We start from the raw sequence: 230,686 nt of genomic DNA, 5'->3' as shown, positions 1-230,686 counted from the left end.
ACACCAAAGAGACCCAGATCAAAGTGGAAGTGTGGCTCGACCGCGAAGGCGGCAGCAAAATTAACACCGGCGTCGGCTTTTTTGATCACATGCTGGATCAGATCGCGGTACACGGCGGCTTTCGCATGAACATCGATGTGAAAGGCGATCTCTATATCGACGATCACCACACGGTGGAAGATACCGGCCTGGCGCTGGGTGAAGCGCTGCTCAGGGCGCTGGGCGACAAGCGCGGTATTGGCCGCTTCGGCTTTGTGCTGCCAATGGATGAGTGTCTGGCGCGCTGCGCGCTGGATATCTCCGGCCGGCCGCATCTCGAATACAAAGCGGAGTTCAGCTATCAGCGCGTGGGCGATCTCAGTACAGAGATGGTCGAGCACTTCTTCCGCTCGCTCTCCTACGCCATGATGAGCACGCTGCACCTGAAAACCAAAGGCCGTAACGATCACCATCGCGTGGAAAGTTTGTTCAAAGCCTTTGGCCGCACGCTGCGCCAGGCGATCCGCGTGGAAGGTAATACCCTGCCGAGCTCAAAAGGAGTGCTGTGATGAACGTGGTCATTCTCGACACCGGCTGCGCCAATCTCTCTTCGGTAAAATGGGCGATTGAGCGTCTTGGCTATACGCCCACGGTCAGCCGCGATCCGGATGTGGTACTGCGCGCCGATAAGCTGCTGCTGCCGGGCGTTGGCACCGCGCAGGCGGCGATGAACCAGCTGGCAGAGCGCGAGCTGATTGAGCTGATCAAGGCCTGTACGCAGCCGGTGCTGGGGATCTGTCTCGGTATGCAGCTGCTGGGGCGCGGCAGCGATGAGAACGGCGGCATCACTACGCTGGGCATTGTTGATGAGCCGGTGGCGCTGATGGATACGCAGGATCTGCCGCTGCCGCACATGGGCTGGAATCAGATCACTGCAAAAGCGGGACATCATCTGTTCCGCGATATTCCGGATGGCAGCTACTTCTACTTTGTTCACAGCTACGCGATGCCGGTTAACGCCGCGACTATCGCGCAGTGCGACTACGGCCTGCCTTTTACCGCCGCGCTGCAGAAAGATAACTTCTTTGGCGTGCAGTTTCACCCCGAGCGCTCCGGCAAAGCGGGCGCGCAGCTGCTGAAAAACTTTCTGGAGATGTAATGATTATCCCCGCGTTAGATTTGATTGATGGCAAGGTGGTGCGCCTGCATCAGGGCGACTACGGCCAGCAGCGCGACTACGGCAGCGATCCGCTGCCGCGCCTGCAGGAGTATGAACGCCAGGGTGCCGGTGTGCTGCACCTGGTGGATTTAACCGGTGCGAAAGATCCGGCTAAACGCCAGATCCCTCTGCTGACCACGCTGCTGCGCGGCGTCAGCGTGCCGGTGCAGGTTGGCGGCGGCATTCGTCACCGTGATGATGTGGCGGCCCTGCTTGCCGCCGGGGCCACGCGTGTGGTGGTTGGCTCTACGGCAGTCAAACAGCCGGAAGCGGTGAAAGCGTGGTTTACCGAATTTGGTGCGGACGCCATTGTGCTGGCGCTGGATGTGCGTATAGACGCGGCTAACCGTAAAGAGGTGGCGATCAGCGGCTGGCAGGAAGCGGCGGGCGTTACGCTGGAAGAGGTGATTAGCGGGTATCAGTCCGTGGGCCTGAAGCACGTGCTCTGCACTGACATTTCGCGCGACGGCACGCTGAGCGGCTCAAACGTGGCGCTGTATAAAGAAGTGTCAGACGCTTTCCCGGACATCGCCTTTCAGAGTTCCGGTGGCATTGGCTCGCTGGCAGATATCGCCGCGCTGCGCGGCAGCGGTGCGCAGGGTGTGATCGTCGGTCGCGCCCTGCTGGAAGACAAATTCACGGTAGCGGAGGCGATTTCATGCTGGCAAAACGGATAATTCCCTGTCTGGACGTGCGTGACGGACAGGTTGTAAAAGGCGTGCAGTTCCGCAATCACGAAATCATCGGCGACATTGTGCCGCTGGCGCAGCGCTACGCGCAGGAAGGGGCCGACGAGCTGGTGTTTTATGACATCACCGCCTCATCGGATGGCCGCGTGGTCGATAAAAGCTGGGTCTCACGCGTAGCAGAAGTGATCGACATTCCGTTCTGCGTCGCGGGCGGCATCAGGAGTGAGGAGGATGCCGCGCGCATTCTGCAGTTTGGTGCCGACAAAATCTCTGTGAACTCCCCGGCACTGGCGGATCCGACGCTGATCACCCGTCTCGCCGACCGTTTTGGCGTGCAGTGCATCGTGGTGGGGATTGATACCTGGTTTGATGAAGCGAGCGGTAAATATCACGTTAATCAGTACACCGGTGATGAAGCGCGTACTCAGGTGACGCAGTGGGAAACCCTTGACTGGGTCAAAGAAGTACAGAAGCTGGGCGCGGGCGAAATCGTACTGAATATGATGAATCAGGATGGTGTACGCAACGGCTATGACCTGGTTCAGCTGCAGAAAGTACGCGACGTGTGCAGGGTGCCACTGATCGCATCCGGCGGAGCCGGCACCATGCCGCACTTTCTCGACGCGTTTACGCAGGCAAACGTTGATGGCGCGCTGGCGGCGTCAGTGTTTCACAAGCAGATTATTAATATCAGGGAGCTGAAAAACTTTCTGATCGACAACGGTGTGGAGATTCGCGCGTGTTAACAGCAGACCAACTGGCCCGCCTGGACTGGGTCAAAACCGCGGGCATGATGCCTGTTATCGTGCAGCACAGCGTCTCCGGCGAAGTGCTGATGCACGGTTATATGAATGAGGCGGCGCTGGAAAAAACGCTGGCGGAAGGTAATGTCACATTTTTCTCGCGTACCAAAGAGCGGCTCTGGACCAAGGGCGAAAGCTCCGGCCACTTTCTGCAGGTGGTGAGTATGACACCGGACTGCGATAACGATACGCTGCTGGTGCTGGCAAACCCCATCGGGCCGACGTGCCATCTTGGCACCACCAGCTGTTTCTCACCCGCCGCCCCGGAGTGGGCGTTCCTTTACCAGCTGGAACAGCTGCTGGCGTCGCGTAAACACGCCGACCCTGCCAGCTCCTATACCGCCAGCCTCTACGCCAGCGGCACCAAGCGTATTGCGCAGAAGGTTGGTGAAGAAGGCGTGGAGACCGCGCTGGCAGCCACGGTAAACGATCGTCATGAACTGACCAATGAAGCCTCCGACCTGCTCTATCACCTGATGGTGCTGCTGCAGGATCAGGATCTGGATTTAAGCGCGATCGTTAATAACCTGCGCGCCCGTCATAAGTAACCAATTGTGCAACATGCTGCTCAAAATCAATGAAAATGAACCATTTTGAGCAGCATTCTTCTCAAAAAAATTAAATTCAGCTAATATTGAGCAATATACTGCTCAAAAAGGGCTGGCTATGCTGACCTTATAACTTTACCTTGACGGTGTCTGGCATGATGCTGCCATGCTCAATATTAACGTCCCCCAGCTTGGTCGTGGCAGCGAAGCATTACTGGCTTATGACTTTACCTATGCAGCAGAACACCTGGAGCGCAATGATATTGCCAGTTGTAGCCTGAATTATCCTGTCATGCTAATCGGTAGCCATTTTGCGCAGCCCTGGTTTGGGTTTCTGGATGATATTATTCCGGCCGGCGCCAGCCGTCGTTATTGGATCAGCCAACCGGGACTGCAGGGCAAATCCGCAGGTGAGCAGGATTACGCGCTACTGAAAGCGGGTACCATCGCCCCCGTGGGTAATCTGCGTATTAAAGAGTCTCTGCCACAGCTTCCTGTGAATAGTACTCTGCCAACCCGGCGTTTTTCCGCAGAATGGGCTATTGAGCGCGACAGTGATTTTCTTGAATACGCACAGCAGATGGGCGCGGCCAGCGGCGGTGCAACGGGTGCAGGCGGGGAAGCGCCAAAATTATTGTTACGCCGGAATGCACAACAGGAAGTGTGGATAGATACCTGGCAAGACGATCCTTTGAATCAGGATACCCCTTATCTCGTTAAATATCCGCGTGGTGCTCGCAGCCCGATTGATTGCGATATTCTGCGCGCCGAGTATCACTTCTATCATGAACTTCAGGCACTGGGCATAGACACCATTGATACCAGGCAAATGCTGTTGTGCGAAGGCACACGTTACCCATCGCTATGGCTACCACGATTTGATATAGCGTTCGTTGAAAACAGAAAAGTCCTGTATGGACTGGAATCCGTCTACTCACTGATGCAAAAAGCGCCGGGAAGCTATCTCAACCATTTCGACATCATTCACTGTCTGATTGAAAAGTTGAATTTGGCAGAGGCAGAACGCGAATCACTGGTTATTGAATGGGTTAAACGCGACATGCTGAACATTGCCTTTGGCAACTCCGATAATCATGGCCGTAACAGTGCTATTTTGAAAAAAACCAGCGGTATGTGGCTTGCCCCCGTTTACGACTTTGCGCCCATGAAAGCCGATCCTGAAGGTGTGGTTCGTACTACACAATGGGGCTCACCGTATGAAGAAGGCGGTCATTACAACTGGCATCTGATTGCACAACGTCTGAACTATCTGGTCTCTGAGAAAAGGTTACTGGAGGCGCTACGTATACTAGCGAAAAAGCTGACTGGTCTTAAGGCGCGCCTGGCGCAACGCGGTGTGCCTGCGTCAATTCTCGAAATGCCCGGCGTTGGCTTCAATTTTCTGGATGAGCGTATCGCAGGGTGGAAATTATGAAGAAAACCATGACGCCGTTTGAACGTGAAGCGTTATTACTGGCGTTATTACGTCAGTCGATTGAAGAAAAAGCCAGCCACGGCAAGTTACTTATGCAACTCCGCAAACAGGTGCTTGGATTTTCACAGGATCGCTATGCGACGCTGGCTGGCATCAGCCGGCGTACCCTGTCAGATATCGAACAGGATAAAGAGAGCGTGACCCTGAATGTGCTGAATCGCGCTTTCAGGCCGCTGGGGCTGGAAATGGGTTTGTTGCCACAACAATCTCATATGCGGCAAACGCTGATTGCGCTGCTGGCTCAACAAAGCGCATCCCATGACCACCCATGAAAAACTTATTGCCCTGCTCGACCAGCACGGCGCTCAATATCGCCTGCTGGAGCATGCAGCGACCGGGAAGTGTGAAGCAGTGGCGGCTTTGCGAGGTACAGAGGTGGGCCAGGGTGCGAAAGCGCTGGTGTGCCATGTCAAAGGTAACGGTATCAAACAATATGTCCTGGCGGTACTGCCGGCCGATCGGCAGGCAGACCTGAGTAAAGTGGCGGCTGCGGTGGGGGGACGTCGTGCCTCGCTGGCCTCCCCGGCAGAAGTGGATGCCCTGACAGCCTGTGTATTTGGGGCGATTCCACCGTTTAGCTTTCATGAAGATTTACGGCTGGTAGTCGATCCGCTGTTGTTTGAACGCTATGGCGAAATCGCGTTTAATGCCGGAGTGCTGGAGAGATCCGTAGTGCTGAATATTAACGATTACCAGCGGCTGCATAATGGTAACGTGATGAAAATAATCCTCTAATTGCCATCCGCCATTGCGGGGGGTACTCTCGGAATACCCGCTTTTACAACAGAAGAACCCGTTTATGGCACATTCCCGTTTTACCGCGCGTCTGCGCAATACCGTAGCGCTGGCGCTGCTGGCTGGCTGCGCTTTTGGCGCGCAGGCAAAGATTGATCAGGTGCGCTTTGCCGTTGATCCGACCTATCCGCCGTTTGAATCTAAAACGCCGCAGGGAAAACTGGTGGGATTCGATATCGATCTGGGTAACGCGCTGTGCGCGCAGATGCAGGCAAAATGCGTCTGGGTTGAAAGCCAGTTTGACGGCATGATCCCGGCGCTGAAAGCGCGCAAGTTTGACGCTATCCTTTCTGACATGGGCGTGACCGAAGAGCGTCTGAAGCAGATCGACTTTACCGAACCGATGTATGACACCCACGTGCAGCTGATGGCGCGTAAAGGTTCCGGTCTGCTGCCGACGGCGGAGTCGCTGAAGGGCAAGAGCGTGGGCGTTGAACAGGGCACGGTGCAGGAGCGCTATGCGCGTGCCAAATGGCAGCCGCACGGCGTAAATGTGGTGCCCTATGGCGACCAGGCCCAGGTGGAAAGCGACCTGATCTCCGGCCGTCTGGACGCGGTGTTTACCGACGCGGCACAGGCGGCTATCGGCTTTCTGAAACATCCGCAGGGCAGTGATTTTGCGCTGGCAGGCCCGATTGTACAGGACCCGCTTATCGGCCCCGGCACCGCCATTGGCCTGCGTAAAGGCGACACCGAACTGAAAGCGGCGCTTAACAGCGCGTTTGATGAGCTGAAGAAAAACGGCACGTTTGACACTATCCAGAAGCGTTATTTCGCGACAGATATTTCTGTTCAGCCCTGAATATCCGGCGGCGCGTTTGCCGCCGTTTTTTTAACGGAACTATAATCTGTTCAGTCACCCTAACAGGCATGCGCGCTACTGCAGCCTCAGAAACAGGACACCGGCCGCACTATGCAACAACAACATCATCCATTACTGAGCGCCTCGCTGGGCACCCAGCGAGAGATTGTCAGCTTTCATTTCGGCACCGACTCGCAAAAGCGCGTTTATATTCAGGCCGCCCTGCACGGGGATGAGCTGCCGGGCATGGCGGTTGCCTGGTACCTCAAACAGAAACTGCTGGCGCTGGAGTCCGCAGGCAAACTGAAAGCCAAAATCACGCTGGTTCCGGTAGCCAATCCGCTGGCGCTGGGTCAGCACTGGCACGGCACGCATCTGGGACGTTTTCATACTCTTTCTGGTCAGGATTTTAACCGGCGCTTTCCGGCACTGGGTGAGAAGCTGGCGGCGGACCTGGCGGGATCGCTGACGCAGAGTGAATATGAAAACAGACGCCTGATCCGCGATGCTATCGACCTTTACTATCGCGATCAGATAGCCAGAACCGAGCTGGAGTCCCAGCGCTATACCCTGATGCGCATGGCAAGTCAGGCCGATCTGATGATTGACCTGCACTGCGACTGGGATGCACTGCCGCACCTTTATACAACGCCTCACGCCTGGTCTGAGGTGGAACCGCTGGCGCGCTGGCTCGGCAGCGAGGTGCAGCTGCTGGCGCAGATTTCCGGCGGTGAACCGTTCGACGAAGCGTGCTGCGAACCCTGGCTGACGCTGGCAAAACGCTTTGGTGATGATTACCCGATGCCGCGCGGTCTGCTGCCGGTGACGCTGGAGCTGCGCGGCGTCGCCGATGTCTCTCCGGAACAGGCGGAGAAAGATGCAGATGCGATTATTAACGCGCTGACCGAAAGCGGTTATATCAGCGGCGATCCGGGCGTCTCCCCGGCCCTGCGCCATCCGCCAACGCCGCTGGCGGGCTGTGAATATATTTATGCCCCCTACTCCGGTCTGCTGCTGAACCGGCGCAAGCTGGGCGAATGGATTAAACCAGGAGAAGTGGTGGCAGAGGTTGTTGATCCGGTTACCGATCACATTACGCCGCTGGTTGCTGAATTTGGCGGCGTACTCTACGCCAGAAACCTGACCAAGTTTGTCACGTCCGGGATGCTGGCGGTGCGGCTGGCGGGGGAGAAAGCTGGACGCAGCGGAGAGCTGCTGGTGATGTAATGGCATAAAAAAACCGGCCACAGGGCCGGTTTTTTGTTTTAGTGACGACTGCGGTAGTTGCTGACAATACTGCGGCCAATCACGATAGCGGAGCCCAGTACGCCGCCCAGGATCAGGGCTAACAGTACGGTCAGGATCTTTTTCGGACTGTCACGACGAATCGGCAGGTCTGCTTCAGCAATGTAGCGGAACGACTGCAGATTGTCGGTCTGAATGGTGACGTGCGTAATCGAGAGCAGCGCGCGCTCGGCACTGTAATAGTCATCATCAAAATCGAGCGGTTTGGTCGCCTCATTGGATACCATCGCGCGTAACGCTTCACTGCCCAGCAGGTAAAGCGTGTCATCAGAGAGATACTCTGCCTGGCTCAGCTGCGATTTTGTCAGGCCGGCTACTTCCGCCACCTTCAGCGCCTGATTAATCACATCCAGTCGATGCTGTTTTTTATTAATAGCGATCTGTTTATGCGCATCCAGGATTTCTTTCAGCTCTTTGGCTTTTACGCCCAGGCTATGTTTTATATCCTGGCCATAATCACTGACCACTTCGTTATTAACAGTTGTGAGATACTTTTTCAGCTGCGCCTGCGCTTCTTTTGCGCTCTGCGCGACAAAAGAGATCGTCAGTGCGTCGTTACTGCCTTTATTCACCTGGCTGATTTTTAATGTTTCGGGCTCTTCCTGATTTGCCAGCGCGCCGGCAAGCGCATTCACTGACGCACTAAAACGGCCAAAGAGCTGGTTTTGCAAATCGGTAACTGACGGTTTTTCCTGAATGTTTTGCGCATACAGCACGCTCAGGGTGGCATTATAGCTGGCAACCTGTCCCGCTGAAGGCAGCGTAACAATGGCCTCAGACGTCCATTTTTCCTTCGCTACGCTTAAATAGACAATGCTTAGCAACATCGTCACTACCATCGTCGCAATAACTATCCATTTGCCTTTCCACAGCTGGACAATTATGTCGAGCAAATCTATTTCATCATTATTGTTTGAAGCCAGAACGCCCGGATCGTTATTCAGTCCGGGCTTATTGTTTGCATTCATAAATTCAGTACTCGCCAATCATTGTCAGCATAGAAAAACACCTCCCGGACGGGAGGTGTTAAGAACAGTTACTCTAACCACTCGGTGTGGAACACGCCTTCTTTATCGGTACGCTTGTAAGTATGCGCACCAAAGTAGTCACGCTGCGCCTGGATCAGGTTGGCAGGCAGCACCGCTGAACGGTAGCTGTCATAGTACGCGATAGCAGCGGAGAAGGTCGGGGTCGGGATGCCGTTCTGTACTGCATAAGCCACCACATCGCGCAGCGCCTGCTGATACTGGTCAGCGATATCTTTAAAGTATGGAGCTAACAGCAGGTTGGCGATATTGGCATCGGCAGCATAGGCATCAGTAATCTTCTGCAGGAACTGCGCACGAATGATGCAGCCGGCGCGGAAGATCTTCGCGATTTCACCATACTGCAGATCCCAGCTGTACTGCTCAGAAGCCGCACGCAGCTGTGAGAAGCCCTGCGCATAGGAAACAATTTTGCCCAGATAGAGCGCGCGACGCACTTTCTCAACGAATTCAGCTTTATCACCGCTTACTGCCTGCGCCTGCGGACCGCTCAGTACTTTAGAGGCGGCAACGCGCTGCGTTTTCAGCGAGGAAAGGTAGCGGGCAAAGACCGATTCAGTGATCAGCGACAGTGGCTCACCCAGATCCAGCGAGCTCTGGCTGGTCCATTTACCGGTGCCTTTGTTCGCTGCTTCATCCAGAATCACATCGACCAGGTAGTTACCCTCTTCATCTTTCTTGGTGAAGATATCTTTCGTGATGTCGATCAGGTAGCTGCTCAGTTCGCCGTTGTTCCAGTCGGTGAAGGTTTCAGCCAGCTCTTCATTGCTCAGACCCAGCGCACCTTTCAGCAGCGCATAGGCTTCAGCAATCAGCTGCATATCGCCATATTCGATACCGTTATGGACCATCTTCACATAGTGACCGGCACCGTTCGGACCGATGTACGCCACACAGGCGTCGCCATCTTCTGCGCGGGCAGCGATTTTATCAAAGATAGGGGCAACGAGTTCATAAGCTTCTTTCTGACCGCCAGGCATGATAGAAGGGCCTTTCAGCGCGCCCTCTTCACCACCGGAGACGCCGGTACCGATGAAGTTAAAGCCCTGCTCGCTGAGTTCCTGATTACGACGGATGGTGTCTTTGTAGAAGGTGTTACCGCCATCAATCAGAATATCGCCTTTATCCAGATGCGGCGTCAGCGATGCGATAGTTTTGTCCGTCGCTTCACCCGCCTGCACCATCAGCAGAATACGGCGTGGTTTTTCCAGTGACTCAACAAACTCTTCTACCGTGTAAAACGGAGCAAGCTTTTTACCCGGATTCTCAGCAATGACTTCATCGGTCTTTTCGCGTGAGCGGTTGAAGATGGACACGGTGTAACCACGGCTTTCAATGTTAAGAGCCAGATTACGGCCCATGACTGCCATACCTACAACGCCGATCTGTTGCTTGGACATACCTACTCCTGTCTAGGTGAAAAAACCAGCAGTTATATGACTGCGGCCAATGTTCTGAACATATTAACTCAGGTTTAAGCGGGGATGGTAGTGATTGGTGCTATAGTATTTATAGCTGGATAATTAAATAATACATCGCTAATTATACAAAACTAAGACTGTAAGACAAAGGACTTTTGGGTAACATTTAAAACAAAGTTAAAAAGCATAGAAATCTAGGAAGTCAGTTTGTCAATAGCAAACATATATCTCGAGATCACCACTTTCTCATCAAAATTTTCTTCCATTTTTTGTCGACTCTTAGCACCCATAGCAAGACGTTCATCGTGTGTCATACTAATAATAAGTCTCATGGCTTTAAGAAGGCTTTCCAGAGAACGTGGTTGGCATACAAAACCATTAACATAATCATCTACAGTTTCACGGCATCCCACATTATCTGTCGTAATGATAGGTTTCCCCATTGCACCAGCTTCAAGAAGTGACTTAGGCACACCTTCGCGATAAAATGAAGGTAAAACAACACAATCAACTAAAGCCATTTCTTTTTCTACAGCATCAGAAATACCTTGATAGATTATCCATCCACCTTTTACCCATTCGTCGATCACATTAGATGAAATACCTTTTGGATTATGATCGTCTATAAAACCAAGCAGAAAAAACTCTACAGAATCTCCATGCTCTTTTTTCAAAATTTTAGCAGCGTCTGCGTAATAAGTGATGCCTTTCTCATAAAGCATTCGAGCCACAAGCAGAAAACGAGTTACCCCATCATTCTTGGCTTCTTGAATTTTAAATCTAGTCAGATCAACCCCCGATCCCCGTAGGCGTTCACTTTTATCTTTACTAGTTATTCTATTTTCGAGGAAAATATTTCGATCATCGTCATTTTGGAAAAAAATCATATCAGCATGAGGCTGGCTTATTTTGTAAAGGAGTCTGGTAACCTTAGAAACAAAGGTCTCATTTACAAATACTGTCCCCAAACCTGCAATATTGTTAATCACTTTGATACGAAGTAACTTTGCAGCGATAGTACTATATATGTTATTTTTTGGCGTGAAATTTAGAACTAAACTCGGTGATAGCTTTTTATATATCAAATAGAAATTAATGCAGGTAAATAAATCTTTAATAGGATTTGTACCATCGCGTTGAATACTTATATCTTTAAAATAAGCACCAAGATTAATTATCTTATCAGAATATTCATCTTTAGGGGCAACAACTATAACTCGATATCCATTTTCTAAAAGAGTAGATATCGTGTTGCGTCTAAAATTATAAATGTACCAAGAAGTATTAGCTGAAATGACAATTTTCATTATGAAATCCTTTTTTATGGTTTCCATTTTTTTAACTTCAAATATTTATATAACTCAAGCCATTCAAGCATTCTTTTTTCAAGAGAAAATAGCTTTCTAACACGATTTCTAGCCCTAGCTCCCAACTCGTGTGCTTCTTCGGTTGAAAGTGCTAATGAATTTTCAATAGCTGAACCTAATTCATAGTGATTTTTTACAGGCACAAGATACCCGCAATCGCCTAACACTTCAGCTACACCTCCTGAATCAGTTGCCACCACGACTCGTTGGCATGACATTGCTTCGGCAACGACCAAGCCAAATCCTTCCCATTCGGACGAAAGTACGAATACATCTGCAGTGCTGAGCCATTTTTGAACATTATGCTGAATTCCTACCCATCTTATTTTATGATCAATATTCAGATTTTTGGCCAAGGCCTGCAGATCTGCAAAAAGGTCTCCGTCACCAATGATGACTACTACTATTTCATCATTATTTATACCACCAATGGCATGAAATAAATTTGGATAGTCTTTTTGTTTAGTAAGCCTACCAATTGAAAGAATAACTTTAGTTTCATTATCAATATTTAAGCTTGATCTTAAATTCTTTCTATCTACCTCACTGAATATGTATCGATCCGTATCAATTGCATTTTTGAAAGGAATAATTTTCCCATGCTTTACAGCTTTTTTTTCCAAATACGAATTGACTGCTTCTTCACTTACATTTGTAGTAATATCTGTCAGAAAGTCTGTAAGCCTATAGCATAACATCCTCATTTTCCCACCTTCATAGCTATTATGTACAGTGGATATCAAAACGGCATTATTAAATGGAGGGAAAAATCTAATTATTCTCGAGAAAATATTAGCATGGAACATATGACTATGCACGACATCAGGTTTCATTTTAAACAAAATAATTTTAGTTTTTATAAGTGCTTTAATAAAACCGAGAATATTTTTTTTTATGCCAAGGTTATGGATTTTGATATCTTTGGAAGCTGGCGAAACTACTATATCGCCAGACAGGCATATTATCTCAACTACATGGCCATAATCATGCATTATATCTGCCATATTACAAACTTGATTTTCCGCACCTCCCATACCAAGCCCTGTGATAATATAAGCAATCTTCATTAAACCCACCCAATTATTTTTTATTTATAAGATCAAGCTAATTATCGCTCGATTGTATTTCTAACAATCAGTGATTTTATACATGCTTTAATTAGACTATGCTGCAGTTTCAATTTATGTTTTATAATGAATATAAAAGTGCTAATTTTACCTTTTTTTATTGCAGTCAAAAAAAACTCAATATTATTTTTTATTTCACTATTCAAACTATTTCCAAGAAGATTACTGAATTCAGTAAACATTAAGTAAGAAGATTTATCAATTAAAAAGCTATTTTTGTTATAGTGAATATACCGTTTTAACTTGTCTTTAACCGTAGAGCTATTAAAACCAAGAACATTACTTCCATGCTGTCTATACAAGAAAAGTGGTGATTCACAAAAATAAATCTTTCCAAAACAGACTGCATAAATGCTCAAAACCTGATCATGCATGTGCCAATGAAAGTTTGTTTTTAAGGCCAAATTGTAAAGGTGCTTATTGATCACCATTGCGCACCCCTGAACACCTCCATTCATAAGATACATATCCTGAACTTTTTCAACTTTTAATTTATAATCAGTCAGCTTTCCTGTTGGCTTCAGTGTTGAATCCACAACCATACCGGGCGCATATGCAATGAGTGGTTGATCTTCATCGCAACCTTTGATAAAGGATAACAATTTTTCAATTTTATCTTTTTGCCAATAATCATCTTGATCTGCAATAAAAACATAATCGGAGTTACAATTTTTTAATAACTGTTTGAAATTTTCCCCTACTCCCCTAGCCGGAATATTATCCTCCACAATTTTTATTCGACAATCTGTTAGCGCTATTTTTTTTAATAAATCTGCAGTACCATCAGTGGAACCATCATCTCGAATATAAACGGTTATATCTTTATAGGTCTGATTGAGGATAGAATTTATTTGCTCTTCAATATAATTTTTACCATTATATGTAGCTATTATTACATCAATATTCATATTAAACCGTAAAATGATCAGATTTTTTTTCTAAGACGCGGGCTGGAATGCCACCTACCACTAAGCCTGCAGAAAAACTTTTGGTCACTACAGAATTTGCAGCCACGACTACATTCGCACCTAAAGTCACACCTGATAAGATCTTGACGTTATCGCCAAGCCAGACATTATCACCAATTATAGTGTTACCTTTTACAGTGAGCCCTCTATTTTTCGGTAAAATTTCATTAAATCTCTCACCAAATTTATGGTCATGGTCAGTGATTAGCACATCACTACCTATCAATGCACCATTACCTATTTTTACTTTTGACTGTGCAGCAATGTGAACGTTCTGACTAAAAGATACATCATCACCTATATATATGACTCCATCACCAATGGAGTCAATCCATGAATTGTTACCTAAATAAACATTATTACCTATAAATATATTTTTACTTCCTGATATAGACAATCCATTACCGACCTTTATATTTTTTGAACTAAATATAATGCTATAAACACGGTTCCGTAATAAATTATAAAAAAATGGAATAACCCTTAACCAAATCATCCCCATTCTTTCTCTTTTAATTTTTTTCATCTACAAATAACCTTCTTTTATTATTACCATCAAAGCTTTTAACTCTATTGATAACAACCGAAACGAATATCATTGCTTTTAAAAGAGTAGCACTTATGTAAACTAACGCTTTGATATAAAGACCAAAACATAATAAAAAACAGATCAATAAAACAATGTAGTAAAGCTTGTTTTTTTTGGTGAGCATAAAAAAATCGAAAAACAATGCTGTATTTATTAACATTAATAACGTGGTGCAAATAACACCAAATACACCATAGGCTACATAATTAATTACAAAGGATGAGTCTGAGGAACGAGAAAGCTCAGACTGAACTTCTTCTCCATCGCCAATAAAGGTATTATCACCAAATACAATATTTTTTATATCCGGTATAAATAAGTGGTTATTGATAAGGTCGTCAGTAGAGTTGGTATGGAAATTTCCACTTAAAGCATTAACAAAAAGTTCAAGCGCAAAATTAATCACCCTGACGATCACTTCATTTTGAGATAAAGTTATAATCATCAATATAATTACAACGAATGAGGCAGAAAAAAATAAAATTAATTTTTTCTTTTCATATAATACACACAAAAGAAATATAAAGGAAAAGAGAAAAAGCAAACCAGTCCTACCACTCAAAGCAACTAAAACAAAAATTGTCGCGATAAATATGTATAGAGGGAAATTAGAAACATCATCTTTTTTTGATCTAATAACACCAAAGCAGATGAAAATGAAAATTGAATATGCGACAGATGTGTCCCATATTGACATTGCTTTTAAACCTATAGCTCGATTACTTTGCTTTGCCCACTCAAGCCAATATCCATCAATTGCAGTCCTATCTAAAAACCATAATCTAAATTCGCTATTACCTAGCTGGAAAAGGCTAAAAACAGCCAAAAGAAACATAAAAGTTAAAACACTAAAAAAAATTTGCTTCGGTGTTAAACTATATATTAATGCATTTAGAATCAGCGGAAATAAAAAAAACGAAATAAAAGCTAAAAGAAGACGTTTTATTTGCATGCTAAAAAAAAACTCATCGCCTACGTTCATTATTAAATAATTGAATGCAGATACGATGAACATCAAAAACATAATAAGGTAATACAACCTATATTTTTTTGTATTTAAAATATAAAGTTTCGCCCACTGTCGAGATGGTGACATTAAAAAACAAACAAGCAATAGTATAGCCCATACTACAATAATATGTGCTGTACTGATATTCCCTAACGGGCTTTTATAAGCACCACCAAAAACAATTGCTAGAGCCAGCCATATCCCGGCATATCGTGCAATATTGCTCAATGAGAAGCTTTTACTCAAAGTAACCTCAATTATTTAGGGTTTTAAAATTATTTCCATTTTTAAAATAAACACCAGCATTATCTATTTGTTTATCAACAAAAACCGCGGATCTTTTCTTTAAATAATCTGAGACATGCCAAAATCTTTACTTTAAGTAACCCCATCCTTCCATATTTTTTCTTTATATTTAAATCTGCATTTTCATTGTCAAATGTATACCCCTTGTCAGTTGTTATAGTTTTAAAATACCATGGCGCAATGAAATTTGAAAGCATATCAGCCTTAAGTTTTTTAAAAACCTTGGTTGATAAATTATTCATATCAACTTGTTCCTGAAGCATTTCAATATATACAACGCAAAAGTTAAAAAATATGTTATATCCACCTTTTTTTTCTACTGAAATATTTTCCATGATTACTTTATTGCAAATAAGATAATTATTTTTAGCACAGTTGAATATTAACGAGGTGTGAGGGAACATAGAGTCTACTGATTGAACATCATGTTTAGTGTTAATAAAGTCGGTTTTCCAAATGGAAAAGGCAGAACTCCAAGTGTTTAAATAGCTTGTGCATGCTATGAAATCATTGAATGAACTTGCTGTTGTTATTACTTCTTTCGCTTTTAGCTCACCGTTTGAAAAAAATATCATAGGCTTGAATTTTTTATTTTTTTCAATAAGCTCAACAAGATATTTGAATGAACCTTTTTTAAATTTACTATAGTCATTATGCAGCTTTAGAAAATCACCATTGCCATACGATAAAGCATTAATAGAATTATAAAATCCTTTCACTTCATTCTTGTAGTAGCGAATATTTATTTTTTTGATGCTAAGCCTTTTAACGTATTCTTCGACTTCATCATTATCTGAGTTGTCAGATATAATAATCTCATAAAGATTCGGCTCAACACCATCATCAATAATGGACCCAATAGTTTCTTTTAGACAATTAATCCTATTTCTTGTTGGTATGCATATTGATAACAGTGTCATCAGATCGTCCTTTGTTAAATCTCTTACATTCAAATATGAGAATAATCGCAAATAAAATGGCTATCGCAATTTCGACACATAAGGCCACATATGCCACTCCGACATATGAATATAAGTTAGAAAAGATTAGTAAGCAGGGAAGCCCCACTAAACCAACTATTATATAACAGTAACTAAACTTCTTACTTAATCCCATAGGTAACAGTAGTTGAACACCTAGTAAATTAGCAATAGCCACAACTGGCGGAATCCATATTATTATTGCGAGGACGATTGATGAGCTCGAATGCCCAGATCCGAAAGCAAAATTAATAATATCATTAGACATTATAGTCGTAATAAAGCTTAAAATCATAATTGGGGTAACAAGAATAAAGCCAAGTTTTTTGACAAACCTCAATGCTCTTTCTCGTGACTCGATCATAATCCTATTGCTTCTCGGATATACTGCTTGTGATACAGGGCCTATTAATCCCTGTAAACCTTGTTTTAATTTGTCTGCTGCAGTATAAATACCTACACTTTCTGCTCCAGAGGTAAACCCTAATATTATTGGCACACTTGTAGTGTATAAGCTAACAAAAAATGAAGAAATGAAAATATTCCATCCGAGCCTTAATTGCTCTTTGATATCAATATAACTAGGAAAAATACGGACAAGCAAATTTTCCTGATAAGCTTTAAATAATGCAATTACTGAAGCAAATACTCCGACAATCCCTTGACTCAAAAGAGCTATCCAAATATCTTGTTTAGATTCCACCAAAGTAAAAATAAGGATTACACCCACTATTTTAGCTATAAAATTACTTATAGCAATCCACTGCATCATTTCATAACCTTGGAAAAGCCATATTGGATAAAACGTAGTGCCAATAACAATGGTGTATCCCATGACAAATAAAAAGATATGCTCATGTATAACTTCGTAAAAGATTGAACTTATAAGAAGAATTATAAAGCCTAATGATGCAATTGCTATCTTACAGAAAATTACAGAGAAAAAAACTCTGGATACTTCGCGAATGTTTTTTATCTTTATTGATATTTGTCTGCTTGCAGATAAATTAAAACCATAATCCGAAAAAATAACAAAATACTGTATAACTGCAAGAATCAAACTATAAGTGCCGAATTCACTAATTCCTAAAACTCTCACTAAATAAGGTATAGTTACTAGAGGAATCAGATAATTTAAACCTTGAATACTAAACATCGAAAAGATGTTTTTAAATAACTTTTTATCTAACATAGCTAAGTCATGCTATCCTTAACGTTAATCTGCAGTAAGAAAACTACCTAAAAAATTTTGAGCCGCGAGATCTTTTGCAGAAAGTGTTAAGTTTAGATCTTTAATTGGCCATTCGATTGCTAAGTGTTCGTCATTCCATCGGATTGACCTTTCACTATTTGGTTCATAAAAATGCGTAGTCTTATAAACAAACTCTGCATTTTCGCTTAACACCAGAAATCCATGTGCAAAACCTTCAGGAATCCATAATTGACGTTTGTTTTCAGCTGACAGATTTACACCAACCCACTTGCCAAACATCGTAGAATCCTTACGAAGGTCAACAGCCACATCAAACACTTCGCCAGCAATGCAGCGAACTAATTTACCCTGTGCATGAGGAGCCTGCTGATAATGTAATCCGCGCAAAACACCTTTGGCAGATTTGGAATGGTTATCCTGAACAAAAATAACTTTGCGCCCTATCGCTTCTTCAAACACTTTTTGACTGAAGCTTTCAAAGAAAAAGCCGCGCTCATCACCAAAAACTTTGGGTTCGAAAATCAGTACATCAGGGATATCAGTTTTAATTGCTTTCATGATATCAGTATCCTTTCACCATCTTGAGCAGATATTGCCCATACTCATTCTTCGATAAAGGAGTAGCCAGTTTCCTGACCTGTTCCGCATCAATAAAACCTTTACGATAGGCAATTTCTTCCGGACAGGAGACTTTCAGGCCCTGTCGCTGTTCAATTGTCTGGATAAAATTACTAGCTTCTATCAGGCTGTGATGCGTACCCGTATCCAGCCATGCAAAGCCCCGCCCCATCATTGCAACCGAAAGTTCACCTTGTTGCATATACAGATTATTGATGTCAGTAATTTCCAGCTCACCGCGAGGTGATGGCTTAAGGCTCTTGGCCAGTCTGACAACGTCGTTGTCGTAAAAATAGAGACCTGTAACTGCATAATTGCTTTTTGGCGTTTTCGGTTTTTCTTCAAGAGAAATAGCTTTACCATCCGCATCAAACTCAACAACGCCATAACGTTCCGGGTCGTTGACATGGTAAGCAAATACGGTGGCTCCTGAAGTTTGATCAACTGCTTTCATCAGCTCTTTTGGAAGGTCGTGGCCGTAAAATATGTTATCGCCCAGAACCAGCGCACAACTGTCATCACCAATGAACTCTTCACCAATGATAAATGCCTGTGCCAGCCCATCCGGACTCTCCTGCACTTTATATTGCAGATTTAATCCCCATTGACTGCCATCGCCTAATAGCTGCTCAAAACGTGGCGTATCCTGTGGGGTGCTGATAATCAAAATATCTCTGATATCTGCCAGCATCAATGTAGTAAGTGGATAGTAAATCATAGGCTTGTCATAGACAGGCAACAGCTGTTTACTCACGGCCATTGTTACGGGATACAGACGCGTGCCAGAGCCGCCAGCGAGGATAATACCTTTACGAGCCATATTTTTTCTCAGAGTATTAATGTGATCTGTTTAATGAATACGTATCTTACGTAAGAATCTCTTGAATAACGTAGCGAACGCCATCCTGCCAGGGGGGCATTTTTAAACCAAAACTTGTTTCAAGCCTGGATAATTCTAAGCGCGAGTTGAGTGGTCTTTTCGCCGGAGTAATATATTCCGTAGTAGTGATAGGGCTTAATTTTCTTATTTTAAATGCGGTGCTATATTTTTCTGATTCTGTGAAAATCAGTGAGGCATAATCAAACCAGGACGTTTCACCGGCTGCAGCGAGGTTATATATTCCTGTCAGATCCGGATTAGCCTGAACCATGCGTAATGCATGAGCAGTAATGTCAGCAATAAGCGCAGCACCTGTAGGCGCGCCAATCTGATCGTTGATAATACTGAGCGCTTCTTTTTCACTGCCCAGTCGCAACATCGTTTTAATAAAGTTATTGCTTCGAGACGCATATACCCAGCTGGTGCGAAAAATCAGGTATTGTATATCTGCTGCAGTTATAGCCTGCTCACCGGATAGTTTTGTTTTACCATATACATTACGTGGTTCAGGTTTGTCGCTCTCTCGCCACCGGTTCTGCCCTTCTCCTGAATAGACATAATCAGTAGAGTAGTGAATCAGAATAGCATTAAGGTTTTTAGCTTCTTCAGCCATGACTTTAACACTGGTACTGTTGATGAGTTCAGCCAGATCGGGTTCAGATTCAGCTTTATCAACTGCAGTATAAGCAGCAGCATTGACGATGATATCGGGACGCAGATTTTGTATGCTTTTACGAATCTCTTCCGGTTGCGTCAAATCACCACACCACTCTGTTGAACGAGTGCATAATGCAGTGATTTTTCCCAGTGGCGCAAGTGCACGTTGCAGCTCCCAACCTACCTGTCCGGTTTTACCAAAAAGCAGGATGTGCATTAGTTGCGATCCTTATAGTTCTCTGACAACCATTCGCGATAGTTCCCGCTTTTTACGTTTTCTACCCACGCATCATTATCGAGATACCACTTAACCGTTTTTCTAATACCACTCTCAAACGTCTCTGCCGGTTTCCAGTTGAGCTCGCGGGTGATCTTACTGGCATCAATCGCATAGCGCCTGTCATGACCAGGGCGATCAGTTACGTAGCTAATCTGATCTTTATATGAGCCTTCTTTAGGCATCAGCTCATCCAGCAGCTGACAGATGGTTAATACCACATCGATATTTTTCTTTTCGTTATAACCACCGATGTTATAGGTTTCACCCACTTTGCCCATCGTCACTACGGTATAAAGCGCGCGTGCATGATCTTCTACATAAAGCCAGTCGCGGATCTGGTCGCCTTTGCCGTATACCGGCAGCGTTTTACCCTCAAGCGCATTGAGAACAACCAGCGGAATAAGCTTTTCCGGGAAGTGATAAGGACCGTAGTTGTTTGAGCAGTTGGTTACCAGTACCGGCAGGCCATAGGTGCGCTGCCAGGCGCGAACCAGATGATCACTGGAGGCTTTAGACGCAGAGTATGGGCTACTTGGCGCATACGGGGTGGTTTCAGTAAACAGCGGCAGCGGCGCATCCTGTTGCCATTCGTCCGGATGCGGCAGGTCCCCGTAGACTTCGTCAGTCGAAATATGGTGAAAGCGGAAAGTCGCTTTGCGTTCTGCGCTCAGCTCATTCCAGTACTGACGCGCAGCTTCAAGCAGCGTGTAAGTTCCGACGACGTTGGTTTCGATAAACGCCGCTGGGCCGGTAATTGAGCGGTCAACGTGACTTTCAGCCGCGAGGTGCATGACCGCATCTGGCTGATGTTTTGCAAAGATAGCTGCCATTGCCTGTGCATCACAGATATCAGCCTGCTCAAAAGCGTAACGCGCTGAATCTGCCACGGTGACCAGCGACTCCAGATTACCGGCATAAGTCAGTTTGTCGACGTTGACGACAGAATCCTGCGTGGCACCAATGATGTGACGCACTACGGCAGAACCAATAAAACCTGCGCCGCCTGTAACTAATATTTTCACGCTTGTCGTCTCTCCTGGCCAATCCTGAAAAAAACCACGCTACCGCCCCTGGCTTACAGCTACCAGAATACTCATACGCTTTTGCTTTCAACGCAGCCGGCAAAAAGCACAGAACATATTTAACAAATGTCGATTGTTAAGGTGCAGCTTAAAAATAGTGATCCGATTTTCGTATGTTGATACACGAGTTACAAGCGTTAAAGAGTTAGTTTGTCAGATGGCTGAATAAAAACTGTGCCAGAATGCGTTAACAGATTATTTATTAAACAGCTTTTTTACCGCAGGTTAATAAAAATATGCACCGGGTCCAGCTTCAGGCTTTGAGCGTCTCTGAAACGCAAAATGGGATAACCGCTGAGTTAATCTTAACCCGCCGTTACCCCATTCATAAGTCTCTGTTAACTGTATATGCCTTATTGGCTTATAAAGTTATCTGAATCCATTCGGATTCTTTGACTGCCAGTTCCACGTATCGCGCATCATCGCATCGATGCCGCGGGTCACGCGCCAGTCCAGTTCATTGTTCGCAAGCGTTGCATCGGCCCAGAAAGCGGGCAGATCGCCGTCGCGGCGCGGTTTGAACTCGAACGGGATCGCTTTACCGGAAGCCGCTTCGAACGCTTTGATCATCTCCAGTACGGAGAAGCCAACGCCGCCGCCGAGGTTGTAAGCTTTATAACCCTCAACCTTGCTGAGGTGATCCAGCGCTTTCAGGTGCCCTTCTGCCAGATCGACGACATGGATATAGTCGCGCTGTGCGGTGCCGTCTGGCGTTTCGTAGTCGTTACCAAACACGCCGAGCTTGTCGAGACGACCAATCGCTACCTGTGCAATGTACGGCAGCAGGTTATTTGGAATACCGGTCGGGTCTTCACCAATCTCGCCAGACTCGTGCGCGCCTACCGGATTGAAGTAGCGCAGCGCGATAGCTTTGAATTTAGGTTCCGCTTTGGCGAAATCGCGCATCACAAACTCAGTCATCAGCTTGGAGGTGCCATAAGGACTGGTGGTGCCGCCAATCGGCGTGGTTTCCACATAAGGAACCGGGGCGTCAGCACCGTACACGGTGGCTGATGAACTGAAGATGAAGTTCCAGACGCCCGCGTCGCGCATCTCTTCCAGCAGGACCACGGTGCCGGCTACGTTGTTTTCGTAGTATTCCAGCGGCTTGCGCGTGGATTCACCAACGGCTTTCAGCGCAGCGAAGTGGATCACAGCAGAAATGCTGTGGCTGGCAAACAGATCGCGCAGGCAGGCGCGGTCGCGGATATCGCCTTCAACGAATACCGCTTTTTTGCCCGCCAGTTTTTCAACGCGGTTGATCGCTTCGCGTGATGCATTGCAGAGGTTATCCAGAACCACCACGTCGTCACCGCGCTCCAGCAGCGCCAGTACCGTATGGGATCCGATATACCCTGCCCCGCCCGTTACCAAAATAGCCATGTCTACTCCTTGGAAACCGCGCAGGCTGCGCGGTATGGAAATGCTTACTTATCCAGAATCTTATGAATCGCTTCGCGGAAGTCGCGGCCCTGTGCGTTGCTGCGCAGGCCATAAGAGACAAACGCCTGCATATAGCCGAGTTTGCGGCCGCAGTCGAAGCTGGTGCCGGTCAGCAGCTGCGCATCAACCGGTTTGGTTTTGCTCAGCGAGGCGATGGCGTCAGTCAGCTGAATACGGCCCCATGCGCCTGGCTCTGTTTTTTCCAGCTCAGCCCAGATGTCTGCAGAGAGCACATAGCGGCCAACCGCAGTCAGGTCAGAATTCAGCTCAGCGGCATGCTCTGGCTTTTCAACGATGCTGGTAATGGTGCTGATATCACCCGGGTTATCGATAGGCTGCTCAGTGGTCAGTACGCCATATTCAGAGAGATCTTCATTCGGCATATGTTTTGCCAGGACCTGGCTGCGGCCGGTCTCTTCAAAACGCGCGACCATGGCGGCCAGGTTATAGCGCAGGTGATCGGCAGTGGAGTCATCCAGCAGCACGTCTGGCAGCACAACCACAAACGGGTTGTCGCCAATCATCGGGCGCGCGCAAAGTACAGAGTGACCCAGACCCAGCGGATCGGCCTGACGGACGTTCATGATGGTAACGCCTGGCGGGCAGATGGACTGCACTTCGCTCAGCAGCTGACGCTTTACGCGCGCTTCCAGCAGGGCTTCCAGCTCGTAGGTGGTGTCGAAGTGGTTTTCCACCGCATTTTTGGAAGCATGGGTGACCAGCACAATCTCCTTAATGCCTGCCGCCACGCACTCGTCAACGATATACTGAATCATTGGTTTGTCGACGATAGGCAGCATCTCTTTTGGAATGGCTTTAGTCGCAGGGAGCATATGCATACCGAGGCCCGCAACCGGGATTACTGCTTTAAGCTTGGTCATATTTGTTCCATTTTATGAAGTGTAGACATGCATCGATTATGCAGTAATGGCCGCTCGGGCAAGTATAATCTTTATCTGAAAAGCCGACACTAACTCTCTGTCACAGCATCAGAAATTAGTGATCAGGGGCGGTCAGCGTCGGTAATTTTCCGGGCAAATTCAAGCGCTAAAGGCGGGTAAAAGCGTGACGTAAATAGCATTCTGCTATGGGGGTTAAGACCGGCGTTTTTCAGAATGATACGACGTGCAAAGAGCAGTCAGACAGCAAACAGGGGCGTCGTGAAGAACGCCCCTGCAGGATCGGCTTTTTGGCCAGCGCATAAGCCTGACATCGCCGCACCCATCACTGCGCCAATAACCCGTCCGCCTGCGCTTTCATACCCCTTACACCATCTGCTCCAGAATTTTCGCCAGCTCTCCGTAGGCAATATGCTGGTTAAACTCGGTTTCAACTTTATGGCGCGCGGCAGCCACTACCGGTGCAACATCAATGTCGCCGCGCGACAGGCGCAGTAACGTAGCAGCCAGCTCATCGGCATCGTTCTCAGAGACCAGCCAGCCGCTGACGTTGTTCTGGATCAGCTCCGGAATGCCGCTGTGGTAGGTGGATACCACCGGCAGCCCCACCGCCATGGCCTCCATCAGCGCTACGGGGATCCCTTCCATGTCACCATCGGCAGCCGTTTTTGAGGGCAGCAGGAAAATATCAGCGTCGTTAAGCGCCTGACGGATCTCCTCCTGCGGCTTGAAGCCCGGCATGCTGACCATCTCTTTCAGGCCGGCACGGGCGATATGCTCACGCATCATGCCTTCCTGCTCGCCGTTGCCGATGATGGTAAATTCAAACTGGCCGCCTTTATCGCGCAGAATTTCACTGGCTTTAACTGCAACGTCCAGCCCTTTTTTCTCAGTCAGGCGCGCCACAGAGACGATGCGCAGCGGCTGGTGAAACGCTTCGCGCGGCCGGAAGTTGAATTTCTCCGGTTCGATGCCCATCCGCGTTACGTGCACTTTTTCACGCGGACAGCCCATCTCAATCAGTTTGTTTTCCCAGAGGTGGCTGATCGGCAGCATCAGTTCGCTCTGCTTAAACAGATTAATGTAATCCTGCTTGTGCTCCTCGAGGATATGGCGGCGTGAGATATCTGCACCATGGAATACGGTCGCCTGCTTGCCTTTCAGTACGCCCAGTTCACGCAGTTTGTTTGCCAGCGCGCCGGCATAGCCGAAATGCACCAGAAAGACGTCGGCGGTGAAGGTCTGCTTCGCGTTAGCAACGATCGCCGGCAGCAGCAGCTTCTTTGCCTGTGCGCCGTAGCGTCCCACGTTGAGCGATTTGATCAGCGCCGGTTTGGCGATCTTCGGCAGCATCAGACCGATACGCTGCGTGAGCTTGTCGAGGTTCGATACCTTCTCTTCCGGCAGCAGATAGTGCGTTTTTGCCGCCAGGTTATAGTCGTCGAACGCGGCGTGACGGTTGATCATGTCACCCGGGAACACCGAGATGATTTCAACGTCATAGCCGGCATCAATAAAGTGGGTTACCTGGTTGAGGACAAACGTCTCAGAGGCAACCGGAAAACGCATGGTGAAAAAGGTTAACTTCATCACTTACCCCAATACATTCAGAAGTTCTTCGGTGATGCGGTTGCCTGTTTCACGCTTCTGCGCGACCGCGGTATTTACGTTCAGTTTCAGATTGCCGTGGTCAGCCAGCACTGTCTTGCGCTGAACGCGGGCCATCAGGCTCCGGGGCGTTTTACTGTTGTGCGTAAACAGCGCATTCTGCTGCTGCAGATAACCCGGGCTGGCCGGATAACAACGGATACCGTCACTACCCGGGTTTGCGCATGCTGCCTGCAGTGAGTCAGTCAGCCTGTACAAAATTACACCACCACCGCCATTCCCGCAGGTATGATTACCCGCCAATAAAATCGTCATACAAACTCCAGATATATTTTTTGTAATTCTTACAAGCCGCCGCTTCTATCCTGAGCAGCAAAGTGAACTCTGGCAAAAAAAACTGCAATGGGACAACGCCCGAAAAATGGTGCCAACTGCCTGTTATCTAACCTAAAGCTTCTTACGTAATTTCAGGGGCGCATAAATGCGCCCCCTACCTATTTCGCAGGGGCGGCATTCATGCCGCCCTGGAGTCAGCCGATCTCTCATCCAGGGGCGCATTAATGCGCCCCCTACATTTCCCGTAGGGGCGGCATTCATGCCGCCCTGAGTCAGTCGATCTCGCATCCAGGGGCGCATAAATGCGCCCCCTACAACATCCCGTAGGGGCGGCATTCATGCCGCCCTGAGTCAGTCGATCCCGCATCCAGAGGCGCATGAATGCGCGTCCTGCGTATCCCATCGGGGCGCATAAATGTGCCCCTGCAGCGTTTATTTATCCCTTAAGGGCGAAATAAGGCATCGCGACCTGCTCGCCGTTGATCACCACTGACACAAACCCTTTAGGCTGGCGCGTATCCACCTGTTCCGGTTTCAGCTCGCGTGACGCCATCAGCAGGTCACCCTGCTCATTGCCGCCGATGCCCGCTTTACCGTTATGCAGGCTGAACCGCTGCGGCGCCTGCTGGCTGCCGTTGCCCGGCGTGCCTTTTACCATGGTGGCATCAACGCGTGCGCAGCGTCCGGTCATAAAGCGATCTTTGGCGGTGCTTTTTATCAGCACCACGGTGGCCGGCGTCCAGCCTGCCAGCCTGACCCAGACTTTGGTATCGGTGTCGGAGCGCGCTACCAGCCGTACCTCCAGCACCGGAGCGCTGCCTTCGGCTGACCAGCTCGCCTCCGCTTTCTGCGTTTTGCGCTGCAGATGGATCACCGCCCGCCCGCCGGTCTGTTTGCCGCCGGTGACATCCATCATCGGCGTATCATCGGTGCCGGGGCTGAACTGTGACTGGCCAAACAGCTCAATCTCCCAGCTATCGCCCACGTCAGGTGAGTAGAAATTACCCAGTTCGAACCACGTCGCCTGGTTGGTGTTATTACTCAGGCGGAAGCGCGAGGTGATGTAGTTGTATTTAAGGCTGCCGTCGATGGCAACGCCATAAGACTCCACGCGGGTGGAGCCCATCTCCCAGATGCTCAGCCAGCGCTCACCCTGCAGCGAGTTGTCGATCCAGCTGCCTGACTGCAGGTTCGTCTGGCGCATATTGAGACGCGAGTTGCGCGCATTAAGCGGGTTTTTGCAATCTTCCAGGCTCAGCGCGTCGATGATCCACTGTCCGTTAGAGATATCGCCAGGGTGCTCGCTGTGCTCAATCCAGCCGTTATGAATAATCGACTGACTGCAGCGCGGCAGGTTCAGCACCATTCCGCCGGTACAGCGCTGGGCGTTGAAGTTAGAGAGCTCTATCGCCGTGCTGTGATCCCAGACACCCGCTTTCTGACCTGACCAGCCCGCTTTGATGACGTCACCGGTACAGGTATCGGCATACCACTGGTCAATTTTGCAGTCGAGCGTATCGAGCAGGCTGATTGAGGTGCCCCCTACGCGGTTAAAGCGCAGGCAGGCGCCGCGAAAGAACTGGCCGCCCGGGCAGGTGTTGCTGAACAACCCCTGCCGGTTGGGCCGCTTATCATTCTGGCCGTTGAAGTTAAGGTTTGAGATCTCCGTCCAGCGCGCTTTGACTTTAAACACAAAGTCAGAGCGGCCGTCAGAGACCAGCGTGGTCGCCGGAAAATAGCCGAAGTTAACCATCGCGCCGGAGATGCGGAAGAAGCGCCGCTCCTCCTCGCCGAAATCACAGCCGGTGACAAAAAATTTACCGGCCGGGAACTGCACGCAAATAGGCTGATTTTTATCGAGCGACCACTGATACATCGCTTTGATGGCCGGGGCCGCGTCTGTTTTTCCGTCGGCAATAGCACCAAACTCAAACAGCGTCAGGCGATTAAAGTCTTCCACCACGCGCCGCCAGTAAAACCCGTTGCCGCTTAAGATAACGCCGTCATCATCGCGCGCATCGCCATAGGCACCGACAAATTCGCCGCCCCCCACTTCCAGCCCTTCATGCCAGCTCTTGAGCTTGATCTTGGCACCGGCAAACAGCGGGCGGGTTTTACGCAGCTCCTCAACGGACGGGATCTCACCAATCAGCTGATAGCCGTTCGGCTGGGCCAGGCGCTGGCTGAAATTATTCTGACCGGGGCGTGAGACATCGGTAATGGAGAAGAGCGTGTTTCCCTCGCTGTCTTCCACCGCCATGGAGTGCGCCGGATTAGCGATCAGCGCAGCGTTATCATGGATAAATTGCGCAAAGTTACCTTTGTTCAGCGCAATCGGCTGGCTGATTTGCGCCACTTTGCCGCTGGCGTCGCGCAGGTAAACCGGGATCTGATTGCCTTTTTGACTGGCGTCGCTGCCCGCTTTACCGATCCACAGCCTGCCTTCAAAGTTCTGCCAGAACTGCGGCGGCATGGTATAGACATTTTCCGGCGTGAGGATCGGCACATCGCCCTGCGGGACGCTGGCCGGATCGACCGGTTTCAGCGCGGGCTGGCCGCTTTTCGCTGCATAGCTGGAAAATGCGCTTACGGAAAGCGCGGTCACAATGGAGGAGGCGGCTGCCTGCAACACTTCTCTTCTTTTCATGCGTTCAATCCCGTGGTCAAAGTCAGTGTGTCCCGGCAGGCATCAAAAAGCATGGCGCTTATACCAGCGCCAGCCAGCTCTGTTTGATCTGATTACCGTCAAACTTGAGTGCGGTCTCTTTTGTCTTATCGCTCATGGCAAAGAACAGCGCATCATCGCTGGCAAGCTGTTCCATCCGCGCCAGAAACGTGGCTTTATCATTCATCGGCACCAGGAAACCATCTTCGCCGTGATTGATGATCTCCTGCGGGCCGGTCGGGCAGTCATAGGCCACCACCGGCAGGGACCAGGATTTCGCTTCCAGCAGCACCAGCGGCAACCCTTCATAGCGTGACGTCATCAGCGCCATATCGCTGTCGCGGTAGTAGTCGTTAATGTTGCTGACCTTGCCGACAAAGTTCACGCTGTTGGTAATACCGAGTGCAGCAGCCTGCTCATGCAGCTGCTGGCGCAGCTCGCCATCGCCGGCAATCGCCAGCGTCCACTCCGGATGCTTTTTGCTGAAATCTGCCCAGATATCCAGCAGCAGATCGAACCCTTTCTGGTTATCAAGCCGCCCCACCGCCAGCGCCTGGCGACTGCGCTGACGCCGTTCAAAGCCTTTGTACACTACCGGGTTAGGGATCTGCTGGCTGCGGATATGCCAGCGGCTGAAGACCTGCTGATCTTTATCCGTCAGGACAATCACGCGGTCGTAGTAGCGCAGCAGCAGCCATTTCATGAGTTTGATCGGCTTGCTGAAAGAGTTGATGGCGATATGCTCGCAGGCGTAGGCTTTAAAGGTTTTTTTCTTTAGCGTCATCAGATTCCAGAACGCAAACATCACGCTCAGGCGGCCCATACTGATGAGGAAAACGCTGTCAAAACCGTCCTGATGGATACGTGCTACGGCGCTTTTAATCGGGTTGCTATGGCCTTCGAAACTGACGATCTCTTTTACATGCGTAAAGGGATAAAAGGTTTCGCCATGGCCCTCAAGAGAGTAAATAGTGACGGCGTGCTCTTCACCAAGGCACTCTGACATGAAGTTACAGATGTTCTCGGTGCCCGCATAGGAGTAGGCATCTTTGATCACCAAAACGACTTTTTTCATTTAACGCTTTCCACCTCAAAAATACAGAACGTAAAACCCATACTGGCTGCATGACTGCACGCAAACATGCGGATTTCAGCGATGCTTCAGGGCGAAAAGAACGCCATTCACCATATACCAGGTGTAATAGTAATAGACTTTTAATGGGTTGTTTTTATAGATAATTCTTAATAATTCCAGATGCCATTTCGCCGCCTTGTTTTTGTTCCGCGACAGCGAATCACCCAGCTCGTAATAGTTCACCAGCGTCTTGCGGATCACCCGGGCCTGTTTGTAGCGGGAAAAGAGCTCGTAGAGGAAAAGAAAGTCTTCATGCCCTTTACGCTGGAAGAAGATCCCCTGCGGCGGACGACGGAAACAGACTGATGAGAAGCAGACGCGATACTGCTTCTTCACAAAGTTATCCTGCTGCAGATACGGTTTGCCCCAGGTGATATCGTGTTCGGCGCTCTGCGTTTTATAGTGGTAATGCGTGATAACAAAGTCATCGCCGGCGGCGATGGCGGCAGCCTGCTCAGCCAGTTTCTCTGGATGCCACTCATCATCGCTGTCGAGAAACGCGATGATCTCTTCACTCGCAGCACGCAGCCCGACGTTGCGCGTTTCTGCTGCGCCCTGATTAACCTCATTGCTGAGAATAGTAATGCGCGCATCCTGGCAGTGCTCACGCACCAGGGCCAGAGAGTCGTCGGTGGAGGTGTCATTAACCAGATAGAGATGCCAGTCGCTGTAGGTCTGTTTAACAATCGACTCAACCGCGCGCAGTACGGTTTTACGTGCGTTATACATCGGCATCACAATACCGATGGTGCCAACATGATTTGTCATTTTTATTGCCCGGAGTGTCAGGAACCAAAAAAATTGCTCCCGCGCGGGGAGCAAGTGAATGCGTGTCAGGAGACCGCTTTTCTGCCGCCAAACCGTGATTTCACCTTATCCATCAGGCGATTCATAAAGTAGGCGCGGTTGTCGCGGTTGGTCAGGAAAAAGTAGCGGGCAAAGCTCAGGCTCGCCTGCAGCGATTTACCGTCCATCTTGTAGCGCAGCGGCAGTTTGAATGCCTTATAGGTATGGACGTCACGCGTCGTCAGGTGCGGCTTCATGCTATCCAGCCAGAAGTAGGAGTACTTTACCGACTCCCCTTTGTGCTTAGAGCCAAATTTGGTCACCAGGTGATAGGTCGCCAGCGGTTTGGCAATCATCACAAACTCATAGCCCAGGCGATCGGCGCGGATACAGAAATCGTAGTCCTGATGGCGGATATAGCGCGTATCAAACTGGATTTTCAGCGCATCCTCGCGCTTCAGCACGATGGTACTGGTCTGGATAAAGCCGTAGCAGCCAAACAGATATTCAGCGACGGTCTCATTTTTGCCCGGCGCCTGCATCGGCATTACTTTCAGAAAACGGCCATCCTGATGAATATTGACCTGGCTGAAAATGACATAACGTGACTTCCCCTGCGCTTCCAGACGCGTAATGGTGTCGCGTACCTCTGAAAGTTTATCCGGGTGCCACTCGTCATCCGCATCAAGGAAGCTGATAAAGTCGCCTTCAGCCAGTTCAATACCTTTGTTACGGGCGCCGGCGCCGTTGAGTTTGACCTCAGAAAGCTCCAGCTTAATTGTCAGCTCCTGATAGCGTTCATCCCGTACCACCTGCGCCAGCTCTGCCGCGTCAGCCGATTTGTCATCCACAATGATGACTTCAAAATTACGATAGCTTTGCGCTTTAACGCAGTCGAGCGTGGTGATAATCGATTTCGACGCGTTATACGCCGGAATGACGATTGAGAAGCGAATGTCCTGCATTGCCAGCACCTCTTAAACAGCTGTTCCAGATCCAACGGTAGCGCGAGCAGGCCCCGGAAAGAAATCGGTTTTATTCCGAAAAATCATACCGTTATTACTCTTTCTTCTGAGGATGCCGCGTACCATTACGGAAATACCAAAGATTGTGCTGTGTGTATATTTGGGTGCAAAACGCACCGAAAAAATGGCGTCAGCCTGAAAAGGCGTTGCCCGGCTGTGAGCCGCTGTGCTTCACCATAAAAACGGGGCGGATAAACCGCCCCGTGAAGGTGTTATTTAGCTTTTAGCTTCTTTGCCGTATTCGTAGTTGTAGTAGTCGTAACCATAACCGTAGGCGTTTGACGCTTTGCGTACCACGGCGTTGAGGATCACGCCCTTGATCTCAATGCCGTTCTGCGCGAAGCGCTTGTAGCTGACATCCAGTTCTTTCGTGGTGTTGGTTTCAAAGCGTGCAACCATCAGCGACGTCCCTGCCAGCTTACCAATGATAGAGGCATCGGTAACCGCCAGGATTGGTGGGGTATCGATCAGCACCAGGTCATAGTTTTTGCTCGCCCACTCCAGCAGCTCACTCATGCGACGATGCATCAGCAGCTCAGACGGGTTAGGTGGCACCTGACCGCGTGGCAGGAAATCAAAGCCGTAGACGCCGCGCTGAATCATCGCCGGAGAGAACTCAGTCTTGCCGGAAAGGACGTTAGAGAGGCCCTGCTTGTTATCCGCACCCAGCAGCTCATGGGTGTAGCCGCGACGCATATCACCATCGATAAACAGCACGCGCTGACCCGCTTTGGCGACCAGAGTTGCCAGGTTGGCACAGACAAAGGTTTTACCAATGCCCGGGCTGGCGCCAGTGATCATCAGGATGTTGTTCTTCGCTTCCATCATCGCAAAGTGCAGGCTGGTACGCAGGCTGCGAATCGCTTCGATAGAGAGGTCAGTCGGGTTACCCAGCGCCAGCAGCGTATTGTGCGGATCGCTTTTCTCTTTGTGACCACGACGCGCCAGTGCTTCAGTATCTTTCTTGCGCTGCCACTCAGAGAGCGGGACGCTGGCGTAGACGTTCATGCCCAGCTCTTCCAGCTGCTCAGGGTTGTCGATACCGTGATGGAACAGCGCTTTCAGCAGCACCAGACCGACCGACAGCAGCAGACCCAGAATCAGGCCAGCCAGTACAATCAGGGTTTTCTTCGGTGCAACCGGGCTACCGGCCGTTTCAGCGTTATCGATGATGCGGACATCACCTACGGTGCTTGCCTTGCTGATCCCCAGCTCCTGCTGACGGTTCAGCAGCTGCATGTAGATCTCCTGGCCCGACTGTACGTCACGCGTCAGTCGCAGGATCTCCTGCTGCGTCTGCGGCATAGAGGAGATGCGCTTGTTCAGCTGAGCCTGCTCCGCTTCCAGCGTTTTGCGTTTATCCAGCAGCGCGCGGTAGGTCGGGTGATCTTTGGTGAACAGCTGCGACACTTCTGCTTCACGGAAGGTCAGCTCGTTCAGCTGGCTCTGCACGCTGACAGAAGTATCCAGAGCGGACTTCGCTTCCAGCGACATATCAACAGACGCGTTCTCGCGGCGGAAGGTGTTCAGCTTATCTTCCGCATCATCCAGCTTGGCACGCACCTGAGGCAGCTGATTACGCAGGAACTGCAGGCTCTTTTCCGCCTGTTCAGACTTGCGCTCAACGTTCTGCAGCAGGTAGTTGTTGACGATCTGGTTCAGGACACGGCTCGCCTGCTCCGGATCTTCATCACGGTACTCAAGACCCAGTACGCCGGTGCTTTTGCCTTTATCGGCCACGGTCAGCGCGCCCAGTACGGTTTTAATCGCCTGCAGGTCGGTCAGTTTGGTGACGCTGAAGGTCGTGCCTTCATCTGCCTGAATACCGCTGACCAGCATGGTGACTTCGCCATGCTGCTCCAGCTGACCCACGCGGCCTTTGAACAGTTCGTCGCCGTCGCTGCTCACGGTATAGGTATCTGCACCGGTCACTTCCAGCTCAACGGTACGCTTGTCGATGCTGCGCGGGATCTCCAGACGGGAAATAGCGATCTGTCCCGGCTTGTTACCCATCAGGCGCGACAGGCCTTTACCAATGACCGGGAAGTAGTGCTGTTGCACTACGCTGTCCAGACCCAGATCCTGAACGGTTTTGCCGATGACCATACGGGATTCAAGGATCTGAATCTCGGTATCAGAGGCTGGCATGGCTGGCAGAACGTCGGTCAGATCGTTCAGCACCGAAGCGGTGTTTTTCTGCTCAACCTGTACCATGGCGTCTGCGCTATAGATTGGCGTCGCAAACAGTGTGTAGAGCGTTGCCACCAGCATAAAGAAGGCGGTAACGGCAACAATGATCCAGCGGTGATCAACCAGCTGTCCCACAAGATGCGCCAGATCCCATCCATTCGAATCTTCTTTTGGCGCGGTCATGACCTTGTTTTTAATATTCATGGATAATCCCAACTATCGGCTTAATACGTTGACCCATTTCTGGGTTGCGTTGTCCAGTAACCCGTACACAGCGTCGAAGGCCTCGCGGCTCTTTCGGTACGGGTCCGCAATTTCCTGTTGATTAAGCCAGTGCCCCAGCAGCATCGTTTTTCCGCGTGCGGCGGGATCGATGCGGTTGACCTGCTCAATATGGCGCTTCTCCATCACCAGAATCAGGTCGAAGTCACGGCACATTTCTGCCGTTAACTGCTGTGCCTGATGTCCGTCGAATGAGAGGCCATGCTCAGCGGCAACCTCACTGGCCATCTTATCGGCCGGATACCCTTCCAGGGCACCCAGGCCGGCCGAGGCCACGCGCGTTTGCGGCAGTGCCCGTTTCAGCAGCCGCTCGGCGGTTGGCGAACGGCAGATGTTACCTACACAAACCACTAACACTGACTTAATCATGGTAAAACCTTAGTTCGACCAGTTGCGGAAGCGCAGCGCTGACGAGCTTGCATCGTCGATACCTACGATGGTCGGCAGCAGTCCGGAGATAACGCGGTTCCAGCGGGTAATCGGCGTGGCGGTGACGTAGACGATGTCATACGGTTCCAGCTGGAACTCCGTACCCATCACCATTGACGCCGCATCCTTGGTATTCAACTGATAGATGTTGGCGATTTTCGTGCGGTTAGCGCCGCGAATCGGACGGATAACGAACACGCCGGTTGCATCAGAGGTGGTCTGATCCATGCCCTGTGCATTGCCCAGCGCTTCTGCCAGCGTCATGCCGCTGCGATCCATCTTCAGGGTAGCCTGCTGACGCACTTCACCCATTACAAAGACTTTGAGATCGTCATTACGCGGTACGTACAGAATGTCGCCCGGATAGAGCAGATGGTTCTGGCTCAGGTCGCCATTTTGCATCAGGGCCTGCAGCGAAATACGCTGTTCGCGGCCGTTATGCGTCAGCACGACGTTGCGCCAGTCAGCATCAGCGGCCAGGCCGCCTGCGGCGTTGACCGCATCCAGAACGGTAAGCGGCACGTTGGTAATCGGCTGCTGACCAGATGTGGTCACCGACCCGGTGATATAGGCTTTCTGCGAGCGGAAAGCCGCCAGGTTAACATCTACCTGCGGGCTTTCAATGTACTGCGCCAGACGACGCGCAATCTCCGCACGCACTTCCGTTACGGTGCGACCCGCGACGCGTACTTTACCGATGTACGGATAGAAAATTGTGCCGTCAGCCTGCACCCAGTTGCCGGTGTCGCTGGCGCTGCGGTACTGGCCGGCTGGGGTCGTCAGCTCCGGGTGATCCCAGACGGTGACATTCAGCACGTCGCCCACACCGATGCGATATTCGTAGCTCTGAATCTCGTTCTGCAGCTGTGGGTTAGCCTGTGCAACCAGCGGCTTAGGACGCATCTGCTCAACCAGACGAGGTGTCATCGGGAAGACGTTTACGTATTTATCGATGTCAAAGTTGCTATCCTGTTGCTCAATGACATCTTTTCCACTGGTGGTAAGGTGCGAACCTGGTTCGATGGTGCACCCGGAGAGAAAAGTTGCGGATACCAGTAAAGGTATCAATTTAGTTTTCATTATCATCTGGTTATTCGCTATCAGTTAATGATTGATAGAGGCGAAAACGCCGCTGTGTAAGCGTCTTACAAAAATTTAATTTAACGGGTTAAACACTGAAACTGTGGGTCATTATCATTGCTCCCTTGGTTTTTATGTTGTCACCGTGCCCCCGGACGACATCAATTAAAGCGGAATAGTGCCACTCAACAACCTATTCGCTTTAATCAGGCTCGATAATGGCAGTGTTCAGATAACAAGACTCCCAGCACCGGCAGTTATTCAGCGAGAGAGGTACCCTCTCCCGCCTTCGCTGTCTATCAATACGCGCCGTCGCGCTTAAGCACTACGCCGACTGTCTTAAACAGGATCGCAATATCATTCCACAGCGACCAGTTTTTGACATACCACGAGTCGAAATAGACGCGTGTTTCGTAGTCAACGTCGTTACGACCGCTGACCTGCCACAATCCCGTCATGCCTGGCTTGGCCATCAGGTAGTAATCTACATCCCCGGCATAACGGCAGAGTTCATCTTCAATCACCGGACGTGGCCCCACAAGGCTCATGTCGCCACGTACCACGTTCCACAGCTGCGGCAGCTCATCCAGACTGGTTTTACGGATGAAATGGCCAACTTTGGTAATACGCGGATCGTTCTTCAGTTTGAAATCTTTATCCCACTCCGCTCGCGCAACCGGATCGGTGCGCAGCACCTCTTCCAGCACTTCTTTGGAGTTGATCACCATTGAGCGAAACTTCAGGCATTTAAATTTACGTCCGTTCATACCGACACGTTCGTGACCGTAAATCGGCGGTCCGCCATCGCGGCCAACCATAAAACCGAGTACCAGCAGCGCCGGCGACAGCGCCACAATAATGCCGAGTGCACCGACGATGTCGAACGTGCGCTTGAGGAAACGCGAGGTGCGCTTCGCCAGGTTGTTGTTCACGCGCAGGATCATGACTTCGTGGCTGAAGATATAGGCCATGTCCGTTCCGTAGAGCGGTACACCACGCAGCGTCGGAATAACGGATACCGAACGGCAATTATGCATAGCCAGGTTTTTCAGCCAGAGGTCGCGATACTGACTCTGTTCAGACTCAACCGCAACGATAAACTGCGTTTCGCTGTTGGTTAACTGCCAGAGCTCAGCTTCGTTATGCAGTACCGGTACGCCGGAAATGCTGGCCTGCGGGCAGCTGCCATCAACATCAAAGAAGGCGATAACGTCAAAGCCCATCACCTCTTCACTCTGCAGCGCCTGCCAGGCTTCCTGTGCGTTACGGCTGCTGCCAATGATGATGGTCTGCTTTTTCCACATACCGAAATGGTTCAGTACACGCTTGGAGACGGCACGCGCAACCGGGATCAGGATCAGCGCCAGAATCCAGGTCAGTACCCAGACAAAACGCGACATCTGCCACTGCGATAATGCAGAAATAGACAAATCGATGACCGAGAAAATAAACACGGTACGAAATATCTCTTTCAGCTCAAACCAGAATGGCTTGCGGTAGGTGTAATGGCGCAGACGCACCCAGAACCAGCCCGTACAGATAATTGACAGACAGATGTGAGTAGCAATTTTTAAATTGAGATCTTTTTCAGAGATATCAGCCAGTGGCGAGTCAGATAATGAATTAATCAGGGCGAGTGCAATAAACAACGCCGCGTTAAAACAAATTAAATCCGAGCACGCCAGTAAAAATTTGGTCAGAAGACTTTTATATGTAAATTCGTTATCGCGCATATTTAACTCTTTTATTTTATTTCCCTAATCCCTAACGCTACAGGCCTGTGTAATAAATGAGCGATACTCAGTCGGAGCCTGTTGAGCAAACTGCGGCGAACTCCCCGGTATTTAGGTCAATTCTCTATTGATTTTCGACAGAAAATTGTGATAAATACCAACGGATTAGTCTGAGTTCCATTGCCGCTACACCAGACAGTTCATTTCCTGTTTACGCCAGTTCAGGCACGCTACCGCCCCTGGCTGTCGCTGCCAATACCGCCTGCTCATCCTGTTTTGCGCTTTTTTAACCATTTTCCCAGGATAACTCCTGGCCGGATCGCGCAGGTTCACAATTCACAACTTTAAAATGCATAACCCTGCGCTATTAACCAGATTGGCGCGGACATTTACTGACACGTTGCTATACTAGTTATTACTGGCTTGTTTACAAGTAGGGCCCGTGCCCCCTGTGCTATTTTAGGAAAAAGACTACCAGCCATTAGTAATGACGCCACATCTGCCGCGCAATCAGCGGTGAAAATTCAGAATTATTCGGATATACGATTGATAAAATGTAAGCGGTAATCCTGCTCAATCGGCATAACAATTAATTATGCGTAGCGTCCCTTCTCCTGCATTCTTAATCCATACAGTTTGCTTATTTTGTCTGCTGCGGCCCGAGCATTTCCCTGGCCAGCGTGCAGAACCTTATACCAGCAGGCCCGGCAGCGTTTTTCCGGTTTCCGGCCATTCGCTGTCATCAGATAAACCCCATTTTGAGACATTACGCTGACACGAGTATGCGGACGTGAATCGGCGATCCGCCGATCCGGGCGGGGTTAGTCACGCTAATCATTCAGCAGCGGGCACCGGACATTAATCGCCTGTGTTTATTGCCATTCTGGTTGAAAAGCTGCCGCGACCGGACGCGCGTGACGTGTCTGATGCTGGCGCTACCAAGCCGCGCCGGGCTGCTGGCCTCGCTCTCGTGGCCGGTGACGCTGCTACCGCCCCTGCTGACGGTCTGACCGCGCACGCGACCTGCTGCGCTTACCGGACGGTACTGTCCTGCTCTGCAAAGCAACCACTGAACTGATTGTGCGGCGGGAAGGTGGTGATAACGAGAGCGGTCAAAATAAGAACGGCGCTAAATTCTGGCCGGTGATGCAGGTGGTCGATCTGCTGTATCAGTCGCCACACGGTGATTCAGCTGGTCTGCGCACACCGATCCGTCAGGCGCACACGCATTTTGCCTTTATTGTGGATGAGTCTGGATCAGCTTAAGGGATCGTGACGCTGAGGGACGGGGTAAAGGCTAACGTGCCCTCCGGGCGCCCTCAATGGCGCCCCTGCGGTGTTCTGCAGGGGGCGCATTTCTGTCACCGGTCAGCCTCAGGGCTTTTTCGTGGACGGATGGCGATCAAGCCACTGGTTAAGGCGCGACTTCGCCTCGCTCTGCAGCTGCTGACGCACAACATCATCTATCGGCAACGAATACTGCAGCTTATCCCAGCGGCCATACATACGCAGCGGAACAGGCTGCTGATTGAGCACTTTCGCCAGACGCTCATCCCCTTTCCAGCCGCGCAGCATCATATTGATGGTGACATCCAGCTGCTGCTGCACAATATCGACCGTTCCGTGCGTCTGTAGCGCCAGCTGGTTGCCGCCACCCTGCAGATCGGTAAACGCAACGTTGCCCTGCTGCAGACTGATACGCCCTGACAGCTGCTGGATGCCCTGATTATCAGGCTGATCGTTCGTTACCTGATTACTGGCGCGCGCAACGGCCCGGCGTACCATCTGTTGCAGATTAAGCTGCGTGAGCTGCAGATTGGTGGCCTCAATATCCGCACTACCCTGCCAGTTCTGCTTCGCCTCTTTTACGCTCAGCCCTGCCCCGCTCACCTTACCCTGCAGTGATAACGTTCCCTCAAGTGCAGCAGGCAGCGCCAGCGCTTTCAGCAGAGGGGCGATGGCGATATTTTCCAGTTCAGGCTGAAACGCAGCCCGGGTAACCGGCTGACGAATATCAATTTGTCCCGGCAGCGAAAAATGTCCGTCACCCAGCCTGCCCTGCAGCCGGGTGAGCGTCATCAGCCCCTGCTGGTTGCTGGCGTCGATCTGCAGGTTACTGAGCGTCAGCCCGCGCCACTGGCTCTGGTCCGCTTTCAGGGCAAGCTGCAGATCGAGCGTATTGAGCGGTGAATCGGCGTTATTGCGGAGGAGAGGTTCCGCAATCACCGGCGGCTGCACCGGCGCAGCCTGCGCGGTCCCGCTATCGCTGCTGACGGGCGCGCTAACGGCAAGGTTATCAATATTCAGCGAGGTTGCATGCAGCGCAAGGCGCAGCTGCTGCGGCATCGCAATACGCCCTTCGGCACTGCCCTGCAGCGTACTGTCGTTCGCGGTAAGCTGCATATCGGCCAGGGAGAACCGCTGTTTATCAACGTTCCAGATCGCTTTTCCGCTCAGCGCGCCCTTGATCCCCTGCACCGGCAGATTCGCGCCGTCCAGCGCATAATCAAGCTGCGCCAGCGTGCCGCTGAGCTGATGCGGATAACGTGAGACATCCATCTCGCCCTGCAGCGCGACGCTGAGGTTGCGCTGATTACGTGACAGGCGCGTGCTCAGTTCAATGTGATTCTGTTTGCGGCTGTCCTGATCCAGACTCAGATTAAGATTGCGGAAGTTATACTCATCCCCGCCCGGCTGCTGCCAGATAAGCAGGCTGTCGGCCACGCGCAGTTTCGCGATCGCCAGGCTCCAGCTCTGTGAGGCGGCTAATGCCGGTTCGCTGTCGCCGGGACCGACGGGAGCCCCGCCGGGTTTCTGCGGCGCACTCTCCGGCGTGGCGCGAATAATCGCGTTTTTCAGCATCACCTGGCTGACACTGAGCTGATGCGTGAGCAGCGGCCAGAGATCGACATCCAGCCGCATGTTTTCGGCGGTCACCAGCGGCTGGCTGGCACCGGGTGCGGTGAGGCTCATGCGCCCGGAAAGAATGCTGAGCTGAGGCCAGACGTGCCAGCGCAAGTCGCTGCCTGTGACCAGCTGATAACCACTGCGCTGCTCTACCTGTTTTACCATGTAGGCACGAAAATCGTTGGGATTAACCAGTAGCACCAGTGCGGCCATCCCTGCCACCACTACCACTAACAGGATGGCCAGCGTGGTTATCAATCTTCTCATTGCATCCTCAATGTGATGACCCGCGCCTCGTCAGCCCTGCCCGGGCGCGGGTACAGCGATTAATCTTTATCAATACGGCTGGCGTCAGCACCCTGCTGACCGCGATATTTTGCATCTTCACGCCGGTTATAAGGACGTGCGGCCGGACCCGATAGCGGCTCAAAGCTCAGCGCCCCAATCAGCATACCGGGACGCAGCGCCAGCGGCAGCTTGCCGGAGTTATAAAACTCCAGCACGATACGCCCCTGCCAGCCAGGATCGATGCGGTGCGCCGTAACGTGAACCATTAACCCTAGTCGCGCCAGGGAAGAACGTCCATCCAGCCAGCCAACCAGATCGTCCGGAATGGTCACCGACTCCAGCGTGACCGCCAGCGCCAGCTCACCCGGATGCAGGAAAAACGCTTCACCTTCCGGTAACACAATCTCGTCACTCATTACCCGATCCAGCGCGGCGCTGACCGCGTGCTTGGGTCCGCTCAGGTCGATAAAGGCGGCTGTGTGACCGCTGAACGTACGAAATCCGTTACCCAGCCGAACATCTACCGTGGCGCCGTTAATGCGTTCCACCGGGGGACGCGGCTCAATGGCCAGCTTGCCGCTGTCGAGCCAGGCTTCAATATCGCGATCGCATAATCTCATCGCAGTAACTCCCTAATTAAGTGTAGCGAAAGGCCGTCAGCACGGTGACAGCCCTGACGCATTCGATCCATGCCGAAGCAGCGTATCAAAGATACTGATTAATTTTCGCTTTGAGAATATCGATAGCGATACGGTTTTTACCGCCGCGCGGCACAATAATGTCGGCGTACTGTTTGGAAGGCTCAATAAACTGCAGGAACATCGGACGGACCGTTTTCTGATACTGATTCATGACGGAATCCATGGAGCGACCACGTTCATTCACGTCGCGCTTCATGCGGCGCATCAGACAGATATCCAGTGGCGTGTCGACAAAAATAGAGAAGTTCATCTCCTGACGCAGACGCGCGTCAGTCAGCAGCAGAATGCCCTCAAGGATAATCACCTTTTTGGGCTTCAGATGAATGCTTTCGCTGGTACGGGTATGTTCAACATAGCTGTAAACCGGCAGATCGATATCCTGTCCTGACTTGATCGCACGCAGATGCTGCAGCAGCAGATCGTGATCCATCGCGCTCGGATGGTCATAGTTGGTTTTTACCCTCTCTTCCATGGTGAGGTGGCTTTGATCTTTATAGTAGGCATCTTCGGGGATCACACCGATATGCTCGTCACCGACCTGGTCACGGATTTCACGAAAGAGCGTGCTGGCAATAAGGCTTTTTCCGGATGCAGATGCACCTGCGATGCCAACGATCACGCACTGATGGGACTTGTCAGTCATACTTTTTTAAGACCTGATAACTGGGAGCACGCCTCTGCCGAAGCAGCAACGGGCCAAATGAGAGGGTTTGGTGGCGGCAATTATAGGTATTTCGCTGGTTTGACGCCAGAGTAAATGCGGCATCGCCTTTTTTCAGAAAATCTCCTTTTGGCAGGCAGCCGCTGAACCGATAGACTGTCAGGCTGCCCGCACCCGGTTGGTGTGGGTCGCCCGTTAGCCCTGCAAGGAAAAATATGAGCTGGAGAACACTGACCTATTTTGGCGACAGTATGCTGCTGATCCCCACCGCGGTGATCATCGCCCTGGTGCTGCCGTGGAAAAGCAACAGCCGGCGTACCGTCTGGTACTGGCTGCTGGCGTTTGGTCTCGCCGGTCTGCTGGTCAGCCTGTCTAAAATTATGTTTCTCGGCTTTGGCATTGGCAGCGCACGCTTTAATTTCACCGGCTTCAGCGGGCACAGCGCCATGTCATCCACGCTCTGGCCGGTGATGATGTGGCTGATTTCCGGGCGCTGGTCCACCTTCTGGCGCGCCGTAACCATCGCCATCGGCTACGCCATCCCGCTGATGGTCGGTTTCTCCCGCCTGGTTATTCACGCACACTCCGTCAGCGAAGTGCTGGCAGGCCTGCTGCTTGGCTTTACCCTGAGCAGCGCGTTTCTCATCAGCCAGCGCCGCACCGTACTCAAAGGCTTCAGCGCGCTTCAGGTCGGCGTCGCCTTTCTGGTACCGCTGCTGCTGATGGGGCACGGGCGCGTCGCCACCACGCAGCAGTTCCTTGAGCGCCTGTCGGTAAAGCTCGCCGGACTGGAAAAACCGTTTAAGCGTGCCGACCTTTTTCGCTGACAGCATCGTGACTTAAACCAATTCGGCGTAAAGATCCTGTCTGAATGTGCTAGCATGCTGAGCAGAAATTGACTGGCGTATTTTCCCCATACCGGGTTGCGCGCTGCTGGACTGGTACATGATTGTTAAGATAGTCACCGCGCAGGATACATCGCCAGGCCGCTGGCTGACTGCCGTCAGACTGAGCATACTGGCTTTTCTGCTTACGCTGTTTTGTCTGGAACTGATTGTGGTCAGCGGGCGTATTTCGCCGCTGTGGTATTCAACGGCGCTGATGACCGGCGTTATTTTCCGCGCGCCGCTGAAGCATATTCCGCTGCTGCTGGCTGGCTGTGTCGCGGGCACGACGCTGGCGAATCTGCTCATTATTGGCCCTGCGCTCAGCAATGTTAAATTTGCCATTCTGAACCTGATACAAGCGCTGCTGGCAGGCGGGATGCTGCGTCTGCTGCTGAATCGGCGTGCGCCACTTAATGCCCTGCCCGACTGGATCCGCTTTGCCCTGTGCGCCGGTGTGCTGGCCCCTCTGCTGGGCGGACTGATTGCGCTCTGGCTGCTGCAGGTGGATAAGCAGGCGCTGCTGCCCTTTTTAACGACCTGGGTGATTTCGGAAGTGATCGGCGTGCTGGCTTTTGGTCCGGTGGTACTGCTGTGGCCCGATAAGCCGCTGCGAGAGCTGATCGCCCCGGGCCGTCAGCTGGAGACCCTGCTGACGCTGCTGGTTACCCTGCTCGCCAGCTATCTCTCTCTGCGCTTTCTGCCGTGGCCCTTTACCTTTATCGTGGTGATCCTGTTTTGGTGCGCGGTCCGGCTGCCAAAATTTGAAGCGTTCCTGCTCTGTTTTATTAATGCCAGTTTCATCTCGCTACTGCTGGCGCTGGACTGGGTCAATCCGGTACAAACCGGCGCGTCACCCGGCCTGGTTTCAGCCTGGCTGCCCTTTCTGCTGGTGCTGCTGCCCAGCCATATCATGGCGCTGGTGATGGACGCATTCCGGCGCGAGAAAAATCATATTACCGAGAGCGAAACGCGCTTCCGCAACGCGATGGAGTACTCTGCTATCGGTATGGCGCTGGTCGGCATCAACGGTAAATGGCAGCAGGTTAACCAGTCCCTTTGCCGTACGCTGGGTTATCGCGCGTATGAACTGACGCAGCTGACCTTTCAGGAGATCACCCATCCGGACGATCTGCACAGCGATCTGCAGCTAATGGAGCGTCTGCTGGCGGGCGATCTAATGTCCTACACCTTTGAAAAACGCTATTTCCGCAAAGATGGCGAGATTGTCTGGTCGCGTCTGACCGTCTCTATGGTGCGTGACGCGCAGCAGCAGCCGCTCTATTTTATCGCGCAGATTGTCGATATTTCCGAACTGCGTCAGAGCGAACAGCGGAACCGCCAGCTAATGGAGCGCATTACGCTGGCCAACGAAGCGGGCGGCATCGGCGTGTGGGAGTGGAACCTGAAAACCGGGGAGATGCTCTGGGACAAGCGCATGTATGAGCTGTTTGCGCTGGAGCCGGAGCAGAAACCCACGTATGACCTCTGGCTGCATCTGGTCGATCCGGCCGAGCGGGAAAGCCTGGCGCTGACTGTGCAGCAGGCCATTGAGCGCCGCTCGGCGTTTCATCTTGAGTATCGTCTCAACCTGCCGCACGGCGTACAGTTTATCCGCTCAGAAGCCAATCGTATTCTGAGTCAGGATGGGCAGATCGAGCGCATGCTCGGTATCTGTCAGGATATCACCTCACTGCGTACGCTTAACGAAGCGCTGTTCCAGGAAAAAGAGCGTATGGCGATCACCCTGGATTCGATTGGCGAAGCGGTGATCAGCACCGATGATGAGATGTGCGTGACCTTTATGAACCCGGTCGCTGAGAGCCTGAGCGGCTGGCCGCAGGAACAGGCGGCGGGCATGCCGCTCAGCGAGCTGCTGAATATCACGCGCGGCGCTGATGGCCCGCGTATTGAGAATCTGCTGCTCTGCACGTTACCGGATGAAAAAGTTTCTCCGACGCTGGATGAAGGGCTGGTGCTGCATACGCTGGCAGGCGCGCAGATTGAGATCCACTACAGCATTACCCCGCTGAAAACCCTGGCGGGCAGCACCATTGGTGCCGTGATGGTCATTCAGGATGTCAGCGAGTCGCGCCAGATCATGAAGCGTCTGAGCTATAGCGCGTCACACGATATGCTGACGCAGCTGCCCAACCGATCCAGTTTTGAGGATCAGCTGAAACGGCTGGTCAATGATGCGGCCGTCACCGGCACGCCGCATGTGCTGGTGTTTATCGACCTGGATAAATTTAAAGCAGTCAACGATACCGCAGGGCATGCGGCGGGTGATGCACTGCTGCGTGAGCTGGCGGTGCTGATGCAGCAGCAGCTGCGCAGCAGTGATATGCTGGCGCGCCTCGGTGGCGATGAGTTTGGCATCCTGCTGCCGCACTGCGAGGTCGACCACATCCGCGATCTGGTACAGAGCATTGTGGATGTTGTGAATGACTATACATTTTACTGGAAAACACACCCTTACCATGTGGGTGCCAGCGCCGGCATCACACAGATTGATGCGCGCAACTGCCTCAGCAATGTGGTGATGTCGCAGGCCGATGTCGCCTGTTACAGCGCTAAACATGCCGGACGCGGTCAGTATCAGGTTTATCAGGATGCAGAGAGGTAAAGCAGCGCACTGCATATTGCCAGCATGACCAGCCTGCGCTAAAGTCGCCCCCTTTTTTTCTGGCATGGGGCATAAGATGTATATCGGTTTTGACTACGGCACAGCGAACTGCGCTATCGCAGTAAGCGATAACGGCACGCCGCGGATGCTGGCGCTGGAAAATGACCAGCCGCTGCTGCCCTCAATGATTTGCGCCCCCGTACGCGAGGCGATTAGCGAATGGCTGCATCGCCACCATCAGGTGCCCACGCCGGCGAGCGAAAGCACCGCCCTGCTGCAGCGTGCACTGCGCTATAACCGCGAAGAAGATATCGAGATAACGCCTGGCAGCGTGCAGTTCGGGCTGACCGCGCTGCAGCAATATATGGTGGAGCCGGAAGATGTCTGGTTCGTCAAATCACCGAAATCCTTTTTAGGTGCCTCTGGCCTGAAGCCGCAGCAAATCGCCTTTTTTGAAGATCTGGTGTGCGCCATGATGCTGCATATCCGCCAGCAGGGTGAGGCGCAGCTCGGGCAGCAGATTGACCAGGCGGTTATCGGTCGCCCGGTGAACTTTCAGGGGCTGGGCGGTGACGATGCTAACCAGCAGGCGCAGGGTATTCTGCTGCGCGCGGCACAGCGGGCCGGCTTTCGTGACGTCGAGTTTCAGTTTGAGCCGGTCGCAGCCGGGCTGGACTTTGAAGCCACGCTGGACAGAGAGACGCGCGTGCTGGTGGTCGATATCGGCGGCGGCACCACCGACTGCTCCATGCTGCTGATGGGGCCAGAGTGGCGCCAGAAAGCTGACCGTCACGCCAGCCTGCTGGGCCATAGCGGCTGTCGCGTCGGCGGTAACGATCTCGACATTATGCTGGCGTTTAAAACGCTGATGCCGCTGCTGGGCCTGGGTGGCAGCACCCGCAAGGGCACGGCGCTCCCCGCCCTGCCGTGGTGGAACGCCGTCGCAATCAACGACGTTCCGGCGCAAAGCGAATTCTATTCTGCGGCCTGCGGTAAGCTGCTGCAGGATCTGGTGCGGGATGCAGAAGCGGGAAACAGCGTGGCGCATCTGCTCAAAGTGTGGCAGCAGAAGCTAAGCTACCGGCTGGTACGCGCGGCTGAAGAGAGCAAAATTGCGCTCTCAGCACAGGCGGAAACGGATGCGTCGCTGGCGTTTATTGCACAGTCACTGCAGGCAGAGATCAGCGCGACGCAGCTGGAAGAGGCGATCAGTCAGCCGCTGGAGCGGATGCTGGAACAGGTACAGCTGGCGCTGGCCACCAGCGAGACCCGCCCGGATGTGATCTATCTCACTGGCGGCAGCGCACGCTCGCCGGTGCTGCGTGCCGCGCTGCAGCAGGCGCTGCCTGACACCCCGATTGCCGGCGGCGATGACTTTGGCTCGGTAACCGCCGGACTGGCGCGCTGGGCAGAAGTGATGTTCCGCTAGTCAGTCGTAAGAGGAGGTGCAGCCTGTGCGCCTCCTCTTAGCCTGTCAGAAGTTGATATTGGCTGAGATACCGCCGACAAAGGCGTCTTTCACCTCTCCGACCGCGCCCGGTGCCACGACATACTGCAGGTTAGGTCGCAGCTGCAGCCACTTCGCCAGCTGCGCATTGTAATAAATCTCATAGTTGTATTCCGAGCCCGCCTGCAGCGGCAGATAGGCCGGGCTGTCGAAGCGCGTTTCGCCGCTGGCCGCATTCTGCTGGCGCAGGGCGCGGCTGTAAGCGCTGTTAACGTGAATACGCGCGACGCCGGCACCTATCTCATCCTGCGGACGCGCATCGAACGGCCCCTTCCAGGTAAAACTGATGGACTGATAATTATCGGTTTTCGACGTCTTACGATCGTTCATGACCGCCTGCACCGTTATCCCGAGCCCGCGGCTGGCGTCCCCGCCCTGCGCGGTCAGCTGCTGCTGCAGCAGCAGGTAGCCGCCATACGCGTGATCCTGACGCTGATAGCCCCCTTCACGCCAGCTGCCGTAATTATCTCCGTTTACCGAGGAGTAGTAATAGCCAAGGCGATAGTTACCCGGCAGACCCGCTGCGCCCAGGGTCGGTTTCCAGCCCAGCTCGACCGGCACCAGATTGCCTTCTGAATGACGGGTATCCAGACGGAAACCGTCGCCGCGATCGTAGTTGGCGCGATTCTGGTTGTAAAAGCCGACCTGGAAGAAGAGATCGGGCGTGATGTTCGCTTTCAGGCGTCCGCCCCACTGTGAAACCGGCCAGTTGAACCAGCGATCGCCGCGCCAGTTGCCTGCCTGCCCGCTGCCAAATGCAAGGTTCTGAAACTTGCTGTCAAGGCTGTCAAAATCTTCACCTACGGTGACCCGTCCGGCCTTGAGATTGACCCGGTTGTCAAACAGCCCTTTGCTCAGCCAGAACTGCGTCAGACGCCACGTCTGCCCGCGACCATAAACCTCCTGCACGGAGGAGAGCATGCCGGTGCGGCGATCGGCTACCTGATCAGAAATATTGCGCCCGTCGCGATTAGTCACCGTTACCTGGAACTGCGCATCCTGCCAGTCGAGCAGTTTCTGCAGATCGAGATTCGCGCCAAATGCCCACTGATCGCTGTAGCGCATAGAGGTGTGACTGTCAGCCCCGCCACCGAGGTTGGCGGCGCTCTCCATGGTGTAATTAACGTCAAACTTCACGCCCTCATTTTCCAGCTGCGCGCGGCTACCGTTCCAGTCGCCCAGCATCCAGGGTGAATCGTAGCTGAACGCATCTGCCGCGATGGCGCCAGAGCTGAACATAGCCAGCATCAGCGTGCCCGCAACCAGGCGTGGCAGCGGACGCAAAGCAAAAATTGTTTTCATCGTTGTTATCTTCTGCAAGTTATAAGGGAAAATCGCGCAGAGGATAGTGCCGGGCAGCTGCAGGGTTTTGCAGTTTCGTGTGGATTTCGATCTGTACTGACAGTGGATTATCGCATTTGTGATGAAGATCTAAGATTTAAACATTTAAAACGTGACGGTGACTATTGATTGCTCTGCATCAATGTATGGGGTGCCGCAGCACCCCGGCCGGGATCAGACGCGGCTGGCGCGCGCCAGCTCCTCAATTTCCTGTTTGCTCAGCTCCAGCTGAGTGGCTTTGACCAGTTCATCCAGCTGCGACAGCGAGGTTGCGCTGACAATCGGTGCGGTGATGCCGGGACGCGCAATCAGCCACGCCAGCGCCACCTGCGTGGCTAAGGCATCGTGTGAAGCGGCGATATCTTCCAGCGCCTCAATAATGCGACTGCCGCGCTCATTAAGATATTTTTCCACTATCGCCTGCCCGCGCGGGCTTTTGCTGGCATCCTGCGGCTTTTTGTACTTACCGCTGAGAAAGCCGCTTGCCAGTGAGTAGTAGTTGATCACGCCAAGCCCGTTTTTCACTGCCACCTGCTCCAGGCCGTTCTCATACCCTTCGCGATCGTAAAGGTTATATTCCGGCTGCAGCGTTTCATAGCGAGCCAGCCCTTCTTTGCTGCTGACATCCAGCGCCTCCTGCAGGCGCGCTGCGGAGTAGTTTGAAGCACCGATGGCCCGCACTTTGCCCTCTTTGATCAGGGAGTCGAACGCTTTCAGGGTATCCACCAGCGGTGTCTGCTCATCATCGCGATGCGCCTGATAAAGATCGATCACATCCGTCTGCAGCCGGCGCAGCGAATCCTCTACCGCCTGACGAATGTAAGCGGGCTTCAGTCCGGTTTTTTCCGGCGACAGCTCCATGCCGACTTTGGTCGCCAGCACGATCCGATCGCGCTTGCCGCTCTGCTTCAGCCACTTGCCGATAATGGTTTCCGACTCCCCTCCCTGATTGCCCGGGACCCAGCGGGAATAGACATCCGCGGTATCGATAAAAAACAGGCCGTGTTCGACCAGCGCATCCAGCAGTGAAAACGAGGTCTTTTCATCGACCGTCCAGCCAAAAACATTGCCACCAAACGTCAGGCGCGGAACGGTAATACCACTGTCGCCCAGCTGGCGGGTTGCAGGTTGTTTCATTGCGCTCTCCCTGGTTAAACAAGATAGGTTTGTCTTTAAGCGTAGCAAATGAAAAAGTCGCAGCAGGGTCTATTCATGCCAGAATAGTGTCAGCATTGGGGATCCTTTACGCCGCGCTGAGCAGATATTCTTAATTCCTTCAATTTTCGCCTGGCGCAGGCGGCTACACTTATTTTCGTTTGCGCTGCCCGGATGTCGGGCAGGCATATCAGGAAGACGACATGGCTGGAGAGCACGCAGAGTAATGAAGAGTCGAACCAAAACGGGTCTGTTAGTTCTTATTGCGCTGGCGGTAGCGGCCGGCGGTTATTACGCCTGGCATTCGCGCGCCACGCCATCACAGACGGCACCGGCTAACGAGAAGCGTGGCGCAGCAAACCGGCCAGCTACGCCGGTACAGGCCGCAGCCGCCGTGCTGCAAAGCGTGCCTTACTACCTGAATGGCCTCGGCACCGTCACCGCTGCAAATACGGTCACGGTGCGCAGTCGCGTTGAGGGTCAGCTGATGGCGCTGCATTTTACCGAGGGTGAACAGGTTGCTGCCGGCACGCTGCTGGCTGAGATCGATCCGCGGCCGTATCAGGTTGCGCTTACGCAGGCGCAGGGCCAGCTCGCCCGCGATCAGGCCACGCTGGCAAACGCCCGTCGCGATCTCAGCCGGTACGAAAAGCTGGCGAAAACATCACTGGTATCACAACAGGATCTTGATACCCAGCGGGCGCTGGTCAGTGAAACGCTGGGTACCCTTAAAGCGGATGAAGGCAACGTCGCAAGCGCGCAGCTTAATCTGACTTACAGCCGCATTACCGCGCCGATTGCCGGACGTGTCGGGTTACGCAAGGTCGACACCGGCAACTATATTAGCGCCGGCGATACTGACGGCCTGGTGGTGATCACCCAGACGCATCCGATTGATGTGGTATTCAGCGTGGCTGAGAGCAATATCAGCCAGATCCTGAAAGCGCAGAAAAGCGGTCAGCCGCTGGTGGTGGAGGCCTGGGATCGCAGCAACACCACGCTGCTGACGCAGGGCACGCTGCTGAGCCTGGATAACCAGATCGATACCACTACCGGTACCATTAAGCTAAAGGCACGCTTCAGCAATGAAGATGACACCCTGTTTCCCAACCAGTTTGTTAACGCACGTCTGAAAGCTGATACGCTGCAGAACGCCGTGACTATTCCGACCGCCGCGCTGCAGATGAGCAATGAGGGTCACTTTGTCTGGGTGGTGAACAGCGAGAACAAGGTAAGTAAGAAACGCGTCACCGCCGGACTGCAGGATAGCCAGAAAGTGGTGATCAGTGCCGGACTGGAGGCGGGCGAGCGCGTCATCACCGACGGCATCGATCGCCTCACTGACGGCGCGACGGTAGACGTTGTGGCACCGCAGAGTACGGCGACAGAGACCACGCATGCCGCGCAGCCAGCACGGGGAGAGCGTCAATAATGCAGGTGCTGCCTCCTGACGCTGGCGGCGGGCCGTCACGTCAGTTTATTTTACGCCCGGTGGCCACCACGCTGCTGATGATTGCGATTCTGCTGGCTGGCCTGCTTGGCTACCGCTTTCTGCCGGTTTCAGCGCTGCCGGAAGTGGACTACCCCACTATTCAGGTTGTCACGCTTTACCCCGGCGCCAGTCCGGATGTGATCACCTCGTCGATTACTGCCCCGCTGGAGCGTCAGTTCGGGCAGATGTCCGGGCTGAAACAGATGGCGTCACAAAGTTCCGGCGGCGCCTCGGTGATCACGCTGCAGTTTCAGCTGTCGCTGGCGCTGGATGTGGCGGAGCAGGAAGTTCAGGCGGCGATTAACTCCGCCACTAACCTGCTGCCTGACGATCTGCCTAATCCGCCCGCGTACAGTAAGGTGAACCCCGCCGATCCGCCGATCATGACGCTGGCGGTCACCACAACCAGCCTGCCGCTGACGCAGGTGCAGGATATGGTTGAAACGCGCGTGGCGCAGAAAATTGCTCAGGTCTCCGGCGTGGGCCTGGTCACGCTGTCCGGCGGACAGCGTCCGGCGGTCCGGGTAAAAATGAATGCGCAGGCGCTGGCGGCGTTAGGACTGACCAGCGAAGATGTGCGCACCGCTATCCGTAATGCCAACGTTAACTCCGCGAAAGGCAGCCTTGATGGCCCGTCACGATCTGTCACGCTGTCAGCAAACGATCAGATGACATCGGCAGAAGATTACCGCCGCCTGATTATCAGCTACAGCAACGACGCACCGGTGCGGCTGGGGGACGTTGCAACCATAGAATCGGGCGCAGAGAACAGCTGGCTGGGAGCCTGGGCTAACCGCCAGCAGGCGATAGTGCTTAACGTGCAGCGGCAGCCCGGTGCCAATATTATCGACACCGCCGATAACATCCGGGCGCTGCTGCCGTCACTGACCGCCACGCTGCCTAAATCGGTCGACATGAAACTGCTGACCGATCGCACAACAAACATACGCGCCTCGGTATCTGATACGCAGCATGAACTGATGCTGGCCATGGCGCTGGTCGTCATGATCATCTACCTGTTTCTGCGTAATATCCCGGCCACGATCATTCCTGCCGTGGCGGTCCCGCTCTCACTGATTGGTACGTTTGCCGCCATCTATTTTATGGGCTTCTCGATCAACAACCTCACGCTGATGGCACTGACCATCGCCACCGGCTTTGTGGTGGATGATGCTATTGTGGTGATCGAGAATATTTCACGCTATATCGAGAAAGGTGAGAAACCGCTGACTGCCGCGCTGAAAGGCGCGGGAGAGATCGGCTTTACCATTATTTCGCTCACCTTCTCGCTGATTGCGGTGCTGATCCCGCTGCTGTTTATGGGCGATGTAATTGGCCGGCTGTTTCGTGAATTTGCCGTCACGCTGGCCATTGCCATTCTGATCTCAGCCGTGGTGTCACTGACGCTGACGCCGATGATGTGCGCACGCATGCTGAGCGCAGAGTCGCTGCGCCGGCAAAACCGCTTCTCCCGCGCCAGCGAGGCGCTGTTTGAGCGGGTCATTGCCGGTTACGGACGTGCACTGACGCGTGTGCTGCGGCATCCGTGGCTGACGCTCAGCGTGGCGCTTGGCACGCTGCTGATGACGGTACTGCTGTGGATCATGATCCCGAAAGGCTTCTTCCCGCAGCAGGATAACGGCATTATTCAGGGCACCCTGCAGGCGCCGCAGTCGGTCTCTTACGCCAGTATGGCGCAGCGCACGCGTGATGTGGCCTCCGTGGTGATGAAGGATCCGGCGGTTGAAAGCCTGACCTCTTTTGTCGGGGTGGACGGCACCAACCCTGCGCTTAACAGTGCCCGGCTGCAAATTAACCTTAAGCCGCTGGATGAGCGCGACGACCGCATTCCGGTGGTGCAGGCGCGGCTGCAGCAGGCGGTGGCGCAGATCCCGGGGGTCTCACTCTGGCTGCAACCGGTGCAGGATCTCACCATTGAGACGCAGAGCAGCCGTACCCCTTATCAGTTTACGCTGCAGTCTGGCTCGCTTGACGCTCTGAGCAGCTGGGTACCCGCCCTGCTCAGCCAGCTGGCTGAGGCCCCCCAGCTGCGCAATGTCAGCAGCGACTGGCAGGATCAGGGGCTGGAGGCGTATGTGCGCGTTGATCGCGACAGCGCCAGCCGGCTCGGGATATCCATGGCTGATGTCGATAATGCGCTGTATAACGCGTTTGGTCAGCGGCTGATCTCAACGATTTACACGCAGGCAAACCAGTATCGTGTGGTGCTGGAGCAGGATAATGCACAGACGCCGGGGCTTTTGAGCCTGGAGGGTGTGCGGCTCAAAAGCCCCGGCGGCAGCGTGCCGCTCAGCGCTATCGCCAGCACAGAAGAGCGGCATACCGCTCTCAGCATCAATCACCTCGATCAGTTCCCGTCCGCGACGTTCTCTTTTGACGTAGCCGACGGCTATTCGCTGGAGGAGGCGCTGCAGGCCATTACCGCAGCAGAAGGGGCGCTGGGTATGCCGTCGGATATTGTCACGCAGTTCCAGGGCAGTACGCTGGCGTTTGAAGCGGCGCTGAGCAGCACCGTCTGGCTGATTGTGGCTGCCGTGGTCGCAATGTATATCGTCCTGGGCGTGCTGTATGAGAGTTTTATCCATCCGATCACTATTCTCTCTACCCTGCCCACTGCGGGCGTGGGGGCACTGCTGGCGCTGATGCTGAGCGGCAACGAACTCGATATTATCGCCATTATCGGCATCATCCTGTTGATCGGTATTGTGAAGAAAAACGCCATTATGATGATTGACTTTGCGCTGGCAGCAGAGCGTGAACAGGGCATGGCGCCGCGTGACGCGATCTATCAGGCCTGCCTGCTGCGCTTCCGCCCGATCCTGATGACCACGCTGGCGGCGCTGCTGGGCGCGCTGCCGCTGATGCTCAGTACCGGCGTCGGGGCCGAGCTGCGGCATCCGCTCGGTATCGCCATGGTGGGCGGCCTGATCCTCAGCCAGATCCTGACGCTGTTTACCACGCCGGTCATCTATCTGCTGTTTGACCGGCTGGCGCACGCTACCCGCCGGCGCTTCAGCCGTCCGGAGGCGCAGTCGTGAGGTTTTTTGCCCTCTTCATTCATCGTCCGGTCGCCACCATCCTGCTGACGCTGGCGATTGCGCTGGCGGGGATGCTCGGCTTTCGTCTGCTGCCGGTTGCCCCGCTGCCCCAGCTCGACTTTCCGGTGATTATGGTGTCGGCGTCGCTGCCGGGTGCGTCGCCGGAAACCATGGCCGCCTCGGTGGCCACGCCGCTGGAGCGCTCGCTGGGACGCATCGCCGGCGTGAGCGAGATGACCTCCACGAACTCACTGGGCAGCACGCGCATCATTCTGGTGTTTGATTTTGACCGCGATATTAATGGTGCCGCGCGCGATGTGCAGGCGGCGATTAATGCGGCGCAGAGCCTGCTGCCGTCGGGTATGCCGAGCCGGCCTTCTTATCGAAAAGCGAACCCCTCGGATGCGCCGATCATGATCCTGACAGTGACCTCGGACGACTATAATCCGGGTCAGCTCTATGATTACGCCTCGACGCAGCTGGCGCAAAAACTGTCGCAGATTGAGGGCGTCGGCGACGTCACGGTAGGCGGCAGTTCGCTGCCCGCCGTGCGCGTCGATCTCAATCCGCAGGCGCTGTTTAATCAGGGGGTATCGCTGGATGCGGTGCGCAGCGCCATCAGTAACGCCAATCAGCGAAGACCACAGGGCGCAATCGACGATCGCCAGCAGCGCTGGCAGCTGCGTACCAATGATGAACTGCAGAGCGCCAGCGCCTATCAGCCGCTGGTGGTGCACTATAACAACGGTGCGGCGGTCCGGCTCAGCGATGTCGCCAGCGTGCAGGATTCGGTGCAGGATGTGCGCAACGCCGGAATGACCAACGGCAAGCCAGCGGTGCTGCTGGTGATCCGGAAGTCGCCGGACGCCAATATCATCGATACCGTGGATCGCATTCGCGCTGAACTGCCGGTGCTGCACGATTTCATCCCGGCGGCGATCGATCTGCAGATTGCCCAGGATCGCTCGCCAACTATTCGCGCCTCGCTGCATGAAGTGGAGCAGTCGCTGGTGATTGCCGTGGTGCTGGTGATTCTGGTGGTGTTTTTGTTCCTGCGCGACGGCCGGGCCACGCTTATTCCTGCCGCGGCGGTGCCGGTCTCACTGATTGGCACCTTTGCTGCCATGTATCTGTGCGGCTTCAGTCTTAACAACCTGTCGCTGATGGCGCTGACTATCGCCACCGGGTTTGTGGTGGATGATGCGATTGTGGTGCTGGAGAATATTGCCCGGCACGTGGAGGCTGGTATGAAGCCGCTGCAGGCGGCGCTGACCGGCGTCCGTGAAGTCGGCTTCACCGTGCTGTCGATGAGCCTGTCCCTGATTGCGGTGTTTTTGCCGCTGCTGATGATTGGCGGCATTATCGGACGCTTCTTTTCGGAGTTTGCCATTACGCTGTCGGTGGCGATCCTGATCTCGCTCTTTATCTCCGTCACGCTGACGCCGATGATGTGCGCATATCTGCTGAAGCCGCAACCGGCGCAGCCTGCTGCCCCGGGGCTGTTCAGCCGGCTGCTGCAGCGGACGCAGGACGGCTATGCGCGCTCGCTGCGCCGGGTGCTGCAACACGCTATCTGGGTGCTGCTGCTGCTCGGCGGCACGGTAGCGATGACCGTCTGGCTGTTTATTACCATTCCCAAAACCTTTATGCCGGAACAGGATACCGGTCGTCTGAGCGGCTTTTTGTCTGCCGATCAGAGCATCTCATTTCAGGCGATGCGCGGTAAGCTGGAAGATTTTATGAATATCATCAAAATGGATCCGGCGGTGGATAATGTCACTGGCTTTATCGGCGGTCTGGGCACCAACAGCGGCCTGATGTTTATCGCGCTGAAACCCCTCACTGAGCGCAGCGAAAGCGCTCAGCAGGTGATCGCCCGTCTGCGTACTAAACTGGCCAAAGAGCCGGGTGCCAGCCTCTATCTGAACGCCGTGCAGGATATTCGCGTCGGCGGGCGCGAGTCGAACGCCAGCTATCAGTACAGCCTGCTGTCGGATAACCTCGCCGACTTGCGTGAATGGGAACCCAAAATTCGCAAAGCCTTCTCTGCCCTGCCGCAGCTCGCTGATGTTAACTCCGATCAGCAGGATAAAGGCAGCGAAATGGCCATCACCTACGATCGCGAAAGCATGGCGCGCCTGGGCATAGACGTTTCAGCCGCCAATGATCTGCTGAACAACGCCTTTGGCCAGCGCCAGATCTCAACCATCTATCAGCCGCTGAATCAGTATAAAGTGGTGATGGAGGTGGATCCGCGCTATACCCAGGATATCAGCGCGCTCGACCAGATGTTTGTGGTCAGCAGCGACGGTAAAGCGATCCCGCTGAGCGGCTTTGCCCGCTGGCAGCCCGCTAACGCACCGCTGTCCGTCAACCATGAGGGGCTTTCTGCGGCGACAACCATTTCGTTTAATTTGCCGGAAGGCGTTTCACTGTCGCAGGCCTCTGCGGCGATCGATCGCACCATGACGGCTCTGGGGGTGCCCTCCAGCGTGCGCGGCAGCTTTGCCGGTACCGCGCAGGTGTTTCAGCAGTCGCAGTCCAGCCAGCTGTGGCTGATGCTGGCGGCCATTGCGGCGGTCTATATCGTGCTGGGTATTCTGTATGAGAGCTATGTACACCCGCTGACGATTCTGTCGACGCTGCCGTCGGCCGGAACCGGCGCGCTGCTGGCGCTGAAGCTGTTTGATACGCCGTTCAGTCTGATTGCGCTGATTGGTATTTTGCTGCTGATAGGCATTGTGAAAAAGAACGCCATCATGATGGTCGATTTTGCGCTGGAGGCGGAACGCCGGCAGCAGCTGAGTCCGCGTGAAGCGATTTTTCAGGCGTGTCAGCTGCGTTTTCGTCCGATTCTGATGACCACGCTGGCCGCGCTGTTTGGTGCGCTGCCGCTGGTGCTGACCAGCGGTGACGGGGCCGAGCTGCGGCAACCGCTGGGCATCACCATCGCCGGTGGCCTGGTGGTAAGCCAGCTGCTGACACTCTACACCACGCCGGTGGTCTATCTGCTGATGGATAAATTACGCCGCCGCAGAGCAGTTACGGAGCCGGCAGCCACCCGGATGCCGTAGGGGGCGCATTTATGCGCCCCTGGCAACCGAACGCACATGAATCCAGGGCGCCATTAATGGCGCCCCTACGCGGACGATTGCGGCATTAATGCGCCCCTGGCAAACAACGCGCACGAAACCCAGGGCGCCATTAGTGGCGCCCCTGCAGGGGCGGATAATGCATTGATGCGCCCGGATAAACGAACGTGCCCTTACGCTGGAGGAGAGAAGATGAATACACCTGCCACCACGGTACGCTGGCAGCTCTGGATTGTGGCGTTTGGCTTCTTTATGCAGACGCTGGATACCACCATTGTCAACACCGCGCTGCCCTCTATGGCACAGGATCTCGGCGTCAGCCCGCTGCATATGCATTCCGTTATCGTCTCTTACGTTCTGACGGTTGCGGTGATGCTGCCGCTGAGCGGCTGGCTGGCTGATCGCTTTGGCGTGCGTAACATCTTTTTCAGCGCGATTGTGCTGTTCAGCGTCGGATCGCTGTTTTGCGCGCTGGCTGCCACGCTTAACCAGCTGGTCCTGGCGCGCGTGGTACAGGGCATCGGCGGCGCAATGATGGTGCCAGTGGGCCGCTTAACGGTCATGAAAATTGTGCCGCGCGAGCAATATATGTCCGCCATGACCTTTGTCACCCTGCCGGGACAGATTGGCCCGCTGCTCGGCCCGGCACTCGGCGGCGTACTGGTTGAATACGCCAGCTGGCACTGGATTTTTCTCATCAATATCCCGGTCGGGATTATTGGTGCTATCGCCACGCTGATGCTGATGCCTAACTACACCATGCAGACGCGCCGGTTTGACTTTGCCGGCTTTCTGCTGCTGGCGGCTGGCATGGCGGCGCTGACGCTGGCGCTGGATGGCGGCGGCAGCGGCGCACTGCTGCCCGGCCTCCTGATCCTCACCGGTGTACTGTCGCTGCTGTTCTATCTGATGCACGGCCGCCATAATGACAACGCGCTGTTCAGCCTGCGGCTGTTTGATAACCGTCTCTATTCGATTGGTCTGCTCGGCAGCTTTACCGGGCGCATCGGCAGCGGCATGCTGCCGTTTATGACGCCGGTGTTTCTGCAGGTAGGTCTTGGTTTCACGCCGTTTCACGCCGGGCTGATGATGATCCCGATGGTGCTGGGAAATATGGGCATCAAGCGTGTGGTGGTGCGCATCGTGAATCTGTTTGGCTACCGCCGCGCACTGGTCAGCAGCACGCTGGCGCTGGCAGGGGTCGTAGCGCTGTTTGCCGTGGTGGCGCTGGCCGGCTGGATCTGGCTCCTGCCGCTGGTATTGCTACTGCTCGGCATGGTCAATGCCCTGCGTTTTTCCGCCATGAATACCCTGACGCTGAAAGATCTGCCGGACGATCTCGCCTCCGGTGGCAACAGCTTGCTGTCGATGATCATGCAATTGTCGATGAGTATCGGCGTCACGCTCGCCGGTCTGCTGCTTGGTGCGTTTGGCCACCAGGCTGCCGCGGGCAGCGACATGGCGCAGCAGACCTTTGCCTGGACCTGGCTCTGTATGGTGGTGGTGATCGCCCTGCCGGCGCTGGTGTTCTGGCGGGTACCGGAAGCCCTCAGTAAAAATGTTGATCTCAGAACCAGGAGCAATAAGTGATTGCGCGTTTCCGGCCCGGCATCGGCGCCAAACTCTTTATGGCGATTTTTGGCACCTGCATGCTGGTCATTATTACTATGCACTGGGGAGTACGGCTCAGCTTTGAGCATGGCTTTGTTGATTACATTAAAAAGGGCAACGAACAGCGGCTGACGCTGCTGAGTGATGCGCTGGCGGATCAGTATGAGCAGCACGGCAGCTGGGATTTCCTGCGCCAGAACGATCGGCTTATCTTCACCATTCTGCGCTCGCTGGAGCAGAACCCTGGCAGCCACAATCCGCTGCCGCCGCACGGCTGGCGCACACAGTTCTGGATCATCGATCAGCAATATAAGGTGCTGTCAGGCCCGCGCGCACCAATTCCGCCAAAAGGAACACGGCGTAACATCACCACCAGCACCGGTAAAATTGTCGGCTGGGTGATTGCCTCGCCGGCGGAAAACCTGACGCGCAGCACCGATATCAATTTTGACCGGCAGCAGCGCCAGACCAACTGGATGATCGTCACGCTCTCTACCCTGCTGGCGGCGCTGGTGACCTGGCTGCTGGCTCGCGGCCTGCTGGCGCCGGTCAAACGGCTGGTAGAGGGCACGCATCAGCTGGCAGCGGGTAAATTTGCTACCCGGGTTAAGGTTGATAGCGGTGATGAAATTGGTCAGCTGGCGCGCGACTTTAATCAGCTGGCGCAGTCGCTGGAAAAAAATGAGAGTAATCGCCGCGCGTTCATGGCGGATATCTCCCATGAGCTGCGCACGCCGCTGGCGATCCTGCGTGGCGAGCTGGAGGCGATACAGGATGGCGTGCGGCAGGTCACGCCTGAGGCGATAAGTTCGCTGCAGAGCGAGGTGGTGGTACTGACCAAGCTGGTGGATGATCTGCATCAGCTGTCGCTCTCCGATGCGGGTGCCCTTGCCTACCGCAAACAGCCGCTGGATCTGGTTAACCTGCTGGAAGTGATCGCCGGCAGCTTTGCCGGACGCTATCGCACGCACCATCTGACGCTGCAGCTGCAGCTGCCTGCAGAAGCCAGCAGCTTTGGCGATCCTGACCGGCTGATGCAGTTGTTTACGAACCTGCTGGAAAACAGCCTGCGCTACACCCATCCCGGCGGCGACGTCCGCATTACCATGCGGCAGCAGGAGGATCAGTGGCTGCTCTGTATTGATGACAGCGCACCCGGCGTAGCGGCGGCGCAGCGCACGCAGCTGTTCGAGCGCTTTTTCCGTGCGGAAAATTCCCGCAATCGCGCCAGTGGAGGCTCCGGTCTGGGGCTGGCTATCTGTAAAAATATCGTCGAGGCGCACGGCGGTACGATTTCTGCAGAGCACTCTGATTTAGGTGGCGTACAAATCAGGCTAAACTTGCCCTATGTTCCCCAGTAGAAAGCCCGTATGAGCCCGGAAAATAGCGATCCACTAATTCTTGTTGTTGAAGATGAACCCAAGCTGGCGCAGCTGATGATCGATTATCTGCAGGCGTCGAACTATCGCACGCATCATATTGCCAGTGGCGGCGAAGTGCAGGCCTGGCTGCAGCACACTACGCCCGCGCTGATGCTGCTCGACCTGATGCTGCCGGGCTGCGACGGTATGACGTTGTGCCGCGAAATACGCCGCAGCTCCGACCTGCCAATTATTATGGTCACCGCCCGCACCGAAGAGATTGACCGCCTGCTGGGGCTGGAGACCGGCGCGGATGACTATATCTGCAAGCCGTTCAGCCCGCGCGAAGTGGTGGCGCGCGTGAAAACCATTCTGCGCCGCGTGCGTAAATCGCCGGAAGAGACGCAGCAGGCGTCGCTGCTGATGATTGACGAAGGTCGCTTTCAGGCCAGCTGGCGTGCCGCTCCGCTGGAGCTGACGCCGGCAGAGTTCCGCCTGCTGAAAACGCTGTCGCTGGAACCCGGCAAAGTGTTTTCCCGCGAGCAGCTGCTGAATCAGCTTTATGATGATTACCGTGTAGTGACCGACCGTACTATTGACAGCCATATCAAAAACCTGCGCCGCAAGCTTGAGGCGCTGGATGCCGATCAGCCGTTTATTCGTGCGGTATATGGTATCGGCTATCGCTGGGAGGCGGATATGTGCCGGCTGGCATAGCCTGTTATTGATCCCGATCAATTTACTTCACTCCGCACCCTGCCTACAATTCCCGCCTCTTTTGCAGAGCCGCACGCTGCGGCTTCTGCTGCGGCCATCCGCGATGGCCAGCTGACCTGACATCAGTGAGTCTTCCATGTTTAAACCTGAACTGCTCTCCCCGGCGGGAACGCTGAAAAATATGCGTTACGCCTTTGCCTACGGCGCTGATGCCGTTTATGCCGGGCAGCCGCGCTACAGTCTGCGCGTACGCAACAACGAATTCACACATGACAATCTGGCGCAGGGGATCGCTGAAGCGCACGCGCTGGGTAAAAAATTCTATGTGGTGGTTAATATCGCGCCGCATAACGCCAAACTGAAAACGTTTATTCGCGACCTCACACCGGTGGTGGCAATGCAGCCGGATGCGCTGATTATGTCCGATCCGGGGCTGATTATGCTGGTGCGCGAGGCGTTTCCGGCCATCTCCATCCACCTTTCCGTGCAGGCCAACGCCGTCAACTGGGCCACGGTAAAATTCTGGCAGCAGATGGGGCTGACGCGCGTCATTCTGTCACGCGAGCTTTCGCTGGAGGAGATTGCGGAGATCCGCACGCAGGTGCCGGAGATGGAACTGGAGATCTTTGTTCACGGCGCGCTCTGCATGGCCTACTCCGGCCGCTGCCTGCTCTCTGGCTATCTCAACAAACGCGATCCAAACCAGGGCACCTGTACCAACGCCTGCCGCTGGTCGTATAAGGTCTCCGAAGGTCAGCAGGATGAGGTCGGCAATATTACCGGCATGCATGAGCCGTCCGGACAGCAGGCTCCCGTGCCCGGCCACAACGCACCAACCGACCGGCTGTTTCTGCTGGAAGAGAAAATGAAGCCCGGCGAGGTAATGAGTGCCTTTGAAGATGAGCACGGCACCTACATCATGAACTCAAAGGATTTGCGTGCGGTGGCGCACGTGGAGCGGCTGAGCGCGATGGGCATCCACTCGCTGAAAATTGAAGGACGCACCAAATCATTCTACTACTGCGCGCGGACCGCGCAGGTCTATCGCCGCGCCATCGATGACGCCGCAGCGGGTAAACCCTTTGATACCTCTCTGCTCGCCACGCTGGAAGGTCTGGCGCATCGGGGTTATACCGAAGGCTTTCTGCGCCGCCACACCCATGACAGCTACCAGAATTATGAGCAGGGTTTTTCCGTTTCTGAGCGCCAGCAGTTTGTGGGCGAGTTTACCGGCGAGCGGCGCGGTGACTGGGCGCAGATTGCGGTGAAAAACAAATTCCTGCAGGACGATGCGGTGGAGATCATGACGCCGCAGGGCAACCTGACCTGCACGCTGGAGGCGATGCAAAACGATCGCGCTGAAGCGATCGGCGTTGCACCCGGCGACGGTCATCGGGTCTGGATCCCGGTGCCGGCAGACGTGGATCTTACCTTTGCACTGCTGCTGCGCAATCTCCCTGAAGGCAACACTACCAGCGATCCGCACGGCAAAAATCGCACAAAATGAAAAAAAGGCGGCGAAGTTAGAACAGGATCACAGACGGTCGCAACGCCGCGCTTTAGAATCGCGCCTGCTGCTAATGAGTAACAATATCCAGCATGCACGACCAGGAACCACCTCATTTACCCGCCCGGCTCCCCCGCGCGGGTTTTCTTTTTTCAGCGCCTGCCGATAAAGTTCCCGCCGCAGCTATGCTATAACCACATCCCTGTCTCACGTTTCAAGGAACTGAAGATGCACACTACACCGCTCACGCTGCTGATCCTGAATGGAAAAGGCGCCGGCAATGAGGATCTGCGCGCGGCCGTTAATACGCTGCGCGAAGAGGGCTTTAATCTGGCCGTGCGCGTCACCTGGGAAAAGGGTGATGGCGATCGCTATGTACAGGAAGCGGTTGCTCTGCAGGCGGAAACCGTTATCGCAGGTGGCGGCGACGGCACCATTAATGAGATTGCCACGGCGCTGGCTGCCGTGCCCGACGCCTCGCGTCCGGTGCTCGGTATTCTGCCGCTGGGCACCGCCAACGATTTTGCCACCAGCGTGGGTATTCCGGCTGAAATGGAGCCGGCGCTGCGCCTTGCCGTAGTGGGTAAAGCCACCGCTATCGATCTGGCACGGGTCAATGGCGACCGCTATTTTATCAATATGGCGACCGGCGGCTTTGGTACGCGCATCACCACCGAAACGCCGGAGAAGCTGAAATCCGCGCTGGGAGGCGTCTCTTACTTTATTCACGGTCTGATGCGCGTGGATGCGCTAAAACCTGACAGCTGTGAAATCAGCGGGCCCGGTTTCAGCTGGCAGGGGGACGCGCTGGTTATCGGTATCGGCAATGGTCGCCAGGCGGGTGGCGGACAGCGCCTCTGCCCGGATGCGCTGATCAACGATGGTCAGCTTAACCTCAGCATCGTGACCGCGCAGGAGCTGCTGCCAACGCTGTTCCATTCGCTGACGCGCGATGATGAGAACCCTAATATTGTGTCGGCTCAGCTCGACTCCCTGACCATTCGCTCGCCGCATGAGATGACGTTTAATCTGGACGGTGAACCGCTGAGCGGCAGTGAATTCACCATTGACGTGCTGTCGGGGGCAATCAGCTGTCGCCTGCCGCCACAGTGTGCGCTTCTGGCGTAACAACGGGCGTGCGTAACATCAGGGGCGCATCAATGCGCACCCTGTGACTTGCAGGGTCGCCACACCCGGCGACCTCCTCAAAAGCCGCTCTGCAGTCAGGGCGACTGGCTTAACCCTCCGCATCACACCTTCATCCAGCGCCGCTCAGCCGCCGAAACTGCGATGGCTTCCAGCACCTTTTGTACCTGTAACCCTTCGGCAAAGTCCGGCCACATACGATCGCCCGCCGCGATGCCGTTGATCAGGTCGCGGATCTCCACGGTTTTCTGGTCGTTAAAACCAATACCGTGTCCGGCAGAGACGCAGAAGCTGGCGTAGTCCGGATGCGCCGGCCCGGTGAGCAGCGTTTTAAAGCCCTGCCGCCCGGCAGGCTCATCGTGGAGATAAAGCTCCAGCTCCGCCATGCGCTCCTGGGTATAACGCAGCGTGCCCCGGGTGCCGGTCACTACGTAGGTCAGCCCCATTTTGCTGCCGCAGGCGATGCGTGAGGTCTCAATAACCCCGTGCGCGCCATTTCTGAAGCGCAGCAGCGCGCTGGCCTGATCTTCATTCTCTACCGGCAGCAGACGCGCAGGATCTTTAGGGTCGGGCCGCTGCGTGATAACCGTCATCATGTCACCGCTGACTTCCTCGATGTCGCCCACCAGATAGTGCGCCATATTGACGATGTGCGCTGCCAGATCGCCCAGCGCGCCCAGCCCCGCCAGTTTTTGCTGACAGTGCCAGTCCAGCGGCGTCTGCGGGCTGGCGAGATAATCTTCGTTATGGGTGCCGTAAAAATGCACCACGTCACCAATCTCGCCGCGCGCAATGATCTCCCGCGCCAGCTGGCTGGTCGGGTTTTTCATGTAGTTAAAGCCCACCAGCGTTTTTACACCTGCCCGCTCTGCGGCCTGTACCATCTCCTCTGCATCCGCTACGCTCAGCGACAGCGGTTTTTCCGAGTAGACATGTTTGCCGTGGCGAATCGCCTCCAGCGCCATCTCTTTATGCAGGAAGTTGGGCGCGCAGATATCCACGACATCGATCTGCGGATCGCTGACCAGCTCGCGCCAGTCGCCGGTGGAACGGGCAAAGCCAAACGTGGCGGCCTGCTTTGCCGCCAGGGCCGGGTTTACTTCAGCCAGCATCTCACGCACGATCTCCCCCTTCAGGGCAAATACCGTGGGTGCCTGCGCATAGGCGATAGCGTGACACCGCCCGATATATCCGCTGCCAATCATTCCGATTCTGACTCTGTTCATGCTGCACCCGTGAAAAGTAGAGAAGGTTTCGCGGAATATATGTTTCATATTTCGGCGCCACAATGGCGAAATGAAATATCTGTGATCATTGATGTGGGGCACACGACAAAATCAGCAATTACCGCTGTAAGTTTGCAGTACTTTGGTGATATTCCTCACATTGTGTCAGGGAGTGGCGGTTTATTCAGCAGTTGGTGAAAATTTTGCAAAAGGGCTTTGACACGCAGCAGGCTGCCCGATATTATGCGCCCCGTTCCACACAATTCCTCTGTAGTTCAGTCGGTAGAACGGCGGACTGTTAATCCGTATGTCACTGGTTCGAGTCCAGTCAGAGGAGCCAGATTCTTAAAAAGAGCAGCCTGTAAGGCTGCTCTTTTTATGCCTGCGTACTATCCGCCTGCGTCCTACCACCAGTGATGAAAATGATGCACCGGCCCGATGCCCTTTCCTGCCTCCAGTGAATCGGCCTGCAGCAGCGCCTGCTGCAGCCAGCCTTTTGCCGCTGCCACTGTATCAGCCCAGCTCTCATGCCGTGGTCGCAGCGCCGCCAGCGCTGCCGACAGTGTACAGCCGGTGCCGTGGGTATGACGCGTCGCCACGCGCGGCGCCGTAAAACGGGTGCGTCCGCTGCGGGTGATCAGCCAGTCAGGGCTCTCTGCATCCTCCAGATGGCCGCCCTTCATCAGCACCGCTGCACAGCCGAGATCCAGCAGTCCCTCCCCCTGCTGCAGCATGGCGCGCTCATCCCGGGCAGGTGCCGTTTCCAGCAGCGCCGCCGCTTCCGGCAGATTAGGCGTGATCAGTGAAACCTGCGGCAGCAGCCGCTCACGCATCGCTGCCACCGCCTCGGGGGCCAGCAGCGCATCGCCGCTTTTGGCAATCATGACCGTATCCAGCACCACAAACGGCAGCCGCGCACGCGCCAGTTTTTCTGTTACGACCTCCACGATATCGCTCCCGGCCAGCATGCCGATTTTCGCCGTATCGATACGGATATCGCTCAGGACCGAATCGAGCTGTGCGGCGACAAACGCCGGGGAAAGATAACAGACCGACTGCACGCCGCAGGTATTTTGTGCCACCAGTGCGGTAATGACGCTGGTGCCGTAGGCGCTGAGTGCAGAAAAGGTTTTGAGATCGGCCTGAATCCCTGCGCCGCCGCTGGGATCGGTGCCGGCAATGGTCAGGGCATTTATACGGGGCAAGCCGCGCGGCAAAGCAGAGAAAGGGTGGGTCATCATAGCGCTCCTGTCAGGCGTACAGGAAGGCGAATGCGCGCAGGCATCTGACTTCCCTACGCTGGCATTATCCAGATCAGGTAATACGGGTATTTCTCAGCCTTCACAAAGAAGGGCACCCCGAGTCATGGTGTCTGTTACGACACACCGGCAGCTTAGGGGAAGCGATCGCCTGAAGCAAGCCACAGAGAGCAGAAACATTGATCTGCGCGGTTGCAGAGGCAGACAGACCGCTGGGGTGACCGGTTTATTGATACAGCGCAAGCCGCGATAACGCTGCTGCGTGCTTAATCTGCTGCCGGACCACCCTGCCGGATATCACCATGATTAACCTGCTGCGCCATCTTATTCCGCACGCTCACCGCTGGCATCAGATTACAATCAGCCACCCCGGCGTTCTGAACCCTGCCGGACGTTACTGCCTGGCCACCTGTATCACCGCACGCTGTCGCGGCTGTGGCGCGCGGCTGCATAAGCTTTACTACCACGACCTCAGCGATAGCGAAGCACGCCGCTGGCTTGGCTGATTAACGGCAAAAAAAAGCCCCGCAGCAAGGTGCGGGGCGCAGGCCGGATAACAGAATTGAATTTACTGTGCCGGCTGGGTGCGGATCAGATAATCAAAGGCGCTGAGTGATGCTTTAGCGCCCTCGCCGCTGGCGATGATAATCTGCTTATAGGGCACCGTGGTGCAGTCGCCGGCGGCAAACACGCCTTTCAGGCTGGTTTCGCACTTCGCATCGATGATCACTTCACCCATGCGGTTACGCTCTATCGCGCCTTCAAGGAAGCCGGTATTAGGCAGCAGACCAATCTGTACAAAGATGCCGCTCAGCGCCAGCTCGTGCGTGGTCTGCGTGGTGCGATCCAGATACGCCAGGCCGGTGACTTTGCTGCCGTCGCCTTTGACTTCGGTAGTCTGGGCGTTGAGGATCACGTCGACATTTTTCAGGCTGCGCAGTTTATCCTGCAGCACTTTGTCGGCACGCATCTCACCGGCAAATTCCAGCAGCGTAACGTGCTCAACGATACCGGCCAGGTCGATGGCCGCTTCCACGCCGGAGTTACCGCCGCCAATGACCGCGGTGCGCTTGCCTTTAAACAGCGGGCCGTCGCAGTGCGGACAGTAGGTTACCCCTTTGGTACGATACTGATCTTCGCCCGGTACGCCCATGTTGCGCCAGCGCGCGCCGGTGGCGATAATGATGCTGCGTGATTTCAGCACCGCGCCGGAAGCGGTTTCAATAGCGTGCAATCCCCCTTCCTGCGCGGCCGGGATCAGTTTAATCGCGCTCTGCGTGTCAATCACATCCACCGCGTAATCATCGACGTGCGCGCGCAGTGAACCCGCCAGCTTCGCACCTTCTGTTTTGGGTACAGAAATGTAGTTTTCAATATCTACTGTATCCAGTACCTGGCCGCCAAAACGCTCGCCCATCAGGCCGGTGCGAATACCTTTACGCGCGGAGTAGATAGCGGCCGCGGCGCCTGCCGGACCACTGCCGATGATCAGGACTTCATAAGCGTCACGCTTGTTCAGCTCTTCTGCCGCACGCTTATCAGCGTTGGTATCTACTTTTCCGACGATTTCAGCCAGGCTCATGCGGCCCTGACCAAACTCTTTGCCGTTAAGGTAGACAGCCGGCACGCCCATGACGTTGCGCTCGGTGATTTCATGCTGGAACACGCCGCCATCGATGGCGGTGTGGCTGATACGCGGGTTAAGCACCGCCATCAGGTTCAGCGCCTGCACCACGTCCGGGCAGTTGTGGCAGGAGAGCGAATAGTACGTTTCAAAGTGCAGATCGGTATCGAGTGAAATAACCTGATCCAGCAGGCTTTGCGCCTCTTTAGAGGGATGTCCACCGGTCTGGAGCAGGGCCAGCACCAGTGACGTAAATTCATGGCCCATTGGCGAACCGGCAAAGCGCGGACCGCTCTGGCTGCCTGGGTTGGTAATCAGAAACGATGGCTTGCGGACCGGACGATCGTTCTCTTCACGGAAGCTGACTTTGTCAGAGAGCGCAGCAATGTCTGCTAACAGCGTACGGATCTCTGCAGATTTAGCGCCCTCATCCAGGGTAGCAATCAACTCAACCGGTTTCGTTAGTTTCTCAAGGTAAGCCTTAAGCTGGGTTTTTAAATTGGTGTCGAGCATAGTGAGTTCCTGTGAAGAAAATCGGGTGCCGCAGCACCCGATAAAAAAGAGACCGAATGGTGTCAGGTAACTTAGATTTTACCAACCAGGTCCAGTGACGGAGCCAGCGTGGCGTCGCCTTCTTTCCATTTAGCCGGGCAGACTTCGCCTGGGTGAGAGGCCACGTACTGGGCGGCTTTCACTTTGCGCAGCAGGTCAGATGCGTCACGGCCAATACCTTCAGCGGTGATTTCGATCGCCTGGATGATGCCTTCAGGGTCAACGATGAAGGTACCGCGATCGGCCAGACCTTCTGCTTCACGCATGATTTCAAAGTTGCGGGTCAGCGCGCCGGTTGGATCGCCGAGCATGGCATACTGGATTTTGCCGATGGTCTCGGAAGAACCGTGCCAGGCTTTGTGGGTAAAGTGCGTGTCAGTAGAAACAGAGTAGATATCTACGCCCAGTTTCTGGAACTCTTCGTAGTGGTCTGCAACGTCACCCAGTTCAGTCGGGCATACGAAGGTGAAGTCAGCCGGGTAGAAGAAGAAAACACTCCATTTACCTTCAACGTCTTTCTCGGTTACGTCGATGAATTCGCCGTTTTTGAACGCTGCGTTTTTGAACGGTTTAATTTTGGTGTTAATGATTGACATAGTGACCTCCGTTAAAAAGATGTGATGCAGGCTACAGTTTTTTCGGGCCAGGTGCTAATACGCAGACGTTATCACTCAGATAAACAAAAGCTATCAATGCAGCGAGACCAGATCCGGTGCGGCTTGCCGCGGCATTCTACACAGAAAAGCGGCGGCGATAACAGGCTTTCTCAGAATGCGGCAAAACTGCTATTTTTTTTACAGGCTGGTGCGTATGACCGCGTGCCATAAGCGATGCTTGCGATTCAGGAGACCCCGCACGTGAATATCCGACCTTTTCAGGAGAGCGACCGTCCGTTTCTGCGCACGCTGTTTCTCGCCGCGCGCCGGCACAGCTGGACATGGCTCAACGGTGATGACTGGCAGCTGGAAGATTTTGATGCGGTGATCCTGGGCGAAACGGTGCTGGTAGCGGAGATAAACGGCGAACGCGCGGGTTTTGCCGGTATTCTGGACAACGATAATTTTCTGCACAGCCTTTACGTTGACCCGGCGCATCAGGCTCAGGGGGTGGGCAGCGCGCTGCTGCAGCGGGTTACAGCACGCTTTACCTCAACCGGCGCGCTGAAATGTCTGGCAGAGAACCGGGCCGCGCTGGCGTTCTACCAGCATCACGGCTGGCAACGTGTCGCCAGCGGTGAAGGCGAACAGGGTACCTATGTGCTGATGCATTATCCGCTGGCGGGACGCGCCAGCGAAACAGCGTAAGCTACACCGCCCGGAAGGCGATGTCGCCCGGGATAATCTCGCCCTGCCAGTAGAGCTGAGCGGCTACGCGCCCCGCCAGCTGGCGATAGAGCGCGGTAAACCCGCTCTCTGGCCGGCGGATCACCGTAGGCGTTCCGTCATCCAGGTCTTCCCGCAGATGAATATGCAGCGGCAGCTGTGCCAGCAGGCGGGTGTGGTAATCCTGCACCAGCCGCTCAGCCCCGCCGGTACCGAAGATTGGCTCGTGATGGCCACATTCACTGCAGATATGCATGCTCATGTTCTCCACCACCCCCAGCACCGGCACCGCCACTTTTTCAAACATCACAATGCCTTTGCGCGCATCCAGCAGCGCAATATCCTGCGGCGTAGTTACCACCACGGCGCCGGTGACCGGTACGCTCTGCGCCAGCGTCAGCTGTATATCCCCGGTGCCGGGCGGCATATCGAGCACCAGATAGTCGAGATCGGGCCACAGCGTCTCGTTGAGCAGCTGCAGCAGCGCCTTGCTCGCCATTGGCCCACGCCACACCATGGCGTTATCGTCCGTGACCAGATAGCCAATGGAGTTGGTGGCAAGCCCGTGCGCCATAATCGGGGCCATGTGCGTGCCGTCAGGCGACGTCGGACGCTCCGCTTCCGTTCCCAGCATGTTCGGGATAGAGGGACCATAGATATCCGCATCCAGCAGGCCCACGCGCGCCCCTTCCGCCGCCAGCGCCAGCGCCATGTTGACCGCCGTGCTCGACTTGCCGACGCCGCCTTTGCCGGAGCTGACCGCAATAATATTTTTCACGCCGTTCACGCCCGGCTGATTTTTTACCCGCTTCAGCGTGGCGATATCGTGGCGCAGACGCCAGTCGATAGCGCGTGCCTGCGTCAGACGCAGCAGCTCCGCGCTGACCTGCGCTTTAAGATCCTCAAATGCGCTATGCCAGACAAACGGCATAACCAACTCAATATGCAGTTTTTCATCCAGCAGCGCGACATGCCGCAGCGCTTTCAGCGTAGTGAGATTCTGCTGCAGCGTGGGGTGCGTAAACGCGCTCAGCACGCCGCTGACCGCGGCACGCAACGCTTCAGGTGAATGATAATCCCGGGATTGTGTGCTCATCCCCTCTCCTTATTTCATCATGACGCCAGAATGTAGCGGTATAAGGTCAATCATATCAGAGCCGCGCGGAAAAGAGCGCGACGCGCCTCCTGTGTTTACGCCGGAGGGTGCTTCGGTTACCATCTAACCCCCGATTTTTTATTAACGGAAAGCTACGCAAATCATGACTCAAGTCGCTAAAAAATTACTGGTAACGTGCGCCCTGCCGTACGCAAACGGCTCTATCCATCTTGGTCACATGCTGGAACACATCCAGGCTGATGTATGGGTCCGTTACCAGCGAATGCGTGGCAATCAGGTTTACTTCATCTGCGCAGACGATGCCCACGGCACGCCGATTATGCTGAAAGCGCAGCAGCTGGGCATCACCCCGGAGCAGATGATCGCCGATATGAAGCAGGAGCACGAAACTGACTTCGCCGGTTTTAATATCAGCTATGACAACTATCACTCAACGCATGCCGATGAGAATCGTCAGCTGGCTGAGCTGATCTACACGCGCCTGAATGAAAATGGCTTTATCAAAAAGCGCACCATTTCACAGCTCTACGATCCGGAAAAAGGGATGTTCCTGCCCGATCGTTTTGTGAAGGGCATCTGCCCGAAATGTAAAGCAGCCGATCAGTATGGCGATAACTGCGAAGTGTGCAGCGCCACCTACAGCCCGACGGAGCTGATTGAGCCTAAATCAGTCGTATCAGGCGCAACGCCGGAACTGCGTGACTCCGAGCACTTCTTCTTCGATCTGCCGTCGTTCAGCGAGATGCTGCAGGCGTGGACCCGCTCCGGTGCGCTGCAGGAGCAGGTTGCCAACAAGATGCAGGAGTGGTTTGAGTCGGGACTGCAGCAGTGGGATATCTCCCGCGATGCGCCCTACTTTGGCTTCGAGATCCCGGACGCGCCGGGCAAATATTTCTACGTCTGGCTTGATGCGCCAATCGGGTACATGGGCTCGTTTAAGAACCTGTGCGATAAGCGCGGCGATATCGACTTCAGCGAATTCTGGCAGAAAGATTCCGCGACCGAGCTCTACCACTTTATCGGTAAAGATATCGTCTATTTCCACAGCCTGTTCTGGCCAGCCATGCTGGAAGGCAGCGGTTTCCGCAAGCCGACCAATCTGTTTGTACATGGCTATGTCACGGTAAACGGCGCGAAGATGTCAAAATCGCGCGGCACCTTTATCAAAGCCAGCACCTGGCTGCAGCATCTCGATGCCGACAGCCTGCGCTATTACTACGCGGCCAAGCTCTCTTCGCGCATTGATGACATCGACCTGAATCTGGAAGATTTTGTGCAGCGCGTTAACGCTGACATCGTGAACAAAGTGGTTAACCTTGCCTCGCGCAACGCCGGTTTTATCACCAAACGCTTTAACGGTGAACTGGCTGCTGAACTCGCCGATCCGGCGCTTTATCAGACCTTTGTGGCGGCGTCAGAGAAGATTGGCGAAGCGTGGGCGAACCGCGAATATAACCGCGCCATTCGTGAAATCATGACGCTGGCCGATCTGGCAAACCGCTATGTTGATGAGCAGGCGCCGTGGGTAGTGGCGAAACAGGAAGGCCGCGACGCTGACCTGCAGGCGATCTGCTCAATGGGCATCAACCTGTTCCGCGTGCTGATGACCTGGCTGAAGCCGGTACTGCCGTCGCTGAGCGAACGTGCTGAGGCGTTTCTGCAGAGCGAACTGAGCTGGGATGGCATCGCACAGCCGCTGCTGAACCACCGTGTGGCACCGTTCAAAGCGCTCTACGGCCGCATTGAGATGGCAAAAGTGGAAGCGCTGATTGCGGCATCGAAAGAGGATGCAGCCGCGGCCAGCAAACCTGCCGTAAGCGGCCCGCTCGCTGACGCGCCGATTGGCGACACCATCACTATTGATGATTTCGCCAAAGTCGATATGCGCGTGGCGCTGATTGAGCAGGCGGAGCTGGTTGAGGGTTCAGACAAGCTGCTGCGCCTGCAGCTCGATCTCGGCGGTGAGAAGCGTCAGATCTTCTCCGGCATTCGTGCGGCTTACCCCGATCCTTCCGTGCTGGTGGGCAAGATGACCATTATCGTGGCCAATCTGGCGCCGCGTAAGATGCGCTTTGGCGTATCGGAAGGTATGGTGCTCTCAGCCGGCCCGGGCGGCAGCGATCTGTTCGTGCTCTCGGTGGACAGCGGCGCACAGCCAGGCATGCCGGTTAAGTAAGCTCTTTTCTTCGTTTACAGCCCTCTTCTTTCCGGAGAGGGCTGATTTTCTGCTTCTCCTCCCTTCGCGATCGCCTCTGTACGCTGATTCTGCAGCGCCAACAGACCTGCCTCTGTGTGACGTCTGGCACGCTAAGCGCGTAATGCGTATGATGTAAAACAGATGACCGAAGCCGGAGATGTCTGACGTGTTAACTGCCTGCTGGCGCTATCTGCGCGCCTTTATGATTATCTATGCCGCGCTCTATGCCGGTATCGCGCTCGCCGCCCTGCTTCCCTTTACTATTCCCGGCAGTATTATCGGTATGCTGCTGCTGTTTTTACTGCTGGGGCTGCAGATCCTGCCGGTTCGCTGGGTAAAACCCGGCTGCCATCTGCTGATCCGCTATATGGCGCTGCTGTTTGTACCGATAAGCGTTGGCGTCATCAGCTATACCGATGTGCTTTCCGCGCAGTTTGGTCCGATTGTGGTCTCCTGCCTCACCAGTACGCTGATGGTGCTGGTGGTGGTGGGTTTTAGCGCTGAACGCCTGCAGCGCCCGAAACAGGAGCAGCCGCATGAGTGAAGTCTGGTGGTCCCTGCCGCTGACGCTGGCTGCTTATTTTGTGGCGCGCCGGCTGGCGGCAAAGCTTAAAATCTCGCTGATTAACCCGCTGCTGGTAGCCATGGCCATCATTATTCCGGTGCTGCTGCTGACGCATACCCCCTATACGCGCTATTTTGCCGGCAGCGCACTGCTGAATCAGCTGCTGCAGCCAGCGGTCGTGGCGCTGGCGCTGCCGCTTTATGAGCAGATGCATCAGATCCGTGCACGCTGGAAAACCATCATCAGCGTCTGCTTTATTGGCAGCCTGACCGCCATGGTATCCGGCACTGCGATGGCGCTGTGGCTGGGCGCCACCCCGGAGATCGCTGCGACGCTCTTACCCAAGTCAGTCACCACCCCGATTGCGATGGCGGTCTCTGCCTCGCTGCACGGTATTCCGGCCATCAGCGCTATCTGCGTGCTGATCGCAGGCGTATTTGGTGCCGTTTTCGGGCACATGCTGCTGAACCTGCTGCGCATTCGCAGCAAAGCATCGCGCGGCCTGGCGATTGGCAACGCGTCACACGCGCTGGGCACGGCGCGCGCGGCGGAAATCGACTATCAGGAAGGGGCGTTCAGTTCACTGGCGCTGGTGATCTGCGGCATCATTACCTCGTTACTGGCACCGTTTATCTTTCCGCTGCTGCTGGCGTGGTTTGGCTGAAAGTTTGCGAGAGATCTCGCAAAGTTGAAACAACTCAATCAGCTTGCATTGTCATAGCGACATGGATCACATATAACTCAGCAGGCGGCGCCCCGCCGCTGATGAGTTAATGAGGCCTGACACCATGCACCCACGATTCTCTTCCGCTTTCTCCGACCTGCCGACTGCTCTGCAGCAGGCGCTGCAGCCGCTGCTGGACGCGCCCGATTTTCACGGCGTGCTCCGCCCTGATGAGTTGATACAGCTGCAGCAGGTGACCGGACTGGAAGAGGATGCACTGGCGCTGGCGCTCCTGCCGCTCGCCGCCTGCTGTGCGGTTGCGCCGCTCTCCCGCTTTAACGTTGGCGCTATCGCGCGTGGCGTCAGCGGCCACTGGTATTTTGGGGCGAATATGGAGTTTCGCGGCGCCACGATGCAGCAGACGGTGCACGCTGAGCAGAGCGCGATTACCCACGCCTGGCTGCGCGGTGAAACGGCGCTGGCGGCCATCACCGTAAACTACACGCCGTGTGGCCACTGCCGTCAGTTTATGAATGAGCTGAACAGCGGTACGGCAATCCGTATCAGCCTGCCGGGACGCGAAGTGAGCACGCTGGCGCACTACCTGCCCGATGCGTTTGGTCCTGCTGACCTTCATATTGCAGAGCGGCTGATGACGCCGGTTGACCATGCCTTTGCCCCGGCCGGCGATGCGCTGCAGCAGGCGGCCATCAGTGCCGCCAGTCAGAGCCACGCCCCTTACAGCTACAGCTATAGCGGTGTGGCACTGGAGAGCCGCAGCGGCGCAATCTATAGCGGCCGCTATGCGGAAAATGCCGCGTTTAATCCCAGCCTGCCCCCGCTGCAGGCCGCGCTGATCCTGATGAATATGCATCATGAACCGCTGGAGACCATCTGCCGCGCGGCGCTGGCTGAGTCCGCGCAGGGTGCGCTGACGCAGGCGGATGCGACGCGCGCGACGCTCGCCGCGCTTGGCTGCCACGCGCTGACGATTACTTTAGTTTCAAAAACATCCGTTTAGTGATCCTTTTACCGCTTTTGTGACCTGCTGTTAACAAAAGCTGTACATCTGCCGGAATTTTCATAGGATCGGGCGCCAGACCTTTACACTAATCAGATCTGGCGTGAGCTTTTCGTCGCGATACGTCAGCAAACACTGCAACCGGAGCAAACATTGCATGGAACTCGAGTACGAAAGTAAACGTCCGCTCTATATCCCTTATGCGGGTCCGATTCTGCTGGAATTTCCGCTGCTGAATAAAGGCAGCGCTTTCTCACTGGAAGAACGTAACGAATTCAATCTGAATGGTCTGCTGCCGGATGCGGTTGAGACCATTGAAGAGCAGGCGGAACGCGCCTGGCGTCAGTTTCTGGATTTCAAAAACAATAACGACAAGCACGTCTATCTGCGCAATATCCAGGACACCAATGAAACCCTGTTCTACCGCCTGCTGGATAATCATCTGGAAGAGATGATGCCGATTATTTATACCCCGACCGTGGGTGCAGCGTGTGAGCATTTCTCTGAGATCTACCGTCGCGCGCGCGGCGTGTTTATCTCTTACAACAATCGCGATCGCATTGAAGACATGCTGCAGAACGCTACCAAGCAGAATGTGAAGGTCATTGTGGTAACGGATGGCGAGCGTATTCTTGGTCTTGGTGACCTCGGTATCGGCGGCATGGGTATTCCGATTGGCAAGCTGTCGCTCTATACCGCCTGCGGCGGCATCAGTCCGGCCTACACCCTGCCGGTGGTGCTGGATGTCGGCACGAATAACCCGCAGCTGCTCAACGATCCGCTCTATATGGGCTGGCGTCATCCGCGCATTACCGGCGAAGAGTATGAGTCGTTTGTGAATGAATTTATTCAGGCGGTGAAACGCCGCTGGCCAAACGTCCTGCTGCAGTTTGAAGATTTTGCACAGAAGAACGCCATGCCGCTGCTGCAGCGCTATCGCGATGAAATCTGCTGCTTCAACGATGATATTCAGGGCACCGCAGCCGTTACCGTAGGCACACTGATTGCCGCCAGCCGCGCTGCAGGCAGCCGCCTGTGCGAGCAGAAAGTGGTCTTCCTCGGCGCCGGTTCTGCAGGCTGCGGTATTGCTGAACAGATCATTGCGCAGATGAAATCTGAAGGACTGAGCGATGAGGAAGCGCGTTCGCGGGTCATGATGGTTGACCGCTTTGGTCTGCTCACCGACAAGCTGCCAAACCTGCTCGATTTCCAGAGCAAACTGGTGCAAAAAAGTGACAATCTGAAGGCGTGGGACGTCACCAGCGATACAATTTCGCTGCTGGATGTGGTACGCAACGCACAACCCGATATTCTGATCGGCGTATCGGGCCAGCCAGGCCTGTTCACCGAAGAGATCATTCGCGAGATGCACAAGCACTGCAAACGCCCTATCGTGATGCCGCTCTCTAACCCGACGTCACGCGTGGAAGCGACGCCGGCAGACATCATCGCCTGGACCGACGGCGCCGCGCTGGTTGCAACCGGCAGCCCGTTCTCACCGGTAACCTGGAAAGGCAAAACCTATCCGATTGCCCAGTGCAATAACTCCTATATCTTCCCGGGTATCGGCCTGGGCGTGATTGCCGCAGGCGCAACGCGCGTGACCGACTCCATGCTGATGACGGCCAGCCGCGCGCTGGCTGACTGCTCGCCGCTGGTTAACGACGGCGAAGGCCCGGTACTGCCGGAGATCAAAGATATCCAGGGCGTCTCCAAACTGATTGCGATGGAAGTCGGCAAAGCAGCACAGCTGGCTGGCGTTGCCGTGGTGACGTCGGAGGATGTGCTTTCTAAAGCAGTTCACAACAACTTCTGGCTGCCACAGTATCGTCACTATCGCCGTACCTCTATCTGATGTATAGCGTGCCGGATTTCGATCCGGCACTGCCGAAAAAAACATCAGCCAGCCGGGGTGAGCTTGCTTAGCTGCCCCGGCTCAAGTAGCCTTGAAGCACCCTGAATCCTGCCTGTTGAGTTGCCGCGCGCATGCTGAAACGCGTTTTCTTTGCTCTGATCATCATCATCTTAGCGATGGTGGCGACCGCGCTTGGCTTTGATCGCTGGATCAGCTGGAAAACCGCGCCGTTTATCTATGAAGATGTTGCCTCGCTGCCGCATCGTCAGGTTGGCGTGGTACTGGGCACCGCAAAATATTATCGCACCGGCGTTATCAATCAGTATTACCTCTATCGCATGCAGGGCGCGCTTAACGCTTATAACAGCGGCAAAGTTAACTACCTGCTGCTGAGCGGCGACAACGCTCAGCAGAGCTATAACGAGCCTGCCACTATGCGGCGCGACCTGATTAAAGCCGGCGTCGATCCGTCTGATATCGTGCTGGATTATGCCGGTTTTCGTACGCTCGATTCGATTGTGCGCACGCGTAAGGTGTTTGATACTAACGACTTTATTATCATTACCCAGCGCTTTCACTGCGAACGTGCGCTCTACATTGCGCTGCACCTTGGCATTCAGGCACAGTGCTATGCCGTACCCTCACCGAAAAATATGTTGTCAGTACGCGCACGCGAAGTCGGTGCCCGGCTGGGCGCGATGGCCGATCTCTATCTGATGAAGCGCGAGCCGCGTTTTCTCGGACCGCTGGTGCCGATTCCGGCAGTGCATACGGTGCCGGAAGATGCGCAGAGCTACCCGGCGGTCACGCCTGAGCAGCTGCTGGAGCTGGAAGAGAAGCTGCGTAAATAGCGTCTGCTGAGGTAAGCGGCAGGCCGCCGGCCATAAAAAAAGGCTGCGTCAGCGCAGCCTTTTTTCGTTATGTCAGTGTTATTTCTTGCGCGAATACTTCAGGGAATCCAGCGCCACCGCAAAGATGATGATGCCGCCCTTGATGATGTACTGCCAGTAAGGGTTAACGCCAATGTAGGTCAGGCCGTAGTTGATCACGGTGAAGATAATCACCCCGGTCACCACGCCTGCAACCGTGCCCACGCCGCCGGCGAAGGAGACACCACCCACTACGCAGGCAGCAATCGCATCCAGCTCATACATAAAGCCGAGGTTGTTAGTGGCACTGCCGATACGGCCCGCTTCCAGCAGACCGCCAAACGCGTAGAACACGCCTGACAGGGCATAGACCAGAATCAGGTTAAACGGTACGTTGACGCCTGAGACCTTTGCCGCTTCCGGGTTACCACCGATTGCGAAAATGTTTTTGCCGAAACGGGTTTTGTTCCACAGGATCCAGACAAACACGATAGCGATAATGGCGTAGAAGGTAATGAACGAGAGCTTGAAATCACCAAAGCGCAGGAAACCCTGGGTAAAGGTGGAGAAGCCCGCGTCAAAACCCGCAATTGGCGAAGCACCGACAAAATCGTAGTAGAGCGAGTTAATGCCATACACGATGATCATCGTACCCAGCGTGGTAATGAACGGCGTTACCTTGAGGTAAGCGATGATTACGCCGTTAACCAGGCCAATCACGCCGCCAATAATGCACACCACCAGAATCACCAGCGGAATCGGCATGGTTTCCAGATGCGGGAAAACCTTGTTCGCGTTATCCATCGACTGCAGCAGCGTCGCCGCCACTACCGCCGCCAGTCCCACCTGCCGTCCGGCAGAGAGGTCGGTACCCTGAGTCACAATCAGCCCGGCCACGCCCAGCGCGATAATAATACGCACCGACGATTGCGTCAGGATGTTACTCAGGTTCATTAAACTTAAAAACGTCGGATCCTGGAAAATAATAATCGCCAGCAGAACAAACAGGACGACGTAAATACCGCCCTCTTTTAACCAGGTTAGCGCATTCTTTTTAGTGGTCGCTTTCATTTTAAAGCCCTTGCTTCATTAAAGGTGTAATGACGCTAAACGCAGGATTTCATTCTGCGAGGTCGTTTTTGTATCGACAATACCGGCTACCTGACCGTTACTCATGACCAGAATACGATCGGTTATACCCAGCAGCTCTGGCATTTCAGAGGAAATAATAATAATGCCCTTCTCTTTTTTGGCTAATTCTGAAATCAGCTGATAAATTTCAAATTTCGCCCCTACGTCAATACCGCGTGTAGGTTCATCAAGCATTAATATTTCCGGCTGCGTTAACAGCCAGCGACCAATAATCACTTTCTGCTGGTTACCGCCAGAAAGCGATCCGATCTGCGTATGGTGCCCTGGCGTTTTTACCCGCATGGAGTCAATAACCCATTGGGTGTCACTCTTCATGCGTTTATTATCGAGCAGGCCGATACTGGATTTATATTTTTTAATATTGGAGATAAGCGAGTTAAAACCGATATCGAGATAGGCGTAGATCCCCGTAGAACGACGTTCTTCTGTGACCAGCGCAAACCCGTGGTTAATCGCCTCGTTCGCACTATGGTTGTTGATCGCTTTGCCATGCAGCCGGATAGTCCCGCCCGATTTTTCACGAATGCCAAACAGCGTCTCCACGATATCAGTACGTTTCGCACCGACCAGCCCGGCGATTCCGAGAATCTCCCCTTTATGCAGGTCAAATGAGATATCGCGAATCGAAGGCTGCCGCAGTGAAGTCAGGTTGCGGACTTCAAGAATCACCTCGCCCGGCACGTTGCTCTTATCCGGGAAACGCTGGTTAAGCGAACGGCCTACCATCATGGCGATGATCTTATCCATATCCAGCCCTTCCAGCGACTGGGTGGCGATCCACTGCCCGTCGCGCAGAATGGTGATCTCATCGCACAGCTGAAAGATTTCTTCCATTTTATGGGAGATATAGACAATACCGCAGCCGCGATCTTTCAGTTTACGGATAATAGTAAACAGATGGTTAACTTCTTTCTCCGTCAGCGAAGAAGTCGGTTCATCCATAATGACAATTTTGGCGTCATAAGAGAACGCTTTGGCAATTTCAATCATCTGCATTTGCGAGACAGACAGATTCGCCACTTTATCACGCGGATCGATATCGATATCGAGTTCATCAAAAATCGCTTTAGTATCGCGATACATTTTGTCCTGATCGACAAACGGCCCTTTACGCGGGTAGCGGCCCAGCCACATATTATCCATCACGCTGCGCTGCAGCACGAGGTTTAATTCCTGATGCACCATTGAGACGCCATTTTCCAGCGCTTCTTTGGAGCTTTTATAGTCAATCTCCTGGCCCTGAAAAAGAATACTCCCCGTATCTTTTTTATAGATGCCAAATAAGCACTTTAATAATGTCGATTTTCCGGCGCCGTTTTCACCCATTAAGGCATGGACGGAGTGCGGCCGCACTTTCAAATTCACATTATCTAAGGCTTTCACCCCTGGAAATGATTTCGAGACATTCGTCATCTCCAGCAGATATTCACGCTGTGTGGTCGGATTCTCACTGGCCATAATTTACCTGGCTAAAAAAAGCGTATGCAGATGCAATAAGGCGCGGCAAATTGCCGCGCCCGGAATGGATTACTTCACAAACTGAGAGAGGTTCTCTTTATCCACGGCAACATACGGCACGCGAACGACTTTGTCTTCCATCTTGAAATTCGTTCCCGCGGTTGGCTCTTTGCCATCTGCCAGGTTCTTCGCAATATCCAGCGTGGCTTTTGCCTGGTTTTCCGCATCGTTCAGCACGGTACCCGCCATGGCGCCCGATTTCACCAGCGCCAGCGCTTCTGGCAGCGCATCGACACCAAACACCGGAATGCTTGATTTGTTGTGTGCTTTCAGTGCTTCAACCGCGCCCATCGCCATCGCATCATTGTTAGCGATGATTACTTCAATTTTGTTGGCATTCGGACCAGACAGCCACGCATCGACTTTATCTTTCGCCTGTGCGGTATCCCACATCGCGGTATCCATCGCCAGCTGCTGCGTTTTGATGCCATCTTTGTTCAGCGTGTCGATAACATATTTGGTACGCGCTTCAGCATCCGGATGGCCTGGCTCGCCTTTCAGCAGTACAAACTGAATCTGTCCATCTTTGTTCAGATCCCATGCCGGCGTCGATTTCCAGTGCTTCTCAATCAGCTCACCCTGCTTGATACCTGACTCTTTGGAATCTGTACCGACATAGTATGCCTTTGGATAGCTGGCCAGCACTTTAGCGTTAGGCTCTTTGTTGAAAAACACAATCGGTACGTCATTGGCTTTGGCTTTATCAATTACCACGGCCGCTGCCGCCGGATCCACCAGGTTAATTGCCAGCGCTTTCACGCCTTTGGCCATCAGCACGTCAATCTGGTCATTCTGTTTGGACTGGTCATTCTGTGAGTCATTCATCAGCAGCTGAATGCCGCCCAGCGCTTTGGACTCTTTCTCAATATCCTTGCGCACCATTGACATGAAGTTGTCGTCATATTTGTAAATGGTCACGCCAATGCGGGTATCGGCGGCGTGCGCAGTTGCACCAAACATCATGCTGGCAACCAGTGCTGTGAGCGTGAAAACCTTCTTATTCATGGTATCTCCGGTTTTAATTATGCAGGGTATTTCCTGCGCCATGCTGCCTGCGGGCGGCGAGCGCAGTCGGTTGAAACGCTATCATTCTGGAGCAGGCGCTGGCATTGGCCGGACCGCTCTCCCTATCCTGACTTCCCTGTACGTAACCGCTTCCTGAAGAGTGTTGTGAATCATTTCAACCGGCTACTGAAACCTGTCCGGAGGGGCGTGACCCGGCGTTTCATGATGTTTCAGTCCGGTAAGACGCTGCCATCATAGTGAGCGGTCTGGTAATTAACTGTGAATGTAATCACATATTGGAAACGGTTACATGGCGCTATCGCCTGGATTAGTGATCGACTCCACAATTTGCCGCTGGGCCACTGAGTGACGCCGCACCAGCGTGGGCATAAAGCAGTGTGACGCCTGAGGATCCAGCTCGCCGGCTGCGCCTTTCAGCGCCAGCTCTGTGGCGAGTTTTGCCATAGAAACAATAGGATAGCGTACAGTTGTCAGCTGGGGATCGGTGTAACGGGAAATGGGAATATCATCAAAGCCAATGACAGAAAAATGCTGTGGCACCTGAATGCCGTTATCTTTCAGCGCCGTCAGGGCGCCAGCTGCCATGCCATCGTTATAGGAAAAAACGGCGGTCAGATGCAGATTACGTCCGAGCAGCTCTACCATAGCGGCTTCACCGCCCTGCATATCGGGTTCAGCATGGGCGATCCACGCTTCCGGTGGCTGAATGCCCTGCTCTGCCAGGGCCTGCAGCCAGCCATCGCGGCGCTGCGTGACATCCTCAATTGGATGGCTGGAGCTAAGGTAGCCAATACGCTGATGTCCCTGCTGCAGCAGCATGCGGGTGGCAACCTGCGCACCGGTTACATTATCAAGACAGACACAGCGGTGTTCATAACCGCGGATGACGCGGTTAACCAGCACCATGCCTGGTACCTGATCCATAAACTGCGTGAGTTCAGCGTCTGAAAGCGTTTTCGCATGTACCACCAGCGCATTGCAGCGCTGACGGATCAGCACCTCAATGGCATGCCGCTCTTTATCTTCCTGATGCCAGGAGTTACTGATGAGAACGTGTTTGTGCACGCGCTGTGCCACGGTATCCACCGCTTTCACCAGCGCACCAAAAAAGGGATCGGAAACATCCATAACGACGACGCCGATCGTGTCGCTGACCTGGGTGGCAAGCGCCTGGGCGTTGGCATTCGGACGATAGCCCAGCGATTCCACCGCCTGGAGCACGGCGTCGCGGGTATCAGAGGTGACTGCACTGCTGTTGTTGAGCACGCGCGACACGGTGGCAACAGATACTCCGGCCAGTCGGGCGACATCACGAATCGTTATCATGCAGCGGTTCCACAAAGGCTGAAAGGCGCGACGGGCGCGTAATAACGCTATTTTGTCAGGCCACAGGCTTCAGCTACGTGAAACAGCTCACACCAATGAAAACGGTTACATTGCTTTATGTGATCTTTGTGATGCAGGTCATTATCTGACAGGCGGCGATGCGGTGCCTGATGCACACAGGCGCTGCGTCAGCCAGCGCCACAGCCACTCCAGCGGTCCCTGACGAAAATAGCGCAGCCAGAGCGCTGAGAAGAGCAGATTCATTGCCCAGATAACGGGCACCAGCGCCAGCAGCTGCAGGCGGTCAAAGCGCAGGAACAGATCAAAGCGGTAGAACAGTGTGGTACAGATCAGCGTCTGTAACAGGTAGTTGCTCAGCGCCATTCGCCCTACTCCCTGAATCAGCCTGCACAGCCGGCTACGCGCCAGCGCAGGCCAGAAGCCGAGACAGAGCGCCGCATAGCCGAGGCTGATAAAAGGAGCAGCCAGGTCGCGCGGCACCTGCAGATAAAAGCTGGTCCAGCGCTGTGCCCAGTGCACCTGCCACTGCGCAGCGATACCCGGCACCGCGATCAGCCAGCCGGTGGTCAGCAGCAGCAGTGCAGCGCGCCGGTAGTGCTGCAGGCTGAACGCACCGGTCAGCCAGCCGCAGCGCAGCAGCGCGGCACCCATCAGCATCAGTCCCGCCAGCTGCCAGCCATACTGAGATGCCAGCGCCATCAGACCGGATGCAAGCAGATCGAGCCGGTTGCGCACCGCTTCCCAGCCGCCCACCAGCTTCCAGTAACTTTCATACTCCAGCGCGGCGGCACCGGGCTGCCAGCCGCTGCTGCTCTGATTACCGGAGATCGCGCCGAAGATAAGCAGTACCGCACAGCCCACCAGATAGAGCAGTACGCCGGTCTGAAACAGCGCACGCTCAGAGGGCACCTCACGCAGCAGGCGCCAGATAATCAGGCCGATGAGCCCGTAGTCCAGCAGAATGTCTCCATCCCAGAAGAAGACGCCGTGAATAAACCCGATAAACACCAGCAGCGTCAGCCGGGTGGAAATCCAGCGCTTGCCGCGCGGGATCTGCATGGCCAGTCCGGCGCCAAACAGCAGTGCAAACAGCGTAAGGAATTTCAGCTGTGCCAGCCCGTCCAGCACTGCCCAAGTCCAGGCATCCTGCGGCGCAACGCTGCCCTGCCAGGCAGGGTTAAGATAGGCGGCTGACGGCAGGCCAAAGCCGGTGATATTGAGCAGCAAAATGCCCAGCACCGCGCATCCGCGAATAAAATCCAGCGCCTGATAGCGTTGCATTGCTGCCCTCAGCCATTAAAAAAGGCGGCACCGGGGCCGCCTGGGGATCAGATATGACGTACCGCGCGCAGAAATTCCTGACGTGTATTCTGGCTCGATTTAAACAGTCCGCCCAGCGAGGTGGTCGTGGTTGCGCTGGTCGCATCTTTCACGCCGCGCGCTTTCACACAGTAGTGGACGGCATCAATCGATACCGCCACGTTAGTGGTACCAAGCAGCGTCTGCAGCGCCACCAGCACCTGCTGCGTCAGCCGCTCCTGCACCTGCGGGCGCTGGGCGAAAAACTGCACGATACGGTTAATTTTTGACAGGCCGATCACTTTGTCTTTGGGAATGTAGGCCACCGTCGCCTTGCCATCGATGATCACAAAATGGTGTTCACAGGTGCTGGTCAGCGTGATATCGCGCACCGTCACCATCTCATCCACTTTCATTTTGTTTTCAATCACCGTGATCTTCGGGAAGTTGGCGTAGTCGAGGCCTGAAAAAATCTCATCCACATACATTTTTGCGATGCGATGCGGCGTCTCCATCAGGCTGTCATCTTCCAGGTCCAGATTCAGCAGCTGCATGATTTGCGTCATGTGACCGGCAATTTCACGCTTGCGCGTTTCGCTATCCATTTCGCGCACCGGGGCGCGTAACGGCGTTTCCAGACCGCGCGCCAGCAGCGCTTCATGAACCAGGGCGGCTTCCTGACTTAAGGTGCTCATCGTTTTCATTCTCCGGCAGGTGATGCGCCCGCGAGAACATGGCCCGCGGGGGAAATTCTGAGCGCATATTGTGAAACACAACGCAGGCTTAATCCAGCAATCAATCTGATTGGAAATCAGCGGGTGTATCACCCTGACGCTATAAGGCACGAAAAGGCAGCTGTGACTGTCGCTAACACTACACTTATCAGCAGCACGCCTGGCTAAACTGTAAAAGAGCAGCCATAACGCACTTGCCAGCCGCTGACGGGCGGTTTAGACTCACGAAATATGAATAACATCACATTTGTTGTTTCCGGGATGAGAATATGGATTTAGTTCAGCTGCGAATGTTCTGCTGTGTGGCCGATACCGGTTCCCTGGCGCGCGCCGCTGAACAGCTGCATCGCGTGCCTTCTAATCTCACTACGCGCCTGCGCCAGCTGGAAGAGGAGATCGGGGTTGATCTGTTTATCCGCGAGAAGCAGCGCATGCGTTTATCACCGATGGGGCATAATTTTCTCAACTATGCCCGCCGTATTCTGGCACTGAGCGATGAGGCGCTGAATATTGCCCGCGCCGGTGAGCCTGGCGGCAACTTTGCCTTTGGCTCCATGGAGAGCACGGCGGCTACCCGCCTGCCGGCCCTGCTGGCCGCCTATCATCAGCGCTATCCGGCGGTGGCACTCTCTCTGGTGACCGGTACCTCGGGCGATATCATCGATAAAGTGCGCGCCGGCACGCTGGCGGCGGCGCTGGTTGATGGCCCTGCGCCCTATGATGACCTGAACGGCTGTATCGCTTTCAGCGAGGAGATGGTGCTGATATCCAGTCCTGAACACCCGCCGATCCTCAGTGCACGTGATACGCAACAGGATACGCTGTTTGCCTTTGGCAACAGCTGTTCCTATCGCACCCGGCTGGAGAGCTGGTACCGCGACAGTCAGAGCGCACCGCGCAACGTCATGGAGATCCAGTCCTATCACGCTATGGTTGCCTGCGTAGCGGGCGGCGGCGGCGTGGCGATGCTGCCCGCCTCCGTGCTGGCGCAGATGCCGGCGCGCGAGCGGGTACAGGAGCACGCGCTGCCGCCGCTCTATCGCGATACCGCTACCTGGCTGATGTGGCGACGCGACGCGTTTACGCCGAACGTTGAGGCGCTGAAATACCTGATCATCGATATGTTTGACGACCGGCCACAACACGACGGGCTGCTGCATCCGCTGCCGGACAGCGAGCAGACGCCGCTCAAATAAGTAATGACCACCAGGGCCACTGGCCCGCATCTACCGCAAGAGGGATTGCATGAATATGATTAAAACCCGCGCCGCCGTTGCCTGGGCACCTGGCGAGCCGCTGAAAATTGAAGAAGTGGATCTGATGCCGCCGCAGAAAGGCGAAGTTCTGGTACGCATTGTTGCTACCGGTGTCTGCCATACCGATGCCTATACGCTCTCCGGTAAAGATCCTGAAGGCGTCTTCCCGGCCATTCTTGGTCATGAAGGTGGCGGTGTAGTGGAAGCGGTAGGCGAAGGGGTTACCAGCGTGGCGGTGGGCGATCACGTTATCCCGCTCTACACCCCGGAGTGCGGCAAATGTAAATTCTGCCTCTCCGGTAAAACCAATCTGTGTCAGGCGATCCGCGCTACCCAGGGCAAAGGACTGATGCCGGATGGCACCACGCGTTTCTTTAAAGATGGCAAGCCGATTTTCCACTATATGGGTACCTCAACCTTCTCGGAGTACACCGTCGTACCGGAAATCTCGCTGGCCAAAATCAGCAAAGAGGCACCGCTGGAAGAAGTGTGCCTGTTAGGCTGCGGCGTGACCACCGGGATGGGCGCTGTCATGAACACCGCAAAAGTCAAAGCGGGCGACACCGTAGCGATCTTTGGCCTTGGCGGCATTGGCCTCTCGGCGATCATCGGTGCGCAGATGGCGAAAGCGGGCCGCATTATTGCTATCGATATCAACACCAGCAAGTTTGATTTAGCCCGCAAGCTGGGTGCCACCGATCTGATTAACCCGAAAGATTATGACAAGCCTATTCAGGATGTCATCGTTGAGCTGACCGATGGTGGCGTCGATTTCTCCTTTGAGTGCATCGGTAACGTCAACGTCATGCGCTCGGCGCTGGAGTGCTGCCATAAAGGCTGGGGTGAGTCGGTTATCATCGGCGTGGCCGGTGCCGGTGAGGAGATCTCCACCCGTCCGTTCCAGCTGGTCACGGGTCGCGTCTGGCGGGGTTCCGCGTTTGGTGGTGTGAAAGGCCGCAGCCAGCTGCCGGGTATCGTACAGGATTATCTGGATGGCAAGTTCGCGCTGAACGATTTCATCACCCATACCATGGGGCTGGATGAGATCAACGACGCTTTTGATCTGATGCACGAAGGAAAATCGATTCGCTCTGTGGTGCACTTCAACAAATAACCGGAGGCGTTATGGCATCCACGCTGGAACTGCTGGAAGAACACCGTATCTTTGGTGGCTGGCAACAACGCTGGCGACATCAGTCAGCGGTACTGAACTGTCCGATGACGTTCAGCATTTTTCTACCGCCGCCTAAAGCTGATACGCCGCCGCCTGCGGTCTGGTTTCTTGCCGGGCTGACCTGCAGCGACGAGAACTTTACCACCAAAGCGGGTGCCCAGCGCGTGGCCGCCGAGCTGGGTCTGGTGCTGATTATGCCGGACACCAGCCCGCGCGGTGACGCAGTGGCTAATGATGAGAGTTACGATCTTGGCCAGGGCGCCGGGTTTTATCTCAACGCGACGCAGCAGCCGTGGGCGGCGCACTATCGCATGTTTGACTACCTCAGCGACGAGCTGCCGGCGCTGCTGGCAGATAACTTCAAGCTGAGCGACCGGCAGTCGATCATGGGCCACTCAATGGGCGGACATGGTGCGCTGGTGCTGGCGCTGCGCCTCGGCGGACGCTTTGCCTCCGCTTCCGCCTTTGCACCGATTGTGAATCCCGGCGAGGTGCCGTGGGGACAGAAAGCGTTTACTGCCTACCTCGGCGACGATCGCCAGGCATGGCGCGAGTGGGACAGCTGCCTGCTGATGCAGGAGGCGGAGCAGCGTCTGCCGCTGCTGATCGATCAGGGTGACGGCGACCAGTTTCTGGCTGACCAGCTGCGCCCGGAGCGCCTCGAGGCGATTGCGCGTGAACAGGGCTTCCCGCTGGAGCTGCGTATTCAGCCGGGTTACGACCACAGCTACTTCTTTATCGCCACTTTTGTGGAAGATCACCTGCGCTTTCACGCGAAACATCTGCTGGTATAACGGTATCGCCCTGCAGGGCGATACTGCGCAGGGCGCGCATTCATGCGCCCCTGCATTACATCAGCGATTCTGCCACCAGCCCGTCAATCATCACCTGCGGCATGCCCTGCGAGCAGTGCTCAATCCGGCCGCGCACGCCATAGACCTGCGCGAGCGTCTGCGGCGTGATCACCTCTGCGGGTATCCCATCTGCCAGGCGCCTGCCCTGCTTCAGCATCAGCGCATGGTCAGCATGCCGCAACGCGATATTGATATCGTGCACCACCACCACCGTGACCATATTGCGCAGCCGCGTTTCGCGTCGCACCAGATCCATCACGTGAAACTGATAGTTGAGATCCAGCGCGCTCAGCGGCTCATCCAGCAGCAGCAGCTCAGGCCGGCGGATCAGCGACTGCGCCAGGCCCACCAGCTGCTTCTGGCCACCTGAGAGCTGATCGAGATAGCGCATCGCCAGATGGGCAATGCCCAGCTGCTCCAGCAGCGCCATAATCTCCGCTTCGCTGTCAGCATTGTGCAGGCCACCCGACGCGCGCTGCGCCACGATAATCGATTCCAGTACATGCAGGTGGACCCCGGCGGGCAGCGTCTGCGGCAGGTAGACCACGCGCTGTGCACGCTGCGTAAAGGGCTGCGCCATTAAATCAACGCCGTTCAGCCAGAGTGCGCCCTCGCCTTTACCCAGGCCCGCCAGCGCGCGCAGCAGCGTGGATTTTCCGCAGCCGTTCGGGCCGAGCAGCACGGTAATCTTACCGCGCGGCAGCGTGGCAACGTCCAGGTTGTCGATCACCTGACGTTTAGGATAGCCGGCGCTGAATTGCTGAATACGTAAACCTGAACTCATTACACGCTCCCCCGGTGACGCAGGATAATACTCAGAAAGAACGGAACGCCGACCAGCGAGGTGACGATCCCCACCGGAATAATCACGCCCGGGATCAGGTTTTTCGACGCAACCGAGGCGAGCGACAGCACCAGCGCACCGACCAGCGCACTGGCAGGCAGATAGTAGCGGTGATCCTCGCCAAACATCATGCGGGCGATATGCGGTGCTACCAGGCCGATAAAGCCGATAGGGCCGACAAACGCCACCGCCAGCGCCGAGAGAATGCTGATGCGTAACAGCGTCGCCAGCCGCAGGCGGCGTACGTCGATACCAAAGCTGATAGCGCGATCTTCTCCCAGCCGCAGCGCGGTCAGCTTCCAGCTGCTGAGCATAGAAAACGGTACCAGCAGCGCAAAGGCGGCACTGAGCACACCCAGTTTTTCCCACGACGCACGCGCCAGGCTGCCCATGGTCCAGAACACCAGCCCCTGCAGCGTATCTTCACTGGCGATAAACTGCATCATCGATACCAGCGCGTTAAAGGTAAACACCAGGGCAATACCAAACAGCACCACGCCGGAGGTCGAGACTTTGCTCCAGCGCGTAATGCCATCCAGCATCAGCGCGGCAAACAGGGCAAACACAAAAGCGTTAGCGGAGATAAACCACTGATCGGAGAGGCCGGGAAAACCGACACCGAGGATAATGGCCAGCGCAGCGCCAAAGGCGGCAGCGGAAGAGACGCCCAGCGTAAAGGGGCTCGCCAGCGGGTTATTCAGAATGGTTTGCATCTCTGCGCCTGCCAGTCCCAGCGCCAGCCCGACCACCACCGCCATCAGCGCATAGGGCAGACGAATATCCCAGACAATTACGCGGGTGCCGGCGTCCATTGCGGCCGGATGCAACAGCGTCTGACCAAGCGTTTCCAGCGAGAGTCCGGCCGGGCCGAGGGTAAAATCGAGAATAACCGAGGCGAGAATAGCCACAACCAGTACGCCAGTCAGCAGCAGTCGCTGACGCAGCACCTGACGATAACGTGTCAGGGTGTCAGCTTCAGGGGGGTGTTCCGCTATCAGCACGGAATCCGTCGTACGCATGAGTCTACCTGTATAGCCGTAATCATAACGGCTGACACAATAGAGCAGGTGATAATAATTATCAATTATATCTCTGTAACAAAGCTCAAACGGTCCGGGACGCATAAATGCGCAGGGGTCGCATAAATGTGACCCCTGCGTATCGTGCAATTGCAGGGGCGGTATTGATGCCGCCCTGGCCCGGGTGAATCGCATGAAACCAGGGACGCATAAATGCGTCCCCTACGGACCGTGCAATCACAGGGGCGGCATTGATGCCGCCCTGGCCGCGTCACGCACTGGAACCAGGGTCGCATAAGTGCGACCCCTGCGTTTGAATTGGAATGCCGCCACGCCAGGTTTTACTGCTTAAAAACCGGGAACTCCATGTCGCTGTATTTCACCACGCGACTGCCGCGCGTCAGCCGGTAACCCATCCAGATAATCAGGAATAGCGGAATACCGATATAGGTTGCTGCCACGCCATACCAGTCGATGGTATCGGCGAGGAACGCCTGATAGTTCTGTCCCAGCGTAATAATCAGGCAGAGCACAAAGGCGAAGATGGGGCCCAGCGGGAAAAAGCCGGATCGATAAGGTAAATCAGCGAGATCGCGTCCCTGAGCCTCATAGCCGCGGCGGAAACGATAGTGACTGATGGCAATCCCCAGCCAGGCGATAAAGCCGGTCATACCTGAGGTATTAAGCAGCCACAGGTAAACTTCCTGATTACCGAACTTTGATGTCAGGAAGCAGAGACCCGCTACCACGGTGGTCGCGATCAGCGCGTTGCGCGGCACGCCGCCTTTTGAGAGTTTTGCAAAGATGCGCGGCGCTTTGCCCTCGCGGGCGAGATTAAACAGCATGCGCGTTGAGGCGTACATACCAGAGTTACCCGCCGAAAGTACCGATGTCAGGATCACTGCATTCATGATCGCCGCTGCGGAGAGCAGACCGGCATTCTGGAACACCAGCGTAAACGGGCTGACGCTGATATCGGTTACGTCATTGTGCAGCAGCTGCGGATCGGTATAGGGCAGGATCAGGCTGATGATCAGAATCGCAAACACATAAAACAGCAGGATACGCCAGAAAACCTGTCGTACCGCGCGCGGAATATTTTTTGCCGGATCTTCCGACTCCCCGGCGGCGATACCGATAAGCTCAGTGCCCTGGAAGGAGAAGCCGACAATCATCGCCACGCCAATCATTGCGGAAAACCCGCCGGCAAAAGGCGCATCGCCCACGGTCCAGTTGTGCCAGCCTGCGTGTTCTGCACCGCGCATGATGCCGGTGATCATCAGAATGCCGGCCATAATAAAGATAATCACGGTGGCGACTTTAATCAGCGAGAACCAGTACTCTGCTTCACCAAAACCCTTCACTGAGATGAAGTTAATCAGAAACATCAGGCAGAGAAAGGTGGCGCTCCAGATCCAGCCGGGCGTATCGGGGAACCAGTAGTTCATCACCAGCTGCGAGGCGACCAGATCAACGGCGATGGTCACCGCCCAGTTGTACCAGTAGTTCCAGCCCAGTGCGAAGCCAAAGCCCTCTTCAACATATTTTGCGCCATAGGTCGCGAAGGAGCCGGAAACCGGCATAAAGGCAGCCAGTTCGCCGAGGCTGGTCATCAGAAAGTAGACCATCAGCCCGATCAGGGCATAGGAGAGCAGCGCGCCGCCGGGTCCTGCCTGTGAAATGGTGGCGCCGGAAGCGACAAACAGGCCGGTGCCGATGGAGCCGCCGATGGCGATCATGGTGAGATGGCGCGCTTTTAATTCACGGCGCAGCCCAGGTTGTTGTGTTGTTTTTGAGTCATTATGCATGTGTAAACGCTATGCCGGATAAAAATAAGGCGCGATTGTAGCAGCTAACCCTGCGCTGTATAGCATTCACCTCGGGTTATTAGTTACCTTCATGATCGGCGGGCGATTATTAGCAGCACCCGCCGCCGCAGGCTATTCACAGCAGTACGCGAGAAAGCGGTTGAGCGCGTTTGAGAGATGTTTTTGCCGGTGGTGGATACGGTAGAGCGTGCGCGTCAGGCGCGGCAGCGGTACCTCAACTTCTGCCAGCGTACCTGCTTCAAGCAGGTCGGCGATCACCCGACGCGACAGGCAGCTGATGCCCATACCGTGCCGTACCGCATGCTTGATCGCTTCGGAGTTACCCAGTTCCATACCGAGCTGAAACTGCGGCAGATGCGACAGCAGCTGGTAGTCAACGATTTCACGCGTGCCGGAGCCGCGTTCACGCAGGATCCACGGTGCCGCCGCAAGGCTTGCCAGCGTCACCGGCTGCTGCAGCAGCGCCGAGTCAGGTGCTGCAAACACCACCAGCTCATCTTCCAGCCACGGCGTGCTGATGATATCCGGCTCGTGGCATGGCCCTTCAATCAAACCGATGTCGACGCGGAAATCTGCCACCGCCTGAATCGCATCCTGACTGTTGCCGACGCTCAGTTCCAGCGGCAGTCCGGGAAAGTCGCGCCGGTAAGCGGCAATCATGCCAGGCAGCAAATAGTTACCGATAGTGCTGCTGGCAAACAGCCGGATCGCCCCGCTGTCTTCCCGAAAAAGCTGCTCAATTTCACCCGCCTGCTCCAGCAGCCCCACGGCGCGCGGATAGAGCAGCCGGCCATGTTCATTCAGTACCAGCCGCTTGCCGACGCGGTCGAACAGCTGTACGCCGAGCTGGTTTTCGAGATCCGCCAGCGCCGCGCTCACCGCCGACTGCGACAGCGACAGCACCTGCGAGGCCTGGGTGGTTGAACCGCTCTTCAGCACCTCAGTAAACACTTCAATCTGGCGTAGCGTGATATGCATGATTGCTCCTCAGGCCATATAGCGCTGTATCAGCCAGACGATAATGCCGATCCAGATCAGCAGGATCAGGCCAAAGCCGGCACGACTGACAATTCTCACCCCGCGCGCACGCTGTACCTCCGCGCGTTCAGCGCTGCTGATACGAATGTCGCGCGGCAGCAGACGCAGCAGAATGATCACGCCGAGCGGCACAATGATGGCGTCGTCCAGCAGACCAATAATCGGGATGAAGTCGGGAATAAGGTCAATCGGGCTGAGCGCATAGGCTACCAGTCCAAAGGCCATCAGTTTGAACCACCATGCCGTACGCGGATCGCGACAGGCAAACCACAGCGTCAGAACGTCCCGCTTAATCAGCTGTGCCCAGCGGCGCAGGCGCACAAACATAGCCCTTCTCCTTATCACTTATTCCGGTCGATTATAAAGATATTATCAATTTCACTTTTATAACAGAGAGGCGCAGGCTATTGCCATACTCAGGAGGTGGTTAATGGCTGAATTTAGCATATTAAAACCGGCGCTCCCGCCCTGCCGGGTGGTGCCGGGTCTGGTCCTTACGGCGGCACTGGCAGCTGGCGCCGCCTGGCTTACCACGCTGCCGTGGCTGTCTCACGCCGGTCTGGGCGCGCTGACGCTGGCAATTATTGGCGGCATTATTGCAGGTAATACCTTCTATCCGCATATAGCCATTCACTGCGATAGCGGCGTGATGCTGGCTAAACAGCGCCTGTTGCGCCTCGGCATTATTCTCTATGGCTTTCGCATCACCGTTCAGCAGATCGCCGGCGTTGGCCTGCGCGGCGTCGTGATCGATACGCTGATTATTGGCACAACGTTTCTGCTTACCTGCCTGGCGGGTATCCGGCTGCTGAAAATGGATCGCGAGACGGTGTGGCTGATCGGTGCCGGCAGCAGCATCTGCGGTGCGGCGGCGGTGCTGGCAACGGAACCCGTGGTCAAAGCTGACGCCTCGAAAGTGGCGGTGGCGGTGGCAACGGTGGTGCTGTTTGGTACTGCCGGGATCCTGATTTATCCCCTGCTGTTTACGCTGCTGCCGGCTGTCAGCGCCGCGCAGTTTGGCATCTTTACCGGCTCCACGCTGCATGAGGTAGCGCAGGTGGTAGCGGCCGGACACGCTATGGGCGCTGAAGCAGAGAACATGGCGGTGATCACCAAGATGCTGCGCGTCATGATGCTGGCCCCTTTTCTGCTGCTGATGGGCAGCTGGCTCCGGCGGCGTGGCCCGCGCACGGCCACCTCTGCACGCAGCTTTCCGTGGTTTGCGCTGCTGTTTATCGCAGTCGCGCTGGTTAATTCACTGCAGCTGCTGCCGGCCGGACTGATTAGCGCCCTGAACCAGCTTGCTGATCTGCTGCTGGCGATGGCGATGGCAGCGCTGGGTCTGACCACGCGCTTCTCCGCGCTGAAGCAGGCGGGCGCGAAGCCGCTGCTGCTGGGGCTGATAATGTTTTGCTGGCTGATCGCCGGCGGCGGTGCGCTGAATTTGGTGGTGCAACATTTCATGGCATAGCGGCTTCCGCTATCATGTGCGCCTTGCTTTTGTTAACGCCCACACAGGAGAGCGGCATGAAATATATCGGTGCACACGTCAGCGCATCCGGCGGCGTGGATCAGGCAGTGATCCGCGCCCATGAGCTGGAGGCCACCGCCTTTGCGCTCTTTACAAAAAATCAGCGTCAGTGGAAAGCTGCGCCGCTCTCTGCGCAGACCATTGACGCGTTCAAAAGCGCCTGCGCGCGGTATAACTACTCTTCCGCGCAAATCCTGCCGCACGACAGCTTTCTGATCAATCTGGGTCACCCGGAGGCTGAGGCGCTGGAGAAATCGCGTGCCGCTTTTCTGGATGAGATGCAGCGGGCCGACCAGCTTGGTCTGACGCTGCTGAACTTCCACCCCGGCAGCCATCTGCAGAAGCTCGATGAAGAGACGTGCCTGAAGCGCATCGCCGAATCGATCAACATCACGCTGGATAAAACGCAAAATGTGGTCGCGGTGATTGAAAATACCGCCGGCCAGGGCAGCAATCTCGGCTACCGCTTTGAGCATCTGGCAACCATTATTGAGCACGTCGAAGATAAATCACGCGTGGGGGTCTGTCTGGATACCTGTCACACCTTTGCCGGCGGATACGATCTGCGGACCGAAGCCGACTGCATCGCAACCTTTGCCGAATTTGAGCGCGTGGTGGGCTTTAACTATCTGCGCGGGATGCATCTGAACGACGCCAAAAGCGCACTCGGCAGCCGCGTCGATCGCCACCACAGTCTCGGTGAAGGCAACATTGGCAAAACCGTGTTCAGCTGGCTGATGAAAGATGCACGCTTCGACAATATTCCGCTGATTCTGGAGACCATTAATCCCGATATCTGGAAAGATGAGATCGCCTGGCTTAAAGCAGAGCAGCACGCCTGACAACAGGCAATAAAAAAGGGAGCCTTAGCTCCCTTTTTTTTATGTCCGTCGGTTTACGCGGCTTTCGCCAGCTCCTCTTCCGGACGCTTCAGTACGGCGTAACCGAGACCGGCAATCGCGGTACCGATGATAATCGCCAGCAGGTAGCCCAGCACCGGGGTAATCGCCCCCGGGATCAGCAGCACAAACAGACCGCCGTGAGGTGCCATCAACTTCGCGCCAATCGCCATTGAGATAGCGCCGGTCACGGCACCGCCAATGATGCAGCACGGCAGCACGCGCATCGGATCGCGCGCCGCAAACGGAATAGCCCCTTCAGAGATAAAGCAGAGACCCAGCACCAGCGCCGCTTTACCGCCCTCCTGCTGTCCTTTGTTGAATTTGCGACGAGCAACCAGCGTGGCCACACCCATTGCCAGCGGTGGCACCATGCCCGCAGCCATAATGGCGGCCATTGGCGCATAGGTTTGCGAACTCAGCAGACCGACGCCGAAAGCATAGGCCACTTTGTTGACCGGACCGCCCATATCGGTACACATCATACCGCCGAGAATGGCACCCAGCAGCACGGCGTTCGCAGTACCCATGTTGGACAGCCAGCTGGTCAGACCGCTCATGATGCCGGCAACCGGTTTACCCACAACGTAGATCATCAGCAGGCCCGTGATCAGGCTCGCGACCAGCGGAATAATCAGTATGGGCTTCAAAGCTTCCATGCTCTGCGGCAGCTTCACTTTGCTGCTCAGCAGCTTCGCTGCGTAACCTGCAATGAAACCGGCAATGATGCCACCGAGAAAACCGGCGTTAATGCTGGTAGCAATCATCCCGCCAATCAGACCAGGCGTCAGGCCCGGGCGGTCAGCGATAGAGAAGGCGATAAAACCTGCCAGAACCGGCACCATCAGCGCAAATGCGCTGCCGCCGCCGATCTGCATCAGCGCCGCAGCCAGCGTGCCTGGCTCTTTAAACGCGGTGATCCCAAACGCGAACGACAGCGCAATGCTCAGGCCCCCTGCCACCACCATCGGCAGCATGTAGGAGACACCGGTCAGCAGGTGACGATAGGCGCCCGCTTTCTCTTTACTGTCACTCTGTGCGCTGGCGCTCTGACTGCCGGAAGGCTGATAAATTTTCGCTTCCGCCTGCGCTTTATCCAGCTCCTGCGCCGTTTTTTTCAGCGCCAGGCCGGTGGAGGTGCGATACATCGGCTTGCCGGCAAATTTTGCCAGATCGACGTCGATATCTGCGGCCACGATCACCAGATCGGCGGCAGCCACCTCTTCCGGCGTAATCGGGTTACCGGCACCCACGGAACCACGGGTTTCTACTTTCACCCACCAGCCGCGTTTTTTCGCTTCCGCGTCAATCGCTTCTGCCGCCATAAAGGTGTGTGCTACTCCGGTCGGACAGGCAGTAACAGCAACAATGCGTTTCTGTGCTGTCGCCGCAGCCGGCACCGCCGCAGCGCCTGCTGCCGGCGCGGTTGCAGGCTGCCAGCGCTGCGCGCTTGCCCGCGCCTGTGCGATCGCCGCCTGCGGATCGCGCAGCGCCTGCTGCACATCAACGCACGCCACGGATTTGCCCGCCAGCTGCGCATCTTCCGGAATATGTTCACCGGCAACCAGGATCAGTTCGGCTTCAGCGGCACTGTTGACCAGCTCCAGTCCGGCCTGTGCTGCTGCAGCGCGCAGACGTTCAGTTGCCAGATGTGCGGAGGCCAGTCCCAGTGAAGAATCTTTTATCAGCAGCGTTTTCATTATCATCGCTCTCCTGCTGTTAGTTAACGGGTTGTAAGTCGACGCGCGCCATCATCGCGGCCAACCGGGTACGATCGGCTACGCCGACGTTGCTCTGACTGACAGCCATCGCCGCCACAGCGGTAGCGAGTCGTAGCGTATGTTCGCTGGATTCACGCATCAGCAGGCCATAAATCAGGCCGCCGACCATGGAGTCACCGGCACCCACTGTGCTGACAACTTCACAGACCGGCGGTTTTGCCAGCCATTCGCCAGATGCGTTGACCCATAGCGCGCCTTCTGCGCCGAGCGAAATCACGACGTGCGCGATACCCTGCTCGCGCAGCTCATGCGCCGCGTTAATGACATCCTGCAGTTCAGGCAGTTTGCGGTTAGCCCAGATCTCCAGCTCGCGCCGGTTAGGTTTAACCAGCCACGGCGCTGCTTTCAGGCCTGCAACCAGCGCATCGCGACTGCTGTCAAAAATAATGCACGGGCAGAGCGTACGCAGATCGCTCATCCAGCGGGTAAACGCTTCAGGCGTCACACCGCCCGGCAGGCTGCCGCTGACGCAGACCATATCGAACTGGCCGAGCCAGGTCAGAGAATCTGCGGTAAAGCGCTCCCAGTCCTGTGCTGTCACCTCAAAGCCGGAGAAGTTAAGGTCAGTGACCTCGCCATCTTTTTCCGTGAGCTTTACGTTAATACGGGTACGACCCTGCACAACCTGAAAGCGGTTAGCTATCCCCAGCTCGCTGAACAGCTGCTGGAAACCATCCTGATTTTCCCGGCCCATAAAGCCACCGACAGTGACGTCGATGCCGAGATCTTTAAGCACTTTGGCTACGTTGATGCCTTTGCCTGCCGCATGCAGGCCGGTGGTTTTCACCAGATTGACTTCACCGCGCTCTATTTCCGGCGTAAAGCCTACCAGGTCATAAGCCGGGTTCAGCGTAATGGTGGCGACGCGACGGCTCATGCTGCCCCCTCACCCAGACCGGAATTAATGGCTTCTTCAATGGCCTGCATCGCCTGTGGCGCATCATCACCGCTGGCGGTAAAGCGCAGGCGATGGCCTTTCTTCACGCCCAGCGCCACCACTTTCATCAGGCTGCGACCATTAGCAGGCTTGCCGCTGCCATCGAGATTAGTCACGGTGACGTCACTGTTAAACTGTTTGATCACGCTGACCAGCGCCGTGCCCGGACGCGCATGCAGGCCATGCTCATTGCGGATGGTAAACTCTGCGGTCAGGACTTCAGCCGCTTCATCCACTTCGCTGGTGAGCAGCGCCAGTACACCGGCTGCGTCCGCTTTCAGCAGGCGTTCAGCTTTATTGTTCTGCAGCAGATTGCTCAGGTAACCCAGCACCTCCAGCGGACGCTCATCCACAGCGGCAACCGTCAGCAGCAGCGCCACGCGTTCGCCCTGCCAGTCAAACGGTGCTGCCGGGCGGCTTACCGCGACTGCGCTGCCCAGGTTGCCCTGCGCGCTGTCGTTCAGCCAGATCCCCTGCCCCAGACTCAGCGGTGTGCGGGAGATAACCTCTGTGATAAATGCCGCGTCAACTGCACCGGCAGCCTGCAGACGACCGGCATTCAGCGCCTGCAGCGTGATCAGATCGTTCGCCGCCACATCCACCGCAATCAGCGAGGTATCAAAGGTAAATTCAGCTCCCTGCTTCTCACCCATCAGCAGCGCGCGCAGATCTTCGGCGGAAGCCGATTTCAGCTGCTCTGCCACGCTGTCATCGCTTAACACATGCGTCAGCTGACGCAGCAGCGCCAGATGCTCATCTGATTTAGCGGCGATGCCGATAGCGACATAGGCGATCTGCCCTTCGCCCCACTCTACGCCCTGTGGAAACTGATAAACCTGCACGCCGGTTTTCAGCACCAGGTCACGGGTGTCGGTAGTGCCGTGTGGAATAGCAATGCCGTTGCCGAGAAAGGTGCTGGTCTGCTGTTCGCGAGCCAGCATGCCGCTGACATAGCCTTCAGCAACATTGCCTGCTGCAGTCAGCGCGGCAGCAACCTGACGAATAGCGTCTTCTTTTGTCTGTGCCGTGGCGCCGGTATGGATGGCCTGAACTTCGAGCTGGAACATATCTCTCCTCGCTTGCTGAATTGAATCGTTTCAGCTTAATGGCGAAAAAACACGCTGCATCACAGCCACTTAGCCGCAACTACAACGCTGAAACGTTTCAGGGAATATGGTACAGGCGGACCTTTGAGGCAAGAAAATGCGTAAACCAAAGAACAGATCTTTGACGCTACGCACACTTCATCGGGAAATTAAGATTTTTCGCACGCTACAGCTGATGAATGTGCTGAAGGTGAAGGCAGCCGGTTGGGCAGATTTTCAGCAGACTTACAGCATGTCAGGGTGCCGTCTCTGCTTCAAGCTGCAGCAGATAGGTCATCGCCTCTTCCCGGCTACGGCCGCACATTTCCGGTCCAGGCTGCAGGCCTGCGCAGACGGCCGGACGCAGTGGCGAACCAAACAGCTGGCAGCGCTGCTGCGCATCCAGCTGAATGCAGGGCGTATTGGCAGGCTTGCCGTGAGGCATACCCGGAATAGGCGAAGAAATTGAGGGCGCGGTGCAGCAGGCACCGCACTGGTCGCGGCATAACATGAGGCGCTCCGGCAGAGATTTCGCGGCGACAATAGCAGCCCTGCCCCCTGAAAGCTATGCGCGGATAACAATTTTACCGGGCCTCACTTGCCTGTTTTCGATCGCGCGCGTAACGTGACGCGCACCTCTCTTTTCTGAGTGAAGAACATCATGCCTAAGGCAAACGAAATCAAAAAAGGAATGGCCGTTACCTGGAACGGCAAGCTGTTGCTGGTGAAGGATATTGATGTGCAAAGTCCCAGCGCACGCGGGGCGGCAACGCTCTATAAAATGCGGTTTACCGATGTCCGTACCGGCCTCAAGGTCGAAGAGCGATTCAAAGGCGACGATATTATCGATGCCATTCAGCTGAGCCGTCGGCCGGTAACCTTTTCTTATATCGATGGCGATGAATATGTGTTTATGGATGATGAGGATTACACGCCCTATAACTTTAAGCAGGAGCAGATTGCCGAGGAGCTGCTGTTTATTCCGGAAGGCGGGATCCCCGGCATGCAGGTGCTGACAATGGAGGGTCAGGTACTGGCGCTGGAGCTACCGCAAACGGTGGATATGGTGATTGCTGATACGACGCCGGGCATCAAAGGCGCATCCGCCAGCGCGCGCACGAAACCCGCAGTGATGAGTACCGGCCTCTCGGTACAGGTACCTGAATACCTCAGCAATGGCGATCGTATTCGCATTCATGTGGCTGAACGACGCTATATGAGTCGCGCCGACTGATCGCCGCGTTGTCCGCGCCCGTCAGGTTGTTATACTATAACACTATCGGGCGCGGTCCGCGTTGCCGGCCGCGCGCTCAGTTCACTGCCTGCCAGATGCAGCAGGCCACAGGGAGAAACTATGACGCGCGTCAACCTCATTACCGGCTTTCTCGGCAGCGGCAAAACCACCACGCTGCTGCATCTGCTCGCCCATAAACCGGCCAATGAGAAATGGGCGATTCTGGTCAATGAGTTTGGCGAGGTGGGCATTGATGGTGCCCTGCTGGCCAACCGCGGCGCGGCGCTAAAAGAGATACCCGGCGGCTGCATGTGCTGCGTTAACGGCCTGCCGCTGCAGGTCGGACTCAATATGCTGCTGAAGCAGACAAAGCCCGATCGTCTGATCATCGAACCTACCGGCCTCGGCCATCCCAAACAGTTACTTAGCATGCTTCGCGCTGCGGTGTATCAGCCGTGGATAACAGTGGATGCGACGCTGACCCTGCTCGATCCACGCCAGCTTGCCGATGCGCGCGTGGCCGCAAACGAAAATTTTCGCGATCAGCTCGCTGCCGCTGACATTATTGTCGCCAGTAAAAGCGATCGGTGGCAGCCGGAAGATCGCCAGCGTCTGGCGGACTGGCAGCGGGATAACCTGGGTGACCGCCTGCTGACAGAAACCGCATGGGGTAAAATCGACCCGGCCCTGCTGACACAGCCGGCACAGATTGATCGCCCGCTTCCTGACGCGGTCCATCATCCCCACAGCTCGCGCCAGCAGGGTCTGGCGGCGCTGAAACTGGAGGGTCAGGCGCGCTGGCGGCGTGCGTTAAACGAAGGTCAGGGCTATGCTTCCTGCGGCTGGATTTTCGATGAAGAGACACAGTTTGATACCATTCCGCTTCTGGAGTGGGCGCGACATGCGCCGGTTGATCGCGTAAAAGGCGTGCTGCGTACGCCGGATGGTCTGGTGAACGTGAACCGACAGGGTGACGATCTGTTTATTGAAACCCGCCCGGTTACCCCGCCTGACAGCCGTATTGAACTGATCCATCATCAGCCAGCCGACTGGAATGCGCTGCAGACCTCGCTGTTGAAGATTCGTTTAAATTAATTGCGCTAGGTTTGCCTGTTATTTTACTTTTTGGGTGTCACTTTTTATGCGCGCAACACGTCTTGTCACTATCCTGCTGCTGAATGTACTGGGTGTGATGCTGTTTCTCTCCTGGTACCTGCCCGCTAATCACGGTTTCTGGTTCGCTGTCGATAAAGGGATCTTTTTTAGCTTTAACGATCTGATGGTCGATCACCACGCGTTTGCCGTGCTGGTAGCGATAACCAACTATCGCGGGTTTGATGCGGTTTCCCTGCTGGCGATGGGGCTGCTTTACCTCGCGTTCTGGCGACGCGAAACGCCGGAAGGACGCCGGCGCATGCTGGCTATCGGGATCACCATGCTGCTGACGGCCGTTGTATTAAATCAGCTGGGCCATCTGCTGCCGGTGAAACATGCCAGCCCGACGCTGTATTTTGATAATGTTCATCGCGTCAGCGAACTCACCGGCATTCCCGCAAAAGATGCCTCGCGCGATAGCTTTCCTGGCGACCACGGCATGATGCTGATTATTTTTGCCTGCTTTATGTGGCGCTATTTTGGCTTCCGGGCATTTTTAACCGGCGTGCTGATTGTGGTGCTGTTTGCTCTGCCGCGCATAATGGCCGGTGCCCACTGGTTTACCGATATTGCCGTGGGTTCGCTGTCGGTAATATTAGCTGGCTTAAGCTGGTGGCTATTAACGCCCGCCAGCGACAAACTGGTGACGTGGCTATATCGCACGCTGCCTGGCAAATATAAGCCACGCGCGTAATTGTTTAGCGCAGGTAACCGGAGAGCAAAAAGTGACCCGCCTGCGCTTATTTAATGCTTTAAAAAACTATTAGCGACCTAACAGTTTGCCATCAAAAGAAAACATGATGGCAAACAAGCCTTAACATTTTCTCTTGTTATCCCCTGTCCAGTCAGAACCCGCTGAAAATCAGCATTAACGCCGGAATTGCCCGCTTAAGCGGCGGCTTATTTGCGCATTAATTACGCCCACCTGGTGATAAAGTAGCCGTTCAGTGAATGTTTTAATTTACATCAAAAAAACCTATAGAAATTTATATAAAACCACTCGCCACGCGGTCTGTAATCAGTTAACCTCAAGCTCGATTACCCTGGTGCAGCATAAAATGTGGTGGCAAACCGAGCGAAAAATGTGTCCATTAACACATTTTAGTAATTAAGGATTTGTCTTAGACCGCGGTACTTATTAATCTCAACCCGTTTTGTCATCTGGCTGGCGACATTCTGTCGTAAGGACATCGAAGGAACACACGTATAATGGTCAAGTCTCAACCAATTCTGAGATACCTCAGGCGGATTATTCCCGCGGTAGTATTAGCCACACTTTTATCAGCATGTAGTAGCAGCCATAACGGCCAGAATGCGAAAAACGAGAATCATGAAGTTAACAACCACAATGGTTTTTTACTTCAGGCGTCTCAGGACGAATTTGAACAAATGGTGCAGAATGTGGACATCAAGTCCCGCATCATGGAACAGTACAGCGACTGGAAAGGTGTCCGCTATCGCTTAGGCGGTGATACCAAACGTGGCATCGACTGTTCTGCTTTTGTTCAGCGCACCTTTCGCGACCAGTTTGGCCTGGAGCTGCCCCGCTCAACGTATGAGCAGCAGGACACGGGCAAAGGGATTTCACGCGGTAAACTGCGTCCGGGTGATTTAGTGCTGTTCCGTGCCGGCTCTACCGGACGACACGTTGGCATTTATCTGGGCAATGATAATTTTGTTCATGCCTCTACCAGTAGCGGCGTAATGATTTCAAATCTTAATGACAGCTACTGGAAGACACGCTACCGCGAAGCACGACGGGTTCTGGCTAAAAATCCAAGCTGATCCCTTTTCTCCGATGATTCTCTCAGCCAGAGAAAACAGAAACGCTGCCCCGGCAGCGTTTTTTTATTGCGGATAGATACCCCGCTAAAATCCGGTTGGTAATCAGAAATATAACAAGACTTTCTTTGCATCCTCGTTATATTCTCACTGCCTATCCAGTGCAGCCGTATACGGTTTTACTTACATGGCAATATCAGGAACATTGACACCATGCCTCTGTCGCGGACGCTGAAACCGCACGCTACGCATACGCGCCGTCTGTTCCGGAAGAGTGCGCTGGCAGGTATGGTTTCGTTTATTCTTTTCATCAGCATCCTGCTGTCGCTGACCTGGCATAAACGCCAGCAGCAGCATGAGCTGCTGCTGCAACACAGCGTGGACGACCTGCAGCAGATGCTGTCAGCGCTGACCGATACGCTGCGTCCGCTACAGCAGTATACGCTGCTGGATTGCAACAGCGTCAGCCGTGAGCTCACCTCACGTGCTGCCTTTGCAGATAATATCCGCGCGATTCTGCTGGTGCGGGACGGCCTCGCCTATTGCTCATCGGCCACCGGCGCCTTCAGACTGCCTGCCAGTGAGATTTCACCCGCCACCGACCTGGAAAGCGATCGCGATTTACGGCTGCTGCCGGGCACCCCGCTGCTGCCGTCGCGCCCGGCGCTGGCGCTGTGGCTCAAATATCCCGGCAGCGCTGAGAGCGGCATTATGACAACGATTAACCTCTCCCTTGCGCCCTATCAGCTGCTCGCCTCTTATTACCCTGAAATCACCGGCATGGCGCTGGTTATTGGCAATGATGCGCTGAAGAGTGACGTCAGCCACACTATTCCGCGCCGCGACCTGCCAGCCGGACTGGCTACCCTTGCACTGCCTCAGAGTGATATTCGTTTTGTTCTTTATGGCAGCACGCTGGCAATGCGCGACTATCAAATGACGCTGCTGACGGGCGTGCTGTTTGCGCTGATGATCGGCTGCCTGACCGGCGTGCTGCTTAACCGCCGCCAGCGTCCGGCGCGCGAGATCATGCTGGCCATCAGGCGCGGGCAGTTCTATGTCGAATACCAGCCGTTAATTACGGCGCATAACGAACAACCTTATGGCGTGGAAGCCCTGCTGCGCTGGGCACATCCCATCGAAGGCGCGATCCCGCCCGATGTATTTATCAGCTATGCCGAAGCGCAAAACCTGATTATTCCGCTGACCCGGCATCTGTTTCACCTGGTGGCGCGCGACGCGCACACCCTTAGCCAGCAGCTGCCGCGCGGTACGCGTCTGAGCCTTAACCTCTCACCTCTGCATCTGGCAGCCGACAGTTTCCGTCACGACGTGCGGACATGGCTGGCCGGAATGCCGGCAGATCACTTCAGCTATGTGTTTGAGATCACTGAACGCACTATGGTGAGAGAAACGAATGCCGGAGAGGTGTTTGCCTGGCTGCATGCTAACCAGTTCAGCATTGCCATTGATGATTTCGGAACCGGACATAGCGCCCTGATCTATCTGGAAAAGTATCCTTTTGACTATCTGAAAATCGATCGGGGATTTGTTCAGAGTATCGGCACGGAGACGCTGACCTCTCCGGTACTGGACGCAGTGCTGCTGCTGGCTAAGAAGCTCAATCTGAAAACGGTGGCTGAAGGCGTGGAGACCCGCGAGCAGGCCAGCTGGCTGGTCAGCCGTGGCGTGACGCACCTGCAGGGGTATCTGTTCAGCAGGCCGCTGCGGCCGGAAAAGTTAGTCAGCTACTATCAAAACTTTCCGCATTTCGGGTATGGCGATATAAATACGCTTACCGGCTAAGCTGAAGCACGGCTGTCAGCGGCCGGTAAAATCTTCTGCAATCGCCACGCCCTGATTTTTCAGGCAGCAGCTGGCGGCACTTTCGTTAATCCGCTGGATCAGCAGACAGGGATGCCCTTCACAACGGGCGATTTTGCACTCTACCTGGATTTGCGCCAGCGTTTCGCGCAGCTGATGCAGAATATCCAGCGCCAGCGACCCTTCATGGCTCAGCAGTCTCAGCGCAACCAGATCTTCATCATTAATGCCGCTGGTGGTTTCCAGCAGTTCAATCTCGCCTATCTGATCTGCAGACCAGCGATAAAGCTGTGGCAGACGATGCACAACAGAGAGTTGCAGCATAGGGTTCCCCAAAGATATTGATCCTGTTTCCCGCCAGAGCCCGCATGCTCATAGCCGGAAATCCCACCTCAAATCAAAAAACGGATGTCAGTGATGACCTTCGCGTTTTAAATACAAAACCATCGAAAAAAAGCGTTATTTGCGAGCGTTCTCGCAGTCAGGCCTATGTTTACCGCGATCGTCAGATACAGACAACCAGTTTATACGCATTAACGTTACTTTTTTGTCTAAAAATTTTCACATCATGGAAACATTAAGCATAACGAATAGCTGGCGATTCGCGAGCCGCGTTCTCTTTTTTTGCCTGAGAGGGGAAATATGCCGGGCGCGTATGAATATGCCAGGGCCGCATGAATACGCCAGGGCCGCATAAATGCGGCCCCTACAGGGGGCAGAGCACCACCTATATGCGGCCCGGGAGCGGAAACCAGCATTTGCGGCCCGGAGGGGATAGAGCACCACATAAATGTAGGGGCCGCATTTATGCGGCCCTTGAGGGATTAGGTGGTTTTGCGCGGGCGGGCAGCGTAGCTAAACAGGATCAGGGAAAGGGTGGCGCACAGTGCAATTGTTGCCACCATTGGCCATGCGCTGTTCATGCTGACCAGCGACAGCAGCGCACCCACCAGGCCGCCGATGCCAAAGCGCAGCGTGCCTGCCAGCGACGAGGCGGTTCCCGCCATGTGCGGAAACTCATCGAGTACAATTGCCATGGCGTTAGAGGAGACGATAGAAACACAGCCGATAAACATCGCTACGCCCAGCACCAGCGGCAGAAAGCCGAGCTGCAGCGCGCTGACAATCAGCAGCCAGAGGCCCATGGCAAACTGAATGGTCAGTCCCAGGCGAAACATCTTCAGCGGGCCAAAACGGCGCACCGCACGGCTGTTAATCAGCGTCATCACAAAAAGAAAGATGATATTCAGGCCGAAATAGTAGCCAAAATCCTGCGGCGAGACGTGATTGACTTCGATATAAACAAAGGGACCGGCGTTGAGAAACGCAAATAAACCGGCAAACGAGAAGCCGCTGGCCAGCATATAGCCGAACACCCGCTTATGGCGTACCAGCGCTACAAAATTGCCCAGCATGGTACGCAGATGAAAGCGCTGACGCTGTTCCGGCTTCAGCGTCTCACGCACCTGTGTCACCACCAGCACGGTGGTGATCAGCGCGGCAATCGCCAGCGCCCAGAAGATTGCGTGCCAGCTCCAGATAAGCAGCAGCCACCCACCCAGCACCGGTGCCACCAGCGGTGCGATGGTCGTGATCAGCAGCACAAACGACATCATGCGCGAAAAGTCCTCTTTTGAATAACTGTCGCGCATCAGGGCGTTAATAACCACGCTGGCAGCAGCAGCAGAGAGACCATGCAGAAAGCGCATCAGGATCAGCTGATCAATAGAGCCGGAGAGTGCGCAGGCGGCGGCGGCACAGGCGAAAATCAGCGTGCCCAGCACAATGACCGGCTTGCGGCCATAGCTGTCGGCCAGCGGACCATACACCAGCTGCCCGATAGCAAATCCCAGAATGTAGAGATTCAGCGTCATCTGCACGCTGCCCGCGGACACGGCAAACTCGCGGGCAATCTGCGGCATAGCGGGCAGATACATATCAATGGAGAGCGGCATCAGCATCGCCAGCAATCCCAGAATCACCACTAATCCCGCCGGGGAGTTTTTCTCCTTGCGCACCCTTTACTCCGTTATTTGTGCTGTTTCAGTTCGTCTGGCAGCCCGATGCTGTCAATCTCTTCCGGGGTCAGTGCGCGATATTCGCCCTCTTCCAGCGCCTCATCCAGTACAATCGTGCCGATGCTCTCACGATGGAGCGCAACCACATGATTTCCCATCGCGGCAAACATGCGCTTCACCTGGTGATAACGGCCTTCGCCGATCGTCAGTCGCGCTGCTTTCTCATCGAGGATCTCCAGCCGGGCAGGCCTGGTCAGCGTCTTCTCATTGTGCAGCTGGATACCGGCAGCAAATGTTTCCACCAGCGCCGGATCGAGTGGCGCTTCCACCTCTACCAGATAGGTTTTCTCTAAATGATGACGCGGCGAGGTGATGCGATGCGACCACTGACCATCATCCGTCAGCAGCACCAGACCGGTGGTATCAATATCGAGTCGCCCGGCGGCGTGCAGCTTATAAGCTGACGGCTCCTCAATAAAATAGAGGATAGTGGGATGATCGGGATCGTCTGTAGAGCAGACATAGCCCTGCGGCTTGTTCAGCATAAAGTAGCGCGGTCCCTGCTGAACCACCAGCGGGTTGCCATCATAGGCAATATCATCTTCCGGCATCACTTTGTACGAGGTATCGCGCACAATTTCGCCATTGATGGTGATCTTTCTGGCGCGAATTTCGCGGCCAGCGATAGCACGGCTAACTTCCAGTTGCTGAGATATGAATTTGTCGAGTCGCATGAATTCGCTTTGCCTGTTACTGCGGGGGAAAAACTGAAACGGTGCCTGTGCACGGAATACGTCCGCCGGGTTAACCGTTAAAAAAGTGCGGGCAGTATAGCCTGAAGCTTTGCCTGCTAATAGTGCCGATCCTGCGTTTCATCCGCTTACATGGCATAATATGCCTCTGATCCAGAAAAAAGTTTATGCTGATGGCCTTTACACTTCGTCCCTATCAACAGGAAGCGGTTGATGCAACCGTCGCACACTTCCGGCGCCATACCACGCCGGCAATGATTGTGCTGCCCACCGGTGCCGGTAAAAGCCTGGTGATTGCTGAACTGGCGCGGCTGGCGCGTGGCCGGGTGCTGGTGCTGGCGCACGTCAAAGAGCTGGTCGAGCAGAACCACAGCAAGTATCAGGCTTACGGGCTGGAGGCGGATATTTTTGCGGCCGGCCTGCAGCGCAGGCAGAGCGACGGCAAAGTGGTCTTTGGCAGCGTACAGTCCGTGGCGCGTAATCTTGATCGCTTCGACAGCGCATTTTCACTGGTGATTGTCGATGAGTGTCATCGCATCAGCGACAATGAGGAAAGCCAGTATCAGCAGCTGTTCAGCCACCTGCGCCAGCATAATCCGCAGCTGCGCCTGCTGGGGCTGACCGCGACGCCGTTCCGGCTGGGTAAAGGCTGGATCTATCAGTTCCACTATCACGGCATGGTACGCGGCGATGAAAAAGCGCTGTTTCGCGACTGCATCTACGAGTTGCCGTTGCGCTATATGATCAAACACGGTTTTCTGGTGCCGCCGGAACGTCTTGATATGCCGGTGGTACAGTACGATTTCAGCCGGCTGGTGCCGCAGAACAGCGGCCTGTTCAGCGAAGCCGATCTCAACCGTGAACTGAAACAGCAGCAGCGCGTCACGCCACAGATTATCCGCCAGATCGTTGAGTTTGCCGACGATCGGCGCGGCGTAATGATTTTCGCCGCCACGGTTGAACACGCGCGTGAGATATTATCATTGCTGCCGGAGAACAGTGCCCTGGTATCGGCCGAAACCGCGGTTAAAGAGCGCGACCGGCTGATTCAGCAGTTTAAAGCGCAGCAGCTGAAGTTTCTGGTTAACGTGGCGGTTCTGACCACCGGTTTTGATGCGCCACACGTGGATCTCATCGCGATTCTGCGCCCGACTGAATCCGTCAGCCTCTATCAGCAGATAGTCGGACGCGGACTGCGCCTGGCGCCGGATAAACGCGACTGCCTGATCCTCGACTACGCCGGTAATCCGCACGATCTCTTTACGCCGGAAGTGGGTGCGCCAAAAGGCGCCAGTGACAATCAACCGGTGCAGGTGTTCTGCCCCGCCTGCGGGTTTGCTAATACCTTCTGGGGCAAAGCCACTGAAGACGGACAGGTGATTGAACATTTTGGCCGCCGCTGCCAGGGCGTTCTGGAGGATGATGAAGGCGGACGTGAGCAGTGCGATTTTCGCTTTCGCTTTAAAAGCTGCCCTGACTGCGGCGCTGAAAATGATATCGCCGCACGGCGCTGCCAGCAGTGCGACAAAATATTAGTCGACCCCGATGACATGCTGAAAGCGGCGCTGAAGCTGAAAGATGCGCGGGTGCTGCGCTGCAGCGGTATGACGCTGGCGCATGGCCGTGATGACAAGGGAGAATGGCTGAAAGCCACCTATTACGATGAGGATGGCAGCGACGTCAGCGAACGCTTCCGGCTGCAGACACCCGCACAGCGGAAGGCGTTTGAGCAGCTGTTTATGCGGCCGCATCAGCGCGCGCCCGGCGTGGAGCTGGGCTGGCAGCAGGCGGCCGATGTGGTCGCGCTGCAGCCGCTGCTGCGTCATCCTGACTTCGTGGTAGCGCGTGCCCGGGGACAGTTCTGGCAGGTGCGGGAGAAAGTGTTTGATTACCAGGGGCGCTTCCGCCGCGCCAATGAGCTGCGCTAGATGGCAGAATCATTTGCCCCCCTGCCCCGATCCGGCTATAATCCCGCCCGCTTTTGCATCCGCACAAGCGTTTGAATAACCGTCCTGTTGCTGGGTCGCCTGTAGCAGGAATTATTGAAGAGAAATAATGATGTTCACTATCAACGCAGAAGTACGTAAAGAGCAGGGTAAGGGTGCGAGCCGCCGCCTGCGCACAGCTAACAAGTTCCCGGCTATCATCTATGGCGGAAATGAAGCTGCAGTTTCTATCGAACTGGATCACGACTCCGTGATGAACATGCAGGTTAAGCCTGAGTTCTACACCGATGTGCTGACGCTGGTTGTTGACGGTAAAGAAACGAAGGTTAAAGTTCAGGCTGTTCAGCGTCACCCGTTCAAGCCAAAACTGCACCACATCGACTTCGTTCGCGCGTAATCGCAGACGACATCGGGAAAAACGCCGCTTTTGCGGCGTTTTTTTATGCCGGTGATTTACTTCCCGCCGGTACGACGCTGCAGCTGATCGCGCAAATTAGGCGGTGTGCCTTTAATCGTCAGGGTATCGGTTGCCGGATCCCAGAAGATACGCTCGCCAAGCAGCAGCGCATCAAAATTCAGCGTTAACCCGCCACCGCTGCCGGAAAATTTAGTCAGCTGGCGCAGCGTGCTGCGGTCAGCCGGAAAGTGCTCCTCCAGCTCATAACCCTGCTCCTGCGTAAACGCCTGAAAGCTTTTCTCACCCAGAGGTGGTAACTCCTGTGAGAGATCGTCCAGCGCAATCTCCTCACCCGCCTGCAGCTGTTCGTTACAGTAGCTGTAAACCTGCTGACGATAGTTCTGCCGCTCGTTCTTATCCAGATTTGACTCAGCGCAGTAATCATCGACCGCCTGCAGCAGGCCGCGGTTCTGCGCCTTAGTGTCGAGGCCCACGCTGGCGCCGAGAAAATCCATAAAGAAGTCAGCAACCTTGCGTCCGACGCGTCCCCGCAGAAAAGTAAGATAGCGCGTTGATTCCGGGTTGGTTTCCCACTCGGTAAGATCGATGCGCGCCACAATATCGGCGTGATTGATGTCGAGATAGTGCGTGCTGCTGATATCCAGCTGTTCATTAACGCGCATGCTGGACTGACTGTTCAGCACCGCAACCAGCAGATACTCTACCGCCAGATAGCGGTAGTGCATAAACAGCACCACGCCACCGTCAGCAAACGGGTATTTACTCAGCTCATCGCGGAGACGGCCGGTGGCAGCCCGGCTGAATGCCAGGAAGTCATCCTGCCCGCGACGACAGTTGCGCAGCGCGTCGGCCAGTTCGCTGTCTTCATTAAACAGACCATAGGCTTTGCTTTTAGCACTGTAAACGCGATGCAGCTCTTCAGCCATGCTGCTTACCGCCTGCGTAACCGGCAGCAGCGTATCGCGCAGTACCAGCTCCAGCTGGTTCTCGTCGCGTTTGATTAACTGATGCAGGGCAATCTGGTCAATATCCAGACTCATGATAGACTCTCCTTTAAACTCAGGGGCGTATTCAATCACCGCCCGCCGCCGCTTTCAACTGCGCGCACAAACTGATCGCTCTGCCTGCGATAAAAGTGCGGAAAAAAGCACATGGTTACGGTACTATACCGGCTTTTCACACTTGATTAGTCGACGATATGCCACAATCATCCCGTTATAGCGACGAGCGCGTTGAGCTGCTTCTCGCACAGCTGGCGCAGGTTCTTGAAAAAGACAAAGCGCCTCTCGATCTTTCCCTGATGGTTCTGGGAAACATGGTCACCAATTTGATCAACTCCGATATCGCACCAGCCCAGCGCCGCAGCCTGGCCCGGTCATTTGCGGAAGCGTTGCAGTCTTCCGTGCGCGATGATAATGCTCATTAATTTGCAGATCTGATCCCTATATATGGTAACCAACCGGCAGCGCTACCGTGAAAAAGTCTCCCAGATGATTAGCTGGGGGCACTGGTTCGCGCTGTTTAATATCCTCTTTGCGCTGGCTCTCGGCAGCCGCTACCTGTTGGTCGCTGACTGGCCCTCCTCACTGGCGGGCCGGATTTACGCTTTTACCAGCTGGATGGGGCATTTCAGCTTTATCGTTTTTGCCGCCTATCTGCTGATCATCTTCCCGCTTACCTTTGTGGTGATGTCGCAGCGTCTGCTGCGGGTACTCTCCGCGATCGTTGCCACCGCCGGGCTGACGCTGATCATGGTCGACGGCGCCGTGTTCAACCGCTTTCACCTCCACCTTAATCCGGTGGTCTGGGAGCTGGTGGTTAACCCCGATCAAAGTGAGATGGCGCGTGACTGGCAGCTGATGTTTATCAGCGTGCCGGGCATTTTTCTGGTGGAGATGCTGTTTGCCACCTGGAGCTGGCAAAAACTGCGCAGTCTTAACCGGCGCTCATTTGGCAAGCCGCTCGCTGCGCTGTTTATCAGCGCCTTTTTTGCCAGTCATCTGCTCTACATCTGGGCCGATGCGAATTTCTACCGCCCTGTCACCATGCAGCGCGCCAATCTGCCGCTCTCTTATCCCATGACGGCACGCCGCTTTCTGGAGCGTCACGGTCTGCTGGATGCACAGGAGTATCAGCGCCGTCTGGTGCAGCAGGGCGATCCTGAAGCGCTGTCGGTGCAGTATCCGCTAAGTGATATTAGCTTCCGTGATGGCGGAACGGGTCACAATCTGCTGGTGCTGACCATTGATGGCGTAAATAACGCCACTATGGACAGCGCGCTGCCATCGCTGAAGCAGTTCGCTGCAGAGAATGTCCGTTTTACCCGGCACTACAGCGCCGGCGTACAGCCGGAAAAAGGCGTGTTTGGCCTGTTTTACGGCATCTCTTCCAGCTATATGGATGGCGTGCTGGCATCGCGCATTCCGTCGGCGCTGCTGAACGCACTGAACGCACAGGGCTACCAGTTTGGCCTGTTCTCCTCCGATGGCTTTAATCAGCCGCTCTACCGTCAGGCACTGCTGGCGGACTATACGTTGCCGGAAGCGACGTCGCAGCCTAACAGCCAGACCGTCTCACAGTGGCAAAACTGGCTCAATGGTCAGAAAAGCAGCCGCTCTCCCTGGTTTTCCTGGGTAGCGCTGAACGGTATAACGGCCAGCGGCGACAGCACGAAAGCGCGTCAGCGCAGCTATATGCGCCAGGCGGGCAGCGTGGATGAGCAGATTGCTGCAGTACTGACCACGTTGCAGCAGCGCGACCTGCTGAAAAATACGGTGGTGGTGATCACTGCCCAGCGTGCGGTAACCTTTAATAACAGCGATAACCCGGGCAACCGTGCGATGCTGCAGATTCCGCTGGTGGTGCACTGGCCCAACACGCCTGCACAGACGATCGATCGCCTGACCGATCAGCAGGATGTGATGGCAACGCTGATGCAGCGTCTGCTGCACGTGCGCACCAGCCCGGTCAGCTATTCGCAGGGTGAAGATCTGTTCGCCGCTCAGCGCAGCCATAACTGGGTAGCCAGCAGTGAAGATGGCAAACTGGTGATCACCACGCCATCGGTAACGCTGATGCTGAATAACAGCGGCAGCTATACCGCATGGGATGCCAGCGGTCGCGAGCTGAAAGATCATAAGCCGCAGCTGGCGCTGCTGCTGCAGGTGCTGACGGAAGAGAAGCGCTTTACGGCAAACTGATTAAATATGAGGCAGTTAACGCTGGCGCATCTTGCAATCGTCTGGGGAATCAGTAGTATGGTTTTCCACGTTCGGCACGTAGCGCAGCCTGGTAGCGCACTGTCATGGGGTGTCAGGGGTCGGAGGTTCAAATCCTCTCGTGCCGACCAAATTATCCCGTAAAAAAGCAGCCTTCATGGCTGCTTTTTTATTGCCTGTCCGGCGCACTATCGATACGTACCCTTTTTTTCTCAAACTCTCATTTTTCAGCCAGTTGCCTCTGCAACTGAGCGCGATCACATTTTGCGCCTGTCATGGTGTGCTTTCATCAAAACGCAACAAAAGTGTCATGAACATCCCCTACTCTGATGCTCTCTTTTATTTGACGGGAATCGATTATGGTCATCAAAGCAAAAAGCCTGCAGGATGCAGAAGACCTTCTGTATTCAGGCATCAGCAAAGTAGAACTGGCCTATGACATCGGCAGCGACGACTTCTTTCGTCTGGCAACGCACTGGTGCGATCGCGGTGCCCGTATTACCCGCGGCCATCAGCATTTTGTTGTACAGCTGAAAAGCTTTGCCATCCCGCCCAATCACTGACGCTGCCGCGTTCCGCCAGCCGCCTGTAACCGGCTCAATGGCCGGTTATGACTGATGTATTAGCGTTACGTTAACGACCGGTATCCGTTCGCTCAACCGCATCGAGCGTGGCCATATCGCGCTCGCGGCCGCTGAGTTCCACCAGCTGCCCGTTGCGCATCTCCAGCAGCCGATCGGCGTGAGTAAAGTAGTGATCGTCATGACTGATGGCAAACACCGTTTTACCTGACGCCTGCAGCCAGGGCAGCAGCTCGCGGTAAAAGATTCGGCGGAAATGCGGATCCTGGTCGGCGGCCCATTCGTCCAGCAGCAGAATATCCCGCTCTTCCGCGGCGGCCAGCAGCAGCGCCAGGCGCTTGCTCTGCCCTTTCGACAGCTGCAGATTCAGCACCCGGTTGCCATCAAGCTGCAGTTTCTCGCTCATTTTCAGCCGCTCCAGCCAGCGCTGAACCAGGGCCGGATCGGCCGGCTCACCGCCGTGGCCAATCAGACGGTCAAACAGATGCACATCGGTAAATACCGCTGAAAAGTGCTGCCGCCACAGATCGGGTTGCTTACTGCTTATCTCTTTACCATCCAGCAGCAGGCTGCCAGCGTGTGGCTGATAGAGGCCGGTCAGCAGCATCGCCAGCGTGGATTTACCGCTGCCGTTACCGCCAATAAGAAACAGCAGTTCGCCACGCCGCAGCGTCAGGTTGACCGGGCCCACCGCAAATCCCTGTTCGCCGTAATGGAAACAGACGTCGCGCAGCTCCAGCGTTTGCCACGTGCTGACTGGCGACGGGACGCTGAAGGCAGGCTCATAAGGTGCCAGGTCGAAGCGGTTGAGTTTGCGAAACGCCACCTGAGCGCTGAGCAGCGTTGGCAGCGCCCCCACGGCAGAGAGCAGCGGCGTGCGCAGAAACAGCAGCGTCAGTGAATAAGTTGCCGCCACGGCGGTGTTCGCCCAGCCAAGACCGTTTGCCATAAAAAACACAATACCGATGCCGCCCAGCATCATGATGTTAGACCAGTTAACGGCGCTGAGATGGAAGGTGTCGGCGCGCACAATATGGTGGCGATAGCGGCCCGCATTCTCCTGATAAACCGTGTCATAAATCAGCCGCGCCCGATCGCGGTTAAGCTGCAGCTCTTTACGCCCTTCGATAATGGTCTGGAAATCACGATAGAGATCGTCTTCGATATCACGCAGCTTTGCCATATGCTGATAGACGCGCGAAACCAGCAGCCAGCCGCCCACCAGCGTGATGGTCAGCCACAGCATGGTCACCAGCAGCATTTCCGGGGAGAGCCACGCGAGATAAAGCGCCGAACCCAGGGTGATAATAATGCCCTGAATCAGCTCCGGCAGCCGGACAAACGCGATGGTAATGGCACGCACATCGCTGGTCAGCCCCGCCAGCAGCTGAGCGCTGCCCAGCTGTTCAATGCGCTCAACGCTGGTATCGAGGATACGCTTGATAAATTCGCCCCGCAGCCGCCAGACAAAATGGTGTCCCAGTTGCGTCAGCGCCAGCTGTGAAGCGAGCGTGACCGCCATCAGCAGAAACAGCTGACCGAGAAACGCCGGCAGCACCGTTGCGTCACTGTTGATCGCCACAATCAGCTCATTGTTGATATAGGCGATGAGGCCTATTCCGAGTGCGGCACTCAGCAGCGTAAGAAGGAGCACGCCGGTAAACGGCCAGCGATACTGACGAAAAACCACCTGAAGCAATGCCATCACTCTGTTCCAAAGGTCAAAAAAATGCTGCCTGCAGTTTAATGACCCCTCAGATGATAGCAAGAATAATTCTCATTCCCTGTTGCATCAGTGTGCCCGGCGAAAGGTCAGATTATAGCGAACGGTACCCGCCTCAGGATGTATACCGGGTTTGAGCGGCAGAATACCGTGATAGCGCAGCCGCGACGGGCCACCCCATACCACAATATCGCCATGCTCCAGCAGCACGCGCTGCGTGGCGTCACCGCGCGCAAACCCGCCAAACTGAAAGACCGCCGGCAGCCCCAGCGAAACAGAGACGATCGGCTGATGCAAATCGCGCTCATCTTTGTCCTGATGCAGCGACATTTTTGCACCTGGCGCATAGCGGTTGATCAGGCAGGCATCCGGCGTAAAGTGACTGAAACCCGCCTCCTGTGCGCACTGCTGCGCCAGCTCACGAAACAGCGGCGGCATCGCAGGCCAGCGCTGGCCATTGCTGACATCCTGTTCACTGTAGCGGTAGCCGCGCGCGTCACTGAACCAGCCCACATCACCGCAGTTGGTCATCGCCACGGACATACGGTAGCCCCCTGGCGTAATACGGTGCGTGAACGGATGCTGCGCCGCAATCGTTTCAATTGCTGCCAGTAGCGCGGGTGCATCAGCACGGGCGCGGCGGCGCAGAATGACCGCCCCCTCCGCCAGCGGCTCCTGCCACGGCGCTTCATCGCTAAACAGATCCAGCATTATTGCCTCCGGTTACGATTTATCGATAAGAAATGCCCTGAACCGGGGGGACATCCAGTGGCTGAAGCCGTCACCCTCTTTGGTGATCAGATAAACAGCCAGATGCTCTTTCAGCGCCAGCGCTTTTGCGCGTTCGGTGCCCAGCACCATCAGTCCGGTATCCCAGCCATCCGCTTCCAGCGCCGTTGTGGCAATCACCGTCGCAGAAACCAGCTTATGCTGAATGGGCCGCCCGGTTGCGGGATCGATGACGTGCGAAATGCGTTTGCCATCCAGTTCATAATAGTTGCGATAGCTGCCGGAGGTGCTGATGCCGTGCCCCTGCAGGTCAACGCGCGCCTCAACCGCGTTTTCGCGATCGGTGGGTTTCTGAATAGCCACCCGCCACGGCTGCTGGCTGGCATTGCGGCCGCGACTGAGTACAGCCCCGCCGACCGATACCAGATAGTCGGTTATTCCCTGCTGTTCCATCAGTCGCGCCAGGTGATCGGTGGCATAGCCCTCCCCCATAGTGGAGAGATCCACATAAAGGCCCGGCAGATCTTTCTGCAGCCACTGCCCGCTTACGCTCTGGATCACCCGCAGATGCGCGAGGCCGGTTTCAGCTTTGGCCGCCGCGATTGCTGCCTCATCAGGCTGATGCGCCGGTTGCCCGGCAGGCCCGAAACCCCATAAGTTCACCAGCCTGCCTGCCGTGATATCCATGGCACCCGCGGTTTTGGCGCCAATGCGCAGTGAGAGAGTCACAATATCCGCCATATCTGCACTGACGGGCTGCGGCGCTGTACCCTGGTACTGATTAAAGCGCGACAGCACTGAAGTGCTTTTCCAGGTAGAGAGTTCACCGTCATCGCGATCAAGCTGCTGCTGGATGGCCTGCTGCAGCGCGCCCTTACGCTGCGGGTCGACACCGGCAAGCGTGACCCGCCAGACGGTGCCCATGGTGTTGCCCTGCAGAACCAGCGGCTCACGTTGCGGAGTGCGGTCGCAGGCCGTCAGCCCCGCCACCACCAGAGTCGTCAGCAAAATATTCCGGAAATACATCTTTTCCTCGTCTGTTACACAGAAATACAGCGTATTACAAAGCATAAGCTGCGGGTAATTTACGCTAAATCTCATTGAATTAACGCCGATCATGCTGCAGGCTTTAACACCAGGCATAATCCCTTTAAGGAGCACAGATGATGTATGTATTAATCGCCGCCCTCTCCGCCGCGCTGTTCCTGTACGGCAGTTATCGCAGCTGGCAGCACGCGCGTCAGCGTTCACTGGAAAGCTACAGCGCACGGCGACGTTAAGCCCTGCACTATTATTATCCACTCTGCACTACTTCAGGGCTGGCGCAGTGTAACAAACCCCGTTTGAGGCGTGTGACGCTGAGAGCGGCAGCATGGCATAAATGCTGCATTGTTGAGAGCAGGTTTATTCTCAGCAAGGTGCAGTATGGCGATGTCGAAAACGCAGAGTGAAAAGTGGCAGCGGTGGCTGAGCTTTTCTGCTTTTACCCTGGCAGGTATTGCGCTGGAGGGAGGTCAGCCCGCTGCAGCGGCGCAGACTGCACCGCGTCCGGCGGCAAAAGCCCGGCGCTGGCGTGGCGTACAGTAGGTCAGATGCTGAGCCCGCTAAATGCCGGCCTGCGGATAAATGCGGATATCACAGAATAAAGCAGGAAAGGTGGCGCGCAGCCCGCAGGGCGGCGCGCCAGATACTCAGAACTGGTAAACCAGACCCAGCGCCACAATGTCATCGGTATTGATACCGGCATTGTTGGTAAAGGTGTTGTCATCCAGCAGATTGATCTGATAATCCACATAGGTCGACATGTTTTTATTGAAGTAATAGGTCGCGCCCACGTCAATATATTTTTTCAGGTTCTGGCTGCCATAACCTTCAATATCTTTACCGCGTGAATTGACGTAAGCCAGTGACGGACGCAGGCCGAAGTCAAACTGATACTGCGCAACCACTTCCCAGTTGTCCGCTTTGTTTGCATAACCGAAAGCGTCAGAATCCACTGAACCAAAACGCGTTGCGTTGTAAGAGCGGGTATACATCGCAGCCAGATAAATATTGTTTGCGTCATATTTCAGGCCGCCGGTATAAGCTTCCGCTTTATCACCCTGACCCAGTACACCTGCAGCATTCTGGTTATTGGTGCGATCGGACTGGAACATCGCACCGCCCAGTGCCAGACCATTACCCAAATCATAGGTGGTGCTCAGGCCCCAGCCGTCACCGTTTTCACCCAGAACATCACGGCCAGAGGCGGATTCAGTCGGGTTGTCATTTTTGCCCTGGTACTGAACGGCAACGTTCCAGCCATCCACCAGACCAAAGAAATTATTATTACGGTAAGTTGCCATACCGTTACCGCGCTGGAACATAAAGTTGTCCGCGCCATAAGTATCGCCACCAAACTCCGGCAGGACGTCAGTCCATGCGCCAATATCATACGCAATGCCGTAGTTGCGACCGTAATCGAAAGAGCCAGCGTCACCAAAACGCAGACCGGCAAAGCCGACGCGGGTATAGCTGTCTTTGGTGCCTTCGCTCTCAGCCGTGTTCAGCGCGGCCTGGTATTCCCACTGACCGTAACCTGTCAGCTGATCGGTCACCTGAGTTTCACCTTTAAAACCAAAGCGCAGGTAAGACTGGTCACCGTCTGAGCCATCGTTGTCAGAGAAGTAGTGCAGACCATCTACTTTGCCGTAGAGGTCGAGTTTGTTGCCATCTTTATTATAGATCTCGGCTGCGCTTGCTGAACCCGCCACCAGCAGTGCCGGGATCATCAGGGAGAGAACGCGACGATTCATTTATTTACCCTCGGTTATGTGCCTTTATAGTTATGCCACTGCAAACTGAATGTTAAAAATTCAGCCGGCAAATCATTGTTGTTTTATAGTGGGCAATAATCTATCAGGAAAATGATACTAAATTTCCGAAAGTGTTTCAGTTGATTACAAATTTATTGCCACATGTAAATATCGCGGAACTAATAATCAGCACGCATTGATAAAAAATAAAGCACAAATAAACAAACGTAATTAAATTTCTTTTAATTCAACACAATGCGTTAATTTAATGCCGCACTGAATGATAAAACTTTGTTGCCGTCAGCCTCTACAATTATCAACGCTATCATCATTTATTTTATTATTATCTTCATTCACCCCGAATGAGTGTTTTACCCTGATTCCCGCCGGACATATTTGTCCGGCATTTTTTTATCTGCTCTGTTTTCCCGCCAGTATAATAACGCAATCAGCGCTCACGCAGCGCTTCAGTCGCTTTATTCAGCGGCTTAAGCAGATAATCCAGCACCGATTTTTGCCCGGTTTTTATCTCTACATCTGCCAGCATACCCGGCAGCACAGGAAAGTGCTGTCCGCGCCGGGTGGTCAGCGTTGCCGTCTGCGTTCGCACATAGACCCGAAAATAGGGTGGCTCGCGCGGGTCGCTCCCCTCCAGCGTATCCGGTGATACGCTCTCAACGATGCCCGGCAGATCGCCATAAATAGCGGTATCATACGCAGTGATTTTCACCGTTGCAGGCAATCCGGCACGGATCCAGGCGATATCCCGTGGCGCAACGCGCGTCTCGATCAGCAGCCGATCTTCCAGCGGGACGATCTCCATCAGTTTGCCGCCTGGCTCGACCACACCGCCCGGCGTGGTAATCGCTATCGCTTTAACGATGCCATAAACCGGCGAAAGCAGTGCAGTACGCGTCAGCTGATCTTCTCTGCCTGCGGCAACCTGCAGCTGCGCATCCAGCTCTGCGCTGTTTTTGACCTGTTCTTCGTGCGTCCGCACCGCGTAGTCGTTACGCACCTCATCGATTTTTCCCTGCAGATCGCTGACCTGGCGCCGCAGCCGGATCGCTTCGACTTTCCCCGCCGCGCCGCGGGCCACCAGCGGCTCAGTCAGGTTGAGTTCTGCCTGTACCAGCGTCAGCGACTGCTGAAGATTCTGCAGCGTTATCGCCAGATTTTGCCGGCGCGACTGATAGAGCTGGCTTTCACGCGCAACCAGCTGCGGGTAGCGGCGAATATCCGTGCTGAACTGCAGGGGTCGATCGCTGAGCTCGGCATCCAGCCGCTCTGCCGTTGCCCGCAGTGTCCGTACTCTGGCGCTGGCTTCGCCATAGCTGGACTGGTAGCGGGCGGGATCGAGCGTGGCCAGCAGCTCACCCTTACGAACAATATCGCCCTCGCGCACGCTGAGCTGTTTGAGGATCCCGCCATCCAGATTGTTGATAATCTGTGCCCGGCTGGAGGGCGTGACTTTGCCGCTGCCTGTTGTGACCTCATCCAGCACGGCCACGTGCGCCCAGATCAGCAGCAGCAGCAGCGTAAGCGCGCAGAGCCAGATAATGCGCGACGCCGCCGCCTCGTTATCCGTGTTCATCTGCCACCTCCGGCTGCGGAGTACTGCGCTGCAGAATGGCATCGCGCGGGCCATCAGCCACGATTTCGCCGTTCTTCATGACGATAATCCGATCAACCAGCCCCAGCAGCGCCGGACGATGCGTGACCAGCACCAGTGTACGCCCCGGCAGCCACTGCGCCAGCTGACGGATCACCTGCGCCTCCAGGGGTTCATCCAGCGCCGCCGTAGGCTCATCCAGCAGTACAATCTGCGGCTGACGCAACAGCATCCTGCTGAACAGAATCATCTGCCGCTGACCGCCAGAGAGCCCGCGTCCGCCTTCATGAATGAGACGATCAAGCGCGGCGGCATCCTGCTGCAGCAGCGATAACGCCCCGCTTATGCGCAGCGCCTGCAGCATCTCCTGCTCGGTGGCGTGCGGGTTACCAAGCAGCAGGTTCTGCCGCAGGGTGCCGAAAAACAGGCGCGCCTCCTGCGACAGCCAGCCGAGCTGCCGCCGCAAATCTGCCGGATCGAGCTGCTGCATGCTGACGCCGTCAATCATAATGCGCCCGCTGACGGGCATCGCCTGCCCCGCCAGGATTTTCAGCAGGGTCGATTTCCCTGCCCCCACCCCGCCGAGAATCGCTATACGCTCGCCGGGGCGGATTGTCAGGCTATCGATAGCAATCGTCCGCAGGCTGTTTTCATCATAGTGATAGCGTACCTGCTGCAGCTGATAGTGTCCGCTAAGCACCGGCGCATAAGCCGGCATGCCGTTCTGTGGCTGGTCAACCGGCTTTTTAAGCAGCTCGTTGAGTCCGGTCATGGCGCTGCGCGCATGCTGCCAGCGCGAAAATACCAGCGTCAGCTGCATCAGGGGAGCGAGCGTACGCGCGGAGAGCAGGCTGCTGGCCACCAGCGTACCGGTAGTGATCTGGTTGTTCAGGATCAGATACACCCCGGCAACCAGCATTCCCGCATAGGTCAGCTGCTGCACGCTGCCCGCCCAGCCGGTGAGGCGCGCGCCCCACAGCCGCTGCTGACTGGCGAGCGTCGCACTGACCTCATGCGTCTGTTCCCACTGCCGCTGGAACCAGGCCTCCGCCTGCAGCGCCTTGATATCCTCCACCCCCTCCAGCGTCTCCACCAGCAGCGCCTGCCGCAGAGCACTTTCACGCTGGCCCTGCTTCGCCAGCTGCGCCATCGGGATCTGTACCAGCAAACCCGGGATCACAATCAGCGGGATCGCCAGCAGCGGCACCAGCACCAGCCAGCCGCCAATCGCTGACAAAATAAACAGAAACAGCACGACAAAGGGGATATCTGCCGCAGCGCTGACCGTGGTAGACGTCAGTAACTCGCGTACCTGCTCGACCTCACGCAGCTGCGCAATAAAAGCGCCGGTTGAGCGCGGCCGCGCCTCGTTGCGAATGCGCAGCGCGCGGGCAAAAAGCTGCGCCGAGAGGGCCAGATCGATCCGCTTGCCCATCCCGTCAGCAACCCGGGTACGCGCCAGCCGAATCAGATATTCCATCAACGCAGCAAGCAGCACCCCGCTGAACAGCACCCATAGCGTGGGTTGGGAGCGGGCCGGTATGACTCTGTCGTACACCTGCATTGAGAACAGGATGCCCGCCAGCGCCAGCAGATTGCTGACCAGCGAGGCGAGACTGATTTCAGCCAGACGCCGTTTCATGGGCCGAAAATGCTGCCAGAACCAGTGTGGCTGCCAGGGACGCACAAACGTATCCATCCGCACATCCCGTGCGCGGGCCGCCAGCGTAATCACGCCCACTTCCGGCTGCGCCTGTGCCAGCAGGTCGCTCAGTGGGGCTGAGCGCACACCGTCGCCGCCCGCACTCAGCCAGTACTGCACCCTGCCCTCCTCATCTGCCGACTCTGCCAGCGCCAGCGTGCCGTCATTCAGGCGCAGCAGCAGCGGCATCACGGCCTGACGCCAGCGCAGTTTGCGTGCGCTGACAAATTGCAGCACCAGCCCCATGCGCTGCGCCAGGTCGGTCAGCTGCGCCTGCGGCGATGCTGCTGCCAGCCACTGAAGCTGCAGGCGACGGCGATCGGTGGCGATCCCCAGCACGGCCGCAGCCCGGTCCAGCGCAGCAATCGCTTCGTCGCGTGTATGCGAGGGTGAACGCATCCCTGAGTCGCCTTATAAAAAAGAATGATGGCCTGCCTGTGCCGCAGGTAACTTATACCAGTGCCGCTACCGGTTGCTGCTGCAGATGATCGGCCAGCGTCCAGGCAGTGTCGCTGCTGCCGTAATGGTGATCAGGCTGGCTGACCATCGCCGTGGCCCCGGGTATGGCGTCTCCGGCACCATAGTGCGCCAGCAGGGTATCAATAGCCGTTGCGCTGAAATCGCTGCTCCCGGCATCGCCATTTACCGTGACCGTCTGGACGGCGCTGGCCAGATTGCCGGCCTTGTCCTGGGCACTGACGCTCATCTGATAGCTGCCCGGCTCCAGCGTCGCCAGCTGGCCCGCCAGAATGGTCAGCGACCACTCTCCGCTCTCCTCTACCGCGGCACTGTAGTGCTGATCGCCCAGCGTCACGGTGACCAGACTTCCCTGTGCCAGATGAAGAGAACTGCCCTGGATAAGATGCCAGTGATCCACCTCATCATGCGCAATAACGCCATCGCCAAACGGCTGCTGCAGCGTCAGCGACGGCAGCTGATGAATCGCCACGGTGAACAGATCGCTGAGGGTCTGGCTATCGTGATTACCGTAGCTGTCCCAGCGCTCAGCGATAGCGCTGACAGGCCCATCCGGCAGCGCCTGCAGATCGGCCACGCTGAGCGTGACCATGCCATCGACTGGCGTGTACGCCTTGCCATTCAGCGTCAGCTGATTTACGCCCTCAAGATAAAAACTCAGCGTATGCTGCGCTTCCTGCGCGTTCAGAATGGTATCGCCGCCAATATTCATTTCGCAGTAAATGTCGGGCAACTGCGTCACGACGTTAAGCGTCAGCGTGCTGTCGGTGCTGTTGCCGGCGGCGTCAAGCGCATAAACGCGCACTTCGCCGGTCGAAATAAAGCTGCTGACCTCGCTGGCAGGAATGATCGCCTGCCAGTGACCCTGCGCATCGATAGCCGCATGAAAGACTGTCTCTCCGACGCAGAGCTCCAGCTTCTGGCCCGGAGCCAGTGCTGAGAGCGTACCGCTCAGCGTCAGGTCCTGCTGGCTCTCGGCAAAATTAATGACGTTGTCAGCGGTAACGCTGTCGAAGCTGATGTGTGGCAGGCTTTCCGGGTGTGTTACCAGCGTCAGCTCATGCTGTACCGTACTGGTTTTGCCATTGGGATCGCGGGCGCTGACCTGCAGCTGATATATCCCATCCGACAGTGCCTGCAGATCCTGCGGCGTAAACGTCGCCTGCCATGCGCCGTGCTCATCGACGAGGGCAGTGGTGCTTTTGTTTCCCAGCGTCAGAGTGACATGGCTGTTAAGCGGCATATGGGTGACCTGCCCGCTGATCTCCACGCCATAAATGCCCTCCGCTACGCTAATGGCGTTATCACCGCTCACGGGATGTACGCTGATCTCCGGCCTGAGAGTTTTATCTACGTAAACGCCAAACCCCACTTCGGTCGCGGTGCTGTTACCCGCTTTATCAGTGATGGTCAGCGTCAGACTGTAGTTGCCATCCGCTAATCCCTGTAATACTGAGGGGGGCATAGTCGCATTCCAGTAACCCCAGTGATTGACCGTGCTGTGCCAGCTTTCACCGTTGAAGCTGATTGTTACCATTGCGCCCGGTTCCTGTTCTGCGCGACCGCGCAGGTGGATGGCGCGGCTGCTCTCCCAGGCTGCGATAACGCCATCCTGCGCCAGCGGCTCATAGGGGTGCAGTGCGGTCGGCGGCGTGGTATCGGCACGACGCTGCTGACTGGCCATAACCGGGCTGGCACCCTCAGTGCCAGAGGTAAATAACGACGCGAACGATAGAGTGGATTGATCTGAAAACATAGGTAACCTCGTTACAGAGTACGTATTGCACCAGTGATTACCTGTATTAATGTTTCAGGCAGAGTGGTGCGCCATACAGGCCATAACAGTATGGCCCGTTTCGCCTGATGGAAACGGGTTACCCGCGGGTAACAAGGTTAAAGGTATGACGTTAAATGCGTGCTCCCGGTCGGGCTGGCACGCGTGACGATCTTGCTATAAGCGGCACCTTTAGCGGTGACCTGCCTTATCTTAGCGCGTTTTTCTGACTGCTGTCTGGTGGCAAAAATCCGGAAAAGCGTTCTGAATTGCGCACCCGGCTAAAACCACAGTCAGCTAACCGCCTGCCGCTGATTGCATCAGTATATGTCATCAATTGACCGACTTAATTTGCGTTAAGTCACTTAATGTTTATCAGGCAGTACCAGGAAATATCTGGAAAAAATTCCGGCCTGGCTAAATGTCGGTAAGATGTCCGATTCCTGTGCAGCAGCAGGCAAGGCAAATTGCGCGTTAATTCCGCTGCACCCCCTGCTTTAATGCTAAACTTCGACGCTTTAACAGCGGATCAAAATAACTTCTATGACTGCACTGGACGCCGCACAGCCAGCCAAACTGCATCAGCGTGTTAATTTCGGCACGCGCACTGTTTTTCTTATCGCCGGGTTGAGTATGTCTGCCTGGGCGCCGCTTGTGCCTTACGCCAGCCAGCGCCTGCAGCTGAGTGGCGCCTCTCTCGGCGGGCTTCTGCTATGTCTGGGCATCGGTTCGCTGGCTGCGATGCCGGTTACCGGCACGCTGATTGGTCGTTTTGGCTGCCGCCGAATCATGACCTGCTCTGCGCTGCTGATTCTGGCCGTGTTGCCGCTGCTGGCCACGCTGGACCAGCTTTGGCTGATGGCGTTGACGCAGATGCTGTTTGGCGCCGGACTCGGCATGCTGGATGTTGCCATGAACGTGCAGGCGGTTCACGTTGAAAAAGCGGCACGCAAACCCATGATGTCCGGCTTTCACGGCTTTTTTAGCCTGGGCGGCATTATTGGCGCCGGCGCAGTGAGTCTGCTGCTGGGGGCCGGGCTGACGCCGCTGCAGGCCATCAGTATTATGATGGTGCTGATTGCCGTGCTGCTCTGCTGCAGTCTGCCAACGTTAATGAGCGAGCGACTGCGTCAGGCCGATGAGCCCTGGCTGGTGATCCCGCGTGGCTGGGTCGCTTTTCTCGGCTGTCTCTGCTTTATTCTGTTCCTCGCCGAAGGCGCCGTGCTGGACTGGAGCGCCCTGCTGCTGCTGCAGAGTCCGGGCATCAGCGTGGCCTATGCCGGGCTGGGCTATGCGGTGTTCTCGGTTGCCATGACGATTGGACGGCTGACCGGCGATAAAATCATTCAGCGTTTTGGCCGCTATCGGGTCATGCTTACCGGCGCGCTGGCTGCCAGTGCAGGTATGACGCTGGCCGTGCTGGTTCCCTGGCCGCAAGCGGCACTGCTGGCATTTCTGCTGGTAGGATTCGGACTGGCGAATACGGTGCCGATGCTGTTTAATGCCGCCGGTAACCAGCAGACCATGCCTGTTAATCTGGCGATATCGGCCATGACAACGTTAGGCTATGCGGGTATTCTCTCAGGCCCGGCGTTGATCGGCTTTATTTCCCAGTGGCTCACACTGAGCGGTGCATTCCTGCTGATTGCTCTGATGCTGCTGGCTGTCGCTGCCAGCGCACGACGGGTTACGCGTTAATTGCAGGATCCTGAGACTCACTATGCTTTATAAATTTCCACTGACTTCCGGCAACGTTACACGCTTTGTCGTGGTGTTCAACCTGGTGCTGCTGCTGGCACTGGGTGCGATGGTACATAACAGCGTCAGCGCCTGGATCGCTGAGAAGCGCTATGCCATGACCGATCTGGCGCGTGATATGCAAAAGCGCATCGATGCTTACCGCTTCGCCACCTGGCAGATTTACGAAAACCTCGCTACCAGTGCTGCCGGTTCTGCTCCCAACAGCACGCTGCAGGAGACCCGGCTACGCCCGGATGTCTACTATCTGGAAAAAACGCGCCGTAAAACGGAAGCGCTGATCTTCGGTTCGCATGACGGCAGTACGCTGGATATGACCATGCGTATGTCTGGCTACCTCGATACCTTATGGGGCGCAGAAAACCCCGCGTGGTCGATGTATTTTCTGAATGGTCAGGATAACAGCCTGATCATGATCTCTACCCTGCCGCTGAAAGATATGGCGACGCGCTACAAAGAGAGCGCGCTGAATACGCTGGTCGACAGCCGCCGTGCTGAGATGCTGCAGCAGGCTAACGCCCTTGATGAGCGCGAAAGCTTCTCGCCGCTGCGCCATTTCACCTGGCAGAACGATCACTATTTTACGCTGCGCACGACCTTTAACCAGCCGGGTCACCTGGCGACAGTGGTTGCGTTTGATCTGCCGGTTAACGATCTGGTGCCGCAGAACCTGCCGCTGGAGAATTTTCAGCTGCGTCAGGATGCTACCCAGAGCAGCAGCACTGATGATGGCAGCGACGGCACCACCAGCGTTACCCTGGTCAACCCCGATCTGGAGATTGCCGCCTCGCTGCCCAGTACGCCGCTGCAGCTGGTTTATCGCGTACCGCTGCTTAACCTCGCGCTGGATACGCTGCATAACCTGATGTGGCCGCTACTGATCAATCTGCTGCTCTTTCTGCTGTCGATTGCCGGCATGACCCTGCTGCGTCAGCAGGCGCTGCGCCCGAATGAGAATCAGAGCGCAGAGCTTGATTCGTTGCGTATGCTGAATGAAGAAATTGTCGCCAGCCTGCCGGTCGGGCTGCTGGTGTACGATTTCGCCACTAACCGCACTTTGCTTAGCAATAAGATTGCCGATCACCTGCTGCCGCACCTGAATCTGCAGAAGATTATTAATATGTCTGACCAGCATCAGGGCGTGCTGCAGGCGACTATCAATAATGAAGTGTATGAGATCCGCCATGCGCGTAGCGTGCTGTCACCGCATACGCAGCTGTTTATGATGCGCGATCAGGATCGCGAACTGCTGGTCAATAAGAAGCTGCAGAAAGCACAGCAGGTACTGGACCGCAATCACCAGATGCGTCAGCAGCTGATGCAGCAGCTCGGCCATGCCCTGAATCGCCCGCTGCAGGATATGGTGACGCGCCTGGTCCAGCTCAGCCAGCGTAGCGACGATGAGAGCGTGCTGGATCTGCTGGATGAGAGCCAGCGGCTGGCCCGCCTGGTGGATGACATTGTGCTGCTGAACCGGCTGGAAGCGCATGACTGGTCGCCGGAAGCGAGCGCATTTAATCTGCAGGATCTGCTGGACGAAATCGCGCTGGAGAGCCTGCCGCTGCTGCGGCGCAAGGGCCTGACGCTGGTCGTCAATAATCAGCTGGCGAATGATGAAATGCGCAGCGGCGATCGCCGCGCGCTGCGTAAGGTGCTGACCACCCTGATGCATTATGCGCTGACCACCACGCAATGGGGCAAAATCACGCTGGAGGTTAAAACGCCGGCGGATAAACCCGATGTACTGCAGCTCCAGCTGGTCGACACCGGCTCCGGGCTGACCGCGGATGAACTGACGAACGCCGATTTTCCCTACCTTGGTGAGACGTCACAGGATCGTTTCGGCCAGGCTTCCGGAATGGCCTTTTTCCTGTGTAAACAGCTCTGCAAACAGATGGGCGGTCAGTTAGACATTATCGCTAAACCCGATATCGGCACGCGCTATAACATTCAGCTGCCGCTCGCGCTGCAGCCGCTGCTGGATGAGCAGGAAGAAAAATTACTGGAGGGCGTGACTGCCCTGGTCGATATAGCAGTTGAAGATGTACAGAAAATCGTCTGTCGCCATCTGGAGAACTGGGGGGCGAAGTGCCTGACCTCAGATGAGCGACTTTCTGGTCAGGAGCATGACGTTCTGATCACGGACGACCCTGAACGTCTCAGCGGCTGGGCGTTACTGCTGGCGGGCGATGAGCTGGGGCACCACGCCCTGAGCGACAGGCAGTATCGCGTGAACTATAACCTCAGCAACGCCCTGCTTGACGCACTGCTGGCCCTGATTGAGAAGCAGCTGGCCAGTGATTTGATGGAGGAGAGTGAAGAAAATGAGGCTGCCACACCGCTGTTAAGCGGCGGCTATTTCCAGCTGTTTACCGAGACAGTACCGCCTGATGTCAGGAGGCTGTATACTGAAGCGTCGGATAGTGACTATCCTTCTCTTGCTCAGACAGCGCATCGCCTGAAAGGCGTTTTTGCCATGCTCAATTTGCTGCCGGGTAAACAGCTTTGTGAAGCGTTAGAACAGCATATTAAAATGTGCGACGATTTAACCATTAAAAATACCACCAGTGAAATTGACGCCTATGTCAATCAACTGCTGCAGCAAGGTAACCAATAAGATGAATAACCTGAACGTAATTATTGCCGACGACCATCCCATTGTTCTGTTTGGTATCCGTAAGTCTCTGGAACAGATTGAATGGGTTAACGTAGTAGGTGAGTTTGAAGACTCTACAGCACTGATCAACAGCCTTTCTAAGCTGGACGCGAATGTACTGATCACCGATCTCTCTATGCCTGGCGAGAAGTATGGCGACGGCATTACCCTGATTAAGTACATCAAGCGTCACTACCCCGATCTCTCGATCATTGTTCTGACCATGAACAACAATCCGGCGATCCTGAGTGCCGTGCTGGATCTCGATATCGAAGGGATTGTGCTGAAACAGGGCGCCCCGACCGATCTGCCAAAAGCGCTGGCCGCGCTGCAGAAAGGCAAAAAATATACGCCGGAAAGCGTCGCTAAGCTGCTGGAGAAGATCAGCGCAGGCGGCTATGGTGACAAGCGTCTGTCGCCGAAAGAGAGTGAAGTACTGCGTCTCTTTGCTGAAGGTTTCCTCGTGACTGAGATTGCCAAGAAGCTGAACCGCAGTATCAAAACCATCAGTAGCCAGAAGAAATCAGCCATGATGAAACTGGGTGTGGATAACGATATTGCGCTGCTGAACTATCTCTCCTCGGTCAGCGCCACGCAGATCGACAAAGATTAATCTTTGCGGGCGGCCTGCGGGCCGTCCGATTCTTCCTGTGCGCTCCGGTGATCCACACCGCAACGCCTCGCCCTCTCCTCTTCCGCTATCGTCTTCTTCGCTGATCTCCGGCCTGACAACAGCATGCGGTTACTGAACCGCACACATTATGTCTGGCGCCCGGTACGCACGCGCGCAGCATAGCGTGCCAGAGTGACTTTCAGCTCATCCAGCGTCACCGGTTTTGACAGGCAGTTATCCATACCGGCATCCATACAGCGCTGCTTCTCTTCCGCCAGCGCATTGGCAGTGACGCCAATTACCGGGAAGACATGCCCCAGCTGGCGCAGGCGCTGCGTCAGGCGATAACCATCCATGTTCGGCATGTTGACGTCGCTCAGCACGATGTCGATATGATTGCGGCTCAGCACGTTAAGCGCATCAACGCCATCCTGCGCCGTTTTGGTCTGGTAACCCAGCGTGCCGAGCTGCTCCGACAGCAGCATACGGTTGATGGGATGATCATCCACAATCAGAATAGTAATATCTTCATTGCTGCTGGCATTTTCAGCTGCAGGCGGCGGCAGTGGCGTGGTGGTATCGCTGTCAATCGTGATGCGGTAAATACGCCCCAGCAGCAGCGGCAGATCGTGCAGCGTTGCGCTGCTCTGCACCCAGACGCCCGGCGACCGTTCCTGCGGCATGTCGATATGTTCACCGCAGATCAGAATGCGCGCGCGCACCGCCTGCATCAGTGAATCATCGTGATCGCTTATCACCACATCGTCGCTTTCAGCCTGCCCCTGCCATGCCGCCGCTTTGAGTCCCTGTTGCTGCAGCAGACGCAGCAGAAACGCAGCGAGATAGTCATTGCGCAGATCGAGCCAGATCGCTTTCTCCTGCAGGCCATCCAGCAGCGGCGGTGCCGGCTGCTGGCCGGCGTAGATCGGAATACGCACAATAAACTGGCTGCCCATACCCGGTTCAGAATCGACCTCGATATCGCCATCCATCATGTTGATCAGCTTTTCACAGATCGCGAGTCCCAGCCCGGTACCCTGGAAGTTGCGCTGGACGCCGGACCCTACCTGGAAGAAAGGATCAAACAGTCGCGTTACCTCTCTGGCCGGAATGCCGACTCCGGTGTCGCGCACGCGAAAGGCGAGATACCCCTCTTTGACATAGGCGTGCAGAATAATGCAGCCGGTGTGGGTAAATTTAATGGCGTTATTAAGCAGGTTGGAGATCACCTGCTGCAGCCGCAGCGGATCGCCATCCAGCGCCAGCGGCACATTGTTTTCCATGAAAACATAGAGCGTAAGGCGCTTGCGCACTACCAGCGATAAATAGTTGCTGGTGATATGGTTAATGACCTCACGCGGTGAGAAGGGGCGCGGCTCAATCTTCAGCTGTTCTGACTCTATCTTTGAGAAGTCGAGAATGTCGCTGATAATTTTCAGCAGCAGGCTGGAGGAGTTATTCATCGCGGTAACCAGTGACTCCACCCCTTTGGGCAGGCTTTTGGTTTGCAGCAAATCGAGGTTACCGATGATGCCGTAAAGTGGCGTGCGCAGTTCATGGCTGACGGTTGCAAGGAACATCGATTTCGACTGGCTCGCCTGTTCGGCGGCGTGTGCCATTTCCTGCAGCGACTGCTCCATACGTACGCGGGAGGAGACATCAACCAGCACGCAGATGGCCACATTTTCATTGCGGTAGCGCGAGTGCACAAAGCTGATCTGCAGGTTGGTATTACTGCCGGTCAGCACATCAACAAAATTCACCTGCTGGCCGCTGATGATTTCGTTAAGCCGCTGGCGATCTTCCTGCGTCAGCAGCGTAAGGTAGTTGTGTGCCAGTTCGTTACTCAGAATATTGGTGCCATCGCTGGTGCGCAGGATGCAGATCCCTACCGGCGCCGATGCGACAATTTTACGGTTAAACTGCTCATGCTCTTCCAGCCGGTGTGCGTTATCTTCCGCCGGCAGGAACATGCGGCGCTCGAATATCCACGCCAGGGTGAAAAGCAGAATCGCACTGAAAATGTTGAGCAGCAGCGCGTTAAGCAGCAGCAGCCGCAGCTGATCCACCATCACCGAGGTGGGCAGAGACCAGATTATATTCAGATCTGATGGCGGCAGCGGCTTTTTCAGCACCAGCTGGCGATAGCTGTCGAGGTAGCCAAACCAGGTGTTCTCATCCGGCAGATCGTCCAGCGCATAACCGGGTCCGCTACGGCGACTGCTCAGCAGCGGGCGATAATTTTCATCGGTGATGGTCGCCACCAGCGGCAGCCCGCCGGGCTGAATAAATTCATCCAGCCGGATATTCTGCTCAACGCCCAGCAGCGCCTGCAGTTTATTGGCGACGTAAACCGGAACGACCATATAGAAGTTGCCGTTTCCGGGCTGCGCGCTGTCGGTGATCCAGTACATCGGATTGCGCCGATCTTCCTCATTACTGTTGCGATAGTGCAGCACATGTTCACGCAGCGCCTTCATGCTGCGTTCACGATCTACCGGATTGCTGCTGCCAATGGTGAAATCAGCCAGGCACTGGCTCTCGCCGCCGATAAAAAATACGCGATTCAGCTCATAAGCCGCAGCAAAATTGCTTTTCCAGTAGTTGATAAAATAGCTGAGCGAGTCGAGCGAGTTACGCCAGGTATTGCTCATTGAGGTGCAGTCACCATCGGAAAAGAGCGGCGTAAACTGCGGCAGCGTGCTTTTGCCGGCGGGCAGGCCGTTGAGCATGTCCAGTCCGTTAGCGCTGCTGCTAAGGCGGTTTTCCGTGATGTACTTTAGTTCGCGCATGACGTCAGCCGAGTGCCGGACGTACCACTCTGCTTTACCGTAATTCGCCGCGAACTCCTGGCGTATTCCATTCTCTTTTTCATGCAGCACATTGATGATATAGAAGGTGGTCAGCAATGCACCCAGCGACCAGAGCAGCAGCGCCAGCGCCCGAAAAAGATAGCGCGAGATACGAAGCGTGGTACGAAAGGAGACGAGATATTTCAAGAGAGGCTCACTGGCGGTAACGGTTAACAGGACCCAAAAAGGTGCACATACACTAGCTTTATCGCTGCGAAAAAGCCAGTTGGTGCAGGGTGCAGGACGAAAACTCAGATAATAAAACGGCAGGTCGGTTGCCCTGACCTGCCGCTGCTAAGGTGCATCAGACAGTTATGCGTCGTCTTCTGCGTCCGGTGCCTCGTCATCGCTGTCGACTTCCGGCGCAATATCTTCTTCGCCTTCCGCCACGCTGCCGTCGATGGCATCCAGCTCCTCTTCTTCAACCGGCTCCGCCACACGCTGCAGGCCAACAACGTTCTCATCGTCCGCGGTGCGGATCAGGATCACGCCCTGCGTGTTACGGCCGACCACGCTGACTTCTGATACGCGGGTACGTACCAGCGTGCCGGCGTCGGTGATCATCATAATCTGATCGCCGTCCACTACCTGTACCGCACCGATGACCGGTCCGTTACGATCGGTGACTTTGATCGAGATAACACCCTGAGTGGCACGCGATTTAGTCGGATACTCGCTGTTAGCCGTACGCTTACCGTAACCATTCTGCGTAACGGTGAGGATCGCGCCCTCTTCACGCGGCACAATCAGTGACACCACTTTATCGTTTTCTGCCAGCCTGATACCGCGCACGCCTGAGGCTGAACGGCCCATGGCACGCACTGCACTCTCAGCAAAGCGCACCACTTTACCGGCGGCAGAGAAGAGCATCGCTTCATCATTGCCGTTGGTCAGCGCCACGCCGATCAGCTCATCATCTTCACGCAGGTTAATGGCGATGATGCCGGCACTGCGTGGACGACTGAACTCCTGCAGCGCAGTTTTCTTCACGGTGCCGCTGGCTGTTGCCATAAAGATATTGAAGCCTTCGGTATACTCACGCACCGGCAGAATAGCCGTAATGCGCTCATTGGCTTCCAGCGGCAGCAGGTTAACGATAGGACGCCCGCGTGCGCCGCGGCTCGCTTCCGGCAGCTGATATACCTTCATCCAGTAGAGACGGCCCCGGCTGGAGAAGCAGAGAATCGTGTCGTGAGTATTGGCGACCAGCAGGCGATCAATGAAGTCCTCTTCTTTGATACGTGCGGCTGATTTGCCCTTACCACCACGGCGCTGCGCTTCATAATCTGACAGCGGCTGATACTTAACGTAACCCTGATGCGACAGGGTAACAACCACATCTTCCTGATTGATCAGATCTTCAATATTGATATCTGCGCTGTTTGCGGTGATCTCAGTACGGCGCGCATCGCCAAACTGATCGCGCATCGCTTCCAGCTCTTCGCGGATCACTTCCATCAGGCGGTCAGCGTTCTGCAGAATGTGAATCAGGCCGGCAATCTGATCCAGCAGCTCTTTGTACTCATCAAGCAGTTTCTCATGCTCAAGACCGGTCAGTTTCTGCAGACGCAGATCCAGAATCGCCTGAGCCTGCTGCTCGGTAAGATAGTAGCGGCCGTCACGAATACCAAATTCAGGCTCCAGCCACTCCGGACGTGCAGCATCATCACCGGCACGCTCCAGCATAGCGGCAACGTTGCCGAGATCCCATGCCTGCGCCAGCAGGGCACCCTTCGCTTCTGCCGGCGTTGGCGCGCGACGGATCTGCTCGATAATCGGATCGATGTTCGCCAGCGCAATCGCCAGACCTTCAAGGATGTGGGCACGATCGCGCGCTTTGCGCAGTTCAAAGATGGTGCGACGCGTCACCACTTCGCGACGGTGGCGCACAAAGGCTTCGATGATCTCTTTCAGCGCCATGATCTTCGGCTGACCCTGGTGCAGTGCCACCATGTTGATGCCGAAAGAGACCTGCAGCTGCGTCAGCGAATAGAGGTTGTTCAGAACCACTTCACCCACGGCGTCGCGTTTAACTTCAATGACAATGCGCATACCGTCTTTGTCGGACTCGTCGCGCAGTCCGCTGATGCCTTCAACGCGCTTCTCTTTAACCAGCTCGGCAATTTTTTCAATCAGACGCGCTTTGTTGACCTGATAAGGGATCTCATTGACGATAATGGTTTCGCGGCCGGTTTTCGCATCAGTTTCGATTTCGCCACGCGCGCGGATGTAGATCTTACCGCGCCCGGTGCGGTAGGCCTCTTCGATACCACGACGGCCATTGATAAAGGCTGCAGTCGGGAAGTCCGGCCCGGTGATGTGCTCCATCAGCCCTTCTACGCTGATGTTTTCATCATCGATAAACGCGAGGCAGCCGTTGATCACTTCAGTCAGGTTATGCGGTGGAATGTTGGTTGCCATTCCCACGGCGATACCAGAGGAGCCGTTTACCAGCAGGTTAGGAATTTTGGTTGGCAGCACTTCCGGGATCTGCTCGGTGCCATCGTAGTTTGGCACAAAGTCGACCGTCTCTTTTTCCAGATCGGCCAGAAGCTCAGAGGAGATCTTCGCCATACGGACTTCGGTATAACGCATCGCTGCAGCGGAGTCGCCATCAACGGAACCGAAGTTACCCTGACCATCAACCAGCATATAGCGCAGGGAGAACGGCTGGGCCATACGGACAATACTTTCGTATACAGCAGAGTCACCGTGCGGGTGATACTTACCGATAACGTCACCTACCACACGGGCAGATTTCTTATAGGCTTTATTCCAGTCGTTACCCAGTTCGCTCATGGCGTAAAGCACGCGGCGATGCACCGGCTTCAGGCCATCACGGACATCGGGTAAGGCTCGGCCAACAATGACCGACATGGCGTAATCGAGGTAGGAGTTTTTCAGCTCTTCTTCGATATTGACCGGTGTAATTTCTCTCGCAAGGTCGCTCATGGAGCCGCTATCCCTCTACTTAATCCCGGATTTTAAAGGTGCGAAAGTATATCACATTGCTTACGTGCGGTGAACGTAAAGCGGGGTTTTCTGGCGCTTTTCGTTCACGCTGAGAGATGCCACCTGGCGTTTAAGCGTTTATACTCAGGAGATATTTTGCCAGGAGTCGTTATGCAATGAGTGAACAACCGCAGGAAAGCCGTCAGAACGTCGATCACAGTGAGATTGCCAAGTTTGAAGCGGTCGCTTCGCGCTGGTGGGATTTAGAGGGCGAATTTAAGCCGCTGCACCGTATTAATCCGCTGCGTCTGGGCTGGATTGCGCAGCACAGCAATGGCCTGTTTGGCAAAAAGGTGCTCGATGTCGGCTGTGGCGGTGGCATTCTGGCAGAGAGTATGGCGCGTGAAGGCGCGGAAGTGACCGGACTGGACATGGGCGCGGAACCGCTGGCCGTCGCGCGTCTGCATGCGGAAGAGAACGGCGTCAGCGTCAATTATATTCAGCAGACAGTGGAAGATCACGCTGACAGCCATGCCGGCCAGTATGACGTGGTGACCTGCATGGAGATGCTGGAGCACGTACCCGATCCGCGCTCGGTTGTTATGGCCTGCGCCCGCCTGGTAAAACCCGGTGGTGAAGTCTTTTTTTCTACCATCAACCGGAATCCAAAAGCCTGGCTGCTGGCAGTGTTCGGCGCAGAATATGTGCTGCGCATGCTGCCGCGCGGTACGCATGACGCTAAAAAGTTTATCCGCCCGGCGGAACTGCTGGACTGGGTTGATGAAACCACGCTGCGTGAACGTCACATGATTGGCCTGCACTATAATCCGCTGACCAATAAATTCCGTCTCGGGCCAGGTGTGGACGTGAACTATATGATTCATACCCACGCTCAGGCTGATGCCGCAGACGAAACACGCTGATAGCAGAGGCTCGCGCTACAGGGCGAGCCTCTTTTCCTCTTCCCCGCTAGCCGATCTTCTCTGTTTCGTCTCTGCCATAATCACGGGTTCCGCGCCTTTGATTGAGATTTACGCGCTCAGTCATACTATTAAAAAAAAGTATGAAGCCGTTGACAGCTAACCCAGGCCTTATGCCACGCGGATCCAGGATTTTTCCCGGCTACCAGGACTGATTCTTTGCCAAAAATCAACTCTTGTTAAGCAAAGAATGCTGACTAAAATACTCACCATATAGTTAGTAAAACTTCCCGAACCCCCTATATATAGTGTTTATCCACAGGCTTACTCACAGCGAGCGGCTTGTGCATAGACCTTGTGAATAGTTAGGGGATAATTTCCTATTTCATGGACAGGTAAACACGCGACATGAACCAAAGTCTGCTCGTCACCAAACGCGATGGCCGTCAGGAACGCATTGATCTCGATAAAATTCACCGTGTACTCGACTGGGCGGCTGAAGGGCTGAACAACGTTTCAGTTTCTCAGGTTGAACTGCGCTCCCACATTCAGTTTTATGATGGCATCAGAACGTCTGATATCCATGAAACCATCATCAAAGCTGCAGCCGATCTGATTTCGCGCGATGCGCCGGATTATCAGTATCTGGCCGCACGTCTGGCTATCTTCCACCTGCGTAAAAAAGCCTACGGCCAGTTTGAGCCGCCGAAGCTTTACGATCAGGTCGTGAAAATGGTGGAGCTGGGCAAATATGACCGCCACCTGCTGGAAGATTACAGCACCGAAGAGTTTGAGCTGATGGACAGCTACATCGATCACTGGCGTGATATGAACTTCTCTTACGCTGCCGTTAAGCAGCTGGAAGGAAAATATCTGGTGCAGAACCGCGTCAGCGGCGAGATCTATGAGAGCGCCCAGTTCCTGTATATCCTGGTCGCGGCCTGCCTGTTCTCGAACTATCCACGCGATACGCGCATGAGCTACATCAAGCGCTTTTATGACGCGATCTCCACCTTTAAGATCTCGCTGCCGACGCCAATCATGTCTGGCGTGCGCACCCCAACCCGTCAGTTCAGCTCCTGCGTCCTGATTGAGTGCGGCGACAGTCTGGACTCTATTAACGCCACCTCCAGCGCCATCGTGAAATATGTGTCACAGCGTGCCGGTATTGGTATCAATGCAGGCCGCATCCGTGCGCTGGGCAGCCCGATTCGCGGCGGTGAAGCGTTCCATACCGGCTGCATTCCGTTTTATAAGCATTTCCAGACGGCAGTGAAATCGTGCTCTCAGGGCGGCGTACGCGGCGGTGCCGCCACGCTGTTCTACCCGATGTGGCATCTGGAAGTGGAAAGCCTGCTGGTGCTGAAAAACAACCGTGGTGTGGAAGGTAACCGCGTGCGCCACATGGACTACGGCGTTCAGATCAACAAGCTGATGTACACCCGCCTGCTGAAAGGCGAAGACATTACCCTGTTCAGCCCGTCAGATGTCCCGGGCCTGTATGATGCGTTCTTCGCCGATCAGGAAGAGTTTGAGCGTCTCTACACCAAATATGAAAAAGATGAGAGCATCCGCAAGCAGCGCGTAAAAGCGGTCGATCTCTTCTCGCTGATGATGCAGGAGCGCGCTTCAACCGGCCGTATCTACATCCAGAACGTCGATCACTGCAATACCCACAGCCCGTTTGATCCGGCGATTGCGCCAGTGCGTCAGTCTAACCTCTGCCTTGAGATTGCGCTGCCAACCAAGCCGCTTGACGATGTGAATGATGAAAACGGCGAGATTGCGCTCTGTACGCTTTCTGCCTTTAACCTCGGTGCTATCAACAGCCTCGACGATCTGGAAGAGCTGGCAGTACTGGCGGTGCGCGCACTCGATGCACTGCTGGATTATCAGGACTATCCGATTCCGGCAGCACAGCGTGGCGCAATGGGTCGCCGTACGCTGGGTATTGGCGTCATTAACTACGCTTACTACCTGGCGAAGCACGGCGTGCGCTACTCAGACGGCAGCGCCAACAACCTGACGCACAAAACCTTTGAGGCCATTCAGTACTATCTGCTGAAAGCGTCAAATGAGCTGGCAAAAGAGCAAGGTGCCTGCCCGTGGTTTAAAGAGACCACCTATTCGCAGGGCATTCTGCCGATTGATACCTATAAAAAGGATCTGGACGCCGTCTGCAATGAACCGCTGCATCTTGACTGGGAAGCGCTGCGTGAATCTATTACCACGCACGGCCTGCGTAACTCCACGCTCTCTGCCCTGATGCCGTCAGAGACCTCTTCGCAGATCTCAAATGCCACTAACGGTATTGAGCCGCCGCGCGGTCACATCAGCATTAAAGCGTCTAAAGATGGCATTCTGCGTCAGGTCGTGCCGGAGTATGAGCGCCTGAAAGATCAGTATGAACTGCTGTGGGAAATGCCTTCTAACGATGGTTATCTGCAGCTGGTTGGCGTGATGCAGAAGTTTATCGATCAGGCGATCTCCTCGAACACGAACTACGATCCGGGCCGCTTTGCCAATGGCAAAGTGCCGATGAAACAGCTGCTGAAAGATCTGCTTACCGCCTATAAGTTTGGTGTGAAGACGCTCTATTATCAAAACACCCGCGACGGCGCAGAAGATGCACAGGACGATCTGGCACCGTCAATTCAGGATGATGGCTGCGAAAGCGGCGCCTGCAAAATTTAACCGGCGACGCGTACTTATGTCAGGGCTGGCGCTGCCAGCCCGCTTCACTTTTTGGACTTAGTCATGGCTTATACTACTTTTTCACAGAATAAAAACGATCAGCTGAAAGAGCCGATGTTCTTCGGCCAGTCCGTGAACGTGGCGCGTTTCGATCAGCAGAAATATGACATTTTTGAAAAGCTGATTGAAAAGCAGCTCTCATTTTTCTGGCGTCCGGAAGAGGTCGACGTCTCACGCGATCGTATCGATTATCAGGCGCTGCCGGATCATGAGAAGCATATCTTCATCAGCAACCTGAAGTATCAGACGCTGCTCGACTCTATCCAGGGCCGTAGCCCGAACGTCGCGCTGCTGCCGCTGATCTCTATCCCGGAGCTGGAAACCTGGATCGAAACCTGGGCGTTTTCTGAGACCATTCACTCACGCTCCTACACCCATATCATCCGCAACATCGTCAACGATCCGTCGCTGGTCTTTGATGATATCGTCACCAACGAGCAGATTCTGGCGCGTGCGCAGGATATCTCTAAGTACTACGACGATCTGATTGAGATGACCAACTACTGGCATCTGCTGGGTGAAGGCACGCATCAGGTCGCTAGTAAATCAGTTACCGTCAGCCTGCGTGCGCTGAAAAAGCAGCTCTATATCTGTCTCATGAGCGTCAATGCACTGGAAGCGATCCGCTTTTATGTCAGCTTCGCCTGTTCATTCGCTTTTGCCGAGCGTGAACTGATGGAAGGCAACGCCAAAATCATCAAGCTGATCGCGCGTGATGAAGCGCTGCACCTGACCGGCACCCAGCATATGCTGAACCTGCTGCGCAGCGGTGAAGACGATCCGGAGATGAAAGAGATTGCTGCTGAGTGCCGCGATGAGTGCTTCGAGCTGTTTAAAAAGGCGGCGCTGCAGGAGAAAGAGTGGGCAGAGTATCTGTTCAGCGGCGGCTCAATGATTGGTCTGAATAAAGATATTCTGTGCCAGTACATTGAATACATCACCAATATCCGTATGCAGGCAGTGGGTCTCGATCTGCCCTTCCAGACCCGCTCTAACCCGATTCCATGGATCAACTCGTGGCTGGTGTCTGACAACGTGCAGGTTGCACCGCAGGAAGTGGAAGTAAGCTCCTATCTCGTGGGTCAGATCGACTCCGAAGTAGGCGAAGATGACTTCAACGATTTTCAGCTCTGAACATGAGCCGCGCTGTTGTTATCCTGCGCAGTTCAGGCTCCCGCCTGGAGTGCGCAGAGGATCATCCCAATTTGCTGACCACGCTGGAGGCGCATAACCTCTGCGTGGAATTTCAGTGCCGTGAAGGCTACTGCGGCTCCTGTCGTATGCGCCTGGTACGGGGCGAGGTTGATTATGCTGAAACCCCGCTGGCCTTTATTCAGCAGGGTGAAATCCTGCCCTGCTGCTGCAAGGCGCGCGGTGAGATTGAGATTGAGCTGTAACCGCCCCGTCTGTTTTCTTTCACATCGTTCATGCACAAGAAAGCTGCTCTGGTCAGAGAGGCCGCTGAACACGCCCGGAACGGCAACACCCGCTCCCTGCGGGCCTCGGCACGCGGCGTCCCTGCCGCGTGACGTCCGGCTTAGTTCAGTGCCCCCTCTTCCCCTGTGCTTCTGTGCGGCTGTAAGAGCCACTCATCTGATAGCTATGCAGAAGTCACAGGGCGCGGAAGCGATGGTGACTTGCAGCAGCCTCCGCGCCATGGATGGCGCGGCGGCAGGCCCCAGGGAGGGGTTTATGCCGGTGCGGCAAGTCACCGTCACTTCCGCAACCAGGCTCCCTTTGCAAGCGATACCGGTTAAACACTGACGTATCCTGTATGCCCCTTCGCAGACACAATCAGTGCTTTACCGTTTCCAGAATGTCGATCCAGCCGTGTCCGGTAGAAACCTCACTGCCGTGCAGCCAGCGACGCAGCATGTTCATTGCCATCATCGCCACCACTTTCTGCCGGGTTTCCTGATTATGACGACTGTGTGAAAACTTCACCCGCTGTCCCCAGCCCGCTTCGGGCGTCTGCAGCACAATCGCGATTTCTCCCTCAGTCAGCTCACCGATAGAGAGCGCCAGAGCGCTGCCCTGCTCTGCTGCCAGCGCACGTGTCCGATCAACCTGCGCTTCAAGCGTTTCTGCCTGCGGCGACAGGATCTCACCTGCGCTTAGCGGCACGCCTGCCGCGGCCAGCTGCCAGTGCAGAAAGCCCGCGGTAAACTGCTCACTGGTGGCGAGGCGGAACTCACGCTGCTGCAGTTCACGGGCCAGCAGCGCGGGCAGCTCTTCGGTGCCTTCAAAAATCGTACATTCGGCCAGCAGCAGCTTTACCTGCTGCCAGACCTGCTCCATCGCCACGCGCGCGCTGGCAGGTCCGGTAAGCTTGATTTCAATAATTGGCATTGAAGAGCGGTAGCCCATCACTACCCCCTCCGGCAGCGCCAGCGGTTCAAGCTCGGCCGCAATATCGCTCTCTCCGCGACCAAAGGTTGTCAGGCGCAGGCAGAGCGGCGGTTCAGGCAGGGTAAAACGTGCTTTCAGGCGCGGGATAATCTCCTGCTCCACCATCAATTTAAATTCTGACGGCACGCCCGGCGTAAAGAAAATCCAGCAGCGGTTGAGCTGAAGTGCGAAGCCGCAGGCTGTGCCCGCCGGGTTATCGATAAGCGTGGCATTAGCCGGGATCTCGGCCTGTTTGCGGTTGCTGGCGGCCATTACGCGACCGCGACTGGCAAACCAGGCCTCCATTTTTGCCAGCCATTCTGTCTGCAGTACCAGTTCGCAACCGCTGGCGGCCGCAGCAGCCTGCGCGCTCAAATCATCGGACGTCGGCCCCAGTCCCCCGTTAACAATCAGGATATCTGCGACCTGGCTGCGGCTCTGTAATGCATCAATCAGCGACGGCAGCGCATCCCCTACGGTCATGCGGCTGGTCATCGGCAGGCCATGCTGAAACAGCACATCCGCCAGCCATGCCGCGTTAGTATCCACTATTTGTCCATGCAGCACTTCATCGCCCGTGGCGAGCATCTCAACACGTATCACGTTGCATTCTCCTTGTCCTGGTTACGCTTTACTGTAGAAAGCAGACGAGGTAAACACAATCATCAAAAAGGGAAATCGGGAAAGAGATCGTAAACTGAGAAGAGAGTATGGCAGGCGAAGCCGGGCGCAGCGTGACGCGCGCCCGGCAGCAGTATTAACGACGGGCCAGCAGTAAACCTACAAACAAGCCTGCAGCGGCACCAATACCGACGCCCTGCCACGGTTTTTCATGAACGTAATCATCGGCACGATACGCCGCCTGTTTGGCACGGTAGTAATAGCTGTCCGATGCCTGACTGACGCGGCTCTTCACATCTTCCAGCGCCTGCTCAGCTTTTTGTTTGAGCTCAATATACTTCTGATCGGCCGGATCGCCGGAAGCGCGCAGCACTTCTTCAAGCGTTTCAGTTAACAGCGCCAGATCGTCGTCAACACTTGATTCATAACGGTTATCAAATTGGTCTGAAGATGACATTATGCGGTTCCTCCGTGTTCATAACGTGTCGATTAACTATAGCTATAAATCATAACTTTGCTGGCTGAAATTACGTTCGCACCCACCGGAAAAGCGCGACGGCTTTGTAAAAGTATGCCGGATAACCTCCTGCGGCAGAGAATCTGCTTCGTTTATTTGATTAATCTGATAAATTTTCCGGCGAGTGAATTTTTTGATTGCGCCACTGTCGTAACTCTCTGTAGCCCGACGCTAACCGTCTGGAAACAGACACAATACACCCGAGCAGCTAAGGATTAGAATTCCGGCATGAATCGTAGAAAATTTGTGAAAGCGTCCGTCGCTCTGTCAGCCCTGGGTGGCATGACCGGGCTCTCCTCGCTGTTTGCGCAATCTGCATGGGCCGATGACGGCATTGCCGACGGTAAAGCAGTGCGCTTCGACTTTGATGTATTGAAACAAAAGGCCGCAGCGCTGGCGAAAAAGCCCTGGGGCGGTGCGCCAGGTGCGCTGCCTGACACGCTGGCGACCCTTACGCCGCAGGCGTATAACGAAATTCAGTATGACGCTCAGCACTCGCTATGGAACAACGTGGCCGATCGCGAGCTGGATGTGCAATTTTTTCACGTCGGCATGGGATTTAAACGACGTATTCGCATGTTCTCCGTGGATGCGGCCAGCCGCGAAGCACGGGAGATCCACTTTCGCCCGGAACTGTTTAACTACCATGATGCGGGCGTCGATACGCAGCAGCTGGCGGGTAAAAACGATCTCGGCTTTGCCGGTTTCCGCGCGTTTAAAAAACCGGAGCTGGCGCGACGCGATATCGTCTCTTTTCTCGGGGCCAGTTACTTTCGCGCCGTGGATGAAACCTATCAGTATGGCCTCTCCGCCCGCGGCGTGGCCGTTAACACGTTCAGCAATGGTCAGGAGGAGTTTCCTGATTTCACCGCATTCTGGTTTGAAACGCCAAAAGCAGATGACACCACTTTTGTCGTGTATGCCCTGCTGGATGGTGCCAGCCTGACCGGCGCCTATAAATTCACCATCCACTGTGAAGAGAAACGTGTGGTGATGGAAGTGGAAAACCACCTCTTTACCCGTAAAGCGATTCGCCAGCTCGGCATTGCGCCGATGACCAGTATGTTCAGCTGTGGTACCAACGAACGCCGCATGTGCAACACCTATCATCCGCAGATCCATGACTCCGATCGCCTCGCGATGTGGAGCGGCAGCGGTGAATGGATTGCCCGTCCGCTTAACAACCCGCAGCGCCTGCAATTTAACGCCTATAAAGATGAAAATCCGCGCGGCTTTGGTCTGCTGCAGCTGGATCACGACTTCAAAAATTATCAGGATGTGATCGGCTGGTATGACAAGCGCCCGAGCCTGTGGGTCGAGCCGACCGGCAAATGGGGCAAAGGGGCCATTAATCTGATGGAGATCCCCACTACCGGGGAGACGCTGGATAACGTGGTCTGCTTCTGGCAGCCAGAGGAGCCGATTCAGGCGGGCAGCGAGCTGAATTTTGGCTACAAGCTCTACTGGAGCCAGCTGCCGCCGGTACGCAGCGATCTGGCACGCGTGGATGCCACCCGCACCGGCATTGGCGGTTTTCCCGAGGGCTGGGCACCGGGTGAACACTTCCCGGAGACCTGGTGTCGCCGTTTTTCCGTAGACTTTATCGATGGCGACCTGAAAGCCGCTGCTGCCAGAGGCATTGAGCCGGTTATTACCGTTTCATCAGGCACGTTCAAACAGGTAGAGATCCTCTATGTTGAACCGATCAACGGTTATCGCATTCTGTTTGACTGGTACCCGAACAGCGATGCAACCACGCCGGTGGAAATGCGTCTGTTCCTGCGTGCCAAAGATGAGACATTGAGCGAAACCTGGCTCTACCAGTATTTTCCGCCGCCGCCTGACCAGCGCAAATACACCGACGACCGGCAGATGACACCGGTCTGATAGCGATCACGGCGAGGCTCCCCTCGCCGTTATATTTTCTGCATGCCGATATGCGGGATGTCATCTTCCAGGTAGACCGCGGTGACCGCCTGAAAACCGAGCCGGCCATAAAACCCCTCAAGGTGCGCCTGCGCCGACAGATAAATCGCCTGTCCTGGCCAGTGGGTTTCACAGCTGCTCAGCACCTGTTCCATTAACCGGTAGCCCAGCCTGAGCCCGCGCGCCTCTTCAGAGACGATCACCCGCCCCACCACGACCGCTTCACCCGGCTGCGCCGGCGTCAGTATACGCGCGCAGGCCAGCAGCCGGCCCTCAAGAAAACCGAGGATATGACGGTTTTCTGCGGCCAGATCCTGGCCGTCCAGATCCTGATAAGGGCACTGCTGCTCCACAATAAAAACCTGGTTGCGCAGCGCCAGCAGCGTGTAGAGCTGCTGTGCCGTCAGTTCCCGATGGTGGCAATCAAGCCATGCTATTTCCACAGATCACTCCTGTTTTCAAATGGCGATAGGCTGAGACTACCATAACGGCCGGACTGGCACCGTGACGGCATACGGGCAACGAATAACAGATAAAAAAAATCAGGCCCGGAGGCCTGATTTATGTCAGAAAAAAGCATTGTTACATCAGCGGCTGTGCCATCTGTACCAGCCTGATGAGCGGCTGCGGATAGACACCCAGCAGCAGCACAAGAATGGCGGAAATCAGCACGACCACACCGCCCGCGGTAAACGCCCAGTTAGCCGGCGTATCACGCGTGTGCAGCTCTGGCGGGGTAAGATAGAGGCTCACCGTTACGCGCAGATAGTAGTAAAGGCCGATGGCACTGCCGGCAACCACGGCAGCGGTCAGCCACCAGAGATGCGCATTCACACCGGATGCGATAACGTAGAACTTACCGATAAAGCCCAGCGTCATCGGAATACCCGCCAGCGACAGCATCATCACCGTCATCACCGCTGACAGCACCGGACGATGCCAGAACAGACCGCGATAGGAATAGAGCGAATCGGCATCCGGACCGCGATACGGGCTGGACATCAGGCTGACCACCCCAAAGGCGCCCAGGCTGCTGAACAGATAACCCGCCAGGTAAACACCAGCCGTTTCCAGCGACAGCTGATGCGTTTTCACCGCAATCAGTGCGACCAGCAGATAGCCCAGATGAGCGATAGAGGAGTAGCCAAGCAGACGCTTAATATTGCTCTGCGAAATCGCCATCAGGTTGCCCACCAGGATAGAGACAAAGGCGATAATCCCCAGCACGGTGCGTACCGCTTCGCTGTCGGTCAGCGGCGCGTACATAAACAGACGCATAATGACACCAAAGATAGCGATCTTGCTGGCGGTGGCCAGGAAGGTCGATACCGGTGCAGGCGCGCCCTGATAAACATCCGGCGTCCAGAGATGAAACGGCACCAGCGACAGCTTAAAGCCGAGGCCGATAATCATCATTCCCAGCCCCACCAGCAGCAGCGGCTGCTGGATCATGCTATCGGTCAGGCTGTTACCCAGCTGAACAAAGCTCAGGCTGCCGGAGTCGGCGTAGACCAGCGCAATACCAAACAGCAGAAACGACGAGGCGGCCGCAGAAAGAATGGTGTATTTCAGCGCCGCTTCCAGCGAACGTTTCTGCCGGAAAGCGTAACCAATCAGGCCAAACAGCGGCAGGGAGAGCAGTTCAATACCAATAAAGAGCGCGGCCAGATGGTTTGCACTTGCCAGCACAACCCCGCCCAGCGCAGCAATCAGCACCAGCAGGTAAAACTCATCCTTATTATCCGGGAAGCCCGCCAGCCAGGGATAGGCGAAAGTACAGGTCGCCAGACTCGCCAGCATCACCAGCGCGGTATAGAACATGGAGTAGCCGTCAACGCGCAGCAGCGGCGTCACATCCATTGCGCCCGCCTGCCCGACAAACCACAGCGACACCAGCGCAAGGTTCAGGCCAATAACGGTCAGCGTGGCATTAACGAAATGGTTGCGTCGCCACGCAATGGACAGCATCACCACCACCACCGTCAGTCCGACGATCAACAGCGGCAGTAGCGCGATCAATTGTTGAGGAGTTATTGTCATGGCGAATTACGGCCTTGTAGTTGAAATTGAAGCGGTAAACCACTGCTGAATATTACTCATCGCAGCATGGGACGTATCGAGAATCGGCTGCGGGTAGACACCCAGCAGCACCAGCAGCACGACCAGCACGCCGATGGTGGCAAATTCGCGTACTGACATGCCGGGCAGCGGCTCTTTCGATTTCGCTTCACCGTAGTAAGCACGCTGCATCATGATCAGCGAGTAAACCGAAGCGAACACCAGCCCAAAGGTGGCAATCACGATGATCATCGGTACAACCTGGAAGCTGCCGGTCAGGATCATGAATTCGCCCACAAAGTTGCCGGTACCCGGCATGCCGAGATTCGCTACCGCAAAAAAGAGTGACAGACCCGGGATCCATTTGATTCGCGACCAGAGACCGCCCATCTGACGCATGTCACGGGTATGCAGACGCTCATACAGCTGGCCACACAGAATAAAGAGTGCTGCGGCTGACAGACCGTGAGCAATCATCTGGATAACCGCCCCCTGGAAGGCCAGCTGGCTGCCGGTATAAATCGCGATCAGCACAAAGCCCATGTGCGAAATCGAGGTGTAGGCAATCAGACGCTTAATATCCGTCTGAGAGAATGCCATCCAGGCGCCATAGAAGATGCCGATAATGCCGAGCCACATCGCAATTGGCGCAAACTCAGCTGAAGCATTCGGGAACAGCGGCAGGCTAAAGCGCAGCAGACCATAAGCTGCGGTTTTCAGCAGAATACCGGCCAGATCGACAGAACCGGCAGTCGGTGCCTGGCTGTGTGCATCAGGCAGCCAGCCGTGCAGCGGCACCACCGGCATTTTCACCGCAAAGGCGATGAAGAAGCCCAGCATCAGCAGCCACTCAACGTTGCGTGACATCGGGGTTTTCAGCAGTTCTTCATAGCTGAAGGTCCAGACACCGGTTGCATTGTAGTGCACAAACACCAGCGCCAGAATCGCAATCAGCATCACCAGACCAGACGCCTGAGTGTAAATAAAGAACTTGGTGGCTGCTGTGATACGGGTTTTACCGTCCGACGCTTTATGTCCCCAGAGCGCGATGAGGAAGTACATCGGCACCAGCATCATCTCCCAGAAGAAGAAGAACAGGAACATGTCGATCGCAAGGAATACGCCGATAACGCCGCCCAGGATCCACATCAGATTGAGGTGGAAAAAGCCCTGATACTTCTCAATTTCGTTCCATGAGCAGAGTACCGCCATCAGGCCCAGCAGACCGGTCAGTACCACCATCAGCAGGGACAAACCATCAATGGCCAGATGGAAGCGGATACCAAAGCGCGGGATCCACGCCACGTTAAAGCTTGATTGCCACTGCGGCAGGCCGCTGGCCTGCGTCAGCGAATAGCCGCCCTGCAGCCATAGCTGCAGACCAAGAGCCAGCGTGAGCCCCATGGTGATCAGGGCGATCCAGCGCGGTACTTTTGCGCCAAGCCGTTCAGCCAGCCAGCAGAGCAGGCCCCCGACGAAAGGTATTATTATTAGCCAAGGTAATAGCACGGCATACTTCCCTTTTTTTAACCTGCTTTCGAGCTATCTTGCTTGCCCGATTCGTTTCCGGCAGTGCCCGCAATCCTCACGTACATCAGTACGCTCCGGTTGCTGTGCGCTGGCGATAACGAAAACGGGCTGCGCCGATTACGCTTCGTCATTCAGGCAATTTTCACATTCGCTATCAGGAAAAAAAGAGTTTTTGTCATCTTCTCTTCCAAGCCCATCAATCTTTACATCACCAGCATCAGGGCAAGCACCACGACGGCACCCACGCTCATGGAGGCAACATACCAGCGCAGATAACCATTCTCGCTGACCACCAGACCTTTATTACCAATACGCGACAGCAGCGCAGGCAGGTTCATCAGGGAGTTCAGCGGATCGCGCTGCAGCAGCCATGCGATACCGAGATACGGTTTAACAAAGACTTTGTCATACAGCCAGTCAAAGCCCCAGGCGGCAAACCACCAGGTGCCGAAGAAGCGGCCCGGTGCGCTGTTGGCCACGCGGGTCACCAGCTGACGCTTGCCAAGCCACAGTGCAGCAGCAATCAGAATCCCGCTGACAGCCACTAAGCCTGATGCGATCTCCAGCGCCATTTTGCCGTTTTCGCCAAATTCATTTTCCGGCAGGACGCCTGCCAGCGGAGGCGTAATCAGCGCGCCAATGAAGGTGGAGAGGATCAGCAGCACAATCAGCGGCAGATGATGGGTAATGCCTTTACCGGCATGCGCGTGGATCTTCTCCTCGCCATGGAACACGATAAAGATCATGCGGAAGGTGTAGATAGAGGTCAGGAATGCCCCGACCAGACCGGCAACCATCAGATTAATGTGTCCGTTGGCCAGCGCACCAAACAGGATCTCATCTTTACTGTAGAAGCCTGCGGTAATAAGCGGCAGCGCGGCCAGCGCGGCACCGCCTACCAGGAAGCAGGCATAAACCAGCGGAATGCTTTTGCGCAGGCCACCCATTTTAAAGATGTTCTGCTCATGATGGCACGCCAGAATAACGGAGCCAGATGAGAGGAACAGCAGCGCTTTAAAGAAAGCGTGCGTCATCAGATGGAAAATCGCCGCATCCCATGCCTGTACGCCCAGCGCCAGGAACATGTAGCCAATCTGACTCATGGTGGAGTAAGCCAGCACGCGCTTGATATCGGTCTGTACCAGCGCAGCAAAACCTGCCAGAACCAGCGTGATAGCGCCGACAATTCCCACCAGATGCAGAACGTCAGGCGTCAGCAGGAACAGACCATGCGTACGGGCGATTAAGTAGACACCCGCCGTGACCATAGTTGCCGCATGGATCAGGGCCGAAACCGGCGTCGGACCCGCCATCGCATCCGCCAGCCAGGTTTGCAGCGGCAGCTGTGCAGATTTACCTACTGCGCCGCCCAGCAGCATCAGAGTGGCCCACTGCAGCATACTGTTATCTGCAGCAAAGTGTGCCGGTGCCAGCGCCATCAGCTCACGGAAGTTCAGCGTGCCGAGTTCGTTGTAGAGAATAAACAGCGCAAAGGCCAGAAACACATCGCCCACACGGGTGATGATAAACGCTTTCATGGCCGCTTTGCCGTTATCCGGATTGCTGTAGTAGAAGCCGATCAGCAGATAGGAGCAAAGCCCTACCCCTTCCCAGCCCAGATACATCAGCATCAGGTTATCAGCCAGGACCAGTACGACCATGCTGGCGATAAACAGGTTGGTATAGGCGAAGAAGCGGGAATAGCCCTCTTCACCACGCATATACCAGGAGGCAAACATATGAATAAAGAAGCCGACGCCCGTGACCACAGAGAGCATCGTCAGTGACAGGCCATCCAGCACCAGATTCACTTTAATATCAAAGTTGCCAACCTGCATCCAGGTCCACAGCGCCTGAGTAAACGGCTGCTGTCCCTGACCGAAAAACTCAATACCCGCATAAAGCGTGGTCAGGGCCGAAAGACCGACCGACCCCATTCCGACAGCAGCTGACAGGTTCTCTGACCAGCGGCCCCGGGAAAACGCTAACAGCAAAAAGCCGATTAGCGGAAACAGTACAGTTAAATAGAGAAGATTCATCCGCGCATCTCGCTCACTGTGTCAATGTTCAGCGTCTGACGACGACGATAGAGCTGCAGCAGCAGGGCAAGGCCAATACTCGCTTCCGCTGCTGCAAGGCTGATTGCCAGGATATACATCACCTGACCATCTGCCTGCCCCCAATAGCTGCCCGCCACCACCAGCGCCAGCGCTGCGGCGTTGATCATGATCTCCAGACCAATCAGCATAAACAGCAGGTTACGGCGCAGCACCAGTGAGGTCAGGCCGAGAACAAAGAGCACCGCAGCCAGAATCAGGCCATGTTGTAATGGGATCATGCCTGTCCCTCCTTATTGGATGCTGCATCCGTTACGCGATGGCTCATCACTTCAGCGTGACGATCGTCACGGCCGATGTGGAAGGCAACCACCAGGCCTGCCAGCAGCAGCATTGAAGCCAGTTCTACCGCCAGAACATACGGGCCAAACAGGCTGATACCGACTGCTTTTGCATCGATAACCGTGCCATCAATGCCCTGATCGGTGGCAGTGAGGATAGCGTAAACCATCACCACCAGCAGCAGCGCGGAGACAATGCCGGGTCCAACCCAGAGTGACGGCTTAAGCCACTCCCGCTCCTGCTCCTGCTGACTCTTGCCGAGATTGAGCATCATCACCACAAACACAAACAGCACCATAATGGCACCGGCATAAACGATAATTTCCAGCGCACCCGCAAAGTAGGCACCCATGGCAAAAAACGCGCCGGCAATCGACAGCAGTGAGACAATCAGGTACAGCAGCGCGTGTACCGGGTTCGTATGCGTGATAACGCGTAGCGTCGTCAGCACCGCCACCAGTCCGCAAAGATAAAACGCAAATTCCATACCTGGCTCCTTAAGGTAATAAGCCTTTGACGTCGATCGGTTTGGCTTCGTTTTCCGCGTCGCCCTTCTCTTTTCCGTCGATCGCCATACCCGCCATACGATAGAAATTGTACTCCGGGTATTTGCCGGGGCCCGAGATCAGCAGATCCTGCTTCTCATACACCAGGTCCTGACGCTTAAACTCACCCAGTTCAAAATCCGGGGTCAGCTGAATCGCGGTGGTCGGACAGGCTTCTTCACACAGGCCGCAAAAAATGCAGCGTGAAAAGTTGATGCGGAAGAATTCCGGATACCAGCGGCCATCCTGCGTCTCTGCTTTCTGCAGCGAAATACAGCCTACCGGGCAGGCAACTGCACACAGGTTGCAGGCCACACAGCGCTCTTCGCCGTCAGGATCGCGCGTCAGAACAATACGGCCGCGATAGCGTGGCGGCAGATAGACCGGCTCTTCCGGGTACATCTGCGTTTCACGTTTGGCGAAGGCGTGCATGCCAATCATCCAGATACTGCGCACTGTCGTGCCGAAGCCAACGACAATATCTTTTAATGTCATCTCAATACCCCTTACTGCGCGTTGTACAGAATCACTGCGGCGGTCGCCAGCAGGTTCAACAGCGTCAACGGCAGACAAACTTTCCAGCCGAACGACAGCACCTGGTCATAGCGTGGACGCGGCAGCGCAGCACGGATCAGGATAAACATCACCATAAAGAACGCCGTTTTTAGGGCGAACCAGATGAATGGCGGCAGGAAGGGTCCGTGCCAGCCACCAAAGAACAGCGTGACGATCAGCGCGGAAACCGTGGTAATGGCGACATATTCACCCACAAAGAACAGACCGAACTTCATACCGGCATATTCAATGTGATAACCGTCAGCCAGCTCCTGTTCCGCTTCCGGCTGGTCAAACGGATGACGGTGGCACACCGCTACGCCTGCAATACAGAAGGTTAAAAAGCCAAAGAACTGCGGAATGATGTTCCACAGGTGCGTCTGGTTTTCGACAATCGCATTCAGGTTAAACGAGCCCGCCTGCGCCACTACGCCCATCAGCGACAGGCCAAGGAACACTTCATAGCTCAGCGTCTGCGCAGAGGCACGCATCGCACCCAGCAGTGAGTATTTGTTGTTGCTCGACCAGCCGGCAAACAGCACGGCGTAGACGGCCAGGCCTGCCATCATCAGGAAGAACAGCAGACCGATGTTCAGATCTGTGACCATCCAGGTGGGTGAAACCGGCACAATTGCAAAGGCCAGCAGCAGCGATACAAAGGCGATAACCGGTGCCAGCGTAAAGATAAAACGGTCGGTAAACGGCGGTACCCAGTCCTCTTTAAAGAACATTTTGATCATATCCGCCGCCAGCTGAAGTGAACCACCCCAGCCGACACGGTTAGGTCCGTAGCGGTTCTGCCATAAGCCGAGCAAACGGCGCTCGGCAAAACTCATGAAAGCACCGCAGGCTACTACGACCAGCAGGATCACAATCGCTTTAACGACCTGCAGAATGATGTCGATAACGTCCGATGTCAGCCAGCTCATTGCGCAGCCTCCTGCAGTTGGTCAATTTGTGCATGCGCAAGGAACGGCGGCACACCCGGCATGCCCAGCGGCAGCCCAATCTGTCCCGGCTGCAGGAAGGCAGAGAAGCGTACCGGCAGGCGCAGCGTTTCACCGGCACACACCAGCTCTGCGGCAGCGCCATGATTGACGCCAAGCTTCTCTGCGTCCGCTGGATTAATGACCAGCTCAGCAGGCACCATGCGCTTCTGGAACGTCGGGGAACGCTGCGTCATTTCCTCACTGCCGAACAGACGGTAGTAAGGCGCAACGCGGAAGTGGCTGCCGCTGGCAAACCGTTCCGGCACGTTACTGAACCACGGCAGTGAACCTTCACCTGCTTCAAACAGGCGCACACCCGGATCGCCATTCCGCAGTTTGCCGCCAACTTCATCCTGGAATTTGTTCCACGCCTGCGGTGAGTTCCAGCCTGGCGCCCAGGCGAATGGGATCTGCGAACGCGGTGCCTCAGGCTGGTTGTTCCCTTCCATAGAGAAGGCGAACATGGTGTCTTTATCCTGCGGCTGACGCGGCTCATGTACGCTGATATTGGCGCGGGCGGCGGTACGGCCACTGGCGCGATGCGGTGAACGAGCCAGTTTCTGACCACGAATGCGGAAGCTGGCATCCGGTGCCGCATCTTTAATCCCTTTCAGCTGCGGCAGCGCAGCGATGGTCGCATCAATGACGTGATCGAGCTGCGTCCAGTCAATATGACGACTCTCCAGCGTGCTGTGCAGCGAGTGCAGCCAGCGCCAGCTTTCCAGCATCACAATGCTGTTGTCATAGTAAGCGGGATCGTAAACCTGGAAGAAGCGCTGTGCACGGCCTTCATGATTGATTGACGTGCCGTCGCTTTCAGCAAAGCTGGCCGCTGAGAGCACCAGACCCGCTTTCTCCAGCGTGGCGGTCCGCTGATGATCAACCACAATGACACTTGATGCAGTCTGCAGCGCAGCGTCAACGCGGGCTTTAGGCGCGTGACGATAGAGATCGTTCTCCAGCACTACCAGCGCATCCGCTTCGCCGTTTGTCAGCTGGTCCAGCGCCGCATCCAGCGAGTGACCGCCTATCAGGCCAAGCCCCATGCTGTTAGCTGCGCCAGCCAGCAGGGTGATCCCTACATCGGCACCGCGGGCTTTCAGCGCTTTCGCTACGTTGGCAGCCGCCTCAATCATTGCAGTACTGCCAGAGTGGGTGCCGGAGATAATCAGCGGCTTTTTCGCCCCTGCCAGCGCCTGCACCACCACATCAATTTTGCTGCTGAGTGATTTATCGATATCACTCACCGCGGGCGCGCTCTCATCCAGCGCGCTGGCGATGGCAAAACCAAGACGCGCCTGATCTTCTACCGGTGCGCGATAGCTCCACGCCGCAATGTCATCCAGACGGGTTTCATCGACGTTAGTGACAAACAGTGGATGTTTAGCATGCTGACCGATGTTCAGGATGGCGGCGATCTGCCAGTCTGCGACTTTCTGCGCCGCTGCCATCTCACGCGCTTTGCCTTTTACGGCCTGGCGGACTGACAGTGCGACGCGTGCACCCACCTGCGTCAGATCTTCGCCCAGCACCAGCACGGCATCATAGCTCTCCATTTCGCGCAGCGAAGGAGTATAGATACCGCTGTTCTGCAGCACGTTCAGCATCAGTTCTACGCGCGACTGCTCTCCTGCCGGCATACCGGTTGAGAAGTTGCCGGCACCCACCAGTTCGCGCAGGGCGAAGTTGCTTTCGATGCTGGCGCGGGGTGAGCCGATGCCGATAACGCGTTTCGCCTGACGCAGCACGTCAGCCGCAGCGTTAACTGCCTGCTCTGCATTCAGCGTGATGCTATCGCTGCCGCGCAGCTGATGCGGATGACGCGGGCGATCTTTGCGGTTGACATAGCCATAGCCAAAACGACCGCGATCGCAGAGGAAGTAGTGGTTTACCGTGCCGTTATAACGGTTTTCAATACGACGCAGTTCACCATAGCGCTCACCGGGACTGGTGTTACAGCCCACGCTGCACTGCTGGCAAATGCTGGGCGCAAACTGCATATCCCACTTACGGTTATAACGCTCAGAGTGCGTTTTATCGGTGAACACGCCGGTCGGGCAGATCTCAACCAGGTTACCGGAGAATTCGCTCTCCAGTGTGCCATCTTCCGGGCGACCAAAGTAGACGTTATCGTGCGCGCCATACACGCCCAGATCTTTACCGTCAGCGTAATCTTTGTAATAGCGTACGCAACGATAGCAGGCGATGCAGCGGTTCATCTCATGGGAGATAAACGGACCGAGATCCTGATTCTGGTGAGTGCGCTTGGTAAAGCGATAACGACGGAAGCTGTGGCCTGTCATCACCGTCATATCCTGCAGATGACAGTTACCCCCCTCCTCGCAGACCGGACAGTCGTGCGGATGGTTCGTCATCAGCCACTCTACGACGCTTTCACGAAACTCTTTCGCTTCGCCGTCATCAATAGAGATAAAGGTGCCATCCGATGCCGGTGTCATGCAGGACATAACAAGGCGGCCGCGGGTATCTTCGGCATTCTGGAATTGCTTTACCGCACACTGGCGGCAGGCGCCTACGCTGCCGAGCGCCGGATGCCAGCAAAAATAGGGAATATCAAGGCCCAGAGAGAGACACGCCTGCAGCAGGTTGTCCGCTCCGTTCACATCATATTCTTTACCGTCTACATGGATTGTAGCCATAGTGAACATGCTTCCGTAAGGCTCGTCCGGGGACGAGCGTTAAACATCAAATTCTGTTATCCCGCTTTTCAGCCGGACGGGCGTCTGGCGCCTTCCGTCTATGGTGGCCTGCTTACCAGCGCGCTTTCAGCAGGTTAGGCTGGATCCCGCTAATGGAGCGGGTATTGCCAAACACCTGCGGCGCAATGCCGGCTTCAAACTCTTCACGGAAATATTTAATTGCGCTCTGCAGTGGCTCAACTGCACCTGGCGCATGCGCGCAGAACGTTTTACCCGGACCCAGCTGGCGGCAAAGCTGCAGCAGCGTTTCGATATCACCCGGTTGTCCCTGCTTCTGCTCCAGCGCACGCAGGATCTTCACGCTCCACGGCAGACCGTCACGGCACGGCGTACACCAGCCGCACGACTCACGAGCAAAAAACTCTTCCAGGTTACGCACCAGCGACACCATATTGATCTCGTGGTCCACCGCCATCGCCAGCGCCGTACCCAGACGGCTGCCTGCTTTACCAATGCTGGCAAACTCCATCGGCAGGTCGAGATGCTGGTCGGTCAGAAAATCGGTTCCGGCGCCACCTGGCTGCCATGCCTTGAACTTCAGACCATCGCGCATACCGCCGGCGTAATCTTCCAGAATTTCGCGGGCGGTAATACCAAACGGCAGTTCCCAGACGCCCGGGTTCTTAACGCGGCCGGAGAAGCCCATCATTTTCGTGCCGGCGTCTTCGCTCTTGGACAGCCCTTTGTACCACTCCACGCCGTTCAGGAAGATGGCTGGCACGTTGGAGAGCGTCTCAACGTTGTTAACGCAGGTTGGTTTGCCCCATACACCGGCGCTGGCCGGGAACGGTGGTTTGGAACGCGGGTTAGCGCGACGCCCTTCCAGCGAGTTGATCAGCGCCGTCTCTTCACCACAGATATAGCGACCCGCGCCAGTGTGAACAAATAGCTCGAAGTCAAAACCGGTGCCGAGGATATTTTTACCGAGATAGCCCGCTTCGGTGGCTTCTGCAATGGCGCGACGCAGATTCTCTGCGGCTTCAACATATTCGCCGCGCAGGAAGATGTAGCCACGGTAGGCTTTTAGCGCAAAAGCACTAATCAGCATGCCTTCAACCAGCTGATGCGGCAGCTGCTCCATCAGCAGGCGGTCTTTATAGGTGCCCGGCTCCATCTCATCCGCGTTACACAGCAGGTAGCGGATATTCATGGACTCATCTTTTGGCATCAGGCTCCACTTCAGACCCGTGCTGAAGCCTGCACCGCCGCGCCCTTTCAGACCAGAATCTTTCACCGCCGTAACGATCTCATCCTGGCTCATGCCGTTCAGCGCTTTTTCAGCACCTGCATAGCCATTTTTACTGCGGTACTCTTCCAGCCATACCGGCTGTTTGTCGTCACGCAGACGCCAGGTCAGCGGATGGGTTTCCGCAGCACGAATAATGGGTTTCATCATTGATACTGCTCCAGTAGCGAGACGATACCTTCCGGCGTCAGATGAACGTGCGTGTCGTCATTCACCATCATGGTCGGCCCCTTATCGCAGTTGCCGAGGCAGCAGGTAGGCAGCAGCGTAAAGCGCCCATCTGCCGTTGTCTGGCCGGGTTTAATATTGAGATTCTGCTCCAGCGCTGCCTGAATATCCTGATAACCGGTAATGTGGCACACCACGCTGTCGCAGTAGCGGATCACATGACGGCCAACCGGCGTACGGTAAATCTGGCTGTAGAACGTTGCCACGCCTTCGACATCGCTGGCCGGAATACCCAGCACATTAGCAATGGCGTGAATAGCCCCATCCGGCACCCAGCCCCGCGCTTTTTGCACGATCTTCAGCGCTTCAATTGAGGCTGCGCGCGCATCCTCGTAGTGATGTTTTTCATGCTCAATAGCGTGGTGCTCGGCCTCGCTCAGCACAAAGACCTCATTCGGGTCGATGGTTTGAATGGCAATTTTTTGATCGTGCATAATTAGCGGTCCACGTCTGACATAACAAAATCGATACTACCGAGGTAGACGATAAGATCGGATACCAGGCTGCCACGGATCACTGACGGGATCTGCTGCAGGTGCGGGAAGCTTGGTGTGCGCACGCGGGTGCGATAACTCATAGTGCTGCCGTCACTGGTCAGGTAGTAACTGTTGATCCCTTTTGTCGCCTCAATCATCTGGAACGATTCATTGGCGGGCATTACCGGTCCCCAGGAAACCTGCAGGAAGTGGGTGATCAATGTTTCAATGTGCTGCAGCGTACGCTCTTTCGGCGGCGGCGTGGTCAGCGGGTGATCCGCTTTGAACGGCCCTTCCGGCATGTTGTTCAGACACTGCTCCAGAATACGCAGCGACTGCCACATCTCTTCCATCTTCAGCTGCACGCGGGTGTAAGCGTCACTGATACCTGCGCCAACCGGGATTTCAAAGTCGAAGTTTTCGTAGCCTGAATAAGGACGCCATTTACGTACGTCAAAGTCGAGGCCGGTTGCGCGCAGACCAGCACCGGTTGTGCCCCACGCCAGCGCCTCATCCATATTGTAGGCGGCTACGCCCTGCGAACGCCCCATCAATACGGTATTGCGCAGTGCCGCTTTGTCATACTCTTTCAGGCGTTTTGGCATCCAGTCGAGGAATTCACGCAGCAGGCGCTCCCACCCTTTTGGCAGATCGTGCGCCACACCACCGATGCGGAACCAGGCGGGGTGCATACGGAAACCGGTAATCGCTTCCACGACGTCATAAATTTTCTGACGATCGGTAAAGGCAAAGAACACCGGCGTCATTGCGCCAACGTCCTGAATAAACGTGGAGATGTAAAGCAGGTGGCTGTTGATACGGAACAGCTCAGAGAGCATAACGCGAATCACGTTAACGCGGTCTGGTACCGTGATCCCGGCCAGCTTCTCTACGGCGAGCACGTAAGGCATTTCATTAACACAGCCGCCCAGATACTCAATACGATCGGTATAAGGGATATAGCTATGCCAGGACTGACGCTCGCCCATCTTCTCCGCACCGCGGTGGTGATAGCCGACGTCTGGCACGCAGTCGACAATCTCTTCACCATCAAGCTGCAGGATAATGCGGAACGCACCGTGCGCAGAGGGGTGGTTAGGGCCAAGGTTAAGGAACATAAAGTCCTCATTGGCCGTGCTGCGCTTCATACCCCACTCTTCGGGCTTAAACGTCAGCGACTCCATTTCGAGATCTTCTTTCTGCTTTGTCAGCGTGAAAGGATCGAACTCGGTCGCGCGTGCCGGATAGTCTTTGCGCAGCGGGTGCCCTTCCCAGGTCTGCGGCATCATAATGCGCGTCAGATGAGGGTGCCCCTGGAACGTAATGCCAAACATCTCCCAGGTTTCGCGCTCATACCAGTTGGCGTTAGCGAAAATAGTGGTGATGGTTGGCACATTCAGATCGTTTTCAGATAACGCCACCTTGAGCATGATGTCGCGGTTGCGTTCAATAGAAAGCAGATGATAGAAAACGGAAAAATCCGCAGCAGGCAGGCCTGCGCGGTGGGTACGTAAACGCTCATCAAAGCCATGCAGGTCATACAGCATGACATAGGGCTTAGGCAACTTGCGCAGAAACGCAACGATTTCCAGCAGCTGTTCGCGTTTTACCCATACCACCGGGATGCCGGTACGGGTTGCCTGAACTGTAAAGGCGTCCGGCCCAAAACGATTACGCAACTCGCCGATCACCGGGTCATCCAGGTGCTCCCGGGTTTGCCATGATGGCTGCGCGAGATCTTGCGTGGTCAAATCTGTCATACGTTACTCACCATTCCGGCCTGTTATCAGGCACTCAAAAGAAGGCGTCAGGATGGCGGCACACACTACGTTGTCATTTTCTGCGGCGGCCGTTACTCCATCCGTGTACGGGATACTTACACTTCGTCCGGGGTTCTCAGGTTAGTGACGGCAATTCGCTCACCACGTTTCCTTTCACGCTCAGACTGCATGTTGGCGCGATATACACCCTGGTCGCCGACGACCCAGGAGAGGGGACGACGCTCTTTGCCGATCGACTCACGCAGCAGCAGCAGCGCCTGCATATAGGCTTCCGGACGCGGCGGACAGCCAGGAATGTAAACATCCACCGGCAGGAATTTATCTACGCCCTGCACAACAGAATAGATGTCATACATACCGCCTGAGTTAGCGCAGGCACCCATTGAGATCACCCATTTAGGTTCCAGCATCTGATCGTATAAGCGCTGGATAACAGGGGCCATTTTGGTGAAAGGCGTACCGGCAATAACCATAAAGTCAGCCTGGCGCGGCGAGGCACGCATAACTTCAGCGCCAAAGCGTGCCACGTCATGCACTGCAGTAAATGACGTTGTCATTTCTACGTAGCAGCAGGAGAGGCCAAAGTTGTAGGGCCAGAGAGAGTTTTTACGTCCCCAGTTCACCATGTCGTGCAGGGCGTGTTCCAGCTTGCCCATATAAACGCTGCGGTGAACATGCTGTTCCAGAGGATCGGTAACAATCTCCTGTTTCTGCAGAGGATAACGATCGCCATCCCCGCCGTTCGGGTCTACGCGTGTCAGCGTGTAGTCCATCTTATTGCCTCGCTTTTACTGCTTATGAGGGTTGGTGTGACTGTGGCTGACCGGGCTTGATTTGACCACTACGCGACGACGCGCAGGAGCCCAATCCAGCGCGCCGATGCGAACCAGATAAACCAGGCCTGCCAGGAGCACCAAAATGAAAATTGCGGCTTCGACAAAGCCGACCCAGCCGCTTTCGCGAATGGATGTCGACCAGGCGTATAAATAGAGGGCTTCCACGTCGAAAATAACGAAAAACATGGCAACCAGATAGAATTTTGCAGAGAGGCGGATATGGGTATCGCCAACAGACTCAATACCGGACTCAAACGGAGTGTTCTTGTAACGCGCTTTAGCACGTCCACCAAGCAGCCAGCCGCCGGTTAACATAAAGGCACAAAGGCCAAATGCGATCACAATAAATACAATAAACGCCCAGTGATGAGCGATGACTTCGGTGGTTGTTGACATACGCTTTGCTTACTCATCAAAAGTGGCGATGGCATCCTGCACGGTTGCAGCAAACACACCACATCGATTCAAGGGAAGGATAAAAACCTTATAAACGTTGCCGTCTTTCATGATTAGGCAGCAATTTTATGGGGTTTTTTACTCCTTTCTATAACCTTTTGTCAACTTTGACAAAAGTATCCAAACATTATTTTACACCCGCATCATATTATTAACATATACCCTCATCAGCGCCAGCTAAATCGCTTCAGTTTGTGCGGTTAATTTCAGTGTAGCGGGGTTTTGCATGCATGGATCGTGCGTTTAACACTCACATTTTGACAGGTCTTACGCAGATTTCCCTCTCCCTGACAGGGTTATTTTTTTGATCCAGAGCACACTTCTGCGCTTTTTGCTGTAAAAAGCAGCGCATACGTCGCATTCTCCCGTAGCAAAGAAGGCATTTTTTGATAAAAAATTTCCAAAATAGTTGAAGTTGAAACAACTGATTGCTTTTCGGAAAGCCTGATAATTATCGGCCACAAAAACGCGGGCTTATGTCAGGTTAATGGATAAAAAAAAGCCTTAGTCGCTGTGATGCCGACTAAGGCTTTTTTATAGCGCGTTTATACCGCGCGTAAGAGGTGCATTACTGCTGTCAGTCGTACTTACTCTTCATCATCCAGCAGCAGTGAGCTATCCGGATTTGCGCTGAGATTGTAAGGATCGTTAGTCGATTGCATGGCATTAAAAATGGCCAGTGCCAGCTCATTGTCGCTGTCAGCATTACGACACAGCAGATATTGCGTATCAGGCAACACAGGTAAACCCTCTGCTGCCCCCATCACGCGCAGTTCAGGGCTCATCATTTCAACCGGACGAGCCGTCACGCCCAGACCTGCTTTAACGGCCGCGCGCACTGCTGCCAGTGTTGAAGCCACATAAGAGATACGCCATGGAATGCCGGCTTCATTCAGATGATCTATAGCCATATCGCGATACGGGCTTGGTTCATCCAGCAATACCAGAGGAATCGCTTCGCCGCGCTGGAAAATATAATCAGCGGCACAGTACCAGAGCGTTGGAGAAGTACGCAGCACCTGATGCGTAAAGTTACCCGGGCTGGACGTTGTCACAACCAGATCAACTTCGCCCTGGTTCAGCATTTCCATCATAAACGGGTTACGTTTGACGCGTACATCAATAGCGAGCTTTGGATAGACTGACGTTACCCGGTTCAGCAGGAAAGGCAGAATGGTATCTGATGTGTCATCAGAGGCACCGATAGTCAATACACCCTGAATATTGCTGTACATCAGGGAGGTGCAGGCTTCATCGTTAAAACGCAGAATTTTCCTGGCATAGCCAAGTAGCTGAATACCGTGCTCCGTCAGAAGTTTGTTACGTCCATGTCGGGCAAACAGCTCTTTACCGACCAGTTGCTCCAGACGTTGCATCTGCTGGCTTACCGCTGACTGGGTTCTGCACACAGCTGCCGCCGCCGCCGCAAACGTATTCAGGTCAGCAACAGCAACAAATGTACGCAGCAGATCGAGGTCGAGATTCAGTATCGGACGATTTGCATTAGTCATGATTTTTTTCTTCACTTTATAAGATTTTTAGAACTACTACCCTGGTGTATTGCCACAAAATCAAAGAGATAAGTGACAATGGTACTTACTGACAACCTCCATAAGAGATTGTCCTGAAACCGAGTTCAGGCGGGTAATGACGAGCGTACGTTCTCTGTTAACAGAGAGGCGGCGTCATCAGAGACAGAACAACTTCAGGGCCAAAGACAAGAGTCGTACCGGTGCTGGAAGCTGTGTAGTTGCCTGGTTGCCTGCATAAAAGGTTGCAGAGCAAAAAAAGAGATAACACATTGTTATGTCGATACGAAGCGGTAAAGTGCTTCGAATAATAAATTATACTTAATCATTTTTACGCTTTAAATGGAAATGTTTTCGTGCAAAACATCATGTTTTTTGCTCAATAAGCCCTTTTAACCCCTCCGGCAACACCAGGGTCAAATTTTGACCATGTGGTTTGTAAACTTATTTGGAGCAAAAAAGTTATATAAAAAACGCTCTTTACCCGCCAGTGTTGCACTCGCAAGCACGGTTACCTGCGCAATTTCTATGCTAAGTCTTCGCATAAGAATGCAGATATTGCCGCTGCGCCATGCATGGGTTAACACCCATTGAATAAAACATCATCATTTAGCAAGATACGCTTAACTGTTTCATTGCGCAGCTAATCATTAGCATAGAAAGCATCCCTCATTGTTCTTATGACAGATTTGCCGATAGCGCCGCGGCCAGAAGCAAACCACACTGCCATCTTCCGACATAATAGTCTTTTAAATAAAGCACAAGCAGTCATAAAAACCAATCTAATCGATATACCGCCTTAATTAAACTACTCTGGCCGTGAATCTGTCTCAATCACGCCAAAAGCCACTGCCGCCCTTCTTTTGTTATCACGAGAAGAGTAAATTGGGCTGGTTTTAACTGGGTGGCGGGTTAAAGGACTCTGCCCGAAAAGGCGGCAACGATGAATTTCCAAATTGATAAATCCGGTAAGCTGGAAAATGTCTGTTACGACATTCGCGGACCGGTACTAAAAGAAGCAAAGCGACTCGAAGAAGAAGGCAATAAGGTTCTCAAACTTAATATTGGTAACCCTGCGCCATTTGGTTTTGAAGCACCCGATGAAATTCTGGTCGATGTTATACGTAACCTGCCGGGTGCGCAGGGCTACTGCGATTCAAAGGGGCTTTACTCTGCTCGTAAAGCCATCATGCAGCACTATCAGGCGCGTGATATGCGCGATGTTACCGTTGAAGATATCTATATCGGTAATGGCGTATCAGAGCTGATCGTGCAGGCGATGCAGGCGCTGCTCAATAGCGGCGATGAAATGCTGGTGCCGGCACCGGATTATCCGCTGTGGACGGCAGCCGTTTCGCTCTCCAGTGGTAAAGCAGTACATTATCGCTGCGATGAGTCGGCGGGCTGGTTTCCGGATCTGGATGATATCCGCAGCAAAATCACACCGCGCACGCGCGGCATTGTGATTATTAACCCCAATAACCCCACCGGCGCGGTTTACAGTAAAGAGCTGCTCATGGAGGTTGTGGAAATTGCGCGTCAGCATAACCTGATCATCTTTGCTGACGAAATTTACGACAAGATCCTCTATGACGATGCCCAACATCATTCGATCGCGGCGCTGGCCCCCGATCTACTGACGGTAACCTTTAACGGTTTATCCAAGACCTATCGCGTAGCCGGTTTCCGTCAGGGATGGATGGTATTAAACGGGCCGAAAAAACACGCAAAAGGCTATATTGAAGGCCTGGAAATGCTTGCCTCTATGCGCCTGTGTGCCAACGTACCCGCTCAGCATGCGATTCAGACAGCGCTGGGAGGCTACCAGAGTATCAGTGAGTTTATCGCTCCTGGCGGGCGGCTCTACGAGCAACGTCAGCGTGCCTGGGAGTTGATTAACGACATTCCCGGCGTAAGCTGCGTTAAACCGCAGGGCGCGCTTTACATGTTCCCGCGTATTGATCCGAAGAAATTTAATATTTATGACGATCAGAAAATGGTACTCGACTTTCTGCTGCAGGAAAAAGTACTGCTGGTACAGGGTTCTGCGTTCAACTGGCCTCATCCGGATCACGTGCGTATTGTCACACTACCCCGGGTAGACGATCTGGAAATGGCGATCGGCAAATTTGGCCGTTTTCTGCAGGGCTATCGGCAGTAAGTCATCGTCTGCTGCAGCCTGTCAGGCCATTAACCTGTCATTTACCTGGCTGCAGTCAGGTATATACTGTATGCATTCCGGGGAGGGGTTTCCTCCCCGTTGTGCTGACAGGATGCTGTAATGACTCAAAGCCACTTTTTCGCTCACCTCTCCCGCCTGAAACTCATCAATCGCTGGCCGCTGATGCGCAACGTGCGCACGGAAAACGTCTCTGAACACAGCCTGCAGGTCGCTATGGTGGCGCATGCGCTGGCCGTGATCAAAAATCTGAAATTTGCGGGTGAACTCAATCCCGATCGTATTGCGATGCTGGCGCTCTACCATGATGCCAGTGAAGTGCTGACCGGCGATCTGCCGACGCCGGTAAAGTATTACAACGCGCAAATTGCGCATGAATACAAAAAAATTGAGAAGATTGCGCAGCAAAAGCTGATTGAGATGCTGCCGCCGGAACTGCAGGAAGCATACCGTCCGCTGATCGATGAACACCACTATAGTGCTGCTGAACAGGCTGTGGTTAAGCAGGCAGACGCGCTCTGCGCCTACCTGAAATGCCTTGAAGAGCTTTCCGCGGGTAACCATGAATTTTCACTGGCTAAGACGCGGCTGGAGAAAACCCTGACCGAACGGCGCTCACCGGAAATGGACTATTTTATGGAGGTGTTCGTTCCGAGTTTTAACCTGTCACTGGATGAGATTTCACAGGACACCCCGCTCTGAGCGAGCGGGCAGGGTTCAGGCGCGCAGGCTCAGCGTAAAAGTTCCGGTACCGTTCTGCGTAATGTTTAACGTACGCAGGTCAGGTACATTAAACAGCACCTGGCTCAGACCGGGCGTGTCCGCCGCCGGATTAACAGCAATGACTGCACTGCCCGCGGCAAGGCCTGCTGCAATACCTGCGGGCGCATCCTCCACCACCACACATTCAGACGGGTGCAGGCCCAGACGCTCTGCGCCCAGCAAATAGGGCTCCGGATCGGGCTTACCGCGCCGGATGTCATTGGCTGTTATAAACACGGCCGGCAGGGGAAGTCCAGCAGCGCGATGCCGGGCATGTGCAACCGGCACAGAACCGGAAGTAACAATCGCCCAGGGGATATTCTGCTCATTGAGCTGCATTAGCAGCGCACGGGCGCCGGCTATCTCCTGTACACCCTGCGTATCAGTGGCTTCCTGTTGTTCCAGCCAGTGAAATTCTGCCTGAATGGCTGCCTCACTCTCTCCCTGCATAAAATGACGCAGAGAGTCGATAGCGGGTTTGCCGTGAATGTAATTCAGTACCGCATCAGCGGCGATTGCATGGCGTTCGCCCCACTGCGTCCAGCAGCGATTCACTGCCGGCAGCGAATCCACCAGCGTGCCATCCAGGTCAAACAGAAATCCTTTGAAATTCACCTGCTGCTCCTTGTCCGGTTTTACAACATTAAAGGTCATCCAGAAAAGTGCGATCGAGCTGTCTGAACGCACGTTTCAGCACATCTGCCAGCGCCTGATAAGTGGGTTTTCCCTCTACCGGTGCAATCGCCTGCCCCGCCTCTTCCAGTTTGCTGCGGACTTCATTGAACCACTGCAGCAGCGCAGGCGGTAGCGGTGTACCGGCTCGTTTGCCCAGCCACCATAGTCCCTGCATCGGCAGGCTGCAGGCAAACAGGGCAGTAGCAATTGCCGGCCCCAGCTGCCCGCCTAATGCAATCTGCCACGTCAGGGTAAATATGGCCAGCGGCGGCATAAAACGGATGGCAAAACGGGTCGCCGTAACGACCCGGTTTTCCGGAAACACGGGTGCCAGACGTTTATCCGCAGGCCAGGTTTTCATGTAGTGTTGCCCGCGCTGGAATAAGCCGAACCAGCCCGGATTGCCTGCGTCATTCGCCATTATGCACCTCAACTAATACTGCATTATTTAAAAAAAATTTATAACTACACAACTTTACGTGACATCCTTCAAAACATTTTGTTTTTGCAGGTGACAGTGGGTATTCTGACGCCGTTTTCAGTAACATTACCGGAAGCTGCCGCCTGATTAAAGCACAGCCAGAGCCAGGTATTGCTACAGCGCTTTCAAAAAATCGCGTAAAATTAACGAAATTTTTTTGCGTGTCGTTTTCTTTTTAGCTGGCGCATGATGTTAATCATAAATCGCCCCGCTTTCATGGGCTACGCTGTTAGTCTGATTGCGTTATTTTTAGCCACTATTTAACAAATAGGTACTTCCATGTCGACGAAGTTAGTACTGGTTCTGAACTGCGGCAGTTCTTCTCTCAAATTTGCTATCCTCAATCCAGCTACCGGCGATGAGTACCTGTCGGGGCTGGCTGAATGTTTCCACCTGCCGGAAGCACGTATTAAATGGAAGCTGGAAGGCAGTAAGCAGGAAGCCCCACTGGGTGCGGGCGCAGCCCACAGCGAGGCACTGAACTTCATCGTTAACTCTATTCTGGCACAAAAACCAGAGCTTTCGGCACAAATCGCTGCAATCGGTCACCGTATCGTACATGGTGGTGAGCGGCTGACCCGGTCCGTCATTATCGACGAAGCGGTGATTCAGGGGATTAAAGATGCCTCGTCATTTGCCCCGCTGCATAATCCGGCCCATCTGATCGGCATTGATGAAGCGATGAAAAACTTTCCGCATCTCTCAGATAAGAATGTGGCGGTTTTCGATACGGCTTTCCATCAGACAATGCCTGAAGAGTCTTATCTCTATGCGCTGCCTTATCATCTCTATCGCGAACATGGCGTACGCCGCTACGGTGCTCACGGCACCAGCCACTACTATGTTACGCAGGAAGCGGCAAAACTGCTGAACAAGCCAGTCAGCGAGCTGAATATCATTACCTGCCATCTTGGCAATGGCGGCTCTGTTTCGGCTATTCGCAACGGCCAGTGTGTTGATACTTCTATGGGCCTGACGCCACTTGAAGGTTTAGTCATGGGCACCCGCAGCGGTGACATTGATCCGGCCATTGTTTTCTTCCTGCACGATGCACTGGGTATGAGCGTTGATGCGATCAACAAGCTGCTGACCAAAGAGTCAGGGCTGCTGGGTCTGACGGAAGTAACCAGCGACTGCCGCTACGTTGAAGATAACTATGCGACTAAAGATGATGCAAAGCGTGCGATGGATGTTTTCTGCCATCGCCTGGCCAAATATATCGGCAGCTATACGGCGCTAATGGATGGTCGCCTGGATGCAGTTATCTTTACCGGCGGTATTGGCGAAAATGCTGCTCTGGTACGCGAACTGGCCCTGGGCAAACTGGGTCTGCTGGGCTTTGACCTTGATCACGAGCGCAATCTGGCTGCCCGCTTTGGCAAATCCGGCTTTATTAATAAAGACGGCACCCGCCCTGCACTCGTCATCCCGACTAATGAAGAGCTGGTGATTGCGCAGGATGCCGCGCGTCTGACGGCCTGATCCCTTTCTTCTCCGTCAGCTCAGGCTGACGGAGCGATTTTGACACCCTGTAACACCGCGAGGTTTTTAACGTGTCACGTACAATTATGCTTATCCCCACCGGCACCAGCGTCGGCCTGACCAGCGTCAGCCTTGGCGTGATCCGCGCAATGGAACGCAAAGGCGTGCGCCTGAGTGTTTTCAAGCCCATTGCTCAGCCGCGCGCCGGTGGTGACAGACCGGACCAGACGACCACCATTATTCGTAAGAACTCCGCTATTCCTGCCGCTGAACCGCTGCAGATGTCACGCGTTGAGTCACTGCTGGGTTCAAACCAGCAGGATGTACTGATGGAAGAGATCATTGCCAACTACCACGCCACGGCCAGAGAAGCAGAGGTGGTGCTGGTCGAAGGTCTGGTGCCGACACGTAAGCATCAGTTCGCTTCGGCGCTCAACTACGAGATCGCCAAAACGCTGAACGCAGAGATTGTTTTTGTGATGGCGCTGGGCAATGACTCGCCGGCTCAGTTAAAAGAGCGTATTGAGCTAAGCCAGAGCAGCTTTGGCGGCAGTAAAAACAAAAACATCACAGGCGTTATCATCAACAAGCTGAATGCCCCGGTTGATGAGCAGGGTCGTACCCGTCCCGATCTGTCAGAGATTTTTGATGACTCCTCTAAAGCCAGCGTAGCCAACATCGACCCGAAACAGCTGTTTGCTAACAGCCCGTTGCCGGTACTGGGCTGTGTGCCGTGGAGCTTTGACCTGATCGCCACACGCGCCATTGATATGTGTCGCCACCTCAATGCGGATATCATCAACGAAGGTGAAATCGAGACGCGTCGCGTTAAGTCCGTGACCTTCTGCGCACGCAGCATCCCGCACATGCTGGAGCATTTTCGTCCCGGCTCGCTCCTGGTAACCTCAGCCGATCGCCCTGATGTGCTGGTTGCCGCCTGTCTGGCAGCGATGAACGGGATTGAAATTGGTGCCATTCTGCTGACCGGTGGCTATCAGATTGAAGCGCCTATTGCCCGCCTGTGTGAACGCGCTTTCCAGACTGGTCTGCCGGTATTCATGGTGAAAACCAACACCTGGCAAACTTCGCTGAGCCTGCAGAGCTTTAACCTGGAAGTACCCGCTGATGATACGCAGCGTATTGAAAAAGTGCAGGAGTATGTTGCCGGCTTTATCAACGCCGACTGGGTTGAGTCGCTGACCGCCACTTCCGAGCGCAGTCGTCGCCTGTCGCCTCCTGCTTTCCGCTATCAGCTCACCGAACTTGCACGCAAAGCGGGCAAACGTATTGTACTGCCGGAAGGAGATGAACCGCGCACAGTCAAAGCCGCGGCAATCTGTGCCGAACGCGGCATCGCCACCTGCGTACTGCTGGGAAATCCGGATGAGATCCAGCGCGTGGCTGCAGCTCAGGGCGTAGAGCTGGGCACCGGCATTGAAATTGTCGATCCGGAAGTGGTGCGCGGAAACTATGTGCCGCGCCTGGTTGAGCTGCGTAAAAGCAAAGGCATGACGGAAGTCGTAGCGGAAGAGCAGCTGGAAGACAATGTGGTGCTGGGCACCATGATGCTGGAGAGCGGAGAAGTGGACGGTCTGGTCTCCGGTGCGGTGCATACCACGGCCAATACTATTCGTCCGCCGCTGCAGCTGATCAAAACCGCGCCCGGCAGCTCGCTGGTTTCATCCGTGTTCTTTATGCTGCTGCCGGAACAGGTACTGGTTTATGGCGACTGCGCCATCAACCCGGATCCGAACCCGGAACAGCTGGCCGAAATCGCCATTCAGTCTGCAGATTCCGCCAGCGCCTTTGGTATCGATCCGCGCGTAGCGATGATCTCTTACTCAACCGGCAACTCCGGTGCGGGCAGCGATGTCGAAAAAGTACGTGAAGCCACCCGTATTGCGCAGGAAAAGCGCCCCGATCTGGTCATCGATGGTCCGCTGCAATATGACGCGGCCATTATGGAAGATGTCGCCAGGTCTAAAGCGCCCAATTCGGCGGTTGCCGGACGCGCCACGGTGTTTATTTTCCCGGATCTCAATACCGGTAACACTACGTACAAAGCGGTGCAGCGCTCTGCCGATCTGATCTCTATCGGCCCGATGCTGCAGGGCATGCGTAAACCGGTCAATGACCTGTCACGCGGTGCGCTGGTGGATGATATCGTGTATACCATCGCCCTGACGGCGATTCAGTCGCAGCAGGCGGAAGGGTAATCTCCCCCTTCGCTGCTCAGGTATAAAAAAAGCATGCGCCTGGCGCATGCTTTTTTTCGCCTGTCGCAGATGCAGCCGTCAGCTTTCGCTGTTTTGCTTGCTGCGTGCTGCATCACTGTTGCGGCTCAGCCACAGCGACAGCGCTTTCAGGGAATCGTCGGTGAACTCATCGCAGCGCGCGGTGATCTCTTCCGGCGTCATCCAGAAAATCTCATCGACTTCGCTCTCCTGCATCGCAAACGGCCCGTGGGAAACACAGCTGAACAGCCCGCCCCAGACGCGACAGTGCTGATCTTCAAAGTAGAACTTACCGTGTTCAGCAAACGGCACCGCCGCGATCCCCAGCTCCTCTTCCGCTTCGCGTCGTGCAGATTCGAGCATCTCTTCTCCGCTCTGGACGACGCCGCCCGCGGTGGCATCCAGCATGCCCGGCATGAAATCTTTAGTCTCTGTGCGACGCTGTACCAGGATCTTGCCCATACCATCATGTACCACGATATAGGTGGCGCGATGGCGCAGACACTGTGCCCGCATCTGTGCCCGGCTGGCCTGCGCAATCACTTCGTTCTCTTCGCTGACGATATCGACCCACTCAATAGCGTCGTCTGCCGTTTGATCCACCATCCGTAACCCTTTTGACGTTTCAGCGTGCGCGGCACGCGTCGTTTTTTTATTGCTTTATCAGAATGCGCGTAAGGTAAAGCGTTCTTATCACTGTCGCAAGCGCTTAGCGTGCTTTGCCCGACTCCGGCAGCCTCAGCATGAGCAACAGGGGTGCCACATCTTTACCGACTTTTTCATCTTAAGGCAATAATCTGCTGGTCGGATCTTTGCCTCGCCGGCAGCCGCAATACCACTTTTTCCATTACGCTGCAGGCGCTGTCACACTCACTCTCCGCTTCTCTTCTATGCTCAATGCTGAGCAGATAATCATTTACAGGGAGGCTCACGATGCAATTACTGATTACCGGCGGCACCGGATTAATTGGCCGTCACCTGATCCCGCGGCTGCTGCAGCTCGGGCATCAGGTGAATGTGGTGACGCGTGATGTGGCCGCAGCGCGGGAACACCTGGATGAGCGCGTCAGGCTCTGGTCAGGGCTTAATCAGCAGTCCGACCTTAATGGCATAGAAGGCGTGATTAATCTGGCTGGCGAACCCATCGCCGACAAGCGCTGGAGCGCCAGTCAGAAGCAGCAGCTGTGCGAAAGCCGCTGGCAAATCACCGAACAGCTGGTTTCACTGATTCATGCCAGCAGTACGCCTCCTGCGTTTCTCATCTCCGGTTCCGCCACGGGTTTTTATGGCGACAGCGGCGAGGTCATCGTGACCGAAGAGGATCCCGGCCAGGATGAGTTTACCCATACGCTGTGCGCGCGCTGGGAGCAGCTGGCGCTCAACGCAGAGAGCGATCAGACCCGGGTCTGCCTGCTGCGCACCGGCGTGGTGCTGGCGCGTCAGGGCGGCGCGCTGGAGAAGATGAAGCTGCCCTTCCGCCTTGGCGTGGGCGGGCCGATTGGCAGCGGCAAGCAGTATCTGCCGTGGATCCACATTGATGACATGATTGATGCCATTATCTGGCTGATGGATCATCAGGCACTGCGCGGTCCGTTTAATATGGTTGCTCCCTATCCGGTACGTAACGAACAGTTTGCCGCCACGCTGGGGCAGGTAATGCACCGGCCCGCCTTTATGCGTACGCCGGCGGCCGCGATTAAGCTGATGATGGGGGAGTCGGCGGTGCTGGTGCTGGGCGGACAGCATGTGCTGCCTAAACGGCTGGAGGCGTCAGGTTTTACCTTTCGCTGGTACGATTTACAGCAGGCGCTGCAGGATGTCGCGGGCTGATTAATGCGGGAGCCTGCGCTCCCGCCGCTTCAGGCTATTTCAGTGAGCCTTTCAGGAACTGCTGCAGACGCGGACTCTTTGGATTGCCAAACAGCTCATCAGGCGTCCCCTCTTCCTCAATTTTTCCCTGATGCAGAAAAATCACATGGTTCGAAACGTGGCGGGCAAACTCCATCTCATGCGTGACCACCACCATGGTTTTCCCCTCTTCTGCCAGCTTCTGCATAATACGCAGGACTTCGCCTACCAGCTCGGGGTCGAGCGCTGAAGTTGGTTCATCAAACAGCAGCACTTCCGGTTCCATTGCCAGCGCGCGGGCAATCGAGACGCGCTGCTGCTGGCCGCCAGAGAGGTGTACCGGATACTTTGCCCGCGCGCGCGCATCAATCCCGACTTTATCCAGATACTTGATCGCCCGCTCGCGCGCTTCCGCCTTGCTCAGACCCAGCACCTGAATGGGCGCTTCAGTCACGTTATCCAGCACCGTCATATGGCTCCAGAGATTGAAGTGCTGAAACACCATGGTGAGGCGCGTGCGCAGCGAGCGCAGCTGCTCTTTATTCGCCACTTTCAGCTGGCCGTCGGTATCACGCACCAGCGCAATCTGTTCATTATTAACGGCTATAGCACCTTCGCTCGGTTTTTCGAGGAAGTTAATACAGCGTAAAAAGGTACTTTTCCCGGAGCCGGATGAGCCAATAATGCTGATCACATCGCCGGCATTGGCCCGCAGTGATACGCCTTTCAGAACTTCGTGTTCACCGTAACGCTTGTGCAGTTCGGCAACCTGTAATTTATTTTCAGCCATAGTGATACTCAGTGCGACGAAGAGGGTTTCACATGTGCCAGAAAGCGGCGCTCCGCAAGGCGGAACAGGCTAATCAGCACATAAGAGATAATCAGATAGAGCACGGCAGCGAGCCCAAACGCGGTAAACGGCTGATAAGTGGCCGAGTTGATATCGCGCGCGATTTTCAGCAAATCCGGCACGGTCGCGGTAAACGCCAGCGCGGTAGAGTGCAGCATCAGGATCACTTCATTGCTGTATGCAGGCAGCGCGGTACGCAGCGCTGACGGCAGAATAATGCAGCGGTAAAGCTTTACGGTCGAAAAACCATAGGCGCGCGCGGCTTCAATTTCACCGTGTGGCACGGCGCGGATAGCGCCCGCAAAAATTTCAGTGGTGTAAGCACAGGTATTCAGCGTAAACGCCAGCAGCGTACAGTTCAGCCCGCTGCGGAAAAACGCATTCAGCAGCTCAGAACCTTTTACTACTTCCAGCGTATACATGCCGGAATAGAACACCAGCAGCTGTACATAGAGCGGCGTGCCGCGAAACACATAGGTAAACAGCCAGACCGGTGTTGAGATAAACCGGTTGGGCGAGACGCGGGCGATGGCCAGGATCACGGCCAGGCAGCCGCCGATGACCACAGAAAGGATAAGAAGCCACAGCGTGATGGCCACACCGGTGAAGCGATAACCATCGGTCCAGAGCAGTTGTTTCCAGTATTCCTGAATAATTTCAATCATAATTCTGCCCTTTTTACCCCGACCGAGTAGCGGCGCTCAAGCCACCACAGCACGCCATTGGACAGCGTGGTAAACACCAGATAGATCACCCCTGCCACAATGGCGAAATAGAACGGCTGCCAGGTACTCTTGCCCGCCAGCTGCGTCGCTTTAACCACATCCTCCAGCCCCAGCAGTGACACCAGTGCGGTCGCCTTGAGGATCACCTGCCAGTTGTTTCCGATACCGGGCAGCGCGAAACGCATCATGGCCGGAAACAGAATGCGCCGGAACGTCTGGGAGCCGGTAAAACCAAATGCGGTGGCCGCTTCAATCTGCCCCTTTGGCACCGCCAGAAACGCGCCGCGAAAGGTTTCAGTAAAGTATGCGCCATAGATAAAACCGAGCGTGATAATACCGGCCACCATCGGGTCGATATCAAACTGCGTCAGGCCCAGCGCGTCAGTTACCGCGTTGAGCGCAATCTGCAGCCCGTAAAAGATCAGCAGCATCAGCACCAGATCCGGCACGCCACGGATCAGGGTAGTGTACCCTTCCGCGATGATTGCCAGCGGCCGGCTGCGTGACAGTTTGGCACCCGCTCCGAGCAGGCCAAGGATAACCGCCAGCAGCACGGCGCTCAGTGCCAGCTCCAGCGTCACCAGCGTGCCTTTGAGAATGACTTCAGAATAGCCATACAACATGATTTCGATCCTGTCGTGAGAGGAAAATAACACACGCTGCCCGGTAAATAGCGGACAGTCCTGACCAGGGATATGAATCACGGAAGGATAGCGGCAAGCGTATGAACCCCGGGAGTTTACATAAGTAAGCGCCCGGAGTGAATAGTTATGGCCCCGGTTCCTGTCACTCTGCCCGCAGTATCAGGAAACAGGTCAATCAGTCACCGTAGACGTTGAAATCAAAATATTTTTTCGCAATTTTGTCGTAGGTGCCATCTTTGCGCATCTCATTGAACGCCTTGTCGATGGCGGCTTTGAGATCGCTGTCATCTTTGCGCAGCCCCATGCCGGTGCCTACACCAAAGATTTTGTCATCTTTAACCGCCGGGCCGGCAAAGGCGTAATTTTTGCCTACCGGCTGCTTCAGGAAGCCTTCGCTCGCCTGCACTTCATCCTGGAATGCGGCGTCAATGCGACCGGCGTTCAGATCCTGATAAACCAGATCCTGATTCGCATACGGTGTCACGGTAACGCCCTTTGGCCGCCAGTATTGATTAGCGTAGGTTTCCTGCGTGGTGCCCTGCAGCAGACCGATATTTTTGCCTTTCAGGGAGTCAATCGTTGGCTGCAGCGGAGAGCCTTTTGCCGCCACCAGGCGGGCATTCGCCGCATAAAGTTTTTCCGAGAAGCCAATCTCTTCCTGACGCTTTTCGGTGATAGAGAGCGACGAGATAATGGCATCAATTTTTTTCGCTTTCAGCGACGGGATGAGCGCATCGAAATCACTTTCCACATAGGTACATTTGGTCTGGATACGCTTGCAAATCTCATTGGCAAGGTCGATATCAAAACCTACCAGCTGGCCCTGGGCATTTTTTGACTCAAACGGCGGGTAAGTGGGATCGGTCCCGATGCGCAGCGACTGCGGTACGGCGGCAAAAACGCTGGCGGTGCCGGTCATTGCCAGCAGCAGGGAGAGAGCCAGAACTCGCTTTTTCATAGTTTACCCTCAAGTGACGTGCTTATTGTTATGTGGTGTGATGTGTGTTTTGCGCTGAATAGATTGCAGTTTTCATGCCAGGTCTCAAAGCTGGCGATGCAGCATGCAGGTGCGCTAACGAGCGCGTCGTAACAGGACGCAGACAATTCGTTATGAAGGGAATATAACAGCGGGATGCGGAAGAAAAAGCGAGTTTGCTAACTTTTAGTGCAGATTATGCACGAAGAGTGATCAACACCGCGAATTTGCACATCCATTGTGCAGCGCTCCACGTTTATGCGCCATTCCAGCGCATAAACAGATCTTCCGGCAGGGTAATATCAAACTGATCCACGACGCGATTCACCGTCTGGTCAACCAAATCCTCAATGCGCTGCGGCCGGTGATAAAACGCCGGCACCGGCGGCATTATCATCGCACCCAGTTCAGCCGCCGTGGTCATCATGCGCAGATGCCCGACGTGCAGCGGCGTTTCGCGTACGCACAGCACCAGACGACGCTGCTCTTTTAGCACGACATCCGCGGCGCGCGTCAGCAGACTGTCACTGTAGCTGTGTACAATGCCAGAGAGGGTTTTCATTGAGCACGGCAGGATCACCATACCCAGCGTTTTAAACGAGCCGGAAGAGATACTTGCCCCGATATCCCGCACGTCATGCACCACGCTGGCAAGCGCCTGTACATCCCGCACGCTGTAGTCGGTTTCCAGCGCCAGCGTCTGGCGCGCAGCCGGGCTCATCACCAGATGGGTTTCCACTTCGGGCACCGATTGCAGCACCTGCAGCAGCCGCACGCCGTAGATCGCGCCGCTGGCGCCGGAAAGACCAATGATGAGACGTTTCATAACTCTGCCTTACTCTGTTCAGAAGCGGCAATGATAGCCTGCCCCAGGCAAAAATGCGCTGGCGCACGGTGAAAAAGCGCAAAACAGACGGGGCAGGCTTGCGCCTGCCCCGTCTGTCTGCCGGATAAAAGCCCAATCAGCCTTCGTTATGTATCTCCAGCCCTTCCACTTCATTCTGCCGCTGCAGTGCTTTGGCATCGTCGTTGCGCAGTGACTGCAGATATTCCAGGTATTGCTGATCCACATCCTTCGTGACATAGACGCCGTTGAACACAGAGCACTCAAACTGTTCAATGTCCGGATTCTCTTCGCGTACCGCCTCAATCAGATCGTTCAGATCCTGGAAAATCAGCGCGTCAGCCTTGATCAGCTGACGGATCTCTTCCACTTCACGGCCGTGTGCAATCAGCTCAGTAGCGCTGGGCATATCGATACCATAGACGTTCGGAAAACGGATCTCCGGTGCGGCCGATGCAAGGTAAACCCGTTTAGCTCCCGCCTCGCGCGCCATCTCAATAATCTGTTCAGAGGTCGTACCGCGTACGATGGAGTCATCCACCAGCAGCACATTTTTATCGCGGAACTCGGCACGGTTGGCGTTGAGTTTACGGCGAACGGCGCTGCGGCGCAGATGCTGGCCCGGCATAATAAAGGTGCGGCCCACATAGCGGTTTTTCACAAACCCCTGCCGATAAGGCTTATTCAGAATGCGCGCAATTTCCAGCGCGGTATCGGTCGAGGTTTCCGGAATTGGAATGACTACGTCGATATCGAGATCTTCCCACTCACGGGCAATTTTTTCACCGAGCTTGGTGCCCATGCGCACGCGTGCGCTATAGACGGAAATCTTATCCAGGAAAGAGTCCGGGCGGGCAAAATAGACGTATTCAAACAGGCAGGGATTGCTTTTCGGATCCTCAGCGCACTGGCGGGTCGAAAGCTGGCCCTGCTCGGTGATATACACCGCTTCACCTGGCGCAACGTCACGAATGAACTCAAATCCCAGCGTATCCAGCGCCACACTCTCTGAGGCAACCATATACTCCGTGCGGCCATCCTGCATAGCGCGCTTGCCGAGCACCAGCGGGCGAATACCGTTGGGATCGCGAAACGCCACCATGCCGTGACCGATAATCATCGCCACTACGGCGTAAGCGCCACGCACCTGCTGATGCACTGCCGCTACCGCTGCAAAAATGGTCTCAGCATCCAGTGGGTAGTGCTGAAAACGATCCAGCTCCTGCGCAAAGATGTTGAGCAGGATCTCTGAATCGGAGGTGGTGTTAACGTGACGGCGTCCGGTCTCAAACAGCTGTTTACGCAGCTCGTGCGCATTGGTGAGATTGCCGTTATGCGCCAGCGTAATACCGTAAGGGGAGTTAACGTAAAACGGCTGCGCTTCAGAGGCGCTGGAGCTGCCAGCGGTAGGGTAACGCACGTGGCCGATACCGATATTGCCCTGCAAACGCTGCATGTGGCGCGCTTCAAACACGTCGCTGACCAGGCCATTTGCTTTGCGCAGACGGAAGCAGTTCAGCGCATCGATAGTACAAATGCCGGCGGCATCCTGTCCGCGGTGCTGCAGCACCGTTAACGCGTCATAGATCGACTGGTTTACTGGCATAAAACCGGTGATACCAACAATACCGCACATATTGTCATTTCCTCATTAGCCGCACTCCCGATGGTGTCACCGGGGTAAAAAACTGGACGTGCTTTTCAGGTAATCAAAAAACCACCTGATGATATAACTGAACTGGGGAATGAGCTGAGACTGTTGCCAGTCCGGGCTTTTCGAAAAGCCGGTGAATGTATCAAGGAAGAAAAGAATGGCGGAAACAATCAGCACGCCACGCAACGCCCCGAAACAGACCCCCAACACCCTGTCGGTTCCCGACAAGCCGGTTTTCTCAACCAGCGAGCCGATCACATAGTTCACGATGGCACCCACAATCAGGGTGGCAACGAACAACACCGCAATTGCGATACCGTTGCGAACCAGTTCGTCGTTAAAACCTGTAAACCAGACTGCCAGGTAGGCGTAGTAATGACTGGCGACAAAAAACGCGCATCCCCAGGTAACAAGAGATAAGGCTTCCCGGACAAACCCGCGAATCAGGCTGACCAGAGCCGAAAAACCAACTACCGCAATAATGACGTAATCAATCCAGATCATGAACGCTTCCAGTACAGTGCTTCGCACCCCTGCATCCAGTTCGGGGCGCATTCTAACAGAAAAAGAAAACGTTTGCGTAGCCTTTTCCCGTTCACAGTGATGAAAAAGGGCGAGGAAAAATAATTTCTTCGCCCGCGACTAATAACAATATTTAATTAGCTGATTTAACAGTTAATTTACTACTTTTACTGCCACTTTGAATGCAATAAGCCACGCCTGTTACTGCTATCGGCGTGGCTTATCAGCCTGTCAGTGCACGCTATAGGGTTTAACCACCCCGCCCAGACCGGAAACGCTCTGCAGTTCGCTCAGCGAACTCTGCAGTTTCGCTTTGGACGCGTCAGGACCGACATAAATACGGGTAATCTGACCCTGCACCGGTGATGACGGCACGGTAAAGGCGCGATAGCCAGAGAGCCGCAGCTTCGCCACAATCTCATCGACTTTCGCCGCATTTTTCAGTGCGCCAAGCTGCACCACATACGCCTGCCCCGCTGGCGCGCTGGCTGGCTTCTGCGTTTCTGCCGGCTTGCTCTGCTCCGCTGCTTTTGGCTGCTCTGCAGGTTTCGGCGTTTCCACCGGCTTCGGCTTCGGTTGTTCCACCGGCTTCGGCCTGCTCTGCTCCACCGTTTTAGGCTTCGTCTGTTCAGCGGGTTTTTGCTGGGTTCGGGGCGGCGTCTGCTGATGCACCGCCGGTGGCGTCACGACGCTTGGCTGGCTGTTCTGCACCGGCTGCGCGCTGCCGCTGACGGCCGGATTTTGTGCTGCCTGGCTGGCCGCTGACTGCTGTGCGGCGCCGGCACCTTCCGGCGGCTGCGACGGCAGCGGCTGCGTAACCGGCGGCACCATTTCGCTATCCTGCTGATCGTCAGGCTTCGGCACCAGCGGAATCGCTGCAAACTCTTCTTTGTAATGCTTTTTCTTACCGTCCAGCAGGCCCGGCAGCACAATGACGCCAATCGCCACCAGGATCACCGTGCCCACTAACCGATTTTGAAACTTACTCGCCACTGCCGTTCTCCGCTGCCATCAATTCCATAACCTGTGCTACGGTGTGAAACGAACCACACACCAGAATCACATCCTCCCGGCTGGCCTGCGCACGCGCTGCCTGCCACGCCGCATCGACGCTGGCATACGCCGTACCGCGCTCCAGATGTGCAAGCAGCTCTTCCGCCGATGCGCCACGCGGGCCTGCCAGCGGCGCGCAATACCAGTGCGTCACCTGCGGTGCCAGCGCTGCGAGCGTACCGGCGATATCTTTGTCGTGCAGCATACCCGCTACCGCATGAATGCTTTTGCCTGCGGGCAGCGCCGCCAGGCGCGACGCCAGCCAGGCGGCCGCGTGCGGATTGTGCGCCACATCCAGAATCACCTGCGGCGCGTGGCTGACAGTCTGAAAGCGGCCCGCCAGCATTGCCTGCGGCAGATGCGTACGGATGATGGCATCAGAGACATGCAGACCCGACGCCCGTAACGCAGCCAGCGCCGTGGCCGCGTTCGGCAGCGGCACCTGCGGCAGCGGCAGATCGCGCAGTTCACCCTGCGCATCCTGCAGCATCCAGCTATCATCAGAGCGCTGCCACTGCCAGTCGCGGTTGATCTGGTGCAGCACGGCACCGGTTTCTGCGGCAACGGCGGCGATGGTTGCCGGCATCTCCGCTTCGCCTACTATGGCAGGTTTGCCGGCGCGGAAAATACCTGCTTTTTCCCGCCCGATACTCTCGCGGTCGGGGCCGAGCCAGTCTGTGTGATCGAGTGCAATACTGGTGATCACTGCGACATCAGTATCAACAATGTTGGTGGCATCAAGACGGCCACCCAGTCCGACCTCGAGGATCACCACGTCAAGGTTCGCCTGGCGGAACAGATTAAGCGCAGAGAGCGTGCCAAATTCAAAATAGGTCAGCGAGGTATCACCGCGCCCCGCTTCGATTTCAGCAAAGCTGGCGCTGTGCTGCGCCTCTGGCAGCTCCGCGCCCTGTACGCGCACGCGCTCGGTGTAGCGCACCAGATGGGGCGAACTGTAAACGCCTGTGCGGTAGCCTGCTGCCATCAGCAGCGTTTCCAGCATGCGGCAGGTGGTGCCTTTGCCGTTGGTTCCGGCAACGGTGAAGATAAAGGGAGCAGGTTTCAGCAGGTCAAGCTGCGCGGCAACGCGCTGAATACGATCCAGACCCAGTTCAATCGCCTGTGAGTGAAGATGCTCAAGATAGTGAAGCCACGTGGCCAGCGGCGACGTGCCCTGAGGAGGCTGATGCGTGTTCATGAGTCCCGTCTGTTGCGTGGTACAGCTCATCGTTCAGCGCAGCGGCGGAAAGAGAGGCCTGCGCGCGGCTGATGGCTATCAACAGGCAGGCACCGGCACAGCTGCTCACTGAAAATGGGATGTACGGAGTGAAAGTAAAAAGGCGCATCGCTGCGCCTTTCGGTTGCCTGTCAGGCGTCGTTGCTTTCTGGTTCCACCACCACTGGCGGTTCGCCATCCAGCTGCGGAGCCGGCAGGTTCATCATTTTTGCCAGCAGGCTGGCCAGCTTAAAGCGCATTTCCGGACGACGGATGATCATGTCGATCGCGCCTTTTTCAATCAGAAATTCACTGCGCTGGAAGCCCGGCGGCAGCTTTTCACGTACCGTCTGCTCAATCACGCGTGGACCGGCAAAACCGATTAGCGCTTTTGGTTCTGCCACGTTGAGATCGCCCAGCATCGCAAAGCTGGCAGAGACGCCGCCCATGGTCGGATCGGTCAGCACGGAGATATAAGGCAGACCGCGTTCCTGCATTTTCGCCAGCGCCGCGCTGGTTTTTGCCATCTGCATCAGTGACTGCAGCGCTTCCTGCATACGCGCTCCGCCGCTGGCAGAGAAGCAGATCAGCGGGCAGTTATCTTCCAGCGCCTGCTCTACGGCACGCACAAAGCGTGCGCCCACTACCGAGCCCATTGAGCCGCCCATAAAGGCAAACTCAAATGCTGCTGCAACAACCGGCATGCCGTGCAGCTGGCCTTTCATGACGATCAGCGCATCTTTTTCGCCGGTGTCTTTCTGGGCCGCTACCAGACGATCCTTATACTTTTTGGAGTCGCGAAACTTGAGCAGATCTTTTGGCTCCAGTTCGCTTCCCAGCTCAACCATCGATCCTTCATCCATCAGGCTATGCAGACGCTCGCGCGCATGCATACGCATGTGGTGGTCGCACTTCGGGCAGACCTCAAGGTTGCGCTCCAGCTCGGCGCGGTAGAGCACCTGACCACAGCTGTCGCACTTGGTCCACACCCCTTCCGGGATGCTGGCTTTGCGCGTAGGCGTCGTGGTGCTTTTATTCAGTATGCGTTCAATCCAGCTCATTGATGACCTTTCTGTTTAATGCTGACCTGGTCCAGTCTTTTCGTTACTGCTGAAATCACCTTCAGCAGGCCGTAAATGTCGCTCATTAAACCACAACCTGTTCACGCTGTGGATAAAAATATGGTGGCGCGCTTACTGCGATTTCTGCTGACGCGCCTGACGGCGATGGCGCCATACTTCAATCACGCCTGGCAGTACCGATACCACGATAATGCCGACAATCAGCAGTTTGAGATTCTCCTGTACCACCGGCAGATCGCCAAACAGATAGCCGGCATAGGAGAACAGCAGCACCCATAACAGCGCGCCCGTGACGTTGAAGAGCGCAAAGTGGCGATAGGACATGTGCCCCATACCCGCCACGAAGGGGGCAAAGGTTCGCACGATTGGCACAAAGCGCGCAAGTATAATGGTTTTGCCGCCGTGACGATCGTAGAACGCATGGGTTTTATCAAGATAGCTGCGGCGGAAGATTTTTGATTGCGGATTACTGAAGAGTTTCTCACCGAACAGACGGCCAATGGTGTAGTTCACCGCATCGCCGAGAATGGCGGCGATAACCAGCAGCGTGACCATCAGATGCACGTTTAAATCGTTGCCCGGTAGTGCAGCAAGTGCGCCTGCCACAAACAGCAGCGAATCACCCGGCAGAAATGGCGTCACCACCAGGCCGGTCTCGCAAAACAGGATCAGGAACAGGATGGCGTAGATCCAGATGCCATACTGCGCCACCAGTTCGGCCAGGTGCACATCAATGTGCAGAATAAAATCGACAACAAAATGGATAAACTCCATACCAGCTAACTCCCTGACACCCTATGGTTAAAAATTAATCTGCGAGGAATAGTGGTCCCGGCGCAGGCTGTGGTAACGCAAAATGCGATGGGTAATCCACCGCTACCAGATATAACCCTTCTGCTTTGGCGGTTGCCGCTGCCAGCGTGCGATCTTTCGCCGCCAGCAGATCTGCTATCCAGCTCTCCGGCTGATTGCCGTTGCCGACTTCTATCAGGCTGCCAACGATGTTACGCACCATATGGTGCACAAAAGCATTAGCTTTAATATCGACAATGACAAACGCGCCCTGCCGCGTCACGTTCAGATGCATCACGTTGCGCCACGGCGTGCGCGACTGACACTGCACAGCACGAAACGAGGTAAAATCATTCTCGCCCAGCAGATGCTGGCCGGCACGCTGCATCTTCTCTGCATCAAGCGGATGGTAGTAGTGCGTCAGCCCGTTGCCGAGAATAGCCGGGCGCAGCCGCTGGTTATAAATCACATAGCGGTAGCGTCGCGCGGTCGCGCTGAAGCGCGCGTGAAAGCTCTCCGGCACCGCTTTTACCCAGCGTACGGCGATATCATCCGGCAGATTGGCATTGACCCCCAGCGTCCAGGCGCTGTCAGCGCGCCGTGAAGTGGTTTCAAAATGCACTACCTGACCGGTGCCGTGTACGCCTGCGTCGGTACGCCCGGCACAAAAAACGCTGACGTCATGGTTCGCTACTTTCGCCAGCGCTTTCTCCAGCTTCTCCTGCACGCTGCGTACTTCATTTTGCCGCTGCCAGCCATAGTAGCGGCTGCCGTCATACTCAATGCCCAGCGCCAGCTTCAGGGTTGTCGCCTCCGCCTGCATCAGTAGAAATACTCCTGCACCAGCTTCTCCGCCGTTTTCACTGCCATCAGCGCGCCGCCAAAGCGTACGTTATCCGCCACCGACCAGAACTGCAGCAGCTCCGGAATGCCGTAGTCGTTGCGCAGGCTGCCAATGCTCAGCACTTCATTACCGGAGGCATCACCAACCTGCGTCGGGTAATCCCCCTCTTCGCTCAGGCTGATATCTTCCGCACGCGCCAGTTCATCACGCGCCTCTTCGGCAGAAAGCGGACGCAGATTTTCCAGATAGACGATTTGCGCATTGCCGTAAAACACCGGCGCCTGCACGCTGCTGACGGCAATCGGCAGTCCCTCATCCTGCAGTACTTTACGCACCTGCTCCACGACGCGACGTTCACTTGCCACGCTGCCGCTGCTGTCCGCCTGCTGCGGCAGCAGGTTAAATGCTAGCTGACGGCCAAAATAGTGTTCGTCAGGCGGAATGCCATTCAGCAGGCGCGCACTCTCGCCTGCCAGTCCATCCACGGCAGCTTTGCCCTGGCTGGATACCGACAGCAGGTTTGTTACCTGAATGCGGCTCAGCCCGGCGGTTTCAACCAGTGGCTTGATGGCGCATAACAGCTGGCTTACCAGCGCATCTGCCACGCTGATGATATTACGGTTACGGTAGTCCGCCAGTACCTGCGGGTTCACATCCGGTACCACCAGCGGCACATCCGGCTCCAGCGCGAACAGATCGCTGCTGTCGATCACCAGGCATCCCTGGCTCGCCGCCTCTTCTGCGTAGCGGGCTGACGCCTCGCGACCGGCAGTGAAAAACGCCAGCTGCGCCTGGGTCCAGTCGAACTCAGCCGCATCCTGTACGCGCACCGAACGGCCGGCAAAACGCAGTGTTTCACCCGCGCTGTTTTCGCTTGCCAGCAGATGGATCTCACCAACCGGGAACTGGCGTTCCGCCAGCAGTTCCAGTACAGCGTTTCCTGTGGCGCCTGTTGCGCCCAGTAGCGCAATATTCCAGCCGTCAGACATGTTGGTTTACTCCAGACAATGACATAAAAACAGAAGGCGGTAATGATACCGCCTCATAATTCAGATTCGTTCCCGCTGTGCGCCGTGGCGCATCATTCCGGGAGAGAGGATGGCTGCCCCTGCAGGCTGACGCGAAAGCCCAGCTGCTTCAGCATGCTGGCGCTGGCAGCGTTGTCGCAGATCACCTGCAGCGAAGACCACTCACGGCGCTCTTCATACTGCCGGCGCAGCCGGTCAAACTCGCCCGGCTGGCCTGCTGCTTTACGCAGCGGCGCGTCGTCGCGGCGCACATCATACACCAGGTGTGCCAGTCGTTTCAGCGTTGCCTGATCGAGTTCACCGTGCAGCGTGATGCTGCTGAACTCCGGCGGCGGCAGCAGACTCTCCAGCGCCACCTGCTGCGGCTGGCCGATAAACGCGCTCCAGGCTTCAAAGACCTGCGTCGTGCCACGCGCTTTGCCCTCCAGCGTGTAGCCTGCGATATGGGCGGTGGCGATATCCACGCGCGCCAGTAAATCGAGACTGAGATCGGGTTCCGGCTCCCATACATCCAGTACCACGCGCAGATCGCCACGCATTTTCAGCACTTCCAGCAGCGCAGCGTTGTCAACCACCGGACCGCGGCAGGCGTTAATCAGAATGGTATCGGGCCGCAGCGCCATCAGCAGCGCCGCATCCGCCAGGTGCCAGCTTTTATAGCGCCCTTCTTTATTCAGCGGCGTATGAAAAGTCAGGATATCCGCCTGTGCCACCAGCGTTTCCAGCGTATGAAACGGCCCGGTATCGCCACGATCGGCACGGGGCGGATCGCACAGCAGCGTTTTAACGCCCCAGGCTTCCAGGCGCGCCTGCAGACGGCTGCCGACGTTACCGACGCCCACGATGCCCACGGTGCGATCGCGCAGCGCAAAGCCGTCACGTTCAGCCAGCAGCAGCAGCGCAGAGAAGACATATTCCACCACGGCGATAGCGTTGCAGCCTGGTGCGGCAGAGAAGCCGATGCCGGCTGCCTGTAGCGAGGCCTGATCCACGTGATCGGTGCCCGCGGTGGCGGTACCGACAAATTTTACCGGCGTGTCCGCCAGCAGCGCCGCGCTAACCGGGGTCACTGAACGCACCATCAGCGCGCTGGCATCACGCAGTTCCGCTTCCGGCAGCGGACGGCCCGGTACGGCAACCACCTCACCGGTACGGCTGAAGAGTTCACGGGCATAGGGCATGTTTTCATCAACGAGAATTTTCACGGCGGAAGTCCTGTCTGCGGGAAATGAACGCCGGCTAGTGTGCCACAAAGCCGCCGGTTAGCCTAACCGGCTGCGATAACGTTCCGGAGAGGTGCCTGACTGCTGCTGAAACATGACAATCAGCGCTGAGGCAGAGCTATAGCCGAGTTCATGGGCGATAGCCTGTACGCTCATGCCCTGCTCCAGCAGCGCAAGCGTGCGCAGGAAACGCAGCCGCTGCCGCCACTCGCTAAAGGACATTTTCAGCTGCTGCTGACAGCGTCGCGCCAGCGTGCGTTCGGTGGTAAACACGCGCTGCGCCCACTGCGCCAGCGTGGTGTTATCGCCGGGATTTGCCTCCAGCGCACGCAGCACCGGTGCAAGAAATTTATCCTCTGAGGCGGGCAGATAGCTGGTATGCACGGGTGCCTGGCGCAGACGATCCAGCAGCACGTCACACAGGCGCCACTCCGCCTCGCTCTGCGGCTGCGCCAGCGCGCGCTGCGCAAACTCATTCATAATGGCGTGCGTAATGGCATCTGCCGTCAGCAGGCAGGGGCGATCCGGCAGGCCGTTACAGAGTTCTGCCGCCAGATTCAGGGTGCGAAACTGTGCCTGACAGTGGTTATAGCTGCTGTGACGCTGGCCAGGGGGGATCCATACCGGCATCTCAGCCGGTGCCAGCAAACGTTCCCCTTCAATATCCAGCTCCAGTACATGACGGGTGACAAAAATTGCCTGCCCCCACGCATGCTGATGCGGCAGATATTCGGTGCGCGCATGCGTCTGCTCATAACGCATAAAAATGCGCGGGGCGTCAGCCGGCGGGCAATAGGCAACCTGAATAGTCATTCTGTCCGGTCATTAACAAATTTTGTCCGATTTTAACTATCTGTTTTAAACCGGTCAAACGTATGCTGGCGGCACATTTTTACGGAGCCTGTTATGAACCTGCTGTTCCCGCTCATTGCGGTGCTGATCTGGTCGATCAACACCATTGTCAGCAAACTCTCGGCTGACGCTATCGATCCTGCTGCGATCTCTTTTTATCGCTGGCTGCTGGCGCTGCTGGTGCTGACCCCGTTCTGCCTGCCCGGCGTATGGCGGCACCGGCGCACAATAAAAAGTCACCTCGGTCAGCTGCTGCTGCTGGGGCTGCTTGGCATGGTGCTCTACCAGAGCCTTGCCTACTATGCGGCACACAGCGTGTCGGCGGTGATGATGGGCATACTGGGGGCCACCATTCCGCTGCTGACGATTCTGCTCAGCCTGCTGGTGCTGCGTCTGGCTCCCACGCGCGGTATTCTGCTGGGCGGGATTCTCTCATTTATCGGGCTGGTCTGGCTGGTCAGCGCCGGCAATCCGGCCCAGCTGCTGGCGCAGCGACCCGGCAATGGCGAAGTCATGATGCTGGCGGCCTCCACCTCTTATGCACTCTATGGCGTACTGACCAAACGCTGGGCGATCCCGCTCCCCACCTGGCAAAGCCTCTATGTGCAGATTTTCTTCGGTGTTGTGCTGCTGCTGCCGGGCTTTCTGCTCGCGCCGGAGGTCGCGCTGACGCAGCAGAACCTGCCGCTGGTGCTGTTTGCCGGGCTGTTTGCCTCGATCGTGGCGCCCTTTTTGTGGATCCTTGGCGTGCAGCGGCTGGGTGCCAGCACCACCAGTATCTTTATGAACGTGGTGCCGGTATTTACAGCGCTTATTGCGGTGCTGTTTCTGCATGAGCAGCTGCACAGCTATCACTGGATTGGCGGCGGTATTACGCTTACCGGCGTGATCCTGGCGCAGCGGCTGAAGACGCCGCTGCGCCAGCCGGCCATCAGGGAAAGCTGACGGTGACCCGCAGTCCGCCCAGCTGCGGGCTGCGATCGAGACGCAGCCGCGCGCCGTGCCAGGCGCAGATATCTTTCACCAGCGCCAGCCCGATACCCGCACCAGGCTGCCCGCTGGGATCGAGACGTGCAAACGGCTGGAGCGCCTGCTGCTGCTGCGCAGCGTCTATACCGGGGCCGCTGTCTTCAATCTCCAGCTGATGTTTCTGCAGCCGCGCCGTTACCGTTCCCTGCGCCGGCGTATATTTAATCGCATTATCCAGCAGGTTGGCGCACAGTTCAGCCAGCAGCAGTGCGTCTCCCTGTACGCGACACGCCTCTTCGCCCTCGAAACCTAAATCAATCTGCTTGTGCCGCGCGGCGGTATAGCCGCTCAGGCACGCCTGCTGCACAATCTGACTGAGATCAACGCGGGTAAAGGGTTTATCTTCGCCGTGGCGCGCCTTGATCTGCGCCAGCTGCAGCAGCCGGTCAGTCAGCTCTACGGTATCGTTCAGCGTGTGGCGCATGCCCTGCAGGCTCTCACGCCACTGCTGCGGATCGTCACTGCTGAGCGCCACGCTGACCTGGGTTTTCAGAATGGTCAGCGGCGTACGCAGCTGGTGCGACACATCGGCGCTGAAGCGCTCCTGCCGCGCCAGCAGCCCGCGCAGCCGCTCCAGATGCCGGTTAAATGCCACAATCAGCGGCTGCAGCTCTGACCAGGGCACCAGCGACGGCAAGGGCGTCAGCTCTCCTGGCGCACGGCGCAGCATAATCCGCGACAGCCGGCGCAGCGGCCGCAGCACCCGGCGCAGCAGCATCCCCGCCAGCAGCAGCGTGATCAGCACCAGGAAACTCTGGCTGATCAGCGCCGTACGCAGCAGACTGTCGGCAAAGGCGTGCCGGGAGTTCAGCGTTTCCGCCACCAGCACCAGCGCCATGCCTTCTACCCCCTCTTCATTCACCGGCTGCCATAGCGCCGCCACCCGAATCGGCTGCCTGCGGTAATGCGCATCATAAAAATGCACCAGCGCCGGGTATGCATCAGAGAGTGGCGCGTTACGCGGCAGCAGCGGCAGATCGGGATAGCCGGAGAGCGTATTTCCCTGCGGGGAAATAACCTGATAGAAGAGCTGGTCGTTCATATTACGCTCAAAACTGTCCAGCACTACCCAGGGCACATCAACCTCCAGATGGCGCTGACGTACCACCAGCCTTTCCGCCACGGTACGGGCTGACGCCAGCAGTGAACGGTCGTAGGCCTGGTTTGCTGCCTGCAGCGCGCTCTGATAATGGGTATAGACCGAGAGCGCCCACAGCAGCAGCAGCGGTACGCCCAGCCACAGCAGCAGTTCACCGCGCAGCGAGTGCATCAGTCGCACGGCTGCTGCTCCAGGCTGTAGCCGAGCCCGCGCAGGGTCACAATCACCACGTCGCTGCCGGAGAGCTTTTTGCGCACCCGATGCACATAAAGCTCAATGCTCTCCGGGCTGGCGTCATCGGCCAGGGTAAACGTCTGCTCATAGAGGTGCTGACGCGATACCGGTCGCCCCGGCCGCTGCATCAGCGTCGAGAGCACGCTCGATTCGCGCGGCGTCAGCGACAGCGGCTTCTGGTTCAGCAGGAAGTAACCTTCGCTATCGCGTTCCAGCTGTCCGAGCCGCTGCGTCTGCGCCGTCTGCCCGTGGCTGCGTCGCAGCAGCGCGCGCAGCCGCGCATCCAGCTCATCCAGCTCAAACGGCTTGGTCAGGTAGTCGTCGGCACCGCCGTTTAAGCCCTGTACCCGCTGCGCCAGCGTACTTTGTGCCGTCAGCAGCAGCACCGGCACGTTCTGTCCGCGTTTGCGCAGCCGGGCCAGTACTGCCAGGCCATCCAGCCGTGGCAGTGACACATCCAGCACCACCAGCGCGTAGTCCTCACTTTGCAATATATGATCGGCGGCCAGCCCGTCCGCGACCCAGTCGACAGCAAACCCTTTTTGCGTGAGCGCCTTTTGCAGCCATGAGGCCAGTTCAGTGGTGTCTTCCACCAGTAAGAGACGCATATCACATCCTGTCATTTTTGCTGATAGCTGAAAGGTAAATGAAAGGTTGCTCCTTTAACAATTCAGCAACCGAAAATGTTCGGTAGCAATCACAATCTGGAAGAATGACTGGAGCGAACCATGAAAAAAACAGGCCTTCTCGTCCTCGCCTCATCCCTGCTGGCTTTTTCAGTAACCTCTGCGCTGGCAGAGGTACCACAGCGCACCGAGTGTATCGCCCCGGCCAAACCCGGCGGCGGCTTTGACCTGACCTGTAAGCTGATCCAGGTCTCCATGCAGGAGACCGGCCAGCTCACCTCGCCCATGCGCGTAACCTACATGCCAGGCGGCGTCGGCGCAGTGGCCTATAACGCCATCATTGCGCAGCGCCCGGCCGAAGCGGGTACGCTGGTAGCCTTCTCCGGCGGGTCGCTGCTTAATCTGTCACAGGGCAAATTTGGCCGCTATTCCGTGGACGACGTGAAGTGGCTGGCCGCCGTCGGCACTGACTACGGCATGGTGGCGGTACGCGCCGACGCACCGTGGAAAACGCTGGGCGAGCTGATGGAGGCGATGAAAAACGATCCTAATAAAGTCGTCGTAGGCGCCGGCGCCTCCATCGGCAGTCAGGACTGGATGAAAACCGCGCTGCTGGCGCGTGAAGCCGGTATCGATCCGCGCAAAATGCGCTATGTCGCCTTTGAAGGTGGCGGCGAGCCGGTGACCGCGCTGCTTGGCAACCATATTCAGGTGGTATCCGGTGATATGAGTGAAATGGTGCCACACCTGCAGGGCGGCAAAATGCGCGTGCTGGCGGTGATGAGCGACAAACGTCTGCCGGGAAATCTGGCCGATATCCCCACCGCTAAAGAGCAGGGCTTTAACGTTGAATGGCCGGTGATCCGGGGTTATTACCTGGGTCCTAAAGTCAGCGATGCGGAGTACCAGTGGTGGGAAGATTCGTTTAAAAAACTGGTTGCCACCAAAGAGTTTCAGCAGCAGCGCGACGCGCGTGGCCTGTTTGAATTCAACATGTTTGGCAGCGAGCTGGATGCTTACGTGAAAAAACAGGTCGCTGACTATCGTGAAAAAGCGAAATCGTTCGGGCTGGCGAAATAGCGGAGGCGATAATGAGCGATCGTATTTTTGCCGCCATCTGGCTGGCGCTCTGTATTGCCGGCCTGTTTATCGGCTGGCAGATCCAGAGTGAATATAGCTATGAGCCGGTCGGTCCGCGCCCTTTCCCGCTGCTGCTGCTCGGGCTGATGGCGATCTGCGCCGTCATGATGCTGCTGCGCAAGCCTGATGTCATACAGTGGCCCTCAGCCACCACGTTTAAAAAACTGATTGTCCTGTGCATTCTGCTGATGGCGTATGGCTGGCAGTTCGAACATCTGGGCTTTCCGCTCTGCACGACCCTGCTGACCTTGGGTATCGGCCTGCTGTTTGGTGCGCGCTGGTGGGCGGCGGCGATCTCTGGCGTGGTGATGGGCGTGGCGCTGTTTTACGCCTTCGACCGGCTGCTTGACGTAACGCTGCCGATGGGCAGCTGGCTGAGTTAACAGGAGTCAATAATGGATACCTGGTCTTTTCTGATGCAGGGCTTCGCCGTCGCTATGACGCCGGAGAACCTGATGATCGCCCTGATCGGCTGCTTTATCGGCACCATTGTCGGCTTACTGCCGGGGCTGGGCCCGATTAACGGCGTGGCGATCCTGATGCCGCTGGCCTTTGCTCTGCACCTGCCGGCTGAATCAGCGCTGATCCTGCTGGCTACTGTCTATATCGGCTGTGAATATGGCGGACGTATCTCTTCAATTCTGCTGAATGTGCCGGGTGACGCAGGTGCTATCATGACCGCACTGGATGGCTATCCGATGGCGCAGCAGGGTAAAGCGGGCGTAGCGCTCTCTATCTCCGCCGTCAGCTCGTTTGTCGGCTCCACCATCGCGATTCTCGGCATCATTCTGTTTGCCCCGATTCTGGCAAACTGGTCGCTGGCATTTGGTCCGGCGGAATATTTTGCCCTGATGGTGTTTGCCATCGCCTGCCTCGGCAGCATGATGAGCCACAACCCGCTGAAATCGTTCCTGGCCGCCCTGATCGGTCTGAGCATGGCTACCGTGGGCGTCGATGCGAATACCGGTGTTTATCGTTTTACCTTCGACAGCATTCACCTTTCCGACGGCATTCAGTTTGTAGTGGTGGTGATTGGCCTGTTCTCGGTCAGCGAAATTCTGCTGATGCTGGAGTCCACCAGCGGGGGCAAGAAAGTCGCACGCGCCAGCGGCCGCATGATGTTCAATATGAAAGAAGCGGCCCAGGCAACCGGCGCCACGCTGCGCTCCTCCTTTCTGGGCTTTTTCGTTGGCGTGCTGCCGGGTGCGGGTGCCACTATCGCCAGCGCTATCGCCTATATGACGGAGAAGAAGATCAGCGGCAGTGACCAGTTCGGCAAGGGGGATATTCGCGGCGTGGCAGCACCGGAAGCAGCAAATAATGCCTCGGCGTGTGGCTCATTTATTCCGATGCTGACGCTGGGCATTCCGGGTTCCGGCACCACGGCGGTGATGGTGGGCGCGCTGACGCTCTATAACATCACGCCAGGCCCGGCGATGTTTATCGAACAGCCTGACATTGTCTGGGGCCTGATTGCCGCACTGCTGATCGGCAACGTGATGCTGCTGATCATGAATATCCCGATGATCAATATCTTTGCCCGCATGCTGACCATTCCGCTCTGGTTTCTGGTGCCAACTATCGCTGCTATTTCCGCTGTCGGCGTGTATGCGGTACACAGCACCACGTTTGACCTGCTGCTGATGGTGGGACTGGGCATCTTCGGCTATATCCTGCGCAAGATGGATTTCCCGATGTCGCCGCTGATCCTCGGCTTTGTACTGGGTGAAATGCTGGAGCAGAACCTGCGTCGTGCGCTCTCGATCAGTAACGGTAATCTGCCGATTTTGTGGGAGAGCCTGATCTGCAAAGTGCTGCTGGTGCTGGCCATCGCGGTGCTGGTTGTGCCATTCGTCTGGAAACGCTGGCGGCGCAGCCGCTTCAGAGCGGCGGAAGCAGAATAAATCCGGATGTTATTGCTTTTCTGATATCAGCCCCCGTGGATTTCCCGGGGGCTTTTGCTATCATATGCGCCTCTTTTTCCGGCGCACCCGGATCTGACTCGTTTTTCAAGGATTCCGCCATGCAACCTCTCAGCGGTCCCGGTGTGCCCGCGGGCGATCGTTCTGCGCTTACCGGTGCTTCCGGCCCGGCTCGCCCCGGTGGTCCGGCCGGCGAACAGCCTCTCTCTCCGGCGCAGCGCACTACGCTGGAACGGCTTATTGTACGCATTATGTCTCTCAGCACCCTGAAAGCGCCTGAGCTGTGGGCTGGCGTACGCCACGAAGTGGGCGTGAAGAGCGATGCTGACTTTCAGTCGCGCCATTTTCCGGCCGCTGAACAGCACCTCAACCGTCGTCTGAGCCAGGTGCAGGACAGTCACGCCACGCGCCAGCTGCTTCAGCAGCTGCAGGATAAGCTGCCGCAGGGCAATAACCGTCAGGCGGTAAGCGACTTTATACGCCAGCAGTTTAATCAGACGGTGTTAAGTGCACTGAGCCAGGATCAGCTGCGGCAGGTTCTGACCATGCTGCAGAACGGTCAGATGGCGATCCCGCAGCCGCAGCAGAGCCGCAGTACCGATCGGACATTGCTGCCGGCGGAGCAGCAGGCGCTGAACCAGCAGGTGACGCGGCTGGCGGCCACAACCGGCGAGTCGCCGGTAAAACTGCTGACCGACGCGCTGAAACTGGTGAATCTTAAAAGCGGCGATCCGGTGCCGTCGCGGCACTTTCCGCTGCTGACGCAGTATCTGCAGGTGCGCCAGACGCTGGGGCAGCACAGCGCCCCCACGCTGCAGCTGCTGGAAAGCTCGCTGAAGCAGCCGCTGAGCCGTGATGAACAGCAGCTGCTGCAGGATTACAGCCAGCAGCGTTTTCAGGCGACGCCACAAACCGTGCTGACCGCGACGCAGTGTCAGGACCTGCTGAATCAGCTTTTCAGCCGCCGGGCTGAGCGCGGTGATACGCTGCCGCTGGCTGACAGTGCGCGCCAGCCACAGCCTATATGGGCGCCGTTTACAGAGATTCTGCCGCGCCCGCTGGCGCAGCGCCCGGCGCTGTCGCTGATCATCGCGGTGGGTGTGGTGCTGTTTCTGCTCTGGCTGCTGGCCTGAGTCAGCAGCCGCACCCGGCCGCAGCACCGTGCTGTGGCCACTCTCCCGCGGCGGTTCCCCCTGCCAGCAGATGTCCGTCGCGCTTCCAGAAATCCAGCCCGCCAATCAGCTCTTTAACCTGAAATCCCAGCGCTGCCAGTTTCAGTGCCGCTTTGGTTGAGCCATTGCAGCCAATGCCGTCACAGTAGGTGATATAGACCTTGCTGCGATCGAGCGCCGCCGTGCTGTGTGCGCTGATGGTACGGTGGGGAAACGAATGCGCGCCGCAGATATGTCCTGCAGCATAGTGTTCAGGGCTGCGGGCATCAAAAACAACAATGGCAGCCTCGCCGCGTGCCAGATCCTCTGCCAGATCCCAGGCATCGGTATAATAGCGCAGCTTATGCTGCAGATACGCGTAACTCTCTTCCGCACGGGCGGCGGGATAGTGTAATACAGCGGACATACTCTTCTCCTGTTGCGATTTGCCCCTACTTTACGGCAAATTGGCCTCTGCCATGAGACCCTTTCTGTCAGAGTGATAAGACCATTATGTATCAGGAACTGATCGCGCTTTTTCAGCAGCAGGTGCAGGGAGGACGACGCGAGCGCCTCTGCCGCGCTCTGCGTCAGGCGATAATCAGCGGCCAGCTGCGCCACGGTGAGAAGCTGCCCTCCAGCCGTCAGCTGGCCGCAGAGCTCTCAGTCGCGCGCGTCACCACGGAAGCGGCCTACGCGCAGCTGGAGAGCGAGGGCTATCTGCAGCGCCACACCGGACGCGGTACTTTCGTCGCGATTACGCTGGCTATGCCGTCAGAAGCGCAATCAACCCGTCAGGCGCCGCACTTCTCGCAGCGTGGCCTGCAGCTGCTGGCGACCGGCGGCTGTCAGGATCCACCCTTCCCTGCGGCGTTTGCCGCCGGATCGCCCGATTTGCGGGCTTTCCCGCACGCCCAGTGGCGGCGCATCAGCAGCAGCGTACAGCGCCGGCTCGGCAGCCGCGTAATGGGCTACGGCGATCCGCTCGGCTACCTGCCGTTGCGTGAGGCGGTCTCGGAGTATCTGAGTCTGTCACGCGGTATGCGCTGTCGCCCGGAACAGGTCATCATCCTGACCAGTTCTCAGCAGGCGCTGCAGCTGCTGGCGCTGCTGCTGCTGGATCCGGACGATGAAGTCTGGCTGGAGGATCCTGGCTATCCGGGGGCACGTAACGCCTTTCTTGCCGCAGGCGCGCACTGCCGGGCGATGCCGCTGGATGAAAACGGCGCGATCCCCTTCTCCGGTCGCGCCCGGCTGGTTTACCTGACGCCGGGGCATCACTATCCAACCGGTATAGCAATGAGCCTGCCGCGACGGCTGGAGTGGCTGGCATGGGCGCAGCAGCATAACAGCTGGCTGATTGAAGACGATTACGACAGCGAATTTCATTACGGTGAACGACCTGCGCCGGCGTTGCAGGGCATGGCGCGTGACAGCAGAGTGATCTCGCTGGGAACCTTTTCCAAAACCCTGTTTCCTTCCCTGCGCCTGGCGTGGATGGTAGTGCCGCCGCAGCTGACTGAGCCGCTGGGCCGGGCGCGCAGCGTGCTGGATGGTCACAGCGCGCTGCTGCCTCAGGCTATCACCGCTGAATTTATGCAGCAGGGCCATTTTGCCAGCCATCTGCGTCTGATGCGTCAGCTCTATCACTACCGGCGCGACCGGCTTCTGGACGAGATTTGCACCCGTATGCAGCCGTGGCTGCGGCCGTTCCCGGCAAACGGTGGTCTGCAACTGACTGTCGCGCTACTGCAGGGCAATGAGGCCGCGCTGACGCAGCAGGCTGAGGCTGCAGGTCTGCTGCTGCCGCGCCTCTCACCGCTATACCATGCGGCTGCGCCGCAGCCTGGCTGGCTGCTCGGTTTCGCAGCGCTGACGCCGGCTGAGATCGCCAGCGCCTGCGACACGCTGGTTATGCTGCTGGCACGCGGCGCGCGCAGCACCCGGTAATCAAGGAACCGGCCACGGCGCAGAGCGCGCCGGCGAGATAGACAGCGCCATAGCCCGACGCCGTCGCCAGCAGGCCGGTTAGCGGGCCGCTGATGGCATAGGCGATATCCTGAAAAGCAGAGAATGCGCCCAGCGCGGTGCCGCGTACCTGCGGGGCGACGCGACGCACCACTTCAACCCCCAGCGCCGGAAATATCAGCGAGCAGCCGCAGCCGGTCAGCGCCGCCCCTGCCAGCGCCAGCCAGCCTGAGGTGGCAAAGGCAAGCAGCAGCAGGCCCAGCGCCTCCACCAGCAGTGACGCCAGCGCCACCCGGATCCCGCCATAACGATCCGGCAGATGACCAAAGAGGATACGTACTCCGGTAAAAGCGCAGCCAAATGCGGTAAGGGCAAAGCCGGCGTGCCCCCACGCCTGGGCTGCAAAATAGAGGGAGGTAAACGTCCCGATCACCGCAAAACCGGCGCCCTGCAGCGCCAGCACCAGCCCCGGTGAAAAAATAGCGCTGATAACGCTCCACAGCGCCGGCCGCATGCCGCTGGCGACCGGCACCGCACGGACCCAGCCGTTAACCATCAGGGCCAGCAGCGGCAGCAGCAGCGCCGCACCGCTGATAGCCAGCAGCCCGCCATGCTGATACATCAGCACGCCCAGCGGAGCGCCTGCCGCCAGTGCACCGTAGATTGCCATTCCGTTCCAGGACATCACCCGACCCGAGTGCCTGGCCCCCGCCAGTCCCAGCCCCCATGTCAGATTACCGGTAAGCAGCAGGCTTTCACCCACGCCCAGCAGCAGACGCGCCAGTACCAGCAACACAAAGCGTATGCCAGGCGCGACCGGCAGCAGCACGGCGGCAGCATAGGCCGCCCCTGTCAGCGCAATCGTCAGCATACCGTAGCGGGTGGTGGCGCGCGCACCCTGCTGATCCGCGCGCCGGCCGGCAAAACTGCGCGTCAGCAATGTGGCAAAAAACTGGCTGCCTGTTGCAATGCCTACCATCAGGTTGCTCATGCCAAGCTCCTGATGCACATACAGCGGGATCACCGGCAGTGCCAGTCCGGCAGTCAGATAGCTGAGGAACACGGCAAATGAGGTACAGGCGAGCGGTAATACGGACGCGTTAGCGTGAACAGTCATGTTTGCGCACTCCCTGTCAGCAACAATAGCGCACGAAAATTATGGGGGAAAACAGGAGTGTATGCAGGTCAAAGCGGGGTTGTCAAAGCGGCTCAGGCTGAGCAAAGAGAGGCAGGCTGCCATGCCGGCAGCCTGTGATGTCCCGTCAGCGGACGGGACGCGGGCAAATCAGCCCTGATATTTACGCATGGTCAGCGTGGCGTTGGTACCGCCAAAGCCGAAGCTGTTGGACATGACCGTGGTCAGCGCTTTTTCCGTTGGCTGCGTCACGATGTTCATGCCTGCAGCGGCGTCATCCAGATCGTCAATGTTGATACTCGGCGCGATAAAGCTGTGCTCCAGCATCAGCAGGGTGTAGATCGCTTCCTGCACGCCCGCCGCACCCAGGGAGTGGCCGGTCATGGCTTTGGTTGCTGAAATGTATGGCGTGTTGTCACCAAACACTTCGCGAATGGCGCCCAGCTCTTTCACATCGCCAACCGGCGTGGAAGTGCCGTGCGTATTCAGATAGTCGATCGGCGCATCAAGGCCCTGCATCGCCATCTTCATGCAACGCACTGCGCCTTCACCGGATGGCGCAACCATGTCAGCACCGTCAGACGTTGCACCGTAACCGACAATCTCAGCATAGATATGTGCACCACGTGCCAGCGCGTGCTCCAGCTCTTCAACCACCACCATGCCACCGCCGCCGGCGATAACAAAACCGTCACGGTTCGCATCATAGGTGCGTGATGCTTTCTCAGGTGCGTCGTTGTATTTGGTAGAGAGTGCGCCCATTGCGTCAAACTCGCAGGACATTTCCCAGGTCAGCTCTTCACCGCCGCCGGCAAAAACCACATCCTGCTTGCCCAGCTGAATCTGCTCAACGGCGTTGCCGATGCAGTGTGCCGAGGTGGCGCAGGCAGAGCTGATTGAGTAGTTCACACCGTGAATTTTAAACGGGGTCGCGAGGCAGGCAGACACGCCTGAAGCCATGGCTTTGGTCACCACATAAGGGCCCACGCCTTTCAGCCCACGCGGGCCACGCATAGCGTCAGCACCAAATACCTGATAGCGCGGTGAACCACCGCCGGAGCCAGCGATCAGACCCACGCGCGGGTTGTTCTGATACTGCTCATCAGTCAGGCCTGAATCTTTAACTGCTTCCGCCATAGAAAGATAAGCGTAAATAGAGGCGTCACTCATGAAACGCACGATTTTGCGATCGATGAGCCCGTTGGTATCCAGTTTGACGTTGCCCCACACGTGGCTGCGCATGCCGGCTTCTTTCATCTCTTCAGAGAAAGTGATACCGGAACGGCCTTCACGCAGAGAAGCCAGCACTTCCTGCTGGTTATTACCAATGCTGGAAACGATACCCAGGCCAGTAATCACTGCACGTTTCATTCAATAGTCCTCATTCCACATCTTTTTGGATTGACGTGCACTCTAGCGTACAGTTGTACGCCGAACAAGTCCGATCAGCCATTTCCTTTTGTAAATTTGCGTCATGTGACGCCACTCGCTAAAATCGCGCCACTGCCTGAAAAATGAGCCTTTCCCGTGAAATTATCCCCGGTTGAACATGCGCAATTAACCTGGAACGATCAGGGTACACCTGTTTCCCGAGCGTTCGATGATGTCTATTTCTCTAACGATAATGGACTGGAAGAGACCCGCTATGTGTTCCTCGGCGGTAATCAGCTGCCGCAGCGTTTCAGCACGCATACGCGCGATCTGTTTATTGTGGCGGAGAGCGGCTTTGGCACCGGTCTGAACTTTCTCACGTTATGGCAGGCCTTCGATCAGTTTCGTGCGCAGCAGCCTGCGGCTGCGCTGCAGCGTCTGCACTTTATCAGCTGTGAAAAGTATCCGCTGACGCAGGCAGACCTCACCGCGGCGCAGGCCCGCTGGCCGGAGCTGGCACCGTGGGCGACCCAGCTGCAGCTGCAGTGGCCAGCAGCGCTGCCGGGCTGTCAGCGGCTGCTGTTTGACGGTGGACGGGTGACGCTTGACCTCTGGTTTGGCGACATTAATACGCTGATAACAGAGTTTGATGAGAGCCTGCAGGGTCAGGTTGACGCCTGGTTCCTGGACGGGTTTGCGCCGTCTAAAAACCCGGATATGTGGACTCCGGCGCTGTTCAGCGCTCTGGCGCGGCTGGCGCGTGCCGGGGGAACGCTGGCAACCTTTACCGCTGCGGGTTTTGTCCGGCGTGGACTGCAGGACGCGGGATTCACCGTCAGCAAACGCAAAGGTTTTGCGCATAAGCGTGAAATGCTTACCGGTACGCTGGCGCATGCCGTGGCGCTGCCATCCGCGCAGCCGTGGTATGCGCGGCCTGAAGCAGCAGGCCAGGATGTCGCCATTATTGGCGGCGGCGTCGCCAGTGCGTTACTGGCGCTGGCCTTGCTGCGCCGCGGCTGGCGCGTCACGCTCTACTGCGCCGATGAGGCCCCGGCGCTGGGCGCATCCGGCAATCGTCAGGCGGCGCTCTATCCCTTACTGAATCAGCACGACCCTGCGCTGGCGCAGTTTTTCCCTGCCGCTTTCAGCTTCGCGCGTCGCCTCTACGATAGCCTGCCGGCCAGCGCTGAACACAGCTGGTGCGGCGTGCTGCAGCTGGCGTGGGATGAAAAAAGCGCAGATAAAATTGCGCAGATGCTGTCCCTGTCGCTGCCGCCGGATATCGCTTACGGCGTATCACCGGCTGAAGCGGAACAGCTGGCGGGTGTCACGCTGGGCATGGGTGGCATCTGTTACCCGCGTGGCGGATGGATCTCCCCTTCTCAGCTTACCAGCAACCTGCTGGAGCAGGCTCAGACGCAGGGCCTGCGCCTGCACTGGCTGCACCGGGTTACACAGCTGACGTCGCATGAACCCGGCTGGACGCTGCACTTTTCCGCTCAGGCCGATGTGCAGCATCAGAATGTCGTACTGGCCAACGGGCATGCGCTGCGGACGCTGGAACAGAGTCAGGATCTGCCGGTCTACCCGGTCGCAGGTCAGGTAAGCCATGCGCCCTCGTCAGCAACGCTGGCAACGCTGCAGAGCGTACTTTGTTACGATGGCTATCTGACGCCCGTCAGCCCGACGTTTGGCACGCACTGCATTGGTGCCAGCTATCACCGGGGTGACACCGCAACCGCTTTTCGTGCCGATGACCAGCAGAGCAACCGGCAGCGTCTGATTGCGTGTCTGCCGCAGGCAGCCTGGCCACATGAGATTGATCTCAGTCATAACGAGGCGCGGGTCGGCGTGCGCTGCGCCACGCGCGATCATCTGCCGATGAGCGGCAGCCTGCCGGATTACGCTGCCACGCTGGCGCAGTATGCTGACCTGCCGGGACAGCGCGCCCGCGGAGAGAAGATAGCTGAAGCACCGCACTATCACGGGCTGTTCGTGCTGGGCGCGCTGGGATCGCGCGGACTCTGCAGCGCGCCGCTGGCAGCTGAAGTGCTGGCAGCGCAAATGAGCGGTGAGCCGCAGCCGCTGGACGCACCAACGCTGGCGGCGCTGAATCCAAACCGCTACTGGGTGCGTAAATTGCTGAAGGGAAAAAAGGCGGGACGCTGACAGCCGGGGCGAACGGTCGCCCCGCGTATCAGGCGGTCTGACGTGCCTGGCTAAACAGATTATCCCACATGCCGACCACCAGCGCCTGATCGCGCGGTGAGAGTTCACCTGCGGCGATAGCATTCTGCAGGCTTCTGGACACGACAATCTGCAGCGCTTCCGGCGTATGTTCACCGCTCTGCTCAATTTCCGCGACCGCCAGCGTCAGATGGCCGCGCAGATAACCGCTGGCAAACAGTTCATCATCACTGGCGTGGTCGACCATATCGTCAATCAGCGCCAGAATGCGGGACTCAAATTCTACGATCATCTCTCATTCCTTTCATGTTAAGCAGGCGAATTAAAGCGTTTCCGGCCACGGAAACTGCGCTGCAGTGAGCGCTGGCGTACCATAATAGCGGTTCAGCGCCGCAATAAACTGAGCCGGGCGAGCCGGGATCCCCTGCTCCAGGTAGTGCATAACCTGGGCATGGACTCTGCGCTGAAACGCAATGCGATCGGGTTCACAATCGCCCTCGAGATTGTCACAGCTGACATTAAAGGGAAAGTCCGCCGCGACGCAGAACAACCACTCCAGCGCCTGCGGTTTTATTTCGACCGCTTCAAACTGGCTCTGCGTTTGCGCATCGCGCCCGTCAGGGCAGTACCAGTAGCCAAAATCAACCTGCTGACGCCGTGCGTCGCCCGCAATACACCAGTGCGAAATTTCATGCAGCGCGCTGGCGTAGAATCCATGCGCAAAAACCACGCGATGCCAGGATGATTCCGCATCTGCCGGAAGATAAATTGGTTCGTCATCCCCTTTAATTAGACGTGTCTTAAAAGTCTCAGCAAAGCAGCCGTCGAAGATGTCGATCAGCTGCTGATAGTGGTGTTCTGTCGGCATAGTCATCTGTCAGTTAATCATCTGGCGCCATTGTCGCACCGGCGGCGCGATTTGACGAGTCGGGTTTATCCTGCTGCAAACCAGGCCAGTATGTCGGCCCCGTGGCTGTCCCACAGCAGTTTGGCGCTCATGACCGCAGAAACGGTCACGACCATCGGGCGGATCAGCCGCTGACCGCGGCTCAGCACCAGCCGGGCACCAAGCCGTGCCCCGATAAATGCGCCGAGCAGCATCACCACGCCGGTTCCCCACACCAGCTTGCCGCCAAACATAAAGAACAGCAGGCTGGCAAAATTGGAGGTGAAATTCAGTACCTTGGCATGCGCCGTTGCTTTAGCGAGGTTGAAACCGCATAGCGTAACAAAGGCGAGTGCGTAAAAGGATCCGGCCCCCGGGCCGAAGAAGCCATCATAGAAGCCCACACAGCCGCCGCCCACCAGCGCAAACGCCACGCCCTGCAGACGATGTTCGCGATCCACTTCTCCCAGACGCGGCATGAGCAGGAACCAGAGCCCAATGGCGATAAGCAGCAGCGGCAGGATCTGCCGCAGGATATCGGCCTGGATATGCTGGATCAGCAGCGTGCCGCCGACCGCACCGAGAAACGTCATCGCAATGTTCAGCCGCTGGGCACGCAGGTTTACGGCGCCACGACGGACAAAATAGAGACTGGCAGAGAAAGAGCCGCCGACCGACTGCAGCTTATTAGTGGCAAGCGCCTGCGCCGGTGACAGCCCGGCCGCCAGCAGCGAAGGAACGGTCAGCAACCCGCCGCCACCGGCTATTGAGTCAATAAAGGCGGCCAGTATGGCGACAAAAAACAGTACGCCAAGGATAAGCGGGCTGACGATAAAAAGGTCCATTTCACTTCTCGCAGCAGGTAGCAGACAAGCCCGGCGCGGGGCGATGGCCATTGCGCGCCGGAAGACGTATTCAGAGCCGGTGGTTATCCAGCAGCGCCTGGCAGGATGGCGGCAGCGGCGGCGGTGCTTTTTTTACCGGCGGCGTGCTGCCGGGCTTTTTCGGCAGAAACCAGCTCTCCAGCTCCGCTCCGCAACCGTCTCCCGGTGGCGGCGGCGGCTGATCTTCACATTCCAGGCTGCCGGCCGGACAGCGCAGGCGCACATGCATATGCGCCCGATGCGCAAACCACGGACGTACTTTATGCAGCCACGCGCGATCGCTGCCGGCATCGGCGCACAGCTGCTTTTTGATCGCCGGATTCACAAAAATCCGCGTGACGTCGCTGTCTTTCGCGGCCAGCTTGATCAGGCTGTCGATCTGCGGCTGCCAGTGGCGGGCGATCACCTGTTTATCATCCGGCGCCACCAGATCCAGCGGCTGCGGCTTCAGCAGCTGCTGCGCGCTCCAGCGGCTCTTTGGCAGCTGCAGCCAGATGTCCACATCCAGTCCGGTCTGATGACTGGCGTGGCCACTGCTGAAACGTCCACCGGCCGCCATTCCCATATCGCCAATCAGCACCTGCCCCAGCTGCAGCTGACGGGTCTGAGTGCTGAGGCGCTGAATAAAGGCGATCAAATCGGGATGGCCGTAGTAGCGGCGCTGGTCCTGACGCATGACCTGATAGGCCGGTGCGTCAAGCGGCAGCGCCTGTGCGCCAATGATACAGCCATTGGCGAAGCCGCCAATCGACTGCGGCGCCCCGGAAACCGGGTGCTGGATCTGCTGCCACGGCGTGGCGGCAACGGCGACCGCGCTACCCAGCAGCGCGGCGAGAGTGAGCAGAGCGCGGCGCATCATCAGGCTCACCAGCGCGGCACGCTGCTGTTAACGTCAGCGTTTTGCCCGCGCTGGCGTAACAGGTGATCCATCAGCACTATCGCCATCATCGCTTCCGCAATGGGTACGGCGCGAATGCCCACGCAGGGATCGTGCCGCCCTTTGGTGATCATCTCCACCTCCTCGCCCGTGCGGGTGATGGTGTTACCCGGTACGGTAATGCTGGAGGTCGGTTTCATCGCCAGATTGGCGCTGATGGTCTGCCCGCTGCTGATGCCGCCGAGGATGCCGCCGGCGTGGTTGCTCTGAAAGCCATCTGTGCGGATTTCGTCGCGATGTTCGCTGCCGCGCTGGTTGACGACGGCAAAGCCATCCCCAATCTCCACGCCTTTAACGGCGTTGATGCTCATCAGCGCATGCGCCAGATCGGCATCAAGACGATCAAACACCGGCTCACCGAGGCCTGGTGGGACGTTTTCCGCCATGACGGTGACTTTTGCGCCAATAGAGTCGCCCTCTTTCTTCAGAGCACGCATCAGCGTATCCAGCGCCTCCAGCTTGCTGGCGTCCGGGCAGAAAAACGGGTTCTCTTCCACGATGCTCCAGTCTTTCAGCTCACAGGCGACGTCGCCAATCTGCGCCAGATAACCCCGCACCACGACACCGTGCTGCTGCTGCAGATATTTTTTGGCGATAGCACCGGCGGCCACGCGCATGGCGGTTTCGCGCGCTGAGGAGCGTCCGCCACCGCGATAGTCGCGCAGACCATATTTCTGCTCGTAGGTGTAGTCCGCGTGGCCAGGCCGGAACAGATCTTTGATTGCGCCGTAATCCTGCGAACGCTGATCGGTATTCTCAATTAACAGGCCGATAGAGGTGCCAGTGGTCACCCCTTCAAACACACCAGACAAAATTTTCACCTGATCCGGCTCGCGACGCTGGGTGGTATAGCGCGAGGTGCCGGGACGGCGGCGGTCGAGATCGTGCTGGATATCGGCTTCGGTCAGCGGAATACCGGGTGGCACGCCGTCAACGATGCAGCCCAGCGCAAGACCGTGCGACTCGCCAAACGTGGTAACGCGAAAAAGTTGTCCAATGCTGTTTCCGGCCATGATGGCTCCTTGTTGCCATAGTGCGGGCGCTCAGGCGCGCCGCAAATTAATCTTTAAAAAAGGAGAAATGGTGCTGTGCTGCAACGATCTGCTCGCGCGTCAGCATAAAGACGCCGTCGCCACCGTTATCAAACTCCAGCCAGGTAAACGGCACGTCAGGATATTGCTCGATCATATGCACCATGCTGTTACCGACTTCGCAAATCAGCACGCCCTGTTCGCTCAGATAGTCAGGCGCACAGGCGAGAATGCGGCGTACCAGCTTCAGGCCATCGCTGCCGGCTGCCAGACCAAGTTCCGGTTCGTGATGATATTCGCCAGGCAGATCGCCCATATCTTCCGCGTCAACGTAAGGCGGATTGGTGACGATCAGGTCATATTTAACCGGTGGCAGGTTGCGGAACAGATCGGCGCGAATCGGCGTCACGTGATGCAGCAGGCCATGCTCTTCGATGTTTTGCTCCGCCACGGCCAGCGCATCGTGGGAGATATCCACTGCATCCACTTCCGCTTCAGGAAACGCATAGGCGCAGGCGATAGCGATGCAGCCGCTGCCGGTGCACATATCCAGAATATGCTGTGGCTGGCTGGCGAGCAGACCGGCAAAACGGTTTTCAATCAGCTCACCAATCGGTGAACGCGGGACCAGCACTCGCTCATCAACATAAAACTCATGTCCGCAGAACCAGGCTTTGTTGGTCAGATAAGCGACCGGAATGCGCTCATTCACGCGGCGGATCACCCGCTCAACAATACGATGCCGTTCACTGGCAGTCAGGCGCGCATGGCGCATATCTTCAGGAATATCGAGCGGCAGCCACAGCGTGGGCAGAACCAGTTGGACCGCTTCGTCCCAGGGATTATCCGTGCCGTGGCCGTACCAGATGCCAGCCGCCGAAAAACGGCTGACGGCCCAGCGCAGCATATCCTGAATAGTGTGCAGTTCGTTTACTGCCTCATCGACGAAAATCTTGTCCACGTAGCCCTCCGCAGGCCATAAAATCAATCGGCCGATAGTTTGCCATGAAGCGGACCAGAATTCAGCGCAGCGAGGCGAAAAAGCTGACATTTGTCAGCGCTTAGCGGTAAGGTATCAGCCCGGTAAACTGCAACGTTGAAAGAATTTTCCCGCCATGAGTAAAAAGACGCCGCTGAACGACGACGATCAGGCGCTGTTTCGTCAGTTAATGACCGGGACGCGTAAGCTGAAACAGGACACTATCGTACATAAACCTGCGGTAAAAACCCGGGAAGTGCCGCTGAAACGTCTGCTTTCCGAGCAGGCTGACAACAGCCACTATTTTTCCGACGAGTTTCAGCCGCTGCTCTCCAGCGACGGCCCGGTGCGCTATGTACGCGCTGACGTCAGCCACTATGAACTGAAGAAGCTACGTCGTGGTGACTATACGCCGGAAATATTTCTCGACCTGCACGGACTGACGCAGATGCAGGCGAAGCAGGAGCTGGGTGCGCTGATCGCCGCCTGCCGCCGCGAACACATTTTTTGCGCCAGCGTCATGACCGGCCACGGAAAACATATTCTTAAACAGCAGACGCCACTTTGGCTGGCGCAGCACCCGCATGTGATGGCTTTTCACCAGGCACCTAAACTGTTTGGCGGCGACGCCGCATTACTGGTGCTGATTGAGGTAGAAGAGTGGCAACCGCCTGAATTGCCTTAGCAGATGAGGTTACAGGTTGCAGCAAGGCGGCAAGTAAATGAATCCCCGGGAGCTTACATCAGTAAGTGACCGGGGTGAAAGCACGCAGCCAACGCTGCTGCGGCCTGAAGTATGAAGGGAAATCAGATAGCTTTAGCCAGCCTGGCCGGACTCACCTGCCACAAAAGTTTGCCCTCGCACTCATCAGCGTTAAAATCGATACAGGCGATAGCCGACGTAGCGAACATAGGCGGCGTTTCCTGCGGGCACAGCTCAGAAACCAGGTATCCTACCAGCGGCAGATGCGAAATCACCAGCACGGCTTTCACCCCCTGCAGCGCCAGCGCATGCAAATGCATTGCGACCTGTCCCGGGTCACCACCCGGCGTCAGTTCAGGGAGAACTTCCTGATTTTGCGGCAAATCCAGTGCCTCGCGCACCGTGGCGAGCGTCTGCCCGGCACGGAGATAAGGGCTGACCAGCACCCTTCCGATATCCGGCGCCTGGTTGTTAAGCCAGCTCGCCATCTGACGTGATTCGTTACAGCCGCACAGCGTAAGGGGACGAGCAGAATCGCTCGCGGCTTCCAGAGCTGCATCGCCATGACGCATGATAAAAACTTGCATAAAGCACCGCTGTTGTTGGTCGATATCGCCCGGTACCGCAGCACCAGACGCTTCATTCTGCGAATGAAGGCTGTGTTTTACCCCAATGCCTTCAGTATAGTCAACCGGTTGCTCATTAAATAAGCGCCCGCTAAAACGCTACCGGCTGACGTATCGTGCGCCTGCTGTGCTAAGCGGCTGAATCTGCACTGCTCTTACCGAACGTGATTAAATGTAAAAATGCGCGTCCTGTTCTGCCCGTTTCAGCAACGCCTCGCACGGGGTAAAGCGATCGCCGTACTGCTGTGCGAGTGCCGTCAGTTTCTGCACCAGCGCAGCGCTGCCGTATCGATCCATATAGCGGAACGGTCCGCCAAGGAAAGGCGGAAAACCGATGCCGAATACGGCAGCAATGTCACCATCGCGTGCCGAACGGATCACCGATTCATCCAGGCAACGCGCAGCCTCATTCAACAGCATCAGCATGCAGCGTTCAGCAATCTGCTGTTCACTCTGACGTGCCTCCGGCTTGATAGCGAGCAGCGTATAGAGGCTGTGATCCGCTTTACGCGCGCCGGGCCAGCGCCTCTTCTCATAGCGATAAAACCCTTTGCGGTTTTTTCGTCCTTTACGATCGTCAGCGAGAATGGCATCAACCGCAGCCTGCGGTGCAGCAAAGCGCGCGCCATACGCCTGCTCAAGCAGCGGACTGATTTTGCTGCCTGTGTCGATGCCCACTTCATCAAGCAGCTGCAATGGCCCTACCGGGAAACCCGCTTTTACCAGCGCCTGGTCGATGTGTTCAACCGGTTCACCTTCCAGCAGACAGCGTAATGCTTCATTAATATAAGGCGCGAGAATGCGGTTTACGTAAAAACCCGGACGATCCGCCACCACTACCGCGGTTTTCCCCTGCTTTTGCGCCAGCCGCAGCGTGGTAGCCAGCGTTTCAGCTGACGTCGCGGCGTGCGGGATCACCTCCACCAGCGGCATTTTATCTGCCGGACTGAAGTAGTGCAGCCCGATGATGTTTTGCGGCCGCTGTGCCTGCGCGGCAATATCGCCAATAGCGAGCGAAGACGTATTCGAAGCAAAAATGGTGTCGGGCTGGCAGTGCTGTTCAATTTCCGCCACCATCTGCTGCTTCAGCGCGAGATCTTCAAATACCGCTTCAATAATCACATCGCGCTGGCTGAAGCCCTGATAGTCGGTGCCGCCGCTGATGCGCGCCATTTGCTGCTGCCGCTCTGCCGGTTTCAGCTGACGCCGTCTGACTTTCTTCGTGAGCAGATCCCAGCTGTAGCGCAGTGCGTGATTGACCCCGCTGAGCTGGATATCTTTGATGCGCACCGGCAGTCCCGCCTTCAGCGCCGTCACGCTGGCGATCCCGCCGCCCATTAGCCCCCCGCCCAGCACACCCACCTGCTGCAGCGTGCGCGCCTCCCCCTCTGTCGCAGCTGCTTTTTTCAGCGCGGTGGACGCGAAAAACAGGCTGCGCAGCGCCGCAGACTCTGGCGTCAGCGCCAGTTCGCCAAACGCCTGCGCCTCGGCCTCATGTCCTGCCTGACTGCCCTGCTCCAGCCCGGTGCGCACCACCTGCAAAATACGCGCAGTCGCCGGGTAGTTGCCGTGCGTTTTTTTATCCGTCTGGCGCTTTGCCAGCGCAAACAGCAGCGGCCGGCCTACGATGCTCTGTGTAAAACGTGCCCGCTGTGGCAGAGGACGCGCTGCGCCTTTTCCTTTATGTACGCGCGCCACTGCTGTTGCCAGCAAAATAGCGTGCGGCACGGCATCATCCACCAGGCCCAGCTTAAGCGCCTGCCGGGCACGCAGTGCTTTACCGCTCAGCATCAGCGACAGCGCCTGCTCCGCCCCGATCAGCTGAGGCAGCCGCTGCGTACCGCCGGAACCGGGCAGCAGGCCCAGCTGCACTTCTGGCAACCCGAGGCGGGTTTTCTCATCCAGCGAACAGATGCGGGCGTCGCACGCCAGCGCCAGCTCCAGCCCTCCGCCCAGACAGGCACCGTGAATTGCCGCCACCACCGGAAACGGCAGCGCGGCGATTTCCGCCATCACGTCCTGGCCCTGCTTTGCCAGCGCCTGAGCTTCAGCGGGTGAATCACAGCGGTCAATCATGCTGATATCGGCACCCGCAATAAAATTGTCCGCTTTACCGGAAATCAGTATCAGACCTGCCAGCTGCGGATGCTGACGGGCTGCGGCTATGACCGCACGGATCTCCGCAGCAAACTCAGCGCGCAGGGTATTCATTTTTTCACCCGGCACATCAATGGTGATCACACCAACATGATCCGGACGCAGGGTTAATTCAAACGCGGTATTCTGCATTATTCAGCCTCCAGAACCATTGCGGCACCTAAGCCTCCCGCTGCACAGGCGGTGACCAGCCCCAGCCCGCCGCCGCGACGCCGCAGCTCATGCAGCGTCTGGGTGATCATGCGCGCACCGGTGGCGGCAAACGGATGCCCGTAGGCGATGGAGCCGCCCAGCACATTAAAACGGGCGTCATCAACCTCGCCCAGTGCCTGTGGCCGGTTGAGTACCTCACGCGCAAAGCGGTCATCGCTGAACAGTTTCAGGTTGGCTAACGTCTGCGCGGCAAAGGCTTCATGCATATCAATCAGCGTTAAGTCATTCAGCGTAACGCCCGCGCGATCCAGCGCCAGCGGCGAGGCGTAAGCTGGCCCCAGCAGCATATCGGTATGCACACCAATAGCGGTAAATGCGTAGCTGCGCAGGTAGCCCAGCGGCGCAATCCCCAGTTCGCGGGCGCGCCCTTCACGCATCAGGATAAGCGCTGCCGCGCCGTCGGTCAGCGGCGTGCTGTTTGCCGCGGTGACCGAGCCATGACGCCGGTCAAAAGCGGGCCGCAGTCTGGCGTAATCTGCCGCGCTGGCGTTAAAACGGATGGTGTTATCCTGCTCAACCGGTGCTTTCCACGGCGGCACAAAGGCGGGCATCACTTCCTGCTGCAGTACGCCGCTTTGCCAGGCCTGCGCGGCACGCTGGTGTGAGCGCAGCGCCAGCGCGTCCTGCTGCTCACGCGTGATGCCGTACGTTTTAGCCATCTGTTCAGCCGTATCCCCCATGCGCAGACCGGTTGAATACTCTGCTACAGCAGGTGGCACCGGCAGCAGATCGCGCGGGCGCAGACGCCGCAGGATCTGCAACTTTTTAGGTAAGGTTCGCGCCCGGTTAAGATCCACCAGCGCGCGCGCCAGCGTTTTACTGACGCCAATCGGTAATACGGAGGAGGAGTCGGCGCCGCCGGCAATACCCGCATCAATGGTGCCCGCCATCAGGCTTTCAGCAAGGTTAGCAACGGCCTGAAAGCTGGTCGCACAGGCGCGACTGACGCTGTAGGCGTCCGTGTGTACGCTCAGCCCGCTGCTCAGCACAATTTCGCGCGCAATATTTGGCGCTTCAGGCATTTGTACCACCTGGCCAAACACCAGCTGATCGATGACTTCAACCGGCAGTTCGCTGCGCACCAGCAGTTCGCTGACCACCATACGCCCCAGCTCCAGCGCCGGAATGCCGTGAAAATCGCTCGCCTGACGGGCAAAAGGCGTACGCAGCCCGTGAGTAATCGCGATACGTTCGCCCTGACGCGTCAGCAATGGCTGCGCTCTGCTCATTATTTTCCCCTGTAACCGACGATCTGACACCATTGCCAGACAGGTCTGACCTGATCGTCAGTGTTAACCATCCGGCGACTGCGCGCCAATAGCAAAGAGAAAAAAGTGCGAGGAAAAACACGAAAATGGCAATTCGCCGTCGCTGGCCGACGGCGGCAGGATCAACGCAGGGCGAGCTGAAAAATCAGCGCTTCAGCCTGACAGGCAAAGGTAAATTCAGCGTTCAGGCGTATGCCATCCGGCTCTGAGATAAAATGCGATGCTATCTGACAGGGTTCAGAAGCGGTGTGCTGTGCTTTCTCCGTCAGCGCGGCCAGCTTCGCTTCGGCAGCCTGACGATCGGGAAACAGTGCTGACCAGCGGGCGCTGCAGTCACTGTTATCAATCACGATACCTGTATCCACACAGCAGCAGGCTGCGGTCTCGCGGGCTCTGCAGTTATTAATGGTATGACTCATGAAGTTTCTCCGGATAAAAAGCGGGCGCTGTTGGGGTGATTTTCTGTCAGAAAGTGTACGCCTGCGGGCCGTTTTACTCTATGATTGCGTCGCTAAGTGACGAATATCACAATAAAATTTGATCCAAAACAAATCTGAGCCGGTATGCTGACGGCGCAGCATAAAGAAATTGTTAAGCAGATCTGATTTTATCGATCAAGTCTGTAATATTTGAAAAACATTATTGCAACTTACACACAGGTCAGACCTATACTCGTCGCACTGGTCTGATATGTCTGTTTAGTCTCAGTCCCTACAATCCGCCGTCCTTTGTTACGCGACGTGACAACGTTTAATAATAATTTTGATGAGGTTGTGGTCATGAACCATAAGAACCTGTTTGCAAAGTCAGCTGTGGCAGCTGCAGTGGCGCTCGTCTCCTCCCAGGTTTACGCCGCAGGCTTTCAACTTAACGAATTCTCAGCAATTGGATTAGGTCGCGCTTATTCAGGTGAAGGCGCGATGGGTGACACAGCAGCATCGGCCAGTCGCAACCCCGCCACCATGGCGCTGATGGAGAGCCCGATGTTCTCGATCGGCGCGGTCTATATCGATCCTGAAGTGGATATTAGTGGCCGCAGCCCGCTAACCGGCAACAGCCTGGATGCCAATAACATTGCGCCTAATCAGTGGGTGCCCAATATTCACTACGTTCAGCCACTTACCGATCGGTGGTGGGTGGGCGCGTCAGCAACGTCAAACTATGGCCTGGCCACAGAGTTTAACAACGGTTATGCCGCAGGGGGCTACGGCGGCAAAACCGACCTGATGACCGCCAACCTTAATCTCAGCACCGCGTATCGGCTGAACGAGCATCTGAGCGTGGGCGTTGGTTTTGATGCGGTTTACGCCCGTGCCAAAATCGAGCGTTATGCCGGTGAAGCCGGCCCGGCAGTGGGCTTCCCGTCAGACCTGCAGGTCGCGCACCTCAAAGGCAATGAGTGGGGCTATGGCTGGAACGCCGGCGTGCTGTATGAAGTGGATAAAAATAACCGTTTCGGCTTTACCTATCGCTCTGAGGTAAAAGTCGACTTTGACGGCAACTATAAAAATGATATTCCGGCGGCGTTTGGCGGTACCGGCGGCTCAACGGTGCCCGGCTACCTGACACTGAACCTGCCGGAAATGTGGGAAGTGTCCGGCTGGCATAAAGTTGCGCCACAGTGGGCAGTGCACTACAGCCTTGCCTACACCAGCTGGAGCCAGTTCCAGGAGCTGAAAGCGACCGGCAGCCGTGGTCAGACGCTGTTCCAGAAAGATGAAAGCTTTAAAGATGCCTATCGCATTGCGCTGGGTACGACCTACTTCTATGACGATCGCTGGACCTTCCGTACCGGTATCGCCTTCGATGACAGCCCGGTTCCGGCCGATAAACGTTCTATTTCTATTCCGGACCAGGATCGCCTGTGGCTGAGTGCCGGTGCGTCTTACGCCTTTACGCCTGAAGCGTCAGTGGATGTCGGCGTGTCTTATATGCATGGTCAGCACGTTACCGTTAATGAAGCCCCTTATACCTTTAATTCTGAAGGCAAAGCCTGGCTCTACGGTGCGAGCTTTAACTATAAGTTCTGATGACTGCGGTTGCATAAATAAGAAGGGCAACCCGGTGGGTTGCCCTTTTTTTTACGGCGCGTCGATATCCTGCAAATCATTCTGTATCGCGCTGGCGTTTGGATTCTCTTCCGGCTTCAGCTTGCCGCCGCTGGCCAGGAAATCGTTACGCTGGAAATAGGCATTGCGGATAAAGGAGTAAGGATCCTGCTGCTGTTTCAGCAGCCCGTCGGAGTCCAGCAGCTGAGCACGTGTCTCCACCCCTTCCAGCGCCCATTTACCGATCGACATCGGCCAGGTGAGCCAGCTGAGTACCGGATAGAGCGTATCCACATAGTCACCGCCATCCTGCCGTACGGTGAAGCTGCCGTAGCCAGGCAGTACGACATACGGGCCGTAGCCAACGCCATAACGTCCCAGCGTGCTGCCAAAGCGATGCGGTACCTCGCGCGCCAGCACCGGATTCGCTTTGCCTGCAACATCGATAAAACCGCCCAGGCCAAGCACGGTATTCAGGAAGAAACGCGTGAAGTGGATCCCGGCCTGACGCGGCTCGCCCACCAGAATAGCGTTAACCATACTGGCTGGTTCATTCAGGTTACCCAGAAAATTGCTGACGCCGGTACGTGCCGGTACCGGCACATAATCGCGCCAGGCTACCGCCACCGGGCGCACCACCCAGGGATCAAGTACGTTGTAATTAAAGTTAAACATCGTACGGTTAAACCCTTCCAGCGGATCGCTGCGCTGCGCCGGGGCGGCATCATCTGCCGGTTTTGAGCTGGCGCATCCCACCAGAAGTAAACTGGCCAGTGCCAGACTGGTCAGGCGGTTATTCATGTTCTTCTCCCTGTGCGGATAATAAATGTAGCGCTTCAGGGCTGCTGCTGATTAATCTCAACAGTCAGCGGCTGGTGACCCTCCCACGAGGTAATAGCACTGATCCCGAACCAGTCCCCGGCCTGAGGATTTGCGCTGCCGTCGCGGGCAATGCGCACTCTGACCTGAACCTGATGCTGCGCCGAAAGCAGGCGATCGGGCATCATAGCGTTGCTGTCATCCAGCGTAAGCGATAGCGGAAAGTGGCTAAGCGGCAGGCGCTTAACGGCCACGGGCACCGGTGAAACACCGTCAGATACAGAAATATACAACACTCCGTCCGGCGGCAACATTTTTTCTGCCTGCGGCGACAGCTTTACCGTCAGGCTCAGCGCAACCGCCTGCTGTCCGGCATCGGTTTTTGCCTGTTCAATGCTGCGCTGAATCAGCGTGATGCGCGGATCGCCGGCAGGCAGTAATGCCAGCATGGCGCGCCACGCATCGATCGCCTCAGTATAGTTCTGCTGCCCGGACGCGTTGAATGCCAGCAGGCTAAGCGTGCGAAGATTCGTGCTGTCGCGCTTCAGCAGCGCATGCAGCAGCAGTCCCGCCTGCCGGTTATCCTGCGGATCGCCGGAGCGTGTCAGGACTTCCGCATAATCCTGCTGCAGTTCCAGATTGCCGGGTGCGCGCTGCAGGGCGCGCTCAAACGCCTGCCCGGCCGCAGTCGCATTGTTCAGCACCATACCAAGCCGCCCCAGCATCGCCCACTCATCGGCGCTGCCGCTTGTCTGCTGCAGCGCCGTGCGCAGGCCCAGCTGCAGGCGCGCCAGCTCCTCCATCGTCAGCGGCTTTGCAGCCGGGTCCATCACGCGCGCGCGCAGCGCCGGATAGTCACGCTGAACGGCGAGCCAGCCCGCGAGCTGTGCGTAGCCGCCGGTTTGCAGATAGACCCCGGTTGTCACCAGCAGCAGCAGGATCACGCCCGGCAGCAGGATCCAGCGGCTGCTCTGCCGCGCCGGGAGAGTCTGCCCGTCGGGTACGTCCGTCAGCAGCATCTGCTGCAGATCGCGCTCCATCTCCGCCCGGTTGGCTACCACGCCTTCCGTTTCATCACGCTGCAGCTCGCGCAGGCGCTGCTGGTAAAAGGCGGTGTTAAGACGGTCGCGTTCGTCAGCATGGTATTCACGCTGGCGCCATCCCGCAGCCAAAAACAGCGCCACCGCAGCCGTCAGTAAAATTATCAGAATCGTGCAAAATGCGGTCATTACGGCTTCCCGTTACGTTCCAGAATCGCCGCCAGGCGCTGTTGTTCATCATCATTCAGTTCACCCGGCTCACGCACGCGGCGGTTACGCAGCAGGATCACCCCGCCACCCAGCAGCACAAACAGCGCCGGACCGGCCCATAAAATCAGCGTCGAGGGGGTAAGCGGTGGATCGTAAGTGACAAAGTGACCGTAACGCGCCACCATGTAATCCACTATCTGCTGCCGGCTCTTGCCCTGCTGCATCAGCTCATAGACTTTCAGGCGCATATCAGCGGCAATCATGGCGTTTGAATCTGCGATGCTGTTGTTCTGGCATTTCGGGCAGCGCAGCGAGGCGGTAATCGCACGATACTGATCCTCCTGCTGCAGCGAGGCAAACTGCAGGGTATCCGTGGTGGCCTGCACGCTGAGCGCAAGAAGCAGCCCCGTCAGGGCGACAAGCAGCCTGCTCATGCTCCTGCCTCACGGCTATATTTTTCCCACAGCGGTTTAACTTCCTGATTCCAGACGCGCTCGTTCATATCGCCGGCGTGGCGGTAACGGATAATACCGTGGCCGTCGATCAGAAAGGTTTCCGGCGCACCATACACACCGAGATCGAGTCCCAGCATGCCGTTGCCATCATAGAGGCTCAGGGCGTAGGGGTTGCCCAGCGTATTAAGCCAGTTTATCGCTTTGGTACGATCATCTTTATAGTTGAGACCGACCACGCGCACGCCCTGCTCTGCCAGCTGGTTCAGATAGTGATGCTCAGCGCGGCAGGTCGGACACCAGGTCGCCCAGACGTTGAGCAGCAGCGGCTGGCCATCGGTAAGGATCTGCTGGCTGTAGATTTTGCCCGGCTTATCCAGCGCTTCCAGTCTGAACTGCGGCACCGGCTTGCCCGTCAGGGCTGACTCCAGCCGGGAGGGATCGTCACCCTGCGCATTGCGCGACAGCTGCCACAGCAGCGCCGCCGCCAGCAGCAGAAACAGCACCAGGGGAATAAAAAGAATTTTTTTGTTCATGCCCGCTCCTCACGCGCAACTTTTTTCCGCGCGCGATAACGCGGATCCAGCAGGCAGAGCAGGCCGCCTGCCGCCATAAACAGTCCCCCAAACCAGATCCAGCGGACAAAGGGTTTATAGTAGAGACGCACAGCCCAGGCGCCGTTATCCAGCTCTTCGCCGAGCGCCGCATAGAGATCGCGGGTAAACCCGCCGCTGATCGCCGCTTCGGTCATCATGGTGCGCGCCGCGGTATAAAAGCGTTTTTCCGCCCGCAGTTCAGCTTCCGGTTTGCCATCACGGGTCACGTCAATGATCGCCACGCCGCCGCTGTAGTTAGGGCCCTGCAGGTTATGCACGTCGCGGAATACAAAGTGGTAGCGATGAATATCGATGCTGTCGCCCGCCTTCATCCGTACATCGCGCTCAACGCTGTACTGGGTGCTGAATGCGATGCCCACCACCGTTACCGCCACGCCCAGATGCCCCAGCACCATGCCCCAGTGGCTGCGCGACAGATGACGCAATCCTTTCAGCAGGCTATGCCGGTGCGTCGCGCGCTCATGCAGCTCCATCAGCGTCAGCAGCGTGACCCAGATGGCCATCAGCAGGCCGGTTACCGTCATCGCTTCGATACGATCTTCCAGCAGCCACGGCAGCAGAACAGAAAGCAGCAGCGTGACCACCAGCCCGGCGCTCAGCCGCTTCCACAGTTTCTGCGGCTCATCGCGCCGCCAGCGTACCAGCGGACCAATACCGAGCAGCAGCGCAAACGGCGCCATCAGCCAGCTAAACAGGGTATTAAAGAAGGGTTCTCCCACTGAAATACTGCCCAGCCCCAGCTGCTTATGCACCAGCGGCAGCAGCGTACCGAGCAGCACCACCAGCATTGCCGCAATCAGCAGCACGTTATTGCCCAGCAGAAACGATTCCCGCGACCAGATTTCGCTTTGCACGCGGCTGCGTACCTGCCCGCCGCGCAGCGCATAGAGCAGCAGCGAGCTGCCAATCACGATGATCAGAAAAGCGAGAATAAACATCCCGCGCGCCGGATCGGAGGCAAAGGCATGCACCGAAACCAGCACCCCGGACCGCACCAGAAAGGTGCCGAGCAGGCTAAGCGAGAACGTCGCGATCGCCAGCAGCACGGTCCAGGCTTTAAAGCTGCCGCGCTTTTCTGTAACCGCCAGCGAGTGCATCAGCGCGGTTCCGGCCAGCCACGGCATAAACGAGGCGTTTTCTACCGGATCCCAGAACCACCAGCCGCCCCAGCCAAGCTCGTAATAAGCCCAGTAGGAACCCATCGCGATACCGCCGGTCAGGAACATCCAGGCCACGAGTGCCCACGGACGAACCCAGCGCGCCCACGCGGCATCGAGACGCCCCTCGATCAGTGCCGCCACGGCAAAGGAGAAGCATACCGAAAAGCCGACATAGCCGAGATAGAGCAGCGGCGGATGGATCGCGAGGCCAATATCCTGAAGGATGGGATTGAGATCGCCGCCCTCCATTGGAGCCGGGAAAATACGGGTGAACGGGTTCGAGGTGAAGATGATGAATGCCAGAAATGCGACGCCGATCCAGCCCTGTACGGCAAGAACGTTGGCGCGGAGCGTTTCAGGCAGATTGCCGGAAAATGCAGCCACCAGCGCACTGAAGAAGGTGAGAATGAACACCCACAGCAGCATCGAACCTTCGTGATTACCCCAGACGCCGGTGATCTTGTAAAGGAGAGGCTTTTGGGAATGCGAGTTCTCGACCACGTTCAGAACCGAGAAATCCGACACGACATAGGCATGGACAAGCACGGCCGATGCAAGGCAGATCAGCGCAAAGACTGTAATTGCCGTCGGCACGGCGACGGCCATGAGTTGCGTATCCCGGCGATGCGCGCCGACCACCGGCACGATCGATTGGACAATCGACAGTGCCAGCGCCAGAACCAGAGCAAAATGGCCGATTTCGACACTCATCTGCAATCTCCATCAAGCACCCTGCCGGACCACGGGTCCGATATGGAATGCCCTAACTATTCGCTTTAAGCATTTCCAAACGCAAAACCGCTTCACACTTTTGCTGGAAATGCCATAATTTCTATTTGCCTTCCCAGACGCCCTTTTCCTTCAGGCTGTCGGCAAGATCCTTGGGAATGTAATTCTCGTCGTGCTTCGCCAGCACATTGTCGGCGCGGAAAACACCATCGTCTCCGAAACGCCCTTCGGCGACAACGCCCTGCCCTTCGCGGAAGAGATCAGGCGGAATGCCTTCGAACACGACTTTCACAGTCTTGATCGTATCCGTCACCGTGAAATGCAGTTCGCTGCCCTCGCGGCTGACGGAACCTTCCTCAACGAGACCACCAAGGCGGAACCGCGAGCCGGAGGCCATATCCTGTTCCGTCAGGTCGGCAGGCGTACGGAAGAAGCGAATGTCCTGACTGAAGGCCATCAGCATCAGTCCGACCGCTATGGCCAGAACCGCCAGTGCGCCACCGATCAGGAACAGGCGCTTGCGCTTTCTCTGGCTAACGGTCCGGGCAAAATTACCCGCCGGTTTGGTACCTCGTGCATTGTCGTCTGCGGTCGCGCTCATTTTTGTGCGTTCCCTGTTTCCAGTCCAAGACCGGCGGCGAAACTCTGCAAGTTCGTCCGGCTTTCGCCCTGAAGGGCTGTCATGCCACGATTGAGAGCGTCCAGCGCTGCATCGCGACGGTTGAGGATCATATAGGAGCGCACGAGACGCTTCCAGCCTTCGACATCCCCACTATTCTGGCGAAGACTTTCATCAAGACGTTGAACCATGCCTTCGATCATCGCCTGCCGGTCCTCCGGGCTGAGCGACGAAGCGGCATCGACATCGTCTGCTGTAGGCCCTTTCGGTTGCTGGTCGCTACCGGAAGCAGGGTTACGAAGCCGGGCGATAGCCTGTTCGATCTGACCGCGCCACGGCGCATCGGCGGGTGCCTTGTCGAGGAACGCCTGGAGGCGATTGGCGGCCATATCCATCCGACCATCCTGCATTTCGCCCTGTGCAAGATAGAACTGCGGACGCACATCATTTGGTTCGAGATCGGCAGCTTTCTTGAAAAAGCCTTCTGCCTCGGCGGTCACGGTGCCACCCGAAGCGGTTGCCAGTGCTTCACCCAATCCCAGAACACGCGGGAAATTCTCACCGGCAATGCGAATGGAACTGCGGTATGCATTGACGGCATCAGTGGCACGACCAAGCCGTAGATAGATCGGCGCCAGCACATCCCATCCAAGCACATCGCCCGGATTTTGCGCCAGATGCGCTTCGGCACGCGCCACAAGCTCATCGACAGAGCCGCGATCCGCACTGGCCGAAAGCCGTTCGGCGAGCGGCATGGACGGCATGTCCGGCTTGCCGAAAAGCGGATAGATGCCCCAGGCGATCAGCGGCACGGCAAGGACCGCAATGAAAGCCAGCAATCGGCCTGGTGCAGCCCTGCTTGCGGCTTCCGCAGCTTCCTTGCCTGACTTTTCAGCATTCAAAATGCGACGCGAAATTTCGATGCGCGCCTGTTCGGCGCTCTGCGGGTCGATCATGCCGCGTGCAGCGTCGGCTTCGACCTCGCGCAATTGATCCCGATAGACCTCAAGGTCATTCTTTTCAGCGGGCAAGAATGCCTGCTTGCGCCGCGCGAGAGGCAACAAAACAGCCAGAGTGGCTGCCAATGTCAGTAGTGCTGCAATAAGCCAGAATCCCATGGCTACGACTTAAGCGCAGCCAAGGGAAAAACCAACTACTACCTGCAGTAAGTTGCTGACTAGGGCAATTCGCCGCAAAGGCAAGACGCTGGAGTTTAGGTCAGCGGTGTCCAGCTACCGTCCGGATTGCGACATGCCGTTCCGCGCGCAGTCTGCTGCGATCCGCCAATGGTGAAGCTGTGCGAATACTGGCGGCAATTCTGAGAGCCCACCTGATAGGGCTGTGCCGCCGTCACATCGCCGGAGTTCGATCCGCTGCCGCTCCAGGATACGGCCTTGCCTGCCGGCGAATATTCAAGCGCGCGATATTCCGCCTCAAGCGCCTTCTTGCGGTCGGCTGTATTCAACTGATTTGCGGAGTTGCCGAGCAGACCGTTGCCAAGCGGCGTCAACAGGCTTGTTTCCGGCTTCTGCGCCGTAGAACCACCGCCCAGCGAACCGAGACCTGTGCCCTTGCTCGTCGTGCCGCAGGCCGACAATGCGAGCGCCACGGCAAGCATCGTCGAAGCAACTGAAACTGGGTGAGAAAACCTGGATACCATCATCATAACAACCGGCCTTCATAAACAATTAGCATGCACACTATATCGGCATGTGGCTTTTTCAATTTAATCTTCTAGTTGGCTTTCGGCCAAAAACAACCGTCAATCTTCCGTCAGCGGCAACACGACCCGGACACCCAATCCGCCGAACGAACTCTTGCCCAGATGCAGATTACCGCCATATTCGCGAACGGTATCCTGCACGATTGCCAGCCCGAGCCCGGTTCCCGGTTTCGTTTCATCGAAGCGGCTGCCGCGCTTCAGCGCCGCTTCGATCTTGTCGGGCGCCAGACCCGGTCCGTCATCTTCTATCAGGACTTCGAATTGTCGTTGCTCCCCAGAAAAAGGGGCAAGCTTGATATTGATGCGTTTGCGGCCCCATTTGCCCGCGTTCTCCAGCAGGTTGCCGACGACCTCTTCCAGATCTTCCTGCTCTCCGGCAAAAACGGCGCTTGGCAGATCATTCCTGAAGGTAACGCTGAAAGCGGGATTGAGTTTCGCCGTTACGCGCTGCATGCGTTCGAGAACCGGCGTCACGGGTGTGCGAAACACGACACTGTCGCGCTGCGCGGCGATGCGCGCGCGCTGCAGATAGTGCTGTATCTGCACCTGCATCGCCTCGCTTTGTTCCTGCACGATGCGTCCGTGTTCGCCACCCATGTTTCGTGCTTCATTGACCAGCACGGAAAGAGGAGTTTTGAGAGAATGTGCTAGATTGCCGACCTGTGTTCGCGAACGCTCGACAATGCGCCGATTGTTCTCGATGAGCGCGTTCATTTCGGTTGCGAGCGGCGCGATTTCGACAGGTAGCGATGCGTCGAGCTTTGACGAGCGCCCCTCGCGAATATCAGCCAGCGCCAGACGCACTTTGTCGAGCGGACGCAGGCCGAACAGAATCACAGCGGCATTAATGAGAATACTGCCGATACCGAAGATCGCCAGATAGGTCGTGAGGCTGGTTCTGAAATCGGTTATCTCCTTCAGGACCTCGCTGAGATTGCCCATGACACGAAAACGCGCAATGCGATTGGCATTATCCAGCACCACTTCGGTCTCAACGATAAAAAGCTCCTCGCCGTTGAGGCCGGGCAAGGTGTAGCTGCGCATGAAGGAGCTGTCGAACGGTGCCTGCGTGATCGGCATTTCCGGCACGATGCGCCCGATGAGCGACGGCGATTGCAGCTTTCCGGTCAGGTTCGGCGTGACGGGATCGACAGACCAGTACCAGCCGGAGAGCGGGCTGGAATAGCGCAATTCTCCCAGTTCCGGACGTCCCTGCAGCACGCCTTGACCCGACGTGCTGATCGCACCGACCAGACTGAACAGGTGAGCAGTCAACAGGCGTTCAAAATTGCTGCGTGCCGCATCGCCATACAGTGACCCGATGAAAGTGGCCACCACCACAAGCGCCACGATGACCCAGATCGTCGAAAGCGTGACGACGCGGACCGCGAGCGAACGCAAGGGAGGAAAGACGCGAAGAAGCTTCAGCTGTCGTTGCCTTTCGTTTCGCTCTCAATCTCCCCTCCGGAGCGGATGCGATAGCCCATGCCGCGCACCGTCTCGATCAGGTCCACACCCATCTTTTTGCGAAGACGGCCGACAAAGACTTCAATCGTATTGGAATCGCGGTCGAAATCCTGATCGTAGAGATGCTCGACCAGTTCGGTACGCGAGACCACCTCGTCCATATGGTGCATCAGATAGGACAGAAGCCGGTATTCGTGTGAGGTGAGCTTGAGGGCAACGCCGTTGACACTTGCCTTCGACGTTTTCGTATCGAGATAGAGCGGCCCGCAGACGAGTTCCGACGAAGCGTGACCCGCAGCACGGCGGATAAGGGCGCGTAGCCGCGCCAGCACTTCCTCGATATGGAAAGGTTTGGCCACATAGTCGTCGGCACCGGCGTCGATACCGGCTACCTTGTCGCTTCAGCGATCGCGGGCGGTGAGGATGAGAACGGGCATGGCACGCCCGCTGCGCCGCCAGCGCTCAACGACACTGATGCCGTCCATGCTCGGCAGGCCGATGTCGAGCACCACGGCATCATAAGGCTCGGTATCGCCGAGATAATGCCCTTCTTCGCCGTCATAGGCGCGGTCGACCACATAACCGGCAGCAGCCATCGCTTCGGAAAGCTGCCGGTTCAGGTCCTTGTCGTCTTCAACTATCAGGATACGCAAGCGGACATTCTCCCCTCAATTCATGTATAACAGCGGTAAAGCTGTTGTTATTGAGCGGGAACGGCCACTTCAACGCGGCGCGGACGCTCGCCATCGCGGCCCGGCACAAGCACCACAACCACACACACGGGGCGGCCGTTCTGAGTCGCAGCGGTTGCCTTGGCGAGCTGGCCGCCCTGCTGGGCAGCCACCTGTTCGCCGACCGCCGCACAATCTCCGGCGGCAGCGACAATGAGATTGGATTTCTGCGGCGCAGTCATCGGCAAGGCACCGGCATCGACCGGCAGCAAGCCAATACTAACCGCTAGAAGCGCGAAAACTTTGAGTGCAGAATTTTGTTTCATCATGCCGCCTTATATAGCGCCCCACAGCTGAACGATGCATGAACAACCATTCCTCTTCCGGGCCCAAAGGAAAATTCAGCCCCTGACTATCACGCTTTGTGAAATTATGAAATGCGTGAAGTGCCTTCTATACGACCGATTACCGTAACAATTCCGACAATTGCGGTCACCTGTTGTAGCAGAATATCCGTTAAAGCATCCTGATCGATCAAGACGGTTGCGGTTCCGGAAGCACTAGAGAATGATTAAAAAACGAAACGAAACGAAACCAGTTGAACCAGGATCGACCAAGGCCATCCTCTATCTCAACCAATGAGCCTTTCTTTCTGGGGAATTATTGTCGACATGCGGAGGACGACTGAATCTACATGTCCGTTCCTTGCCCAGACCCATACAACACTAAACAGGAATGCCATGGACGAGATCGGTCTGTCTTCTGACATATCGGCAAGTGTCTAGGTCTGACTGCTTTTTGCTTCCTCTATAGCAAAACAGCTAGGGGGGACACTTGATTCCCGAAAGGTGGCTGCCAAACTCCCCTTGAACACCGAGAACAGTATTTTACGATTTCATCCATCGTCAGGATTCGTCATCGTTTCTTTTTCTTCAGGAAGTAGCCCGGGTATAGGCGCATGTTTCAGTCGTTCGGACAAATGCTGAAAAACCCCGAGAACCGACCACGCCGCCAAGCTTGTAACCGCGGATCCTATCAACATCAGTTCCTCCCGGCCAAGCAATCCTCCAAGAGCCAATACTTCTGAAATCTTGACGCCTGCTGCGCCACCGAAAACAATGCCACAGATCACGCCGACCGCGAAACGGATCGCAGCTTCTCGCTTTCCTCGCGGAGCCATATAGGCGAGCGACATAAAAGAGCCTGCCATTGCACCCGCCATCTTGGCGAACCAGATCCACGTAACCTCAGAGGTAAATATTGCATCCTTAAGGTCAATCATGATGGTTTCCTTTCATGTTGCAGACCCAGATGCCAACCGCATCGCATTTTTTCTGTCTATGAAAACTACTCCGCAAGTGTACTGCCCCACTGAACTCCGCCTCATGAGTTTAATCGGGAGTTTTGTTGCACTTGCGGCGCGGCGCGAGATCATCTTTTCGTTGTCCAAAGAGAAGAAGACCCAAATTGGCCAATGTCTCATTACGATTTTTGCGGCAAAAACTTTATCCTCGACCAGTGGCCTCAAAAGACATCACCCTGAAAAGCCTCCACAGCTTTTCAGGGTGATGTTTGCATGCGTCGAAGGGAGATAAACCTGATTAGTCAGAACTCTTTGATTGTATATGAAACCTAGCAAAGCAGCGTTACGCAGTCAAGGATTATTTTCCTATAATTGATTTTATTCCTGACGCCAAAAAGCTGCGAGCGCCTTAACCATTTCACATGAGGTGTGGCTTATTTATCTGCTATGATGGAACGGTAATTTCGCCTTTCTCCGAAACCAACCATGCCGAAGTCAGTGTTCATGCGTAAAACGGCAGATAAAGACCCCGAAAGCGAGAAGCGCAAACCCTTCAGGGCGTCGCGCCTGATCGGGCTTGACGCATGGATCGATTCCACTCTCTACAGCCTGCGCTACAATCTCGGCGAGTGGTGGGAAAATATCACCATTTTCTCACGGCGTTTTCGCGTGCGCGGCTTCCGGCGTTTCGTGGTCGAAGTTCTCGATGAAGGGTTTACGCTCGGCGTTGGCGGTGCGGTGTTGATGCTCGTCCTCGCCCTGCCTGCCTTCGAGGAAACCAAGAAGGACTGGCGCGCGCAGGACGATTATGCCGTTACCTTCCTCGATCGCTACGGCAATGAAATCGGCCAGCGCGGCATTCTGCATCGTCAGGCCGTGCCCATCGACGAATTGCCGGATCACGTCATCAAGGCTGTGCTCGGCACCGAGGACCGGCGCTTCTTCGACCACTACGGCATTGATTTCTGGGGCCTGACCCGCGCACTCAGCCAGAACATGCGCGCCAATGGTGTCGTGCAAGGCGGCTCGACCATCACGCAGCAGCTTGCCAAGAACCTTTTTCTCTCCAACGAGCGCACCATCGAACGCAAGATCAAGGAAGCCTTCCTCGCGCTCTGGCTGGAAAGCAATCTCAGCAAGAAGGAAATCCTGCAGCTTTACCTCGACCGCGCCTATATGGGCGGAGGAACCTTCGGTATTGCTGCCGCTTCGGAATTCTATTTCGGCAAAAGCGTGAAGGATGTCTCGCTGGCAGAAGCCGCGATGCTGGCCGGCCTTTTCAAGGCGCCCGCCAAGTTTGCGCCGCATGTCAATCTGCCCGCAGCGCGTGCGCGTGCCAATGTCGTGCTTTCCAACATGGTTGAAAGCGGCTTCCTGAGCGACGGACAAGTGGCCGTTGCACGCCGTCATCCGGCAAGCGTCATCGACCGCGCCAAGAATGAGAGCCCGGATTACTTCCTCGACTGGGCTTTCGAGGAGGTGAAAAAGGTCGCCGCCAAAATTCCACAGCACACATTGATCGTGCGCACGACGCTCGACCGCAACCTGCAGAAGGCGGCAGAGGAATCACTGGAGTATCATCTGCGCCAGTTCGGCAAGGATTATAATGCTGCAGAAGCTGCGACCGTGGTCATTGCCAATGACGGGTCCGTCCGTGCGCTTGTTGGCGGGCGGGACTACGGCGAAAGCCAGTTCAACCGCGCCACCAAGGCATTGCGGCAGGCCGGTTCGTCCTTCAAGCCCTATGTCTACGCGGCAGCGATGGAAAAGGGCCTGACGCCCAGCACCATCGTTTCAGATGCTCCAATTAGCTGGGGCAACTGGTCACCGCGCAATTATGGCCGCAGCTTTGCCGGTCGCGTGGACCTGACGACGGCACTTGTCCGCTCGTTGAACAGCGTACCGGTGCGACTGGCGCGCGATTATCTGACCACAGCTCCAATTGTTGCCCTGACCAAGGCGATGGGCGTGGAATCGCCGATCTCGTCACACAAGACCATGGTGCTCGGCACATCGGAAATGACGGTGATGGATCAGGCCACCGGCTTCAACGTGTTTCCAAATGCGGGCATGGCCGGCAACCGTCACGCCTTCACACAGATCGTTTCGTCGGAGGGCAAGGTGCTGTGGGATTTCGGGCGCGATGCCCCGAAGCCGCACAGGGCACTGTCGGAGAAAGCTGCACTCGAAATGAATTCCATGCTGGTGCAAGTGCCTGAACGCGGCACTGGACGCCGCGCGGCATTGCCGATGACGCGGGTGGGCGGCAAAACCGGCACAACGCAGAATTATCGCGATGCGTGGTTCGTCGGCTTTACCGGAAATTTCACGGCGGCGGTCTGGTTCGGCAACGACAATTTCACCCCGATGAAGGAAATGACCGGCGGCGTTCTGCCTGCCATGGCCTGGCAACGCATGATGGCCTATGCGCATCAGAATATCGAACTGAAGCCCATACCGGGTGTAACCCCGCCATTCCCCGCGCCGCCCAAGAAGAGCGAGCCGCAAGTGGCGAATGCCAAGCCGGCAGAAACCATGGCTGCGCCGCCGCGCGTACTGTCTCCTCTATCGACAAAAGTTATCAAGGAGCTACATGACCGCTTCCTTGCGGCCCCGCCTCTGCCTAAGATCGCCGAGCGCACGAAAATATCGGTACTCTGAGGGGCGATGTTCAAGAGGATATTCAACACGGCGATTGTGCTTGTGCTGGCGCTGGGCGGCGGCATCTGGAGCGTCGACAAGGTTCTCGACCGGTTTGAAGGTTTCGGTGAGCTCAAGGTCGGGGTCTGGAGCGCCTATCCGGCGGCTGGCACGCCCGATGCCGACCCCTATTCCAAGGCCCGCGCTGCCCGCAAAGCCTATCTGGCGCTTGGAACGGCGGAAGGTCTTCCGTTCTATGCGCGCAGCGACAATAGCGGGCGCACCCTTCGGCGCGGCTGCACTTACCGCCTGAGCGGCATGACACCGCCTGCCCGCTTCTGGACCGTCTATCCCGCTACGCCTGATCTGGAACCGATCAGGCCGCGTGAAGGATTGCAGGAAGCGCTGCATTCCCGCGAAGTCCTGTACGACGATGACGGCAGCGTCACGATCACCATCGGCCCCGATGCAGCGCCGGGCAATTGGTTGCCAGTGGAAGGAAGCGGCGATTTTGTTCTCGTCATGACGCTTTACGACACGCCTTCGGCATCATCTTCCGGTCTCTCCGATCTGGTGATGCCAAGCCTCGCCCATATCGCGGGTGCAAGCAAGGGGGCGTGCCGTGGCTAGAACTTTGCGCCTCGTTCTCCTCGGCATCGTGGGTGCTGCGATTGTTCATATCGCGGTTCTCTTCCTCGTCCCCTTCTATTCCGACAAGAATGCATGGTCGCGGATCGAAGCGGGGAGCGAGCCATATCGTTTCCACAGGCTGGACGAAAAGACCGGTCCGGTCAGCGACAGTGACCCGCTGGTGCAGCAAGCCACCTGCCGCTTCGATCTTGCCGACGGGCCTGTGCATATTACGACCGGGGCGAATGTGCCCTATTGGTCGCTCTCGATCTATGCGCCCAACGGGGACAATCTCTACAGCCTCAACGACAGCGTTTCCAACGAACGTAAGCTCGACCTGATCCTTGCCGATCCCATCGGCATGGCAAGTCTGCGCTCGGATGGTTCGCAGGCCGATGCGCGTTCGATCCTGATCGAGCAGAATATCGGCGAAGGTGCCGCTGTGCTTCGCGTATTCGTGCCTGATGCAACGTGGAACACGGAAGTGCAGCGCTTCTTTGCGGAGGCGCAGTGCACGCCGTTTGAAGGGCTCTAGCAGCCTGACCCAAATGCTGTTTCTTTATGGCACGGTTAATGAGTTGCTAAGGCTTCAACGCTACTATCCGGAATACCGACCCATGCGGGGTGCATTTGCGCATCAACCGGCTGCTGCCGGATGCGCGATCTGCAATTTGGGGCGGGCGAGTTGTGTGCCTACCGGAGTATTCTGCGTGACAAATGAACAGTTCCGCGCCCTGGAGGATATTTCAGGCCACCGGAGCCCGTCGAATTCAAAAGCGGGGAGCAGCAAGGCGGACGACCTGCTGGCGGCCGCGATTTCCGCGTTTGCGGGTATCACGCGCCCCGGACGGCAGGATATGCAGCAGCTTGAAGATCTTGCCATGCCGCTTCTCCATTGCGCTTCCACCCGCGGCAAGCGCCATGCGGCCAATGCGCTGGCACAATTGGAGGACGCGCCGCGTCGTCTCATTCTGGCGCTGGCCGACGAACCCGTAGAAATCTCCGCGCCTATTTTGCTGCGCTCTCCCCTTCTACGCCCTTCCGACCTCATCGAAATCATCGGCAAGAACGGTCTTGCCCATGCGCGCGCCATTGCACGGCGCCAGTCCGGTGACATCCTTCTGCAAGGCGTGCTGCGCAGTTTCGCCGACCCGGTCATCGACCGTACGCTGACGCTTCAGGAAAATCTCGCCAATATCGAGGCCGAACCGCTCGAAAGGCCGGATGTACCCGATCTTTCTGCGGCCAGAGCGCCGCTGATGAAAGAAGACAGCTCCGAACGACTGGCGCGCGCGCTGCAACAGCCTTTCTTCGAGGCTGGCGCGACCACCGGCTCGCAGCATCTCATCGACACCGCGCTTCTGATCGACAGCCAGTTTTTCCGCAATGCGCTGGCCGATGCGCTCGACCTGTCGTTTGAACGGACCGACGCGATCATCGGGCAATGGCCGGATTCGCATCTGCCGATTGCACTCAAGGCGCTCGGATTGTCACCTGCCGAATGCTATCTCGTCATGACGGCCATTCTGGGTCCTATCGACACCAACCGCGATAGCCTGCGTGAGTTTGTGCATATTTATCGCTCCATCGACCGCGAAAAAGCGATGGCGCTCGTGCGGCGCTGGAAGGCGGACGACATGTCTGCCATGCTGCGCGGAAAACTGCGTGAAATGGCTGAATCCGAAGACGACACGCCGCTCGTGGATGCTGCCAATTCTGATCACCCGTCGCTTCAGCGATCAGTGAAATAGAGCATTTCCAGCAAAAGTGCGAAGCGGTTTTGCGTAGGATAATGCGTAAAACAAAAGGATAGAGCGGCTCTACTGATTCCGTTTTTACTGGAACCGCTCCTATCCTCGCCAACTTATTTCGCTTCTCCGTCCTGCGAAATCGAGAACAGTGCCGATGCATCGGCAACATCTTCCAGCTCGACCAGCCACAGGTCGGGATCGAAGCGGGTTTCTCGCGCCATACGGTCGCCTGCCGCCATGTCATCAGCGTCGTGAAGAATGCGCAGAAACATGCGTTCTCCGTCATTATCCTCTTCATAGGAGGTTTGTGGCGCAGGCGAATACAGGTCGCATGTACCGAAGCGTGAGCTTACCTTGATGAAAATTGCGCCCGCCTCCGGTGAACCGCGACGGGCGAGATAGGCAAAGCCGCCCTCGCCCTGCACCTTGCGGATCAATGCCGAAACCCAGAAATCGGATGTCAGGCGCATCGGGAATCCATCAGCTTATGAGGCCAATCTCGCGCATCTTGGCGATCAGCGTTGCATCGATTTCGCCGGTTACCGGCATGCTGAACAGCTTTTGAAATTCGCGCACCGCTTCCTGGGTCGTCTTGCCGGATTGTCCGTTCACCGGCACGGTGTCGTTGCCGAATGCCTTCAACCCGGCCTGCACGCGGATAATATCCTGCGAACTGACTTTCCCCGATTGCACGGCGGGCGTTGCTGCCATCTGCTTTTTCGGTGCCGGTTTTTCATAAGATACGAGAGCGGGTTTTGGCTTGGAATCCGCCTCCGTCTTCAAGACTGCGGGCTGGGGACGCGGCGTCGGAACTGCTACCTCGATGGCTTTTGCCACATCGTCCTGAGCCGGGGTACTGTTTTGGGCATCGGCCTGCAACTGCGCGGGTATGTTTGCTTCCTGCACGCCGAGCTTCTGCTGCAAGGCGCGCCAGCGTTCCACCGCTTCACGCGTCTGCGGCCCGGTGAAACCGTCCACCGGTCCCTTGTAAATTCCAAGTGTCGAAAGTCGCTGCTGCAAACGTGCGATTTCCAGATCGGCATTGGGCGCAAGTGCCGGCAACATGTCGTCAACCGATGCGCTCATGTTCAGCCGGTCCGCTGACAGGCTGGCTGCTTCCAGCGGCTGGGCGGTCTCAGCGTTTGCGGAGCTTGCAGCTTCGGCTGAGGCCGTCGCGGTCGGTTTGGGGGCGTTATCACTTGCTGATGCCGTGCCCGGCAGGACTGCGCGTGGCGTCGGCTTGAACACGAAATCGGGTCTGGTGCGGAAGAACACGGCGTTGTGCGCTTCCGGCTGATACCAGAGCGCATTGGCCGAGACGAAACTCAACACAACCAGAAACGCAGTTGCCCCGCCGGTCAGGACGGGGTTGCGCACGATGAAATCTCCGGCGGCAATCGCTAGCGCGGAAGCCGATGTGAAGAAGAAGTGGAGGAGTCGCGAGCCGAGACTACGCCGTTTTGCGGGTTTGCGCATCTTTCTGCTCCCGGATTTGGCTGTTGTCTTCGTCGTTCTGCCAGTCATTACGCCTTTCCCCCTGGTGACGGTGCATGTCGATCACCGTGCCAAGTTCCTGATATTCATCGTCCCCCATGACAAACTGCGGGCCTGCCACTGGAAGGCGGATCGTGACGATCGTGCCTTCGCCAGGGCAGCTCTTGAGTTGCATGCTCCCCTGATGCAGTTCCACCAGCCCCTTGACCACCGAAAGTCCGAGGCCACTCCCCTCCTGCGTGCGCGTATAGTTATTGTCGGCGCGCACGAACGGCGTGCCGATGCGCTGCATATCTTCCGGCTCGATGCCGATGCCCGTATCCGACACGATGATTTCCAGCATCGGGCGACCTTCGGCCATAATGCGGGTTGCATCAATGGTGACGCAGCCGCCGCTTTGCGTGAACTTCACCGCATTACCGGCAAGATTGAGCAGAATTTGCTGGACGGCGCGACGATCCGCTACCAGTTCACCAATGCCTGTGCCAACGCGATGGCAGAAGGCAACGCCTTTCTTTTCAGCCTGCGGCAGCATGACGGCGGTGCACATTTCAGCCGCTTCACGGAAAGCAAAGTTCTGCGGGTCGATGCTGTAATGACCGGTTTCCAGCCGCGAATTGTCCAGAACGGCATTCACGAGTTCCAGCAGATAATGGCCGGACTGATGAATGAGGCCCGCATATTCGCGCTGCTTCTCATTGGCCAGCTTGCCACCCATTTCGTGCGACAGCATATCGGAAAAGCCGATGATCGAATTGAGCGGCGTGCGCAGCTCGTGGCTGACGGCTGCAAGCAGACGGTCTTTTCCGATGCGCTCTGATTCCAGCTCGGCTTTCAGCGTTGCAATTTCATCCAGAAGCTTCTGTTCGCCTTCGAGCGAGCGGCCAATCAACGTGATGGCGTGAGCGCTTGCGACACCTTCGAGACGATAAGTGCGGAAGATCGTATCGCCGTTTTCGATGGAACGCAGACGCACATCAATCTTGCTGGAAGCGGAACCGGCGCGAAGATCGGCCAGTAGCGAAAGATATTGCACACGGTCAGCCACATGAACGCGGTCGATAAGCGCCGTGCCTTCCAGCATTTTGGGCTGTACGCCCAAAAGCTTTGCCGAATTCGTATCGACCGAGAATACCACGCCATCCGAATCAAGACCGAACTGCACGTCGCCTGCGGCAACAGCAACTTGCGGCGCGTTGATCCTGATCTGCGCGGGCCTGGCGGCGCTCGCGAAACCGCGCGCAACAAGGCTTGCTGCATAAAGCATGAGAACAGCGACGGACACATAGCTGCCGCCGGAAATGGTACCACCGCTTGCCGTCGCAAAATAGCCGAGAATCATGGCCGCCAATGCGGCGCCCGCTGCTGCGGCAGCAGGCTTGCGGGTCGCAAACCAGACTTCAAGCGGCAGACCCGCCACCATCAACCACAGGACCGCATTGCCATGAGAAAAAGCGCCAATGGCAGCCAGACCCGCGCCATAGGCAGCGAAGTTCAGGCCAACCAGAACAGGTGCGGCGACACCCATCAGCGACAGCGCGCAAAGGATCATGGCGATGCCTGCAAAACTTGCTGCAAGAATCGCAAATTCCGTAAAGCCCGGCGTTACGCCAGAGGCGAGTACGGCCGCACAAAGCAGGACCGGCGCGGTGATGACCGAACCGATAACACGTATGGAGGCCGCATCGGGACTGGATACCCAGCGGCGGCAGAAACGTTCGTAAAAACGGCTGATCGCCTGCACATTCGTGCGGACGGTCTCGGCTGTTTTCAAAAGAATGGCGTTCAACGTGCCGTACTCACTCAATACTCTTGCATGGTCTAAACCGGAAAACCGTTCGCCGTGACGACGCTCTCCCAGCCAGCAACAGATTGCAGCCGAGGCTTTAAAGAAACGATAAAGCGAGACCGCCCAAAGCGGATAAGTGACGCCTCGGGTCTGCTTTTCTGCCTATGGTAAACAGAGAGTAGCGATCAGGTGGCGAAACCACAGCCACGGCACAATTTTGACGTTTAAATGCTTTACCATGACGCGCATCCTGTCCGAAAACCGTTTCACACTTTTCGGGATGCGCTCCAATAAATCGAACAGTTACGGAATCTTTTCCAATTCATCGGACATTGACGCAAACCGAGAGCACGCAACCGCAAGAAGGCAATGATCCGTTTTCTACTCAAATCCGTATTCTGGCTGTCGTTGGCATTCATCGTGATGCCGCGCTTCTTTCCTGCGGATGAGCAAAGCAAGCCGCAGGAGAAGCCAGCCATTGCCGAGACGAAGCGGGAGCCGGATTCAATCGACCAGCTTCTCGCCAATG

The 230,686-nt window shown here is 55.9% G+C and carries 203 protein-coding genes, 2 tRNA genes and 1 riboswitch (2 of these 206 only partly in view); of the genes, 76 read left to right on the top strand and 129 right to left on the bottom strand.

The window, feature by feature from the left end; all coding sequences use genetic code 11:
- From hisB to B3041_RS15310, 10 genes are all read left to right on the top strand, one after another.
- A protein-coding gene (hisB, locus tag B3041_RS15355; RefSeq protein ID WP_065648944.1) for a bifunctional histidinol-phosphatase/imidazoleglycerol-phosphate dehydratase HisB crosses the window boundary here: on the top strand, positions 1 to 548 show its 3' portion. It extends 520 nt beyond the left edge of the window; the window shows 548 of its 1,068 coding nt (coding positions 521-1,068); the start codon falls outside the window, past its left edge; the stop codon is at positions 546 to 548.
- Positions 548 to 1,138 carry an imidazole glycerol phosphate synthase subunit HisH gene (hisH, locus tag B3041_RS15350; RefSeq protein ID WP_065648943.1) on the top strand — a complete coding sequence of 197 codons (591 nt, stop codon included), beginning with the start codon at positions 548 to 550 and terminating at the stop codon, positions 1,136 to 1,138. The genes hisB and hisH overlap by 1 nt, the downstream gene beginning before the upstream one ends.
- Positions 1,138 to 1,875 (top strand): 1-(5-phosphoribosyl)-5-[(5-phosphoribosylamino)methylideneamino]imidazole-4-carboxamide isomerase, encoded by a 738-nt coding sequence (gene hisA / locus B3041_RS15345; RefSeq protein ID WP_292976540.1) that lies wholly within the window; start codon positions 1,138 to 1,140, stop codon positions 1,873 to 1,875. The genes hisH and hisA overlap by 1 nt, the downstream gene beginning before the upstream one ends.
- Complete coding sequence (gene hisF / locus B3041_RS15340) at positions 1,857 to 2,633, top strand: imidazole glycerol phosphate synthase subunit HisF (protein WP_065648941.1); 777 nt, start codon at positions 1,857 to 1,859, stop codon at positions 2,631 to 2,633. Before hisA ends, hisF begins: the two co-directional genes overlap by 19 nt.
- On the top strand, positions 2,627 to 3,238 hold the full coding sequence (gene hisIE / locus B3041_RS15335) for a bifunctional phosphoribosyl-AMP cyclohydrolase/phosphoribosyl-ATP diphosphatase HisIE (protein WP_292976535.1): 612 nt from the start codon (positions 2,627 to 2,629) through the stop codon (positions 3,236 to 3,238). Before hisF ends, hisIE begins: the two co-directional genes overlap by 7 nt.
- A 166-nt stretch (positions 3,239 to 3,404) precedes the next feature.
- Positions 3,405 to 4,673: a type II toxin-antitoxin system HipA family toxin gene (locus B3041_RS15330; RefSeq protein ID WP_292976532.1), complete on the top strand. Its 1,269-nt coding sequence runs from the start codon at positions 3,405 to 3,407 to the stop codon at positions 4,671 to 4,673.
- Positions 4,670 to 5,005 carry a helix-turn-helix domain-containing protein gene (locus B3041_RS15325; RefSeq protein ID WP_065648938.1) on the top strand — a complete coding sequence of 112 codons (336 nt, stop codon included), beginning with the start codon at positions 4,670 to 4,672 and terminating at the stop codon, positions 5,003 to 5,005. The genes B3041_RS15330 and B3041_RS15325 overlap by 4 nt, the downstream gene beginning before the upstream one ends.
- The gene (locus B3041_RS15320) at positions 4,992 to 5,468 is read left to right on the top strand and encodes a YbaK/prolyl-tRNA synthetase associated domain-containing protein (RefSeq protein ID WP_292976529.1); all 477 of its coding nucleotides are present in this window, start codon (positions 4,992 to 4,994) and stop codon (positions 5,466 to 5,468) included. Before B3041_RS15325 ends, B3041_RS15320 begins: the two co-directional genes overlap by 14 nt.
- A gap of 64 nt (positions 5,469 to 5,532) precedes the next feature.
- Positions 5,533 to 6,330: an ABC transporter substrate-binding protein gene (locus B3041_RS15315; RefSeq protein ID WP_292976526.1), complete on the top strand. Its 798-nt coding sequence runs from the start codon at positions 5,533 to 5,535 to the stop codon at positions 6,328 to 6,330.
- Positions 6,331 to 6,441: 111 nt separating this feature from the next.
- A complete protein-coding gene (locus B3041_RS15310; protein ID WP_065648935.1) occupies positions 6,442 to 7,557 on the top strand; it encodes a succinylglutamate desuccinylase/aspartoacylase family protein in 1,116 nt (371 codons plus the stop codon).
- A gap of 38 nt (positions 7,558 to 7,595) precedes the next feature.
- Here the strand turns inward: B3041_RS15310 and wzzB are convergent, their stop codons facing one another.
- From wzzB to wbaP, 25 genes are all read right to left on the bottom strand, one after another.
- Positions 7,596 to 8,603 carry an LPS O-antigen chain length determinant protein WzzB gene (gene wzzB / locus B3041_RS15305; RefSeq protein ID WP_292976521.1) on the bottom strand — a complete coding sequence of 336 codons (1,008 nt, stop codon included), beginning with the start codon at positions 8,601 to 8,603 and terminating at the stop codon, positions 7,596 to 7,598.
- Between the two features lie 68 nt (positions 8,604 to 8,671).
- Entirely contained in the window at positions 8,672 to 10,081 is a 1,410-nt protein-coding gene (gene gndA, locus B3041_RS15300) for an NADP-dependent phosphogluconate dehydrogenase (RefSeq protein WP_039385340.1), read from the bottom strand.
- Between the two features lie 215 nt (positions 10,082 to 10,296).
- Positions 10,297 to 11,409, bottom strand: coding sequence for a glycosyltransferase family 4 protein (locus B3041_RS15295; RefSeq protein WP_292976517.1), 1,113 nt, complete (start codon positions 11,407 to 11,409; stop codon positions 10,297 to 10,299).
- Between the two features lie 14 nt (positions 11,410 to 11,423).
- A complete protein-coding gene (locus tag B3041_RS15290; RefSeq protein WP_292976514.1) occupies positions 11,424 to 12,536 on the bottom strand; it encodes a glycosyltransferase in 1,113 nt (370 codons plus the stop codon).
- A gap of 41 nt (positions 12,537 to 12,577) precedes the next feature.
- Entirely contained in the window at positions 12,578 to 13,504 is a 927-nt protein-coding gene (locus B3041_RS15285) for a glycosyltransferase family 2 protein (RefSeq protein WP_292976511.1), read from the bottom strand.
- A 1-nt stretch (position 13,505) separates the two neighbouring features.
- The gene (locus B3041_RS15280) at positions 13,506 to 14,090 is read right to left on the bottom strand and encodes a DapH/DapD/GlmU-related protein (protein WP_292976508.1); all 585 of its coding nucleotides are present in this window, start codon (positions 14,088 to 14,090) and stop codon (positions 13,506 to 13,508) included.
- The gene (locus tag B3041_RS15275; RefSeq protein WP_292976505.1) at positions 14,077 to 15,390 is read right to left on the bottom strand and encodes a hypothetical protein; all 1,314 of its coding nucleotides are present in this window, start codon (positions 15,388 to 15,390) and stop codon (positions 14,077 to 14,079) included. Before B3041_RS15275 ends, B3041_RS15280 begins: the two co-directional genes overlap by 14 nt.
- Positions 15,391 to 15,482: 92 nt before the next feature.
- The gene (locus B3041_RS15270; RefSeq protein ID WP_292976502.1) at positions 15,483 to 16,388 is read right to left on the bottom strand and encodes a glycosyltransferase; all 906 of its coding nucleotides are present in this window, start codon (positions 16,386 to 16,388) and stop codon (positions 15,483 to 15,485) included.
- Complete coding sequence (locus B3041_RS15265; protein ID WP_292976499.1) at positions 16,351 to 17,640, bottom strand: flippase; 1,290 nt, start codon at positions 17,638 to 17,640, stop codon at positions 16,351 to 16,353. Before B3041_RS15265 ends, B3041_RS15270 begins: the two co-directional genes overlap by 38 nt.
- Positions 17,641 to 17,664: 24 nt before the next feature.
- A complete protein-coding gene (gene rfbC / locus B3041_RS15260; protein WP_292976496.1) occupies positions 17,665 to 18,219 on the bottom strand; it encodes a dTDP-4-dehydrorhamnose 3,5-epimerase in 555 nt (184 codons plus the stop codon).
- Positions 18,220 to 18,223: 4 nt separating this feature from the next.
- Complete coding sequence (gene rfbA, locus B3041_RS15255) at positions 18,224 to 19,099, bottom strand: glucose-1-phosphate thymidylyltransferase RfbA (RefSeq protein WP_292976493.1); 876 nt, start codon at positions 19,097 to 19,099, stop codon at positions 18,224 to 18,226.
- Positions 19,100 to 19,145: 46 nt separating this feature from the next.
- Positions 19,146 to 20,033 carry a dTDP-4-dehydrorhamnose reductase gene (rfbD, locus tag B3041_RS15250; RefSeq protein WP_292976490.1) on the bottom strand — a complete coding sequence of 296 codons (888 nt, stop codon included), beginning with the start codon at positions 20,031 to 20,033 and terminating at the stop codon, positions 19,146 to 19,148.
- Complete coding sequence (rfbB, locus tag B3041_RS15245; RefSeq protein WP_292976487.1) at positions 20,033 to 21,118, bottom strand: dTDP-glucose 4,6-dehydratase; 1,086 nt, start codon at positions 21,116 to 21,118, stop codon at positions 20,033 to 20,035. Before rfbB ends, rfbD begins: the two co-directional genes overlap by 1 nt.
- Positions 21,119 to 21,547: 429 nt before the next feature.
- Positions 21,548 to 22,561: a UDP-glucose 4-epimerase GalE gene (gene galE / locus B3041_RS15240; protein WP_039385367.1), complete on the bottom strand. Its 1,014-nt coding sequence runs from the start codon at positions 22,559 to 22,561 to the stop codon at positions 21,548 to 21,550.
- Positions 22,562 to 22,605: 44 nt separating this feature from the next.
- Positions 22,606 to 23,502, bottom strand: a complete 897-nt coding sequence (gene galF / locus B3041_RS15235; RefSeq protein ID WP_065648921.1) for a UTP--glucose-1-phosphate uridylyltransferase GalF — start codon at positions 23,500 to 23,502, stop codon at positions 22,606 to 22,608.
- A gap of 384 nt (positions 23,503 to 23,886) precedes the next feature.
- Positions 23,887 to 25,110, bottom strand: a complete 1,224-nt coding sequence (locus B3041_RS15230; protein WP_065648920.1) for a glycosyltransferase — start codon at positions 25,108 to 25,110, stop codon at positions 23,887 to 23,889.
- A 3-nt stretch (positions 25,111 to 25,113) separates the two neighbouring features.
- Entirely contained in the window at positions 25,114 to 25,443 is a 330-nt protein-coding gene (locus B3041_RS15225; RefSeq protein WP_292976481.1) for a hypothetical protein, read from the bottom strand.
- Positions 25,444 to 25,900: 457 nt separating this feature from the next.
- Positions 25,901 to 28,111, bottom strand: coding sequence for a phage tailspike protein (locus B3041_RS15220; protein WP_292976479.1), 2,211 nt, complete (start codon positions 28,109 to 28,111; stop codon positions 25,901 to 25,903).
- A 58-nt stretch (positions 28,112 to 28,169) separates the two neighbouring features.
- Positions 28,170 to 29,204 carry a glycosyltransferase gene (locus B3041_RS15215; protein WP_065648917.1) on the bottom strand — a complete coding sequence of 345 codons (1,035 nt, stop codon included), beginning with the start codon at positions 29,202 to 29,204 and terminating at the stop codon, positions 28,170 to 28,172.
- Between the two features lie 75 nt (positions 29,205 to 29,279).
- Positions 29,280 to 30,032, bottom strand: a complete 753-nt coding sequence (locus tag B3041_RS15210; RefSeq protein ID WP_065648916.1) for a glycosyltransferase family 2 protein — start codon at positions 30,030 to 30,032, stop codon at positions 29,280 to 29,282.
- A gap of 65 nt (positions 30,033 to 30,097) precedes the next feature.
- Positions 30,098 to 31,015 (bottom strand): glycosyltransferase family 2 protein, encoded by a 918-nt coding sequence (locus B3041_RS15205; RefSeq protein ID WP_065648915.1) that lies wholly within the window; start codon positions 31,013 to 31,015, stop codon positions 30,098 to 30,100.
- Positions 31,016 to 31,291: 276 nt separating this feature from the next.
- Positions 31,292 to 33,469, bottom strand: coding sequence for a tyrosine-protein kinase Wzc (gene wzc / locus B3041_RS15200; RefSeq protein ID WP_292976473.1), 2,178 nt, complete (start codon positions 33,467 to 33,469; stop codon positions 31,292 to 31,294).
- A gap of 12 nt (positions 33,470 to 33,481) precedes the next feature.
- On the bottom strand, positions 33,482 to 33,916 hold the full coding sequence (locus B3041_RS15195) for a protein tyrosine phosphatase (RefSeq protein WP_292976470.1): 435 nt from the start codon (positions 33,914 to 33,916) through the stop codon (positions 33,482 to 33,484).
- 9 nt (positions 33,917 to 33,925) lie between these two features.
- Entirely contained in the window at positions 33,926 to 35,056 is a 1,131-nt protein-coding gene (locus B3041_RS15190) for a polysaccharide export protein (RefSeq protein WP_175540437.1), read from the bottom strand.
- 299 nt (positions 35,057 to 35,355) lie between these two features.
- Complete coding sequence (wbaP, locus tag B3041_RS15185; RefSeq protein ID WP_065648913.1) at positions 35,356 to 36,789, bottom strand: undecaprenyl-phosphate galactose phosphotransferase WbaP; 1,434 nt, start codon at positions 36,787 to 36,789, stop codon at positions 35,356 to 35,358.
- 1,080 nt (positions 36,790 to 37,869) lie between these two features.
- On the opposite strand from wbaP, the gene B3041_RS15180 reads away from it, so the two are divergent.
- Positions 37,870 to 38,055 carry a hypothetical protein gene (locus B3041_RS15180; protein ID WP_065648911.1) on the top strand — a complete coding sequence of 62 codons (186 nt, stop codon included), beginning with the start codon at positions 37,870 to 37,872 and terminating at the stop codon, positions 38,053 to 38,055.
- 108 nt (positions 38,056 to 38,163) lie between these two features.
- On the opposite strand, the gene asmA is transcribed toward B3041_RS15180, so the two are convergent.
- From asmA to udk, 3 genes are all read right to left on the bottom strand, one after another.
- Positions 38,164 to 39,963, bottom strand: coding sequence for an outer membrane assembly protein AsmA (gene asmA, locus B3041_RS15175; protein ID WP_292976464.1), 1,800 nt, complete (start codon positions 39,961 to 39,963; stop codon positions 38,164 to 38,166).
- A 59-nt stretch (positions 39,964 to 40,022) separates the two neighbouring features.
- The gene (gene dcd / locus B3041_RS15170) at positions 40,023 to 40,604 is read right to left on the bottom strand and encodes a dCTP deaminase (RefSeq protein WP_065648909.1); all 582 of its coding nucleotides are present in this window, start codon (positions 40,602 to 40,604) and stop codon (positions 40,023 to 40,025) included.
- Positions 40,605 to 40,689: 85 nt separating this feature from the next.
- Complete coding sequence (gene udk / locus B3041_RS15165; RefSeq protein ID WP_039385396.1) at positions 40,690 to 41,328, bottom strand: uridine kinase; 639 nt, start codon at positions 41,326 to 41,328, stop codon at positions 40,690 to 40,692.
- A 233-nt stretch (positions 41,329 to 41,561) separates the two neighbouring features.
- Here udk and B3041_RS15160 point away from each other — a divergent pair, with 233 nt between their 5' ends.
- The 3 genes from B3041_RS15160 to yegD all read left to right on the top strand — a co-directional run bounded on the left by B3041_RS15160 (position 41,562) and on the right by yegD (position 46,285).
- Positions 41,562 to 42,173 carry a phosphatase PAP2 family protein gene (locus B3041_RS15160; protein WP_065648908.1) on the top strand — a complete coding sequence of 204 codons (612 nt, stop codon included), beginning with the start codon at positions 41,562 to 41,564 and terminating at the stop codon, positions 42,171 to 42,173.
- 118 nt (positions 42,174 to 42,291) lie between these two features.
- Positions 42,292 to 44,856 carry a diguanylate cyclase gene (locus B3041_RS15155; protein ID WP_292976457.1) on the top strand — a complete coding sequence of 855 codons (2,565 nt, stop codon included), beginning with the start codon at positions 42,292 to 42,294 and terminating at the stop codon, positions 44,854 to 44,856.
- Between the two features lie 76 nt (positions 44,857 to 44,932).
- Positions 44,933 to 46,285: a molecular chaperone gene (yegD, locus tag B3041_RS15150; protein ID WP_292976454.1), complete on the top strand. Its 1,353-nt coding sequence runs from the start codon at positions 44,933 to 44,935 to the stop codon at positions 46,283 to 46,285.
- Positions 46,286 to 46,330: 45 nt separating this feature from the next.
- On the opposite strand, the gene B3041_RS15145 is transcribed toward yegD, so the two are convergent.
- A complete protein-coding gene (locus tag B3041_RS15145; RefSeq protein WP_065648905.1) occupies positions 46,331 to 47,665 on the bottom strand; it encodes a carbohydrate porin in 1,335 nt (444 codons plus the stop codon).
- Between the two features lie 213 nt (positions 47,666 to 47,878).
- Positions 47,879 to 48,841, bottom strand: a complete 963-nt coding sequence (locus B3041_RS15140) for an aldo/keto reductase (RefSeq protein WP_292976451.1) — start codon at positions 48,839 to 48,841, stop codon at positions 47,879 to 47,881.
- Positions 48,842 to 49,085: 244 nt separating this feature from the next.
- On the opposite strand from B3041_RS15140, the gene B3041_RS15135 reads away from it, so the two are divergent.
- The 8 genes from B3041_RS15135 to yegS all read left to right on the top strand — a co-directional run bounded on the left by B3041_RS15135 (position 49,086) and on the right by yegS (position 62,826).
- Positions 49,086 to 50,291, top strand: a complete 1,206-nt coding sequence (locus B3041_RS15135) for an MdtA/MuxA family multidrug efflux RND transporter periplasmic adaptor subunit (protein ID WP_292976448.1) — start codon at positions 49,086 to 49,088, stop codon at positions 50,289 to 50,291.
- The gene (locus B3041_RS15130) at positions 50,291 to 53,410 is read left to right on the top strand and encodes an MdtB/MuxB family multidrug efflux RND transporter permease subunit (protein WP_292976445.1); all 3,120 of its coding nucleotides are present in this window, start codon (positions 50,291 to 50,293) and stop codon (positions 53,408 to 53,410) included. Before B3041_RS15135 ends, B3041_RS15130 begins: the two co-directional genes overlap by 1 nt.
- Positions 53,407 to 56,484, top strand: coding sequence for a multidrug efflux RND transporter permease subunit MdtC (gene mdtC / locus B3041_RS15125; RefSeq protein ID WP_065648901.1), 3,078 nt, complete (start codon positions 53,407 to 53,409; stop codon positions 56,482 to 56,484). Before B3041_RS15130 ends, mdtC begins: the two co-directional genes overlap by 4 nt.
- Positions 56,485 to 56,694: 210 nt before the next feature.
- Positions 56,695 to 58,092: a multidrug transporter subunit MdtD gene (gene mdtD, locus B3041_RS15120; protein WP_292976441.1), complete on the top strand. Its 1,398-nt coding sequence runs from the start codon at positions 56,695 to 56,697 to the stop codon at positions 58,090 to 58,092.
- The gene (gene baeS / locus B3041_RS15115; RefSeq protein ID WP_292976438.1) at positions 58,089 to 59,474 is read left to right on the top strand and encodes a two-component system sensor histidine kinase BaeS; all 1,386 of its coding nucleotides are present in this window, start codon (positions 58,089 to 58,091) and stop codon (positions 59,472 to 59,474) included. The genes mdtD and baeS overlap by 4 nt, the downstream gene beginning before the upstream one ends.
- A 9-nt stretch (positions 59,475 to 59,483) precedes the next feature.
- Positions 59,484 to 60,191 carry a two-component system response regulator BaeR gene (gene baeR, locus B3041_RS15110; protein WP_065648899.1) on the top strand — a complete coding sequence of 236 codons (708 nt, stop codon included), beginning with the start codon at positions 59,484 to 59,486 and terminating at the stop codon, positions 60,189 to 60,191.
- A gap of 136 nt (positions 60,192 to 60,327) precedes the next feature.
- On the top strand, positions 60,328 to 61,698 hold the full coding sequence (yegQ, locus tag B3041_RS15105; RefSeq protein ID WP_292976429.1) for a tRNA 5-hydroxyuridine modification protein YegQ: 1,371 nt from the start codon (positions 60,328 to 60,330) through the stop codon (positions 61,696 to 61,698).
- 228 nt (positions 61,699 to 61,926) lie between these two features.
- On the top strand, positions 61,927 to 62,826 hold the full coding sequence (yegS, locus tag B3041_RS15100; RefSeq protein ID WP_065648897.1) for a lipid kinase YegS: 900 nt from the start codon (positions 61,927 to 61,929) through the stop codon (positions 62,824 to 62,826).
- A gap of 122 nt (positions 62,827 to 62,948) precedes the next feature.
- On the opposite strand, the gene B3041_RS15095 is transcribed toward yegS, so the two are convergent.
- Positions 62,949 to 64,070: a Gfo/Idh/MocA family protein gene (locus B3041_RS15095; protein ID WP_065648896.1), complete on the bottom strand. Its 1,122-nt coding sequence runs from the start codon at positions 64,068 to 64,070 to the stop codon at positions 62,949 to 62,951.
- A 264-nt stretch (positions 64,071 to 64,334) separates the two neighbouring features.
- Between B3041_RS15095 and B3041_RS15090 the strand changes: the two genes are divergently transcribed.
- A tRNA-Asn gene (locus tag B3041_RS15090) sits at positions 64,335 to 64,410 on the top strand.
- 64 nt (positions 64,411 to 64,474) lie between these two features.
- On the opposite strand, the gene thiD is transcribed toward B3041_RS15090, so the two are convergent.
- Entirely contained in the window at positions 64,475 to 65,275 is an 801-nt protein-coding gene (gene thiD, locus B3041_RS15085) for a bifunctional hydroxymethylpyrimidine kinase/phosphomethylpyrimidine kinase (protein WP_292976583.1), read from the bottom strand.
- A 69-nt stretch (positions 65,276 to 65,344) separates the two neighbouring features.
- A riboswitch (TPP riboswitch) is annotated at positions 65,345 to 65,441 on the bottom strand.
- Positions 65,442 to 65,631: 190 nt separating this feature from the next.
- Here thiD and B3041_RS15080 point away from each other — a divergent pair.
- Complete coding sequence (locus B3041_RS15080; protein WP_292976425.1) at positions 65,632 to 65,835, top strand: hypothetical protein; 204 nt, start codon at positions 65,632 to 65,634, stop codon at positions 65,833 to 65,835.
- 62 nt (positions 65,836 to 65,897) lie between these two features.
- On the opposite strand, the gene ahpF is transcribed toward B3041_RS15080, so the two are convergent.
- Both ahpF and ahpC read right to left on the bottom strand, forming a co-directional pair.
- Positions 65,898 to 67,466, bottom strand: a complete 1,569-nt coding sequence (ahpF, locus tag B3041_RS15075; RefSeq protein ID WP_292976422.1) for an alkyl hydroperoxide reductase subunit F — start codon at positions 67,464 to 67,466, stop codon at positions 65,898 to 65,900.
- Positions 67,467 to 67,537: 71 nt separating this feature from the next.
- On the bottom strand, positions 67,538 to 68,101 hold the full coding sequence (ahpC, locus tag B3041_RS15070) for an alkyl hydroperoxide reductase subunit C (RefSeq protein ID WP_065648894.1): 564 nt from the start codon (positions 68,099 to 68,101) through the stop codon (positions 67,538 to 67,540).
- A 261-nt stretch (positions 68,102 to 68,362) separates the two neighbouring features.
- Here ahpC and B3041_RS15065 point away from each other — a divergent pair, with 261 nt between their 5' ends.
- A complete protein-coding gene (locus B3041_RS15065; protein ID WP_292976418.1) occupies positions 68,363 to 68,809 on the top strand; it encodes a GNAT family N-acetyltransferase in 447 nt (148 codons plus the stop codon).
- A 1-nt stretch (position 68,810) separates the two neighbouring features.
- Here B3041_RS15065 and apbC read toward each other — a convergent pair whose 3' ends face one another.
- Positions 68,811 to 69,923, bottom strand: coding sequence for an iron-sulfur cluster carrier protein ApbC (gene apbC, locus B3041_RS15060; RefSeq protein WP_065648893.1), 1,113 nt, complete (start codon positions 69,921 to 69,923; stop codon positions 68,811 to 68,813).
- A gap of 163 nt (positions 69,924 to 70,086) precedes the next feature.
- Here apbC and metG point away from each other — a divergent pair, with 163 nt between their 5' ends.
- The 6 genes from metG to sanA all read left to right on the top strand — a co-directional run bounded on the left by metG (position 70,087) and on the right by sanA (position 77,097).
- Positions 70,087 to 72,120, top strand: coding sequence for a methionine--tRNA ligase (metG, locus tag B3041_RS15055; protein WP_292976415.1), 2,034 nt, complete (start codon positions 70,087 to 70,089; stop codon positions 72,118 to 72,120).
- 178 nt (positions 72,121 to 72,298) lie between these two features.
- On the top strand, positions 72,299 to 72,685 hold the full coding sequence (locus tag B3041_RS15050; RefSeq protein WP_039385425.1) for a CidA/LrgA family protein: 387 nt from the start codon (positions 72,299 to 72,301) through the stop codon (positions 72,683 to 72,685).
- Positions 72,678 to 73,370 carry a CidB/LrgB family autolysis modulator gene (locus tag B3041_RS15045; RefSeq protein WP_292976412.1) on the top strand — a complete coding sequence of 231 codons (693 nt, stop codon included), beginning with the start codon at positions 72,678 to 72,680 and terminating at the stop codon, positions 73,368 to 73,370. Before B3041_RS15050 ends, B3041_RS15045 begins: the two co-directional genes overlap by 8 nt.
- A 124-nt stretch (positions 73,371 to 73,494) precedes the next feature.
- The gene (cdd, locus tag B3041_RS15040; protein ID WP_292976409.1) at positions 73,495 to 74,391 is read left to right on the top strand and encodes a cytidine deaminase; all 897 of its coding nucleotides are present in this window, start codon (positions 73,495 to 73,497) and stop codon (positions 74,389 to 74,391) included.
- Between the two features lie 157 nt (positions 74,392 to 74,548).
- Entirely contained in the window at positions 74,549 to 76,246 is a 1,698-nt protein-coding gene (locus B3041_RS15035) for an NAD-dependent malic enzyme (protein WP_065648888.1), read from the top strand.
- A gap of 131 nt (positions 76,247 to 76,377) precedes the next feature.
- Positions 76,378 to 77,097, top strand: coding sequence for an outer membrane permeability protein SanA (sanA, locus tag B3041_RS15030; protein WP_292976405.1), 720 nt, complete (start codon positions 76,378 to 76,380; stop codon positions 77,095 to 77,097).
- 78 nt (positions 77,098 to 77,175) lie between these two features.
- Here the strand turns inward: sanA and mglC are convergent, their stop codons facing one another.
- The 6 genes from mglC to folE all read right to left on the bottom strand — a co-directional run bounded on the left by mglC (position 77,176) and on the right by folE (position 84,152).
- Complete coding sequence (gene mglC, locus B3041_RS15025; RefSeq protein ID WP_039385433.1) at positions 77,176 to 78,186, bottom strand: galactose/methyl galactoside ABC transporter permease MglC; 1,011 nt, start codon at positions 78,184 to 78,186, stop codon at positions 77,176 to 77,178.
- An 18-nt stretch (positions 78,187 to 78,204) separates the two neighbouring features.
- Positions 78,205 to 79,725 carry a galactose/methyl galactoside ABC transporter ATP-binding protein MglA gene (gene mglA, locus B3041_RS15020; protein ID WP_071668024.1) on the bottom strand — a complete coding sequence of 507 codons (1,521 nt, stop codon included), beginning with the start codon at positions 79,723 to 79,725 and terminating at the stop codon, positions 78,205 to 78,207.
- Between the two features lie 69 nt (positions 79,726 to 79,794).
- Entirely contained in the window at positions 79,795 to 80,790 is a 996-nt protein-coding gene (gene mglB / locus B3041_RS15015) for a galactose/glucose ABC transporter substrate-binding protein MglB (protein ID WP_065648885.1), read from the bottom strand.
- Between the two features lie 306 nt (positions 80,791 to 81,096).
- Positions 81,097 to 82,137 carry an HTH-type transcriptional regulator GalS gene (gene galS / locus B3041_RS15010; RefSeq protein ID WP_065648884.1) on the bottom strand — a complete coding sequence of 347 codons (1,041 nt, stop codon included), beginning with the start codon at positions 82,135 to 82,137 and terminating at the stop codon, positions 81,097 to 81,099.
- A gap of 141 nt (positions 82,138 to 82,278) precedes the next feature.
- Positions 82,279 to 83,439 (bottom strand): DUF418 domain-containing protein YeiB, encoded by a 1,161-nt coding sequence (gene yeiB / locus B3041_RS15005; RefSeq protein ID WP_292976397.1) that lies wholly within the window; start codon positions 83,437 to 83,439, stop codon positions 82,279 to 82,281.
- 47 nt (positions 83,440 to 83,486) lie between these two features.
- Positions 83,487 to 84,152 carry a GTP cyclohydrolase I FolE gene (gene folE, locus B3041_RS15000; protein ID WP_039385439.1) on the bottom strand — a complete coding sequence of 222 codons (666 nt, stop codon included), beginning with the start codon at positions 84,150 to 84,152 and terminating at the stop codon, positions 83,487 to 83,489.
- A gap of 308 nt (positions 84,153 to 84,460) precedes the next feature.
- Between folE and ptrR the strand changes: the two genes are divergently transcribed.
- The 3 genes from ptrR to fghA are packed head-to-tail and all read left to right on the top strand — an operon-like array spanning position 84,461 to position 87,415.
- Entirely contained in the window at positions 84,461 to 85,387 is a 927-nt protein-coding gene (gene ptrR, locus B3041_RS14995; protein WP_292976394.1) for a putrescine utilization regulator PtrR, read from the top strand.
- A gap of 49 nt (positions 85,388 to 85,436) precedes the next feature.
- The gene (locus tag B3041_RS14990) at positions 85,437 to 86,561 is read left to right on the top strand and encodes an S-(hydroxymethyl)glutathione dehydrogenase/class III alcohol dehydrogenase (protein WP_292976391.1); all 1,125 of its coding nucleotides are present in this window, start codon (positions 85,437 to 85,439) and stop codon (positions 86,559 to 86,561) included.
- An 11-nt stretch (positions 86,562 to 86,572) separates the two neighbouring features.
- Positions 86,573 to 87,415, top strand: a complete 843-nt coding sequence (gene fghA / locus B3041_RS14985) for an S-formylglutathione hydrolase (protein WP_065648880.1) — start codon at positions 86,573 to 86,575, stop codon at positions 87,413 to 87,415.
- A gap of 55 nt (positions 87,416 to 87,470) precedes the next feature.
- Here the strand turns inward: fghA and B3041_RS14980 are convergent, their stop codons facing one another.
- The 5 genes from B3041_RS14980 to B3041_RS14960 all read right to left on the bottom strand — a co-directional run bounded on the left by B3041_RS14980 (position 87,471) and on the right by B3041_RS14960 (position 92,532).
- Entirely contained in the window at positions 87,471 to 88,259 is a 789-nt protein-coding gene (locus tag B3041_RS14980) for an ABC transporter ATP-binding protein (RefSeq protein WP_065648879.1), read from the bottom strand.
- Positions 88,259 to 89,338: a FecCD family ABC transporter permease gene (locus tag B3041_RS14975; RefSeq protein ID WP_065648878.1), complete on the bottom strand. Its 1,080-nt coding sequence runs from the start codon at positions 89,336 to 89,338 to the stop codon at positions 88,259 to 88,261. Before B3041_RS14975 ends, B3041_RS14980 begins: the two co-directional genes overlap by 1 nt.
- Before the next feature lie 341 nt (positions 89,339 to 89,679).
- Positions 89,680 to 91,146, bottom strand: a complete 1,467-nt coding sequence (locus tag B3041_RS14970; protein ID WP_292976386.1) for an amino acid permease — start codon at positions 91,144 to 91,146, stop codon at positions 89,680 to 89,682.
- Positions 91,147 to 91,278: 132 nt separating this feature from the next.
- Positions 91,279 to 92,145: a DNA-binding transcriptional regulator YeiE gene (yieE, locus tag B3041_RS14965; RefSeq protein WP_065648876.1), complete on the bottom strand. Its 867-nt coding sequence runs from the start codon at positions 92,143 to 92,145 to the stop codon at positions 91,279 to 91,281.
- A gap of 9 nt (positions 92,146 to 92,154) precedes the next feature.
- Positions 92,155 to 92,532, bottom strand: a complete 378-nt coding sequence (locus B3041_RS14960; RefSeq protein WP_292976382.1) for a YkvA family protein — start codon at positions 92,530 to 92,532, stop codon at positions 92,155 to 92,157.
- Between the two features lie 103 nt (positions 92,533 to 92,635).
- Between B3041_RS14960 and B3041_RS14955 the strand changes: the two genes are divergently transcribed.
- On the top strand, positions 92,636 to 93,676 hold the full coding sequence (locus B3041_RS14955) for a YeiH family putative sulfate export transporter (RefSeq protein WP_292976379.1): 1,041 nt from the start codon (positions 92,636 to 92,638) through the stop codon (positions 93,674 to 93,676).
- Positions 93,677 to 93,732: 56 nt separating this feature from the next.
- Positions 93,733 to 94,578: a deoxyribonuclease IV gene (nfo, locus tag B3041_RS14950; RefSeq protein ID WP_065648873.1), complete on the top strand. Its 846-nt coding sequence runs from the start codon at positions 93,733 to 93,735 to the stop codon at positions 94,576 to 94,578.
- Positions 94,579 to 94,631: 53 nt separating this feature from the next.
- Here the strand turns inward: nfo and fruA are convergent, their stop codons facing one another.
- The 4 genes from fruA to B3041_RS14930 all read right to left on the bottom strand — a co-directional run bounded on the left by fruA (position 94,632) and on the right by B3041_RS14930 (position 98,949).
- The gene (fruA, locus tag B3041_RS14945; RefSeq protein ID WP_065648872.1) at positions 94,632 to 96,335 is read right to left on the bottom strand and encodes a PTS fructose transporter subunit IIBC; all 1,704 of its coding nucleotides are present in this window, start codon (positions 96,333 to 96,335) and stop codon (positions 94,632 to 94,634) included.
- A gap of 19 nt (positions 96,336 to 96,354) precedes the next feature.
- Positions 96,355 to 97,293 (bottom strand): 1-phosphofructokinase, encoded by a 939-nt coding sequence (gene fruK / locus B3041_RS14940; protein ID WP_065648871.1) that lies wholly within the window; start codon positions 97,291 to 97,293, stop codon positions 96,355 to 96,357.
- Positions 97,290 to 98,420 carry a fused PTS fructose transporter subunit IIA/HPr protein gene (fruB, locus tag B3041_RS14935; protein ID WP_065648870.1) on the bottom strand — a complete coding sequence of 377 codons (1,131 nt, stop codon included), beginning with the start codon at positions 98,418 to 98,420 and terminating at the stop codon, positions 97,290 to 97,292. Before fruB ends, fruK begins: the two co-directional genes overlap by 4 nt.
- Before the next feature lie 274 nt (positions 98,421 to 98,694).
- Complete coding sequence (locus tag B3041_RS14930; RefSeq protein ID WP_065648869.1) at positions 98,695 to 98,949, bottom strand: YkgJ family cysteine cluster protein; 255 nt, start codon at positions 98,947 to 98,949, stop codon at positions 98,695 to 98,697.
- A 150-nt stretch (positions 98,950 to 99,099) separates the two neighbouring features.
- On the opposite strand from B3041_RS14930, the gene yeiP reads away from it, so the two are divergent.
- From yeiP to B3041_RS14905, 5 genes are all read left to right on the top strand, one after another.
- Positions 99,100 to 99,672: an elongation factor P-like protein YeiP gene (gene yeiP / locus B3041_RS14925; protein ID WP_065648868.1), complete on the top strand. Its 573-nt coding sequence runs from the start codon at positions 99,100 to 99,102 to the stop codon at positions 99,670 to 99,672.
- Between the two features lie 120 nt (positions 99,673 to 99,792).
- Complete coding sequence (locus B3041_RS14920; RefSeq protein ID WP_065648867.1) at positions 99,793 to 100,767, top strand: CobW family GTP-binding protein; 975 nt, start codon at positions 99,793 to 99,795, stop codon at positions 100,765 to 100,767.
- Between the two features lie 46 nt (positions 100,768 to 100,813).
- On the top strand, positions 100,814 to 101,521 hold the full coding sequence (locus tag B3041_RS14915; RefSeq protein WP_292976371.1) for a phosphatase PAP2 family protein: 708 nt from the start codon (positions 100,814 to 100,816) through the stop codon (positions 101,519 to 101,521).
- Between the two features lie 515 nt (positions 101,522 to 102,036).
- The gene (gene mepS, locus B3041_RS14910; protein ID WP_065648865.1) at positions 102,037 to 102,612 is read left to right on the top strand and encodes a bifunctional murein DD-endopeptidase/murein LD-carboxypeptidase; all 576 of its coding nucleotides are present in this window, start codon (positions 102,037 to 102,039) and stop codon (positions 102,610 to 102,612) included.
- Between the two features lie 210 nt (positions 102,613 to 102,822).
- Positions 102,823 to 104,415, top strand: coding sequence for a cyclic di-GMP phosphodiesterase (locus B3041_RS14905; protein ID WP_065648864.1), 1,593 nt, complete (start codon positions 102,823 to 102,825; stop codon positions 104,413 to 104,415).
- A gap of 15 nt (positions 104,416 to 104,430) precedes the next feature.
- Here B3041_RS14905 and B3041_RS14900 read toward each other — a convergent pair whose 3' ends face one another.
- The 3 genes from B3041_RS14900 to rsuA form a co-directional block, all read right to left on the bottom strand.
- Positions 104,431 to 104,757, bottom strand: coding sequence for a hypothetical protein (locus B3041_RS14900; RefSeq protein WP_065648863.1), 327 nt, complete (start codon positions 104,755 to 104,757; stop codon positions 104,431 to 104,433).
- A 500-nt stretch (positions 104,758 to 105,257) separates the two neighbouring features.
- On the bottom strand, positions 105,258 to 106,451 hold the full coding sequence (locus B3041_RS14895) for a Bcr/CflA family multidrug efflux MFS transporter (protein WP_292976366.1): 1,194 nt from the start codon (positions 106,449 to 106,451) through the stop codon (positions 105,258 to 105,260).
- 11 nt (positions 106,452 to 106,462) lie between these two features.
- Positions 106,463 to 107,185: a 16S rRNA pseudouridine(516) synthase RsuA gene (gene rsuA, locus B3041_RS14890; RefSeq protein ID WP_065648861.1), complete on the bottom strand. Its 723-nt coding sequence runs from the start codon at positions 107,183 to 107,185 to the stop codon at positions 106,463 to 106,465.
- A 191-nt stretch (positions 107,186 to 107,376) separates the two neighbouring features.
- Here rsuA and B3041_RS14885 point away from each other — a divergent pair, with 191 nt between their 5' ends.
- Both B3041_RS14885 and rplY read left to right on the top strand, forming a co-directional pair.
- Positions 107,377 to 109,131 (top strand): DEAD/DEAH box helicase, encoded by a 1,755-nt coding sequence (locus tag B3041_RS14885; protein WP_292976363.1) that lies wholly within the window; start codon positions 107,377 to 107,379, stop codon positions 109,129 to 109,131.
- 130 nt (positions 109,132 to 109,261) lie between these two features.
- Entirely contained in the window at positions 109,262 to 109,546 is a 285-nt protein-coding gene (rplY, locus tag B3041_RS14880) for a 50S ribosomal protein L25 (RefSeq protein WP_065650440.1), read from the top strand.
- 56 nt (positions 109,547 to 109,602) lie between these two features.
- Here the strand turns inward: rplY and yejK are convergent, their stop codons facing one another.
- Complete coding sequence (gene yejK / locus B3041_RS14875; RefSeq protein ID WP_292976360.1) at positions 109,603 to 110,607, bottom strand: nucleoid-associated protein YejK; 1,005 nt, start codon at positions 110,605 to 110,607, stop codon at positions 109,603 to 109,605.
- Positions 110,608 to 110,765: 158 nt separating this feature from the next.
- On the opposite strand from yejK, the gene B3041_RS14870 reads away from it, so the two are divergent.
- The 4 genes from B3041_RS14870 to B3041_RS14855 all read left to right on the top strand — a co-directional run bounded on the left by B3041_RS14870 (position 110,766) and on the right by B3041_RS14855 (position 113,348).
- On the top strand, positions 110,766 to 110,993 hold the full coding sequence (locus tag B3041_RS14870) for a YejL family protein (protein WP_292976357.1): 228 nt from the start codon (positions 110,766 to 110,768) through the stop codon (positions 110,991 to 110,993).
- A 22-nt stretch (positions 110,994 to 111,015) separates the two neighbouring features.
- Positions 111,016 to 112,767, top strand: coding sequence for an LPS biosynthesis-modulating metalloenzyme YejM (yejM, locus tag B3041_RS14865; RefSeq protein ID WP_065648858.1), 1,752 nt, complete (start codon positions 111,016 to 111,018; stop codon positions 112,765 to 112,767).
- Between the two features lie 72 nt (positions 112,768 to 112,839).
- Positions 112,840 to 112,916, top strand: a tRNA-Pro gene (locus tag B3041_RS14860).
- 228 nt (positions 112,917 to 113,144) lie between these two features.
- Entirely contained in the window at positions 113,145 to 113,348 is a 204-nt protein-coding gene (locus tag B3041_RS14855; RefSeq protein ID WP_065648857.1) for a hypothetical protein, read from the top strand.
- 70 nt (positions 113,349 to 113,418) lie between these two features.
- Here B3041_RS14855 and B3041_RS14850 read toward each other — a convergent pair whose 3' ends face one another.
- From B3041_RS14850 to apbE, 3 genes are all read right to left on the bottom strand, one after another.
- Positions 113,419 to 115,071 (bottom strand): multidrug ABC transporter permease/ATP-binding protein, encoded by a 1,653-nt coding sequence (locus tag B3041_RS14850; protein WP_065648856.1) that lies wholly within the window; start codon positions 115,069 to 115,071, stop codon positions 113,419 to 113,421.
- Positions 115,072 to 115,158: 87 nt separating this feature from the next.
- Positions 115,159 to 115,800: a DNA oxidative demethylase AlkB gene (gene alkB / locus B3041_RS14845; protein ID WP_292976351.1), complete on the bottom strand. Its 642-nt coding sequence runs from the start codon at positions 115,798 to 115,800 to the stop codon at positions 115,159 to 115,161.
- A gap of 12 nt (positions 115,801 to 115,812) precedes the next feature.
- Entirely contained in the window at positions 115,813 to 116,844 is a 1,032-nt protein-coding gene (gene apbE / locus B3041_RS14840; RefSeq protein ID WP_065648854.1) for an FAD:protein FMN transferase ApbE, read from the bottom strand.
- 399 nt (positions 116,845 to 117,243) lie between these two features.
- On the opposite strand from apbE, the gene B3041_RS14830 reads away from it, so the two are divergent.
- A complete protein-coding gene (locus B3041_RS14830) occupies positions 117,244 to 117,405 on the top strand; it encodes a hypothetical protein (RefSeq protein WP_167350667.1) in 162 nt (53 codons plus the stop codon).
- Positions 117,406 to 117,509: 104 nt separating this feature from the next.
- Here the strand turns inward: B3041_RS14830 and ompC are convergent, their stop codons facing one another.
- From ompC to B3041_RS14810, 4 genes are all read right to left on the bottom strand, one after another.
- Positions 117,510 to 118,613, bottom strand: coding sequence for a porin OmpC (ompC, locus tag B3041_RS14825; RefSeq protein WP_292976342.1), 1,104 nt, complete (start codon positions 118,611 to 118,613; stop codon positions 117,510 to 117,512).
- Positions 118,614 to 119,061: 448 nt separating this feature from the next.
- Complete coding sequence (locus B3041_RS14820; protein WP_065648852.1) at positions 119,062 to 120,207, bottom strand: HlyD family efflux transporter periplasmic adaptor subunit; 1,146 nt, start codon at positions 120,205 to 120,207, stop codon at positions 119,062 to 119,064.
- Positions 120,194 to 122,326, bottom strand: a complete 2,133-nt coding sequence (locus B3041_RS14815; protein WP_292976337.1) for a type I secretion system permease/ATPase — start codon at positions 122,324 to 122,326, stop codon at positions 120,194 to 120,196. The genes B3041_RS14820 and B3041_RS14815 overlap by 14 nt, the downstream gene beginning before the upstream one ends.
- Before the next feature lie 52 nt (positions 122,327 to 122,378).
- Positions 122,379 to 124,088, bottom strand: coding sequence for an Ig-like domain-containing protein (locus tag B3041_RS14810; RefSeq protein ID WP_292976334.1), 1,710 nt, complete (start codon positions 124,086 to 124,088; stop codon positions 122,379 to 122,381).
- A gap of 633 nt (positions 124,089 to 124,721) precedes the next feature.
- Here B3041_RS14810 and B3041_RS14805 point away from each other — a divergent pair.
- Genes B3041_RS14805 through rcsB form a run of 3 tightly spaced genes read left to right on the top strand, consistent with a single transcriptional unit; the run spans position 124,722 to position 129,205 of the window.
- Entirely contained in the window at positions 124,722 to 125,876 is a 1,155-nt protein-coding gene (locus B3041_RS14805; protein ID WP_292976331.1) for an MFS transporter, read from the top strand.
- A gap of 22 nt (positions 125,877 to 125,898) precedes the next feature.
- The gene (gene rcsD / locus B3041_RS14800; protein ID WP_065648849.1) at positions 125,899 to 128,553 is read left to right on the top strand and encodes a phosphotransferase RcsD; all 2,655 of its coding nucleotides are present in this window, start codon (positions 125,899 to 125,901) and stop codon (positions 128,551 to 128,553) included.
- Position 128,554: 1 nt separating this feature from the next.
- Entirely contained in the window at positions 128,555 to 129,205 is a 651-nt protein-coding gene (gene rcsB, locus B3041_RS14795) for a response regulator transcription factor RcsB (protein ID WP_033750421.1), read from the top strand.
- A gap of 146 nt (positions 129,206 to 129,351) precedes the next feature.
- Here the strand turns inward: rcsB and rcsC are convergent, their stop codons facing one another.
- Positions 129,352 to 132,204, bottom strand: a complete 2,853-nt coding sequence (rcsC, locus tag B3041_RS14790; RefSeq protein WP_292976319.1) for a two-component system sensor histidine kinase RcsC — start codon at positions 132,202 to 132,204, stop codon at positions 129,352 to 129,354.
- Positions 132,205 to 132,369: 165 nt separating this feature from the next.
- The gene (gyrA, locus tag B3041_RS14785; RefSeq protein WP_065648847.1) at positions 132,370 to 135,009 is read right to left on the bottom strand and encodes a DNA topoisomerase (ATP-hydrolyzing) subunit A; all 2,640 of its coding nucleotides are present in this window, start codon (positions 135,007 to 135,009) and stop codon (positions 132,370 to 132,372) included.
- 176 nt (positions 135,010 to 135,185) lie between these two features.
- Here gyrA and ubiG point away from each other — a divergent pair, with 176 nt between their 5' ends.
- From ubiG to yfaE, 4 genes are all read left to right on the top strand, one after another.
- Positions 135,186 to 135,932 carry a bifunctional 2-polyprenyl-6-hydroxyphenol methylase/3-demethylubiquinol 3-O-methyltransferase UbiG gene (gene ubiG / locus B3041_RS14780; RefSeq protein ID WP_065648846.1) on the top strand — a complete coding sequence of 249 codons (747 nt, stop codon included), beginning with the start codon at positions 135,186 to 135,188 and terminating at the stop codon, positions 135,930 to 135,932.
- Between the two features lie 405 nt (positions 135,933 to 136,337).
- The gene (gene nrdA, locus B3041_RS14775; protein ID WP_065648845.1) at positions 136,338 to 138,623 is read left to right on the top strand and encodes a class 1a ribonucleoside-diphosphate reductase subunit alpha; all 2,286 of its coding nucleotides are present in this window, start codon (positions 136,338 to 136,340) and stop codon (positions 138,621 to 138,623) included.
- Positions 138,624 to 138,686: 63 nt separating this feature from the next.
- The gene (nrdB, locus tag B3041_RS14770) at positions 138,687 to 139,817 is read left to right on the top strand and encodes a class Ia ribonucleoside-diphosphate reductase subunit beta (protein ID WP_292976315.1); all 1,131 of its coding nucleotides are present in this window, start codon (positions 138,687 to 138,689) and stop codon (positions 139,815 to 139,817) included.
- A gap of 2 nt (positions 139,818 to 139,819) precedes the next feature.
- Positions 139,820 to 140,080 (top strand): class I ribonucleotide reductase maintenance protein YfaE, encoded by a 261-nt coding sequence (yfaE, locus tag B3041_RS14765; RefSeq protein WP_065648843.1) that lies wholly within the window; start codon positions 139,820 to 139,822, stop codon positions 140,078 to 140,080.
- A gap of 397 nt (positions 140,081 to 140,477) precedes the next feature.
- On the opposite strand, the gene B3041_RS14760 is transcribed toward yfaE, so the two are convergent.
- Positions 140,478 to 141,674 carry a nicotinamide mononucleotide deamidase-related protein YfaY gene (locus B3041_RS14760; protein WP_292976312.1) on the bottom strand — a complete coding sequence of 399 codons (1,197 nt, stop codon included), beginning with the start codon at positions 141,672 to 141,674 and terminating at the stop codon, positions 140,478 to 140,480.
- Positions 141,675 to 141,828: 154 nt separating this feature from the next.
- Positions 141,829 to 142,149: a stress response protein ElaB gene (gene elaB / locus B3041_RS14755; protein ID WP_065648841.1), complete on the bottom strand. Its 321-nt coding sequence runs from the start codon at positions 142,147 to 142,149 to the stop codon at positions 141,829 to 141,831.
- A 288-nt stretch (positions 142,150 to 142,437) separates the two neighbouring features.
- On the opposite strand from elaB, the gene B3041_RS14750 reads away from it, so the two are divergent.
- A complete protein-coding gene (locus B3041_RS14750; RefSeq protein ID WP_292976307.1) occupies positions 142,438 to 144,096 on the top strand; it encodes a glucan biosynthesis protein D in 1,659 nt (552 codons plus the stop codon).
- Positions 144,097 to 144,125: 29 nt separating this feature from the next.
- Here B3041_RS14750 and B3041_RS14745 read toward each other — a convergent pair whose 3' ends face one another.
- From B3041_RS14745 to lrhA, 15 genes are all read right to left on the bottom strand, one after another.
- Entirely contained in the window at positions 144,126 to 144,578 is a 453-nt protein-coding gene (locus tag B3041_RS14745) for a GNAT family N-acetyltransferase (RefSeq protein ID WP_065648839.1), read from the bottom strand.
- Positions 144,579 to 144,717: 139 nt separating this feature from the next.
- Positions 144,718 to 146,175: an NADH-quinone oxidoreductase subunit NuoN gene (gene nuoN, locus B3041_RS14740; protein ID WP_039385550.1), complete on the bottom strand. Its 1,458-nt coding sequence runs from the start codon at positions 146,173 to 146,175 to the stop codon at positions 144,718 to 144,720.
- 6 nt (positions 146,176 to 146,181) lie between these two features.
- Complete coding sequence (gene nuoM / locus B3041_RS14735; protein WP_292976302.1) at positions 146,182 to 147,702, bottom strand: NADH-quinone oxidoreductase subunit M; 1,521 nt, start codon at positions 147,700 to 147,702, stop codon at positions 146,182 to 146,184.
- A gap of 224 nt (positions 147,703 to 147,926) precedes the next feature.
- Positions 147,927 to 149,762, bottom strand: a complete 1,836-nt coding sequence (nuoL, locus tag B3041_RS14730) for an NADH-quinone oxidoreductase subunit L (RefSeq protein WP_065648837.1) — start codon at positions 149,760 to 149,762, stop codon at positions 147,927 to 147,929.
- Positions 149,759 to 150,061, bottom strand: a complete 303-nt coding sequence (nuoK, locus tag B3041_RS14725; protein WP_013509877.1) for an NADH-quinone oxidoreductase subunit NuoK — start codon at positions 150,059 to 150,061, stop codon at positions 149,759 to 149,761. Before nuoK ends, nuoL begins: the two co-directional genes overlap by 4 nt.
- The gene (gene nuoJ, locus B3041_RS14720; RefSeq protein WP_065648836.1) at positions 150,058 to 150,609 is read right to left on the bottom strand and encodes an NADH-quinone oxidoreductase subunit J; all 552 of its coding nucleotides are present in this window, start codon (positions 150,607 to 150,609) and stop codon (positions 150,058 to 150,060) included. Before nuoJ ends, nuoK begins: the two co-directional genes overlap by 4 nt.
- A 10-nt stretch (positions 150,610 to 150,619) precedes the next feature.
- On the bottom strand, positions 150,620 to 151,162 hold the full coding sequence (gene nuoI / locus B3041_RS14715; RefSeq protein WP_039385566.1) for an NADH-quinone oxidoreductase subunit NuoI: 543 nt from the start codon (positions 151,160 to 151,162) through the stop codon (positions 150,620 to 150,622).
- An 11-nt stretch (positions 151,163 to 151,173) separates the two neighbouring features.
- Complete coding sequence (nuoH, locus tag B3041_RS14710) at positions 151,174 to 152,151, bottom strand: NADH-quinone oxidoreductase subunit NuoH (protein WP_065648835.1); 978 nt, start codon at positions 152,149 to 152,151, stop codon at positions 151,174 to 151,176.
- The gene (gene nuoG / locus B3041_RS14705; RefSeq protein ID WP_292976244.1) at positions 152,148 to 154,871 is read right to left on the bottom strand and encodes an NADH-quinone oxidoreductase subunit NuoG; all 2,724 of its coding nucleotides are present in this window, start codon (positions 154,869 to 154,871) and stop codon (positions 152,148 to 152,150) included. Before nuoG ends, nuoH begins: the two co-directional genes overlap by 4 nt.
- 112 nt (positions 154,872 to 154,983) lie before the next feature.
- The gene (nuoF, locus tag B3041_RS14700) at positions 154,984 to 156,324 is read right to left on the bottom strand and encodes an NADH-quinone oxidoreductase subunit NuoF (RefSeq protein WP_292976580.1); all 1,341 of its coding nucleotides are present in this window, start codon (positions 156,322 to 156,324) and stop codon (positions 154,984 to 154,986) included.
- Entirely contained in the window at positions 156,324 to 156,839 is a 516-nt protein-coding gene (nuoE, locus tag B3041_RS14695) for an NADH-quinone oxidoreductase subunit NuoE (protein WP_292976241.1), read from the bottom strand. The genes nuoF and nuoE overlap by 1 nt, the downstream gene beginning before the upstream one ends.
- Before the next feature lie 2 nt (positions 156,840 to 156,841).
- Positions 156,842 to 158,641, bottom strand: a complete 1,800-nt coding sequence (nuoC, locus tag B3041_RS14690) for an NADH-quinone oxidoreductase subunit C/D (RefSeq protein WP_065648832.1) — start codon at positions 158,639 to 158,641, stop codon at positions 156,842 to 156,844.
- 116 nt (positions 158,642 to 158,757) lie between these two features.
- A complete protein-coding gene (locus B3041_RS14685) occupies positions 158,758 to 159,435 on the bottom strand; it encodes a NuoB/complex I 20 kDa subunit family protein (RefSeq protein WP_039379030.1) in 678 nt (225 codons plus the stop codon).
- 15 nt (positions 159,436 to 159,450) lie between these two features.
- Positions 159,451 to 159,894 carry an NADH-quinone oxidoreductase subunit A gene (locus B3041_RS14680; protein ID WP_039379033.1) on the bottom strand — a complete coding sequence of 148 codons (444 nt, stop codon included), beginning with the start codon at positions 159,892 to 159,894 and terminating at the stop codon, positions 159,451 to 159,453.
- Positions 159,895 to 160,541: 647 nt separating this feature from the next.
- Positions 160,542 to 161,465, bottom strand: a complete 924-nt coding sequence (lrhA, locus tag B3041_RS14675) for a transcriptional regulator LrhA (protein ID WP_039379035.1) — start codon at positions 161,463 to 161,465, stop codon at positions 160,542 to 160,544.
- A 961-nt stretch (positions 161,466 to 162,426) separates the two neighbouring features.
- On the opposite strand from lrhA, the gene B3041_RS14670 reads away from it, so the two are divergent.
- Positions 162,427 to 163,644: a pyridoxal phosphate-dependent aminotransferase gene (locus B3041_RS14670; RefSeq protein ID WP_065648831.1), complete on the top strand. Its 1,218-nt coding sequence runs from the start codon at positions 162,427 to 162,429 to the stop codon at positions 163,642 to 163,644.
- 120 nt (positions 163,645 to 163,764) lie between these two features.
- Positions 163,765 to 164,364, top strand: coding sequence for a 5'-deoxynucleotidase (gene yfbR / locus B3041_RS14665; protein WP_065648830.1), 600 nt, complete (start codon positions 163,765 to 163,767; stop codon positions 164,362 to 164,364).
- A gap of 15 nt (positions 164,365 to 164,379) precedes the next feature.
- Here yfbR and B3041_RS14660 read toward each other — a convergent pair whose 3' ends face one another.
- Entirely contained in the window at positions 164,380 to 165,039 is a 660-nt protein-coding gene (locus B3041_RS14660; protein WP_292976231.1) for a sugar phosphatase, read from the bottom strand.
- A 28-nt stretch (positions 165,040 to 165,067) separates the two neighbouring features.
- Entirely contained in the window at positions 165,068 to 165,520 is a 453-nt protein-coding gene (gene yfbV, locus B3041_RS14655) for a terminus macrodomain insulation protein YfbV (RefSeq protein ID WP_065648829.1), read from the bottom strand.
- Between the two features lie 339 nt (positions 165,521 to 165,859).
- Here yfbV and ackA point away from each other — a divergent pair, with 339 nt between their 5' ends.
- Together ackA and pta are read left to right on the top strand one after the other, a co-directional pair.
- Entirely contained in the window at positions 165,860 to 167,062 is a 1,203-nt protein-coding gene (gene ackA, locus B3041_RS14650; RefSeq protein ID WP_065648828.1) for an acetate kinase, read from the top strand.
- Between the two features lie 71 nt (positions 167,063 to 167,133).
- On the top strand, positions 167,134 to 169,278 hold the full coding sequence (pta, locus tag B3041_RS14645; RefSeq protein WP_292976226.1) for a phosphate acetyltransferase: 2,145 nt from the start codon (positions 167,134 to 167,136) through the stop codon (positions 169,276 to 169,278).
- Between the two features lie 78 nt (positions 169,279 to 169,356).
- Here the strand turns inward: pta and yfcD are convergent, their stop codons facing one another.
- Entirely contained in the window at positions 169,357 to 169,902 is a 546-nt protein-coding gene (gene yfcD, locus B3041_RS14640; RefSeq protein ID WP_039379079.1) for an NUDIX hydrolase YfcD, read from the bottom strand.
- Positions 169,903 to 170,229: 327 nt separating this feature from the next.
- On the opposite strand from yfcD, the gene B3041_RS14635 reads away from it, so the two are divergent.
- Complete coding sequence (locus B3041_RS14635; protein WP_065648826.1) at positions 170,230 to 171,126, top strand: TIGR01777 family oxidoreductase; 897 nt, start codon at positions 170,230 to 170,232, stop codon at positions 171,124 to 171,126.
- Positions 171,127 to 171,160: 34 nt separating this feature from the next.
- Here the strand turns inward: B3041_RS14635 and hisP are convergent, their stop codons facing one another.
- The 15 genes from hisP to B3041_RS14560 all read right to left on the bottom strand — a co-directional run bounded on the left by hisP (position 171,161) and on the right by B3041_RS14560 (position 185,410).
- Entirely contained in the window at positions 171,161 to 171,934 is a 774-nt protein-coding gene (gene hisP, locus B3041_RS14630) for a histidine ABC transporter ATP-binding protein HisP (protein ID WP_039379092.1), read from the bottom strand.
- A gap of 8 nt (positions 171,935 to 171,942) precedes the next feature.
- Complete coding sequence (locus B3041_RS14625) at positions 171,943 to 172,659, bottom strand: ABC transporter permease (RefSeq protein WP_065648825.1); 717 nt, start codon at positions 172,657 to 172,659, stop codon at positions 171,943 to 171,945.
- Entirely contained in the window at positions 172,656 to 173,342 is a 687-nt protein-coding gene (locus B3041_RS14620) for a histidine ABC transporter permease HisQ (RefSeq protein ID WP_065648824.1), read from the bottom strand. The genes B3041_RS14625 and B3041_RS14620 overlap by 4 nt, the downstream gene beginning before the upstream one ends.
- A gap of 196 nt (positions 173,343 to 173,538) precedes the next feature.
- The gene (gene argT / locus B3041_RS14615; RefSeq protein WP_065648823.1) at positions 173,539 to 174,321 is read right to left on the bottom strand and encodes a lysine/arginine/ornithine ABC transporter substrate-binding protein ArgT; all 783 of its coding nucleotides are present in this window, start codon (positions 174,319 to 174,321) and stop codon (positions 173,539 to 173,541) included.
- A 274-nt stretch (positions 174,322 to 174,595) separates the two neighbouring features.
- A complete protein-coding gene (locus B3041_RS14610) occupies positions 174,596 to 175,165 on the bottom strand; it encodes a UbiX family flavin prenyltransferase (RefSeq protein ID WP_065648822.1) in 570 nt (189 codons plus the stop codon).
- A gap of 136 nt (positions 175,166 to 175,301) precedes the next feature.
- Positions 175,302 to 176,819 (bottom strand): amidophosphoribosyltransferase, encoded by a 1,518-nt coding sequence (gene purF, locus B3041_RS14605; RefSeq protein ID WP_065648821.1) that lies wholly within the window; start codon positions 176,817 to 176,819, stop codon positions 175,302 to 175,304.
- Between the two features lie 36 nt (positions 176,820 to 176,855).
- Positions 176,856 to 177,341, bottom strand: a complete 486-nt coding sequence (gene cvpA / locus B3041_RS14600) for a colicin V production protein (protein ID WP_039379104.1) — start codon at positions 177,339 to 177,341, stop codon at positions 176,856 to 176,858.
- A gap of 249 nt (positions 177,342 to 177,590) precedes the next feature.
- On the bottom strand, positions 177,591 to 178,352 hold the full coding sequence (dedD, locus tag B3041_RS14595; RefSeq protein WP_065648820.1) for a cell division protein DedD: 762 nt from the start codon (positions 178,350 to 178,352) through the stop codon (positions 177,591 to 177,593).
- Positions 178,342 to 179,610 (bottom strand): bifunctional tetrahydrofolate synthase/dihydrofolate synthase, encoded by a 1,269-nt coding sequence (gene folC / locus B3041_RS14590; protein WP_292976215.1) that lies wholly within the window; start codon positions 179,608 to 179,610, stop codon positions 178,342 to 178,344. Before folC ends, dedD begins: the two co-directional genes overlap by 11 nt.
- 170 nt (positions 179,611 to 179,780) lie before the next feature.
- Positions 179,781 to 180,689: an acetyl-CoA carboxylase, carboxyltransferase subunit beta gene (gene accD / locus B3041_RS14585; protein WP_039379111.1), complete on the bottom strand. Its 909-nt coding sequence runs from the start codon at positions 180,687 to 180,689 to the stop codon at positions 179,781 to 179,783.
- A gap of 132 nt (positions 180,690 to 180,821) precedes the next feature.
- Complete coding sequence (locus B3041_RS14580) at positions 180,822 to 181,484, bottom strand: DedA family protein (RefSeq protein WP_065648818.1); 663 nt, start codon at positions 181,482 to 181,484, stop codon at positions 180,822 to 180,824.
- Positions 181,485 to 181,518: 34 nt separating this feature from the next.
- Positions 181,519 to 182,325 carry a tRNA pseudouridine(38-40) synthase TruA gene (gene truA, locus B3041_RS14575; protein ID WP_292976209.1) on the bottom strand — a complete coding sequence of 269 codons (807 nt, stop codon included), beginning with the start codon at positions 182,323 to 182,325 and terminating at the stop codon, positions 181,519 to 181,521.
- Complete coding sequence (locus B3041_RS14570; protein ID WP_065648816.1) at positions 182,325 to 183,335, bottom strand: aspartate-semialdehyde dehydrogenase; 1,011 nt, start codon at positions 183,333 to 183,335, stop codon at positions 182,325 to 182,327. The genes truA and B3041_RS14570 overlap by 1 nt, the downstream gene beginning before the upstream one ends.
- Before the next feature lie 92 nt (positions 183,336 to 183,427).
- Positions 183,428 to 184,579: a 4-phosphoerythronate dehydrogenase PdxB gene (gene pdxB, locus B3041_RS14565; protein ID WP_292976206.1), complete on the bottom strand. Its 1,152-nt coding sequence runs from the start codon at positions 184,577 to 184,579 to the stop codon at positions 183,428 to 183,430.
- Positions 184,580 to 184,636: 57 nt separating this feature from the next.
- Positions 184,637 to 185,410, bottom strand: coding sequence for an AraC family transcriptional regulator (locus B3041_RS14560; RefSeq protein ID WP_292976203.1), 774 nt, complete (start codon positions 185,408 to 185,410; stop codon positions 184,637 to 184,639).
- A 93-nt stretch (positions 185,411 to 185,503) separates the two neighbouring features.
- On the opposite strand from B3041_RS14560, the gene B3041_RS14555 reads away from it, so the two are divergent.
- Positions 185,504 to 186,394, top strand: a complete 891-nt coding sequence (locus B3041_RS14555; RefSeq protein ID WP_292976200.1) for a DMT family transporter — start codon at positions 185,504 to 185,506, stop codon at positions 186,392 to 186,394.
- Here B3041_RS14555 and B3041_RS14550 read toward each other — a convergent pair.
- A complete protein-coding gene (locus B3041_RS14550) occupies positions 186,381 to 187,757 on the bottom strand; it encodes a sensor histidine kinase (RefSeq protein ID WP_292976197.1) in 1,377 nt (458 codons plus the stop codon). The two genes, B3041_RS14555 and B3041_RS14550, sit on opposite strands and share 14 nt — an antisense overlap.
- The gene (tctD, locus tag B3041_RS14545; protein WP_065648811.1) at positions 187,748 to 188,419 is read right to left on the bottom strand and encodes a transcriptional regulator TctD; all 672 of its coding nucleotides are present in this window, start codon (positions 188,417 to 188,419) and stop codon (positions 187,748 to 187,750) included. Before tctD ends, B3041_RS14550 begins: the two co-directional genes overlap by 10 nt.
- A 120-nt stretch (positions 188,420 to 188,539) precedes the next feature.
- On the opposite strand from tctD, the gene B3041_RS14540 reads away from it, so the two are divergent.
- The 4 genes from B3041_RS14540 (at position 188,540) to flk (ending at position 192,632) form a co-directional block, all read left to right on the top strand.
- Positions 188,540 to 189,517 carry a Bug family tripartite tricarboxylate transporter substrate binding protein gene (locus B3041_RS14540; RefSeq protein WP_039379130.1) on the top strand — a complete coding sequence of 326 codons (978 nt, stop codon included), beginning with the start codon at positions 188,540 to 188,542 and terminating at the stop codon, positions 189,515 to 189,517.
- Positions 189,518 to 189,528: 11 nt separating this feature from the next.
- Positions 189,529 to 189,960 carry a tripartite tricarboxylate transporter TctB family protein gene (locus tag B3041_RS14535; RefSeq protein ID WP_292976192.1) on the top strand — a complete coding sequence of 144 codons (432 nt, stop codon included), beginning with the start codon at positions 189,529 to 189,531 and terminating at the stop codon, positions 189,958 to 189,960.
- Between the two features lie 12 nt (positions 189,961 to 189,972).
- Positions 189,973 to 191,481, top strand: coding sequence for a tripartite tricarboxylate transporter permease (locus B3041_RS14530; protein ID WP_065648810.1), 1,509 nt, complete (start codon positions 189,973 to 189,975; stop codon positions 191,479 to 191,481).
- Between the two features lie 119 nt (positions 191,482 to 191,600).
- Positions 191,601 to 192,632, top strand: a complete 1,032-nt coding sequence (flk, locus tag B3041_RS14525) for a flagella biosynthesis regulator Flk (RefSeq protein WP_292976189.1) — start codon at positions 191,601 to 191,603, stop codon at positions 192,630 to 192,632.
- Between the two features lies 1 nt (position 192,633).
- Here the strand turns inward: flk and B3041_RS14520 are convergent, their stop codons facing one another.
- Complete coding sequence (locus tag B3041_RS14520) at positions 192,634 to 193,077, bottom strand: rhodanese-like domain-containing protein (protein WP_292976186.1); 444 nt, start codon at positions 193,075 to 193,077, stop codon at positions 192,634 to 192,636.
- Positions 193,078 to 193,163: 86 nt separating this feature from the next.
- Here B3041_RS14520 and B3041_RS14515 point away from each other — a divergent pair, with 86 nt between their 5' ends.
- Positions 193,164 to 194,600 carry a PLP-dependent aminotransferase family protein gene (locus B3041_RS14515; protein WP_065648807.1) on the top strand — a complete coding sequence of 479 codons (1,437 nt, stop codon included), beginning with the start codon at positions 193,164 to 193,166 and terminating at the stop codon, positions 194,598 to 194,600.
- On the opposite strand, the gene B3041_RS14510 is transcribed toward B3041_RS14515, so the two are convergent.
- Together B3041_RS14510 and fabB are read right to left on the bottom strand one after the other, a co-directional pair.
- Complete coding sequence (locus tag B3041_RS14510; protein ID WP_292976182.1) at positions 194,563 to 195,735, bottom strand: arabinose transporter; 1,173 nt, start codon at positions 195,733 to 195,735, stop codon at positions 194,563 to 194,565. The genes B3041_RS14515 and B3041_RS14510 overlap by 38 nt on opposite strands.
- Before the next feature lie 168 nt (positions 195,736 to 195,903).
- Positions 195,904 to 197,124 carry a beta-ketoacyl-ACP synthase I gene (fabB, locus tag B3041_RS14505; RefSeq protein WP_065648804.1) on the bottom strand — a complete coding sequence of 407 codons (1,221 nt, stop codon included), beginning with the start codon at positions 197,122 to 197,124 and terminating at the stop codon, positions 195,904 to 195,906.
- Between the two features lie 156 nt (positions 197,125 to 197,280).
- Here fabB and mnmC point away from each other — a divergent pair, with 156 nt between their 5' ends.
- Positions 197,281 to 199,293 carry a bifunctional tRNA (5-methylaminomethyl-2-thiouridine)(34)-methyltransferase MnmD/FAD-dependent 5-carboxymethylaminomethyl-2-thiouridine(34) oxidoreductase MnmC gene (gene mnmC / locus B3041_RS14500; protein ID WP_292976178.1) on the top strand — a complete coding sequence of 671 codons (2,013 nt, stop codon included), beginning with the start codon at positions 197,281 to 197,283 and terminating at the stop codon, positions 199,291 to 199,293.
- A 28-nt stretch (positions 199,294 to 199,321) separates the two neighbouring features.
- On the opposite strand, the gene B3041_RS14495 is transcribed toward mnmC, so the two are convergent.
- The 6 genes from B3041_RS14495 to prmB form a co-directional block, all read right to left on the bottom strand.
- The gene (locus B3041_RS14495) at positions 199,322 to 199,603 is read right to left on the bottom strand and encodes a YfcL family protein (RefSeq protein ID WP_039379145.1); all 282 of its coding nucleotides are present in this window, start codon (positions 199,601 to 199,603) and stop codon (positions 199,322 to 199,324) included.
- A 30-nt stretch (positions 199,604 to 199,633) separates the two neighbouring features.
- Positions 199,634 to 200,179, bottom strand: a complete 546-nt coding sequence (locus B3041_RS14490) for an elongation factor P hydroxylase (RefSeq protein ID WP_292976574.1) — start codon at positions 200,177 to 200,179, stop codon at positions 199,634 to 199,636.
- A 65-nt stretch (positions 200,180 to 200,244) separates the two neighbouring features.
- Positions 200,245 to 201,042, bottom strand: coding sequence for a sulfite exporter TauE/SafE family protein (locus B3041_RS14485; protein ID WP_292976170.1), 798 nt, complete (start codon positions 201,040 to 201,042; stop codon positions 200,245 to 200,247).
- Between the two features lie 70 nt (positions 201,043 to 201,112).
- A complete protein-coding gene (gene mepA / locus B3041_RS14480; protein WP_292976571.1) occupies positions 201,113 to 201,937 on the bottom strand; it encodes a penicillin-insensitive murein endopeptidase in 825 nt (274 codons plus the stop codon).
- Positions 201,938 to 201,945: 8 nt separating this feature from the next.
- Positions 201,946 to 203,031: a chorismate synthase gene (aroC, locus tag B3041_RS14475; protein ID WP_065648800.1), complete on the bottom strand. Its 1,086-nt coding sequence runs from the start codon at positions 203,029 to 203,031 to the stop codon at positions 201,946 to 201,948.
- Between the two features lie 46 nt (positions 203,032 to 203,077).
- Entirely contained in the window at positions 203,078 to 204,010 is a 933-nt protein-coding gene (prmB, locus tag B3041_RS14470; protein WP_065648799.1) for a 50S ribosomal protein L3 N(5)-glutamine methyltransferase, read from the bottom strand.
- Between the two features lie 154 nt (positions 204,011 to 204,164).
- Here prmB and smrB point away from each other — a divergent pair, with 154 nt between their 5' ends.
- Entirely contained in the window at positions 204,165 to 204,713 is a 549-nt protein-coding gene (smrB, locus tag B3041_RS14465; protein ID WP_065648798.1) for an endonuclease SmrB, read from the top strand.
- 122 nt (positions 204,714 to 204,835) lie between these two features.
- Here the strand turns inward: smrB and sixA are convergent, their stop codons facing one another.
- From sixA to B3041_RS14445, 4 genes are all read right to left on the bottom strand, one after another.
- Positions 204,836 to 205,318 (bottom strand): phosphohistidine phosphatase SixA, encoded by a 483-nt coding sequence (gene sixA / locus B3041_RS14460; RefSeq protein WP_065648797.1) that lies wholly within the window; start codon positions 205,316 to 205,318, stop codon positions 204,836 to 204,838.
- 207 nt (positions 205,319 to 205,525) lie between these two features.
- Complete coding sequence (fadJ, locus tag B3041_RS14455; protein WP_292976164.1) at positions 205,526 to 207,646, bottom strand: fatty acid oxidation complex subunit alpha FadJ; 2,121 nt, start codon at positions 207,644 to 207,646, stop codon at positions 205,526 to 205,528.
- Positions 207,646 to 208,956 carry an acetyl-CoA C-acyltransferase FadI gene (fadI, locus tag B3041_RS14450; protein WP_292976161.1) on the bottom strand — a complete coding sequence of 437 codons (1,311 nt, stop codon included), beginning with the start codon at positions 208,954 to 208,956 and terminating at the stop codon, positions 207,646 to 207,648. The genes fadJ and fadI overlap by 1 nt, the downstream gene beginning before the upstream one ends.
- A gap of 161 nt (positions 208,957 to 209,117) precedes the next feature.
- Entirely contained in the window at positions 209,118 to 209,414 is a 297-nt protein-coding gene (locus tag B3041_RS14445) for a YfcZ/YiiS family protein (RefSeq protein ID WP_292976158.1), read from the bottom strand.
- 360 nt (positions 209,415 to 209,774) lie between these two features.
- Between B3041_RS14445 and fadL the strand changes: the two genes are divergently transcribed.
- Positions 209,775 to 211,025 carry a long-chain fatty acid transporter FadL gene (gene fadL / locus B3041_RS14440; protein ID WP_065650435.1) on the top strand — a complete coding sequence of 417 codons (1,251 nt, stop codon included), beginning with the start codon at positions 209,775 to 209,777 and terminating at the stop codon, positions 211,023 to 211,025.
- 51 nt (positions 211,026 to 211,076) lie between these two features.
- Here fadL and mlaA read toward each other — a convergent pair whose 3' ends face one another.
- The 13 genes from mlaA to B3041_RS14375 all read right to left on the bottom strand — a co-directional run bounded on the left by mlaA (position 211,077) and on the right by B3041_RS14375 (position 221,832).
- Complete coding sequence (gene mlaA / locus B3041_RS14435; RefSeq protein ID WP_065648794.1) at positions 211,077 to 211,844, bottom strand: phospholipid-binding lipoprotein MlaA; 768 nt, start codon at positions 211,842 to 211,844, stop codon at positions 211,077 to 211,079.
- Positions 211,845 to 211,879: 35 nt separating this feature from the next.
- On the bottom strand, positions 211,880 to 213,091 hold the full coding sequence (ccmI, locus tag B3041_RS14430; protein WP_292976154.1) for a c-type cytochrome biogenesis protein CcmI: 1,212 nt from the start codon (positions 213,089 to 213,091) through the stop codon (positions 211,880 to 211,882).
- Complete coding sequence (locus tag B3041_RS14425) at positions 213,091 to 213,546, bottom strand: cytochrome c-type biogenesis protein (protein ID WP_292976151.1); 456 nt, start codon at positions 213,544 to 213,546, stop codon at positions 213,091 to 213,093. Before B3041_RS14425 ends, ccmI (B3041_RS14430) begins: the two co-directional genes overlap by 1 nt.
- Positions 213,543 to 214,100, bottom strand: coding sequence for a DsbE family thiol:disulfide interchange protein (locus B3041_RS14420; protein WP_292976148.1), 558 nt, complete (start codon positions 214,098 to 214,100; stop codon positions 213,543 to 213,545). Before B3041_RS14420 ends, B3041_RS14425 begins: the two co-directional genes overlap by 4 nt.
- Positions 214,097 to 216,052 carry a heme lyase CcmF/NrfE family subunit gene (locus tag B3041_RS14415; protein WP_292976145.1) on the bottom strand — a complete coding sequence of 652 codons (1,956 nt, stop codon included), beginning with the start codon at positions 216,050 to 216,052 and terminating at the stop codon, positions 214,097 to 214,099. Before B3041_RS14415 ends, B3041_RS14420 begins: the two co-directional genes overlap by 4 nt.
- Positions 216,053 to 216,173: 121 nt before the next feature.
- Positions 216,174 to 216,671, bottom strand: a complete 498-nt coding sequence (gene ccmE / locus B3041_RS14410) for a cytochrome c maturation protein CcmE (protein WP_151663397.1) — start codon at positions 216,669 to 216,671, stop codon at positions 216,174 to 216,176.
- Positions 216,668 to 217,807, bottom strand: a complete 1,140-nt coding sequence (gene ccmI, locus B3041_RS14405; RefSeq protein ID WP_151663396.1) for a c-type cytochrome biogenesis protein CcmI — start codon at positions 217,805 to 217,807, stop codon at positions 216,668 to 216,670. The genes ccmE and ccmI (B3041_RS14405) overlap by 4 nt, the downstream gene beginning before the upstream one ends.
- A gap of 95 nt (positions 217,808 to 217,902) precedes the next feature.
- Entirely contained in the window at positions 217,903 to 218,355 is a 453-nt protein-coding gene (locus B3041_RS14400; protein ID WP_151663395.1) for a hypothetical protein, read from the bottom strand.
- Between the two features lie 96 nt (positions 218,356 to 218,451).
- Entirely contained in the window at positions 218,452 to 219,813 is a 1,362-nt protein-coding gene (locus tag B3041_RS14395; protein ID WP_210341990.1) for an ATP-binding protein, read from the bottom strand.
- Between the two features lie 23 nt (positions 219,814 to 219,836).
- On the bottom strand, positions 219,837 to 220,238 hold the full coding sequence (locus tag B3041_RS14390) for a response regulator transcription factor (protein WP_292976134.1): 402 nt from the start codon (positions 220,236 to 220,238) through the stop codon (positions 219,837 to 219,839).
- A 42-nt stretch (positions 220,239 to 220,280) separates the two neighbouring features.
- On the bottom strand, positions 220,281 to 220,532 hold the full coding sequence (locus B3041_RS14385; protein ID WP_292976131.1) for a response regulator: 252 nt from the start codon (positions 220,530 to 220,532) through the stop codon (positions 220,281 to 220,283).
- A 47-nt stretch (positions 220,533 to 220,579) separates the two neighbouring features.
- Positions 220,580 to 220,879 (bottom strand): hypothetical protein, encoded by a 300-nt coding sequence (locus B3041_RS14380; protein ID WP_292976128.1) that lies wholly within the window; start codon positions 220,877 to 220,879, stop codon positions 220,580 to 220,582.
- Between the two features lie 566 nt (positions 220,880 to 221,445).
- Positions 221,446 to 221,832, bottom strand: coding sequence for a DUF6107 family protein (locus tag B3041_RS14375; protein ID WP_151663394.1), 387 nt, complete (start codon positions 221,830 to 221,832; stop codon positions 221,446 to 221,448).
- Here B3041_RS14375 and B3041_RS14370 point away from each other — a divergent pair.
- From B3041_RS14370 to B3041_RS14350, 5 genes are all read left to right on the top strand, one after another.
- A complete protein-coding gene (locus B3041_RS14370) occupies positions 221,831 to 222,145 on the top strand; it encodes a hypothetical protein (protein WP_029925312.1) in 315 nt (104 codons plus the stop codon). The two genes, B3041_RS14375 and B3041_RS14370, sit on opposite strands and share 2 nt — an antisense overlap.
- 194 nt (positions 222,146 to 222,339) lie before the next feature.
- Positions 222,340 to 224,514 carry a penicillin-binding protein 1A gene (locus B3041_RS14365; protein ID WP_151663393.1) on the top strand — a complete coding sequence of 725 codons (2,175 nt, stop codon included), beginning with the start codon at positions 222,340 to 222,342 and terminating at the stop codon, positions 224,512 to 224,514.
- Positions 224,515 to 224,520: 6 nt separating this feature from the next.
- Positions 224,521 to 225,123, top strand: coding sequence for a DUF1214 domain-containing protein (locus B3041_RS14360; protein ID WP_151557845.1), 603 nt, complete (start codon positions 224,521 to 224,523; stop codon positions 225,121 to 225,123).
- Positions 225,116 to 225,658, top strand: coding sequence for a DUF1254 domain-containing protein (locus B3041_RS14355; protein ID WP_109987925.1), 543 nt, complete (start codon positions 225,116 to 225,118; stop codon positions 225,656 to 225,658). The genes B3041_RS14360 and B3041_RS14355 overlap by 8 nt, the downstream gene beginning before the upstream one ends.
- Before the next feature lie 175 nt (positions 225,659 to 225,833).
- Positions 225,834 to 226,874: a DUF2336 domain-containing protein gene (locus tag B3041_RS14350; protein ID WP_109987924.1), complete on the top strand. Its 1,041-nt coding sequence runs from the start codon at positions 225,834 to 225,836 to the stop codon at positions 226,872 to 226,874.
- A 113-nt stretch (positions 226,875 to 226,987) separates the two neighbouring features.
- Here the strand turns inward: B3041_RS14350 and B3041_RS14345 are convergent, their stop codons facing one another.
- The 3 genes from B3041_RS14345 to B3041_RS14335 are packed head-to-tail and all read right to left on the bottom strand — an operon-like array spanning position 226,988 to position 230,175.
- Entirely contained in the window at positions 226,988 to 227,344 is a 357-nt protein-coding gene (locus B3041_RS14345; protein ID WP_109987923.1) for a DUF1491 family protein, read from the bottom strand.
- 10 nt (positions 227,345 to 227,354) lie between these two features.
- On the bottom strand, positions 227,355 to 228,350 hold the full coding sequence (locus B3041_RS14340; RefSeq protein ID WP_151556494.1) for a peptidoglycan-binding domain-containing protein: 996 nt from the start codon (positions 228,348 to 228,350) through the stop codon (positions 227,355 to 227,357).
- Entirely contained in the window at positions 228,325 to 230,175 is a 1,851-nt protein-coding gene (locus tag B3041_RS14335; RefSeq protein ID WP_292976107.1) for a sensor histidine kinase, read from the bottom strand. The genes B3041_RS14340 and B3041_RS14335 overlap by 26 nt, the downstream gene beginning before the upstream one ends.
- 351 nt (positions 230,176 to 230,526) lie before the next feature.
- Here B3041_RS14335 and B3041_RS14330 point away from each other — a divergent pair, with 351 nt between their 5' ends.
- Positions 230,527 to 230,686, top strand: the beginning of a protein-coding gene (locus tag B3041_RS14330) for a hypothetical protein (protein WP_151691265.1). Its footprint extends 284 nt past the window's final position; only the first 160 of its 444 coding nucleotides appear in the window; the start codon lies at positions 230,527 to 230,529; its stop codon lies off the right edge, out of view.

The sequence above is a fragment of the Pantoea sp. UBA4549 genome, from assembly GCF_002387285.1.
Classification (GTDB): domain Bacteria; phylum Pseudomonadota; class Gammaproteobacteria; order Enterobacterales; family Enterobacteriaceae; genus Pantoea; species Pantoea borealis.
Note: the sequence above shows the minus strand (reverse complement) of the source record. Positions and strands in the feature narration are given on the sequence as shown.

What these genes read in the sequence shown, in the direction of transcription:
- yegS (WP_065648897.1), top strand. Translation starts at nt 61,927, where the DNA reads ATGCACACTACACCGCTCACGCTGCTGATCCTGAATGGAAAAGGCGCC.
- mepS (WP_065648865.1), top strand. Translation starts at nt 102,037, where the DNA reads ATGGTCAAGTCTCAACCAATTCTGAGATACCTCAGGCGGATTATTCCC.
- B3041_RS15210 (WP_065648916.1), bottom strand. Translation starts at nt 30,032, where the DNA reads ATGACAAATCATGTTGGCACCATCGGTATTGTGATGCCGATGTATAAC.
- sanA (WP_292976405.1), top strand. Translation starts at nt 76,378, where the DNA reads ATGCTGAAACGCGTTTTCTTTGCTCTGATCATCATCATCTTAGCGATG.
- B3041_RS15270 (WP_292976502.1), bottom strand. Translation starts at nt 16,388, where the DNA reads ATGACACTGTTATCAATATGCATACCAACAAGAAATAGGATTAATTGT.
- cdd (WP_292976409.1), top strand. Translation starts at nt 73,495, where the DNA reads ATGCACCCACGATTCTCTTCCGCTTTCTCCGACCTGCCGACTGCTCTG.
- B3041_RS15325 (WP_065648938.1), top strand. Translation starts at nt 4,670, where the DNA reads ATGAAGAAAACCATGACGCCGTTTGAACGTGAAGCGTTATTACTGGCG.
- galF (WP_065648921.1), bottom strand. Translation starts at nt 23,502, where the DNA reads ATGACCAAGCTTAAAGCAGTAATCCCGGTTGCGGGCCTCGGTATGCAT.
- fadJ (WP_292976164.1), bottom strand. Translation starts at nt 207,646, where the DNA reads ATGCAGAATACCGCGTTTGAATTAACCCTGCGTCCGGATCATGTTGGT.
- mdtD (WP_292976441.1), top strand. Translation starts at nt 56,695, where the DNA reads ATGAATACACCTGCCACCACGGTACGCTGGCAGCTCTGGATTGTGGCG.
- rfbD (WP_292976490.1), bottom strand. Translation starts at nt 20,033, where the DNA reads ATGCACATCCTGCTTTTTGGTAAAACCGGACAGGTAGGTTGGGAGCTG.
- ubiG (WP_065648846.1), top strand. Translation starts at nt 135,186, where the DNA reads ATGAGTGAACAACCGCAGGAAAGCCGTCAGAACGTCGATCACAGTGAG.
- fruB (WP_065648870.1), bottom strand. Translation starts at nt 98,420, where the DNA reads ATGTTCCAGCTCGAAGTTCAGGCCATCCATACCGGCGCCACGGCACAG.
- nuoF (WP_292976580.1), bottom strand. Translation starts at nt 156,324, where the DNA reads ATGAAACCCATTATTCGTGCTGCGGAAACCCATCCGCTGACCTGGCGT.
- yfcD (WP_039379079.1), bottom strand. Translation starts at nt 169,902, where the DNA reads ATGGTGGATCAAACGGCAGACGACGCTATTGAGTGGGTCGATATCGTC.
- B3041_RS14930 (WP_065648869.1), bottom strand. Translation starts at nt 98,949, where the DNA reads ATGTTATGCCGCGACCAGTGCGGTGCCTGCTGCACCGCGCCCTCAATT.
- purF (WP_065648821.1), bottom strand. Translation starts at nt 176,819, where the DNA reads ATGTGCGGTATTGTTGGTATCACCGGTTTTATGCCAGTAAACCAGTCG.
- ccmE (WP_151663397.1), bottom strand. Translation starts at nt 216,671, where the DNA reads ATGAGCGCGACCGCAGACGACAATGCACGAGGTACCAAACCGGCGGGT.
- B3041_RS14560 (WP_292976203.1), bottom strand. Translation starts at nt 185,410, where the DNA reads ATGACTATTCAGGTTGCCTATTGCCCGCCGGCTGACGCCCCGCGCATT.
- nfo (WP_065648873.1), top strand. Translation starts at nt 93,733, where the DNA reads ATGAAATATATCGGTGCACACGTCAGCGCATCCGGCGGCGTGGATCAG.
- nuoG (WP_292976244.1), bottom strand. Translation starts at nt 154,871, where the DNA reads ATGGCTACAATCCATGTAGACGGTAAAGAATATGATGTGAACGGAGCG.
- B3041_RS14425 (WP_292976151.1), bottom strand. Translation starts at nt 213,546, where the DNA reads ATGAGCAGGCTGCTTGTCGCCCTGACGGGGCTGCTTCTTGCGCTCAGC.
- nuoH (WP_065648835.1), bottom strand. Translation starts at nt 152,151, where the DNA reads ATGAGCTGGCTGACATCGGACGTTATCGACATCATTCTGCAGGTCGTT.
- B3041_RS14685 (WP_039379030.1), bottom strand. Translation starts at nt 159,435, where the DNA reads ATGGACTACACGCTGACACGCGTAGACCCGAACGGCGGGGATGGCGAT.
- mlaA (WP_065648794.1), bottom strand. Translation starts at nt 211,844, where the DNA reads ATGAATAACCGCCTGACCAGTCTGGCACTGGCCAGTTTACTTCTGGTG.
- yeiP (WP_065648868.1), top strand. Translation starts at nt 99,100, where the DNA reads ATGCCTAAGGCAAACGAAATCAAAAAAGGAATGGCCGTTACCTGGAAC.
- apbC (WP_065648893.1), bottom strand. Translation starts at nt 69,923, where the DNA reads ATGAGCACACAATCCCGGGATTATCATTCACCTGAAGCGTTGCGTGCC.
- ahpF (WP_292976422.1), bottom strand. Translation starts at nt 67,466, where the DNA reads ATGCTCGACACCAATTTAAAAACCCAGCTTAAGGCTTACCTTGAGAAA.
- hisH (WP_065648943.1), top strand. Translation starts at nt 548, where the DNA reads ATGAACGTGGTCATTCTCGACACCGGCTGCGCCAATCTCTCTTCGGTA.
- yegD (WP_292976454.1), top strand. Translation starts at nt 44,933, where the DNA reads ATGTATATCGGTTTTGACTACGGCACAGCGAACTGCGCTATCGCAGTA.
- B3041_RS14635 (WP_065648826.1), top strand. Translation starts at nt 170,230, where the DNA reads ATGCAATTACTGATTACCGGCGGCACCGGATTAATTGGCCGTCACCTG.
- wzc (WP_292976473.1), bottom strand. Translation starts at nt 33,469, where the DNA reads ATGAATATTAAAAACAAGGTCATGACCGCGCCAAAAGAAGATTCGAAT.
- B3041_RS14955 (WP_292976379.1), top strand. Translation starts at nt 92,636, where the DNA reads ATGGCTGAATTTAGCATATTAAAACCGGCGCTCCCGCCCTGCCGGGTG.
- B3041_RS14680 (WP_039379033.1), bottom strand. Translation starts at nt 159,894, where the DNA reads ATGTCAACAACCACCGAAGTCATCGCTCATCACTGGGCGTTTATTGTA.
- gndA (WP_039385340.1), bottom strand. Translation starts at nt 10,081, where the DNA reads ATGTCCAAGCAACAGATCGGCGTTGTAGGTATGGCAGTCATGGGCCGT.
- rplY (WP_065650440.1), top strand. Translation starts at nt 109,262, where the DNA reads ATGTTCACTATCAACGCAGAAGTACGTAAAGAGCAGGGTAAGGGTGCG.
- nuoL (WP_065648837.1), bottom strand. Translation starts at nt 149,762, where the DNA reads ATGAATCTTCTCTATTTAACTGTACTGTTTCCGCTAATCGGCTTTTTG.
- B3041_RS15160 (WP_065648908.1), top strand. Translation starts at nt 41,562, where the DNA reads ATGAGCTGGAGAACACTGACCTATTTTGGCGACAGTATGCTGCTGATC.
- B3041_RS15135 (WP_292976448.1), top strand. Translation starts at nt 49,086, where the DNA reads ATGAAGAGTCGAACCAAAACGGGTCTGTTAGTTCTTATTGCGCTGGCG.
- B3041_RS14870 (WP_292976357.1), top strand. Translation starts at nt 110,766, where the DNA reads ATGCCACAATCATCCCGTTATAGCGACGAGCGCGTTGAGCTGCTTCTC.
- hisA (WP_292976540.1), top strand. Translation starts at nt 1,138, where the DNA reads ATGATTATCCCCGCGTTAGATTTGATTGATGGCAAGGTGGTGCGCCTG.
- wzzB (WP_292976521.1), bottom strand. Translation starts at nt 8,603, where the DNA reads ATGAATGCAAACAATAAGCCCGGACTGAATAACGATCCGGGCGTTCTG.
- B3041_RS15155 (WP_292976457.1), top strand. Translation starts at nt 42,292, where the DNA reads ATGATTGTTAAGATAGTCACCGCGCAGGATACATCGCCAGGCCGCTGG.
- rsuA (WP_065648861.1), bottom strand. Translation starts at nt 107,185, where the DNA reads ATGCGACTCGACAAATTCATATCTCAGCAACTGGAAGTTAGCCGTGCT.
- B3041_RS15265 (WP_292976499.1), bottom strand. Translation starts at nt 17,640, where the DNA reads ATGTTAGATAAAAAGTTATTTAAAAACATCTTTTCGATGTTTAGTATT.
- mepA (WP_292976571.1), bottom strand. Translation starts at nt 201,937, where the DNA reads ATGCGCCGCGCTCTGCTCACTCTCGCCGCGCTGCTGGGTAGCGCGGTC.
- B3041_RS14990 (WP_292976391.1), top strand. Translation starts at nt 85,437, where the DNA reads ATGAATATGATTAAAACCCGCGCCGCCGTTGCCTGGGCACCTGGCGAG.
- fabB (WP_065648804.1), bottom strand. Translation starts at nt 197,124, where the DNA reads ATGAAACGTGCAGTGATTACTGGCCTGGGTATCGTTTCCAGCATTGGT.
- yieE (WP_065648876.1), bottom strand. Translation starts at nt 92,145, where the DNA reads ATGCATATCACGCTACGCCAGATTGAAGTGTTTACTGAGGTGCTGAAG.
- truA (WP_292976209.1), bottom strand. Translation starts at nt 182,325, where the DNA reads ATGCAGGCGGAGGCGACAACCCTGAAGCTGGCGCTGGGCATTGAGTAT.
- B3041_RS14380 (WP_292976128.1), bottom strand. Translation starts at nt 220,879, where the DNA reads ATGATGAAACAAAATTCTGCACTCAAAGTTTTCGCGCTTCTAGCGGTT.
- nuoJ (WP_065648836.1), bottom strand. Translation starts at nt 150,609, where the DNA reads ATGGAATTTGCGTTTTATCTTTGCGGACTGGTGGCGGTGCTGACGACG.
- B3041_RS15310 (WP_065648935.1), top strand. Translation starts at nt 6,442, where the DNA reads ATGCAACAACAACATCATCCATTACTGAGCGCCTCGCTGGGCACCCAG.
- gyrA (WP_065648847.1), bottom strand. Translation starts at nt 135,009, where the DNA reads ATGAGCGACCTTGCGAGAGAAATTACACCGGTCAATATCGAAGAAGAG.
- B3041_RS15285 (WP_292976511.1), bottom strand. Translation starts at nt 13,504, where the DNA reads ATGAATATTGATGTAATAATAGCTACATATAATGGTAAAAATTATATT.
- B3041_RS14980 (WP_065648879.1), bottom strand. Translation starts at nt 88,259, where the DNA reads ATGAGTTCAGGTTTACGTATTCAGCAATTCAGCGCCGGCTATCCTAAA.
- B3041_RS14905 (WP_065648864.1), top strand. Translation starts at nt 102,823, where the DNA reads ATGCCTCTGTCGCGGACGCTGAAACCGCACGCTACGCATACGCGCCGT.
- B3041_RS14520 (WP_292976186.1), bottom strand. Translation starts at nt 193,077, where the DNA reads ATGTCCGCTGTATTACACTATCCCGCCGCCCGTGCGGAAGAGAGTTAC.
- B3041_RS15035 (WP_065648888.1), top strand. Translation starts at nt 74,549, where the DNA reads ATGGAACTCGAGTACGAAAGTAAACGTCCGCTCTATATCCCTTATGCG.
- B3041_RS15095 (WP_065648896.1), bottom strand. Translation starts at nt 64,070, where the DNA reads ATGAACAGAGTCAGAATCGGAATGATTGGCAGCGGATATATCGGGCGG.
- nrdA (WP_065648845.1), top strand. Translation starts at nt 136,338, where the DNA reads ATGAACCAAAGTCTGCTCGTCACCAAACGCGATGGCCGTCAGGAACGC.
- aroC (WP_065648800.1), bottom strand. Translation starts at nt 203,031, where the DNA reads ATGGCCGGAAACAGCATTGGACAACTTTTTCGCGTTACCACGTTTGGC.
- fruK (WP_065648871.1), bottom strand. Translation starts at nt 97,293, where the DNA reads ATGAGCCGTCGCGTCGCCACCATTACGCTGAACCCGGCTTATGACCTG.
- fruA (WP_065648872.1), bottom strand. Translation starts at nt 96,335, where the DNA reads ATGAAAACGCTGCTGATAAAAGATTCTTCACTGGGACTGGCCTCCGCA.
- apbE (WP_065648854.1), bottom strand. Translation starts at nt 116,844, where the DNA reads ATGTATTTCCGGAATATTTTGCTGACGACTCTGGTGGTGGCGGGGCTG.
- nuoE (WP_292976241.1), bottom strand. Translation starts at nt 156,839, where the DNA reads ATGCACGATCAAAAAATTGCCATTCAAACCATCGACCCGAATGAGGTC.
- B3041_RS14510 (WP_292976182.1), bottom strand. Translation starts at nt 195,735, where the DNA reads ATGACTGTTCACGCTAACGCGTCCGTATTACCGCTCGCCTGTACCTCA.
- B3041_RS14850 (WP_065648856.1), bottom strand. Translation starts at nt 115,071, where the DNA reads ATGGCATTGCTTCAGGTGGTTTTTCGTCAGTATCGCTGGCCGTTTACC.
- mglA (WP_071668024.1), bottom strand. Translation starts at nt 79,725, where the DNA reads ATGGCCAGTGAGAATCCGACCACACAGCGTGAATATCTGCTGGAGATG.
- fadL (WP_065650435.1), top strand. Translation starts at nt 209,775, where the DNA reads ATGAACCATAAGAACCTGTTTGCAAAGTCAGCTGTGGCAGCTGCAGTG.
- B3041_RS14495 (WP_039379145.1), bottom strand. Translation starts at nt 199,603, where the DNA reads ATGATCGTAGAATTTGAGTCCCGCATTCTGGCGCTGATTGACGATATG.
- B3041_RS15145 (WP_065648905.1), bottom strand. Translation starts at nt 47,665, where the DNA reads ATGAAAACAATTTTTGCTTTGCGTCCGCTGCCACGCCTGGTTGCGGGC.
- metG (WP_292976415.1), top strand. Translation starts at nt 70,087, where the DNA reads ATGACTCAAGTCGCTAAAAAATTACTGGTAACGTGCGCCCTGCCGTAC.
- yeiB (WP_292976397.1), bottom strand. Translation starts at nt 83,439, where the DNA reads ATGCAACGCTATCAGGCGCTGGATTTTATTCGCGGATGCGCGGTGCTG.
- B3041_RS15140 (WP_292976451.1), bottom strand. Translation starts at nt 48,841, where the DNA reads ATGAAACAACCTGCAACCCGCCAGCTGGGCGACAGTGGTATTACCGTT.
- folC (WP_292976215.1), bottom strand. Translation starts at nt 179,610, where the DNA reads ATGAACACGCATCAGCCTCCTCAGGGCACGTCGCCGCTGGCCACGTGG.
- B3041_RS14445 (WP_292976158.1), bottom strand. Translation starts at nt 209,414, where the DNA reads ATGAGTCATACCATTAATAACTGCAGAGCCCGCGAGACCGCAGCCTGC.
- baeR (WP_065648899.1), top strand. Translation starts at nt 59,484, where the DNA reads ATGAGCCCGGAAAATAGCGATCCACTAATTCTTGTTGTTGAAGATGAA.
- B3041_RS15080 (WP_292976425.1), top strand. Translation starts at nt 65,632, where the DNA reads ATGATTAACCTGCTGCGCCATCTTATTCCGCACGCTCACCGCTGGCAT.
- ptrR (WP_292976394.1), top strand. Translation starts at nt 84,461, where the DNA reads ATGGATTTAGTTCAGCTGCGAATGTTCTGCTGTGTGGCCGATACCGGT.
- B3041_RS14915 (WP_292976371.1), top strand. Translation starts at nt 100,814, where the DNA reads ATGCGCGCAACACGTCTTGTCACTATCCTGCTGCTGAATGTACTGGGT.
- B3041_RS14485 (WP_292976170.1), bottom strand. Translation starts at nt 201,042, where the DNA reads ATGGACCTTTTTATCGTCAGCCCGCTTATCCTTGGCGTACTGTTTTTT.
- ackA (WP_065648828.1), top strand. Translation starts at nt 165,860, where the DNA reads ATGTCGACGAAGTTAGTACTGGTTCTGAACTGCGGCAGTTCTTCTCTC.
- B3041_RS14365 (WP_151663393.1), top strand. Translation starts at nt 222,340, where the DNA reads ATGCCGAAGTCAGTGTTCATGCGTAAAACGGCAGATAAAGACCCCGAA.
- B3041_RS14540 (WP_039379130.1), top strand. Translation starts at nt 188,540, where the DNA reads ATGAAAAAAACAGGCCTTCTCGTCCTCGCCTCATCCCTGCTGGCTTTT.
- B3041_RS15195 (WP_292976470.1), bottom strand. Translation starts at nt 33,916, where the DNA reads ATGATTAAGTCAGTGTTAGTGGTTTGTGTAGGTAACATCTGCCGTTCG.
- B3041_RS15320 (WP_292976529.1), top strand. Translation starts at nt 4,992, where the DNA reads ATGACCACCCATGAAAAACTTATTGCCCTGCTCGACCAGCACGGCGCT.
- ccmI (WP_292976154.1), bottom strand. Translation starts at nt 213,091, where the DNA reads ATGACCGCATTTTGCACGATTCTGATAATTTTACTGACGGCTGCGGTG.
- B3041_RS15205 (WP_065648915.1), bottom strand. Translation starts at nt 31,015, where the DNA reads ATGCAGGACATTCGCTTCTCAATCGTCATTCCGGCGTATAACGCGTCG.
- yejM (WP_065648858.1), top strand. Translation starts at nt 111,016, where the DNA reads ATGGTAACCAACCGGCAGCGCTACCGTGAAAAAGTCTCCCAGATGATT.
- yegQ (WP_292976429.1), top strand. Translation starts at nt 60,328, where the DNA reads ATGTTTAAACCTGAACTGCTCTCCCCGGCGGGAACGCTGAAAAATATG.
- B3041_RS15295 (WP_292976517.1), bottom strand. Translation starts at nt 11,409, where the DNA reads ATGAAAATTGTCATTTCAGCTAATACTTCTTGGTACATTTATAATTTT.
- tctD (WP_065648811.1), bottom strand. Translation starts at nt 188,419, where the DNA reads ATGCGTCTCTTACTGGTGGAAGACACCACTGAACTGGCCTCATGGCTG.
- B3041_RS14375 (WP_151663394.1), bottom strand. Translation starts at nt 221,832, where the DNA reads ATGATTGACCTTAAGGATGCAATATTTACCTCTGAGGTTACGTGGATC.
- B3041_RS14805 (WP_292976331.1), top strand. Translation starts at nt 124,722, where the DNA reads ATGACTGCACTGGACGCCGCACAGCCAGCCAAACTGCATCAGCGTGTT.
- B3041_RS14750 (WP_292976307.1), top strand. Translation starts at nt 142,438, where the DNA reads ATGAATCGTAGAAAATTTGTGAAAGCGTCCGTCGCTCTGTCAGCCCTG.
- hisP (WP_039379092.1), bottom strand. Translation starts at nt 171,934, where the DNA reads ATGGCTGAAAATAAATTACAGGTTGCCGAACTGCACAAGCGTTACGGT.
- elaB (WP_065648841.1), bottom strand. Translation starts at nt 142,149, where the DNA reads ATGTCATCTTCAGACCAATTTGATAACCGTTATGAATCAAGTGTTGAC.
- yfbV (WP_065648829.1), bottom strand. Translation starts at nt 165,520, where the DNA reads ATGGCGAATGACGCAGGCAATCCGGGCTGGTTCGGCTTATTCCAGCGC.
- B3041_RS15045 (WP_292976412.1), top strand. Translation starts at nt 72,678, where the DNA reads ATGAGTGAAGTCTGGTGGTCCCTGCCGCTGACGCTGGCTGCTTATTTT.
- B3041_RS14670 (WP_065648831.1), top strand. Translation starts at nt 162,427, where the DNA reads ATGAATTTCCAAATTGATAAATCCGGTAAGCTGGAAAATGTCTGTTAC.
- rcsB (WP_033750421.1), top strand. Translation starts at nt 128,555, where the DNA reads ATGAATAACCTGAACGTAATTATTGCCGACGACCATCCCATTGTTCTG.
- B3041_RS14810 (WP_292976334.1), bottom strand. Translation starts at nt 124,088, where the DNA reads ATGGCCAGTCAGCAGCGTCGTGCCGATACCACGCCGCCGACCGCACTG.
- B3041_RS14370 (WP_029925312.1), top strand. Translation starts at nt 221,831, where the DNA reads ATGATGGTTTCCTTTCATGTTGCAGACCCAGATGCCAACCGCATCGCA.
- ccmI (WP_151663396.1), bottom strand. Translation starts at nt 217,807, where the DNA reads ATGGGATTCTGGCTTATTGCAGCACTACTGACATTGGCAGCCACTCTG.
- B3041_RS15215 (WP_065648917.1), bottom strand. Translation starts at nt 29,204, where the DNA reads ATGAAAAAAGTCGTTTTGGTGATCAAAGATGCCTACTCCTATGCGGGC.
- B3041_RS14400 (WP_151663395.1), bottom strand. Translation starts at nt 218,355, where the DNA reads ATGATGATGGTATCCAGGTTTTCTCACCCAGTTTCAGTTGCTTCGACG.
- B3041_RS14555 (WP_292976200.1), top strand. Translation starts at nt 185,504, where the DNA reads ATGAACCTGCTGTTCCCGCTCATTGCGGTGCTGATCTGGTCGATCAAC.
- B3041_RS14415 (WP_292976145.1), bottom strand. Translation starts at nt 216,052, where the DNA reads ATGAGTGTCGAAATCGGCCATTTTGCTCTGGTTCTGGCGCTGGCACTG.
- B3041_RS15130 (WP_292976445.1), top strand. Translation starts at nt 50,291, where the DNA reads ATGCAGGTGCTGCCTCCTGACGCTGGCGGCGGGCCGTCACGTCAGTTT.
- B3041_RS15190 (WP_175540437.1), bottom strand. Translation starts at nt 35,056, where the DNA reads ATGAAAACTAAATTGATACCTTTACTGGTATCCGCAACTTTTCTCTCC.
- B3041_RS14515 (WP_065648807.1), top strand. Translation starts at nt 193,164, where the DNA reads ATGTATCAGGAACTGATCGCGCTTTTTCAGCAGCAGGTGCAGGGAGGA.
- lrhA (WP_039379035.1), bottom strand. Translation starts at nt 161,465, where the DNA reads ATGACTAATGCAAATCGTCCGATACTGAATCTCGACCTCGATCTGCTG.
- fghA (WP_065648880.1), top strand. Translation starts at nt 86,573, where the DNA reads ATGGCATCCACGCTGGAACTGCTGGAAGAACACCGTATCTTTGGTGGC.
- udk (WP_039385396.1), bottom strand. Translation starts at nt 41,328, where the DNA reads ATGACTGACAAGTCCCATCAGTGCGTGATCGTTGGCATCGCAGGTGCA.
- hisF (WP_065648941.1), top strand. Translation starts at nt 1,857, where the DNA reads ATGCTGGCAAAACGGATAATTCCCTGTCTGGACGTGCGTGACGGACAG.
- nuoN (WP_039385550.1), bottom strand. Translation starts at nt 146,175, where the DNA reads ATGACAATAACTCCTCAACAATTGATCGCGCTACTGCCGCTGTTGATC.
- galS (WP_065648884.1), bottom strand. Translation starts at nt 82,137, where the DNA reads ATGATAACGATTCGTGATGTCGCCCGACTGGCCGGAGTATCTGTTGCC.
- nuoC (WP_065648832.1), bottom strand. Translation starts at nt 158,641, where the DNA reads ATGACAGATTTGACCACGCAAGATCTCGCGCAGCCATCATGGCAAACC.
- argT (WP_065648823.1), bottom strand. Translation starts at nt 174,321, where the DNA reads ATGAAAAAGCGAGTTCTGGCTCTCTCCCTGCTGCTGGCAATGACCGGC.
- nuoI (WP_039385566.1), bottom strand. Translation starts at nt 151,162, where the DNA reads ATGACATTAAAAGATATTGTCGTTGGCTTCGGCACGACAGTGCGCAGT.
- B3041_RS14345 (WP_109987923.1), bottom strand. Translation starts at nt 227,344, where the DNA reads ATGCGCCTGACATCCGATTTCTGGGTTTCGGCATTGATCCGCAAGGTG.
- yejK (WP_292976360.1), bottom strand. Translation starts at nt 110,607, where the DNA reads ATGAGTCTGGATATTGACCAGATTGCCCTGCATCAGTTAATCAAACGC.
- B3041_RS14420 (WP_292976148.1), bottom strand. Translation starts at nt 214,100, where the DNA reads ATGAACAAAAAAATTCTTTTTATTCCCCTGGTGCTGTTTCTGCTGCTG.
- asmA (WP_292976464.1), bottom strand. Translation starts at nt 39,963, where the DNA reads ATGAGAAGATTGATAACCACGCTGGCCATCCTGTTAGTGGTAGTGGTG.
- B3041_RS15280 (WP_292976508.1), bottom strand. Translation starts at nt 14,090, where the DNA reads ATGAAAAAAATTAAAAGAGAAAGAATGGGGATGATTTGGTTAAGGGTT.
- rfbA (WP_292976493.1), bottom strand. Translation starts at nt 19,099, where the DNA reads ATGGCTCGTAAAGGTATTATCCTCGCTGGCGGCTCTGGCACGCGTCTG.
- cvpA (WP_039379104.1), bottom strand. Translation starts at nt 177,341, where the DNA reads ATGATCTGGATTGATTACGTCATTATTGCGGTAGTTGGTTTTTCGGCT.
- nuoK (WP_013509877.1), bottom strand. Translation starts at nt 150,061, where the DNA reads ATGATCCCATTACAACATGGCCTGATTCTGGCTGCGGTGCTCTTTGTT.
- B3041_RS14830 (WP_167350667.1), top strand. Translation starts at nt 117,244, where the DNA reads ATGGCGATGTCGAAAACGCAGAGTGAAAAGTGGCAGCGGTGGCTGAGC.
- B3041_RS14885 (WP_292976363.1), top strand. Translation starts at nt 107,377, where the DNA reads ATGGCCTTTACACTTCGTCCCTATCAACAGGAAGCGGTTGATGCAACC.
- wbaP (WP_065648913.1), bottom strand. Translation starts at nt 36,789, where the DNA reads ATGCGCGATAACGAATTTACATATAAAAGTCTTCTGACCAAATTTTTA.
- smrB (WP_065648798.1), top strand. Translation starts at nt 204,165, where the DNA reads ATGAGTAAAAAGACGCCGCTGAACGACGACGATCAGGCGCTGTTTCGT.
- ompC (WP_292976342.1), bottom strand. Translation starts at nt 118,613, where the DNA reads ATGAATCGTCGCGTTCTCTCCCTGATGATCCCGGCACTGCTGGTGGCG.
- B3041_RS14530 (WP_065648810.1), top strand. Translation starts at nt 189,973, where the DNA reads ATGGATACCTGGTCTTTTCTGATGCAGGGCTTCGCCGTCGCTATGACG.
- B3041_RS14620 (WP_065648824.1), bottom strand. Translation starts at nt 173,342, where the DNA reads ATGTTGTATGGCTATTCTGAAGTCATTCTCAAAGGCACGCTGGTGACG.
- rfbC (WP_292976496.1), bottom strand. Translation starts at nt 18,219, where the DNA reads ATGAAAGCAATTAAAACTGATATCCCTGATGTACTGATTTTCGAACCC.
- B3041_RS14490 (WP_292976574.1), bottom strand. Translation starts at nt 200,179, where the DNA reads ATGCCGACAGAACACCACTATCAGCAGCTGATCGACATCTTCGACGGC.
- flk (WP_292976189.1), top strand. Translation starts at nt 191,601, where the DNA reads ATGCAACCTCTCAGCGGTCCCGGTGTGCCCGCGGGCGATCGTTCTGCG.
- dcd (WP_065648909.1), bottom strand. Translation starts at nt 40,604, where the DNA reads ATGAGATTATGCGATCGCGATATTGAAGCCTGGCTCGACAGCGGCAAG.
- B3041_RS14970 (WP_292976386.1), bottom strand. Translation starts at nt 91,146, where the DNA reads ATGCATAATGACTCAAAAACAACACAACAACCTGGGCTGCGCCGTGAA.
- B3041_RS14625 (WP_065648825.1), bottom strand. Translation starts at nt 172,659, where the DNA reads ATGATTGAAATTATTCAGGAATACTGGAAACAACTGCTCTGGACCGAT.
- B3041_RS14900 (WP_065648863.1), bottom strand. Translation starts at nt 104,757, where the DNA reads ATGCTGCAACTCTCTGTTGTGCATCGTCTGCCACAGCTTTATCGCTGG.
- mglC (WP_039385433.1), bottom strand. Translation starts at nt 78,186, where the DNA reads ATGAAAGCGACCACTAAAAAGAATGCGCTAACCTGGTTAAAAGAGGGC.
- mglB (WP_065648885.1), bottom strand. Translation starts at nt 80,790, where the DNA reads ATGAATAAGAAGGTTTTCACGCTCACAGCACTGGTTGCCAGCATGATG.
- B3041_RS14580 (WP_065648818.1), bottom strand. Translation starts at nt 181,484, where the DNA reads ATGGAGTTTATCCATTTTGTTGTCGATTTTATTCTGCACATTGATGTG.
- sixA (WP_065648797.1), bottom strand. Translation starts at nt 205,318, where the DNA reads ATGCAAGTTTTTATCATGCGTCATGGCGATGCAGCTCTGGAAGCCGCG.
- folE (WP_039385439.1), bottom strand. Translation starts at nt 84,152, where the DNA reads ATGAGCACCTTAAGTCAGGAAGCCGCCCTGGTTCATGAAGCGCTGCTG.
- yfaE (WP_065648843.1), top strand. Translation starts at nt 139,820, where the DNA reads ATGAGCCGCGCTGTTGTTATCCTGCGCAGTTCAGGCTCCCGCCTGGAG.
- B3041_RS14855 (WP_065648857.1), top strand. Translation starts at nt 113,145, where the DNA reads ATGGTCATCAAAGCAAAAAGCCTGCAGGATGCAGAAGACCTTCTGTAT.
- ahpC (WP_065648894.1), bottom strand. Translation starts at nt 68,101, where the DNA reads ATGTCAATCATTAACACCAAAATTAAACCGTTCAAAAACGCAGCGTTC.
- B3041_RS15290 (WP_292976514.1), bottom strand. Translation starts at nt 12,536, where the DNA reads ATGAAGATTGCTTATATTATCACAGGGCTTGGTATGGGAGGTGCGGAA.
- B3041_RS14820 (WP_065648852.1), bottom strand. Translation starts at nt 120,207, where the DNA reads ATGAACACGGATAACGAGGCGGCGGCGTCGCGCATTATCTGGCTCTGC.
- rcsD (WP_065648849.1), top strand. Translation starts at nt 125,899, where the DNA reads ATGCTTTATAAATTTCCACTGACTTCCGGCAACGTTACACGCTTTGTC.
- B3041_RS14535 (WP_292976192.1), top strand. Translation starts at nt 189,529, where the DNA reads ATGAGCGATCGTATTTTTGCCGCCATCTGGCTGGCGCTCTGTATTGCC.
- B3041_RS14570 (WP_065648816.1), bottom strand. Translation starts at nt 183,335, where the DNA reads ATGTCTGACGGCTGGAATATTGCGCTACTGGGCGCAACAGGCGCCACA.
- B3041_RS14360 (WP_151557845.1), top strand. Translation starts at nt 224,521, where the DNA reads ATGTTCAAGAGGATATTCAACACGGCGATTGTGCTTGTGCTGGCGCTG.
- B3041_RS14610 (WP_065648822.1), bottom strand. Translation starts at nt 175,165, where the DNA reads ATGAAACGTCTCATCATTGGTCTTTCCGGCGCCAGCGGCGCGATCTAC.
- yfbR (WP_065648830.1), top strand. Translation starts at nt 163,765, where the DNA reads ATGACTCAAAGCCACTTTTTCGCTCACCTCTCCCGCCTGAAACTCATC.
- B3041_RS14815 (WP_292976337.1), bottom strand. Translation starts at nt 122,326, where the DNA reads ATGCGTTCACCCTCGCATACACGCGACGAAGCGATTGCTGCGCTGGAC.
- B3041_RS15315 (WP_292976526.1), top strand. Translation starts at nt 5,533, where the DNA reads ATGGCACATTCCCGTTTTACCGCGCGTCTGCGCAATACCGTAGCGCTG.
- fadI (WP_292976161.1), bottom strand. Translation starts at nt 208,956, where the DNA reads ATGAGCAGAGCGCAGCCATTGCTGACGCGTCAGGGCGAACGTATCGCG.
- B3041_RS15225 (WP_292976481.1), bottom strand. Translation starts at nt 25,443, where the DNA reads ATGACGATTTTATTGGCGGGTAATCATACCTGCGGGAATGGCGGTGGT.
- galE (WP_039385367.1), bottom strand. Translation starts at nt 22,561, where the DNA reads ATGGCTATTTTGGTAACGGGCGGGGCAGGGTATATCGGATCCCATACG.
- B3041_RS15220 (WP_292976479.1), bottom strand. Translation starts at nt 28,111, where the DNA reads ATGAAAAGAAGAGAAGTGTTGCAGGCAGCCGCCTCCTCCATTGTGACC.
- B3041_RS15330 (WP_292976532.1), top strand. Translation starts at nt 3,405, where the DNA reads ATGCTCAATATTAACGTCCCCCAGCTTGGTCGTGGCAGCGAAGCATTA.
- nrdB (WP_292976315.1), top strand. Translation starts at nt 138,687, where the DNA reads ATGGCTTATACTACTTTTTCACAGAATAAAAACGATCAGCTGAAAGAG.
- B3041_RS15050 (WP_039385425.1), top strand. Translation starts at nt 72,299, where the DNA reads ATGTCTGACGTGTTAACTGCCTGCTGGCGCTATCTGCGCGCCTTTATG.
- accD (WP_039379111.1), bottom strand. Translation starts at nt 180,689, where the DNA reads ATGAGCTGGATTGAACGCATACTGAATAAAAGCACCACGACGCCTACG.
- alkB (WP_292976351.1), bottom strand. Translation starts at nt 115,800, where the DNA reads ATGCTGGATCTGTTTAGCGATGAAGCGCCGTGGCAGGAGCCGCTGGCG.
- B3041_RS14920 (WP_065648867.1), top strand. Translation starts at nt 99,793, where the DNA reads ATGACGCGCGTCAACCTCATTACCGGCTTTCTCGGCAGCGGCAAAACC.
- B3041_RS14975 (WP_065648878.1), bottom strand. Translation starts at nt 89,338, where the DNA reads ATGCGTACGACGGATTCCGTGCTGATAGCGGAACACCCCCCTGAAGCT.
- B3041_RS14960 (WP_292976382.1), bottom strand. Translation starts at nt 92,532, where the DNA reads ATGTTTGTGCGCCTGCGCCGCTGGGCACAGCTGATTAAGCGGGACGTT.
- B3041_RS14340 (WP_151556494.1), bottom strand. Translation starts at nt 228,350, where the DNA reads ATGCGCAAACCCGCAAAACGGCGTAGTCTCGGCTCGCGACTCCTCCAC.
- B3041_RS15230 (WP_065648920.1), bottom strand. Translation starts at nt 25,110, where the DNA reads ATGAAGTTAACCTTTTTCACCATGCGTTTTCCGGTTGCCTCTGAGACG.